The organism is Micromonospora sp. WMMA1998, from assembly GCF_027497375.1.
Classification (GTDB): domain Bacteria; phylum Actinomycetota; class Actinomycetes; order Mycobacteriales; family Micromonosporaceae; genus Micromonospora; species Micromonospora sediminicola.
This window is the reverse complement of the sequence record NZ_CP114911.1, coordinates 5,308,952-5,534,369: the sequence shown is the minus strand read 5'-3', so window position 1 is coordinate 5,534,369 and position 225,418 is coordinate 5,308,952. Positions and strand designations below refer to the sequence as shown.

Below are 225,418 nucleotides of genomic sequence, written 5' to 3'. Positions count from 1 at the left end.
GGCCACCTCCGTTCCCGGAGTGGCAGGCCGTCACCGTCATCGCGAGATCCCTCCCCGTCTGGTGGACCGGCACGGGCACGCGGCGATCGGGTCGTGGGGGAGAAAAACCCGATCGCCGCGCGCCCCATCCCCTCCGGTCGCTCACCACCACCGTCGCCACGACAACCGGCGGTGAGGACGCCGTCACAGATTGACAGGTGGACACGCGTGAATGCAACTCTCATCGACTTTCTCTCATGCCCATTCTCCCACTCGATGTGCGACCATCGATGCATGGCGCCGAAGACCGCCCGGGCCCGACGGCTCGGCATCGCCCTGCGGACCCACCGGGAGGCCGCCGGCCTCACCCTGGAGACCGCGGCCGACGAGATCAACAGCACCCGCAGCACCCTGTCCCGCTACGAGAACGCGCAGACGCTGATCAACCCGGCCACCGTGCGCGCGTTGCTGACCAGCTACGGCGTGGGTCCCGACGAGATCGCGGCGGCGGTCCAACTGGCCAAGGACGCGCGCAAGCCGGGCTGGTGGGTGTCCTACTCCTACCTGCTGGACCGGCGCACCATCGACTTCATCGCGTTGGAGGCCGAGGCCACCGGCATCGCGAACTTCGAACCGTCGGTGGTGCCCGGGCTGCTGCAGACCGCCGACTACATCCGCGGCGTCATGCGCGGTGGTCCGCACACGCTCAGCGACGAGCAGGTGGAGCAGCGCGTCCAGCTACGGCTGGACCGCCAGCAGCGGATCTCCGGGCAGGACCCGCCGATCCTCGACGCCATCATCGACGAGGGCGCGCTGCTGCGCCCCGTCGGTGACCGTTCGGTGATGGCCGGCCAGCTTCAGCACCTGCTCAAGATGGCCGAGCTGCCCAACATCACCGTGCAGGTCATCCCGCTCGCCGCCGGATACCACCGGGGCACCCGGGGATCGCTGCACATCCTGGAGTTCGCCGACCCCGAGGACCCGATCATCGCCTCGGTGGAGACGGTCGCCGGGCAGATGGTCCTCGACCGGCCGGGCGACCTGCGTACCTGCACCAAGATCATGGAGCACCTGCGGACCGTGGCGCTGAGCCCGGCGGCCAGTCGGGACCAGCTCCTCAATCTGCTGAACGAGAGGTGACCGCATGAACGGCACGAACCGCCCCCACCCGACGCCGGCCGGCTGGCGCAAGAGCAGCCACAGCGGCGACGAGGGCGCGTGCGTGGAGATGGCCCCGCTGCCGGAGGCGGTCGCGGTCCGCGACTCCAAGGACCCGGCCGGCCCGGTGCTGGTCTTCCCGCCGGCCGCCTGGGCCGCCTTCACCGCCGCGCCGCCGCGCGCCTGACCGCACGCGCCGGAAGCGTCGAGCAGGGCCCCCCGCTCTGCCGAGAACGTCAGGCGGGGGCCCCGCCCCGCACCAGTGGCGCGGTGGGGCCACGGACCGCCTCCAGCGCCGCGATGGCCACCCCGCGGGCGCCGGCCATGTCCCGGTCCGGCACCAGTGCGAAGGTGGCCACCGCGCGCTGCTCGTCGCGGAGCACCGTGTGCCCGGCGACGGTGGCGAGGAACCAGTCCCGGAACTCCGGCGCGGCCTCCACCACGCCGCCACCGACGAAGTACGCGTGCGGGTCGGTGAAGTTGGCCGCGATGGTGAACAGCCGTCCCAACGCCGCCGCCTGCTGGCCGAACACCTGGCGGGCCAACGGGTCGCCCCGCTCGCCGTAGCCGCGGACCAGCTTCGCCGCCCGGGCCGGCTCCTCGGCGGCCAGCGGGTGCCCCGGATAGCGGGCCAACCAGTAGGGCAGCAGGTTGCGCCGGATGGCGGTGAGCGAGGCGAGGCTCTCGGCGTCGCCGGTGAAGCCGCAGGCGCAGACCGGCGCGGGCTGGTCCGGCTCGACCAGCCCGTCCAGCGGGATGTGCACGTGCCCGAACTCCCCCGCCATGCCGGCCGCGCCGCCCACCACCCGGCCGCTCTCCACCACGCCCCCGCCGAGACCGGTGCCGACGATGGCGGACACCGACGACCGGGCCGCCGCGTCCGCGCCGAAGTGCACGTGGTGGGCGTAGAGCGCGGCGGCGTTGCCGTCGTTGGCGTAGACCACCGGCAGGCCGAGCCGCCGTTCCAACGCGCCGCGCACGTCGAAGCCCCGCCAGGCCGGCTGGGAGAAGTTGGTCGAGCCGCGCGAGGAGATCACCCCGGTGGCGCTGGCCGGGCCGGGCGTGTCCAGCCCGACCGCGCGCACCGACTCCCGGGGCACCCCGGTGTGCGCCAGCACGCCGTCGAACGCCCGGGCGAGCGCCTCGACCGCCGCTTCCGGGCCGGCGCCGACCTCACTGGGGATCTCCAGCAGGCCGTCCACCAGGAAGCGGCCGTCGACGGTCAGCACGGTGGCGTTGTTGCTCGTGCCGCCGTTGTCCAGCCCCACCACCACCGGCACCCCTGCGCTGCCCACCCGCCACCGCCTCCCGCCGAGCCTGACCTGAGGTTAGTTCTCGGCGGGCCCACCCGCCACGCGTCAGCCGGGACGGCGGGCGGTCACCGCGGTCGCCTCCCACTCCTCGTCCCGCACCACGGTCGGGTCGAGGCCGGCGGCGGCGAACACCGCGCAGAGCACCGGCGCCTGCCCCGCGCTCACCTCGACCGCGACGTGCCCGCCCGGGGCCAGCCACTCGGCCGCCCCGGCGGCCACCCGGCGCAGCACCGCGAGCCCGTCCGCGCCGCCGTCCAGCGCCACCGGCGCCTCGTGCAACCGGGCCTCGGCCGGCAGCATGGCCACCGCACCGCTCGGCACGTAGGGAGCGTTCGCCACCACCAGGTCCAGCCGGCCGCGCCAGCCGGCGGGCACCGGGTCGAACAGGTCGCCCTGGTAGACCGGCACCCCCAGCGGGTCGAGGTTGCGCCGGGCGCAGGCCACCGCGACCGGGTCGATGTCGGCGGCGGCCAACCAGCGGGGCGACAACCGGTCGTGCAGCACCAGCGCGGCGGCGCCGGAGCCGCAACACAGGTCGAGCACGGCCGGGGTCGGCCCGGCCACCGACGCCGCGACGTCGATCAGCAGCGCGGTACGCGCCCGGGGCACGAAGACGCCCGGGTGCACGACGACCCGCCGGCCGCAGAACTCGGCCCAGCCGAGCAGGTGCTCCAACGGCAGACCGGCGACACGGCGGTCGACCAGGCGGGTCAGCGCGTCGGCCGAGTCGGCGGCGGCGATCAACAGGTCCGCCTCGTCCTCGGCGAAGACGCAACCGGCGGCACGCAGCCGGCGGACGAGGGCGGGACGGTCGGGAGTGAACACGGTGGGTGCCATGGCAAGCCTTTCGGGGAACGCTCGTCGGCGCCCCCGGCGTCGCCTCAGCCCCAGGGCGACACGGACTCGGAGGGAGCGCCGGTCCTCTGCTGGTGGATCGGACTCACCTCCTCGGGTCGGGGCCGCACGGGCCGTGGCTGCCGTCACGATAGCCCAGCGGCCGGTGCGCCGTCAGCCCGCGGTGTCCAGGGCCGAGGCCACGTCGGCGACCAGGTCGGCGCTGTCCTCGATGCCGCAGGAGAACCGGACGAAGCCCGGCGCCGTGTCGTCGCCCCACTGGGCCCGCCGGTCGGCCGTGGTGTGCACCCCGCCGAACGAGGTGGCGGCGGCCACCAGGCGGGACGCGTCGAGGAACCGGGCCACCCGGTCGGCGTCGCCGAGGTCGAACGAGAGCACCCCGGGGATACGGCGCATCTGCGCCGACGCGACCGGGTACGCCGGGTCCTCCGGCCATCCGGGCCAGCGCAGACCGGTGACGTCCGCCCGGCCGGCGAGCAGGGCGACGAGCGCCTCGGCGTTGGCGCTCTGCCGTGCCAGTCGCAGGTCGACGGTGGCCAGCGAGCGGTGGGCCAACCAGCAGTCGAACGCGCCCGGCACCCCGCCGGTGGCGTTGCGCCAGGTGGTCGCCGCGTCCCGCAGCCCGGCGTCGCGCGTCGCCAGGTAGCCCAGCAGCAGGTCGGAGTGGCCGGTCAGCGCCTTGGTGCCGGAGGCGACCACCACGTCCGCGCCGAGGTCCAGCGGACGCTGCCCGAGCGGCGTGGCGGTGGTGTTGTCCACCGCCACCAGCGCCCCGGCGGCCCGCGCGGCGGCGGCCACCACCCGCACGTCGGCGACGTCGAGGCCGGGGTTCGCCGGGGTTTCCAGCAGGACCAGCCGGACACCGTCGAACGACGGGTACGGCCCGGCGGTCGGCACGAGCACCACCCGCACCCCGAGCTGCTCGAGGGTGTCGGTGGCGAACGCCCGCACCGAGAAGTAGCCGTCGGCCGGCAGCGCCACGGTGTCCCCGGGGCGCAGCACGGTCAGCAGCAGCCCGGTGATGGCCGCCTGCCCGCTGGCGAAGACCAGGCAGTCGCCGCCCTCCAACTCGCCGATCGCCGTCTCCAGCAGCCGCCGGGTGGGGTTGTCCGGCCGCCCGTACCCGTCCCGGGCGGCCGACGGGCCGCGCGACGGGTCGAGGTGGTACGGCGCGGCGAACACCGGACCGGGCAGGAACGGCTGCCCGGGTACGGCGTCCGGCAGGCCGGCGTGCACGCTGCGCGTGCCGTCTCCCCAGTGCGGCGACGTCATGCCCGCTCCGCTCACTCGTACGACTCCGGCTTGGCGGTCCGGCTCATCAGCGCGTCCACGGCGAGGCGGGGATCCATCCCCTCGTGGCAAATCCGCTCGATCTGCTCGGTGATCGGCATCTCCACCCCGTGCGCCCGGGCCAGGTCGCGGATGGCCAGGCAGCTCTTCACACCCTCGGCGGTCTGCCGGGTGGCCGCCTGCGCCTGCTCCAAGGTCTCGCCCCGGCCCAGGTGCTCGCCGAAGGTGCGGTTGCGGGCCAGCGGGGACGAGCAGGAGGCGACCAGGTCACCCATGCCGGCCAGGCCGGCGAAGGTGATCGGGTCGGCGCCGAGCGCCACGCCGAGGCGGGCGGTCTCGGCCAGGCCACGGGTCATCAGCATGGCCCGGGTGTTGTCGCCGAAGCCCATCGCGGTGGCGATCCCGTACGCCAGCGCGATCACGTTCTTCACCGCCCCGCCCAGCTCGCACCCGATCACGTCGTCGTTCGTGTACGGGCGGAAGTAGGGCGTCCGGATCGAGGCCTGCACCAGCGCGGTGCGCCGGCTGTCGGTGCCGGCGACCACGGTGGCGGCCGGCTGCTCGGCGGCGATCTCCGGGGCCAGGTTGGGCCCGGAGACGACGACCACCCGGTCGGACGGCACCCCGGCGGTCTCGGTGATCACCTGGCTCATCCGCTTCGTGGTGCCCAGCTCGATGCCCTTCATCAGGGACACCAGCGTGGCGTCGGGGGCCAGGTGGGGCGTCCAGTCGGCCAGGTTTGCGCGCAGCGTCTGCGACGGCACCGAGAGCACCACCACTTCGGCGCCCTCGATCGCCTCGGCGGCGTCGCCGGTGGCGGTGACCCGCTCAGGCAGGCGCACGTCCGGCAGGTAGTCGGGGTTGTGCCGTCCGGTCCGGATCGCCTCGGCCACGGCGGCGCGGCGGGCCAGGACGGTGACGTCCCGCCCGGCGTCGGCGAGGATCTTGGCGAACGCGGTGCCCCAGGATCCGGCGCCGAGGACCGCGACGTGCCCGCTCATTCGGAGACCTCCCGGGTGCCGCTGCGGGCCGGCCGCTGCCAGAGCGGTGGCGGTGTGCCACCGCGGATCTCGGCGACGAGGTCACGGATCCGCAGCATGATCGTGTCCGTCATCTCCTCCAGGATCGCCCGGGTCGGCGTGGCGCCCGCCCACCGGCTCAGGTCGACCGGGGGCCCGGCCACCACCGTCACCGGGGTACGCGGGCGCAGTCCGATCCGCGCCGTCCGGGGGTCGAACATCCGCTCCGGGCCGACCATGGCGACCGGGATCACCGGTGCGCCGGTGGCCAACGCCAGCCGGGCCGCGCCGGTCTTGCCCTTCATCGGCCACAGCTGCGGCTCCCGGGTGGTGGTGCCCTCCGGATAGATCACCACGGCGCCCCCCTCGTCCAGCGCGGCGACCAGCTTGTCCAGCGACTTGACCGCCTCGACGCTGCCCCGCTCGACCGGGATCTGCTTGCACCGGTGCAGGATCCAGCCGATCACCGGGACCCGGAAGACGCTGGCCTTGCCCAGGAACTGCGGCCAGCGCCCGGCGTCGTAGATGAAGTGCGCGGAGACCAGCGGGTCGGCGTGCGAGATGTGGTTGGGCACGATGATGATCCCGCCGTCGCGGCGCAGGTGTTCCATCCCCCGCCAGGTGCGCCTGGTCCACACCGTCAACACCGGCTTCACCAGCACCACGGCGAACCGTTGCCAGAATCCCAGCCTCCGCGGTGCCACAGTGCCTCCTCGTTCCGCCCCACGCGCCCCGGGAGAGAATCATGCCTGCTCGCCCCCGGTCCGGCCAGTGCGGGTACCGCCACCGGCGCTGGCAGGATGGTCGGCGTGCCTGAGCCGAGCTGGACCGTGGTGATGCCGGTGAAGCGCCTCGGCGCCGCGAAGAGCCGGCTGCGGGGCGCGCTGCCCGGCGTACCCCATGAGGAACTGGCACTGGCCCTGGCGGCCGACACGCTGCGCGCGGTGCGGGCGTGCCCGGCGGTCGCCCGGGTGCTGGTGGTCACCGACGACCCCCGGGTGGGCGCGGCGGCGACCGCCGCGGGCGCCCGGGTCGCCGCCGACCCGGGCGGCGGGCTCAACGCGGCCTTCCGGCACGGCGCGGCCCTCGCCGGGCCTGGGGAGGCGGTGGCCGCGCTCACCGCCGACCTGCCGGCGCTGCGCCCGGCCGAGCTGGCCGCGGCCCTGCGCGCGACCGAGGGGGTACGCGGCTTCGTGGCCGACGCCCCGGGCGGGGGCACGGTGCTGCTCGCCGTGCCGGCCGGGGTGCCGCTGGCCCCCCGCTTCGGCCCCGGCTCGGCCGGCGCGCACGCCGCCGGCGGCGCGCTGCCGCTGGTCGGCGACTGGCCCAGCCTGCGTCGGGACGTGGACACCCCGCCCGACCTGGCCGCCGCCGCCGGGCTGGGTGTGGGCCCCCGCACCGGGGCGCTGCTGGCCCGGGCCGCCGGTCCGGTCCGGTACGGTGCTGGCATGCAGGGCACGGTGGCCACCTACGACGCGTCGACCCGCAGCGGGGTGCTGCTGCTCGACGACGGCACCGAGCTGGCCTTCCCGGCCCGCGCGTTCGACGCGTCCGGGCTGCGGCTGCTGCGGCTCGGCCAGCGGGTGCGGGTCGAACGCGACGCGGCCGGCGAGGTGGTCCGCGTGACCTTGCCGACCATGGCGTGAACAACCTGGCCGGAGTTCATTTTCTGTTCACCCTCGTCAGGGAATCATGAGGTGGTGAGCACCCCTCGCGAGCACTCCGACCCGCCGCCCCTCCTCGACCCCGGCACGCCCCGCAACGGCCGCCCCACGCGCGGACCCGACGGGCGGTTCCGGCAGACCCGCCCGCCCGAGGAGCGTCTCGGCGCCGACCCGGACGCGGCCGGCGCCACCGGGCTGGACGAGCCGCTCGACCCGGTGGAGGGACCCGGCCCGGCCGACGGGACCGACCCGGACGCCGGCCCGCCGACCGCGCAGCCGCTGCCGGAGGACCGCTTCCTCAACCGCGAGCTGTCCTGGCTCGACTTCAACGCCCGGGTGTTGGCGCTCGCCGAGGACCCGCGCACGCCGCTGCTGGAGCGCGCGAAGTTCTTGGCGATCTTCGCCAGCAACCTGGACGAGTTCTTCATGGTCCGGGTGGCCGGGCTCAAGCGCCGGCTCTCCGCCGGCCTGCCGGTGCGCGGCGGTGACCGGCTGCCGCTGCGCACCCAGCTCGAACTGATCACCGAGCGGACCGCCGACCTGGTCGCCCGGCACGCCGCCTGCTTCGTCGACGACGTGCTGCCCCGGCTCGCCGAGGAGGACATCCGGGTCCTGCGGTGGAGTGACCTGGACGACGCCGAGCGGGAGCGGCTGCGCACCTGGTTCCGCGAGCACATCTTCCCGGTGCTCACGCCGCTCGCGGTCGACCCGGCGCACCCGTTCCCCTACATCTCCGGCCGGTCGCTGAACCTGGCCGTCTCGGTCCGCGACCCGGACGGCGGTTCGGAGCTGTTCGCCCGGGTCAAGGTGCCGAACAACGTCCCCCGGTTCGTCCGGGTGGCGAAGGACCGGCCCGGGGTGCGCTTCCTGCCGGTGGAGGACCTCATCTCCGTCCACCTCGGCCAGCTCTTCTCCGGCATGCAGGTGGTCGAGTGCCACCTGTTCCGGGTCACCCGCAACGCCGAGGTGGAGGTCGACGAGGACCGCGACGAGGACCTGCTCCAGGCGCTCGAACGGGAGCTGGCCCGGCGCCGGTTCGGCCCCCCGGTGCGGCTGGAGGTGGCCGCCTCCATCTCCGACCACATGCTGGAGCTGCTCGTCCGCGAGCTGGACATGGACGGGCACGACGTGCTGCGGGTCCGCGGGCTGCTCGACCTGTCCGCCCTGTGGCAGGTCTACGGCGAGGCCGACCGCCCCGACCTCAAGGACCCGCCGTTCGTGCCGGCCACCCACCCGCGCCTGGCCGAGGGCGAGGTGCCGCGCAGCGTGTTCGCCACGCTGCGCGACGGCGACGTGCTGGTGCACCACCCCTACCACTCGTTCGCGACCAGCGTGCAGCGCTTCGTCGAGCAGGCCGCGGCCGACCCGAACGTGCTGGCCATCAAGCAGACGCTCTACCGCACCAGCGGCGACTCCCCGATCGTCGACGCCCTGGTCGACGCGGCCGCCGCCGGCAAGCAGGTGGTGGTGCTGGTGGAGCTGAAGGCGCGCTTCGACGAGGTGGCCAACATCGGCTGGGCCCGCACCCTGGAGCGGGCCGGCTGCCACGTGGTCTACGGCCTGGTGGGGCTCAAGACGCACTGCAAGACCGCGCTGGTGGTGCGCCAGGAGGGCAACCAGATCCGGCGCTACTGCCACATCGGCACCGGCAACTACCACCCGAAGACCGCCCGGCTCTACGAGGACTTCGGCATGCTCACCGCCGACCCCGAGATCGGCGCCGACCTGACCGACCTGTTCAACGTGCTCACCGGCTACAGCCGGCAGACCGCCTTCCGCCGGCTGCTGGTCGCGCCGCAGGGCATCCGCAGCGGCCTGATCGAGCGGATCGACCGGGAGATCGAGCACGTCCGGCTCGGCATGCCGGGGCTGGTGCAGTTCAAGGTGAACTCCCTCGTCGACGAGGAGATCACCGACGCGCTCTACCGGGCGTCGCGGGCCGGCGTCCACGTCGACCTGCTGATCCGGGGCATGTGCACGCTGCGCCCGGGCGTGCCCGGGCTGTCGGAGAACATCCGCGTCCGCTCGATCCTCGGCCGGTTCCTGGAGCACTCACGCGTCTTCCGGTTCGGCAACAACGGCGACGCGGAGTTCTGGATGGGCTCGGCCGACCTGATGCACCGCAACCTGGACCGCCGGGTGGAGGCGCTGGTGCAGGTGAGCGACCCGGTGGCCCGCGCCGAGCTGGACCACGTCCTGGCCACCGCGTTCGACAGCGACGTGGACGCGTTCGAGCTGGCCGCGGACGGCACCTGGCACCGGCGTACCGGCACCGACGACGCGCCGCTGACCCACCTGCAGGACCTGCTGTTGCGCCGGGTCGGCGGTCGGGCGGACTGAGCGGGCCGTGCCGGGCGACGGGCGGGCATACGGTGAGCGGATGAGCGACGACGAACCGGTGCGGATCCGGGCGGCGGGTGGCGTCGTCTGGCGTCCGGGTCCCACCGGCGTCGAGATCTGCCTGGTGCACCGTCCCCGCTACGGCGACTGGTCGCTGCCCAAGGGCAAGCTGGACGCCGGCGAGCACCCGCTGGTCGCCGCCGTGCGGGAGGTGGCCGAGGAGACCGACGTGCGGGCCGTGCCGCAGGTCCGCCTGCCCACGGTCCGCTACCGCAGCGAGGGCCGGGCCAAGGCGGTCGACTGGTGGTCGATGCGGGCCGTCGGCGCCGGCGGCTTCCAGCCCGGCACCGAGGTCGACGAGGTGGCCTGGTACGCGGTGGACGACGCCGCCCGCCGGGTCAGCTATCCGCACGACGCCGAGGTGATCGCCGCGTTCGCGGCGCTGCCGCCGGTCACCGCGACGCTGCTGCTGGTCCGGCACGCGCACGCCGGCAAGCGGGGCACGTGGACCGGCCCGGACACGGGCCGCCCGCTGGACGCCGAGGGCCGGGCGCAGGCGCGGGCGCTGGTCCCGCTGGTGTCCCTGGTCCGCCCGGTGCGCCTGCTCTCCGCGTCGGCGCGCCGCTGCGTGCAGACGCTGGACCCGGCGGCGACCCGGCTGGACCTGCCGATCGAGGTCTGCGGCGACCTGGACGAGCCGGTGCCGGGCCAGCAGGCCGAGGAGTGCGCGCTGGCCGCCGCCGCGCGGCTGACCGCGCTGGCCGCCGCCGGCGAGCCGGTCGCGGTGTGCAGCCAGGGCAAGGTGATCCCGGGCGCGCTGGAACGGCTCACCGGCCGCGCCGACGACTTCACCACCGCCAAGGGCGGCGGCTGGCTCCTCCCCTTCGCCGGCGACCGCCTCGTGCTCGCCGACCGCCTCTAGGGCGGGCCGGGTTCACGGGAGCGCGACGGTGAGCGTCACCGGGAGGTGGTCGCTGGCCTCGGTACGCGGCGCGCGCGCCCCGGCGGCGGTCAGTCCCGGCGAGACGAAGACGTGGTCGATCTGGGTGCGCGGGTCGTCGGCCGGGCTGGTCCGCAACGGCCGGGCGGCGGCCAGCGCGTCCACCAGACCGGCCCGGGTGAACTCGGCGAAGGCCGGATCGTCCGGCTCGGTGTTGAGGTCGCCGCCGAGCACCAGCGGCCGACCCGCCGCGTACTCGCCGGCGAACGCGGCCACCTCGCGGGCCTGTTCCACCGGATCCCGGCCGGGCGGCGGTTGCAGGTGGGTGGCGACCACGGCCAGCTCGCGCCCGCCGAGGTCGAGCGTCACGCCGAGCGCCTGCGCCCCGGTCGGCGCGCCGTGCGCGGTCAACGGCCGGGTCCGGCCGGAGCGCACCGGGAAACGGGTGAGCACCGCGTCGCCCCACACCGGATCGGCGGCGGGCGCGAAGACGTACGGCATCCCCAGCCGACCGGCCAGCAGCGCCACCGTGTCGTGCCCGCCGTTGAGCCACCAGCCCCGGTCCACCTCGCTGAGCAGCACCACGTCCGCCCCGCGCAGCTGCCCGGCGACCGCGTCGAGGTCCAGCCGGCCGTCGATGCCGAAGCCCATCCGGATGTTGTACGCGGTGACCCGCACCGTCTCCGGCGGGCCGTCCGGCCGGGGGTCCGACGGCGGGACGTGCAGCTGGGTGCCGAACCCGGCCGACGCCGTCAGGCCGAGGACGAGCCAGGTCCGCGCCGGATCGGGCAGGGTCGGGGCGGACCACGGTGGCCCGGTGAACGCCACCAGAGCGACCAGGACGGCCGCGGCGACCGGCACCCACCCGTTGGGGTACCCGAGGTCGTAGGCGGCGTAGTAGGCCACCGTGGCCACCGCGAAGACCAGCATCCCGACGACGGCGGCCCGACCGCGCCGCGCCGCCGCCCGTCCGTCCGGGTCGGCGCCGGCCACCGCGTCGTCGGTCGCCGAGTCGGTCAGCGCCAGGCAACCGCCGAGCCCGGCGGCGGTGAGCAGGTACGCCGGGACCAACCGCCCGGCCGCGAACAGCACCGCGCCGGCGACCAGCGCGACCGGCCAGAGCACCCGGGCGAGTCGCGTCGGCATCCGGAGCAGCACGGCCGCCAGGAACAGCAGGACCGCGTACCCGCCCAGCACCGGGACGGCGGGACGGGCGACGCCGGGGAAGTCGGTGGAACCGGTGCCGGCGGCGGCGCTCCAGACCGCCGGGGCGAGCGCGATCTGGTTGGCCAGCAGCAGCGCCGGACCGCAGAGCAACCAGGCCCGCCGAACGGCCGCCGTCGGTGGCGTCTCCCGCACCGGTTCCGACGCCGCCGTCGACCCGTGCCACGGCACCGCCCGGCCCGACCCGGACGTCGGCGCGGCGGACGGCGGACCCGCCCGGTCCGGCCCGGACGTCGCGGTGACGGACGGGGGAACCGGCCGTCGCGTCACGGCGAGCCCGGTCGCGGCGAGGAACGCCAGCACCAGCGGGACGCTCAGGCTCCAGCCGAGCACACCGCCGCGCCAGACCAGGTCCTCGGTGCCGAGCAGGGCGTGGCCGACCGCGTTGCCGGCCAGGCCGAGCGCCAGCCCGGCGACCGGCCGGTCGACGAACGCGGCGGTCGCGGCGAGCCAGACCAGGCCGGCGAGCAGCCCGGCGCACGCCAGCCAGAGCTGGGCCGTGCCACCGGGACCGGCGGTCAGGAGCAGGCGTACGGCGGCCAGCACGCCGGCCGCCGCGAGGCCGACCGGGCGGACGCCGAGCCGGCGGACCAGGCCGGGCGCGGCGAGCGCGAGCACGAACCAGCCGAGCGCGAACGCGCCGAGCAGTTCGGCGGGAGTCTCGGCGGCGCGACCGAAGAGCGTGATGACCGACGGGAGCCAGACCCGAAGCACGTCCAGCAGGACCGTGACGCCCAGGGCGAGCGCGAGGGTGCAGAGGTGACGGTGCCGCACGGGCGCCTCTTCTCGTGACCGACGGGGGTTTCGGCACGGCGATTCTGCGCGGCGGCGCGGCGGGCGGTCAACGCGTACGCACGGACGAGGGCGCCCACCGCGAACGGTGGGCGCCCTCGGTGGGACGGTCCGGTCAGCGCCGGGTGGCGGCCTTCTTGGCCGGCGCCTTCTTCGCGGGCGCCTTCTTGGCCGCCGTGGTCTTCTTGGCCGTGGCCGACTTGGCCGCGGTCGTCTTCTTGGCCGCGGTGGTCTTCTTGGCCGCGGTGGTCTTCTTGGCCGTGGCGGACTTCGCCGCGGTCGTCTTCTTGGCCGCCGCGGTCTTGGTCGCGGTGGCCTTCTTGGCCGGTGCGGCCTTCTTGCTCGCGGCGGTGGTCTTGGTGGCCTTCGCCGCCGTGGTCTTCTTCGCGGCCCCGGTGGTCTTCGCCGCCGTGGTCTTCTTCGCCGCCGCCGTGGTCTTGGCGGCCCCGGTGGTCTTCTTCGCGGCGGCGGTGTCCTTCGGCACCTTGCCGCTGGCCACCATTTCCTTGAAGCCCGCGCCCGCCCGGAAGGTCGGGACGGAGGTCTTCTTGACCTTCACCGCCTCGCCGGTCCGCGGATTGCGCGCTGTTCGGGCTCCCCGGACGCGCTTCTCGAACGCTCCGAAACCGGTGATCGCCACCTTCTCGCCCTTGGTGACCGCCGCCTGGACCTCAGCGAGAACCGCGTCGAGCGCGGCCGTCGCCGTCTTCCGGTCCCCCAGGCGAACGGCGAGCGCCTCGATGAGCTCGGCCTTGTTCACGACTTCCTCCCGATTGTGCAACTGACTCGACGCGAGCCATTCTGCGCGCACGGTATGCCCTGTGCTGCCTGGACACAAACATTCGGTGGAAAAAAGCCCTTGTGTCGCAACGGATTCGCCCCCACCGGCCGGGCCGGTGGGGGCGAAAAGGGGGTACGGGTCAGGCGATCGAGGGCAGGAACACCGGCCGGGAGGCCTCGTACGCGGCGATGTCGGCCTCGTGCCGGAGGGTGAGTCCAATGTCGTCCAAGCCCTCCATCAGCCGCCACCGACTGTGGTCGTCCAGCGGGAAGGCCCAGGTGGCATCCCCGGCGCGGACCTCGCGGGCGTCGAGATCGACGGTGACCGGAGTGGTCGGATCGGATTCCGCGAGCGCCCAGAGTTGCTCCACGGCACTCAATTCCAGCTCGACCGGAAGGAGCCCTTCCTTCAGCGCGTTGCCGCGGAAGATGTCACCGAAGCGGGGCGACACGACAGCCCGGAAGCCCCAGTCCCGCAGCGCCCAGACGGCATGCTCCCGGGACGACCCGGTGCCGAACTCCGGACCGGCCACAAGAATCGACGCTCCCGAATAAGCGGGATCGTTGAGAACGAATGACGGGTCCTCCCGCCACGCATTGAACAGGCCGTCGGCGAAACCGGTCCGGGTCACCCGCTTGAGGTACACGGCGGGGATGATCTGGTCGGTGTCCACGTTGGACCGCCGCAGCGGCACCACGGTGCCGGTGTGGGTGGTGAACTTGTCCATCTCTCGGCTGCCCTTCTACAGGTCGGCGGGGGCGGCCAGCCGGCCGACCACGGCGGTGGCGGCGGCGACCGGCGGGGACACCAGGTGGGTACGCCCGCCCCGGCCCTGGCGGCCCTCGAAGTTGCGGTTGGAGGTCGAGGCGGAGCGCTCCCCGGGCTTGAGCGTGTCGGGGTTCATCCCGAGACACATGGAGCAGCCGGCGAACCGCCACTCGGCGCCCGCGTCGGTGAAGACCTGGTCCAGCCCCTCGATCTCGGCCGCCTCCCGGACCGCGGCGGAGCCGGGGACCACGAGCATGCGTACGCCGTCGGCGACCCGCCGCCCGCGCAGCACGTCGGCGGCGGCCCGCAGGTCCTCCAACCGGCCGTTGGTGCAGGAGCCGACGAAGACCACGTCGACGGCGAGGTCGCGCAGCGGGGTGCCCGGGGTGAGGTCCATGTATTCCAACGCCCGCCGGGCGGCGACCCGCTCCGGCTCGGTGTCGAACGCCTCCGGGTCCGGCACGGTCGCGCCCAGCGGCACGCCCTGCCCGGGGTTGGTGCCCCAGGTGACGAACGGCGTGATCCGGCTCGCGTTCAGCGTGACCTCGGTGTCGAACGTCGCGCCCTCGTCGGTGGGCAGCGTCCGCCAATATTCCAGCGCCGCGTCCCAGTCGGCGCCCTGGGGCGCGTTCGGGCGCCCCTTCAGGTACGCGAACGTGGTCTCGTCCGGCGCGATCATGCCGGCCTTGGCGCCCCACTCGATGGACATGTTCGCGATCGTCATCCGCCCCTCCATCGAGAGGTCGCGGATGGCCTCGCCCCGGTACTCGACGATGTGGCCACGACCGCCGCCGGTGCCCACCTGCGCGATCAGCGCGAGCACCAGGTCCTTGGCGGTGACGCCCGGCGCCAGTTCGCCGACCACGTCGACCGCCATGGTGCGCGGGCGGGCCTGCGGCAACGTCTGGGTGGCGAGCACGTGCTCGACCTCGCTGGTGCCGATGCCGAACGCGAGCGCGCCGAACGCGCCGTGGGTGGCGGTGTGCGAGTCGCCGCAGACGATCGTCATGCCGGGCTGGGTGAGACCGAGCTGCGGGCCGATGACGTGCACGATGCCCTGGTTCTCGTCGCCCAGCGGGTGCAGCCGCACACCGAACTCGGCGCAGTTGCGGCGCAGCGTCTCGATCTGGGTGCGGGAGGTGGGGTCCGCGATCGTGAGCAGGTCGCCGCGCCGGGAGCGGAAGGCCGGGTCGTCGTACCCGGTCGGGGTGTTGTGGTCCTCGGTCGCGATCGTCAGATCGGTCCGGCGGACCCCGCGCCCGGCCAGGCGCAGCCCGTCGAACGCCTGCGGGCTGGTCACCTCGTGCAGCAGGTGCAGGTCGATGAAGAGCAGGTCCGGCTCGCCGGCGGCGGAGCGGACCACGTGCGCGTCCCAGACCTTCTCGGCCAGGGTCCTCGGTTGAGTGACTCCCACCATCTGGACATCCTAAATTCTGGGAGGTAAATTTCGGCTTGTGGGACACAGTATGAGCGGTGTCGGCGTTCTCGACAAGGCGGTGGTCATCCTGGCCGCCTGTGTCGACGGCGCCAGCCTGGCCGAACTCGTTGAACGCACCAAGCTGCCCCGGGCCACCGCGCACCGGCTGGCACAGGCGCTGGAGATCCACCGGATGCTGGTCCGGGACACCCAGGGCCGATGGCGCCCGGGTCCACGCCTGGGCGAGCTGGCCAACGCGGCCCCGGACGTGCTGCTCACCGCCGCCGAGCCGCTGCTCGCGGCCCTGCGCGACGCCACCGGTGAGAGCGCCCAGCTCTACCTGCGCCGCGCCGACGAGCGCATCTGCGTGGCCGCCGCCGAGCGCGCCAGCGGCCTGCGGGACACCGTCCCGGTCGGCTCGGTGCTGCCGATGACCGCCGGCTCGGCGGCCCAGATCCTGCTCGCCTGGGAGCCACCGGAGGCGGTCATGCCGCTGCTCCCCCGCTCCAAGTTCACCGGTCGCACGCTGGCCGAGGTGCGCCGGCGCGGCTGGGCGCAGAGCGTCGCGGAGCGGGAGGCCGGCGTGGCGAGCGTCTCCGCCCCGATCCGGGACCGCACCGGGCGGGTGATCGCCGCGATCAGCATCTCCGGCCCGATCGAGCGCCTCGGCCGCCGCCCCGGCGAACGCCACGCCATGGCCGTCGTCCGCGCCGGCCAACGCCTCTCCGGCCTCTGACCCCCGGCTGCCCGGCTGCCCGGCTGCCCGGCTGCCCGGCTGCCCGGCTGCCCGGCTGCCCGGCTGCCCGGCTGCCCGGCTGCCCGGCTGCCCGGCTGCCCGGCTGCCCGGCTGCCCGGCTGCCCGGCTGCGAGATCTTGGTACGAAACGGCCCCTGGAAGGGCCGTTTCGTACCAAGATCTTCGCTCTTCCAGGCGGCGGCCGCCGGGAGGCGATCGACGAGGAGGGGCCGGGCCGGAAGGCAGGGGCGGGCCGGAAGGCAGGAGCGGGCCGGAAGGCAGGAGCGGGCCGGAGGGCAGACAGAATGTCGAACGGCCCGTCTCGCGGGAGCGAGACGGGCCGTTCGATGACGTAGCCCCGACCGGATTCGAACCGGCGCTACCGCCTTGAGAGGGCGGCGTCCTGGGCCGCTAGACGACGGGGCCAGGCACTTTCCCTGCTTCGCCACCCTGCCGAGCGGCGTGGCAGTAGTCTAGCGGCACCGCGTCCGGCACCGCCGCGGGGGGTCACCCCTGCGGCGGGAGCCGAACAGCAGAACAGCCCGCCCCCGGGAAGTGGGACGGGCTGACGGTGCTGTAGCCCCGACCGGATTCGAACCGGCGCTACCGCCTTGAGAGGGCGGCGTCCTGGGCCGCTAGACGACGGGGCCAGAACCTTCTTGCACTCCGGCAGCGGTGAACTGCCGGAATCCAGCGACCGGGGTTCTTGCGAACCCGCGGCTGCGCTGGGGTACCAGGACTCGAACCTAGACTAACTGAACCAGAATCAGTCGGGCTGCCAATTACCCCATACCCCATTGGCCCCTTGCGGCGCCGGGAATGAACTTTACCCTCCCGGTGCCGACAGGCCAAATCCAACCCCCCGAACCGCCCTTGACCTGCGGAAACGGGGCGTCGGACGGATCAGGCGACGGGGACCACGGGGTTGCTGAGTTCCCCGATCCCCTCGATCCGCACGGTGACCGTATCCCCCTCGGTGAGCGGGCTAACCCCCGCCGGCGTGCCGGTGAGCACCACGTCGCCGGGAAGCAGCGTCATCACGTGCGAGATGTAGGACACGAGGCCCGGCACGTCGAAGACCATGTCCTTGGTCCGGCCGAGCTGGCGTACCTCCATCTCCTCCGGATTGCGGCCCACCTCGCACCGGATCTCCAGGTCGGCCACGTCCAGCCCGGTGGTGATCCACGGACCGATGGGGCAGAACGAGTCGAAGCCCTTGGCCCGGGTCCACTGGCCGTCGGACCGCTGGAGGTCCCGCGCGGTGACGTCGTTGGCGCAGGTGTAGCCGAAGATGGCCCGCTCGGCGGCGGCCCGGTCGGCCCGGCGGGCGCCCGGCGCCCCGATCACCACGGCCAACTCCGCCTCGTGCTCCACCTGCTTCGAGAAGATCGGCAGGCGGATGGCGTCCCGGGGACCGATCACCGAGGTGGACGGCTTGAGGAAGAGCAGCGGCTCCTTGGGCACCTCGCTGCCGTGCTCGGCGGCGTGCTCGGCGTAGTTACGGCCGACACAGACCACCTTGCTGGGCAGGATCGGCGACAGGAGCCGGACGTCGGAGAGCGCCCAGCGGGCGCCGGAGAACTGGATCTGCCCGAACGGGTGGCCCTCGATCTCGGCGATGGTCAGGCCCTGCGGCCCGGCCTCCGGCTCGCCCTCGACGACTCCGAACGACATTCCCTTGGCATGAGCGAAACGAGCGATACGCACCTGGCCAATCTATCCCCGACACCGGCGGGTGGCGGCCGGTCCGGCCCGGCGCGGCCGGCAAGGGTACGCCGGATCACACCGGCCGGGGCGGGATTGCCGGCTTCGTACCCGCCCGGCGGGGCCCGGACCATAGCTTCGGGTCCGGAGGTTCGTTGGTATGCCTGCATCGAGACGACACCACAGGACCCTGGCAGTGCTGGTGAACTGCCTCGGCGTCATCGCCGCCGTGCCCGCGCTGCCCCCGGCGGCGCCCCGGGCGGCCGCCGCTCCCGCCCGACCGGCCCCACCGCCGGCCGCGGTCGCGGCGCCGGCCCGCCCGGCCGCGGCGGCCACCCCGATCCCGACCGGCGTCCCGGCGGTGCCGCCCGCGGTGCCGACCACCGGCCCGGCTCCGGTCCCGGCGTCGATGCCACCGGTGAGCGTGGCGGTGGGCGCGGCCGGCACGCCGGCGCCGGGCTACCGGATCGAGGTGCGCAACGCCGGTACCACGCCGGTCGAGACGCTGGTGCGGCAGGAGCTGCCGAGCGGCTCCCGCGCCACCACCGTGACCGGCGGGGGCCGGGCCACCGGCCCGGTGGGGGCGACCGCCGGCGAGGTCACCTGGCGGCTGCGGCTGCCGGCGCGGAGCAGCACCACGCTGCACACCGCGCTCGCGGTCACCGGCCCGGGCCGTTCGGTGACGGCCCCCACCTGCGTCTACGGCACCGACGGCACCCGCCCGTACGACTGCGCCACGGCGACCTGGGTGGGCGCGGCCACGGCGCCGGCGGCGCAGGTGACGGCGGCCCCGGCCTGGCGTCGTCCGCCGGTGCTGCTGGCCGCGTTCACGGCGCTGCTGGTGCTCACCGGCGGGCTGCTGTGGTGGGCGGCGGCCCGGCGACGCCGCCGGCCCGCCACGACGAGCGAGGGCACGATCGGGGCGTCGGGCACGGCCGGGCCTCGACCGGCCGAACCGGTCGCCGCGAGCGGGTCGGGCGGCCCGGAGGACCGGGGCACCGTCTACCCGCGCCCGGCGCTGCCCACGCCCGCCGTCCGACGTCGCCGGCCGCCGGTCTGGCTGGTGGTCGGCGTGGCCGCCGCGGTGCTGGCCGGCGTGGTCGGGGCGGCGGCGTGGACGGCCACGCAGCGGGTCGCCGCGATGGACACCACCAAGCAGCCGACCAGCGGCGCCTGGGTGGGCAGCAGCGTCACCGGCGCGCTGGGTGTGCCGTTGCGGGAGACCGCCTTCGAGTTCACCGTCTACCGGATGAGCTGCGGCACGGGGGTGCTGCCGGCGGCGCCGGGCGGCGGGCGGCCGTGCCTGGCCACGGTGGGCGTGCGCAACCTCACGTCCGAGCAGCAGACCTGGCACGGTCAGTTGCAGCGCGCGTACCTGCCCGGCGGCAACTGGGTGGCCGCGGACGAGAACGCCACGCGGGTGGCGAACCTCGGCCGGGACGTGTTCGCCCAACCGGTGGCCGCCGGCCGGCGGGTGCTGCTGCCGCTGGTGTTCACCGTGCACGGCGGCGAGCCGCCGAAGCAGTTGGAGCTGCGCAGCGGGGTGTTCTCCGCCGGCGTGCGGGTGGACGTGGACTGACCGGGGTGCGGGCGGCGGCCGTACCCTGGGGTCCGTGACCGCCGCCCTCGCCCCCGCCGCCGTGCTCGACGCGGCCGACTGGCAGGCCCGCCGGCGCGCCCACGAGGAGCGGGTCGACGCCTGGCTGGCGCCGCACCTGGCGCGCCGCCGCACCGGGGTGAAGCATCCGGTGGAGGACTTCCTGTTCACCTACTACTCGCACCGGCCGGCGCAGCTGCGCCGGTGGCACCCCGGCGCGGGCGTGGCGCTGCGCGACGCCGATCCGGCCGGGTTCGGCCCGGACTACACCGCCGGCGCCGCCGGGCTCACCCTCGACACCGAGCGGGTACGCGCGCGGCGCGCCGAGTCGATCGACTGGATCCGTACGCTGCTGGCGGCCACCGCCGGCCGCCCGGCGCACCTGGGCTGCTTCGGCATGCACGAGTGGGCAATGGTCTACCGGCAGACCCAGGAGCAGGTGCGGCACAACGCCTGGCCGTTGCGGCTCAGCCCGGAGGCGACCGCGGCGGTGGTCGAGGAGCGCGGCGTGCGGTGCAGCCACTTCGACGCGTTCCGGTTCTTCACCGGCCCGGCCCGGCCGCTCAACGTGCTCCAGCCGACCCGGGAGAGTCAGCACGCGCTGGAGCAGCCGGGCTGCCTGCACGCCAACATGGATCTCTACAAGTGGTCCTACAAGCTCTCGCCGTTGGTGCCGTCGGAGCTGGTCGCGGACGCGTTCGCGCTGGCGAGGGAGATCCGGACGCTGGACATGCGGGCGTCTCCGTACGACCTGGCGGACCTGGGCCACCCGCCGGTGCGGGTGGAGACCCCGGAGGGCCGGGCCGAGTACGCCGCCGCCCAGCGCGGCTTCGCCGAGCGGGCCGCCGGACTGCGGTCCCGCCTGCTGGCCGCGCTGGACCGGGCGACGCCCGCCGGCCCGGCCTGAGCCGGGCCGGCGGCGGATCAGCCGAACGCGCGGGCCGGCGCCCACGAGCACGAACGTGTTTCGACGCCTCCGGCTCAACCCTCCGGATGCCCCCGGTGCCTGGCCCACTCCGGCGCGAGGATCGACATGACGGTGGCGTCCACCCAGTCGTCGCCGTCGCGCAGCACCTGCCGCAGCGTCCCCTCGGCCACGAAGCCGACCTTCTCGTAGGCCCGCCGGGCGCGCGGGTTGAACGCGAACACCTCCAGCCCGACGCGGTGCAGGCCGAGCTGCTCGAAGCCGTAGCCGACGATCAGCCGGACCGCCTCGGTGCCGAGGCCCCGGTCCCGTCCGGTCGGCCCGATCAACGTGCGGAAGTTGCAGCTCGCGTTGGCGCGGTCCCACTCGTTCAGGACCACCTCGCCGACGCAGCGCCCACTGCCGCGGTCGACCACGGCCAGGTCGAGCCGGTCGGTCTGGCTGTTGCGGGTGCCGTACCAGGCCCGCAGCCGGGTGTCGGGGAAACCCTCCCCGGGCGGGCTCCCGGTCAGCCGGGCCACCTCCGGGTCGGCCAGGATCTCCGCCAGCGCGGGCAGGTCGTCGTCGTGGAACGGACGGAGCAGCACCCGCTCGCCGCTGAGCGTGGGCTTGACGGAGAAGTCGGTCGGCACGCGATGGATTCTGGGCAGCCGCCCAGCGGGCCGCAAACGGTTTAGCCGCTGCCAGCCGGCCCGATCGGGCAATTCCCGACGCCCGATCCTCGGGCCTTGACACAGTGGGGGAATGGGCGGGGTCGGTCGGATCCAAGTGGCCGACCAGGCCGGCGGGGTCAGCCGGCTGGAGCTGTTCCTCGACCTGATCTTCGTGTTCGCCTTCCTCAACGTCACCGGGTTGACCGCCGAGCAGCTCAACCCGGCCGGTCTGCCCCGTGGACTCCTGCTCCTCGTGCTGCTCTGGTGGTGCTGGACGCCGTTCGCCTGGCTCGGGACGATGGTGCGGCTGGATCGGGGCGTGCTGCCGGTGGCGATGTTCGGGCTCAGCGCCGCCCTGTTCGTGATGAGCCTGACGGTGCGGGAGGCGTTCCTGGATCGTCCGGGCGGGCTGTCCGGTCCCGTGGTCTTCGCCCTGGGTTACCTGGTCGTGCGGGGCACCACGCTCGCCGTGGCCACGGTGGCCACGACGGACCGGACCGGGGTCCGGCACCTGATCCGGAGGGTCTGGCCGCCCGCCGCTGTGGGCGCGCTGTTCCTGCTCGCGGCGGCGGTGGCGCCGACCTACGTCCCGGATGCCGTCACCCGGGAGTGGGTCCGCTTCGCCCTGGTCGGTTGTGCGGTCGTCGTCGAGTACGGCGGCGTCCTGCTGGTCCGAACCCAGCGGTGGCGGATCGCCTCCACACCGTACTGGGCGGAGCGACACGCGCTGATCATCCTGATCGGGTTCGGCGAGACGATCATCTCGATCGGGCTCAGCCAGGGCATGGCGGTGGCGCAGCCGCTGACCCCGGCCGTGGTGATCGGGACTCTGCTCGGTGTGGCACTCGCGGGCGCCCTCTGGTGGACGTACTTCGACATCGCCCGGTTCGCGGCGGAGCAGGCACTCCAGCGGGTCGCGAGCGACCGGCGCGCGGCACTCGGACGGGACGCGTACAGCTTCCTGCACCTGCCGATGATGGCCGGACTGATCCTCGTGGCGCTGGGTCTCAAGAAGGCGCTCGGCGAGCTGCGGGTGCACAGCGGGGAGAGTGATCCGCTCCTCGGGGCGGTGACGCTCTACGGCGGGGTGGTGCTGTATCTGGTCGGCCTGGTGCTGTTCGAGCTGCGGACGCTACGCATCCTGGGCCGCTCGCCGCTGCTCGGCATCGTGCTGGTGCTGGCGGCCGCGCCGTTCGCCCCGCGCCTGCCGGTGCTCGCCGAGCTGGCCGTGCTGACGGCTGCCGTCGGCGCGACCGCGTTGGCCGACGCGACGATCTTCCGGCACCGTCACCGGCGCCTGCACGCGGCCATCGGCGGCGCCCACGAGCACGCCGGCGTCACCCCGAAGGAACTCTTCTTCGACCTCGTCTTCGTGTACGCCTTCCTTCAGGTGGCGGCGCTGATGGGCGACGACCCGACGGTGACCGGCGTGGTCCGTGGCCTGCTCGTGCTCACCACTCTCTGGCTGGCCTGGTGCGCGTACGCCTGGCTGGCCTCGGTGGTGCGTTCGGAGAGTCCCCTCGTACGCGTGGTGATGGTGCTGGTCGTGGCGGTCACCGCGGTGATCACGCTGGCCGGCCCGCAGGCGTTGGCGGACGCGCTGGGTGGTATGTCCGGTCCGCTGGTCTTCGTCGCCTGCTACGCGGTGATCCGGCTGCTGGTGCTCGTCTCGTTCGCCGGTGCGGCACGACAGCACCCGGGGATGTGGCCGCCGCGGCCGGCCCTGGCCACCGTGCCCAGCCTCGTCGCGCTCGGCCTGCTGCTGATCGCGGCGCTGGTGCCCGAGCCGGTGGGTGACATCCGAGCGCTCCCTCCGGTGCGGGTGGGCCTGTGGGTCGCGGCGATCCTGGTCGACGTCCTCGGCAACGCCCGGGTCCTGCGCGTGCTGCGGATCGAATCCGCCGCGCACTGGGCCGACCGGTTCAGCCTGATCGTCATCATCGCGCTCGGCGAGGCGGTGATCTCGATGGGCACCGCGCTCGCCTACACCCCGATCTCGGCCCGGATCATCCTGGCGGTCCTGCTCGGCACCGGGCTGCTCGCCTCGCTGTGGTGGGCGTACTTCGGCTGGGACAGCGCCGAGGGGGAACGGGCGATGGAGGCCGCCGACGGCACGGCCCGGATCCGGATCGCCAGGGACGCGTACACGGTGCTGCACCTGCCCATGGTCGCCGGGATCGTGCTGGTCTCGTTGGGTCTGCGGAAGTCCATGTCGGTGCTGGGCAGCGCCGGCTTCCTCGCGCTGGGACCGCCGCCGTACCTGCTGGGGCACGCCGCGCTCTTCGGTGGGGTGCTGCTCTATCTGGTCGCCGTGCAGGCGTTCCACCGGCGGACCGTCGGGCGTCGCCGCCGGAGGCTCCGCGTGGCGCAGGCGGTGCTCGTGGCGGCGTCGCTGCCGCTGACGGCGGGGCTTCCGGCGCTGGTGTCACTGGCCGTGCTCACCGCGGTCTGCCTGTCCGTCACCGCGTTCGAGGCGACCCGCGGCAGGCACGTGCCCGCCGTGCAGCCGGTGCCCTCACACTGACCGTCCGACGCTCAGTCGCCGTCCACCCGACGGTCGCGCTTGCGCTGCGACTGCCGCTTCTTCTCGGCCAACCGGCGCTCCTTGGCGCCCCGCGAGGGTCGGGTCGGGCGGCGCGGCTTCGGCGGCGGGGCGACCGCCTCGCGCAGCAGGGCGGCCATCCGCTCGCGGGCCGCCTCCCGGTTGGCCAGTTGCGCGCGGTGCTCGCTGGCCGCGACGGTCAGCACGCCGTCGACCAGCCGGCCGGCGAGCCGGGTCAGGGCCCGTTCCCGCAGCGACTCCGGCACGCTCGGCGAGCCGGCCAGGTCGAAGCTCAGCTCGACCCGCGAGTCGGTGGTGTTGACCCCCTGCCCGCCCGGCCCGGACGACCGGGAGAACCGCTCCCGCAGCTCGGCGGCGGGCACCACGAGCCGGTCGGTCACCCGCAGTCCGTCGTCCACGCCCCCGAGGCTAGCGCCCCGGACGGTGGCTCGGGGTGGGGGTTCCGGTCGGGGTGGGACTGGCCCGTTCCTCGTCGGAGCCGGACGCCGCGTACGCGGCCGCGCCGACGGTCAGCAGGGCGATCACGGCGATCTTGACGACCACGCCACGAATCGCGGTCCAGGCGTTGCGCCGGGCGCCGGGCACGCTGGTCCGGATCGTCTGGTAGTCCTTCCAGCCGCGCTGGGCACGGGCGTACGACGCGCCGACACCGGCGCCGATGACCAGGCCCACCACGAGGAGGGCCGCGATGACAGCTTGCTCCACCTCCGCCAGTATCCATACTCAGCGTAATATTTCCATTGTCCGATGCTCCCACGCCGGATATCCGACAGTTCCGCGGCGTCTGCGCAGCTCAGCCGCCCCGACCGATGATGGTGTCGGCGGTCTGCTGGACCTGGTCGATCGGGATGGCGAAGCCGATGCCGATCGAGCCGTTCCCGTCGATGGTGGCGATGGCGGTGTTGACCCCGACCACCTCGCCGCGCGCGTTCACCAGCGGCCCACCGGAGTTACCCGGGTTGATCGAGGCGTCGGTCTGCACCGCCGTGTGCCGGCCGTTGCCGATCCGCACCTGCCGGTTGAGCGCGCTGACGATACCGGCGGTGACGGTGCCGGCCAGCCCGAGCGGCGAGCCGACCGCGAGCACCGGCTCCCCCACCCGGGTCGAGTTCGCCTTGGCCAGCGGCAGCGGGGGCAGCCCGGCGGACGCCGGCACCTTGAGCACCGCGAGGTCGCTGCCCGGCTCCCGGCCCACCACCTCGGCGGGGAACCGACGCCCGTCCGACGTCTCCACCGTCACCGGCCCGGAGCCGCCCCGGGCCAGGATGTGGTCGTTGGTGACGATGTGCTGCTCGTTGTCGATGGCGAAGCCGGACCCGGAGGCCCCCGCGCCGGACTTCCCGGCGACCATCACCGACACCACGCCGGGCACGGTGCGGCCGGCGGCGGTGACCAGCTCCGCCGGCACCGGCGCGGCCGAGGCCGCGGACGGGCCGGGCGCGCCCCGGTCGGCGGCCCAGGTGCCGGCCGCCGCGCCGGAGACGGTGGAGAGCGCCACCACCGCCGCCGCGCCCAGCAGCCGGCTCTGCCAGCTCCGCCGCCCCGCCCCCTGGTCGGGGCCGGCCCCGTCCCGGTGCCCGCGCCCGTCCGGGTCCAGCTCCGGCGAGACGAACCACGGACCGCGCGGCTCGCCGAGTCCGGTCTGCACTGCCATGCCTGGCTCCTCACGTGTCGTGCCGTCGTCCGGTCGTGGTGTACGGGTCAGGGCAGCCGGGAGAACCACCGCAGCGATCCGGCGGCGGCGCCCATGGCCAGGACCAGCCCGAGCCCGATGAAGCGGGCCGAGACGTCCTGCCGTTCCGTGCGGTAGCCGACCGACGTGCCGATGTCCTCGTAGACGTCCTTCAGCTCGGCGCTGGTGGACGCCTCGTGGAAACCGCCGCCGGTCTGGTCGGCCACCGCCTTGAGCGTCTGCCCGTCCACCGGCACCTGGATCGCCCGGCCGCCCCGGTCGACCGAGCCGCCGGGCGTGCCGAAGGAGATGGTGTGCACCGGCACCTTGGCGGCGACCGCCTGGTCGGCGGCCTCCATCGGATCCATCCCGGAGGTGTTGGCGCCGTCGGAGAGGATGATGATCCGGGCCGGCGGCGGGTCCTTCGCGGCGGTGGCGTCCAGGCTCTTCACCGCGCCCAGCGAGGTGCTGATCGCCTCGCCGATCGCGGTCCCCTGCACGCCGGTGATCCCCTCGGCGAGCCGTTCGATCCCCTCGTGCAGCGCCTCCCGGTCGGTGCTCGGGGGCACCAGCACCGCCGCGCTGCCGGCGAAGGCCACCAGGCCGACGTTGAACTCGTCCGGCAGCCCGTCGACGAACTTCCGGCCGGCCTCCTTGGCCGCGGTCAGCCGGTCCGGGTCCACGTCGGAGGCGAGCATCGAGGTGGAGACGTCGACCGCGACCATCACGGTGGCCCGTTCCCGGGGTACCCGCACCTCCGCCTCCGGCCGGGCGAAGCCGACCACCAGCAGCGCCAGCATGGCGAGGAAGAGTCCGGCCGGGACGTGTCGTCGCCAGGCCGGCCGGCGCGGGGCCACCCGGTCCAGCAGGCGCAGGTTGGTGAACCGGACCGCGTAACGGCTCTGCCGGCGTTGCAGCACGAGATAGCCGGCGACCAGCGCGGCGACGGCGAGCAGCAGCCACAGGCGGGCGGGCGACTGCCAGGTCATGCGGCACCTCCCCGGGCGGCGGCCGGCGCCGTCGCCAGCCGGCGCTGCTCGTGTACGTGCCGGACGACGTCCGCGCACCAGTCCCGGTCGGTGCGCAACACCAGATGGGTGGCGCCGGCCCGGCGCAGGGTCCGGCGGACCTGGTCACGCTGCTCGGCGGCGGCCCGCGCGAACCGCTCGCGCAGGGCCGGGTCACCGGTCCACACCTCGCGGTGGCGACCGCTCTCCGGGTCGACCAGGGTGATCAACCCGACGTCGGGCAGTTCCAGCTCGCGCGGGTCGGTCACCTCCACGGCGAGCACCTGGTGCCGGACCGCCAGCCGGCGCAGCGCGGCGGCCCAGGGCGGCGGCGGGCCGTCCGGGTCCTCGGGCAGTTCGTCGAGGAAGTCGGAGACGACCACCACGAGGCCCCGGCCGGTGGCTACCCGGTGCAGGCCGTCCAGCCCGTCGGCGAGGCCCGGCGCCGCGTCCGCCCGGGCGCCGCCGGCCGGACCGGCCGCACGCGGGTCCGGCCCGTCGTCGGTACGCGGGGCGCCGAGCAGCGCGCGGAGCAGCCCGAGCAGATGGGTACGCCCGCTGCGGGCCGGGAACCGGCGCAGCCCGTCCGGGGCGAGCACCTGGGCGCCGAGCCGGTTGCCGACCCCGGCGGTGAGGAAGCCGACGCAGGCCACCGCCGCCACCGCGAGTTCCCGCTTGTCCAGCGCGGCGGTTCCGTACTCCATGCTGGCGCTGGCGTCGACGACCATCCAGGTGGTCAGCTCCCGGTCGGCGTCGACCTCGCGCACGTGCGGGACGGTGGTGCGCGCGGTGACCGCCCAGTCCATCCGCCGGACCTCGTCCTCGCCGGGGCGGTACTCGCGACTGCCGGCCGCCTCACTGCCGGGCCCGGGCAGCAGCCCCCGGTACCGGCCGTGCAGCAAACCGTCCAGCCGCCGGGTCACGGTCAGCTCCAGTCGGCGTACCCGCTGGTCGGGAGCGAGGTCGGCGAGGCCGGGAGCGGCGGCGCCGAGATCGGGCCTGGTGGGCGCGGGCGGGGCGGGTACGGCCCGGCGGGTCATGCCGCCGCCAGGTCCGGCGCCGCCTCCGCGGGCCCGGTCACCAGCCGGGGCGGGGGCACCGCCTCGACCAGCCGGCGCACCACGTCCTCCCCGGAGATGCCGTCGGCGACCGCGTCGAAGGAGAGCACCAGCCGGTGCGCCAGCACGTCCACCGCCAGGTCCCGGATGTCCTCGGGCAGCACGTAGTCCCGGCCGTGGATCAGGGCCTGCGCCCGGGCCGCCGCGACCAGACCGAGCGTGGCCCGGGGACTCGCGCCGTACGCCAGCAGCGGCGCGACGTCGGGCAGCCCGAACCGCCCGGGGTCGCGGGTGGCGAGGATGAGCCGGACCACGTACTCGGCCAGCGCGTGGTGGACGAAGACGTCGGTCGCGCGGCGCTGGAGTTCCCGCAGCCGGGCCGGGTCGAGGACCGGGCGCGGGGTGGGCCGCTCGGTGCTCATCCGGTAGAGGATGGCCAGTTCGTCGGCGTCGCTGGGGTAGTCGACCACGACCTTCATGAGGAACCGGTCGCGCTGCGCCTCGGGGAGTTGGTAGACCCCCTCCGACTCGATCGGGTTCTGGGTGGCCAGCACCAGGAACGGGTCGGGCACCGGCCAGCTCCGCCCGGCGATCGAGACCTGCCGGTCGGCCATCGCCTCCAGCAGGGCCGACTGGACCTTGGCCGGGGCCCGGTTGATCTCGTCGGCGAGGACCAGGTTCGACATGATCGGTCCCAGCTCCACGTCGAACGTCTCGGTGGAGGCGCGGTAGATCCGGGTGCCGACGATGTCCGACGGAACCAGGTCGGGTGTGAACTGAATCCGGGCGAAGGTCCCGCCGACCACCGTGGCCAGAGTCTGCGCAGCCAGCGTCTTGGCCACCCCCGGCACGCCCTCCAGCAGGCAGTGACCGTCGGCGATCAGGGCGGTGAGCAGGCGGTCGACGAGCCGATCCTGCCCGACGATCACGCGTTTGACCTCGAAGAGGGTCTGTTCCAGCTCGACGCCGCTCGCATCGGCATCGACCGGGCTGGGCACGCTGGCCAGGGTGTCCGAGATGTCCGTCACGGTGCTTGCTTCCCGGGCCGGACCCGCGACAAACGTCGGATTATCGGCCCCTGTCCGTCCGTCGGCGGGCCGGACCGGGAGGACCTCCCCGATCGGGCGGCAACGGCGTGAACCGGCGCTGCGAGGTCCGGACGGACACGGAACACGACATCGACCCCCGCCGGAGCGGGGGTCGACGCGCGGTTGGGTGGGTCAGTTGGCGATCACGATGTGGAACGGACGGTCCGCGTAACCGCCGGTGGAGTTGCGGGTCTGCACGAACACTCCGGTCGGCGTCAGGGTCCGCGGCGCGGCCCCGACCTCACCGCCGGGGGGCACGTTCGCCGTGTCGTTCGTGCCGATGGACACGTGGTACGACTTCGCGGAGACGTTGTAGTCCAGCAGCAACAGGTACTGGCCGGCGAGGACACCCGGCCCGGGCGCGAACTTGGACGAGGACACGACGTTGCCGGAGTGCTGGAGCAGCGTCCCGTTCTGGGCGACGACCGCCCAGGCCACCGTGCCCGGCGCCGGCGGGGCGAGGGTGGCCCGCAGGGCCGCCTTGGCGGCCCGCTGCTCGGCGGCGGTCACCGGCGGCTGCTGCGGAGCGTTCCGGACGGCGGGCTGCGGGACCTTCGCCTCCGGCTGGGCGGCGATCGCGACGCCTCCGCCCGCCACGGTGAGGGACAGGGCGGCGAGTGCCACCACCGTCGCCTTTCGCTTGAAGAATGTGGCCATGACAGATCTCCCTTTTGTGGACCTGATGATACGGCCGACCCGCGAATTGCCGCGCGGGACGGATGCTTTTCGAGCACGGGCGATCGGGTGCGAACAATTGCGGACCATCGGGTATCCGCGTCGGGAGCGCACCGCTGCTGAACTGGCCTTACTACAGAGAGTCGCGACGTCTCAACCAGGTGGAACCTAGCACCGGAAAATGCGACGGGTCAATAGTTCTCATTGCGTGTCAGCGACCCGCCTGAATTGTGAGCGCGCGGCGCTCGACCATTCACGAAATTGCTTCACGGGAGGCGACGCGGCGGCCGGTAGCCTGACCGTCGTGATCACGACGGAAGCGCTGACGCGCCGTGGCGCCCGGGGCGGGCGATGGGTGACGGCGGCGTGCTGGTCGGCCGCCGCGCCGGTGGCCGCCTGGGCGGTGCTGCGCCTGGCCGGGCTGGAGCGGGGTCCGCTGGTGCTGACCACGGCCTTCACGCCGTACGTCGCGGCCCTGGCCTGGGTCGTGGCGGTGCCGGCGCTCGCGCTGCGGCGCCGGGCGCCCGCGGCGGTGGCGGCGCTCGCCGCGCTGGCGCTGCTCGGCGCGGTGGCCCCCCGCGCGCTGCCCGACGACCGGCCTCCGGCCGCCGGCCCGACGCTGCGGCTGCTCACCGCCAACCTGCGCCTGGGCTCGGCCGACCCGGCGGGCCTGGTGGAGCTGGTCCGCGCCCGGCGGGTGGACGTGCTCACCGTGCAGGAACTGACCCCGCGGCTCGCCGCCGACCTGGACCGGCTCGGCCTGGCCACGCTGCTGCCGCACCGGTCGCTGAGCCCTGAGGTGGGCGCCACCGGCTCCGGCCTGTACGCCCGCCACCCGCTGAGCGACACCGGCCACCGGCGCAACCGGGGCTTCTTCTTCACCCAGGCTTACGGGACGGTGGCGGTGCCGGGCGCGCCGCCGCTGCGGGTGGAGTCGGCGCATCCGGCCGCGCCGTACGCGGTCGACGTGGTGCCGGACTGGTGGACCGACCAGCGGGCGCAGCCGCCGGCCACGCCGACCGGCGGGCTCAGCGTGCTGGCCGGGGACTTCAACGCCACCCTGGACCACGCCGCGCTGCGCGACCTGATCGGAGCCCTCCGTCTCAGGCGGGTGCCCCGTCCTGCGCCCGGGCCCGGTCCAGCCCGTAGGTGAGCGCGTCGACCAGGGCGTGCCAGCTGGCCTCGACCACGTTGGGGTGCACGCCGACCGTGGTCCAGTCGCGGCCGGCGCCGGCGGTCTCCACCAGCACCCGGGTCACCGCGCCGGTGCCGTGGCTGCCCTCCAGGATGCGGACCTTGTAGTCGGCCAGCTCGAACTCGCGCAGCTCCGGGTAGTGTCGGGCCAGCCCCACCCGCAGCGCCTCGTCCAGCGCGTTGACCGGGCCGTTGCCCTCGGCGGTGGCGATCACGCGCTCACCGCGTACCCGGATCTTGACGGTCGCCTCGGAGACCACCGCCCCGTCCTCGCGGTGCTCGACCAGCACCCGGTACGACTCCAGCGCGAACGGCCGGGCCGGCGCGGCGTCCGGCAGCTCCGAGCGGACCAGCAGCTCGAACGACGCGTCGGCGGCCTCGAACGACCAGCCGCCCGCCTCCAGTTCCTTGACCCGGGCGGTGACCGACGACAGCGCGTCCGGATGGCCAGCCAGGTCCAGGCCGAGCTCGCGACTCTTGAGCTCGATGCTGGCCCGGCCGGCCATCTCGGTCACCAGGATCCGCATGTCGTTGCCCACCACGGCCGGGTCGACGTGGTTGTAGAGCAACGGGTCGACCTTGATCGCGCTCGCGTGCAGCCCCGCCTTGTGGGCGAAGGCGGCGGCCCCGACGTAAGCCTGGTGGGTGTCGGGGGCGATGTTGGCGATCTCGGCGATGGCGTGCGAGACCCGCACCATCTGTTCCAGGCAGCCCTCCGGTAGGACGGGCATGCCGAGCTTGAGCTGGAGGTTGGCGACGATCGCGAACAGGTCCGCGTTGCCGGGGCGCTCGCCGTAGCCGTTGGCGGTGCCCTGCACGTGCCGGACGCCGGCCTCGACCGCCGCGATGGTGTTCGCCACCGCGCAGGCGGTGTCGTTCTGGGCGTGCATGCCGAGCCGCTCGGGCGCGACGCCGGTGCGCGCGACCAGGTCGGCGATGGCGGCGGTGACCTGGGAGGGCAGCATGCCGCCGTTGGTGTCGCACAGCACGAACCGCTCGGCGCCGGCGGCCAGCGCGGCCTCCACCACCGCGGCGGTGTAGCCGGGGTCGTGGCGGAAGCCGTCGAAGGTGTGCTCCCCGTCGACGAAGACGCGCCGCCCCTGCGCCACCAGGTACGCCACCGTGTCGCGGACCATCGCCAGGTTCTCCTCGGCGGTGGTGCGCAGCGCCCGCTCGACGTGCCGCAGATCCGCCTTGGCGACCAGCGCCACGGCCGGGGTCCGGGCGTCGAGCAGCCCGCGTACCTGCGGGTCGTCCTCGACCGCCAGGCCGGCCTTGCGGGTGGCCCCGAAGGCGACCAGGACCGCGTGTCGCAGGTCCAGCTCGGTGCGGGCCCGGCGGAAGAACTCGGTGTCCTTGGGTACCGCCCCCGGCCAGCCGCCCTCGATGAAGCCCACCCCGAGGTCGTCGAGCAGGCGGGCCACCGCCAGCTTGTCGACCACCGAGTAGCTGAGCCCTTCACGCTGGGCGCCGTCGCGCAGCGTCGTGTCGTACACCTGGAAGGTCATCGGAGTCCTCTTCTCGTGCCTGGGGGGAGCAACAAAAAGACCCCCCGCGGATGCGGGAGGTCTGCGCGCTCGGCGGAGGGGAAGGCCGGCGCGCTAGCTGCCAATGATCAGGACAGAGCTGGTCACGACGAGCACTCTGCCACCTCCACCGGTTTTTGGGAGGCGAAATCCACATCCCGGGACGGCCACGTCGCTGGTGATCGTCTTCACACGGGCGGCCACCGCCCACGAGCGGAAACGTCGCTACGGAAGTATCTGGAACTGATCCAGTTACTGGCCGGGCTACCCGTACCCGGCCGCTGTCAAGGAGGACCCGTGCTCACTGTCGGTGACCACTTCCCCGAGTACGAACTCACCGCCTGCGTCTCGCTCGACGCCGACAAGGCGTTCGAGACGATCCACCACAAGTCCCACGAGGGCCAGTGGCGCGTCGTCTTCTTCTGGCCGAAGGACTTCACCTTCATCTGCCCGACCGAGATCGCCGAGTTCGGCCGCCTCAACGGCGAGTTCGCCGACCGGGACGCCCAGGTGCTCGGCGTCTCCGTGGACAACGAGTTCGTCCACTACGCGTGGCGCAAGGACCACCCGGACCTGCGCGAGCTGCCCTTCCCGATGCTGAGCGACATCAAGCGCGAGCTGACCGAGGCCTGCGGCGTGCTCGGCGCCGACGGCGTCGCGCAGCGGGCCACCTTCATCGTGGACCCGAACAACGAGATCCAGTTCGCCATGGTGACCGCCGGTTCGGTCGGCCGTAACGTCTCCGAGGTGCTGCGGGTGCTCGACGCGCTGCAGACCGACGAGCTGTGCCCGTGCAACTGGAACAAGGGCGGCGCGACGCTGGACGCCAACGCGCTCCTCGCCGGCGCCGGAGCCTGACGATGGGTCTGGACGCGGTCAAGGCGGCCCTGCCCGACTACGCCAAGGACATCCGGCTCAACCTGAGCTCCACCATCACCACCTCGACGCTCAAGCCGGAACAGGCCTGGGGCACAGCCCTGGCCTGCGCGGTGGCGTCCCGCAACCCGGTGGTGCTGCGGGAGATCGCCGCCGAGGCGGCCGGTCACCTCACGCCGGAAGCGGTCGAGGCGGCCAAGGGCGCGGCGGCGGTCATGGCGATGAACAACGTCTACTACCGGGCCAAGCACCTGATCGGGGACGACCAGTACGCGTCGCTGCCGGCCCGGCTGCGGATGCAGATCATCGCCCGCCCGGGCGTGGAGAAGACCGACTTCGAGCTGTGGTGCCTGGCCGTCTCCGCGATCACCGGCTGCGGCGTCTGCCTGGAGTCGCACGAGAAGACGCTGCGCGCGGCCGGCTTCAGCCGCGACCAGGTGCACGAGGGGCTGCGGATCGCCGCCGTCGTGCACGCCGCCGCGGTGACCCTCGACGCGGAGGCCGCGCTGGCCTGACCGGCCGTACGACCGCCGCGAGCGGGCCGGCGCCGCGAGCCGCGGCGCCGGCCCTCGGCGGTTCCGGAGGGTTGGCAAGCCGGCCAACGGGTAGGAATTCGCGGGACACCGTGACTTTCACTCCCTTGACGACTGGGACAGTCGGGACAGGAGTTACCCCTATGGACAGGCTCGACCCGCACACCACGCACGGCGCCACCGACCCGGTCCTCGACGGCGGCCAGGGCGCCCACGCCGGCGGCGCGCCCGCCGGCGCGTTCGACCCGTGGCGCTACCGCGACGAGGCCGGGGTGGCCAGCGCGGACCTCACCGGCTACAAGGTGGAGGCCACCGACGGCAGCATCGGCAAGATCGACAAGGCCAGCCACGAGGTGGACGACAGCTACCTGGTGGTCGACACCGGCCCGTGGATCTTCGGCAAGAAGGTCATGCTGCCGGCCGGCACCGTGAACCACGTCGACCACGACGAGCGAAAGGTCCACGTCGACCGGGACAAGGACCAGATCAAGGCGGCCCCGGAGTACGACGAGGCCAACCACGCCGACCCCGCCTACCGGGACCGGCTCGGCGGCTACTACGGCGAGAACCACTCCGCGCTGCCGCCGGACGGCCCGGCCCGGATCTGACACCCGGTGCACGGCCGGCGGGGGCTCCCAGACGCCCCGCCGGCCGTTACCGTGTCAGGGGTGGATGCCCCGGAGACACCCTTCCCCGCGTTGTTCAACTTCCGCGACGTCGGCGGCTACCGCGCCCGCGACGGTCGCACCGTCCGGCGTCGCCGGCTCTACCGCTCCGACTCGCTGCACCGCATCGACGACACCGACCGGGCCGCGTTCACCGCGCTCGGCATCCGCACGGTGATCGACCTGCGCCGCCCGACCGAGGTGGAACGCGACGGCCGGGTGCCGGCCTACGACGGGCTCGCCTACCGGCACATCCACCCCGAGCACGAGGACTGGGCCGCGCGGCAGTTCGAGTCCTCCGGCGTCAGCCTGGCCCGCTACCTCGCCGACCGCTACGCCGACCTGGCCCGCACCGGCACCGCCGGGCTGGCCGAGGCGATCGGTCTGATCGCCGACAGCGCCAACGCGCCGGTGGTGGTGCACTGCGTCGCCGGCAAGGACCGCACCGGCATCGTCTGCGCGCTCACGCTCGCCGTGCTCGGCGTGCCGGACGACGACGTCGTCGCGGACTACGCGTTGAGCACCGCCGCGTCCGAGCGGTTCAGCGCCTGGGTGCGGGCCACCCTGCCGGACGCGCAGGAGGTCCCGCCGCCGTTCCTGGCCTCCCCGGCCGAGGCGATGGAGCTGTTCCTGGCCGAGCTGCGCGCCGGCTACGGCTCGATCGAGGGCTACCTGACCCACGCCGGCGTCACCGAGGCCCAACTGGCCGCCCTCCGCACCCACCTCCTGGAGTGACCCTCGCTGTCCGGCAGGAAGGGGAACGGCCGGCGCCCGTCGGGAGACGGGGCCGGCCGTGGTGGTGGGTCGGGCGGTGGGGTGGGTCAGAGGACCCGGGTGACCCAGCCGTGGCGGTCCTCGGCGCGGCCGCGCTGGATGTCGACGAGCTTCTGCCGCAGCGCCATGGTGGTCCGGCCCGGCTCACCGCCGCCGATGAGGAACTCCCCGTCCGGGAAGCGCACGCCGCCGATCGGGGTGATCACCGCGGCGGTGCCGCAGGCGAAGACCTCGCGCAGCCGGCCGCTGGCGGCCTCCGCCTGCCAGTCGGCGAAGCTGACCGGCTGCTCCCGCACCTCGTGCCCGGCCTCGGCGGCCAGGGTCAGGACCGCGTCGCGGGTGATGCCCGGCAGGATCGTGCCACCCAGCGGCGGCGTGACCAGCGTGCCGTCGTCGTAGACGAAGAAGACGTTCATGCCGCCCAACTCGTCGACGAACCGCCGCTCCACCGCGTCCAGGAAGACCACCTGGTCGCAGCCGGCCTCGATCGCCTCGGCCTGGGCCGCCAGCGAGGCGGCGTAGTTGCCGCCGCACTTGGCCGCGCCGGTGCCACCGGGCGCCGCCCGGGTGTAGTCCGGGGAGACCCACACCGTCACCGGCTTCACCCCGCCGGCGAAGTAGGCGCCGGCCGGCGAGGCGATGACACAGTAGAGGTATTCGTTGGCCGGGCGCACCCCGAGGAAGACCTCGCTGGCGAACATGAACGGGCGCAGGTAGAGGCTGGCGTCCTCGTGCTCCGGGATCCACTCCTGGTCGATCTCGACCAGCCGGCGCAGCGACTCGACGAACGTCTCCGGCGGCAGTTCCGGCATGGCCAGGCGGCGGGCGGAGGCGGCGAACCGGGCCGCGTTGGCCTCCGGGCGGAACATCGTCACCGCGCCGTCGCCGGTCCGGTAGGCCTTCAGGCCCTCGAAGATCTCCTGCGCGTAGTGCAGCACCGCGGCGGCCGGGTCCATCGGGATCGGCGCCCGCGCCTCGATGCGGGCGTCGTACCAACCCTTGCCCTCGGCGTAGCGCACGATCACCATGTGATCGGTGAACACCCGGCCGAAGCCCGGGTTCGCCAGCAGGGCGGCCCGGTCGGCGGCGGATACCGGCGCGGGATTCGGACGGATCTCGAAATCGAGCTTGTCACCACCGCTCATCGCGCTGACCTCCCTGCGGGTCCCACGGCGTACGGGATCGCACGCCGCCGTCACTGGTGCCAGAAACTTACCCCGAACGGTCGTTCAGCGGATAGTTCCGCCCCGGCACATCGACGATGCCAATCGGCCGGAGCTGGCCCGGAAACGGGTCTGGCGGCCCGGAACCGGGCCGCCACGGGAACGGCCCGGTCAGGCTACGGCGTACCCGGCGAGCCGGTCGCCGACCTCCTCGGTGCGCAACGGCGCGCCGGGCGTACGCCCGGCCAGCTCGGTGGCGACGGCGGCGGTGACCCGCGCGGCGGCGTCGGCGTGGCCGAGCTGGTCGAGCAGCAGCGCGGCGGAGAGCACGGCGGCCACCGGGTCGGCGACACCCTTGCCGGCGATGTCCGGCGCGGAGCCGTGCACCGGCTCGAACATCGACGGATAGCGCCCCTCCGGGTTGATGCAGCCGCTGGCGGCCAGCCCGATGCCGCCGGTCACGGCGGCGGCGATGTCGGTGAGGATGTCGCCGAACAGGTTGTCGGTCACCACCACGTCGTAGCGGGACGGGTTCGTCACCAGGAACATCGCGGCGGCGTCGACGTGCTGGTACTCCGTGGTCACGTCGGGGTGCTCGGCGGCCACCTGGGCGAAGGCCCGCGACCAGAGCGAGCCGGCGTGGGTGAGCACGTTGGTCTTGTGCACCAGGGTGACCTTGCGGCGCTCGCGACGGCCCGCCCGGGCGAACGCGTCCCGGATCACCCGCTCGACGCCGTGCCGGGTGTTCAGGCTCTCCTCGGTGGCCACCTCGGCGGGGGTGTCCCGGTGCAGCGTGCCGCCGGCGCCCGCGTACAGCCCCTCGGTGCCCTCGCGGACCACCACGAGGTCGACCTCGCCGGGCTTCACCGCGGCCAGCGGGCCGGTCACGCCGGGCCAGAGCCGGGACGGGCGGAGGTTGACGTACTGGTCGAAGGCGAAGCGGAGCTTGAGCAGCAGCCCCCGTTCCAGCACGCCCGGCGGCACGGTCGGGTCGCCGACCGCGCCGAGCAGGATGGCGTCGTGCCCGGCCAGCTCGTCGAGGACCGCGTCGGGGAGCACCTCGCCGGTGCGGTGCCAGCGGGCGGCGCCCAGGTCGTACTCGGTCGCCTCGATCCCGGGCAGCACCGCGTCGAGGACCTTGCGGGCCTGCCCGACCACCTCGGGACCGATGCCGTCGCCGGCCACCACCGCGATGCGTGCCACCTGACGCTCCTCATCTCGACGTTCTGCGCAACCGTACGTCGGCGTCCCGTCCCCCGGTACGAGTCTTCCATAATCCGGGACGTGTCGATGCACAGCAGGCTCCCAGCCGGCATTCATGGTGCGGTCATCTCCACTGCTTATGGTCGGGTCGACCGGGTCGACGGGGGTCCGGGACCGGCATCGCCGCACCGCGGCGGCGGCCAGCGAGGGGGCGGGTGTCATGCGGATCGACCAGCGGCGGGCCCACTGGGCGGACGAGCAACCCCGGACCCGCTGGGTCGACCAGACCGCGTTCCACCACCCCCGCCCGGACCTGCGCCTGGGCGCGCGCAGCCACCGGGTGGAGCGCACCGGCGGCGGCGCGTACGACCGGATCAGCGTCCGGCACACCGTGCACACCTCCACCGCCGAATACACCCTGCTGCTCAACGCGCCCGACTGGCTGGGCCACCGGATCGTCGGCGAGGCGCTCCGGGACGCCGTCGCGGAACTGCGCGCCGTCGACCTCACCTACGGTCCGAACCAGCCGGACAGCCTGGTCTCGCGGCTGCGCCGGGACGAGATCAGCCCCGACTCGTACCCGCCGTTGGCCGATCTGGTGGACCGCTGCGCCGCGATGCGGGCGGCGACCGACGGCTGGTTCGACGCCTGGGCGGTGCCGGGCGGCTTCGATCCCGGCGGCCTGCTCGGCGGCTGGGCGGTGGAGCGGGCCGCGGCGCGGTTGCGCGCCGCCGGAATCCACGACTACGCCGTGCTCAGCGGCGCCGACCTGACGGTACGCGGGCACGCCGCGCACGGCGGACCGTGGCGGGTCGCGGTGCACCACCCCACTGACACCCGCCGGGCGCCGCTGGTGCTGGAGATGACCGCCGGCGCGGTCGGCACGTCCGGGGTCACCGGCCGGCGCGGGCACGTCGTCGACCCGCACACCGGCGAACCGACCGACCGCCTCGCGGCGGCCACCGTGGTGGGCCCGGACCTGGCCGTCGCCGACGCCTACGCCACCGCCCTGTACGCCGCCGGCCCGGCCGGCCTGGCCTGGTTCCGCACCGGATCGGACTACCGCCCGCTCTTCGCGCACCACCGGCGCTGAGGCGCCGCCGCGCCCCGTTCTCGCATCCGGGGTGCGGGCCGCGATCGGCCCCCACGGTCTCGGCAACGACCGTGGGGGCCGGTCAGCGACGAGTGCGCGTGGCTCGCGCATTCGAGGGGTGCGGGCCGACAGGCCGGACGCCCGACCACGCCACCCGAAGACGGGCCGGAAATCGACTCAGCCGGAAACCGCACCGGTACGCTAGCGAATCGACGCAACTCGACGCAAGAGTCTCCACAGCGGACCCTCCGTCACCGTGTCGGCAATCAGCAGGTGGACCGGCGGGGCGGGGCAGAAGTGACGTGGGCCGCCCGGGATGGCACGCTGTCCGCCGTGAGTTTCGATCTGAGCGTGTGGGCCCTGCCGAACGGGGCGACACCGGAGCAGGTGCGGGCGGCGGTGCAGCGGTGCCGCGAGGGCCGGCACGGCGAGCAGCACCCGGACCCGCGGGTGGTCGGCTTCTACCGGGCGATCACGGCGAGCTATCCGGACCGTCCCGCCCGGCCGGGCACGCCGTGGGAGGTCGCGCCGCTGCACGCGGCCGCCGACCACGTCGAGATGAACCTGTACCCCACCTGCCCGGACCAGGTGCTGCTGGACATCGAGCGGCTGGCCGGCGAGCACGACCTGATGCTGTTCGACGCGCAGGACGGCTCGGTCTACCCGCCCCCGGCCCGCGTCCGCTCCTGATCCCGGGAACGACGAAGGGCCCGGCCGTTTCGGCCGGGCCCCGTTCCGTCTGCGTCCGGACTACTCGTCGCGCAGGTCGGCGGCGCTGGCCGCGACCGCACCGATCGAGTCGGCCGCGGAGGTGAGCAGGTCGGCGCCGAGCGCCTGGTCGACGGTGAGCGTCATCAGCGTCTCACCGCCGGCCTCCCGCCGGGCCACCTGCATGGCGGCGATGTTGACGCCGGCCTCGCCGAGCAGCGTGCCGACCGTGCCGACCACGCCGGGCCGGTCGACGTAGCGCAGGAAGACCAGGATGCCCTCCGCGCCGATCTCGACGTCGAAACCGTCCACCTCGGTCAGCTTGAGCACGTCGCGGGCGCCGGTGTGGGCCACCGTGCCGGAGACCCGCACGGTCCGCCCGTCCGGCAGCGCGCCGCGCACGGTCACCAGGTTCGGGTGGTCGATCGTCTCGGCCGGCGTGGCGAGCGTGACCTCGACACCCCGCTCGGCGGCCAGGTGCGGCGCGTTGACGTAGGTGACCTGCTCCTCCACCACGGAGCTGAACAGCCCCTTGGTGGCGGCGAGCTTGAGCACCGACACGTCGTGGGTGGCGATCTCGCCGCGCACCTCGACGGTGACGCTGGCGGCCACGCCCCCGGCCAGGGCGGTGAAGGCCCGGCCCAGCTTCTCGGCCAGCGGCAGCAGCGGGCGGACGTCCTCGGCGACCACGCCGCCGGCCTGCACGTTGACCGCGTCCGGCACGAACTCGCCCTGGAGCGCCAGCTTGACGCTCTTCGCCACCGCCAGGCCGGCCTTGTCCTGCGCCTCGTTGGTGGAGGCGCCCAGGTGCGGGGTGGCGACCACGTTGTCGAAGGCGAACAGCGGCGAGGAGGTGCACGGCTCCTTCGCGTACACGTCGACGCCGGCGCCGGCGACCCGGCCCTCCGCGATCGCGTCGGCCAGGGCCTGCTCGTCGACCAGACCGCCGCGGGCCGCGTTGACGATCCGGACGCCCGGCTTGACGATCGCCAGCTCCTTCTCGCCGATCAGGCCGACCGTCTCCGGCGTCTTCGGCAGGTGGATCGAGATGAAGTCGCTCTCCCGCAGCAGCTCCTCCAGCCCGACCAGGCGGACGCCGAGCTGCGCGGCGCGGGCCGGCTGGATGTACGGGTCGTACGCGATCATCCGGGTCCCGAAGGCGGCGATGCGAGACGCGAAGAGGACGCCGATGCGGCCGAGCCCGACCACGCCCACGGTCTTGCCCTGGATCTCCACGCCGGTGTACTTGGACCGCTTCCACTCGCCGGCCTTGAGCGCGGCGCTGGCGCTGGCGGTGTTGCGGGCCACCGCGAGCAGCAGCGCGACGGCCTGCTCGGCGGCGGAGACGATGTTGGAGGTGGGAGCGTTGACCACCATGACGCCCCGCGCGGTGGCGGCGGGCACCTCGACGTTGTCCAGGCCGACGCCGGCCCGGGCGACCACCTTCAGGCGCGGCGCGGCGGCGATCGCCTCGGCGTCGATCTGGGTGGCGCTGCGTACGATCACCGCGTCGGCCTCGGAGAGGGCGGAGAGCAGTGCCGGTCGGTCGGTGCCGTCCACGTGACGCACGTCGAAGTCGTGCGCGAGCACCTCGATGGCGGCGGGTGCGAGTTCTTCGGCGATCAGTACGACAGGATTCATCGGTCCTCGTAGACGCTCGGTATCGGTTCGGCCTGGGGCGTCGGGACGCCGCGCTGCGCCCTGCGCCGATCCATGCCATGGCCGTCGGGTGCGCCGGGGCACCACACCAAGGATGGTAGGGGGCGGCCCGCCCTCCGCGTCCCGGACCGTGGGGTGAGCGCCCTCACACAGGGTCGTCGCACGCCCGACATCCCCCGTTCACCGGGGCGGGACGGGACGAGGCGTTGCTCACCGCGTCCCAGCACGTGAACGGCCCGCGGCCCGACGCCGGGGAGAGCGTCGGGTCGCGGGCCGCGTGGAGAGTTGGCTCAGGCGGTCTCGGTGATGGGCCGGTCGACCCAGCTCATCATGGCCCGCAGCTTCTGGCCGGTCTCCTCGATCGGGTGCGCCGCGCCCTCGGCCCGCCACTTGGCGAAGTTCGGCCGGCCGGCCTCGTCCTCGGCCACCCACTCGCGGGCGAACTCGCCGGACTGGATCTCGCCGAGGATCTTGCGCATCTCCTCCTTGACCCGGGAGTCGACCACGCGCGGGCCGCGGGACAGGTCGCCGTACTCGGCGGTGTCGGAGATGCTGTAGCGCATCCGGGCGATGCCGCCCTCGTACATCAGGTCGACGATGAGCTTCAGCTCGTGCAGGCACTCGAAGTAGGCCACCTCGGGCGCGTAGCCGGCCTCGGTGAGCACCTCGAAACCGGTCTGCACCAGCGCCGCCGCGCCGCCGCAGAGCACCGCCTGCTCGCCGAAGAGGTCGGTCTCGGTCTCCTCGGTGAACGTGGTCCGGATCGCGCCGGCCCGGGTGCCGCCGATCGCCTTGGCGTACGCCAGCGCGAGGGCGAAGGCGGTGCCGCTGGCGTCCTGCTCGACGGCGACCAGGCAGGGCACGCCCTTGCCGTCGACGTACTGGCGGCGGACCAGGTGACCGGGGCCCTTCGGGGCGACCATCGCCACGTCCACGTCGGCCGGCGGCGTGATCAGGCCGTACCGGATGTTGAAGCCGTGGCCGAAGAAGAGCGCCTTGCCCGGCGCCAGGTTCGGCGCGATGGCGTCGGCGTAGAGGCCACGCTGGGCGGTGTCCGGCGCCAGGATCATGATCACGTCGGCCTCGGCCGCCGCCTCGGCCGGGCTGAGCACCCGCAGGCCCTGCTCCTCGGCCTTGGGCCGGCTCTTCGACCCGGTCGGCAGGCCGATCACCACGTCGACACCGGAGTCGCGCAGCGACAGCGCGTGCGCGTGCCCCTGGCTGCCGTACCCGATCACGGCGACCTTGCGGCCCTGGATCAGGCCCAGGTCGGCGTCGTCGTCGTAGAACACCTCAACGCTCATTGACTTCCCTTTCGTACGGCGGTGCCCGTCGGCCCGTCGAAAACTGGTGGGTACGGATCAGGCGGCGCGCAGCGCCGGGCCGGCGGTGATGGCGCGGGAGCCGCGCCCGATGGCGACGGTCCCGGACTGGACCATCTCCTTGATGCCGAACGGCTCCAGGTCGCGCAGCAGCGCGTCGAGCTTGTCCGGCGTGCCGGTGGCCTCGATGGTCAGCGTGTCCGGCGCGACGTCGACCACCCGGGCGCGGAACAGGCCGACCGTCTCCAGCACCTGGGCCCGGGCGGAGCGGTCCGCGCGGACCTTGACCAGCAGCAGTTCCCGGGCCACCGAGACCTGCGGGTCCAGCTCGACGATCTTGAGTACGTTGACCAGCTTGTTGAGCTGCTTGGTCACCTGCTCCAGCGGCGAGGACTCGGCGTTGACCACGATGGTGATGCGGGAGACGTCCGGGTTCTCGGTCTCGCCCACGGCAAGGCTGTCGATGTTGAAGCCGCGCCGGGAGAACAGCCCGGAGACCCGGGCCAGGACACCCGGCTTGTTCTCCACCAGCACGGACAGCGTGTGCATCGTCATTTAGAGTTCGTCCTCGTCGAACGCGGGGCGCACGCCCCTGGCGAACATGATCTCGTCGTTGCTGGTGCCGGCGGCGACCATCGGCCAGACCATCGCGTCCTTGCCGACCACGAAGTCGATGACCACCGGCGCGTCGGTGATCGCCATGGCCGCCTCGATGGTCTTGTCCACGTCGGCGGCGTTCTCGCAGCGCAGCCCGACGCAGCCGAGCGCCTCGGCGAGCTTGACGAAGTCCGGGATGCGGTGCTTGTGGGTGCCCAGCTCGGTGTTCGAGTAGCGCTCCCCGTAGAACAGGGTCTGCCACTGCCGCACCATGCCGAGGTTGCCGTTGTTGATCACGGCGATCTTGATCGGGATGCCCTCCAGCGCGCAGGTCGCCAACTCCTGGTTGGTCATCTGGAAGCAGCCGTCGCCGTCCACCGCCCACACCGTGGTGTCGGGTCGGCCGACCTTCGCCCCCATCGCCGCCGGGACCGCGTAGCCCATGGTGCCCAGGCCGCCGGAGTTGAGCCAGGTGTTCGGCTTCTCGTACGAGATGAACTGGCTGGCCCACATCTGGTGCTGGCCGACGCCGGCCACGTAGACCGCGTCCGGGCCGACGATCTCCCCCAGCCGCTTGATCACGTACTGCGGGGCGAGCGTGCCGTCGGCCGGCTCCTCGAACCCGAGCGGGTAACGCTCGCGCAGGTCGTCGAGCTGGGTCCACCAGTCCGCCAGGTCAGCGGCCGGGTGGGCGGCGTGCTCGGCGGTGACGGCCGCGATCAGCTCGTCGATCACGTGCCGGGCGTCCCCCACGATCGGGACGTCGGCGTGCCGGTTCTTGCCGATCTCGGCCGGGTCGATGTCGGCGTGCACCACCGCGGCGTCCGGCGCGAACGAGTCCAGCTTGCCGGTCACCCGGTCGTCGAAGCGCGCGCCCAGCGCGACGATCAGGTCCGCCTTCTGCAGGCCGTAGACCGCCGCCACGGTGCCGTGCATGCCGGGCATGCCCAGGTGCTGGCGGTGCGAGTCGGGGAACGCGCCGAGCGCCATCAGCGTGGTGACCACCGGGATCCCGGTCAGCTCGGCCAGCCGGCGCAGCCCCTCGGTGGCGCCGGCCTTGAGCACGCCGCCGCCGACGTAGAGCACCGGGCGGCGGGCCGAGGTCATCAGCCGGGCCGCCTCGCGGATCTGCTTGCCGTGCGGGTGCAGCGTGGGCCGGTAGCCGGGCAGGTCCAGGGTGGGCGGCCAGGCGAAGGTGGCCGGCGCCTGGAGCACGTCCTTCGGGATGTCGACCAGCACCGGGCCGGGCCGGCCGGTCGAGGCCAGGTGGAACGCCTCGGCCAGCACCCGGGGGATCTCGTCCGGGGTCTGCACCAGGAAGTTGTGCTTGGTGATCGGCAGCGTGATGCCCTGGATGTCGGCCTCCTGGAAGGCGTCCGTGCCGATCGACGGCCGGGCCACCTGGCCGGTGATCGCCACCATCGGCACTGAGTCCATGTAGGCGTCGGCGATCGGGGTGACCAGGTTGGTCGCGCCCGGACCGGAGGTGGCGATGCAGACGCCGACGCGGCCGGTGGCCTGCGCGTAGCCGGTGGCCGCGTGCCCAGCGCCCTGCTCGTGGCGGACCAGGATGTGCCGGACCGTCGAGTCGTAGAGCGGGTCGTACGCGGGCAGGATCGCGCCGCCGGGGATGCCGAAGACCACGTCGACGCCGAGCGCCTCCAGCGACCGCACCAGCGAGCCGGCGCCGGAGACCTCCGCGGTGGCGGGCTGCCGTACGGGCGCGGCGGGGGTGTCCGCGCCGGCCGGGACGGCCCGGCCGCCGGCGGGGGCGGCACCGCGCGGGGCGGGAGCGTGGTCGGGGTCGCCGGCCGCGCCGGCGCCCGGGCGGGCTCGTCGGGCGGAGTGGGCGAGGGTCTCTGGCGTGGGTCTCGTCATGGCGGTTCAGGCCTTCGGCTGTGAGTGGGTGACGCGGTTGTCAGGATGGGACGCGGACGTCCCGGCGATGGTCCGACGGCAACAAAAAAGCCCACGTGCAGGATGCACGGGGCCAGCGCACTCTCAGGGGGAGAGTGCGCTCAGGTAAGTACTCGCAGCGACCGGTTCGACGACATGCGGTCAAGCCTGACGCATCTCACGCGATGAGTCAACTGATCCCACATTCTGGTTCACGGACGTGGGCGTGTCGCCCGCCGGTGCCCCTTCCGCGCCGCTCGCCACCTGCGGTGATCCCTCCATCGGGGGACGCGGGGCGGGCGGGTTGTTGCGCAGCCGGGGCAGCAACGGCGACGGGGTCCGCACCGGCGGGGGCGGCGGCCCGGGCGGGACCGAGGTGGGCCGGTTGCCGGGCGCGGTGGCCGCCTCCAGCATCGCCTCCAGGTGCTCGGCGGGCACGCCCCAGCCGAAGAGCGCGCCCTGGCCGAACCGGCAGCCGGCGGCCACCACGGCGGCCAGCTCCGTCGGGTTGGTGACGCCCTCGGCGATCACCTCCAGCCCGAGCTGGTGGCCGAGGCGCATGACGATGTCGACCATCGGGGCGAACGCCGGCCCGTCCCGGCCGATCGGCCGCACCGGCTCGTGCTCGGCGACCAGACTGTGATCGATCTTGAGGATGTCGATCGGCAGCCGGCGGAGTTGCCCGAGCGAGGAGTAGCCCGCGCCGAAGTCGTCCAGCGCGATCCGTACGCCGGTCAGCCGCAGCGCGGTCAGCCGCCGGATCAACTCGTCCAGGTCGGTGGCGACGGCGTGCTCGGTCACCTCCAGCACCAGTCGCTGCGGCGGCACGTGGTGCGCGCGCAGCGCGTCGGCGACCTGGACGACATATTCCGGGGCGTTCAGCTCGCGCGGCGAGACGTTCACCGACACCCAGACGTCGTGCCCGTCGGCCAGCCACCGGGAGAGCTGGTAGCAGGCCTGGTGCAGCACCCAGGCGCCGAGCTTGGCGATCATCCCGCACTCCTCGGCGAGCGGGATGAACTCGTCCGGCCGCACGTTGCCCAGCTCCGGGTGGTGCCAGCGCAGCAGCGCCTCGGCGCCGACCGGGCGCACCGAGGGCAACGAGGCCACCGGCTGGAAGACCAGCCGCAGCTCGTCGCGCTCGATCGCGCCGCGCAACTCGTGCTCCAGCCGGGTGCGCCGGCTCAGCAACTGGTCGTACGTGGCGTCGTAGCGCTCGATCCGGTTCTTGCCGCGCTGCTTGGCGTAGCGCAGCGCCAGATCGGCGTTGCGCAGCAGCAGCTCGACGTCGTGGTCGCCGCGACTGCCGGCCACGCCGATGCTGACCGACAGGAAGACCGGCCCGTCCGCCTCCTCGTACGGCCGGCCGAGCACCCCGAGCAGGCGGTCCGCCACCGGCCCGGGCTCGGCCGACCCGTGCATCAGCACCGCGAACTCGTCCCCGCCGAGCCGGGCGGCCAGATCACCCGGGCGCAGGTTGCCGCGCAGTCGCCGGCCCACCTCGGCCAGCACCGCGTCGCCGACGTCGTGCCCCCGCATGTCGTTGACGTTCTTGAAGCCGTCCAGGTCGAGCCCGAGCAGCACGCAGGGCGTGCCCGCCTCGGCGCAGCGGTGCAGGGCGCGCAGCAGCCCGCGCCGGTTGGCCAGGCCGGTGAGCGGGTCGGTGTGCGCCAGCTCGCGGAAGTGCGCCTCCCGCTCGGCCAGCCGGACGGCGTAGCCGCGGACGTCGTTGAGGGCCAGGTACTGCCGGGCCACCAGCGCGAACCCCTCGACGCTGCCGGCCATGATCCCGTAACCGTCGAACCGGCCGCCCTGCAACAGGTGGTACATCGCGGAGGCGGCGATGGCGAACATCGGCACGAAGGCGTACTCGCCGTCGCGGCGGATCAGATCGACGTCGAGCTGCGTCAGGTCGGCCCGGCGCCCGGCGACGGCGGTGGCCAGCAGGCCGGCGGCGGTCGTGGCGGCGCCGGCCAGCAGCATGCCGGACCCGCCCTGACAGAGCCCGGCGGAGACGCCGAGCCCGCCGACCGTCACCGCGATCGCCCCGGCCCCGAGCAGGGTGAGCCAACCACGCGGCGGGGCGACGCGCAGCACCAGGATCAGCGTCAGCCCGGCGGTGAGCGCCGCGCTGACCGTGGCCAGCAGGATGGGCAGGCAGGCGGCCGGGATGGTGCCACCGAGCAGCCGGGTCGGCTCGCTGACCGCCACCCAGCCGACGAACCAGAGCGCGGCGGCCATGATCAGACCGTCGAGCAGCAGCCGGGCGGTGGCGGCCCGCGTCGCGGCCGCGCCGGGCAGCCGGAGCAGGGCCGCGCCGAGGCCGAGCGCGGCGACCGTGGTGCCCACCGCGACCAGCGTCGCCCACCCGGTGCGCTGGCCCTGCCGGTGCGCCCAGTGGTCCCCGGCGACCAGCAGACCACCGAGGCCGAGGAGCAGGCTGAGCAGTGCGGCGCCGGCGGCGACGGCCAGCAGCAGGTGGGCCTGCCGCCGGGGGCCGGTGCGCCGGCGGGCGGACACGGCGAGCAGCGCGGCGGCGGCGGTCGCGACGGAGCCGCTCAGCACCGCGACGGTGACCATCCCCGGGGACGACTGCACGCGTCAACTCTGCCGGATCCGCGCCCTCCGTGGGGCACCGGGTGTGCAACTGTTGGGACACAGGGTGCACGGCGGGGGGTCGCCGCGCGGGCGGTGTCAGACTGGTAGTCATGCCTGAGCTGCGGTCGAGGACATCCACCCACGGTCGGACGATGGCCGGCGCCCGGGCCCTCTGGCGGGCCACCGGGATGACCGACGACGACTTCGGCAAGCCGATCGTCGCCATCGCGAACAGTTTCACCCAGTTCGTACCCGGTCACGTCCACCTCAAGGACCTCGGCGGCCTGGTCGCCGACGCGGTGGCCGAGGCCGGCGGCGTCGGCCGGGAGTTCAACACCATCGCGGTGGACGACGGCATCGCCATGGGCCACGGCGGCATGCTCTACTCGCTGCCCAGCCGGGAGCTGATCGCCGACGCGGTCGAATACATGGTCAACGCGCACTGCGCGGACGCCCTGGTCTGCATCTCCAACTGCGACAAGATCACCCCCGGCATGCTGCTGGCCGCGCTGCGGCTGAACATCCCGACCGTCTTCGTCTCCGGCGGCCCGATGGAGGCCGGCAAGACGGTGGCGATCGAGGGCGTCGTGCACTCCAAGATCGACCTGATCGACGCGATGATCGCCTCCTCCAACGAGGCCGTCACCGACGACCAGCTCGGCGAGATCGAGCGCTCCGCGTGCCCGACCTGCGGCTCCTGCTCCGGCATGTTCACCGCCAACTCGATGAACTGCCTGACCGAGGCGATCGGTCTGGCGCTGCCCGGCAACGGGTCGACGCTGGCCACCCACGCCGCGCGCCGGTCGCTCTTCGTCGAGGCCGGCCGCACCGCCGTGGAGATCGCCAAGCGCTGGTACGAGGAGGACGACGCCTCGGTGCTGCCCCGCGCGATCGCCGGCCGGGCCGCGTTCGAGAACGCGGTCGCGCTCGACGTGGCCATGGGCGGCTCCACCAACACGATCCTGCACCTGCTCGCCGCCGCCCGCGAGGCGGAGCTGGACTTCGACGTGGCCGACATCGACGCCATCTCCCGGCGGGTGCCGTGCCTGGCCAAGGTCGCCCCGAACTCGCCGGACTACCACATGGAGGACGTGCACCGGGCCGGTGGCATCCCCGCCATCCTCGGCGAGCTGGACCGCGCCGGCCTGCTGCACCGCGACGTGCGCGCGGTGCACTCCCCCAGCCTCGACTGGTGGCTCGCCGACTGGGACGTGCGCGGCGGGTCGGCCACGCCGGAGGCGGTCGAACTGTTCCACGCCGCGCCCGGCGGGGTGCGCACCACCGAGCCGTTCTCCACCACCAACCGCTGGTCGTCGCTGGACACCGACGCGGCCGGCGGCTGCATCCGGGACCGGGCGCACGCCTACAGCGCCGACGGCGGGCTGGCCATCCTGCACGGCAACCTGGCGCCGGACGGCTGCGTGGTGAAGACCGCCGGGGTGCCCGAGGAGTGCCTGACGTTCCGCGGCCCGGCCAAGGTCTACGAGTCGCAGGACGACGCGGTGACCGCCATCCTGGCCAAGGAGGTCGTCGCCGGGGACGTGGTGGTGATCCGGTACGAGGGCCCGAAGGGCGGCCCCGGCATGCAGGAGATGCTCTACCCGACCTCGTTCCTCAAGGGCCGGGGCCTGGGCCGCGCCTGCGCGCTGCTCACCGACGGCCGCTTCTCCGGCGGCACGTCCGGGCTGTCCATCGGGCACGTCTCCCCGGAGGCGGCCTCCGGCGGCCTGATCGCGCTGGTCCGCGACGGCGACGAGGTCGTCATCGACATCCCCGGCCGGTCCATCGAGCTGAACGTGCCGGCCGACGAGCTGACCGCGCGGCGGGTGGCGGAGGAGAAGCGGGACCGCCCGTACACCCCGACCGACCGGCAGCGCCCGGTGTCGGCGGCGCTGCGCGCGTACGCGTCGATGGCGACCTCGGCCAGCGACGGCGCGTACCGCCGCGTCCCCGAGTAAGGAGGGGCCCCCTGTTAACGCCTGCGGTAGAGGAGGGGGCCCCGCTTAACACCCGCCGCCGGTAGGGTCCGGCGGCGTGGAGACGACGGTGAGTTACGCGCGACTGGTCCGACCGGCGATCGACCGGGTCTATGTCGGCGCCCGCTGGGCGGCCCGCCCCCGGATGGAGGCGTTCTACGCCGAGCGCGGCTGCGAACTCGGCGCCGAGAACAGCTTCTTCTCCGGCGTGCTGGCCCGGCCGATGCCCGCCGAGGCGCTCGCCGACGGCCTCGCCTACGGCGACGGGGACATGAGCCGGGAGCTGGAGCAGGGCATCTTCGTCCGGGACGACGAGGGCGCCTGGCACCTCACCGACCTGGGGCGGGAGCTGGTGCTGTTCGCGCAGCGGGCCACCGGCGAGGCCGCCGAGGAGCGGTGGGGCATGCTGCCGGGAGTGCTGCCCGGCCTGAGCATCGTGCCCCGGCTCGCCGAGCTGGTCGGCCGGGTGCTGGCGCACGCGCAGGCCACCGGCGGGCCGGCATTCGGGGCCATGTCACCACCGTACGAGCCGGCGGGCGTCTCCCCCGCGCTGCTGCTGGTGACCCGGCTGGGCTCGCTGCGCCACCACCGCGCGGACGCGCACCGGGCCGCGTGGCGGGCCGCCGGGCTGACCGCCGGCGCGATCCGCGCGCTGCCGGACGGGCCGGAACGCGCCGCGATCGAGGTCGACACCGACCGCCGCGACGAACCGGCGTACGCGGTGCTCACCGAGGCCGAGCGGTGGGAGCTGCTGGCCGGCCTCGCCGCACTCCCCAACTAGCGCTCTCGGGCCTCACAACCGGTTGGGTGGAACGTCATGGGTGTCAAACGGGGCCGTAGACACCCATGACCTCCCACCCAAGGCGCGGCGGCGCGTCAGGACCGGGTGGGGTCCTCCTCGGCCGGGGCGGTGCCGTCTATCGGCAGGCCGAACTCCGCCGGTGAGTTCTCGTCGGTTCCGTCCAGGTCCGCGTGCGGCTCGTCCGGGGTGACGTCGTCGGGGTCGGCGCCTCCGGCGTGCAGTTCGGACAGCTCAACCGGATCAGTCATGCCGTGCTGGTACCCGCCCGGCGCCGCCCGAACCCGCCCGGCCGCGGCCCTTCGGGCGACCGCGCCTGTCCGTCAGGGTCGGACCGTCTTCCAGGTCGTCGACCAGGCCCGGCCGGGTAGGGTCCAGCCGACCGACCTCACATGGGCGGAACGGTGAGGTCACTCGCCGGAGTGGTCCGGGGAACCGGAGCCGCCGGGCGTTTCCTGGGTGTCGAACTCGGGACTGTCCTGGGAGGAGATGGCGGTGGAGACGAGGCTGGAGGCGACCGGCTGTACGGCAATCACCTCCTCCGACGTACGCAACCGGGGCGGCGCGGGCATCCACGGCTTGAGGTTCTGGATGATCTGCTCGTAGAAGTCGTCGATGGCGTGCAGCACGGAGTCGATGAAGGCGCCCCGACCGCTGCCACGCTTGGTTCCCGCGGCCGTGCTCTGGGCGATGCGGAATGCCCGCAGTTCCCGCGAGGGGTCGATGATGAGCGTCGTCGGCTCGGCGCGGATCTGGCGGAGGAGATCGGTGGCGCCGCCACCTCGGGCGTGCATCGCGAATGCCTCGATCCGGACCGTGTCCGGCGCGTCCTTCAGTTGACGGACCAACCAGTTCACCCGGGTTGTCGGCCGGCCAGACCGTGGGGCGTCGACATCGACGTGGCAGACGATCTGCCCTGCCCGCAGATCGGCGGTGACGTGAAGGTGGCCGACCGCACCCGGAATCCGGACGCTGCCGGTCAGGGTGCCGGCACTGGCGAGTTGGTTGGCGAGCGACTGGGTGCGTGCGGCCGGATCAGCGAGGTCGCGGCGGCTCAGCGCGGGAGTCACGTCGGTGCCGAGCCGTCGACCGAGTCGGAGGCACGCGTAACGGATCAGGGCGTCGAAGCGTCCGGCGACCTGCGCTGCCGCACCGTCGCCCGCCCGCAGTGTCCCGGCAGACACCCCATCCCGAGCCTGCACCCACGCCGGCCCCATGTCGCTGAACTCGAGAGCGCCCGAGCGCGGGTGTTCGAGGTATCGGATCAGCTCGCCCAGAACCCATGCCTGATCCGGGTCGGCGACGCCGCGATATTCCTTCTGAATCACCGCCTGGGTGAGGATCTCCGTCCAGGGCAGGTGGTACAGGGCGACCTTGCGGAGTTTCCGCCGGTCGACGGTCGTCGGGTGCTGCCCCGGGACGGGGGCGATCTCGTTGGAGATCGTGATGAGGGCGTCGAATCCCTGCTCCCGTGCGATGTCCAGGTAGGCCTCCAACTGCTCGGACCGCAGCGGGTTACTGCCGGTCTTCACCTCCACGAGTGCGGTCCACTGGCGTTGTCCCCGGGTGACGCGAATGAGACCGTCCGGAAAGAGCTGCTGGTTTCCGAGTTTGAAGGGCACCTCGATGAAGGTCTGCACCACTCCGGCCGGCGCGCCGACGGACTGGGTCAGGACACGTCCGAACTCCCGGACCGCGCTCATCACCGCCAGCAGGGCGGAGGTCGCCCGGCGTTCCTGCTCCTCCGCGCCGTTGATCCCGGAAGTGGGGATCAGGCGGGCCGCGAGCCAGGTTTCCTCAGACATAAAGTGACTCCTCGTGAATGCGGTGGTACGAGAAGTTACTCGCGGGCCCGGCCGGAAAGCGGCGCGACAACTGACGCGTACGAACGGAAAGAGTTGACCAGTCGGATGTCGAGCGATCCGTCCCGGTCGAAACCGAATGCCGGACGGATAGCCCGTGTCATCAATTCGGCTCTGGTCGGCTTATCAGTCCGATACCTGACTGCGAATGGCGTTCCACCGACGGACTCAGGCGTGCGGCCGGTGTCGTTCCAGGCCGTCGAAGAGCAGGTCGAGGGTGAACTCGAACTCGGTCTGACTGTCGCACCACCCGAGGGTGGGATCCGCCGCGTCGTGCGTCTCGGCGGCCACCATCGCGGCCAGATGGGGCAACCGTTCGGCCAGCGCCACCAACTCGGCCTCCGCCGCGTCCGCGTCGGCCTCCCCGCTCGCGTCGGGCCGGAACACCTCCTGCGCGAAGCCGAGCGCCAGGCTGCCGAAGGCGTGCAGCGCCCGGTGGGCGATCCGGTACGAGAAGCCGCCGTCGACGAGGGTGGCGAGGATCCCGTCGTAGTAGGCGTACACCCCGGCGGGGACTGTCGGGCGGGAGCTGAGCAGCGCCGGGGCCCACGGGTGCCGCAGCATGACGGCACGTGCGGCGAGGAAGCGCAGCCGCAGCCGGGTACGCCAGTCGCCGCCGGGCGCGTCCGCCTCGGCAAGCTCGGCGGCTGAGGTGATCTCCGCGGCGACGGCGTCCACGAGGCCGTCGAGCAGTCCGGCCTTGCCGGGCAGGTGGTGGTAGAGGGACATGGCCTCGACACCGAGTTCGGCGGCGAGCCGGCGCATCGTCAGCGCGGCCATCCCCTCGGCGTCGACCAGGGCGATCGCGCTGGTCAGGGCTCGCTCGCGGCTCAGCGGCTCCCGAGGCTTCCTCGCTCCGATCGGGCTACCCATCGCCCTTGACCTTACAACGTATGGTCGGCCTTACGACGTAAGGCCACTCAGTCACGGCACGTCGACCATCCCCGAGGAGCCGCCATGCACCAGCTGATCCGCACCGCCCGCGCGACCGGGCTGTTCTACCTCGGCCTGGCCGCCACCGGCGCGCTGGGGTTCCTCACCGTCCGGCCCATGATCTTCGACGCCGACGACGCGGGCACGACGCTGGCCAACCTGGTGGCCCACGAGTCGCTGGCACGCGCCGGCATCGTGCTCGAACTGCTGGTCGTCCTCACCCAGACGCTCACCGCCGTCTGGTTCTACCGGCTTTTCCGCACTGTCGACGGTACCGCCGCGGGCAGCATCGCCGCGTTCGGGCTCGTCAACGCCGTCGCGATCCTCGGCAGCGCCGCCGTCCTCGCGACGGCTCTCCAGGCCGCGACCGGCGGGCCGGGCGACGCCGGCACCGTCCAGTTGCTCTACCTGGTCAGCGGGAACCTGTGGGAGGTGGGCGGGCTCTTCTTCGGTCTCTGGCTGGTGCCGATGGGCTGGTGCGTGCTCCGGTCAGGCTGGCTGCCCCGGCCGCTGGGCTGGGTCCTCGTCGCCGGCGGCGTCGGCTACGTGCTCATGACGTTCGTCGCGTACCTCGCCCCGGGCGCCGACATCGCCGGTGCCCTGCTGGTTGTTCCCGCCACGGTGGGAGAGTTCTGGATCCTCGGCTACCTGATCGTCTTCGGGGTGCGCCGGCGGGCGCTCGACGGGACGGACGCCTAGGCCGGGCTCGCGGCGAGGGCGACGCCCCGGGCGTACCGGATGGCGGCCGGGGTGTCCGGGAACACCAGGCCCTCGCGGCGCAGCTCGTCGGCGACACCGAGTGCGCTGAGCACCTGGTCGTGGCCCGGGGTGATGCCGGAGAGCAGCACCGTGATCCCCCGGGCGCGCAGCCGGGCGACGGCGTCGCCGAGCACCTGGGCGCCGGTCGCGTCGATGGTGGAGACGCGGGACATCCGCAGGATCACCACCCGCACGTCGGCCACCTCGGCCAGTTCCAGCAGGAACGTGTGCGCGGCGGCGAAGAAGAGCGGCCCGTCCAGCCGGTACGCGACGATGTGCTCGGCGAGCAGCGCATGCTCCTCGGCGCTGTGCTCGCCGGTGTCCAGCGGTACCTGTTCCAGCCTGGCGCTGCGGGCCACCGCACGCAGCGCGAGGACGACCGCCACGGCGAGCCCGACGACCACAGCGGTCACCAGGTCCCAGATCACCGTGACGGCGAACGTCAGCACCAGCACCACCGCGTCGGCCCGGGTGGCCCGCATCAGCGCCAGCAGGGAGGCCGCCTCCACCATCCGGACCGTGGTGGCGAGCAGCACCCCGGCCAGCGCGGCCAGCGGGATGCGGCCGACCAGCGGAGCGGCGGCGAGCACGATCGCGGCGAGGGCGACCGCGTGGGTGAGCGCGGCGAGCTTCGAGGACGCACCGGCGCGCACGTTCACCGCCGTACGGGCGATGGCGGCGGTCGCCGGGATGCCGCCGAAGACCGGGGAGGCGAGGTTGGCCAGGCCCTGGCCGAACAATTCCCGGTCCGGGTCGTGCCGCTCGCCGACGGTCATGCCGTCCGCCACCGTGGCGGAGAGCAGGCTCTCCAGGGCGGCGAGCGCGGCCACCGCCAGGGCACTCGGCAGCAGGATGCCCAGCGCCCCGAGGTCCACGAAGTCCAGTGACGGCGTGGGCAGTCCGTGCGGCAGCTCGCCGATCCGGGCCAGGTCGATCGGGGCCAGCCCGGCGAGGACCGTCGCGGCGGCCACCCCGACCAGGGAGAACGGCACGGCGGGCCGCCACCGGCCGCCGAGCAGCATCAGCGCCGCCACGCCGAGCGCCACGGCGATCGCGGCGGGCCGGGGCTGCGCGGCGAACCGGGCGACCGCGTCGGCGGCCACCGCCCACACCTTCTCTCCGTGCGCGCCGGTGACGCCGAGCGCGGCCGGCACCTGTTGCAGCGCGATCACCACGGCGATGCCGGCGGTGAAGCCCTCGATCACCGGGGCCGGCAGGTAGCGCACGTACCGGCCGAGGCGGGCCAGCGCGAGCGCGATCAGGATCAGCCCGGCCAGCGCGCCGACCATCAGCACGCCACCGGCGCCGAACTGCTGCACCACCGGCACCAGCACGACAGTCATCGCCCCGGTGGGGCCGGAAACCTGGAGGTTGGAGCCGCCGAAGACCGCCGCGACCGCTCCGGCGACGACGGCGGTGACCAGACCGGCCTGCGCGCCGAGCCCGGAGGTGACGCCGAAGGCCAGCGCCAGCGGCAGCGCCACCACGGCGACGGTGAGCCCGGCGAGCAGGTCACGCCGGGGCGAGCGGCGCACGGCCGCCCAATCGGTCCGGCCGGGCAGCAGCCCGCCGAACAGCCGACCCGCCTGCCGTACGAGGTCACCGGCACGAAGGGCCGTCCCGCTCACCGGCCCGTCCCCGAGGCCCGGAGTTCGTCCAGCAGGGCGTCCCGGTCGGTGAGGACCGCGCCGAGGATGCGCCGCCCGGCGGCGAGCAGGTCGGCCACGTCGGGGGTGCTGAGCGCGTACATCACCAGCGGACCGTCCCGGTACGAGGTGACCATGCCGGCGCGGCGCAGCACGGCGAGCTGCTGGGAGAGGTTGGACGCCTCCACGTCGATGGCGGCCAGCAGGTCGCGGACCGGCTTCGGCCCGTCCTGGAGCAGCTCGAGCACCCGGATACGCACCGGGTGCCCGAGCGTACGGAACAGCTCCGCCTTGGCCTGGTACAGCGGCACCGACACGGCTCACCCCTCCGACGACTTTGAAGACTTTAGCACTTGCATAAATCTTCAAATCGACGGCGACGGGGGTGACCGCCTCAGAGCAGGTCGTTGACGCAGCGCAGCACCGGGCGCGCGGCAAGCGCGTCGGCGTCCAGCGGCGCGTCCGCCCGCACCGTGAAGACCGCCGACTCCCCGGGCAGCAGCGTCACCAGCGCCTGGTCGGCCTGCGCGGACGGGTCCAGCCGGTCGGGGAACAGCGTCAGGTCGCGCAGCACCGTCCGCGCGGTGACCCGGACCCGCCGTCCGCCGTCCGCCGGCTCGACCGTCGCGTCCCAGTCCGCCGCCGGCCACTCGACGTCGCGGTCCTCGGCGAAGAACCACAGCGCCCGCTCCGCGGTGTCACCGGCCTCCGCGACCAGCAGCTCGCGGCGCGCCTCGTCCGGCCGCGCCAGCTCCGCCGGCAGCGGCAGCACCACCGAGGAGTACGCCGGGACGTCGACGTCGACCGAGGTCTTCGCCCTCGGCTCCCCGGCCAGGGTGAGCCGGGTGACCGTGGCCGGTGCGGTCCACGCCTGCCCGGTCTCGTTCACCGCCACCAGCGCCAGCCCACCGTCGCGCGGCTGCACGGTGAGCAGCCGGTCGGCGTAGGCGCGGCGCAGCGCGTACCACAGGGGTTTGCGGCGGCCGTCGCCGTCGACGGCGGCCCAGGACGTGACCGGCCAGCAGTCGTTGAGCTGCCACACGATGGTGCCGGTGCAGACCGGCCGGTGCGAGCGGAAGTGCTCGACGCCGAGTTGGATGGCGCGGGCCTGGTTGAGCTGGGTGTAGTAGTGCCAGTCGTCGAAGTCGGCGGGCGGCGGCAGGTGGGCGTCGAGCCCGCGCTGGAGCTTCCGGTCCCCGTCGGCCGCCTTCTGGTGGTGGGCCATGCCCGGTGAGTCGTGCGCCAGCGGCTCGTCGGAGATGGACCGGCGCAGCGTCGCGTACGCGGGCGGGGCCTGGTAGCCGAACTCGGCGACGAAGCGCGGCACGTACTCGCGGTACTTGGTGTAGTCGTCGTCGTTCCAGACGTCCCAGATGTGCATCGTGCCGTGCGCGGGGTCGTTGGGGTGGATGTCGTCGCTGCCGGACCAGGGGCTGCCCGGCCAGTACGGGACGGTCGGGTCCAGCTCGCCGACGATCGTGGGCAGCAGCTCCAGGTAGTAGCCGCGCCCCCAGGTGCGCCCGGCGAGCGGCTCCTGCCAGTCCCAGTCGTGCCAGCCCCAGATGTTCTCGTTGTTGCCGGTCCAGAGCACCAGCGACGGGTGGCCGGCGAGCCGGGTCACCTGTTCCCGCGCCTCCGCCTCGACCTCGGTGCGGAACGGCTCCTCCTCCGGGTACGCCGCGCAGGCGAACAGGAAGTCCTGCTGCACCAGCAGGCCGGCCTCGTCGGCCAGCTCGTAGAAGTCGTCCGACTCGTAGCGGCCGCCGCCCCAGATCCGCAGCAGGTTGACGTTGGCCCCGAGGGCCTGGTCGAACCGCTGCGCCAGCCGGGCCCGGGTGACCCGGTTGGGAAACGCGTCGTCGGGGATCCAGTTGACCCCCTTGACGAAGATCGGCACGTCGTTGACGTGCAGCGTGAACGGGGTGCCGTGCGCGTCGGGCGTGGTGTCCAGGCGCACCGAGCGGAAGCCGATCCGGCGGGACACGGCGTCCAGGTCCCGGCCGTCGGCCGCCCGCAGGGTCACGTCGAGGTCGTGCAGCGGCTGGTCGCCGTACCCGACCGGCCACCACAGCGCGGGGTCGTCGACGGTGAGGGTGAGCACGGCGGCCCGCTCCCCCGCCGGCACCGCCACCTCGGCGGCGACACCGGCGACGCCGGCGTGCACGGTCAGCGGCTCGTCGCGGGCCCGTTCCACCTCGACGTGCAGCTCCACCCGGCCGACGCCGCCGTCGACGGTGACCAGCGGCCGGACGGTCGCCAGCCGGGCGGTAGACCAGGCGTGCAGGCCGATCTGCTGCCAGATGCCCGCGGTGACCACCGTCGGTCCCCAGTCCCAGCCGAAGTTGCAGGCAGTCTTGCGGATGAAGTGGAACGGCTCCGGGTACGCGTTCGGCCGGTCGCCGAGCCGGTCCCGGTGGGCCTCGGCGTAGCGGTACGGCGAGTCGAAGCGTACGGCGAGGGTGTTGTCGCCGGGCCGCAGCAGCGACCGGACGTCGAACCGGTAGGAGCGGTGCTGGTTCTCGGTGCGCCCGACCTCGACACCGTTGAGCGTGACCGTCGCGACCGTGTCCAGGCCGGTGCAGACCAGGTCGGCCCGGTCGTCGCCGCCGGGCGCGTGGTGGAACGTGGTCTGGTAGACCCAGTCGGTGCGTCCGATCCAGGTGAGCCGGTTCTCGTTGTCGTCGAGGTACGGGTCGGGGATGAGGCCGGCGGCGAGCAGGTCGGTGTGCACGCACCCGGGCACGGTCGCCGGCACCGCGACCCCGGCGATCTCCGACGGCACCTGCGGGCCGGGCAGGGCTCGCAACGTCCAGCCCTCGTGCAGCAGCGTGGGACGGCTCACGACTTCACCGCGCCTTCCATGATTCCGCGGACGATCTGGCGTCCACCGATGAACAGCATGAGCAGCAGGGGGATGGTGGCGATGAACGCGCCGGCCAGCACCCGCCGGTAGATCACGTAATTGCCGCTGGCCAGGTCGGAGACCGCGACCATCGAGGTGGGGAAGTCGGTGCCGCTGAGCGTGATCAGCGGCCACTGGAAGTCGTTCCAGGTGGCCACGAACGTGAGCAGGCCGAGCACCGCCAGGGCCGGGCGGATCGCGGGCAGCACGATCATGGCGTACACCCGCATGGTCGTGGCGCCGTCGACCCGGGCCGACTCGACCAGCTCGTCCGGGACGGTGTTGACGATGAACTGCCGCATGTAGAACACGCCGAACGCGGTGACCAGGCCGGGCGCGATGACCGCGAGCAGGGTCCCGTTCCAGCCGAGCTTGCCCATCACGATGTAGAGCGCCACGATGCCGAGCTGGTTCGGCACAGTGAGCGTCAGCACCACGAAGAGCATCAGCGCGTTGCTGCCCTTGAACCGCAGCTTGGCGAAGGCGAACCCAGCCAGCGAACAGAAGAACAGCACCGAGGCGGTCACCACGGTCGAGACGATGACGCTGTTGACCAGCGACGCGGCGAAGTAGACGTCCTGGAGGGAGAAGACCTCGTCGACGTTGGTCAGGAACCGGTCACCCGGAACGATCGCCGGGGGGAGCTTGGCCAGCGCCTCGTCGTTGCTGGTGGCGATGACGAACATCCAGTAGAGCGGGAACGCGGCGAACAGCATGCTGACCGCGAGGAGCAGGTAGGTCCAGAGCCCGGCCGGGGTGTCCTGCGGCGCCCGGGCCATGGCGCGCCGCTTGCGGCGGACCGGCGGGGAGGCGACGGCACTCATTTGCGCCCTCCGGAGAGTCGGTTCGTCAGCAGGTAGTTGACCCCGGCGACGACCAGGATGATCAGGAACAGGGCCCAGGACATGGCCGCGGCGTAGCCGAGGTTGAGGTCCTTCCAGCCGACCTTGTAGATGAGCTGGGCGATGGTCTGCCACTCACCGTTCGGCCCGCCGGTGGCGGCCTGGGCGTTCGGGTCGAACAGCATCGGCTCGGTGAAGAGCTGGAGGCCGCCGATGGTGGAGAGGATCACGGTGAACAGGACCACCGGCTGGATCATCGGCACGGTGATCCGCCAGAGCTGCTTCCACTGGCCGGCGCCGTCGATCGCGGCGGCCTCGTAGACGTCGCGCGGGATGGACTGCATGGCGGCCAGGTAGAGCAGCGCGTTGTAGCCGATCCACTTCCAGTTGACCATGGTGGCGATGGCGATCCAGGCGTGCAGCTTGTCGGCCCGCCAGTCGATCGGGTCGTCGGCGCCACCGATGCCCAGCAGGCCGAGGACCCAGTTCGCCATGCCGAAGTCGCGGGAGAAGAAGACGCTGAACACCATGGTCGAGGCGACGATCGGGGTCACGTACGGCAGCAGCACGCCCACCCGCCACCAGGTCTGCGCCCGCAGCTGCCGGTTGAGCAGCGAGGCGACCAGCAGGGCGAGCAGCAGCTGCGGCACGGTGGAGAGCAGGAAGATGCCGAAGGTGTTGTAGAGGGCGTTCCAGAAGTCCTCGTCGGCGACGAGCCGGCTGAAGTTCTCGAAGCCCGCCCAGTAGGGCAGCGTCGGGTCGTCGAGCCGGTAGTTGCGCAGCGAGACCACCGCGTTGAACAGCAGCGGGAACAGCCCGAACACGATGAAGAGCAGGAAGAACGGCGCGATCATCAGGTACGGCATGTAGCGCATGTCGAAGCGGTACAGCCGGTTGCGCCAGGTCAGCCGCCGCTCGTCGGCCCCGGGGCGGCCGCGCTCCGGCGCGGGTCGGCGGCTCGGCGGCGCGGGCGCGGCACGGGTGCTGGACATCGGATCACTCCAGAGCCGAGGAGGGTGGACGGGTACGGCGGTGCCGGAGCGGTCGGGTTCCGCTCCGGCACCGGTGGTGCGTCAGGACTTGGCGGCCTTGTCGGCCTCCTTGACCGCCTCGTTCCAGGCGGCGTCCGGCTTCAACGACTTGTTCTCCACCCGGCGGATGACGTTCTCCACCGCGACCCGGGTCGGGCCGTTCTTCTTGCCCAGGTACTGCGGGGTGAGGCCCTGCGCCATCTTCGGGAAGATCTGGCCGACCGGGGCGTTGTTGAAGAACGGGTTCTTGAAGTCGGCGATCGCCGGGTCGGCGTAGAGCGCCGGCTGCGACGGCAGGTTGCCGACCTTCTTGAAGATCTCGATCTGCTGCTCCGGCGCGACCAGCCACTCCAGCAGCTTGTACGCCTCGTCGACGTTCTTGCCCTGCTTGGGGATGGTCAGGAACGAGCCGCCCCAGTTGCCGCCGCCGCCGGGCACCGCGGCGATGTCCCACTTGCCCTGGGTGCCGGGCGCGGTGTCCTTGATGTGGCCGAGCATCCAGGCCGGGCAGGCGAGCACCGCGAACGCGCCGCTGGTGAAGCCCTTGTCCCAGTCGGCCTGGAAGCTGACCAGGTTGGCCGAGAGCCCGGAGTCGACGGCCTTGACCGTGTAGTCGAAGGCGACCTTCGGGCCCTGCTCCATCTGGAGCTGCTCCTGGTCGTTGTAGAAGCCGACCTGCTGCTGGCCGAGGATCGGGTTGAACAGGTTGGTGCCGGCGTCGATGAACTTCTTCTTGGTCTTGCCGGTGTACTGCTGGCCGACCTCCAGGAACTTGTCCCAGGTGGGCCAGAGCGCGGAGACCTGGTCGCGGTCGGTGGGCAGGCCGGCGGCCTTGAACAGGTCGGTGCGGTAGCACATGGCCAGGCCGCCGACGTCGGTGCCGAGGCCGATCTGCGTCTTGCCATCGGACGAGAGCGACTGCTTCCACTTCCAGGGCAGGTACTTGCTCTCGTAGGAGCCGGCGCCCTTGTCCAGCAGGTTGACGAACTTGTCGGACTGGCTGCGGAACTGGACCATGAAGCCCTCGTCGATCGCCGCGATGTCCGGCGCGCCGTTGCCGGCGACGAGCTTCTTCTGCAGGTCCTCGTGCTGGGCGTTGTACTCGCCCGAGTTGAGCTGGATCTTGACGTTCGGGTGCTCGGCCTCGTACTTGGTCTTGAGGTCCTGCAGGCCGAAGTCGCCCCAGAAATTGATCTTCAACGTGACCTGACCGTCGGCCGCGTCCGAGCCGCCGGTGGTGCTCCTGCCGCTGCAGGCGGCGACCATGACCAGGCTGACGGCACCGACGGCGGCCGTGCGCGCCCAGTGCGTCCAGGACCGTTTCATGTCATCCTCCGCGCCGAATGGGAACGCTCCCGAGATCGAGAGACGTTGACTGAACCGGATAAGTGAGGCCACCGTACGGTTCACCTCCGGTACTGTCAACGGCCGGTTAACAGCGAGGCCGTCCCGTAACCTTCGGCGGCGGATGGGAGCGCGACCATGCGTGGTGGAGCGCTTTCCGGAGCAGTTTTGTGAGCGCAGGGGGTGGCGGACAGGGGTGGGGGTGGCCGTACGCTGAACCGCACAAGTGACGAACTGTGCGGTTCAGTCGTGAAGGTCCGCCGCGCCGACCGGCCGGCGGGCCCGGTGCAGTAGCGTCACTTGCCGCCGGCCACCCCGGCGGTCGACAGCGCCCGCGAGGGCCGGACACAGTGGAGGACGCTGCGGTGAAGCGGCCGACCATCGCCGACGTCGCCCGACGTGCCGGGGTCTCCAAGGGCGCGGTGTCGTACGCGCTCAACGGGCAGCCCGGCGTCTCCGAGGCGACCCGCCAGCGCATCCTGGCGATCGCGGCCGAGATCGGGTTCAGTCCGAGCAGCGCCGCCCGGGCGCTCTCCGGCGCCACCGCCAAGGCGGTCGGGCTGGCGCTGTGCCGGCCCGCCCGGATACTCGGCATCGAGCCGTTCTTCATGGAGCTGATCAGCGGCGTCGAGGCCGAACTGTCGGCCCGCTCGTACGCGCTGACCCTGCAGGTGGTGACCGACCAGGAGGCGGAGATCGCGGTCTACCGCCGCTGGTGGGCCGAGCGTCGGGTGGACGGCGTCTTCGTCTGCGACCTGCGCACCGACGACCGCCGGGTGCCGGCGCTGGAGGAGCTGCAACTGCCCGCCGTGGTGATCGGCGGCCCGGGGCACACCGGAAGCCTGGCCAGCGTCTGGTCGGACGACGCGGCGGCCCTGGTCGAGACCGTGGAGTACCTGGTCGCGCTCGGCCACCGGCGGATCGCCCGGGTCGGCGGCCTCCCCTCGCTGCTGCACACCGAGATCCGCACCGACGCGTTCACCGACGTGTGCCGGCGGCTCGGGCTGGACGAGGCGAGCACGGTCTGGTCGGACTACACCGGCGAGGAGGGGGCGCGGGCCACCCGGCGTCTGCTCAGCTCCGCCAGCCGTCCGACGGCGGTGATCTACGACAACGACGTGATGGCGATCGCCGGGCTCTCGGTGGCCCAGGAGATGGGGCTCGCCGTCCCCGGCGACCTGTCCATCGTCGCCTGGGACGACTCCCCGCTCTGCCAACTGGTGCACCCGCCGCTGACCGCGCTGGGCCGGGACATCCCGGCGTACGGGTCGCACGCCGCCCGGCAGCTCCTCGCCGTGATCGCCGGGGAGCCGGTGAGCGGACTCCAGGACGAGACCGCCCACCTCACCCCGCGCGGCAGCACCGCACCGCCGCGCGCTCGCTGAACCGGTTCAGCTCTGCGCCCACCGGGCCTCACCGCGACGCCGACGGATACTCCTCGAACCACGCCTCGACCCGCTCCGCGGTCGCCGGCCGGGCCAGCGCGAAACCCTGCCCGTACCGGCATCCGGCCCGGCACGCGCCGGCCACCTGACCGTCCGACTCCAGCCCCTCCACCACCACCTCCACGCCGAGCCGGTCGCCGAGATTGGCCACCACGTCGATCAGCGGGCGCTGCCCGTCCGCGCCGGGAGCCACCAGGTGCGGTCCGACCTTGAGCAGGTCGATCGGCAGCCGGCGGAGCTGGGCCAGCGAGGCGTGCTCGGCGCGGAAGTCGTCCAGCGCGGTGCGCACCCCGAGCGACCGGAGACCGGCCAGCCGAGCCACCACCGTGGACAGCTCCGCGCCCACCGCCGGCTCCGCCACCTCCACCACCAGCCGTTCCGGCGGCACGTCGTACGCGGCCAGCGCGGTCGCGACGCGGGCCACGAAGTCCGGCGCGGCCAGCTCACGCGGGGTCACGTTCACCGCCATCCACAGCTCCCGGCCCCCCTCCGACCAGGCGGCCAGCTGCCGGCAGGCCCGGTCCACCACCCACCGTCCGACCTCGCCGAGCAGGTCGAGGTCGGCCGCCACCGGCAGCAGCTCCGCCGGCAGCACGGTGCCCAACGCCGGGCTGCGCCAGCGCAGCAGCGCCTCGATGCCCACCGGCATCCGGTCGGCCAGCGCCACCACCGGCTGGTAGACTAGGTCCAGTTCGCCCCGGGCCACCGCGCCGGGCAGCTCCCGCTCCAGGTCGAGCCGGCGGACCAGCTGCTCCTCCAGGTAGGCGTCGTACCACTCGACCCGGTCCCGACCCAGCTGTACCGCCCGCCGCCGGGCCAGGCCGGCCTGACGGAACACGTCCTCCGGCTCGCCGCCGGTGGTCTCGGCCAACCCCACGCTCACCGCCAGTCGGACCACACCCCCGGCCCGGGGATACGGCTCCACGAGCGCCGCCAGCAGCCGGGTGCCCAGCGCGTACGCGAGCACCGGACCGAGATCGGTGAGGACGGCGTACTCGGTGTCGCCGACGCGGGCGACCAGGTCGTGCGGGCCGCAGCCGGCCCGGAGCCGCCGACGCACCTCGGCCAGCACCGCCGCGTCCGGCGCCGTCGCGTGCTCGCCGTGCAGGTCCACCACGAGCAGCGCGCCGCCACTGCGCCGGGGCAGCACCCGGACCAGGTCGGCCCGGGTCAACGGCGCGGAGTCGGCGGGGTCGGCCTCCGCGCCGACGAGCCGCCGCAGCGACGCCTCACTGGCCGCGAGCCGCTCGACCCGACGGCGGTGGTCGGCGGCGGCGAGCAGCTCGCCCACCATGATCGGCGGGATGACCGCCAGCCCGAGCGCCATGGCGGCGGGCGTGAACTCCCCCGCCGTGCCGAGGTGCACGCCGGCGGCCAGGGCCGCGACGCCGGCCGGCGCGGTGAGCCGGGGCCATGCGGCCGGCGCCACGCCGTGGTGCGGTCGCTCCCCCGCCGACGTACGCCGGGCGCCGGCCGCGGTCAGCAGCGCACCGGCGAGCAGCGGCGGGCCGACGGCCGACATCGCCCGGTCCGGGGCGTCGTACGCCAACAGCACCACCAGCAGCGACAGCCCGGCGAGCGTGAGACCGGCGCCGGCGTGGCAGCGCGCGGCGCCGGGCCGGCGACGCCGCTCGGCCATCGCCGCCATCGCGAGCACGGCCAGCGCCACCGCGCCGCCGACGCTGGCGACCCGTGCGGCCACCGGCACCGGACCGACCGGCAGCACCATCCAGCCGGCGAAGACCAGGCTGACGGTGAGGGCGAGCACGTCGACGCCACGGCGCAACCGCTCCCGCCCGGGCAGCCGGGACCGGCCGGGCAGCCGCAGCAACGCGGCGGCGTGCAGCGGCGCGGTGAGACCGAGACCGACCAGCGCCACCGGTAGCCGGTGCGCCGGATCGCTGAGCGGCAGCACCGCCACGGTGAGCCCGGCGACCAGGACGGCGGCGTCGAGGATCGCGGCCACCCGCCGGGACAGCGCCACCCGGCGCGCCTGCCGCCCGGTCGGCTCGGACCGTCCTTGATCGGCGGTCCCGGACCGGCCCGGCCCCGGCGCGGGGCGCCTCGTCCCGGGAGCCGGACGCGGGATCGCGTGGTCCCGTGCCGCCGGTGCGGGTGGGCGCGGAGCCGGGGCGGCGCCCGGGAACGGGGTCGGTGGGACGCCGGCCAGCCAGGCGAGCCGCACGCAGGCGAGGGCGGAGCCCCCGGCGACGGCGAGCGCCACGGCGGCGGGGCCGGGCACGAGCCCGGCGGTGCCCGCCAGGAGGAAGAGCGCGCCGCCGAGCGACGCGGCGAGGTCGGGCAGGGGCGGAAGCCGGCGCGGACCGGCGGGAGGGGTGACGGGCACGGCGGTCGCCTTCGTGAGGGGGCACGGGGCGTTGCGGTTGCGGTGCGACGTGCGGGGTAGGAGCGCGGGCGGGCGGGGCCGCATCGGCGGAGACCGCTGCGGCCACGCCTAAGAACGATCCCGGACGCACCCGGTGACGCGACAGTGACGTCTGTCACAGTGCCGGAGGCTCGATCAGGCGGCCGGTACGCCCGATCGGGAAGGTGGGCCGGCCGGATGGGATCATCGGGGGGTGAGCCGCGCCGAGACCGTCCGTTTCCGCCACAACCAGGCCATCCTGGCCGCCGCGATCGTCGCCTTCATCGGCGCGCTGCCGCTGGCCGGTGCCCGCTGGTGGCTGCTCTGGGTGCTGCTCGTGCCGCTCGCGGTCGGCGTGTGGGCATGGCGCTCCGGCACCGACGCGGACGCCCGGGAGCTGCGGCTGCGCGCGCTCCTCGGGCAGCGGCGGGTGCCCTGGGCCCGGGTGGCGGAGCTGGCCGGTGACCCCCGGGGGCGGGCGGTCGCCCGGCTCGACGACGGGCAGGTGCTGGTGCTACCCGCGGTCCGCGCCACCGACCTGCCCCGGCTGATCACCGCGACCGGGCAGGAGATGCCCGACGACGACGCACCGGGTCAGTAGCCGTCGACCACCCGGTTCGCCAGTTCCTCCCCACCCGCGAAGCGCCGCAACTGCTCCCCCACCAGCCGGTAGGCCCGCGGCAGCAGGCCGCGCACCGAGCCGGCCACGTGCGGGGTGAGCAGCACGTTCGGCAGCTCCCACAGAGGATGGTCGGCGGGCAGCGGCTCCGGGTCGGTGACGTCCAGTGCGGCCCGCAGCCGCCCCGACGACAGCTCGGCGACCAGCGCCGAGGTGCGGGCGACCGGACCGCGCGCGGCGTTCACCAGCAGCGCGCCGTCCGGCATCGCGGCGAGGAAGCGCTCGTCGACCAGGCCCCGCGTCCGGTCGGTCAGCGGGACCAGCAGCACCACCACGTCCGCCTCGGGCAGCAGGCTGGGCAGCTCGGCCACGCCGTGCACGCCGTCGGCCGGGCGGGGCGTGCGGGCGACCAGCGTGAAGCTCACCTCGAACGGGGCGAGCCGGGCGCGCACGGCCGCGCCGATCGAGCCGGCGCCGACGATCAGCACCCGCTTGCCGGCCAGCTCGTCGGTCGGGGCCACCTCGTCGTACGCCCACTCCCGCCGCGCCTGTGCGCGGGCCAGCGGCGCGAACCCGCGCAGGGCGGCCAGGATCGCGGTGACCACCCACTCGGCGGTGGCCGAGTCGTGCACGCCGCGGGCGTCGCAGAGCGTCACACCCGCCGGCACCCGGCCCACCCACGCGTCCGCGCCGGCGGAGAGGAGTTGCACCACCTCGACGTCGGGCAGTTCGGTCAGGAGCGCGCCGGCGTCCGGGCCGGACAGGAAGGGCGGCACCCAGAACCGCACGCCGGCCGGGGCGGACGGAAGCCGGGACGGGTCCTCCAGCACCTCCACGGTGACGCCGGGCGGGAGCTCACCGAGCAGGCGGCGGCCGTCGGGGTGCGGAATCCATGCCTTCACGACCGCCGACCATATCCGTCCGCGCTGGTCGGCGCGGCGGGGGCCGTGACGAACACCCCGCCGGGGGTCGGGCACACGTGCGACAGGGTTTAATCGAGGGCGGGACGCCGGCCGGTGCCCGGGGTAAGGGGAGCGGGTGACGATGAGCGAGGACGGCCCCGGACGGACGGCCGCGCCGATTCCGGCGCTGACCGACCCCGACCGGCTGCGGTCCCTCGACGAGACCCGCCTCGACTCCGTGCCGGACGAGGCGTTCGACCGCTTCGCCCGACTGGTCGGTGACCTGCTCGACGTGCCGGTCGCGCTGGTCTCCCTGGTCGACGCGGAGCGCCAGTTCTTCCCGGGCGCGACCGGGCTGCCCGAGCCCTGGGCGGCCCGCCGGGAGACCCCGCTCAGCCACTCGTTCTGCCAGCACGTCGTCGACATCGAGGTGCCGATGGTGCTGCCCGACGCCCGCCTCTACCCCCGGGTGCGGCTGAACCTCGCCATCGAGGACCTGGGCGTGGTGGCGTACGCGGGCATGCCGCTGACCGACCTGGACGGGCGGGTGCTCGGCTCGCTCTGCGCGATCGACAGCAAGCCCCGGGCCTGGACCAAGGAACAGCTGCGAACCCTCGGCGACCTGGCCGCCGCCTGTTCCTCGGAGCTGCGGCTGCGGATCGCCGTCCGCGGCGCCGAGGAGGCCCGCCGCCGCGCCGAGGAGGCGCACGACCGGCTCGCCATGCTGGCCGGGATGAGCGAGATGCTCGGCGGCACGCTCGACGTGTCCACCACCGTCGACCGGCTCGCGCACGCCATGGTGCCGCTGCTCGGCGACTGGTGCCTGATCACCCTGGTCGACCCGGCCGGCCGGCCGCGCACCGTCTCCGGGGTGCACCGCGACCCGGAGCGCGACGCCGACCTGGCCCGCTTCACCGCGCTGCTGACCACCGGGCTCGGCCCGGACTCGCTGATCCGGTCGGTGCTGCGCAGCGGCCGGCCGGTGATGCGCGGCGTCGCCGGTCTCGACGACGTGGCACGCGGCACTACCCGTCCGGAGCTGGTGGCGCTGGCCGAGCGGCTCGGCATCGGCTCCCACCTGACCGTGCCGATCACCGCGGCCGGCGACCGGGTGATCGGCGCGGTCACGCTCGTCAACCGTCCCGGCCGACGCGGCTTCGACGCGAGCGACCTGCGCACCGCCCAGGACATCGGCGTACGGGCCGGCCAGGCGGTCGGCAACAGCCGGCTCTACGGCGAGCAGCGGCACGTCGCCGAGGTGCTCCAGCACAGCATGCTGCCCACGCTGCCGGCGGTGCCGGGGATCGAGCTGGCCGCCCGCTACCTGCCGGCCGCGGACCGGGTCGAGGTCGGCGGCGACTGGTACGACGCGTTCGTCCAGCCCGACGGCGAGCTGGTCGCCGCGATCGGCGACGTCGCCGGGCACGACATCGAGGCGGCGGCCTCCATGGGCCAGCTGCGCAACCTGGTCCGGGGCAACGCGTACGGGCGGGACGACCCGGTGGAGGAGCTGGTGGCCAACCTCGACCGGGCCATCGGCGGGCTGCGGGTGCCCACGGTCGCCACCGCGGTGCTGGCCAGGGTCCGCCCGCACGGCGACGGGCTGCGGGTCTGCTGGTGCAACGCCGGCCACCCGCCACCACTGCTGATCCGCGCCGACGGCACGGTGTCGGTGGCCGAGGGACGGGGTCCGCTGCTCGGCCTGGCCCGCCCGCCCCGGCGCACCGGACGGGCTCTCACCCTCGCGCCGGGCGACACGCTGCTGCTGCACACCGACGGGCTGATCGAGCGCCGCGACCAACCGATCGACGAGGGGCAGGCGGAGCTGCTGGCCCACCTCGCCGCGGCCGGGTCCGGGGTGCCGCTCAGCCTCCTCTGCGACCGGCTGCTCGCCGCCGCGCACCGTCGCGAGGACGACGTCGCCCTGCTCGCGCTGCGGGTCGGCTGACCGGACACCGTCGCCGCGTGCGGTCGGCCGGGCTCGACCAGCCCGGTTCCCTGGTCCGCCCGGCTAGGCTGGGCCGGGTGAGCCCGCGTCTGACGTACCCCCGCATCCGCCGCCTCCGGACGGCGCTGGCGGCCTCGTGCGCGGCGTTGCTGCTGGGCACCGCCGGCTGCGCCCTCGGCGAGCCCGAGCCGGACCCGGCCGGCGAGCCGCCCAACCTGCCGACACCCTCGGCCACCGCCAGTCCCGGTGGGGCCGGCCAGCAGGTGGTGGCCACGGTGCTGGCCAAAGGGCTGGAGGTGCCGTGGGCCATCGCGTTCCTGCCCGACGGCGCGGCCCTGGTCACCGAACGGGACAGCGGGCGGATCCTCCAGGTCGGGCCGGAGTCCGGGCCGGACGGGCTCACCGTGCGGCCGGTGCAGACCGTGCCGGGCGTGGCGTCCGGCGGTGAGGGCGGCCTGCTCGGCATCGCCGTCTCCCCCGGCTACGCGCGGGACCGCACCGTCTTCGTCTACTACACCGCGCAGGACGACAACCGGATCGCGAAGCTGCGGCTCGGCCAGCCGCCGACCCCGATCCTCACCGGCATCCCCAAGGCCGGCAACCACGACGGCGGCGGGCTGGGCTTCGGCCCGGACGGTTTCCTCTACGCGAGCACCGGTGACGCCGGTCGCACCGAGAACGCGCAGGACCCGAAGAGCCTCGGCGGCAAGATCCTGCGGATCACCCCGGACGGCAAGCCGGCCCCCGGCAACCCGACCGCCGGTTCCCCGGTCTGGTCGACGGGGCACCGCAACGTGCAGGGCTTCGCCTGGACGCCGAACAAGCGGATGTACGCGGTGGAGTTCGGCCAGAACACCTGGGACGAGATCAACCAGATCAATCAGGGCGGCAACTACGGCTGGCCGCAGGTCGAGGGGCGTGGCGACGACAAGCGCTACGTGAACCCGATCGTGCAGTGGCGCACCGCTGACGCGTCCTGCTCCGGGCTGGCCGCGGTCGAGCGGCTGCTGGTCACCGCCTGCCTGCGCGGCCAACGGCTGTGGCTGGTCGAGCTGGCCGGCAACGGCACCGTGCTGGGCCAGCCGCGTGAGCTGCTCACCGGGAAGTACGGCCGGCTGCGGGCCGCCGCCGTGGCGCCGGACGGCTCGATCTGGGTCAGCACCTCCAACCGGGACGGCCGGGGCAGGCCCGCCGCGGAGGACGACCGGATCCTGCGCCTGGTCTTCGCCGACGGCGGGGCCGGGCGGAGCTGACCGGCTTCGGCCGGGTTTACCAAGATCGCTCAAGGGGCAGGTCAGAATCTCAGCATGGACGACCACGAGAACGAACAGCACCGCGCCGGCGACGAGACCTCGCCGGAGATTGCGCGTGCCCGCCGTTGGACGGCCTGGCGGCCCGGCGACCGGCTGCGCCGGTTGGGCGTGGTGCTCGCCGTGCTCGCGGTCGCCCTCGGCGGCATCGTGGTGGGCACGTACGCGGGCGGCCACGTCGGCACCGACATCGGCCCGTTCCGCGCCGAGCTGAAGCTCAGCCCGTCGCTGACCGGCGGCACCACCGTCGACATCCCGCCGCTGGGCGCGCTGCTGCTGGACAGTCACGACGGACCGGCCTACCTGACCGTCGAGGTGGGCGCGCTGGACCAGGGCCGCACCGAGGCGCTGATCGGCGACCCGGCCAGCATCAGCCGGGCCAGCCAGTCGGCGGTGGAGGACGTCCGCGCCGGCGTGATGCGACTCGGGTTGAAGACGCTCGCCTCGGTGGTGCTGGCCACGCTGCTCCTGGCCGCGCTCGTGTTCCGGGACGTCCGGCGTACCGCCTGGGCCGGCGGCCTGGCGCTGGTGGTCACCGCCGGCAGCCTCGGCCTCGGCGCCGCCACCCTGCGGCCGCAGGCGATCGAGGAGCCCCGGTACGAGGGCCTGCTGGTCAACGCGCCCGCGATCGTCGGTGACGCGCGGCGGATCGCCAACGACTACACCAAGTACGCGGAGCAGTTGCAGCGGCTGGTCGGCAACGTCAGCAAGCTCTACACCACGGTCTCCGCGCTGCCGGTGGTGCAGCCGTCCCCGGGCACCACCCGGGTGCTGCACGTGTCGGACATGCACCTGAACCCGACCGGCTGGCAGCTGATCCGCACCGTGGTCGAGCAGTTCGGCATCGACGTCGTGATCGACACCGGCGACATCACCGACTGGGGCAGCGAGCCGGAGGCATCCTTCGTCGGCTCGATCGGCCTGCTCAAGAAGCCGTACGTGTTCATCCGCGGCAACCACGACTCGCCCCGCACCGCCGCGGCCGTGGCCCAGCAGCCGAACGCGATCGTGCTGAACAACTCCGTCACGACGGTCGGCGGGCTGACCATCGCCGGGATCGGCGACCCCCGGTTCACCCCGGACAAGGAGACCTCACCGGCCGGCAGCGGCCTCACCTCGGCCGTCGCCGACCAGGTGATCGGCGCCGGCGAGCAGCTCGCCGCCACGGTCGAGAAGTCGCCGCGGAAGGTGGACATCGCGCTGGTGCACGACCCGGCGTCGGCCGGGCCGCTCTCCGGCCTCGCGCCGTTGGTGCTGTCCGGGCACACCCACTCCCGGCAGGTGTCGAAGCTGCCGCAGGCACCGGGCAAGCAGCCGACCACGCTGATGGTGGAGGGCTCGACCGGCGGGGCCGGGCTGCGCGGGCTGGAGGGCGAGAAGCCCACCCCGCTGACCATGACGGTGCTCTACTTCGACCAGCAGAAGCTGCTCCAGGCCTACGACGAGATCACCGTCGGCGGCACCGGACAGTCCCAGGTCAACCTGGAGCGACACGTCATCCGGGACCCGGCCAAGGGCGACCAGGTGCCGGTCACCCCGACCCCCACCCGCGGCCCGTCGGAGTCACCGTCGCCCTCGTCGAGCGCCACCTCCCCGAGCCCGACCACCACCGGCTGACCCCGGTCAGCGCAGCGCGAGCGCGGCCAGCGCGGCGTTGACGATGCTGCCCGGCAGCAGGTCGTGCAGCTCGTACAGGTCACGGACGCTGCCGGACTGGCCGAACTCGTCCACCCCGAGCGGCACCGCCGGGGCCCCGACCGCCGAGCCGAGCCAGGCCATCGCGTGCGACGCCGCGTCGTGCACGGTGACCACCGGCACGCGGTCGACGAACGCCGACCGCAGCGCGCCGGGCACGCTCGGCACGGTGGCGGTCCGCACGCCCTGGCGCAGCGTCCGCTGCCACGCCCGGTAGAGCCGGTCCAGGCTGGTCACGTCCACCACGTGCGCCGCGACGCCCTCCTCCGCCAGCTCCGCGGCGGCGGCCAGGACCTCCGGCAGCACCGCGCCGGAGGCCGCGAGCTGCACCACCGGGGCGTCCGCCAGATCCGGGTACGCCTGGTGCGCGTCGACGAGCCGGTACGCGCCGGCCACCACCTGCCGGCGCAGCACCGCCTCGCCGAGCCGGGCCCGGGCCGCCTCGAACGGCGCCTGGTCGACCGGCCGGGTGCTGAGCCGGAAGTAGTACGCCCCGTCCTCGGCCGGCGCGGCGGTGGTGGCCGGTGCGCTCCCGCCGGCGATCTGCCCGAGCGCGTCGCAGAGCAGCCAGTCGAGGCTGCCGGCGTACGCGGGCTCCAGGAACGTCACGCCGGGCAGCTCCAGCCCGACCGAGGCGGTGATGGTGGACTGGTGCGCGCCGCCCTCGGGCGCCAGCGTGATGCCCGACGGGGTGCCGGCCACCACGAACCGGGAACCCGAGTAGGTGCCGTAGAGGAACGCGTCGAGCCCGCGCAGCACGAACGGGTCGTAGACCGTGCCCACCGGCAGCAGCGGCTGGCCGGACAGGTCCCACGACAGGCCGAGCTGGCCCAGCAGCAGGAACAGGTTCATCTCCGAGATGCCCAGCTCGATGTGCTGCCCGGCCGGGCTCTCCGTCCAGCGCAGCATCCGGTCCTCGGTCCAGGAACGCTGCTCGGTGGGGGCGAAGACGCCGGTCTTGTTGATGAAACCGGCCAGGTTGGTCGAGGTGGCCACGTCCGGCGCGGTGGTCACCAGGTAGGGCGCCACCTGCGGATCGCGGGCCAGGTCGACCAGCACCCGGCCGAAGACCTCCTGGGTGGAGACGGGCTTGTTCGCGCGTACCCGGGTGGTTTCCGGGACGGTGACGCCCAACGCCCGCTCGCGCGGCGGGCGGGACAGCGCCTCCCGGCGCTCGCCGGCCCGGATGCCGGCCGGGGACGCCGGGTCGAGGCGGTCCCACTCGGTCTCCGGAGTCAGGCCCTGTGCGGCGCGCAACGCGTCCACCTGCTCGGTGCTCAGCAGCGCCGAGTGGTTGCGCGGGTTGCCGGCGATCGGCAGGCCCCAGCCCTTGACCGTGTACGCGAACACGACGCTGGGCCGGTCGGTGACCGCGTCGCACTGGGCGTACGCGTCGAGCATCGCCTGCGCGTCGTGCCCGCCCAGGTCGGTGACGAGCGGGCCCAGCTCGTCGTCGCCGATGTCGGCGACGAACGCGGCCACCTCGGCCGGCGCGCCGTCCAGGAACTGCTTGCGCAGGGCCGGCCCGGCCAGCCCGAACAGCGACTGGTACTGCTCGTTCGGCATCCGGTCGATCCAGTCGCGCAGCGCCGCCCCGCCCGGCCGGGCGTACGCCTCGGCCAGCTTGCGGCCGTACTTGACCTCCACGACGTGCCAGCCGGCGGCCTCGAACTGGCCCCGCCACTGGTTGATCCGGATGCCGGGGACGACCCGGTCCAGCGACTGGCGGTTGAAGTCGACGAGCCACATCACGTTGCCCAGGCCGGTGGTGGCCGGGTCGGCGACCGCCTCCCAGATGTTGCCCTCGTCCAGCTCGGCGTCGCCGATGATGGCGACGAACCGGGAGTGCGGCCGCGCGCCGAAGTGCGCGTCGACGTAGCGGCGGGTGACGGCGGCGAACAGCGGCGCGGCGGCGCCCAGGCCGACCGAGCCGGTGGAGAAGTCCACCTCGTCCGGGTCCTTCGTGCGCGACGGGTACGACTGGAGCCCGCCGCGCGCCCGCAGCTTCGGCAGGTAGGACCGGTCGAGGTTGCCGAGCAGGTACTGGATGGCGTGGAACACCGGCGAGGCGTGCGGCTTCACCGCGACCCGGTCCTCGGCGTCCAGGTGCTCGAACCAGAGCGCGGTCATCGCGGTGACCAGCGAGGCGCTGGACGCCTGGTGACCGCCGACCTTCACCCCGTCACCGGTGTCCCGGTCGTGGTTGGCCGCGTCGACGATGCGGGTGGCGAGCCAGAGCACCCGGCGCTGGATCTCGTCGAGGACATCGGTGTTCACGCTGTCTCCATCCGGGCGTCGCCGTTGACGCCCACTGCGGTGTGGGGTGAGGCGTTAGGAAGGGCCCCTTCTTATGCACCAGGCGTTAAGAAGGGGCCCTTCCTTGCACGTCAGGCGGCGCCGAGGCGCTCCAGGATCAGCTCGCGGACGGTCTTCGCGTCCGCCTGGCCGCGGGTGGTCTTCATGACCGCGCCGACCAGCGCGCCGGCCGCCGCGACCTTGCCGCTGCGGATCTTGTCGGCGACGTCGGGGTTGGCCGCGATCGCCTCGTCCACGGCGGCGGTGAGCGCGCCGGTGTCCGAGACGACCTCCAGGTTGCGGTTGGTCATGATCTCGGTCGGCGAACCCTCGCCGGCCACCACGCCCTCCAGCACCGTACGGGCCAGCTTGTCGTTGAGCTTGCCCGCGTCGACCAGGCCCTGCAGCTCGGCGACCTGCGCCGGGGTGGCCCCGACGTCGGCCAGTTCCACGCCGGTCTCGTTGGCCCGGCGGGAGAGCTCACCCAGCCACCACTTGCGGGCGGCGGCCGGGGTGGCGCCGGCGGCCACGGTCGCCTCGATCAGCTCGACCGCGCCGGCGTTGACCACCGACTGCATGTCCAGGTCCGACAGGCCCCAGTCCTGCTGGATCCGCTTGCGGCGCAGCCGCGGCAGCTCCGGCAGGGCGGCCTTCAGCTCGGCCACCCAGGCGGTGTCCGGCGCGAGCGGCACCAGGTCCGGCTCCGGGAAGTACCGGTAGTCGGTGGCGGTCTCCTTGGACCGGCCCGGGGTGGTGTCGCCGGTGTCCTCGTGGAAGTGCCGGGTCTCCTGGGTGATCCGGCCCCCCGCGTCCAGCACGGACGCCTGGCGCAGCATCTCCGAGCGGACCGCCCGCTCGACCGAGCGCAGCGAGTTGACGTTCTTGGTCTCGGTGCGGGTGCCCCACTCCTCACCCGGCAGGTTCAGCGAGGTGTTGACGTCGCAGCGCAGCGAGCCCTCCTCCATCCGGACGTCGGAGACGCCCAGGGAGCGGATCACGTCGCGCAGCTCGGCGACGTAGGCGCGGGCGACCTCCGGCGCGAGCGCGCCGGTGCCCGGGATCGGCTTGGTGACGATCTCCACCAGCGGGATGCCGGCCCGGTTGTAGTCGACGAGCGACTCGGTGGCGCCGTGGATGCGGCCGGTGGCGCCGCCGACGTGCAGCGTCTTGCCGGTGTCCTCCTCCAGGTGCACCCGCTCGATGCCGATGCGCACCAGCTCGCCGTTGACCTCGACGTCCAGGTAGCCGTCGAAGCACAGCGGCTCGTCGTACTGGCTGATCTGGAAGTTCTTCGGCATGTCCGGGTAAAAGTAGTTCTTCCGGGCGAACCGGCACCACTCGGCGATCGAGCAGTTCAGCGCCAGACCGATCCGGATGGTCGCCTCGATGGCGGCCTTGTTGGCCACCGGCAGCGAACCGGGCAGGCCCAGGCAAACCGGGCAGACCCGGGTGTTCGGCTCGCCGCCGAAGTCGGTCGGGCACCCGCACCACATCTTGGTGTTCGTGCCCAGCTCGACGTGGGTCTCCAGGCCGATCACCGGTTCCCAGCGCGCCACGACCTCGTCGTACGCGGGCAGTGTCGTCGTCATCTGCTCCTGCCTCACAGTGCCGGTGGGGTGAACGTGCCGACCGTCGACTCCAGCGCGGCGGCGACCCGGTACATCCGGTCGTCGGCCATGGTCGGCGCCATGATCTGCAGGCCGACCGGGAGCCCGTCCGAGAGACCGCACGGGACCGAGATCGCCGGGCCGCCGTACAGGTTCGTCGGGATGGTGAACAGGTCGGCCAGGTACATCTGGTAGGGGTCGGAGGTGCGGGCCCCGATCGGGAACGCCACGAACGGCGTGGTCGGCGAGATCAGCGCGTCCACCTGCTCGAACGCGGTGGTGAAGTCGCGGGTGATCAGGGTGCGGACCTTCTGCGCCTGGCCGTAGTAGGCGTCGTAGTAGCCCGAGGACAGGGCGTACGTGCCGATCATGATGCGGCGCTTGACCTCCGGGCCGAAGCCGGCCTCCCGGGTCAGCGACATGACCTCCTCCAGGGACCGGTTGCCGTCGTCGCCGACCCGCAGGCCGAACCGGACACCGTCGAACCGGGCCAGGTTGGAGGAGCACTCGCTCGGCGCGATCAGGTAGTAGGCCGGCAGCGCGTACCTGAAGTGCGGGCAGGAGATCTCGACGATCTCCGCGCCCAGCTTGGCCAGGGCCTCCACCGACTCGCGGAACGCGGCCATCACGCCCGGCTCGGCGCCCTCGCCGGTGAACTCGGTGACCACACCGAGCCGCACGCCGGTCAGGTCACCGCTCGCGCCCAGCCTCGCCGCGCCCACCACGTCCGGCACCGGGGCCGGGATCGAGGTGGAGTCGCGCGGGTCGTGGCCGCCGATCACCTGGTGCAGCAGCGCGGCGTCGAGCACGTTGCGGGCGCACGGGCCGGGGGTGTCCAGCGACGAGGAGAACGCGACCAGACCGTACCGGGAGGTGCCGCCGTAGGTGGGCTTGGCGCCGACGGTGCCGGTGACCGCGCCGGGCTGGCGGATCGAGCCGCCGGTGTCCGAGCCGATCGACAGCGGCGCCTCGTACGCGGCCAGCGCCGCGGCGCTGCCGCCGCCGGAGCCGCCCGGGATCCGCTCGGTGTCCCACGGGTTGCGGGTCGGGCCGTACGCGGAGTATTCGGTGGAGGAGCCCATGGCGAACTCGTCCATGTTGGTCTTGCCGAGCATCACCGTGCCGGCGGCGCGCAGCCGCTCGACGATCGTCGAGTCGTACGGCGGACGCCAGCCCTCCAGGATCTTCGACCCGACGGTGGTGGGCACGCCCTTGGTGGTGAGCACGTCCTTCACCGCGACCGGCACGCCGGCCAGCGGGCCCAGCTCCTCGCCGGCGGCCCGACGCTCGTCCACGGCCCGCGCGGCGGCCAGCGCCCCCTCGGTGTCGACGTGCAGGAAGGCGTGCACCCGGTCGTCGACCGCGCCGATCCGGTCCAGATGGGCCTGGGTGACCTCGACCGCGGAGGTCTCGCCGGTGGCCACCAGGCCGGCGAGGTCGGCGGCGCTGAGCTTGGTCAGGTCGGTCACGATGCCACATCCTCGTCCAGGATCCGCGGGACGCGGAACCGCTGCTCCTCGGCGTCGGGCGCGCCCGACAGCACCTCCTGCGGGGTCAGGCTCGGGGTCACCACGTCCTCGCGGAGCACGTTGGTCAGCGGCACCGAGTGGGACGTCGGCGGGATGTCCGCCGCGGCGACCTCGCCGACCTGCGCGACCGACTGGAGGATCACGTCCAGCTGACCGGCGAAGGTGTCCAACTCCTCCTCGGTGACGGCGAGCCGCGACAGTCGCGCGAGGTGCGCGACCTCCTCGCGGGAGATGGCGGCCATCGGGTGCCCCCTTCGTGGCTGTCCTGAGACGTCTGCGTGTGCCGGCCGCGCGCGACGGCTGAGCGATGACGCGCGGTGACCGGAGCGAGTCTATTGTCCCGCGGTCACGACGACGCCTTCGACTCCCCCTCCGGGCCGCCCCGGCCGCCCGCCTCGGCGACCGCCGGACGCACCGGGCGGTAACGCGACAGCCAGGCGGCCAGTTCCTCCGCCGGCATCGGCCGGGCGTGGAACCAGCCCTGCGCCACGTCGCAGCCGGCGGCGTGCAGCAGCCGCCAGGTGCGCTCGTCCTCCACGCCCTCGGCCACCACCCGCAACCCGAGCGCCCCGGCCAGCTCGATCATCGAGCGGACGATCGCGGCGTCGTCCGGGTCGTCGGCCATCCCCAGCACGAACGACCGGTCCACCTTCACCTCGGACAGCGGCAGCCGGCGCAGGTGCTGCAACGAGGAGTAGCCGGTGCCGAAGTCGTCCAGGGCGATGCCGACCCCGATCCGGTGCAACTGGGTGATGCTGGCCAGCACCCGCCGGGGGTCGGCCATCAACGCGCCCTCGGTGATCTCCACCTGGAGCCGCTCCGGCGGCACGCCGTAGCGGGCCAGCCGGTCGGCGATCTGGTCGGCGATCTCGCCGGTGTGCAGGTCGCGGACGCTGACGTTGAGCGCGGCGCGCAGCGTGAGCCCGGCCGCGGACCACTTGGCGAGCTGCTCCACCACGTCGTCCACCACCCGGCGGGTGAGCAGCCGCATGACCGCGCTCTGCTCGGCGACCTGGATCAGCTCACCCGGGTCGACCATCCCGCGGCGCGGGTGCCGCCACCGCAGCAGCGCCTCGACGCCGACCACCTCGCCGGTCGCGATGGCGATCTGCGGCTGGTAGTACATGGTGATCTCACCCGGGTCGCCGGCCGGGTCGTCCGGCTCCCGCACCGCCGGCCGGTGGGAGCCGGCGGGACCGGCGTCGGGCTCGCCCGGCGCGGGGCCCGACGTCACGAGGGCCTCGGTGGCGTGGGCGGCCCGGGCGACGGGTGCCGTCTCCGTGGCCGTCGCCGCGTGGGCGGACGGCGGAATCTCGGCCGCGGTGCCGGACGGCGCGACGTCACCGCCGGACCGGGTCACCGGACCGACGGGCGTGCCGGCCCGGGCGCCACGGCGGCGGATCGGGTCGGCACCGGTGAGGATCTGCTCGATCAGCTCGTCGGCGGGCCGCGTCTCCACGCGTTCCCGGCGGCGCCGCAGCCGCCACCGGGCCGGCACACCGCCGGGCCGGACCCCGCCCCGACCGTCGTCGCGGCCCGGCCGCGCGTCGGGGACCGGCCGGCCGCCGTCCGCCGGTCGGGCGGGAGGCAGGTCCGGCGCCAACACCGCGCCGTCACCCCCGCGTACGCCGACCGGCTCCCCGGCCGGCGGTGACTCCAGCACCCGACGCAGGTCGGCCAGGAGACTCAACCGTTCCGCCGAGTTGTGGTCGGACTCCGGCGCGTAGACCGCGACCGTGTCGTTGCGGTGCTTGGCGTCGTACATCGCGACGTCGGCGTGCCGCATCAGGGTGGCGAAGTCCTCGCCGTGGTCGGGGAAGAGCGCGACGCCGATGGACCCGCCCACGTCCAACGGCAGCCCGTCCAGCGGCACCGGCTCGGCGAGCGCGGCGACCACCCGGTCGGCCCGCTCGCGGGCCTCGTCGAGGCCGGCCAGCCGGGGTACGACGATGGCGAACTCGTCCCCGCCGAGCCGGGCCACCAGGTCCCGTTCGGCGACCACGTCGATCAGGCGGGCGCTCACCTCGACCAGCAGCCGGTCGCCGACCGCGTGCCCGAGCGCGTCGTTGACGTGCTTGAACCGGTCGAGGTCGAGCAGCAGCAGGGCCAGGTGGGCGTCCGGCTCGCCGCGGGCGGCCCGTTCGGCGTGCAGGTGCACCTGCTCGGCCACCTCGGTGAGCAGCGCCTTGCGATTGGGCAGCCCGGTGAGCGGGTCCACGTCGGCGAGCTGTTCCCGCTCGGCGGAGAGCCGGGCCATCCGGTAGACCGCGAACAGCGGGACCAGCACCAGCGGGATCAGCGCCGCGCTGGCCCGGGCGGCGGCCACCAGCACCGGCGCGAGCAGCAGCAGCGAGCCGGTGGAGAGCAGCTCGTAGGCCAGCCCGTGGCGGACGCTGGGCCACCACCGGTCGCCGAAGCGCAGCCGGATGGCGGTGGTGACCAGGCCGTAGTTGACCACGAACCAGGCCACGGTGGCGCCGCCCACCGCCGCCACGTCGGTCCAGTGCAGCCGGCCGCCGCCGAACAGCTCACCCGGGCCGAGCCGGGTGATGGCGTACGCGGCGGCGAGCGCGCAGGCGTACTGCGCGGCGTTGAAGGCGGTGCGCCAAGGGGCGTAGCCGAGGCGCCAGCCGGAGACGGCCACCGCGACGGCCTGCACCGCGACGGCCGGGCCGAGCCCCCAGCCGAGCAGGATGGCGAAGGTGAAGCAGGTCGACGGGAAGACCGCCGAGGTCTGCCGCCGGCCGGGCGGGACGAACGGTCGGGCGTCGCAGGCGACGGCGAGCGCCGCCATGGTCCAGAACGCGGCCGGCAGCTCGGTCAGCCGGTCGGGGAGCGCGACCAGCGGCCCGACCGAGACGAGCAGGGCGAGCACGCCGACGCCGGCGACGAAGCCGAAGAACGGACCGGTCCGCCCGGGCGGGACGGAGTTGCGCGGGTCGCCGTTCTCCATCGCACCTCCCGGAAGCGGCATCGGCACGCGCGGTCACGCGCCGTACGCCAATGAAACGCCCTCCGGGTCGATTTCCCCGACACGACAGTCACGAATCGGTCGTAGTCGTAATTAAGTTGGTATACGGCGCAGCCGTCGCCAGGACCGGGGTCAGTCCTCCACCCGGGCCACCGCGCGGGCCGCCTCGGGGCCGGACTCCAGCAGCACCCGGAACCCGTCCTCGTCGAGGATCGGCAGCTTCAGGGTGGCCGCCTTGTCGGCCTTGGACCCGGGGTTGTCGCCGACCACCACGAAACCGGTCTTCTTGGAGACCGACCCGCTCACCTTGCCGCCCCGGCTCTGGATCGCCTCGGCGGCCTGGTCGCGGCTGAACCCGGCCAGCGTGCCGGTGACCACCACGGTGATCCCGTCCAGCGGTCGCGGCCCCTCGTCGCCGCCCTCCTCGGCCATCCGGACGCCCGCCTCGGCCCACTTGCGGACCACGTCGCGGTGCCAGTCGACGGCGAACCACTCCTTGAGGCTGGCGGCGATGGTCGGGCCGACGCCGTCCACCGAGGACAGCTCCTCCTCGCTCGCGGCCTCGATGGCGTCGATCGACCGGAAGTGCCGGGCCAGCGCCTGCGCCGCGGTCGGGCCGACGTGCCGGATGGAGAGCGCCACCAGCACCCGCCACAGGTCGCGTTCCTTGGCCTCGGCCAGGTTGTCGAGCAGCTTGACCGCGTTGCTGCCCAGGCTGCCGTCCTTGTTGACGAAGAACGGCGAGTGGCGCAGCTGGTCGGCGTCGAGGTGGAAGAGGTCGCCCTCGTTGGTGATGATCTGCGCGTCCAGCAGCGCCGCCGCACCCTTCTCACCCAGCGCCTCGATGTCGAACACCTTGCGGCTGGCCAGATAGAAGACCCGTTCCCGGATCTGCCCGGGGCAGCCACGGGCGTTGGGGCAGCGGATGTCGACGTCGCTCTCCTTGGCCGGAGCGAGCGGCGTGCCGCAGGCCGGGCAGGTGGTCGGCATGACGAACGGGCGGGCGTCCGGCGGCCGCAGCTCGACCACCGGGCCGAGCACCTCGGGGATCACGTCGCCGGCCTTGCGCAGCACCACCGTGTCGCCGATGAGCACGCCCTTGCGCTCGACCTCGCGGGCGTTGTGCAGGGTCGCCAGCGCGACCGTGGAGCCGGCCACCCGGACCGGTTCGAGGACGGCGAACGGTGTCACCCGGCCGGTGCGCCCGACGTTGACGTCGATGTCGATGAGCTTGGTGTTGACCTCCTCCGGCGGATATTTGAAGGCGATCGCCCAGCGGGGGGCGCGGCTGGTCGAGCCGAGGCGGCCCTGGATGGAGACCGGGTCGACCTTGACCACGACGCCGTCGATCTCGTGCTCGACGTCGTGCCGGTGCTTGCCGTAGTAGGCGATGTAGTCCGCCACCCCGGCCAGGTCGTCCACCACCTTCCAGCGGTCGCTGGTGGGCAGCCCCCACGCCCTGAGCGCGACGTACGACTCGGACTGCGCGGCCGGCCGGAACCCGGTGCGCGCGCCGATGCCGTGCACCACCAGGCGCAGCGGGCGGGAGGCGGTGACCCGCGGGTCCTTCTGCCGGAGGCTGCCGGCGGCGGCGTTGCGCGGGTTGGCGAACGGGGCCTTGCCCTGCTCGACCAGGCTCGCGTTGAGATCGGCGAACGCGGCCACCGGGAAGTAGATCTCGCCGCGCACCTCGATCAGCTCCGGCACGTCGGGAAAGTCGTCGGACGGGGTCAGCCGGGCCGGCACACCCTTGATGCTGCGCACGTTGGCGGTGACGTCCTCGCCGGTGCGCCCGTCGCCCCGGGTGGCCGCGCGCACCAGCCGGCCCTTCTCATAGGTCAGGTTGATGGCCAGCCCGTCGACCTTCAGCTCGCACAGGTAGGGCACCGGACCGCCGGCGTCGCGCTCGACCCGCTCGGCCCAGGCGGCCAGCTCCTCGTCGGCGAAGGCGTTGTCGAGCGAGAGCATCCGTTCGGCGTGGGTGACCGGCGTGAAGTCGGTGGAGAAGGTGCCACCGACCCGCTGGGTGGGTGAGTCGGGGGTGCGCAGCGCCGGGTATTCGGCCTCCAGCGCCTCCAGCTCGCGCAGTTGCTTGTCGAACTCCGCGTCGGTGACGGTCGGCGCGTCCAGCACGTAGTAGCGGTATTGGTGCTCGGTGAGCTCCTGGCTCAGCAGGGCGTGCCGCTCCCGGGCCTCCGGGGTCGGCTCGGCGCCCGCCGCCGCCTCCTGAGCGGCGTCGACCGCCGAGGGAACCGCTTCTTCGGACACGCCGCCGTCTTCGGACACGCTGTCGACCTCCCGTGCTCGTGCTACCCCCGCACCGTAGCGGTCGGGGGTGACAACCGTCCGGCCACCCGCGCTGACCAGGTGACCCGGCGCGCGTCGCGCCACCGGGCGGGCCGGCCCCGGCCGTGCGACGATCGCGGCGGCGGCGCTGGGCCGGAACGGACGGAAGGCGGGGTACGGATGCGCGACGGGCTGATCTGGGCGCTGGTGATCGTGGTCTGCGTGGCCGCCGGCTGGCTGTGGGGCGAGTGGCGCCGCCGGTCCACCGGGACCGGCCCGCGTACCCGGTCGGCCGACCGACGTCGCCCGGGCGCCGGGCGGCCCGAGCGCGGTCCCCGGGGCGGCCGGACCGGCGCGCCGCCGAGGCCGCGCGACGGCCGCGCGCCGGCCGGGGACCGGCCCCGGCCCGGCGAGATCTGGTGGGCCGACGTGCCCTACGCGGACGGGACCGGCTCGAAGGTGCGCCCCTGCCTGGTGCTGCGGGTCGACGGCCGGGACGCCGACGTCCTGAAGATCACCAGCCAGGACAAGTCGGACCGGGACGACCACCTGCCGATCCCGACCCGCAGCTGGGACCCGGGCGCGGACCACGACAGCTTCCTCGACGTCAGCGAGCCGATCCCGGTGCCGCTGGACGCGTTCGCCGACCGCGCCGGCACCTGCGACCCCGACCTCTGGCGCGGCGTCCGCCGGCTCCCCCATCTGGCCGCCTGAGCCGGGGAACGACGGCCGCTCAGTCGAGCGCGTCGGCGAGCGCGCCGAGCTGGTCGGCGTACTCGATCCGGTCGGCCCACCCGGCCGGCCAGGCCGCCATCCCGTGCGCGGCCCCGACGAACGCGCCGGCCAGCGCGGCGATGGAGTCCGAGTCGCCGGCGGTGGTGGCGCCCCGGGCCAGCGCGCCGACCGGGTCGTCGGGGTGCCGCAGCGCGCAGAGCAGCGCGGTGGCGAGCGCCTCCTCGGCGATCCACCCCTCGCCGGTGAGCCGGCACAGGTCGCCGCCGTCGTCGGGGCGGGCCAGCGCCGCCTCCAACCGGCCGAGCACCCGCAGGCAGTCGTCCCAGCCCCGGGCCGCGAACTCGGCCGCGCTGCGCTCCCCCGGCCGCTGCCACAGGTCGCCGAGCCAGTCGTCCCGGTAGACCGTGCGCTGCTCGTGGGCCCGCTCGGTGAGCAGGCCGGGCAGCTCGGGCAGCGCCGCGCCGTCGCGCAGCAGCCGGACCGCGTACGCGGTCAGCTCGCTCGCCGCCAGGGCGGTCGGGTGGCCGTGGGTGAGGCCGGCCTGGAGCTGCGCCAACCCGGCGAGGGTGTCGAGATCGACGTCGAGCAGCCCGACCGGGGTGACCCGCATGTTCGCCCCGCAGCCCTTCGAGCCGGCCACGGTGGCCTCCTGCCAGCGGGTGCCCCGGTCCAGCTCGGCACAGGCCCGCAGGCACGTCATGCCGGGGGCGCGGTTGTTCTCCGGGCTGGCCGCCCAGTCGAGGAAGCGCTGCCGCAGCAGCGGCTCCACCGCCTCGGCGGTGAGGGCCGGCGCGTCGTGCACCGCCCAGGCGACCGCCAGCGCCATCTGGGTGTCGTCGGTGACCAGCGCCGGGTCACCCTCCAGCTCGCGCGGACCGGCCGGGCCGTAGCGCCGGACGATCTCGGTGACGGTGAGGAACTCGGTCGGCTTGCCCAGGGCGTCGCCGTAGGCCAGGCCGAAGAGCGACCCGGCGGCGCGGCGGGGGGTGGAGGCGGTCACGGTGGCGATCATGCCCCGGCCGCGCAAACCAGGGCCGGTCAGTCCCAGCAGAGGCAGAACGGGTGGCCGGCCGGATCGGCGTAGACCCGCCAGCCGTCACCCTCGCCGCGCAGCCGCCGCGCCCCGAGCGCCAGCGCCGCCTTCTCGGCCGCCTCGATGTCGTCAACGGTCACGTCCAGGTGGAACTGTTGCGGACGCTCCGGGTCGGGCCACGCCGGGGCGCGCAGGTCGAGCGCCTTCTGGAAGGCGAGGCGGGGCTGGTGCCCGGGCGGGCCGCCGAGCACCACCCAGTCGTCGCCGTCGGAATTGTCCTCGAGCACGGGCAGGCCGAGCAGCTCGGCGTAGAAGCCGGCCAACGCACGCGGGTCAGGGCAGTCGATCACCGTGGAACGCAGTCGTCCGATCATGCCGGTCATCCTGCCCCCGGGGTACGACGGGAAACGTCACTCCTCGGCGAGCCGCCGCCCGGCGTCCCGGCAGGCGGTCAGCACCGCGCGGGCGTACGCCGGGCTCGCGCCGGCCAGACCGCACGCGGGGGTGACCACCACCTGCTCGGCGAGCCGGCGACGGGGGAAGCCGAGCTGGTCCCAGACCCGGCGGACCCGGGTCGCCACCTCGGCGGACGTGGGCGCCCGCCCACCGGCCGGCGGCAGCGTCGGCGCGGCGCCGGCCAGCAGCCCGAGCCCGGCGTCGATCGCCTCGCCGAGCGGGTCCAGGTCGGTGAGCAGCGACAGGTCGAGGGCGACGCCGACCGCCCCGGCGGAGCGGATCAGCTCCAGCGGCACGTCCGGCGCGCAGCAGTGCACCAGTATGGGCGCCCCGGCCGCCTCGATCACGCCACCCAGCAGCGCCCGGGCCACCTCGCCCTCGACCGGACGGTGGGTGCCGAGCCCGCTCTCGGTGGGCACGCGGCCGGCCAGCACCGCCGGCAGGGACGGCTCGTCGAGCTGGAGCAGCACCGAGGCGCGGGGCAGCCGACGGGCCACCGCAGCGACGTGCCCCCGCAGCCCCTCGCCCAACGAGCCGGCGAGGTCGCGTACCGCGCCGGGGTCGCGCAGCAGCCGGCCGCCGATCGGCAGCTCCAGCGCGGCCGCCAGGGTGAACGGGCCGGCGGCCTGGACCTTGACCGGACCGGCGTACTCCTCGGCCTGCTCGGCGAGCTGGTCGAGGTCGCGTTCCATCAGGTCCCGGGCCCGGCGCAGGTCGCGGCCGGGGCGCGGGGCGATCCGCCAGCGGGCCGCGTACAGCTCGACCGGAAGCTCGACCAGCAGGCCGGCGGTGCGCCCGAGCAGGTCCGCGCCGGGGCCCCGGGCGGGCAGCTCCGGCAGGTGCGGCAGTGCCGGCAGCTCACCGAGCACGATCCGCTGCGCCTCGGCGATGTCGGTGCCGGGCAGCGACCCGATCCCGGTCGCCGCGCCGGTGGGCCAGGGCCACGCCTGCTCAGTCACCGCCGCAGCCTATCCGCTGCCTCCGGCCGGGCGCGGGGGGACGCGGGCCCGGGGCCGACGCCCCCTCGCCCGCCACGACGGCACGACGGCACGACGGCACGACGGCACGACGGCACGACGGCACGACGGCACGACGGCACGACGGCACGACCTGGCAGCCCGCACCGGTCACGCCGCACGTGGACGCACCGTCCCCACACATCGACGCGGTCACTGCCCGCCCCCGTCCGCGCGGGACCGGCGGCGGATGGTCGCTCGGAGCACGCTTTCGAGCTGATATCAGGAACGACTCAGCGGGCCTGCGCGGCGGTTGAGTCGTCTGCGCTATCAGCTCGAAAGGCGACCGTCGGGTACGCCAACGGCCTGCCGGAGCGACCTGGGCGACCTGGGCGACCTGGGCGACCTGGGCGACCTAGGCGGAGCAGACCGGCACGGCGGCGGGCGTCAACCTCGACGGCCAGCTCCGGGGGCGCGCTCCCGCCCCCGGCTGGCCCGGCCCGTCGCGGCCGGGTCCACGCGGCCAGGGTCCGGCGGCCAGGACCCACGCGGCCAGGGACCCGCCGCCAGGGACCCGCCGCCAGGGACCCGCCGCCGGGGACCCGCCGCCGGGGACCCGCCGCCCGGGGACCGCGGTCAGGCGGTGATGGTGGCGGAGCCGAGGACCACGTCGCCGGCCGGGTCCGGCCGGTAGGCCACGATGGCCTGGCCGGCGGCGACCCCGCGGACCGGGCGACGCAGCGACGCGCGGAGGCCGTCGGCGTCCACCGAGACGGCGGCCGGGACCACGTCGCCGTGCGCCCGCAACTGCACCTCGCACTCGATCGGCCCGTCCGGGCGCGGCCCGCCGGTCCAGACCGGCCGCAGGGCACGCACCGAGGAGACCTCCAGCGCCTCGGCCGGGCCGACGGTCACCGTGTTGGTCGTCGGGGTGATGGAGAGCACGTAGCGCGGCCGGCCGTCCGGCGCCGGCCGGTCCAGGTGCAGCCCGCGCCGCTGTCCGACGGTGTACTGGTAGGCGCCGCTGTGGCTGCCCACCACCGCGCCGGTGAGCGCGTCGACGACCTGGCCGGGCGCCTCGCCCAGCCGCTCGGCCAGGAAGCCGCGGGTGTCGCCGTCGGCGATGAAGCAGATGTCGTGCGAGTCCGGCTTGTCGGCGACGGCGAGGCCGCGCCGGGCCGCCTCCGCGCGCACCTCGGCCTTGCTCGAGTCGCCCAGCGGGAAGATCGACCGGTCCAGCTGCGCGCGGGTCAGCACCGCGAGGACGTACGACTGGTCCTTGGCCGCGTCGACGCTGCGCCGCAGCAGGCCGTCCGGGCCCAGCCGGGCGTGGTGGCCGGTGACCACGGCGTCGAAGCCCAGGGCCACGGCCCGGTCCAGCACCGCGGCGAACTTGATCTTCTCGTTGCAGCGCAGGCACGGGTTCGGGGTACGGCCGGCCGCGTACTCGGCGACGAAGTCGTCGACCACGTCGTCGTGGAACCGGTCCGCCATGTCCCACACGTAGAACGGGATGCCCAGCACGTCCGCGGCCCGCCGGGCGTCCCGGGAGTCCTCCAGCGTGCAGCACCCGCGCGCGCCGGTGCGGTAGGTCTGCGGGTTGCGGGCCAGCGCCAGGTGCACCCCGGTCACGTCGTGCCCGGCCTCCACCGCCCGCGCCGCCGCCACGGCGGAGTCCACTCCGCCCGACATCGCCGCCAGAACCCTCACCGGCCCACTCCCCTCGTCCTCACCGAGGGTATCCGGGTCAGCGGGGCGTGCGGAGGGCGGCCGCGCGGCGGGCCCGCTCCACGGCGGCCGGCAGCGCGGCGATCAGCGCGTCGACGTCGGCGCCGGTGCTGGTGTGCCCCAGCGTGAACCGCAGCGAGGACCGGGCCCGGTCGTCGTCGGCGCCCATGGCCAGCAGCACGTGCGAGGGCTGGGCCACACCGGCCGAGCAGGCCGACCCGGTCGAGCAGGCGATGCCCTGGGCGTCGAGGAGCAGCAGCAACGCGTCGCCCTCGCAGCCGGGGAAGGAGAAGTGCGCGTTGCCGGGGAGCCGGTCGGTCGGGTCGCCGTTGAAGACCACCTCGGGGACCGCCCGGCGGACCCGCTCCACCAGCTCGTCGCGGAGCGCGGCGATCCGGGCCGCGTACTCCTGCTGGTTCTTGACCGCGGCCTCGACGGCGACCGCGAACGCGACGATGCCGGCCGTGTCCAGGGTGCCGGAGCGCACGTCGCGCTCCTGGCCGCCGCCGTGCAGCAGCGGGGTGGCGGCGACGTCGCGGGCCAGCAGCAGCGCGCCGACGCCGGCCGGACCGCCCAGCTTGTGCCCGGTCACGGTGAGCGCGGACACGCCGCTCGCGGCGAAGTCGACCGGGACCTGCCCGACCGCCTGGATCGCGTCGGTGTGGAACGGCACCCCGCGCGCGGCGGCGACCGCGGCCAGCTCGGCCACCGGCTGGACGGTGCCCACCTCGTTGTTCGCCCACATCGCCGTGACCACCGCCACGCGGTCGCCGTGCTCGGCCAGCTCTGCCCCGAGCCGCTCCGGGTCGAGCCGCCCGGCGGCGTCCACCGGCAGCCAGCCGACCTGCGCGCCCTCGTGCGCGACCAGCCAGTCGACCGCGTCGAGCACGGCGTGGTGCTCGACCGCGCTGGAGACCACCCGGACCCGCTCGGCCCGGTCGGCCCGCCGGGCCCAGAAGATGCCCTTCACGGCGAGGTTGTCGCTCTCCGTGCCACCGCCGGTGAAGATCACCTCGGAGGGGCGGGCGCCGAGCGCGGCGGCCACCCGCTCCCGGGACTCCTCCACCCGCCGCCGGGCACGGCGGCCCGCCGCGTGCAGCGACGACGCGTTGCCCACCTCGCGGGCGGTGGCGACGTACGCCTCGAGTGCCTCGTCGAGCATCGGGGTCGTCGCCGCGTGATCCAGGTATGCCATCACCGTTCAGCCTAACGGCCGGTGGGCGTGCCACCGGGGGCCGGACCACCCGTCCCGCACGGCGGTGGGACGGGTGGTCCGACTCCTCATGAGGGAACCGCGGTGACGACGATGTTGTCCCGGTAGTGCCGGGTCTTCGGGTCGAACGGACCACCGCAGGTGATCAGCGTGAGACGCGGGCTGCCGTCCCGGGCGAAGTACCGGTCCAGCGGGATCTTCGTCTTGGTGTACTCCTCCCGGGCCACCACCCGGTAGCGGCGCTCCTCGCCGTCCGAGCCGGTGGCGGTGAGCGTGTCTCCCCGATCCAGCTCACGTAGCCGGAAGAACGCCCCCTTGCCCTGCTCGGCGCTGTCCACGTGCCCGGCGATGACCACCGAACCGGCACCGGCCTCCAGGCCGGGGCCGTAGCGGTACCAGCCGACCTGGTCCACGCTCGGCGGCACCTCGAACTCGTTCGTGCGGTCGTTGATGCCGACCGGGTTGACGGTCGCGGTGACCTTGATCGGCGGGATGCTCAGCCGGACCGGGGGCACTGTCGCGCCGTCCGCCGGGAGGGTGCCCGCGTTCACCGGCACCGACGCGTCCCCGGCCGCCGTGGGCGTCGCCGACGGGGCGGGCGTGGAGCTGGCCAGGGCCGCCGCCTCGTCGGCCCCGACGTCCTCGGCGGGTTGCGAACCGCAGGCCACCAGGGCCGCGACGGAGAGCGCGGCGGCGCCGGCGGCCATCGCCGCCAGCGCCCCGCGATTGCGCACCGTCACCGGCGACCGGCCCGGGCGGTGGCCACCCGCGCCCCGCCGCCGACCAGCAGCAGCACGCCGGCGCCCGCCAGCACGTACCACCAGGTGTCCACGCCGGTGCCGGCCTGACCGCCGGTGCCGCTGGGCACGCCGCCCGGCGCCGAGTGCAGACCGCTGATGGTCTGCGCGACCAGGTCCAGGTTCTTGGCGTCGGCGGAGCCGATCGCGTAGACGATGGTGGCGGTGCCCTCCTTGAGGTTCAGGTCGGCCGGGCCGATGGCGACGGTGTCGGTGCCGGCGAGCACCACGTCCGCCTTCACGGAGCCGGCGGCCACGTCGGCCTTGGCCTCCTTGGGGTTGGTCAGGCCCTCGAAGACCGGCTTGCCACCGGCCCGCACGTCGACGGCCGGCGCCGCGGCGGTGTGCCGGACGATCAGCCGGGCCTTGCCGGCGCCCACCTTGGACACGTCGTTGACGAACGGGGTGATCTGCGGCTTGCCGTCGGCGCTCAGGTGTGCGGCGAGGCTGATGTTCGCCCCGCCCGGCACCTCGGCGTCGTCGACCTTGAGGATCGCCTTGTCGATCGCCTCGCCGGGCTTGGTCAGGGCGATGTCGTACTCCCCCTCGGGCAGGGTCAGCGGGCCGGCCACGTCGCCGGGCTTGAAGTTGTCCAGCGTCTTCTTGCCGTTGACGTACACGTCGACCGGGGTGTCCGGAATGCCGTGCACCACGGAGACCTTCGACGAGGCGGCGTAGGCCGGGCTCATGGTGGCGGCGCCGACACCGGCGAAGGTGAGGGCGGCCACCGCGCCGCCCGCGGCGACCCGACGGAACATGGCGAGCTGCATTGTCTGCCTCCTGGTAGTTGGTGCTGATTCGTCAGGCCTGGCTTGCAGAACGGGTTACGCCGGCTCCGTCACCCCCGGATGCGCCCCGGATCCGATTTCTTTTCTTCCTCCCGGACGCATCCGCCGACCCCCTCGGCGACGAAGGGAAGGTGACGAGCGTCGTGGCGGACACACCAGGAGCGTGGGGCGGTGACTGTGGGAGTTACAGTCGGGCATGCCCCACGGAAGGCGAGCCGCCCGGTGACGGCGGCGAGGCAGGGCCCCGAACCGCCCGGCGAGGACGACCTCGCGACGCGGTTCCGCGACGGCGACGAGGCCGCCCTGCGAGAGGCGTACGACCGGTACGGCCGAGCGGTGCTGCACCTGGCCACCACGACGCTGGTCAACCGGAGCGACGCCGAGGACGTGACGCAGGCGACCTTCGTGGCCGCCTGGCTCGGCCGGGAGACGTTCGACCCGGCGAAGGGATCACTCATCGGCTGGCTGCTCGGCATCGGGCGGCGCAAGGTGGTCGACCGGATCCGGGCCTCGGCCCGGGAGACCCGGGTGGTCGAGACGGTCCGGCAACTTCCCGAGCCGGTCTCCACCGGCCCCGACCCCGACACGGTGGTCGATCGGCTGGTGGTCGCCGACGAGCTGGCCCGGCTCCCCGACGAGCAGCGTCGGATGCTGGAGCTGGCGTTCTACGACGACCTGACACACCAGCAGATCGCGACCGTGACCGGAGTGCCGCTCGGCACGGTCAAGAGCCATATCCGGCGCGGCATGCAGAGCCTGAAGCGCAGATGGGAGGTGGACGGTGCAGCACCTGGACCACGACCGGCTGGTCTTTCTGGCGCTCGGTGAGAGCGAGGCGGCCGACGGTGAAGCCACCCATCTCGACACCTGTGGGCACTGCCGGGGGGAACTGGAGACGCTCCAGCACGTCGCCGGGCTGGGTGCCGGCACCCAGGGCCTGACCGACCTGCCCGACCCGCCGGAGCACGTCTGGCAGGGCATCGTCGCCGAAATCCGGGCCGCCGAGGAACTGCCCACGTTGGCCGACCGGCGTCCACCGCGCGGCGGCGAGCAGGTCGCGGTGCAGGAGCGCCCGGCCACCACGGCACGTCGGCGTCGCGGGCGGCGCTGGCCGGGCTGGGCGACCACCGCGGTCACCGCCACCGCCGCCGCGGTGATCGGCGTGGCCGGGACCGCCGCGGTGCTCGGCACCGGCGGCGACGAACCCGCACCGCAGCCGACGGTGCTGGCCAGCGCGCCGCTCGCCGCCTTCGGGGCGACCCCGAAGGACGCCTCCGGCGACGCCCGGGTTCTCGGCGACAACCAGTTGCACCTGCACGTGGCGAATCTCCCGAACGTTCCGGGGTACTACGAGGTCTGGCTGATCGATCCCAAGACGATGGAGATGTTCTCGGTGGGTACGCTGAGCAACGGATCGGGGGACGCGCTGCTGCCCATCCCTCCGAACGTCGACCTGCGCACCTACTCGGTGGTCGACATCAGCGCCGAGCAGTACGACAACAACACCCGCCACTCCGGCGACAGCCTGTTGAGGGGCACCCTGACGGGCTGATCGGCGGGCCGGCTCAGCTCCCCGGCCCGCCGATCAGCTCCCGAAAGAAGAAGGCCGCCGCCCGGTGCACCGGGCGGCGGCCTTCGTTCGTGACCCAGGGGTCACTTCCGCTTGCGGATCTCCTCGGCGGCCTGTGGCACGATCTTGAACAGGTCACCGACCACGCCGTAGTCGGCCAGCTCGAAGATCGGCGCCTCGGCGTCCTTGTTCACCGCGACGATCGTCTTCGAGGTCTGCATGCCGGCCCGGTGCTGGATCGCGCCGGAGATGCCGAGCGCGACGTAGAGCTGCGGGGAGACGGTCTTGCCGGTCTGGCCGACCTGGAACTGGTGCGGGTAGAAGCCGGAGTCGACCGCCGCGCGGGACGCGCCGACCGCGCCGCCGAGCAGGTCGGCCAGCTCCTCGACCAGCTTGAAGTTGTCGGCGTTGCCGACACCGCGACCGCCGGAGACGACCACCGACGCCTCGGTCAGCTCGGGGCGGGAGCCCTTCTGCTCGGCGACCCGCTCGACGACCTTGGCCAGCTTGTCCGCGTCGGTGACCGACACGGTGAGCTGCTCGACGGCCGGGGTGGCCGCGGCCGGGGTCGGGTTGAGCGAGTTGGGCCGGACGGTGACCAGCGGCAGGCCCTTGGTGACCTTGGACTTGACGATGGTGGAGCCGGCGAACGCGACCTGGGTCGCGGTGCCGTCGGCGTCCAGGGCGACCACGTCGGTCAGGATGCCGTTGTCCAGCTTGACCGCGAGGCGGGCGGCGATCTCCTTGCCCTCCTGCGACGAGGCGAGCAGCACGGCGGCCGGCTGCACCCGCTTGACCAGCTCGGCGACCACGGTGGCCTTCGGCGCCACCAGGAAGCCGTCGATCTCCTCGCCCTCGGCGGCGTAGATCTTCTCCGCGCCGTACTCGCCCAGCTTGGCGCTCAGCGCCTCGGCGGCGCCGGCGCCGCCGAGCACGACCGCGCTCGGCGTGCCCAGCTCGCGGGCGAGGGTGAGCATCTCCAGGGTGACCTTCTTGACGCCGAATTCCTTGGTGGCTTCGACGACGACGAGAACCTCAGACATGTCCAGACCTCTCACACGAACTTCTCGGTGGCGAGGAACTCGACCAGCTTGACGCCGCCCTCGCCCTCGTCGGTGATCTTCTCGCCGCCGGAGCGCGGCGGGCGCTTGGAGTGCTCGACCACGGCGCTGGTGGCGCCGTCGAAGCCCACCTCGGCCGGGGCCACGCCCAGGTCGCCCAGGGAGAGCGTCTGCACCGGCTTCTTCTTGGCGGCCATGATGCCCTTGAAGGACGGGTAGCGCGGCTCGTTGATGGTGTCCCAGACCGACACGACGGCCGGGGTCGAGGCGGTGACCACCTCGTAGCCCTCCTCGGTCTGCCGCTCGGCGGTCAGGGTCGAGCCGTCGACGGTGAGCTTGCGCGCGCCGGTGAGGGCGGCGACACCCAGCCGCTCGGCGATCATGTGCGGCATGACCTGGACTCGGCCGTCGGTCGACTCGGCGCCGCAGATGACCAGGTCGGCGTTGAGCTGCCCGAGGGCGGCCGCGAGCACCTTCGAGGTGGCCACGGCGCAGGAGCCGTGCAGCGCGTCGTCGACGACGTGGACGGCCTTGTCCGGCCCCATGGAGAGCGCCTTGCGGATCGACTCGGTCGCCCGGTCCGGACCCATGGTCAGGATGGTGACCTCGCCGCCGTGCGCCTCCTTGATCTTCAACGCCTCCTCGATGGCGTACTCGTCCATCTCGTTGATGACGTTGTTCGCCGAACCGCGGTCGACGGTGTTGTCGTCTGAACGCAGGTTGCGGTCCGCGCCCGAATCGGGCACCTGCTTGACGAGTACGACGATGTTCATCGCGCTTCGACGACCCTCCTGTTTGGTGTAGCGATCACTCGCCCGGTCACGGGCGCAGCCTCCCGCGTGACTTAACGGTCGGTCAACCGCAGGGTGCTGTGCACTTGCCCACGGGCCAATGTTACCCGCAAGTAGCATCACCACCCCGGGGGCCCGGAGTGACGCAGCTCACCGCGCGGGGACCGGCCCCTCAGACCGGTTCGGCCAGCGCCCGCCTGATCTTGTCGATGGCCGCGACCTCGGCCGGCTCGACCCCCCGGTGCGCCTCGGCCACCCGGTCCGCCGCGGCCAGCACCACCGACCGGTACGCCTCGACGTCCCCCGGCGACTTGGCCCGCAGGATCTCCACCGACCGGCCCAGCGCGGGCAGCACCACGGACTCGATCTCCAACGCGGAGTCCCGGGGCAGCTGCGGCAGCGGCCCGGTGGTCAACGCCTCCTTGACCACGCCGTCGACGTCGGCCAGCGCGCCGGAGGCGGCGATGCTCTCCCGCACCATGGCCAGCACCCCGGGCACGGCGTTGGAGACCAGGAAGACGGCGCCGAACGCGCCGGTCTTCAGGGTGAGCTGCTCGTCCGCCGTCAACCGGTCCATGATCACGGAGTGTAGACGTAGGGCGTGGCGGTGGTGACCGCAACGAGCCCGAGCCGCTCCAGGATGGGTCGGCTGTCCGGCGAGCAGTCCACCTGCACCAGCGTCTTGCCGCGTTGCTGCGCCAGCCGCGCCCGGTACGCGACGAGCGCCCGGTAGATGCCCTTCTTCCGCCACTGCGGCAACGTCGAGCCGCCCCAGAGGCTGGCGAACCCGGTGCCCGCCTGGTAGCGGATCCAGCCGGCGCTGACCACCGTCTCGCCCGCCTCGGCCACCACGATCGTGATCGACTGCGGGTCGGCCTCGATCTCCCGGGCCAGCGCGTAGACCAGGTGGCTGCGGTCGTCGTGCCAGACCTCCGCCTCCATGGCGGCGATCCGCTCCAGGTCGGCCCGGCCGGTGACCTCGCGCAGGCGTACCCCGTCGGGGAGCACCGGGACGGCGGCGGCGAGCGGCGCCACCGGGCCGACCACGACGGTCTCCAGGTCCTCCGGGACGAAGCCGGCGGCGCGCAGCCGGTCGCCGAGGTCGGCCGGCTCGTCGTGGCCGGCGAGCTTCCACTCGACCGCCTCGCCCCGGGCCCGGAAGAACTCGACCTGGCGCGCGATCAGCGCGTCCAGCTCGGCGCCGAGCAGGCCGTCCAGCGTCCGGTAGGTGAGGAAACCGCGCTGGTCCAGGCCGAGGACCCGGAACAGCGGCCCGTCCCGGTCCACGGTCACCCCGGCCGGCAGCGGGTCGGGCAGCTCCGGGCGGATCTGGCTGTCGTAGGCGTCGCGCAGACCGCGCGCGTCAAGATCGGTCATCCCCTCAGGCTAGGCATGGGGCAAAGCGGATAATCGGCGGCGTGTGGGAGTCGATCAGGCGCTGGTTCGACCCGCGCGAGCTGCGTTCGGTGGGCAGCCCGCCGGACTACCGTTTCTCGCTGGCCAACGAGCGGACGTTCCTGGCCTGGCTGCGGACCGGGCTGGCGCTGGTCGCCGGCGGGCTGGCCGCCGCCCAGTTCCTCCCGCCGCTGCCGCTGGTCCACCTGCGGGAGGTCCTCGCCGTCGCGTTGCTGCTGCTCGGCGCGACCGTGTCGATCCGGGCGGTGGACCACTGGGCCCGCACCGAACGGGCCATGCGACTGGGCGAGGAGCTGCCGGCCTCCCGATTCCCGGCCGTACTCGCCCTGGTCGTCGCGCTCGGCGCGCTGGCCCTGGTGGTCGCGGTGCTGCTGCGGGGAACCTCATGACCGACCGCGCCGGGACCCGGGATCCCGGCCTTCAGCCGGAACGCACCCGGCTGGCCTGGCGGCGGACGCTGCTCACGCTGACCGCCGTGCTGCTGCTCCAGCTCCGGCCGGCGTTCACCGGCCGGGTCGTCGACGCGGCGCTGGCCGGCGCGGCGGTCGTGGTCTGGCTGACCGTGCTGCTGGCGGACTGGCGTCGGGCCACCGGCGCCGGGCCGCGCCGGCTCGCCCGCTGGTCGGTGCCGCTGACCGCGCTCGGCGCGGCCGGGCTGGCGCTGCTCGGCGTGGCGCACGTGCTCGGTGGGGTGCACTGACCGTCCCGGGTGCGCCATCATGGGGCATGGCCCGCCTCTACGTGCTGCTCTTCCTGGCCCAGATCGTGCTCGCCGTCTGCGCGCTGATCAGCTGTCTCTCCGCCGAGGACGGGCAGGTCAAGGCGCTGCCCCGGTTGGTGTGGGTGCTGGTGATCCTCTTCTTCCCGCTGATCGGCTCGATCGCCTGGTTCGTCGCCGGCCGCGAGCGCCCGGCCGGGTCGGCCGGCGTCCTCGGTTCCGGCAGTCCGGCCGCCCCGGCCCGCCGCCCGCTCGCACCGGACGACGACCCCGACTTCCTCGCCTCGCTCGACAAGCGCTCCCGCGACGAGGACCAGGAACGCCTCCACCGTTGGGAGGAGGACCTGCGGCGCCGCGAGCAGGAGCTGCGCGATCGGCCGGACGACCGGGACCGCCCGGAGGTCTGATCCGGGCGGGGCCGCCCGCCGGCCACCCGGCGAGCGGCCGTCGCGCTCAGGCCAGGTTCGACGAGCGGGGGTACGCGTCGGCCGGGTCGGTCAGCACGTTGACCAGGTACGGCACGCCGGCGTCGAACGCGCGGCCCAGCGCCGGCCCGAGGTCGGCGGCCTTCTCCACCGTCTCGCCCGCACCGCCGAGCGCCTCGACCACCTTGTCGTAGCGCAGCCCCGGCTGGAGGTCGGCGGCGACGTCGTAGCCGTACATGGCCCGCATCGGGTGCTTCTCCAGGCCCCAGATGCCGTTGTTGCCGACCACGATCACCACCGGCAGCTGCTGCCGGGCCAGCGACTCCACGTCCATCAGCGAGAAGCCGGCCGCGCCGTCGCCCATCAGCACGCAGATCTGCCGGTCCGGGTGGCTGACCCGGGCGCCCATCGCGTAGCCCATGCCGGTGCCGAGGCAGCCGTACGGTCCGGGGTCGAGCCAGGTGCCGGGCTGGGCGGGCTCCAGGTATCTGCCCGCGTACGAGACGAAGTCGCCGCCGTCGCCGATGGTGATGGCGTCCGGGGCGAGCACCTTGCGCAGCTCGCCGTAGATCCGGGCCGGCCGGATCGGGTCGGTCTCGGCGGCCATCTCCTCGCCGTCGCGGGCCTTCGCCGCGTCCTCGGCGGTCCGCAGCTCGGCGATCCAGTCGGCGTGGTCGGCCCGGTCGCCGGTGTGGTCGGCGAACGCGCCGAGGATCAGCCGCAGGTCGCCGGCGGGCGCGGCGGCCGGCTGCACGTGGCCGGCGCGCTGGCTGGGCGCGTCCACCACGTGCACCACCGTGGCGTCGCCGAAGTCGCCGAAGGAGAGCCGGAAGTCCAGCGGCGTGCCGACCACGACGACCACGTCGGCGCCCTTGAGCGCGACCCGGCGGGCCTTGGCGAAGGCGAGCGGGTGCGTCGGCGGCAGCGCGCCCCGGCCCATGCCGTTGGTGAACACCGGCACCTGGAGGGACTCGGCGGCGGCGCGCAGCGCGTCGACGGCGTCCCCGGCGTACACGTCCGACCCGGCGATGATCACCGGCCGGGACGCGCCGGCGATCAGGCCGGCCGCCCGGGCCACCTCGTCCGGGTCGGGCTCGATCGGCGCCGGCGCGGTGACCGCCGGCAGCTCGGCGTCGCCGACCGAGAAGACCGCCTCCAGCGGGAAGTCCAGGAAGACCGGCCCGCGGTGCGGGGTGAGCGCGGTGGTCAGCGCCGCGGAGACGGCCCGCGGGATGTCGTCGGCGCTGAACACCGTCTCGGCGTGCTTGGTCACCGGGGCGACCAGCGGCAGGTGGTCCATCTCCTGGAGGCTGCCGGAACCCCAGCGGAACTGCGGCGCCCGCCCGCCCATCACCAGCACCGGCGAGGCGTTGAAGAACGCGCTGGTCAGTCCGGAGACGCCGTTGGTGACGCCGGGGCCGGCGGTGAGCACGGCCAGGCCGGGGCGGCGCTGGAGCTTGGCCACCGCCTCGGCGGCGAACACGGCGGACTGCTCGTGCCGGACGTCGTAGAGGGGGAAGCCCGCGGAGTGCGCGGCGTCGTAGAGCGGGAAGACGTGCCCGCCCGAGAGCGTGAACATCTCCCGTACGCCGTGCGCGCGCAACGCCGCGAGCGCCAGCTCGCCGCCGTGCCCCTCGAGGTGTTCCGTCATGCCACTCCCCTTCGTCGCCCGACCGGAGTCACACGCTACTGGCCGGTAGCGCGGATGTGAACAGCTCTCGCGTCAGCGGCCGGTGAAGCCCGGCTTGCGCTTCTCCACGAACGCGGCCATGCCCTCGCGCCGGTCGTCGGTGGCGAACAGCGCCGCGAAGAGCTGGCTCTCCCACGCCAGGCCGGAGGTGAGGTCCATGTCCAGACCACCGTCGACCGCCGCCTTCGCCGCCCGCAGCGCCTGCACCGGGCCGGTCAGGAACGGCTTCACGTACGCCACCGCGGCGTCGTAGACCTCGGCGGCCGGGACCACCCGGTCGGCCAGGCCGATGCGCAGCGCCTCCTCGGCGTCGACCATCCGCCCGGTCATGATCAGATCCTTGGCGCGGGCCGGGCCGACGAGCCGGGCCAGCCGCTGGGTGCCACCGGCGCCCGGGATGATGCCGAGCTTGATCTCCGGCTGGCCGAGCTTGGCGTCGGCGGCCACGATCCGCCAGTCGCAGGCCAGCGCCAGCTCGCAGCCGCCACCGAGCGCGTACCCGGTGATCGCGGCGACGACCGGCTTGGGGATCCGGGCGATCGCGCCCAGCGCGCTGGACAGGTCGGCGGCCCGCTCGGCCATGTCCACGTAGGACATGTCCGCCATCTCCTTGATGTCCGCGCCGGCGGCGAAGACCTTCTCCCCGCCGTACACGATGACGGCGCGGACCTCGGCGTCGGCGGTGGCCGCCGCGGCGGCGGCGCGCAACTCCTCCTGCACCTGGGTGTTGAGCGCGTTCATCGGCGGCCGCTCCAGCCGGATGGTGCCGATGCCGTCCTTCACTTCCAGCCTGACGAACTCGCCCACGCTGCCCTCACTTCCGCGTCGAAGTAGCGTGCCAACCTTACGACCCGGATCGTTGGGGTAGACAGTGTGGTGTCGACGGCTCCGGGTCGCCGGCCACCGGGAGTGAGGCCATGATCACCTACTACGACGACCGGTCGGTCCAGGTCACGTCCAGCGCGGTACGGGTGGACGGGCGCAGCTACCCGCTGGCCGAGCTGACCATGGTGTGGCACCGGCGGGGCGACCGCTCGTGGCGGGTGCTCGCCGGGCGGGGCGCGATCGGGGCCGCGCTCGCCGGCCCGCTGGTGGCCGCCGTGCTCGGCATCGGGCTGGCCGTCTGGCTGCACCGCTCCGCCGTGGTCACCATCGCCATCGTCGGGGTCTCGGTGCTCGTCGGCCTCGCCGTCGGCCCGCTCGCGGACGTGCTCTTCGAACACCTGGACCGCTCGTACGTGCGGGGCAGCCGCCAGCTGGAGATGTGGGCCCGCTGGCACGGCCGCCCGGTGCGACTGCTGCGCACCGGCGACGCGCTGCGCTTCGGGCAGATCTACCGGGCGGTGCAACGCGCCATGGAACACGTGCCCGCCGCGCCCGGCCGGCCCGCCCCCGGCCGCGTCGCTCCCGGTCAGAACGTGATCGGCCCGTCCGGCAGCAGCCCGAGCCCGCGCAGCAGGCCGTAGGTGTCCTGCTCGCCCCAGAACTGCACGATCCGCCCGCCGGCCAGCCGGTACATCTTGCAGGCGCTCTGCACCGTGGTCGCCCCGGTGGCGTCCCGCCGGTAGGTATGCGCCAGCGACACCACCACCCGGTCCTCCGCCGCGAAGATCTCCAGGATCTCCTGGTCGAGCACGGTCAGGCCGGGCGAGGAGACGGCCGCCTCAGGCCACCGCCGGCCACGCACCGCCGTACCGGAGCCGTAGACCTCCACGTCCTCGTGCACCACCTCGGCCAGCTCGGCGAGGTCCTTGGTGACGAACGTCCGCAGGTATCGCCGAACCACCTCGACGTTGCGCGCCCGCTCGTCCGCCCCGCCGTCGTCCGTCATGCCCGCCACGCTACCGAACGGTCGCGCGCGGTTACGCTGATTTATGACCCTCTATTACCGGGACGACGCGGTACAGGTCACCTCGGAGGCCATCCACGCGGGGGGCCAGGTGGTCGCGCTCGCCGACGTCACGTACGTCTGGCACGCCCGCGGCGCGACCACGCTGGCGGTCCGGGGCCGGGTGCTCGGGCGCGGGGTGCTGGTCCTGCTGCTCTCGCTGCCCCCGTTGGTCACGCTGGTCTGCGTGCTCTCGTTGGCCTGGGCCGCGCAGGACCGGGGCGAGTGGCAGCTGGCCCTGATCATCCTGGCCGCGTTCGTGGTCGGCGGGCTGGCGCTCACCCCGTTCCTGGAGGTGCCGCTCGGCTGGCTGGACCGTTCCTACGAGCGGGGCAACCGGGTGCACGAGCTGTGGGTGCAGCACCACGGCCGGGAGTCGATGTTGGTCCGCACGCCCGACGCGCTACGGTTCGGGCAGATCTACCGGGCCGTCCAGCGCGCCGTCGAACAGCAGGGAGACCGACGATGACCCACCGTCGCGGCGAGGCCGTCGCGCTCGCCGGGCTGCTCGCCGCCGCGGGCGTCACGCACTTCGCCCGCCCCGGCTTCTACGACCCGATCGTGCCGCGCGCTCTGCCCGGGCCGGCCCGCTTCTGGACGTACGCCTCCGGGGTGGCCGAGCTGGCCGTAGCGGCGGCGGTCGCGCATCCGGCGACCCGGCGGCGCGGCGGGCTGGCCGCGGCGGCCCTGTTCGTCGCGGTGCTGCCGGCGAACGCTCAGATGGCCTGGGACTGGCGGCGACGCCGGCCGGCGCGGCGGGCGATCGCCTACGGCCGGGTGCCGATGCAGGCCCCGCTGATCTGGTGGGCGCTGCGGGTCGCCCGGTCATAACACAGCGGTTATTGACCAACCGGGGTGTTACCCCCGGCCGCCGACCCTGCTCTCCTGAGTGGACATTCATGTCCATCGTTCAGCAGGAGGGTGCCATGTTGCGGAGACTCACCGTCGCGGTCGCGGCGGCGCTCAGCCTGACGCTGCCGGCGAGCGGCGTCCACGCCGCCGTCGCGGCGTCGGCCGACCCGTCCGCGCCCGGCCCGTACGCGGCCGGCTACGTCGACGCCACCGTCAGCGCGGCCGGCCGTTCCTTCTCGGCCCGGATCACCTACCCGGCCACCGCCGCCGGCAAGGGTCAGCCGGTCGCCGCCGGCCGGTTCCCGGCGATCGCGTTCGGCCACGGCTTCCTCCAGTCGGTGTCGAAGTACTCCTCGACGCTGTCCCACCTGTCGACCTGGGGGTTCATCGTCGTCGCCCCGAACTCGCAGGGCGGCCTGTCGCCCAACCACAGCGCCTTCGCCGACGACCTGAACGCGGCCCTGACCTGGACCGTGGCCCAGGACACCACGGCCGGTTCCCGGTTCGCCGGGCACGTCGCCGTCGACCGGCTGGGCCTGTCCGGGCACTCCATGGGCGGCGGGGCGAGCATCCTGGCCGCCGCCCGCAACCCGCGCGTGGTGACGGTGGCGAACCTGGCCGCCGCCGAGACCAACCCCTCCGCCGTGTCGGCCGCGGCCGGCGTGACCGTCCCGGTGCAGCTGATCGCCGGCGAACGCGACGGCATCGCGCCGCCGGCCGACCACCAGCGCCCGATCTACGTCGCCAAGCCGCCGGCCAAGCAACTGCGGACCATCAGGGGTGGCTCGCACTGCGGCTTCATGGACAGCGGCTCGCTCTTCTGCGACAGCGGCTCGATCAGCCGGACGGTCCAGCTCCAGCTGACCCGACGGCTGCTCACCGAGTGGTTCCTGCGCCACCTGGCCGACGACGCCGCCTACGACGAGGCGGTCTGGGGCACCCCGGCCCGGACCGACCCGCAGGTGATCTTCGAGGGCGTGCGCTGAGCCGTCGGGCCGGGGCGGGCGGTCCCGCCCCGGCTCAGGCCAACGGCAGCGTGGTGGCGATCGGCCAGGCCAGCAGCACCGCGCCGACCAGCGCCGGCAGCCACCACGGCGCGCCCCGCCGGCGCAGCACCCCCGCCCAGGCTGCCTGCCAGGCCACCAGCGCCGCGAAGAGCGGCACCACCAGCAGCACGAACCCGGGTGCCAGGCCGGTCACCGCCGCCGCGGCCAGGACCACCACGCCGAGCCCGCCGACCGCCGCGTACCGGCCGCCCCGGCCGTCGGCGACCAGCTCGGCGCCGAGCAGGAAGACCAGGCAGCAGAGCAGCACCAGCGGCAGCAGCCACCAGCGGGCGCCGACCGGCGTGGCCGAGGTGAACCCCAGGTGCAGCGGGAGCGCGACGGCGAGCACCGCGTACCCGGCGAGCGCCGCGGCCACCCCGACGGCCCGCCCCGACCGGCCGGTGGCCGTGGGTGTCGGCGTGCCGGACCAGCGCCGCGCGGCCACCAGCAGACCGCCGGTGAGCAGCAGGAACACCGCCACATGCCCGCCCACCGCGAGCGGCAGCCGGGCGGTCGGGAGCGGAGCGGCGAGCGCCGCGCCGAGCCCGGCCGCCCCCACCGCCACGACGAGCCACCGACCCGACCACGCGGCGCCCGGGCGCGCGGCCCCGGGCGCGACCGGCGCGGGCGGGCCGGCGGTCACCGGGTCCGGCGGGCGGCGCAGCAGCGCCGTGGCCAGTGGCACGAAGCCCAACCCCAGGCCGAGCAGGAGCAGGCCGGCGCCGGCCAGACGGGTCAGCGGCGCGGGTGGCGGGCCACCCGGACGGCCGGGGATCGCGGCCACCACCGCGGCGTGGGTGCGCGGCGCGAAGAGCACCGAGATGTGTTCGGTGCCGGGCGCTACCACCCGCCGCCGCGCCCCGGGCGGGCCCCCGCGTGCCGCCTCGTCGGCGGCGCGACGGAAGTCGGAGAACTCCAGCCCGCCGACCACGAGCGTCAGGCCGCCCGACCATTGCGCCGGCACGTCGTCCGCGTCGGGCAGCGAGATCGCCACGGTGCGGGCGAGTTCCGGGTGGTCGACCGCGTAGCGGGTGACCGCGCCGGCGCCCATCGAGTGTCCGACCAGGACGATCCGGTCCGGGTCCACGCCGGGCCGGCTCCGCAACCATCCGACGGCGACGTCCAGGTCGTGCCGCAGGAGCGCCCGCGCCCGCGCGTCGTCCCGGCCCGCGCCGGGCAGCCGGGACGGGTTGGCGCCGTGCCCGGCGAAGTCGAGCAGCACGGCCACCCCGCCGTGCCGGGCCACCGTGTCGGCCAGCGGCCGCATCAGCCGGGCCGAGCCGGCGAACCCGTGCGCGATCACCACCCCGGGTCGAGGGCCGGCGTCCCCGCCGGGCGCCCGGACCTCGGTGAGCGGCACCCCGGCGACGGTCGCCCGCCGGGTGTCCAGGCCGGCGTCCGCGCGGACCAGCAGCAGAGCGCCGAGGACGACGGCGAGCAGCGCGACCGCGCCGAACGCGAGGAGACGCCGCGGAGCCGGGCCGGGGTCGGGCATGCCGGCACCCTACGCGTCCCCGGCCCGGCCCGGGAGGGGCCGGCGTGACGTGCGCCGCCCCGTCCTCACCCGGCGTGACTGGCCGGGGCGACGCACACTTGTCGGCATGGCGATCCCACTCCCCCGGCCCGGCGCCGTCGTCGGCCTCACCCGCTCCGCCCTCGACCAGGCGCTCGGTTCGGCCGCCGCGTTCGCCGCCGTACCGGCCCGCGCCTTCGCCGTGCTCGACGAGGTGGAAGCGCTGGTGCGCCGGATCAACGGCGTGGTCGACCGGATCGAGGGGACGCTCGACCGGACCGACCGGGTGCTCACCGACGCCGAGGCCGCGGTGCGCGAGGTGGGCGTCATCAGCGTCGCGGCGACCGGGGCGATCGACACCGCGACCGAGGTGGCCGCCGCGGCCGCCGTGGTGGTCGGCGAGGCCGACCGGGTGGCCCGGGCGGCAGCCGTCGTGGTGGCCGAGGCGGACACGGTGGCGGCCCGGGCGGCCGGCACGGTGGCCACCGCCGAGCAGGCCGCCGGCACCGCGACCGAACTGCTCGCGGCGTACGAGTCGACGCTGCGCCGCGCGGCGCCGATGGCGGCCCGCTTCGTCGAGCAGCTCAGCCCGGAGGAGGTGACCGCCGCGATCCGGCTGGTCGACGAGTTGCCGAAGCTCAAGGAGCACCTCACCTCGGACGTGCTGCCGATCCTGGCCACGCTGGACCGGGTCGGCCCGGACCTGCACGACCTGCTCGACGTCACCCGGGACCTCAAGCTCGCGGTGGCCGGCATCCCCGGGCTCGGCATGCTGCGCCGGCGCGGCGAGCGCGCCGAGGGGGTCTAAGGAAGGGCCCCCTCTTAACGCCTCAGGTAGTGGAAGGGGCCCCTGTTAACGCCCGGCGAACAGCGCGTCGATCTCCGCGCGGTGCGGCAGCGCCACCGAGGCGCCGAGCTTGCGGACACAGGCCGCCCCGGCCGCGGCGGCCCACCGCACCGCCTCGACCAGGTCCCGCCCCTCGCCCCAGGCGACGGCGAGCGCGGCCGTGAACGCGTCGCCGGCGGCGGTCGAGTCGACCACCTCCACCGGCACCGCCGGCACGTGCACCGCCGGGCGGTCCCGGTCGACGTACCACGCGCCGTCGCCGCCGAGCGTGAGCACCGCCCGGGGCACCAGGTCGAGCAGCGCGGCCGGCGCGTCCCGGCCACGGCCGGTCAGCGCCTGCGCCTCGGGCTCGTTGACCACCAGCAGGTCGGTCGCGGCCAGCAGGTCGGGCGGCAGCGGCCGGGCCGGCGCCGCGTTGAGCACCACCCGGGTGCCGGCGGCACGGGCCGCGAGCGCCGCCTCGGTCACCGTCTCGACCGGCACCTCGAGCTGCGCGACCAGCACGTCCGCCTCGCGTACGGCGGTGAGCTCGTCCTCGGTCGGCGCGGTGAACGCCTCGTTCGCGCCGGGGGTGACCAGGATGGCGTTCTCCCCCGCGCCGCCGACCATGACCAGGGCGACGCCGGAAGGGCCGTACATCACCCGAAGGTGACCGGTGTCCACGCCGGCCGCGGTGATCCGGGCCCGGAGGGTGACCCCGAACGCGTCCGACCCGATCGCGCCCAGGAAGACGCAGGAGGCGCCGGCGCGCACGGCCGCCACCGCCTGGTTGGCGCCCTTGCCGCCGGGCAGCATGACGAACTCGCTGCCGAGCACGGTCTCGCCCGGCCGGGGCAGCGCGGCGGCGCTGCCGACCAGGTCCATGTTGGCGCTGCCGACGACGGCGATCCGGGTCTGCTGCACGACGTGGTCCGTCCGCTCAGGCGGCGCGCGCGGTCCAGCGGTCGCCGGACCGCGAGACGACCAGCGGCAGGCCGAAGGTCTTCGACAGGTTGTCGGCGGTGAGCACGTCGGCGAGCAGACCCTGCGCCACCACCGCGCCCTCGCGCAGCAGCAACGCGTGCGTGAAGCCCGGCGGGATCTCCTCGACGTGGTGGGTGACCAGCACCATGGCCGGGGCGTCCGGGTCGTACGCCAGCTCGGCGAGCCGCGCGACCAGGTCCTCCCGCGCGCCCAGGTCGAGCCCGGCGGCGGGCTCGTCCAGCAGCAGCAGCTCCGGGTCGGTCATCAGCGCGCGGGCGATCTGCACGCGCTTGCGCTCGCCCTCGGAAAGCGTGCCGTAGGCGCGGTCGGCGAGGTGGCCGACGCCGAGCTGGCCCAGCAGCGCGGCGGCGCGCGCCTCGTCGGTGCGGTCGTAGCTCTCCCGCCAGCGGCCGACCACCGACCAGGCGGCGGTCACGACCACGTCGACGACCCGCTCGTCGGCGGGGATCCGCTCGGCGAGGGTGGCGGTGGAGAGGCCGATCCGGGTCCGCAGCTCGTTGACGTCGGTGCGGCCGATGCGCTCGCCGAGCACGTGCGCGACGCCGCTGCTCGGGTGCAGCCGGCCGGCGGCCAGGTTGAGCAGGGTGGTCTTGCCGGCGCCGTTCGGGCCGAGCAGCACCCATCGTTCGTCCAGCTCGACCCGCCAGTCGACGTCGTGCACCAGCGCGGTGCCGGAGCGCGTGACGCCCACCCCGTCGAGGCTGACCACCAGATCCGCGTCCACGGTCGAGGGGGCGGGGGCGCCCGGGGCGCCGGGGATCAGGTCACCAGTCACCGCCCCATCCAATCACGCACCCGGCCCGGCGCCCCCCACGGGCGGGGCTGCCGCCATAGGGTGGGGCGCCGTGTCGTTGGTCACCGCTCCGGAAGGACGACCCATGCCCGACCCCTGCCGGGAGGCACGCGGATGAGCGCGGTCATCGAGATCGCCGGTCTGCGCAAGACGTTCCACACCGTGCGCCAGGGGCGGCGGGTCGCCGTCGACGACTTCGACATGCTGGTCGAGGCGGGCCAGGTGCACGGTTTCCTGGGGCCGAACGGCTCCGGGAAGACGACCACGCTGCGGGCGCTGCTCGGGCTGGTCCGGCCGGACTCCGGCTGGATGCACGTGCTGGGCGCCCGGTCCCCCGAGCGGCTCCCCGAGGTGGCCGGTCGGGTCGGCGCGATCGTGGAGAGCCCGCAGTTCTTCGGCAACTTCACCGCCCACCGGACGCTGCGGCTGCTGGCCGTGGCCGGTGGGGTGCCGACCAGCCGGGTGGACGAGGTGTTGGAGCAGGTCGGCCTGCGGGACCGGGGCGACGAGCGGGTCAAGGGCTACTCGCTGGGCATGAAGCAGCGGCTGGCCGTCGCCTCCGCCCTGTTGAAGCGCCCGGAGCTGCTGATCCTGGACGAGCCGGCGAACGGGCTGGACCCGGCCGGCATCCGGGAGATGCGCGATCTCACCCGGTCGCTCGCCGCGGCCGGGGTGACCGTGCTGCTGTCCAGCCACATCCTGGCCGAGATACAGCTGATCTGCGACCACGTGACGATCGTCAGCCGGGGGCGACGGGTCGCGTACGGGCGGGTGGACGAGGTGCTGGCCGGCTTCGACCAGCACCAGTGGCAGGTCCGGGTGGCCGACGTGGAGCAGGCGGCGCAGCTGTTGGGCCGGGCCGGGCTGTCGGTGACGGCCCAGCCGGACCACCTGGTGGTGACCGGCGTGGTCGACCCCGAGGTGATCAGCCGCACGCTGGGCGAGGAAGGGCTGTGGGTGCGTGAGCTGGTCCCGCTCCGGCCGGACCTGGAGAGCGTCTTCCTGGAGCTCACCGGCGACCACGAGCACGTCGCGGTGCCGCGGCAGGTGGACGGCGCGCCGCCGAACGACGGAGTTATCGACCTGGACGTCCGGGAGAGCCGGGAGGTGGACGCGTGAACCTGGTCCGTGCCGAGCTGGAGCGGCTCGCCGCCCGGCGCTTCGTGCAACTCATGGTGGTGCTGCTGGCGGCCGCCTTCGCGGTGACGGTGGTGACCACGCTGGGCGGCTCGCACCGCCCGACCGGGGTGGAGCTGGGCCGGGCCCAGGCGCAGGCCGCGGAGGAGGTGCGGCGGCTGGAGCTGGCGCACGACCGCTGCCTGCGGATCAAGGCGGGCACGCTCACCGCCGACGAGAACGACTACCTGCCGCGCGACTGCGCCCAGATCGACCCGGCCCAGTCCGACACGTTGCCGACCGCCTCCGACTACCTCAGCGGCGTCTTCGTGTTCGCCAAGGAGGCCGAGCCGCTGCTGTTCTTCCTGATCGCGTTCCTCGCGCTGTTCGGGTTCCTGGTCGGCGCCTCCTACATCGGGGCGGACCTGAACTCGGGCGGCGTGGTCAACCTGCTGCTGTGGCGGCCACGACGGCCCACCGTGCTGGCCGCGAAGCTCGGCACGCTGCTGGGCGGGCTGCTCGCGCTCTCGGTGCTGGCGTCGGTGGCATACCTGGGGTCGTTCTGGTTGATCGGGCAGGCGTCCGGGCTGACCGGCCGGACGGGCGGCGACTTCTGGGTGACGCTCGGCGCGATCTGGGCGCGCGGGCTGGTGCTGGTGCTGGCCACCGCGGCACTCGGGTTCGCCGTCGCGACGCTGGGCCGGCACACGTCGGCGGCGCTCGGCACGGTCGCCGCGTACGTAGTGGTGTGGGAGCTGGGCGCGCGGCTGGTGTTCCAGATCCTGGAGGTCGGCCGGCCGGACCGGTTCATGCTCTCCAGCTATCTGGCCGCCTGGCTCAACGGCGAGGTGCGGTTCTGGGACGGCAACGCGTGCAGCACCGGGATCTCCGGCTTCTGCGACGGCTCGTACACGCTGACCTGGGTGTCGGGCATGGTGGTCCTGCTCGGGCTCACCGCCGCGCTGGTGGCCGCCGCGTTCACCGTGTTCCGCCGGCGCGACCTGATCTGAGAGCGACCCAGCCCCGGCAACTCCTTGCGAACCCTGGCGCCATGATGAAGGATTCCTTCACATGGCGCCAGGGTGCACGCGGTCAGCCGACCGTCGAGCCGAACACCTCGTCACGGACCGCGTCCAGCGCGGTACGCAGCGCGCCGCGCAGGATCGGCTCCTCGGTCAGCCCGGTGGTCACCACCCGGGGCCGGACCAGCGTGATCGCGGCGACCTCGTGCTGCACCCGCTCGGCCAGCGCCGACCCGCCCGCCTGCCCGACCGCGCCGGCGAGCACCACCAGCGGCGGGTCGAGCACCACGCAGGTGCTCGCCACCCCGAGCGCGAGCCGGCGGGCCAGCTCGTCCAGCACCGGGCCGCCGTCGGCGCCGGCGACGACGGCGGCGCGTACCGCCTCGGCGGCCCGGGCCGCCGCGACGCCCTGCTCCACCGCGTCCGCCGTGGCGAAGCCGTGCTCGGCGGCCACCGCACGGACCGCGTCGGCGCCGGCGAGCTGCTGGAACGCCGGCTTGGCGCGCTTCGACACGTCCCGTGGGATCGGCGCGCCGGGCACCGGCAGGTAGCCGATCTCGCCGGCCGCGCCGCTGCTGCCGTGGTGCAGGCGGCCACCCAGCATGATCGCCAGGCCGACACCCGCGTCCACCCAGACCAGCACGAAGTCGGCGGTGCCCCGGGCCGCGCCCGACTGCGCCTCGGCGACCGCGGCCAGGTTCACGTCGTTCTCGAAGACGACCGGCGTGTCCAGGTCCTCGCGGAGCGCGGCGAGCAGGCCGCTGTGCCAGCGCGGCAGGTTGAACGCGAAGGTGATGTCACCGGTCTGCGGGTCGACCAGGCCGGGGGTGCCGAGCACCACGCGCCGGACGGCGGACAGCTCCGCCCCGGCGCTGCTGGCCGCCCGGACCACGGCGTTGTGCACCACCCCGACCGGGTCGTCGGTGTCCCTGGTGGACTGCTCGACCCGGCCGACCACCGCACCGGTGATGTCGGCGCAGGCCGCCACCACCCGTTCGGCGCCGACGTCCACGCCGACCACGTACGCGCTGCCCGGTCGCACCGCGTAGAGCTGGGCGTTCGGGCCCCGCCCGCCGGCCTGCTCACCGACCCGGGCGACCAGCCCGCGCTCCTCCAGCCGCTCGACGAGCTGGGAGGCGGTGACCTTGGACAGCCCGGTCAGCTCGCCGATCCGGGCCCGGGTCAGCGGCCCGCGTTCGAGCAGCAGTTCCAGCGCCGCTCGGTCGTTGAGCGCCCGCAACAGTCGGGGGGTGCCGGGCAGCCGGGTCGCACTCATGCCAACGTCCTCAATTTTTCGTAAAGTTTCTAACCATAAAACGCCTGCCGAAGGGTGCCCGTTAGCGTATCGGCCACCCCGGTCCCGAGAGGTCGGACGACCCGGCAGGGAAAGGGGATACTCGTGGGGCTCGATCCAGGACTCCGTCGGCTCGCGCTGGGCACGTTGCTGGCCGCCTACGCCGGCCCGGTCCCGCCGGACTGGGCGGTCGACCTGCTCGCCGACGGGCTCGCCGGGCACACCCTGTTCGGCACCAACGTCCACGACCCGGCCCAGGTGGCGGCGTCCACCGCGGCGCTGCGCGCCGGCCGCCCCGACGTGATCCTCGCGATCGACGAGGAGGGCGGGGACGTCACCCGGCTGGCCCACGCGACCGGCAGCCCCTACCCGGGCAACGCCGCGCTCGGCGCGGTGGACGACCCCGACCTCACCCGCCAGGTCTACGCGGCGATCGGCGGCGAGCTGGCCGCGCTCGGCCTCACCCTCGACCTGGCCCCGACGGTGGACGTGAACACCGCGGACGAGAACCCGGTGATCGGCACCCGGTCGTTCGGCGCGGACCCGAAGCGGGTGGCGGTCCACTCCGCCGCCGCCGTGGCCGGCCTCCAGTCGGCCGGCGTCGCCGCCTGCGCCAAGCACTTCCCGGGGCACGGCGCCACGGTCGCCGACTCCCACCACGAGCTGCCCACCGTCGACGTGCCGCCGACCGTGCTGCGCGAGCGCGACCTGCCGCCGTTCGCCGCAGTGGTCGACGCCGGCGTACGGGCCGTGATGACCGCGCACATCCGGGTCCCCGCGCTGACCGGCGACGGTCCGGCCACCTTCAGCCGGGCCGTGCTCGTCGACCTGCTGCGCGGCGAGTACGGCTTCACCGGCACGGTGATCACCGACGCGCTGGAGATGAAGGGCGCCGCGCTGGCCGCCGGCGGGGTGGGTCCGGCCGCGGTCCGGGCGCTGGCCGCCGGCGCCGACCTGCTCTGCATCGGCGCGAAGGTCGACGCCGGCCTGGTCGAGCTGGTCGCCGCGGAGATCGTCGCCGGGATCGGCGACGGCCGGCTGGACCGGGCCCGGGTGGAGGAGGCCGCCGGCCGCACCGCCGCGCTGGCCGCCTGGACCGCCCCGGCCGACGCGCCCGCGCCGGTCGCCGCCGACCTGGGCTACGCCGCCGCGCTGCGGGCGGTGCGCGTCGAGGGCGACCTGCCCACGGCGGGGACGCCGCTGGTGGTGCAGGTGCACGCGACCTCCACGATCGCCGAGGGGCGGGTGCCGTGGGGGCTCGGCCCGCACCTGCCCGCCGACGTGGCGCAGGCCCGCGCGGTGGCCGGCGAGACCGACCCGGCCGAGCTGCGCGGGCTCGCCGGGGACCGGCCGGTCGTGCTGGTCGGGCGTCACCTGCACCGGCTGCCGGGGGCGCGGGAGCTGGTCGAGGCGCTGGCCGCCTCGCACCCGGTGACGGTGGTCGAGATGGGCTGGCCGGGTGACTGGCGGCCGGCCGGGGCGCGCGCCTTCGTCGCCACCTACGGCGCCAGCCACGCCAACGGCCGCGCCGCCGCGAAGGCGCTCGGCCTGACCGACTGATCCGTACCGCCCGGCCCGCCGTCGGACGACGGCGGGCTGCCGCGCGTTCCGGACTTGAACACGTTCAAGAAACGTCGTACGCTCGGCGCGACTTCAATTTGAACGCGTTCAAGAGAGGCGACGGGGGATGGACGTGAAGGTCTGGATGTACCTGACCTACCTCGCGGTGAGCATCGGCCTGACCATCTGGGTGGCGCGGGCGCTCTCCCGCAACGGGCTGGTGTTCCTGCAGGACGTGTTCGCCGACAGCCGGCTGGCCGACGCGGTCAACAGCCTGCTGGTGGTCGGCTTCTATCTGCTCAACCTGGGCTACGTCACGGTGGCCATGAAGGAGTCCGGCCCGGTCGGCGACGCCAGCCAGGCGCTGGAGCAGCTCTCGCTCAAGGTGGGGCTGGTGCTGCTGGTCCTGGGCGCGCTGCACTTCTTCAACGTGTTCGCGCTCGGCCGCTACCGGCGTGGCCGACTGCGGCAGCAGGCGACCCACCCGCCGCTGCCTCCGGTCGCCGTGCTCCCGCCCCAGGGCGGCCCGCACCCCGTCGAGCCGGCGGGGCCGATCCCGCCGGCCCGGTGACGTCCGCCCCGGGCGGGCACCCGTCGGATCCCACCGGGCACGGGGCCGGTGGGATCCGCGGGTTCACCGTCCTCTACGACGCGGCCTGCCCACTGTGCCGGGCCGCCCGGCGGTGGCTGACCTCGCGCGCCCAGCTCGTACCGCTGGAGTTCGTGCCGGCCGGGTCGGCGGAGGCCCGGCGGCGCCTCCCCGGGCTGGACCACGACGCCACGCTGCGGGACCTGACCGTGGTGGCCGACACCGGCGCGGTCTACACCGGCGACGGCGCCTGGTTCGCCTGCCTGTGGGCGCTGGCCGAGCACCGCCGCACGGCCGAACGACTGGCCCGCCCGCACCTGCTGCCGCTGGCCCGGCGGGTGGTGGCGGCCGCCGCCGCGGTCCGCGAGCGGATCCGGGAACCGGGATACGGTGACGACGATGACCGAGCAGAGTGCGCCGACGACCGCTGCGGGTGGCCCGAGCACCGGGTCGACCGCCCGGGGTGAGCAGACCCGCCGGCTGATCCTGGACACCGCCCTGCGGCTGTTCCGCGAGCGGGGGTACGCGCGCACGACCATGCGGGCGGTGGCCCAGGAGGCCGGCGTGGCGGTGGGCAACGCCTACTACTACTTCGGCTCGAAGGAACACCTGATCCAGGAGTTCTACGCGGAGACCCAGCAGGAGCACCGGGAGGTCGCCGCCCCGGTGCTCGCCCGGGAACGGGACTTCGCCCCGCGACTGGCCGGGGTGCTCCACGCCGGCGTGGACGTGCTGAGCCCGTACCACTCGTTCGCCGGCACGTTCTTCAAGACCGCGGCGGAGCCCACCTCGCCGCTCAGCCCGTTCTCCACCGAGTCGTCCGCCCCCCGCGAGGCGTCGGTGTCGCTCTTCCGCGAGGTGCTCGCGGGCTCCACCGCCAAGCTCGACGACGAACTGCGGGAGTCGCTGCCGGAACTGCTCTGGCTCGGCTACATGGGCGTGGTGCTCTACTGGGTGCACGACCGCTCGCCCGGGCAGGTCAAGACCCGCCAGCTCATCGACGGCGTGGTGCCGCTGGTCGACCGACTCGTCGGGCTGTCCCGCCTGCGGGTGCTGCGACCGGTCACCCGGCAGGCGCTCACCGTGATCCACACGCTGCGTCACTGACGCACCGGCGGCCCGCCCGACAGGATCGCGCAGGTCAAGTCTGTAACCGGACAGGCTCAACCGCAGCCACGCCCCTTGCCTGCCGCCCGTTCGCACACATAGCGTTACCAGGGTCGGGACCTGGGGGGAGAGGCAGCGGACCGTGGATCCGGCCCGGGATCCACGGTCCGCGCCCACGCCGCGCGCGGTCGGGCCGCGCGGTCGGGCTCAGTGCGGGAAGACGCCGAACGAGGTCCACCCCCGGTCGGGGAACCCGGCCGCCTCGGCCACCCGCGCGGAGGCGTGGTTGTCCGCGTCGTGCAGATAGGTGGGGATCGCGCCCTCGTCCAACACCCGCCGGGCCGCCTGGGCGACCAGCCGTCGGGCCAGCCCGCGCCCCCGGGCCGCCTTCGTCGTGCCGACCGCCAACTCGTGCCCGTACGCGTCGTGCCGCTTGATCCCCACCCCGGCCAGGTACGCGCCGTCGTCGTCCCGGACCACCAGCACCTCCCGGTCGAACAGGCGCAGCCAGGGCGGCGCGCCGGGCACCGTCGGCGGCAGCCACTCCCCCACGTCGGGCAGCGGCGCCGGGTCGGTGCACCACCGGAAGGCCCCGGCCTGCGTGGTGAACTCCGGCGTGCCCACCGTCGCCGGCAGCGCGGGCAGCCACTCGTCGCGCGGACGCCCGCGGATCAGCGCCCGGACCGCCTCCACCCGGTCCGGCGCCACGGAGAGGATCGCGCTGCCGTCCACCGCGACCCCGATCGCCGGGCGCAGCCGACCGTCCCAGGCCGGGCGGGCGCGGCGGTAGGAGCGGACCACGTGCCATCCCGGTGCCGCCGGCCACTGCCCCAACCAGGTCGCCAGATGCAGGAAGAGCCGACGGTCGAGCACATGATCACGGTACGCCCGCCGGACCCGCTCCGAACCGTGCACACCGTAAGAACCTGGCAATGGCTCACGCTCCCGCCCGTGGCTACGCTGGCCTCTCCGTACGCGGGAGGTCAGCGGTGGCGCAGCGGGTGCTGGTGGTGGACGACGACCGGACGGTCGCGGACGTGGTCTGCCGCTACCTGGAGCACGCCGGCTACGAGGTCGAGCACGTCGGCGACGGGTCGGCGGCCCTGGACACCGTGGCCCGCCGCCCGCCGCACCTGGTGGTGCTGGACCTGATGCTGCCCGTGCTGGACGGGCTGGAGGTGTGCCGGCGGCTGCGGGAGCGGCCGGACGGCGTACCCATCGTCATGCTCACCGCGCGCGGCGACGAGGCCGACCGGATCCTCGGCCTGCAACTGGGCGCGGACGACTACCTGGGCAAGCCGTTCTCCCCCCGGGAGCTGGTGCTGCGGGTCCGCTCGGTGCTGCGCCGGGCCGGCGGGGAGCCGGCCGCCGCGCCGCCGGAGCTGCTCGCCGACGGCGGCCTGGAGGTGGAGACCGGCCCCCGGGTGGCCCGCCTGCACGGCCGCGAGCTGACCCTCACGCTGCGCGAGTTCGACCTGCTGGCCCACCTGATGCGGCATCCGGCCCGCGCGTTCCGCCGGGCCGAGCTGCTCGACCGGGTGTGGGGCTGGAGCTTCGGCGACCAGTCGACGGTGACCGTGCACGTGCGGCGGCTGCGGGAGAAGATCGAGGACGACCCGGCGCGACCCCGCCGCATCGTCACGGTCTGGGGCGTCGGCTACCGGTACGAGCCGGCCGATGCGTGACCTCGCGCTGATCTTCGGCGTGGCGCTGGCCGCCGCGCTCGCCGTCGGCCTGGTCGGCGCGGTGACGTTGCGGCTGCTGCGCGGCCGGTCGATCACGGTGCACATCTCGGTGCTGCTGGCCATGACGGTCGGCGCGGTGGCCGCCGGGGTGGCCGTGGTCGCCCAGGCCATGTTCCTCTCCCCGCACGACCTGCAGGTGGTGCTGGCCACCGTGGCCGCCGGCGGCGTGGTGAGCCTGGCGGTGGGCTGGCTGTTCGGCCGCCGGCTGGCCGCCGCCGCGGTCTGGGCCGACCAGGCGCGGGAACGGGAGCGACGGATCGAGAAGGGCCGGCGCGACCTGGTCGCCTGGGTCTCGCACGACCTGCGTACGCCGCTGGCCGGCCTGCGCGCGATGGCCGAGGCGCTGGAGGACGGGGTGGTCGACGACCCGGCCACGGTGGCCGAGTACCACCGCCGGATCCGGGTCGAGACCGACCGGATGACCCGACTGGTCGACGACCTGTTCGAGCTGTCCCGGATCAACGCCGGCGCGCTGCGGCTGTCGATGTCCGCGGTGCCGCTCGGCGACGTGGTCTCGGACGCGCTGGCCGGGGCGGCCCCGCTCGCGGCGGCCCGGCGGATCCGGCTCGTCGCCCCCGAGGCGGGCTGGCCGACCGTCACCGCCAGCGAGCGGGAACTGGCCCGGGTGGTGGGCAACCTGCTGCTCAACGCGATCCGCTACACCCCGGAGGACGGCACGGTGCGGGTGGACGCCGGGTGCGAGGTCGACACGGCCTGGCTGGCCGTCGCAGACACCTGCGGCGGCATCCCGGAGGGCGACCTGTCCCGGGTCTTCGACGTGGCGTTCCGCGGCGAGCCGGCCCGCACCCCGGCGGTCGAGCCGGGCGGATCCGGCGGCCTCGGTCTGGCGATCGTGCGCGGGTTGGTTGAGGCGCACGGCGGGCGGGTAGAGGTGCAGAACGTCAGCGACGGATGCCGATTCGTGGTCCGCCTGCCGGCCGCAGGAATCTGACGCCCCGACGGAACCGCACGCATCGATCCTGCGTCATATTCATTTCCATACATGGACAAGTTTCTCTGGGACGGTAGTGGTCATGCCGAATCATCCGAATGACCGATTCCAGCAGGACGCGGAGCAGAGCTGGCGGGTCGCCGACTCCGCCGGGCGGTTTCCGGCGCAGCCGGGCTACCGCGAGGCCCGCGACCGGGGACTCTCCTGGGCCGAGCTGAACACCCAGCCCGCCGACAGCTCCGCCTGGCGCGGCCTCACGACCCGCTGACGCACCACGCCAGGCTCGCTTTTGGTGCCTACCCGGCGGCGATTCTGGTGTACGTTCGGAGGCATGACACGCATCACGGTGGATGTGAACGACGAGTGGCTCGAAGCGGCGCGTGAAGCCCTGGGCACCGACACCAAGGTGGCCACGATCAACGCCGCGCTGCACGCGTTCGCGGTCCGCCGGCAGGCCCGGGAGATCGTCGCCGCCTTCGACCAGGTCGAGATGGACTTCAGCGAGTCGGCCGCGGCCTGGCGCTACGGCGGCGGGCGGGACCTGAGCCGGCTGGCCGAGAACGCGCGCGAGGGTGAGGCGGCCGCCTGATGGCTGGCCGGATCCACCTCGCGGACACCTCGGTCTACGTACTCCAGGCTCGTCACCCGGTCGTTCGGAAGCGCTTCGAGACGCTGCTGGCGGAAGGGCGTCTCGCCGCCTGCCAGATGACCTCACTCGAATACCTGAACAACGCCCCGAACCCGAAGGGCTACGAGATCCTCTGGCAGGCCCTGCGCGGGCAACTCTGGCTGGACGTCACCGCCGAGGCGATGGACCGGGCCATGTCGGTTCACCGGATGCTGGCCGCGGACAGCCAGCACCGCAACTTCCGGCTGCCCGACCTCGTCATCGCGGCGACCGCCGAACTCCACGGCGCGGTCGTGTTGCACTACGACGCCGACTACGACCGGATCGCCGCACTCACCGGCCAGCCCGCCGAGTGGGTGGCCCCCAAGGGGAGCCTCTGAAGCGCGACGACACACCGGACGGCGGGCGTCCGGGGCTTCGCACACCTGTGCGGTAGCGTCTTGTGGTCCGATTTCCGGCTACGACAGGAGAAGCTCCGCGCATGGGCAAGAAGACGATCCACGTCTCCGACTTCACCGGCCAGGTGCTGTCCCCCGACGACGAGGTGGTCAAGGTCGTCGTGCTGGAGCACCCGGACCTGGTCGCCGGGCCCGTGCAACTGGACGCCACCCCGGTCGACGTGGAGAGCATCGACGACGCGGCGCTGGACGTGGCCGTGGTGGAGATCCACGACCGGCACGGCGGCGGTGAGCCGCGCCGGGTGGTGCTGACCGCCAGCGAGTTCGACGCGATGGCCACCGACGTGCCGATGGCGCAGCTCCTGCGTACCGCCGAGCGGGTGCGGCCGCCGAAGGCCCGACGGACCGCCGAGAAGATCGACTACGGCACCATCGAACACGCCGGCCGGCCGCACCGGGGTCGGGTGACCGAGGAGGAGGCCCGGCTGGTCCGGGACCGCCTCGACGAGGTGAACAAGCGACTCGCCGACGCCGGCATCCGCCAGGTCGACCCCGCCGACCCGGAGCACGCCGCCCGTTACGGCTTCCCCACCGCCGACTGACCGCTCGCGCGTCGGGCACGTGCCCCCGTGACACGTGCCCGACGCGGGTCAGGCCCGCTTGCGGTTCAGCTCCGCCAGTGCGCCCTCCACCGCGGACTCCATCGCGTCCTTGCGCAGGCCGAGCCCGCCGAGCACGCCCTGCTCGCCCTCCTCCTCCAGCAGGGCGAGCAGGATGTGCTCCGTACCGATGTAGTTGTGGCCCATCCGCAGCGCCTCCCGGAACGTCAGCTCCAGCACCTTCTTGGCGCGTGCGTCGTAGGGGATCAGGTCCGGGACCTGGTCGGCCTTCGCCGGCAGCGTCGCGGCGACGGCCTCCCGGAACATCTCCAGGGGTACGCCCTTCGCCACGATCAACGCGGCCGCCAGCCCGTCCGGCTCGGCGAGGAGCCCGAGTGCGACGTGCCCGGGGGTGATCTCGGCGTTGCCGGCGGCCCGCGCCTCCTCCTGCGAGGCCAGCACCACGTTGCGGGCGCGCGGCGTGAACCGGCCGAACCCGGCGCTCGGGTCGAGCGCGGCGGCGGTCTCCACCTTGGCGGCGGAGCGCTTCTGGGCGGCCTGCTTGCTCACCCCCATGCTGCGGCCGATCTCCGTCCACGAGGCGCCGGAACGGCGCGCCTGGTCGACGAAGTGCCCGATCAGGTGGTCCGCGACGTCGCCCAGGTGGTCGGCGACCAGGACCGCGTCGGAGAGCTGGTCGAGTGCGTTGGAACGGGTCTTCTTGATGCCCTCGATCAGCTCGTCGAGGCGCACCGGGTGGCTCATCGTGAGCGGCTCGTTCTCATCCATGCGTCAACCATAGGTTGACGCCTCCCTAGCGTCAACCTTGGGTTGACGCCACTCTCGTCGATCATGAGGCTGGCGTCAGGGGTTCGCCGCCAACCTCATGATCGACGCGTCGACAGCGTCAGCCGCGGATCCACTGCTGGTTGCTGCCGCCGTTGCAGGTCCAGATCTGGACCGCCGTGCCGTTGGCGGTGCCCTGCCCGTTGACGTCCAGGCAGAGACCCGAGGCGACGCCGACGATCGTGCCGTCGGCGTTGACCCGCCACTGCTGGTTACCGCCGCCGGTGCAGCTCATGATTCGCGCGCGGCTGCCCGACCCGGTGCCCGGCACGTCCAGGCACTTGTTGCCGTAGACGGTCAGCTGGTTGTTCGCGCCGAGCGTCCACCGCTGGTTCGCCCCGCCGTTGCAGTCCCAGATCTGCACCACCGCGCCGTCGGCCTGGCTGGCGCCGTTGACGTCCAGGCACCGGTTGGCGCTCGCGCTGCGGATCTCCCCGGTCGGGCTGCCGGAACCGTCACCGGGGGTGATCGACAGGTTGTCGAACTGGGCGGTGACCCCCTGGCCGGTGCCGTACCCGATCTGGCCGGCGACCCAGGTCGCGTCCGACACCGCGCCGACCGCGACGCCGTCGACGGACGCGGTGAGGGTGCCGCCGTCCAGCTTCAGCGCCAGGGTGTGCCAGCGGCCGGTGCCCAGGGCCGACGTGGTGCCGCTGGCCAGCGTGCGCCAGTTGCCGCTGGTGTTGTTGCTCCGGATGGACCAGGCGCCGCCGTCGGTGACCCGTAAGTAGTAGCCGTTGAGGTTCTGCGGGCCCTGGTGGTTGTAGGTGTTGGCGCGCCCGACGAGCTGGACGTAGCCGGGCTTTTCCAGCAGGACGTCCGAGGACACGGTGTAGTTGCGCCAGCTCAGGTCGCCGAGCAGGGCGTACGGCTCGGCCTGGCCGGAGGTCCAGTAGATCGGCGCCCGGTCCGACATCTGGCGTACGCACTGCCCGGCGCGGCCGGCGGCACACCCGGCGATCTCGAACGAGCCCTGCTGGTCCATCAGGTAGCGGGCCTGCCGGCCGGTGGCGTAGCTGTCGAAGGTGTCGGCGTACGGCAGCCGCAGGGTGCCCGCCGCCGGGCTGGTCGCCATGCCCTTACCCTGCCCGCTGGTGGTGGTGATGCTGTAGACGTGGCCGGGCTGGACGGTGAGCGAGAAGCGCCCGCCGACCGGGGTGATGTCGCCGCCGCGGACGAAGTGGTCGGCGGGGTTGCTCGACCGGACGTTCGTCGACCACACCCGCACCACCCCGGTGGACAGCCCGCCGGTGACCGTGAGGTCGAGCGTCTGCGCCGCGCCGGCGTCCATGGTCTCGATGACGGTGCTCCAGTCGCTGGTGTTCGGCGACCTCAGCGAGACGTAGCTGCCGTTGTTGCGGTTGCCGCCGAGGTAGCCGCCGGATCCGTCGAGGTAGCGCCAGCCCGGGGCGGTGAACTGCGTGGTCTGCGCCATCACCCACGCGCTGCGGCCGATGGAGTACGCGCCGGACCACGGCTGCTGGGCCACCGCCACGCCGGTGGTCGCCCACGGGATGTTCGGGGTGATGGCGGCGATGGCCGGCCAGTTGATGTAGCCGGTCATCCTGCCGTCGAGGTATCCCCGGTTGACACCCCGGGCGAGCGCCGCCGCGCCGGCGTTGTAGTCGTCGGAGCCGTTCTCGCTGGCCCACAGCTGCTTGCCGGTGGAGATCGCGTTGGCGGAGCTGGGGCAACTGCTCTGCGCGCTGCGGTAGCCGCAGACGTAGTGGCTGCCGAAGACCTGCACGGCGTTGGCGAACGCCGGGTCGCGGAGCGACTCGTCGGCGGCGGCCCACCCGAAGTCGTCCGAGGCGACGATCTTCACGGCGCCGTAGCCACGGGAGTTGAGCGCGGCGCGCAGGTTCTTGTACCAGGTGACGGTGTAGCCCTTCTCGTTCCACCCGCCGAGGTAGGAGATGGTCAGCCCGTGCGTGGCCGCGCAGTCCAGCCAGGCCACCAGGTAGTCGATCGAGTCGGTGGACCAGAAGTTGCCGTTGCCGATCCAGCCCGGCGCACCCCAGGCCAGCCCGGCCAGCGCGATGCTCGGGTTGCGCGTCCTGGCCTGCTCCATCAGCCACCACTCGTAGCCCCGGTCGCAGTTGACGCTGCCGCGGGTGTGCTCGTGGCTGGGCTCGGCGCCGGAGGTGGAGTTGGTGTCGCCGCCGATCTCCACCTTGAGCAGTTGCATGGCGGCCCCGTAGCCCGGTTTGAACAGGTAGTCGAGGAGGTCGCTGCGCTGCGGCTCCGGATAGTCGATCAGCAGTCGGCTGTTGCCGCCGCCGCCGCTGACCGCGCCGACGCCGTCGAACGTGCGCCCGCCGGACGCGCCGTTGACGGTGATGGCGGTCGCCGCGCGCGCCGGCTCGGCGTGCCCGGTGAGCACGGCCGCCGCCGCCACCACCGCGACCACCGCCGCCGACACCGCCGTCCGCCACGCCCCGCGTCGTCGGACCACTCTGTCGTCCACCCGGCTCGCCTCCTCGACTTCCTCGACAATTGATCGTCAGATTTCGATACGTTTCGGCGATGTTAACGTTCACACCGATCGACGGTCAACGACACGGGCGCTTCCCGCGGGGGTCGGCACGGCGCCGGACCGGACGGTACGGTGGTCCCCGACCGAGTCCCGCCGGCCGGACCGGCCGGCACCGGCGTGAGGGAGGGTCGCGTGGCGTCCACGGCAGCCGACACGGCGTCCAAGGCAGCCGACATCGCCGCCGAGCAGGCATACTTCGACGTGGCGGCCGCGCACCGCGATCGGCGCCGCGACGACCTGGCGCGGCTGCCGTCCGCCGCCGCCCACGGCGCCGCCGCCGCTCAGCTTCGCCGCTACGCCGACACCGCCGCCCGGGCGCTCGGCGCGGCCGACGACGCGGTGGCCTTCGGCCGGATCGACGACGAGGCCGGCGAGGTCCGCTACGTCGGACGGCACCTGATCCGGGACGCCGACGGCGAGGTGCTGGTGGTCAACTGGCACGCCCCGGCCGCCGCCGGATGGTTCGAGGCCACCGCCGACAACCCCGCCGGGATCCGCCGCAAGCGCGCCTTCACATGCACCGGCAACACCATCGACGACCTGACCGACACCATCCTCGCGGAGATCGCCGAGACGGTCGACGCCCACCTGCTGGCCGAGCTGGGCCGCGGCCGCACCGGCACCATGCGGGACATCGTCGCCACCATCCAGGCCGCCCAGTTCGCGCTCGTCCGCGCCCCGCGCGACCGGGTCCTGGTGATCGAGGGCGGGCCCGGCACCGGCAAGACCGCCGTGGCGCTGCACCGGGTGTCCTGGCTGCTGTTCCAGCACCGCGCCGACATGTCGGCCCCGGACGTGCTGGTGGTCGGCCCGCACCCGACGTTCGTGCGCTACATCGGGCAGATCCTGCCCGCCCTCGGCGACGACGGGGTCGAGCTGCGCGACGTCGGCCGGCTCGCCCCGGACGTCCCTCGTGGACGCGTCGAGCCGGACGCCGTGGCCCGGATCAAGGGCGAGGCCCGGATGGCCGGCCTGCTCGCCCGTGCGCTGGACGCCCGGATCGGCGTCCCCGACCCGGCCGAGCGGCTGCTGGTCGGCGGCCGGTTCGTCACCCTGCCCGGCGCCGAGGTCGCCGAGGCGCTCGCCTCGGCCCGGGCCGCCGACCTGCCGTACGCGGGCCGGCGCCGGCTGCTGCGCGACCGGCTCGCCGCCCTGGTGACGGCCCGCGCAGGCGTGGACCCGGGTCGGTCCGACGCGGTCGGCAACCTCGCCGAACGGCTCTGGCCGCAGCAGACCCCGACCGGTCTGCTGCGCGACCTGCTCGGCTCCACCGCGCGGCTGCGGGCCGCCGCGGGCGAGGCGTTCACCCCGGCCGAGATCGCGGCGCTGCACCGGCGCGGCGCGGACCGGTTGTCGCGGGAAACCTGGTCGGCGGCCGACCTGCCCCTGTTGGACGAGCTGGCGCACCTGATCGACGGGACGGGCCGCCGCTACGCGCACGTGGTGGTCGACGAGGCACAGGACCTGTCCCCGATGCAGTTGCGCGCGGTGGCCCGGCGCAGCGCCACCGGCTCACTCACGGTGGTCGGCGACCTCGCGCAGTCCACCGGCACGTGGGCGCGCGACTCCTGGACGGAGGTGCTCGCCCACCTGCCCGCCACGTACCCGGCCGAGATCGCCCCGCTGCGGTACGGCTACCGCGTACCCCGGCAGCCGTACGCGACCGCGGCGGCGCTGCTGCCGGTGGCCGCGCCGGGAGTGACGCCGGTGGAGGTGGTCCGGGACGGGCCGGCGGACACCGGCGTGCACCGGGTCGGCCTGGCCGAGCTGGCCGCCCGTGCGGTCGCGGTGGCCCGCGAGCACGCCGAGGCCGGCCGGTTCGTCGGCATCGTCTGCCCGGCGCGGCAGCGGCGCCCGGTCGAGGCGGCGCTGGCTGCGAACGGCGTGGCCTGGAGCAGCGCCGACCGGGGCGAGCTGGGCGGATCGGTCAACCTGATCAGCCCGCAGGAGGCCAAGGGCCTGGAGTTCGACGCGGTGGTGGTGGTCGAGCCGGCGGAGATCGTGGCCAGCGACGAGCGCGGTCACCGACTGCTCTACGTGGCGCTGACCCGCACCACCGGCCACCTCGACATCGTCTGCACCGGCGACCCGGTGCCGCTGGACGCCCCGGTCCGGGCCCGACCGCCGCTGGGCGGCGAGGCGGAGGCGTCGTTCACCCGGCGGGAGGCACACCGGCTGGCCGAGCACCTGGCCGGGCAGCTGCGCAACGCCGCCCCGCCTGCGTTCTGGGCCGACGTGCTCGCCGAGGTGCGGGCGACGCTGCTGCCCGGCGGCGCGGTCAGCCCCGGGGCGCCGGCGGACGACTGATCGCGGCCGAGTCCAGCCGCCGACCCACCGTCCACTGCACGATGTCGTGCTCGATGTCGGCCTTCCTGGCCTTCGCCGGCACCGCGATGCCCAACTCCTTGGCCAGCGCCCGCAGCTTCGCCACGGTGAGCTTCAGGTCGGCGAGATACCGCACACCGGCCGCCCGGTCGCCGATGGCCGCGAGGTCGGCGCGAACCCGGTCGACGTCCAGACCGGCCGAGACCGCGGCGGCAGCCGGCCGGGCGGCCCGCGTCCGGTCGACCACGGCCAGCTTCGCGGTGCCGTCGGCCAGCGCGGCGAGCTGGTCGGCGGGCAGCGCGCGGACGAAGTCCGCGACCCGCAGCAGGACGGCGTGGGCCAGGTCGGCGGGGTTGGACACCGGAACTCTCCTTCTCACAGGCGGGTGCGGGCCAGGAACTCGCTGGCCAGCTGCCGAAGCTCGTGCTGCACCGTCTCGTTGGCGTTCGGCACCAGCACGGCGGGCAGCCGCCGTTCACCGGCGGTGCCGAACAGGGTCTTGTTCTCCCGGACGGTCTGCCGGAACACCGGGACCTCCAGGCTGTCGGTGTGCCTCATGTAGTTGCGGGACGCGTTGATCGGCCCGCCCGAGGCGTACTGGATCATAGTGAACACCACGCCCAGGTACTGCGGGTCGATGGTCGGGCCGGGCGCGGCGACCCGGTTGAAGTCGCGGACCAGCTCGGAGACCTTGCTGCGCAGGTAGTCGATGCCGAGCGTGGACAGGTAGTCCGGCCGGGCCGGGGTGAGGATGTGCTCGCTCGCCACGATGCCCGTCCGGGTGACCATGGTGAAGTTCGGCGCGCAGTCGATGAGGATGTCGTCGTACCCGGCGAACTCCTCGGCGCCGAGCGCGTCGGCCAGCGCCCGGTGCAGGGACAGGAAGTGCGGGCTGCCGTGCTGGAAGCGCGACCCGCCGAGCGCCGCGGCGATGTCGAGGTCGACGTCGACCAGCCCCAGGTGGGAGGCGACGAGGTCGAGCCGGCCGCCGTCGGGCAACAGCGCGTTGGCCGGTTCCGGCGTGAGCACGTACGGGTGCAGGGGGCTGGTCGGCTCGTCGGCCAGCACCGACCCGAACCACTGCAGGATGGTCCTCTCGTAGGCGAGGTCCCGTTCCCAGTCGTCCGCCGCGTAGAACGAGAAGGTGAGACTGGCCTGCGGATCGAGGTCGATCAGCAGGACCCGGCGGCCACGCGCGGCGAGTTCGGCGCCGAGGTTGGCGGTGATCGTGGTCTTGCCGACCCCACCCTTGTAGTTGATCACGGAGGTGATGCTCATGCCGCGTCCCGCATCGGCCCATGATCGCAGGAACGGGCCCGGGTCCGCATCCGGCGGACCACCGGCCGATCGAGGTCGCCCGAGATCCGACGAACGCCACGTTCGCCGGTCTCTGCCAGGATCGGTGGATGGCGAATGTCTGGTCCGGTGTCACCGTCGACTGCGTCGACCCCGAGCGGGTCGCCCGGTTCTGGAGCGCCCTGCTCGGTCGCGAGCCCGGCGCGTCGCAGGAGGGCTGGGTCTACCTCGGTGAGCGCGGTGACCCCCAACCGAGGCTGGTGTTCCAGCCGGTGCCCGGGCCCCGCACGGGGAAGGTCCGGATCCACCTCGACATCACGGTCGACGACCTCGACGAGGCGATGGCGACCGTGACGAGACTCGGCGGCGGGTTCACCGGCGAGCGGCACGACTACGACGAGGGGGTCGTCGTCGTGATGACCGACCCGGAGGGCCACGAGTTCTGCCTCGTCGAGTATCGCGACTGACTCCGGGCGCGGAAATCCCGGACATGTCTGTCTACGGGACGGCCGACCTCCGGCGTTAATAGGGCGTGACGTTCGAGGAGTACGCGTTCGCGCGCACCGCAGCGCTGGTGCGGCTCGCCCGGTTGCTGACCGGTGACGAGCATCGTGCCGAGGACCTGGTCCAGGACGTCCTCGCGAAGGCGTACGCCCACTGGGGGCGCATCTCCCGGACGGATCAGCCCGACGCGTACGTCCACCGGATGCTGGTCAACGCGAATCGCTCGTGGTGGCGCCGACGGAGCAGGCGGGAGATCTCCACCGCCACGGCGATCGATCGGGTCGGCGGGGCGGACGAGGCCGCCGGCGTCGTGGAACGCGACGCGTTGTGGCGGCTCGTCCGTGACCTGCCGACCAAGCAGCGCACCGTGATCGTGCTGCGCTACTACGAGGATCTCGACGACGCGGCGATCGCCGAGATCCTGCAGTGTTCGACCGGCACGGTGCGCACGCATGCCAGGCGGGCCCTCCAGGCGCTGCGGAAGCGCCAGGACGCACCGGCGCCCGCGCGGACGGGAGGAATGTGATGTCCACCGACCTCGATCAGCGCCTTGCCGCGATGCTCCGGCACCGGGCGGGCGGCGACGTCGATCCGACACCGATCGTGGAGCACGCCCGCCGCCGCGGTCGTCACCTGCGACTGCGCCGCCGCGGTCTGATCGCCGGAGGCGCGGCGGCGGCCTGCGCCGCGCTCGCCGCAATGGTCATGGTGGTGCCCACCGGCAGGGCGCCGGACACCGCGCTCCTGACGTCCGCAGCGCTGGCGCTGCCGGACGCGCCGGGCCGGCCCGGCGCCGTCGCGCGTCCCGAGGTGGTCGGCGCCGACCCCGGTGTGGTGCACTTCGCGGCCCCCACCCTGGTCGAGGATGCGGAGTACGCCACGTGGAGCGCGGGACGCGGCGTCGAGAGCGTCGAGTTCCGGGGCCGGACCGGTCACGCCCGGTTCGCGCTGGCCCGCAGCGCCGCGACGCTGGACGGGCTGCAGCAGACGCTGTCGTCGGCGGGACGACCCCAGCCACGGACGGACGTGCGCGTCGCGGGCCGACCGGGAGTCGCCTGGTACGACCCGTCCGGCGACCGCCAGCTGTGGTTCGTCCGGTGGCAACCGGTCGACGGCCTCTGGGCCCAGCTCGACATCTACGCGGCCGGCCGCGACGCGGCGACGGGTGCGGCGAGCCGGGTCCGGTTCGATGGCGCCCACCGCTGCGTCGTGCCGTTCCGGCTGCGGTCACTGCCGGCCGAAGCACGTCTGCTGGCGTGCTCGGTCACGCTCGGCCGGTCGAAGCGGGATCGCTTCGTCGAAGGTTCCCTCGTCCTAGGGGACGAATCTGGCCGCTGGCTGACGGTCCGGGCCCAACCCGCGCCGGGCAACGGGTCGCGGGCCGGCGACCTCGTCGCCGGGCCCTACCAGGCGCGCCGGCAGGGCAGCGACGTGCTGGAGATGCGGGTCGAGCCGTGCTTCGTCGAGGCGTTCCTGAAAGGCCGGGGCCACGGCTACACCGAGGCGGACGGCCTGGCCGTTCTCGGCGGGTACCAACCGGCCGGCGACCTCGACCGTCCGGAGTCCTGGTGACGGTCCGGCTCGCCGGCGGAGGTCCGCTGCGACTTCCGCGCGAGGCCCGGCCGTCCCGCCGGATGTTCGAATAGCATGCTGCGGCCCATCCCGGTCCGCGTTGCTGGCGGGCACCCGAAGAAGGGCCGAGCATGAACCACGACCTGACCGGCCGCAAGAGCCCGCCGATCGTCGCCGTCGCGGTGGCGGCGGTGTCCGGCCTCGGCGCCTGCGGGCTCGCTACTGCGCCCGGCGACGACCCATCCGGCAAGCAGGAGGTCGCCAGCGAGGGCGTACGGATCTCGGTGCCGGCGGAGTGGCCGCGTAACGCCGTCAAGTGCGGCACGCCGGTCCGGGACACCTACGTCGTCGACCTCGACATCGTCGCCGGCTGCTCGCTGACGCCGGCACCCCGCGTCGACTACGCGGAGATTCGGCGCTCCAGGGATCTCACCCGCGACCCGGCGGCGGCGATCGCCACCGACCAGGGCGACGCGGCCGGCCACCCCGTACGCCGGGGCGGGGACGTGTTGCCGGACGGCCGGACGCGGCGGGTGGTGGTGGTCGCCGACCAGCGAGTGGTCGTCATCGCGGTCGCCGACGACCCGGCCGACGCCGACGCGATCGCCCGCTCACTCCGGGTCGACTGACCTGCCCAGGGCGCCGTTGTCACGGTGCGTCGCAATGGCCTCATCGGTAGCCGTCCGAGCTGCTCTACGGGGACGAAAGGTTCGGTAGCAGGTCGTCGTCGCGTCCGGTCTGGGGCAGCCCGGCGGCAACGGCGATGGCCTCGACCGCCTCGTCAAGTCCGGTGGTCCCGGGTAGGACGAGTTCGTCGGGCCAGCCCAGGACGTCATGGGCGGCGTACCAGCCGCGCATCTGCTCGGCGGTGAACTCACCGGCCTGCGGCCTGGTGAGGTGCCGGCGCAGGGTCTCGGGCAGGGACACGTCGAGGTAGCAGAACAGCGACCGTCCCTGGTGGCCGTCCCGTAGCGCCGTGAGCATGCTCCGGTGCCGGCCGGTGTGCAGGATGCCCTCCAGCACGACGTGGTAGCCGTGGTCCAGCGCGAACCGTACGGTCTGCGCGATCAACGCCGGTGCCGCGCCGCCGGGCTTGTCCCGTTCCCTCAGCACGATGCGGCGCAGGTAGTCCTGCTCGACCAGGGCGCAGCCCCGGCCGTGCCGGCGTCGTAGCTCTCGGGCGATGCTGCTCTTGCCCGAGCCGGAGTTGCCCCGGATACAGACGAGGATCGTGTCCGGGTTGCCGGTGGGTTCAGCGAGCACGATCCCTCCTCGGATTCACTCGCTGCGCACGGTGAGGTCGAGGGCGGCGACGGTCAGCCGGGTGAGGTCAGGGAGTTGGTCTTCGTCGACGGTGACGCCGCGCAGGTTGTCCAGCGGCGTCTTGAGGTCGTGGAGGCGGCTGCCCCGAAGGTCGGTCCCGTCGAGGTGACAGGAGTCCAGTTCCAGGCCGGCGAGGTCACATGACCGCAGCGCGATGCGTGGTAGGCGGCAGGAAGACCACGCGCCGTTGGCGAGAGTGCAGTCGGTGAAGGCGACCGAGCCGGCGGCGGTGACGCGCTGGAGGGTGGCGTAGTCGAAGCGGCAGCCGTCGAACAGGACGTCCTTGAGGCGTACGTCGGTGAGCCTGGTGCCAGTGAACCGGGAGCCGGTGATCGCGCACCGTTCGATGGTGATGCCGGTCAGGACCGATCCGGAGAGGTCGGTGCGGGTGATCTCGCAGCCGTACAGGCCGCCCGCCTCCCAGGCGCTCCCGCTCAGGTCCGAACCGGTGATCATGCTGCTGCGGATGCTGACGTCCTCGATGTGCGCCCCAGGCCACACGGCGCCTTCGACGAGGGCCTCGCTGAGGCCGTCGGCCAGGACCCTGGTGGTGTCGAGGTCGCCCCGTTCGAGGTCCGGGAGTAGGACCTTCACGTTGCCGATCGTGGTAGTGCGCATGTGTCCTCAACCGATGTCGGCGCGGGGGTGGGCACAGGATCTCACCCGACCGTCTGCGGTGGCACATCGATGACGCCAATCCGGCTCATGACGGTTACTCCTCATGGTGAGGAGTCTCGGCGGTAAGTCGGTAGGAGCGGGTGTGCCGGGCGGGCCAACCGAGGAACCGGTCGTACATGTCCCCAGCGGAGCCGGTCACGCTCGGGTTGAGCCGGTGCAGATCGTCGATCGCCTTGTGCAGGCAACCGGCCAGGTATAGGAAGAGGCTCACCGATGCGTTCTGGTACTCGGCCAGGAGCACGATCTTCGCCGCGCCGCAGGGCCACGGTTGGCCGCACCGTCGGCACAGCCACAGCGGCCGCATCGGCACGTGCGGCCGGCAGTGCTCGTCGGTGGTCGTCATCCCGACCACCCCGGCAGCGCCAGCGGATGCAACCGTAGATGCACCAGGGGCACAGGCGGACCGATCTCCGCGTAGAAGCCCCGGTCGCTGCTCATCGAGCCTCACGCTTCCGCGTCTGCCGCTCGAACACGATCTGCCAGACGTACGTCAACAGCGGCGGATCAACCGACGCCGGTCGCACCGCTTGAGCCGCTGCCGGGCGGCCTCTTGGCGAGTCGCCCATCGTCGCGTTGCGCGAGAGGTAAACGGTCATGGCCGGTCTCCGCTCGGGTCCGCCGCCTGAGTGCGGTGGGCTTGCCGGCGCGCCGGCAAGCCCACCATCGTCGGCCAGCGGCGGGGAGCAAACCGCCGGTCACCCGCCCACACAGCCTCGCTGGCGGTACGCGAACGGAGAGTCACCCGTACGGTCGACGGAGTGCCCGGCGCGAGCACTTGCCGGTGCGTCGGGTCGCATTCCGACCTGTCGCCGATCGACACGTCCATCTGGTTCTCCCTGGCGTGACATTGCCGCTGACCCGCCGGCGCCATGGGATCAGGATGGTCCTGGATCGTTCCGCCGACGTGTTCCTGACGTCCACGATCGCGGGCGGCGTGGGCCCGAGACAGACCCAGCGTGGTGGGCCACGGTGGGCCTCCCTGTGGTCGACATCGGTCGATATGAGGAGGGCAGGCGGTACTACCCCGCCCCTACGAGACTCATCTCAGAGGATGTGCCAACGGCGGAGCTCCGGCCCGCCGTGGACAAGTCCTGCAATCCGATGGTGCACCTCGTCGGCGGCCTCGGTCCCGGGGCGGGACTTTCGGGCGTTGGTAGCGATCATCTGCAGCTCGCGAAGCTGGCACAGCTCCTCGAAGCCCGGCCAGCAGGTGGCATCCCAGCCGTAGGCGGCGGTGAAGCCGGCGAAGGCATCGGAGCCGGGCGGATCGAACCGGCGGCAGTGGACAGCGACCGTGGCAATGTCCCACTCGCGGGGCCCAAGGGCGGCGCCGTCCCAGTCGGCGAGTACGGGCGTGCCGTCGAAACGCCGGAGCGCGTTGCGGATCTGCGGATCTGACTGGATCAGGCTCGTGCCACGGGGAAACCGCATCGCCTCCCAGCCGGCGGCCAGCGTCTCGAGCCGGCCCAGCAGCAGATCCTGTTCCTTGCCGTTCAGGATCTCCGAACGGGTCACGGATAGCTCGATGCCATGGATCGGCCGCAGCACGGGCAATGGCAGCTGCGGAACAGGCAGGGAATGCAGATCCCGGAGAAGGCTTCCGAGTTCGGAGACGGTGATGGGATGGTCGTGGGCGGGGTCCAGACGCTGCCAGACAGTGACGGCGTGCCCGCCCACCTCCAACGGCTGGGACAGGCCCGGGTGAAGGCCGACCGTGGGGAACTCTCGATCCACCAGCCAGTCGACCACGGCCACCATCGCGCGCACCCGGTTCAGGTCCTGGTCGCCAGGGGCGATCTTGATGACGACGTCCCCGACGGCGTAGACGGCGTTGGTGTGGTGCCGCAGCAGAGCCGCGTCCGAGTCGGGGTAGCCGAGGAGACGACATACCTCGGCGAGCACCGGCCGAGTGCGCGCCTCGACGAACATGGGGCTCCTAGGGACCGAGTGCGGCTGTGGTCCCAAGCCTACGGGCGCGCTCGCGGCAGGCCCGTAGGTATTCCGTCAAGGTGGCGACCTCACCCCGCTGGCTCTCTCCAGGAATCGCCGTGGTCACGTCGCTGGCCCGGGTCAGGATGATCTCCGTCCGCTGCGTCTCGGGCAGGTCCGCGACGGCGTCACGCGCGGTTACCAGTGCCTCGGTCACCCGCCGATCCCGCGCGAGGCACATCGACCGGTCCAGGGCAATGAGCGCCGCATCGATCGGCACGGCCGGAGCCGTGCCGTAGAGCCGCAACGCCTCGTCCTGGACCCGGTACGCCTCCACCGTGTCACCGAGCCAGGTGTACGCACCGGAGAGGTAGAACAGCAGCCGCTTCGCCGGAAACCTGAACGCCACGTCGGTGTCCTCGTCGCCAGCCTGATCGAACAGCCGGCGTGCCTGATCGACGGCCGACCGCGCCTGCTCGTTGGCACCGATTCTGGCCAGGGCACGCGCCCTGCCCGCAGCCGCCAGGGCACCCGACGACGATGCGGCCGGGGTGACCGCCAGAGCCGCATCAGCCAGCGCGACGGTCTGGGCGGGATCCCCGAAGTAGTACGGCAGCATCGCCGCCTGGGCGCGCACGAGCACCCTGAACCGAGCCTCCCCGCTGTCGTCCGCCGCGTGGATCGCTGTGCCGTACCACCGTCGAGCCTCGGCAACATCCCCAAGCCTCATCAACGCGTCGGCGCACATCGTCGCCAGCAGCGCCGCCACCCCGGACAGCCGGGCCTGGACCGCCGCCGGCTGGCGCCGAATCGACAGCATCTGCACCTCTCGGCAGTCGGCGGCCAGCAGCGCCAGCATCGTCTGTGGCGAAGCCGCGGGATAGACCCGCAGGTGCTCGCCAGCGCTTTGCTCGATCAGCTCAAGCTGCCGAGGGGCGACACTCGACGCCGCCAGAGCCTCGTCCAGTCCCAGACGGAGTCTGACCATACCTCCGGCCTCGTTGCTCCCCATACGGGCAGGCGATCGATCCGTTCCACCGGCCACGGTCTCGATGCTGACGTCGCGCGGCATAGTGCCGTCCCCGTCGCGGCCGAGCCCCATGACCGGACGCGGAATGTGAAGACCCACGGCGATCCGTTCCAGCACCTCGTACGCCGTGACCTGTCGGACGCCTTTGGCGATCTCCGTAGCGCGGTGAGGCGAGAGGCCTACGAGAGCGGCGATCCTGCCGTAGGACACGCCTCGGGCGTGAAGGAAGCGGAAGACCGCAGTGATGTCGCGCCGCTGAAGAAACTCGCTGATCGGTCGGCCGTTCCACAGCCCCGAACTCCACCACTCGGGATCCACCTGCGCGGCCATGATCACCTCCGATCGGACGACGACCACCTGACAGCACAACGCATCCGCGCCAACACATCAAGTCAATGACGGTCGAGTCGACAGCCCAACCAGAGTCGACGCTCGGGGTGGCATCCGGAAGACCCACGATGAGCCCTCAGCGTGTCCCCTCCTGGGATCAGCGCAGGCTCCGGAGCGCCATGACCTGTCCAGCCCGAGCCTTGGTCGCCGGTCTGGGACGGAAGCGAGTGATGCAGATGAGGGAAGAGCCGTCTATCAATAATCCGTCGCAGCCCAGCAGATGAAGCAGATCTATAGGCTCCCACCAGGCAGAACGCCCGCAGAAGGTGGACACCCCGAGTCGAGCTGCCCCGGCCCAGTCACACATCCATTGGCATCCATCTTTGCCTGACATAGAGTCACTGGCTAGTCACATTGAGCGCAAACGACCGGGCGGCGACTTGCGGATGATGACCAACACCCACAGAGCCAACTGCGCAAACGCCCAGAGGCCGGGCTGCACATGCTCCGGCTGCGGGGGCTCCCAACACGGCTGGCAAGGATGGACATCTCTGGCCGCCGACCGGCCAGAGAAGCGCGACGACCGGCGGCGTGAACTCACGGAGAAGGTGGAGGAAGACAGACGATCCGGACGCCAGAAGTTCAACGCCCACAACCGGGAAATCTACTTTGACCTCGCACGCCTGGACATCACCGACTACCTGTGGGCCGCCGACGGCCGAACCAGAATCAACGGCCGACTGCCACGCGATGGTGAGCCAACATCGATGTCATCAGACCTTGGCCGGATGGACACCCTTGCCCACCAGGTCATGGAGAACCCGTGGGACGAGATCTCAGACGGCATAGACAGCCTCGTCCGGAATAAGGCTGACGCCAGGGAGGTCAAGAAGCGCCTGGCTGATCACACATGGTGCGGCCTGCTGGTGGCCCTGATCCAGTTGATCGAAAAGATCAACAAGACCGTCGAACTGCTGACGGATACCGCCAAGCAGTTCATCACCGACGCGTTGTCGCGGCGGTTCGATTCGGGGCTGCCCCGGCTGGTGACCGACGCCGTCATCCGCCTTGTCGTGGACAGGGTGTGGTCAGCCCTGGCGAGGCTGCTGGAGGCTCACTTTCCCCTCCTCGGAACAGACACCCTGCGCGTCTTGAGGATGCTGGCCATCTTCACCTGCCCCTCGGTCGAACACCACCCAGAGGTCTACAAGCACGCCGTCCGGCCGCTCATGGGCGACGGGCACGAGATCATCACGGACGAGATCAAGACGCACGTGGTCACCCTCTTCAGCGCGTGGTGGCGGCGGCGCGCCCCGGAAGCTCTGGCCTGACGCGCCCCGGACACGCCCGGTCCCATCAAGCCCGGAAAAGAACCAGCGGTGCGCGCCGGACGTACACGAGACCCGCGTTCAGTCCGGGCAACACCGGCCCGGTCCAACGGCTCCCGACCACCCACCGAGCCACCACCCACTCTCGGCGTACGCGAAAAAGGCCCCGACCCGGTGTGAACCACCAGGTCAGGGCCTTGCTCGTTGGTGCGCCGCCAGGGACTCGAACCCCGAACCCGCGGATTAAGAGTCCGCTGCTCTGCCAGTTGAGCTAGCGGCGCTCACCGACAACGGGACGAGACGTTAGCACGCCCCCGCGCCGCCCCCGAACGGCAGGGGTGGCCTCACCGCACCGCCAGCGTGACCTGCCCCGTCGCGGCCCCGGACGGGTCGACCAGCAATGTGTACGTGCCGGAGGACGGCAGCACTGTCGACGCGATGCCACCGGCCCCGTTGATCACGCAGCCGGTGGCGAGCGTGCCGCCGTCCGGGGCGCGCAGCACCAGCACGCCGCACTGGTCGGGCAGGGTGGCGGCGGTCGCGGTCACCGTCACCGAGGCGCCGGCCGGGGCGGTGAACCGGTAGCCGGTGACCGCGCCGGGCCGGTCCACGACGGCGACGACCGGCGGCCCGCCGAGCGCGGTCGTCGCGTCCCGGTCGCGGCCGGTGATCAGGCGCAGGGTGGCGGTGCCGGTGCCGCGTTCCACCGGGTCGACGACCACGGTGTACGTGCCGTCGGCGGGCAGGACGGTGCCGTCGACCTCGCCGACGCCGTTGATCACGCAGCCGCTGTGCAGCAGTTGCCCGTCGGCGTCCCGCAGTTCCAGCGGCGAGCACTGGTCGGTCAGCGTGCTCTCGGGCACCTCGACGTAGACCCGCTCCCCCTTGCCGCCGGTGAACCGGTAGCGGGCCCGGGCGCCGGGCTGCGCGATCGAGGCGGTCACCGCCGGGCCGTTGGGTTGCAGGGTGCCGTCGCTGTCCTTCGCCACGAAGACCCGAACGGCGGCGCGGCCGGTGTCGCCGGGGGCGGCGGTGACGCGCAGCGCGTACGTGCCGGTGGTGGTGAGGTCGACGCGGTCGACGTACCCGACGCCCTTGATGACGCAGCCGCTCGCGATCTCCCGGCCGTCCGGGGCGACGAGCAGGTACGGCGAGCAGCGGTCGGCCATGCCGGGCGCGGTGACGTCGACGAAGACGGCGTCGCCGGCGCGGCCGGGGAACGCCAGCGGCGCGCCGCCGGGGGTCAGGCTGGCGGTGGCGACGGGCACGGCGGTGATCGGCGTGCCGGACGGCGGGACGACCCGCTCGGTGGTGGCGCCGGCCACGGCGAACTCGGGCCGCCCGCTGACGGCGACGTCGAAGACGCACTCGGCGAGCTGCGCGGGTGAGGTGACGCCGGCCCAGCGGCAGACCTGCTCGGCGGACGCGCGGCGGGCCGGGTCGAGGTCGCCGACGGTCACCTCGCGCTCCGGGAAGGCCCGGTCGGTGAAGGTGGCGGTGTTCTCGCCGTCGGCATAGGGGAACAGCGAGCGGTCGCCGGTGATGCGCCAGCTGTCCGCGTACGCGGGGTAGAGCTTCCCGAACGGCACCGGCTGGGTCAGCGGGGCACCGGAGGCGGGTGCGATGTCGTCGGCGGGGTCACCGTCGAAGTCACCGAGCAGGCCGCGCACCTTCCCGGCCCGGCCGTCGGCAAGCCGGACCAGCACCCGGTAGCCGTAGCGGCCAATCTGGTCCACCGCGGCGGCGGATCCGTCCGGCCACGTCAGGTCGTACCCGTCGGTGGGGCCGGTGTCGGACGGGCGGCGGGTGAGGCTGCCGCCGCCGGGCAGGTCGGTGCGCTCGGCCGGCACGGCCGGTGGCGCGCCGTCGACGTGCACGCGCGTGCCGCCGTCGGTGAGGGTGAGCGCGACCCGGTGGGCGCCGAGCCGGAACGCGACCGCGGAGTTGACCGAGGCAGTCCGCGTGCCGGCCATCGGCGCCTGCCGGACCTGCACCTCCAGCGGGTCGCCGGCGGTCGAGGCGACGAGGGTGAACTCGCCGACGGCCTGGAAGTCGTAGGCGACCCGGTCGAAGGTGACCAGGTGCGGGTCGCCGTTGCTGCCGCCGCAGTCCGCCCCGTCCTCGCAGAGCTTCACCGGCCCCTTCGGCGGGGGTGTCTTCTTCGCCGGCTTCTTGCACTCGTCGAGGCTCTTCGGCAGCGGCTTCCCGTCGTACTCCTGGCGCGGCGGCAGGCCCTTCGCCGCCCGGTAGCGGTTCTCCGCGAGCGTCGCCTTCACCTCGGCGGTACGGATCCCGGTGCTCCCGCAGTCGCCCTGCGGGACCGCGCCCCGGGAGATGTCGTCGGCGTGGTTCAGCTCGTGGTAGAGCGCGGCGCAGGGGTCCCGGGCCACGCCGTCGCCGTACGGGTCGGTGGAGGTCGGGTTCCAGGTGACCGTGGACGACCCCTTGCCGTCGGCGCTCTCCGGCGTCTCGAACGCGCCGGAGCCGCCCGGCGTGGGGATGATCCGCACCCGGGGGCTCTTCTTGTCCTTGAGCCGGGGCAGCAGGCCGGACGGGTCACCGCCGGGCTGCGCGAACCCGGCCAGGCAGCCGTCGACCAGGGCCTGGAAGTCGACGCCGGCGATCGGCACGCCGGCGGTCGGGTCGACCGAGTAGTCGGCCCGCGCCGGGCGGGACCCGCCGCCGACCAGCGCGCCGACCGCCACGAGCAGCAGGACCGCCGCGGCGGCGGTCGGCCGGCGGCGACGGACCAGGAGCAGGACGACCAGCGCGGCGACGAGCAGCGCCAGCAGCAGCGCGCCGAGGGCCGGCCAGAGCCAGCGCCGGCCGGGTCCGGGCCCGTCGCCGACGGTGAAGGTAGCGGTCCGCAGCGCTGTCGCGCCCGGACAGAGGTTCGTCGCGCCGGTGATCGGGACTGTCACGTAGCCGGCCGTGACCTCGTACCGGCCGGGGGCGCCGACCGGCCAGAGCGTGTCCAGGCCGCCGCCGTCCGGGGTGGCCGCCACCGAGCGGAGCACGACGTCGCCGCCGGGGAGGCGGACGCCGGTGAGGGTGACGGTGCCGGTCGCGCCGGGCTCTACAGTGGTCAGGCCGGCGGTCGCGGCGGCCCCGATGCCGTCGTCGTGGAAGCTGCGGGCCAGCGCCGGAGTGACGTCGCGCCCGTCCCGGCGTACCCCGGTCACCTGGACCGTGCCGACGGCGCGGGTGGGAAGCGCGCAGGCCGCACCGGTGGCGTTGGTGACGGTGAGGTCTAGGCGGACCTGGTCGCCGGCGCGGTAGTCCGCCGCGCCCGGCCGCAGGGCCAGGCCGAGGCCGCCGTCGGCGGGCGCCGCGGCGGCGCCCACGGCGCCGGCCACCAGGGCGGTCACCAGTACGGGGAGCGCTGTCGCGAGTCGCGCCGTCCACCTCATGGTGGGGACTGTAGGGGCGGAACCGCGCCGGTTCCCGTGCTCTGTCGGGGACCGGTCGCTCCTGGTCGTCGCGGGAGACGAAGAAGTCCCGACCTGATGATCAGATCGGGACCTGCTCGTTGGTGCGCCGCCAGGGACTCGAACCCCGAACCCGCGGATTATGAACCCGTCGATGCCGTGCTCATCGGTTCCGCACGGCGCCGGCAGTCCCCCATCCCCCTACCAGTCCATTGTGTGTGAGCCGCCTCGTCCTAACGGTGCCCACCTGTCCACGGCGCGCGAGCACCCGCATTGTCGGCTCCGCCCATAAGCTGACCTCCCCAAGGCGTAAAGCGCCATGACCATGAGGGCTTCCCGGCGGCGCCAACGGGGAGATCGTCTCCTTGGAGAGCGAGTGGGAGGCCTTCGTTCTCGTGGCTGCAGAGCCCCATGCACACGTCGGCGCCGCCAAGGCGTCCACTGCGCAGCACGTCGGTCGTCGGCTACGTCTTCGCCTTGTTGCGCTTGGACGGCAATCCAACGCTCGAGTTGCCCTACGGGCAACGTCGGGATGGGTCGGCGGTGCGCCAATTGTGCCAGGCGTAGGTGAGATTGAGTCATTCAGCCGGGAGTGCGCTGGGTTCGCGTCGCGCGGCGTAGCGATCGAGCAGAATCGGCACTCCCGTGTGCACCCACCATGGAACGTGGACGGCGCCGGCAGACATGCCATGGCCCGGGTCGAACTCGGGGACGTATATCGCTCCGGCGTGGTCGTGCCACGGTGCCGAATCGCCACTGGTGAGATGTTCGCCCACAACCTGCTCGATGGTGTCCATGATGAGCGTCCGTAAGTCGAACCAATCGTCTGGCAGCGGCGTGTCAGCGAACCGCGCGCGAAGTTCTCGCCACAGGGAGAAGTCGCCGCGCAGCGAATACTGGATCGGCTCGCGCTCGAACAAGGAGCCGACGCCGTCTGTGTCTACGGGCGGCGGACACCGAACCCAGACGGCTGCGCGGGTTCGGTTGTGCATAGCTTCGTCGAGTGCGACGAGCCGCACCTCGTCGACGCCCGCCTCAGCGGCCGCGATGGTCTCGATCGCCGCCTCGATGGCATCGGCGTGTGGCCAGCCGCGGACGCCGGTGCTGATCAGCGGGAACGCGACACTGCTCGCGCCCAATTCGTCGGCGACCTCCAGCGCGCGCCGGTAACACGACTCAAGCAGGGAGCGGTCGCGCTGCCCGGCGTGATAGTTGGGGCCGACGGTGTGGATCACCCACCGGGCGGGCAGGTCGCCTGCCGTGGTCCATCCGGCATCGCCGGTGGCGAGGCCCTTAGGAAACCGGGCGATGCAGTCACGCAGAATCGCCGGGCCTCCGCCGCGATGGATCGCGCCATCCACACCACCACCTCCGCGCATCGCCTTGTTCGCCGCGTTGACGACGGCGTCCACATCCTGCGTCGTGATGTCCCCGAGAACGGCGGTGACGAATGGCATGGCATCAGTCTGCCCGGGGGCACCGACAGAGCCGGGACCACACCGGCACACGGCTCCACCGCTCCTGCCGCTTGCGTTGCAGTCCGACCGCTGACCACATTCGTGGCGGCACGGCAGGGCCTTTGATCATCTAGTGATCTTGAGCATTGGGTGGGGTCCCTGCTAACGCCGAACGATTCGGACGTGTGCCGGGGCAGCACGATCTACCGCCCACACTGACTGCCAAGCACGGGGTCAACGTCGTTACACCGCGGCCCTCATCTCGCCGGTACGACGCGTACGCCGGAGGCGATTACCGCTCGACCCGTTGAGCTGCAAGGCCGCTGGTGGCTGAGGGCGTACGGCGAGTCTGCTTCCGCGAGGTCTGAGGGCTCTACTGCCACGGGAGGTCCGGTCTCTTGAGAGACGTAGCCGTCCGAAGCGACCCGGCTGACGCCCTGCCCCGGTCGACGCGCGCGCACCGGCCGACCGCTCCAGGCGGTCTACAAGTATCTGAAGGTGCTGGAGGACGCCGGGGTGGTGAGCCGGCCGGCGGGGCCGCAGCCCCGGCCGGATGCGGACGTCTTCGACCTGATGGACACTTGGATTGAGCGCCACCGGCGCCGGGCCGAGCAGCGCTACCGCCGTCTCGACGCCGTGTTGGCGCAGCTGAACGACGACACGACCGACCAGTCCGGGAAGGCAAGGGCGGCATGAGCTACGCCACATCCGAAGGATACTCACCGATGGCACTGTCTGACCGGCCGGCGGAGCGGCATCAACAGGTGAGCGGCGGGTTCACCGACCGGGTCCGGGGCACCCGGTCGTGGGACGCGCCCGCGCCGGCGCTCGGCTGGACCGCCCGCGACGCGGTGCAGTCGCTGCTCGGCGACCCGGCCACGGCCGGACGCCTGCTGTCGAACCCGCACGTCGGCGAACTGCCGCTGGACCGCGCGATCGACCAGTTCTACACCTCCGACGTGTTCATGCACACCTGGGACCTGGCCCGGGCCACCGGCTAGGACGACCGCCTCGACCCGGCTTCTGCAGGCGACTGCGGGCCGGGATGGAGCCGATGGAAGAAATCATCATCCGCTCGTCCGGGCAGTATGGCCCGCGGATGCCGGTGCGGGCGGACTCCGACCCGCAGAGCAGGATGCTGGGCTTCATCGGCCGGGACCCGGAGTGGACCGCCTGACAGTCGTCGGGGACGTCAGCGGGGCGGCCACTCCCCGCGATTGAGTCGCGTCAGCACGTCGTTCGCCTCCTTGAAGCGCCAATTGCAGACCCGTCCGAAACCGCCCACCGCAGAGGACTTGCAGACCTGCAACAGGGACGTCGCGTACTCGATCCAGTTTCGGTGCGGCGGCGGGGCCTCCCAGTCGAACGGGTCGGGATCATCGCTGGCCTGGGCTGCGAGCAGGATCGCCCGGCCGCTGAGGAACTTGGTGACGAGCGGGGTATTGCCGGTGCGGTCCTGCTGGAGGATGCGACAGGCATCGAAACAGTCGAAGGCCCGGCGGGCGCGTTCGGCCACCGCGGTGGCGTCGTGCTGCCCCTCGGTGAAGTCGGCCCGCCTCAGGTAGATCGAACCGAGCGCCTGCAGGAGATCCACGTCGGTAAAGTTCTCCAACAGCAACTCGCCGAGCATCGAGGAACTCTCGTCCTCCCCCACCATGGCGTCCTGTTGCTCCACGCCGTCGCCGTCCGCCGGCTCCGCGACCGGACCGCCGTGGGACAGTTGCCGTAGCTGGGTTCTCACCTCCGAGCTGAGCTGGTCGGCGATCGATCTGTGGAAGACCGAACCGTACCGTCGGGTGGTGAGGTACCGGCCGATGTTGCGGGAGTAGTTGTCCCCGATGATCTCGTCGAAGACCCGGTCGACCCGACCCCAGTCGACCTCCTCGTCCAGTTCCAGCGCGATCCGGTGGCGAAGCAGGGCGAAATCGGCGGGCAGCGAGCGCTCCTGGATCTCGTCGTCGAGCAACTGCCGGGCGTCCGTGAGCATCTGTTCGCGCTTCGCCCCCGGCAGGCGGTTGTCGTACTGGGCCTGTGTCACCGCGCTTTCCACCGCGCCGTAGACCGCCCGGAGCCGGTCGTGCGCGTTGGTCGCCATCGTCACCAGCTTCTGGTATTCGACAATCGCCTGGCCGTGCTCCCAGATGTAGCGGTGGAAATCGGCGATCGACGCCACCAGGGCCGGATTGTGTGGCCACCGATCCTCGGCACGCCGAAGCAGCGCCCAGACCGCGCTGTTGTCGACATCCTTCCGCCAGATCACCGACTGCCACCGCTGGTACTGCCGTTCGAGGTGCACCTGCATCCGGCAGAGTTCGATCGACGGTCCGTACACCCGCTCGTGCCCCTGCAACGACCGCCGGCGCTTGCGGTACGCCTCCTCGAGCCGCTGCTCCTTGATCCTCCGGGGCAGCCGGCTGAAGTCCTCGCCCTCCCGGGCCGACGCGACGGTCAGGTTGCCCTCCTCGGACCACAGCTTGCGCATGCACCACAGGTCGAGCATGGCATGGGCCCGCGTCATCGGACCGTCCTGGTTACGCAGCCATTCCTGAGCGATTCCGGCCTCCCGCTTCAGCTGCGTCCGGGCGCCGCCCGGCGCATCCCGTGGCGGGCTCCACATGATGACCGTCCGGAGCGCTTGCAGCCAGAGCAGATAAGCACGGGCAGCGGTCTCGCCACCGGCGGTGGAGGCGCTCAGATCGCGGCCGGTCTCGGCGAGGCTCAGCGCTCGGCGCGCCTCCGTAAGCGCCTCCTGGAGCTGGTCGTTGACCCGCAGGGTACGGGCCAGAAATAGGTGCGCCTCGACCTGCGCGATCAGCAGGGCCTGCTGCCCCTCACGCTCCTCGGCGTCGCCCTGCAAGAGCAGCGACAGAGAACGGCGCGCGGCGGTCAGCCGCCGGTCCGTCTCGACCAGACCACGGAAGGTCCCATGCATGAACCGCCAGACCGCGACGCGCACGGCGACCGGCCACGGACCGTATGGCTGCCACGCCGTCGTGAGCTGGTCGAGCACCTCGGTGACGAACGCGTCCTGGTCGTCGGCCGCCCGGAGCTCCAGCGCCAGCACCGAGGCGGTGTCGATGTGCCGGGAACACCAGAGCGTGAGTTCGTCGGCGCGCGTGGAGAGGCCGAGCCCGGTCTTCGTGCGCGCGAACGCCCGGCGCAGGCCGCTGATCCGGTCGGCGTGGCTGTCGGCGCACCGCGCCTGCAGCCGGCCCAGGCGGTGCTCCATCTGCAGCCGGGTCATCTGCTGCCGGGTGTCCCGCGCCTCCGGGAGAAGCGTGAATGTCTCCTCGGCCTTCCCCCAGATGCCCCGGGCCTGGTCCCGCCGGCCGGCGTCGACCTGGGCCTCCGCGGTGTTGAGCAGCCAGGAGAGCACCACCAGCACGCGGTCCGTCCGGCTGGCGCCGCCGGTGACGGCTCCCTGGTAGAGGACGTCGGCCGCCCGCTCCCGCGCGGCGAGCAGGCTCGTCGTCGACCGGAGCCGCCGGCCGGCCAGGAACAGGGTCGCGTCCACGGACTTGAGCAGGTGATAGGACACCAGGTCGGCAGGGCACGCCACGATCGCCTCGGCGACCTCGGACGCGGCCCGCACGAGTCCGTCGAGTACGCCGGCGGCCGTGCCCTGCTGCCGTGCGGCCACGGTCAGGCGCGCCGCCGCCGCGAGGAGACGCTCCAGGTCGGCGGTTTCCGGCGAGAGAGCCGATTCGACGGCGGCGACGGTCACCGGCGACGCCGAGCGCTCCGGGACGACGCTGAGGTACACCGCGTCACCGTCGTACGCATTGATCACGGAGAGCGCGTCACGCAGCCGCGGTAGCCGGCCGGCGGCGTTCTCGTCGATCCACCCGACCGCCCACCGGACCGCCTGGACGAGTTCCGGGACGCGGTCCGGGCTCAGCTGGCTGATCGTGGCCTGAAGCGCCGTGCCGGCCCTGGCCAGCGCCTCGTCCAGCTCGTCCGGAGACGCCTCGCGCTCGGGGCCGGGTAGCGTGCCGATGGTCCGTCGGATCGTCGCCATGCCCGCCGAGTCCACGCCCTCGGCGCTCTCGTCGACACCGAGCAGGACGAGCAGGAGCAGGCGCAGGGTGTTCCGGCTGGCCGGGCCGATCCCATAGGACGGCCCGCCGTCCCCGGCCTCGATCCGCAGGACTCGGGCGTCCGTGAGCTGCTCGATCTGGGCCCGGAAACCCACGTCCGCAGATTGCAGGACCTGATGGCTGACCGGCAGCCCCTCGGTCAGCGCCCAACAGATCAGCACCGCGAGGGGCCCGTGCCGGTGCCCGGTCGGCGACGGTTGCCGCAGTTGCAGACCACCGGCGTCGCGCAGGGCCCGGAGCACCGTCGGCACGGAGCGGTTCAGCAGTGCGTCGACCAGGTTGCTGGCGACGAGTTCGCCGGTGTCGGTCAGCTGGTGGTCGGCGATGAACCCGTCCACCCCGTTCACCAACACCCCGGGCAGCCGGACCAGCGGATCATTGAGCCGTCGCAGGACCTCGGCCTTGAGGTCGGGGCCGTCGAGCTCGATCTGCTCCGCGTCGAGCAGGTTGCCGAGCAGCTCGCCCGCCTCGTCGTCGGAGAGCTCGCCGAGCGGGATCGGTGGCAGGTCTCGTAGTTGCCCGTCGCCGGTCAGGTCCAGTTTGGTGCGGGCCTTGACCACCGTCACGGCCCGCCGGAAATAGGGGTCCTCCAGCAGGGTGTCCAGTTCCGCCCGCACCGCTGCCGGGTCGGGCCCGAGCCGCGTGCAGTCGATGTGGATGAGCAGTTTCCGGTCGCCCACCTGCTGCATCAGGCTGGTCACCAGCCGTCGGCGGCGCCCGTCCAGGCTGGCCATCGCCGCCGGCTCGATCGCGTCCCGTTCGTCGAGATGTTCGCCCAACGCCCGGGACAGGCTCTCCAACACCGGTTCTTCCGCGGTGGCGATGGGGATCTCCAGCCCGAGCAGGACATCCTCCTCGTCGAACGTCCCGCGGGAACGGACCTCGGCGATTAACTGGTCGGCGAAGTGGTCCTTACCCGCCTTGAGCGGACCGGTGACGGTCAGCACGCCACCCGCGACGACTCGCTTGGCCCCGAGTTGGAGTTCGCGCTTCCGCCCGACGAACCGGGCATCCCGCTCCGGCCAGGCCAGCAGCCCGGGCAGCCCTCGTTGTCCACTGAACGGACTGGCGGGTGGCCTGGTGGCCAGGATGTTTCTGGTGACGGGCGGTGGTCGGTACCGGCGGTTCCGCAGCCATGGGTCGTCCTCCCAGGCCGCATGGTTAGTTCTCGGCTCCCCCTCGAGCAAGGTCGCGGCGCGCGCCAGCACCGTCCTCGGCGACAGGCTCCGCCCCACCCCGGGCGAGCCTTCGAAGCCGGCGAGGAGCGCGGCGGTGAACGGGGTGAACTCCTCGTCCAACCGCGCGTTCTGGGCCGGCACCGCGTCGGTGGCCGCGATCAGCAGCCAGCCGGCCGCCTCATTCACCGCCTGAGTCTCGGCTTTGAGACTGCCGGCGGCGGCCCCGGAATAGCAGCAGTCAAGGATGAGCAGTTTCCGCGCAGCCGCCGATGACGCGGCGGCTTCGGTCAGCTCGGGCATGGTCAACAGTGTGCTCGTCTGGCTCAGGTTGGCGTCTGAACCGGCCAGATAGAGCGTGCCACCGCCGTAGAGGGCGTGACCGACGAAATAGATGAGCAGAATTCCGTCGTCATCCGGGATCCGGGCCGCGTTGGCGACCGCGTCGAGCATGTCGGCCTTGGGCGGGTCGGCCTCGACGACGAGCCGGTGGTTGCCGCGTAGCCCCCACAGTTCCGGGTCGGCGAACGAGCGGCGTAGGGCACCGGTGTTCCGTGGCGCGGCCGGCACCGGCTCCAGCGACGTGTTCGGATAGGTCTCGACGCCGAACAGCACCGCCGCCGACTGCGAGGGATCTACCCGATCCGACCTACTGCCCATCGGAACCTCCTATCGGCGACCGCCGCCCCCTCTACTCGGCCGACCTGAGCGCCGCCACCACGGCGTCGACGTCTCCACTGATGCTCACCGTCTCGTGGCGGGCGCCATCGGGCAGATCGGTCCGGGTAATCGTCGCGGAGATCTGCTGGGCGGCGCGGCCACCCCACCGACTCTTCAGATAGTCGTAGAGGGCCTGCACGGTGAGCGGGAGCAGGACGTTCTGCCCGATGAACTCGATCACCTCGGCCGCACCGAGCGTCTCCGGGCGGGGCGGCGGAAAAATTGTCCTGACCCGCGCCTGTCGGGTTCGCGGATCAGCGGTCAGCACGGACACGACGCGGCGGTTCTCGTCACTCTCGCCACCACGCACGTCAATCAACAACCGCATCGCTACCCCTTCATCCCGCCGGCAGAGTCGTCGTCCATTCTGGCAGGCGAGGTCAACATCCTGTGATCGGATGATCATTGAGAACCTTCGTGTCGCTGTCCACGGCGACCGAGCACCCGCCGAGCACCCGGATGTACGTTGACCCGAGGCGTACGCCGACAGGCGATAACCGCCACCCCAAGACGGAGCCCAATGCTTCGGGCCAGTGGTTCACCAAGTTGGTCCGGCGGCAGTCACGAACCGCCGCCGGACCAGCCTGTTACCGCTGTCGCGCTTTCCTCCACGCCGCCGCGAACACCGGCTCCGGTTCCTACAGCCCGTCGTCGGGTCGCTCGACGAGCACGTCGAAGTACCGCAACGCCTCCACCGACCGGGCGCCGCCACATTCGCTTACCTCGAGCCAGGTGGCCAGGTCTTCGCTGCTCGCCGGAGCGTTGTAGTCGAACGCGGCCGCCAGCGTCGGGTGTTTGCCAGTCCGACCTGGTCGACGAACACACCGGCGACTTCGGCGCTGTTGAGCCTTGCTGCGGTGATCGCATCGCACACGCGTCGGGCGGTGCGTTCGGTGGCCGCGAGCCGTGCGGCGTCGTCGAGTAGCACCGTCCATCCGCCGGCGGCCGCCAGCAGCATCTTCTGGCTGGCCGCGTCACCGAAGGACGAGATCTCGTTGTCGACGACCCACGACCGCAGCCCGCCCGGCGACAGTCGGCGCAGCACGATCACCCGGTCGGTGACCTCCCCCAGCGGCGGAGCGTCGTCCTTGCTGAACAGTTCGCTGACGCTGGCGTCGACAACTGCGACCAGAGAGCGGGTCACCCCTGCTGCCGGCAGCAGGGTGTCGACCTGCAGCAGCTCGTTGAGCGCGTTGTCGAGCCTGGTTGTCGGCTGGGCAGCCCCGCGAGAGCTGGAAGCCGATCGTGGACACCATCACCACCGGGCGGCACCTCGCCAGTCGGCAGTCCCGTCGAAACCTCCTCGACCCACTCGTCGAAGACTCCATGTGCCGGCTCAACAAACAGGCCCGAAACGACCCGAGCGCACGATCGATCGCGCTGATTCGCGTGGCCGACATCTCGGCTCTGCAGGTCAAGCGACATCCCGGCTGGTCGGCGGAGGATCGCAAGAAGATCGCTGGATACCTCAACCAGCTCGACCTACTGGAACCGGCCAAACGCAGCCCGCTTCAAGCACCACGCTTCACCGGCGCCTACCGCTATCGCTGCGCAGACCGTCATTGCCGCGGTCACCAACAGACACTCTGGGACTGGGAGTTCGTCGCCCTACAACGTCGTCTAGACCAGCTCACCGACGCGGAGGCCGAGGAGCAGCTGAGAAACATGTTCCTTACCCAGCTCTGCGCCGCCGACCGCGACGTCGCCTTCTACGTAGGCAACCAAGCGGCAAGACCGCAGTCCTTCAGCGTCGGCGGCGTATACGCACCGAGACGGCCCACCGCCCGGTACCGGCCGCGCGTCAACCGATGATGTCGGCCAGCACGTCGGCATGGCACGCATCCTCGACCCGACACCAGCACGCCAACTGCTTCCCAGGGAGTTCCCGACGCGCCCGGTCAACAAGGGCCGGCTGCCCCACAAGCCACTGCCGATAGAGGCGTAACGCCTCCGCCCGATCATGCTTCCGCAGGCTGAAAGGATTGGCCCAAGGAGAACGCCGCAACCCGAACCCCTGCCGCCCCACGTACACGGCACCCCGGCGGCACCACCGGGTGATAGAGATCCCCCTGCACACGAACCCGAGGCTGTCCCCCCACGCCGCCAGCGTAATCGCAATGATCGCCCCCGCCTGCATGCTCGAAGGAAGCGCGTCGACGCCCGGACTGGCGGATGCCCCAATGACCCCGAAGGCCCGATGCAGACTGGCCACCTCAGAGATGGCCATGAGCGCAGGCGTCCACGGAACAACCAGACGTCCCCCGCAACGCCGACCCGGTCCAACGGCTCCCGAGCACCCACCGAGCGACCACCCGCCACCGCCGCATACGAAAAAGGCCCCGACCTGGTGTGAATCACCAGGTCAAGGCCTTGATCGTTGGTGCGCCGCCAGGGACTCGAACCCCGAACCCGCGGATTAAGAGTCCGCTGCTCTGCCAGTTGAGCTAGCGGCGCTCGCTGACAACGGGAAGAACCTTAGCATGCCCGCTGAGGCGGGTCCCAATCCGATACCGGGCTCCACCCTTCGGTCGAGCTTAACCGGCAAAAATGCCCAAAACACCCGACCGGCACGGTACCGGGGCGGGTCCGATGGCGTCGATGGGGCACGATGTCCGCCAGGCACGCTACGACAGGGGTGGGCATGGGCAGGTTCGCGCGGGCCGGGGCGATGGTGGGCGCCCTGGTCCTCACGGCGTCGCTGGCACTGACCGGGTGCGGCGGCGACGAGGAGAAGCCGGCGTTCGTGCCCGGCCAGCAGCAGGTCGGCGGGGTCTCGTCGAGCGCGCCGGATGCGAGCGCCGCGCCGAGCGACGCCGCCGACGCGGCGCCGCCGCTGACCGTGAGCCCCGCCGACGGGGCGACCGGACGGCCGGTCAGCAGCGAGATCAGCGCCCGGATCCCGGGCGGGGGCACGGTGTCGAAGGTCGTGCTCACCACCGCCGACGGTGCCACCGTCGCCGGGCGGATGCGACGCGACGGCTCCAGTTGGGTGCCGTCCACCGCGCTGAAGTACGCCACGAAGTACACCGCCACGGTCACCGGGACCGGTAAGGACGGCGCGCCCCACCAGGGCACCAGCACGTTCACCACGATGGCCAAGCCCAAGTCCATGATCGGCTCCGGCCTCTACCTGTTCAGCGACAAGACCTACGGCGTGGCCATGCCCGTGGTCGCCGAGTTCTCCCCCGGCATCCCGAAGAAGGACCGGGCCGCGGTGCAGAAGCGGATGTTCGTGCAGACCGACCCGCCGCAGCCGGGTGCCTGGCACTGGGTCGACAACGGCACCCAGGCCTACTACCGCGCCCCGGAGTACTGGAAGACCGGCACCACGCTCACCGTCCGGCTGGCGCTGGCCGGGATCCCGCTGAGCAACGGGAAGTACGGCAACCTCGACCGGAGCGCCACCGCCAAGATCGGCCGGGCGTTCGAGATGTCGGTCGACAACGCGACCAAGCGGATGACCGTCTCCGAGAACGGTGCGGTGATCCGCACGCTGCCGGTGAGCCTGGGCAAGAAGAGCACCCCGTCCTCCAGCGGCACCATGGTGGTGATGGAGAAGAAGGAGTCGACCGTCTTCGACACCCGCGACGAGCCGGACCCGAACAACCAGTACGTCACGAAGATCGACTTTGCCCAGCGGCTCACCTGGGGCGGCGAGTACATCCACGCGGCCCCGTGGTCGGAGGGGGTGCAGGGACGCCGGAACGTGTCGCACGGCTGTGTCAACGTGTCGATGGCGGACGGCCGGTGGCTGTTCGGCAAGACGCTGATCGGTGATCCGATCACGGTGAAGGGCACCGAGCGGCAGCTGGCCCCGGGCAACGGGTGGACGGCGTGGAGCATGAGCTGGTCGCGCTTCGTCGAGGGCAGCGCCCTGCCGGTGCCGAAGGGCGGGCAGTCGGCGCCGTTCTGACCGGCGTAACGTGGTCGGACGCACGTCGCGAGCGGCCTGCCGGAGACGGCTCCCCGAGGTCAGCGCCGGGTGACAACAGAATCGTTACACCGTCGCCAGGGTGTTCCGCTTCACTCCCGGCAACGGGTCACCGTTCCGGTGCGTCTGACCAGAGACGATGGGGACCGGGCATCACACTTGTGAGGGAAACATGCGAGCTGGCCAGGACGAACTGATCCGGGGCGGAACCGCCCGGCGCGGCGGACGCCGCGCGCTCGCGGCCGTGGTGCTCGCCGCCACCATGGCCCTGGCCTCCGCCTGCACCGGCGGCGGTGACGACGGGTCGTCGAGCTGGCAGGGCGGCGGCGACGGCGGCGAGAAGGCCCCGAAGGCGGCGGCCACCATCAGCGAGCCGGCCGCCGACGCCAAGGACGTCCCCGCCTCCACCGCCGTCACCTTCACCACCACCGAGGCGCAGGAGACCAGCGTCGAGGTGAAGGACTCGACCGGCAAGGCCGTCGAGGGTGAGATGGCGGCGGACGGGAAGAGCTGGCTGCCCGCCGGCGCCCTGGACTACGGGCAGACCTACACCGCGACCGTGACCGCGACCGGCGACGACGGCAAGGCGGCCACCGCCACCAGCACGTTCACCACCATGGCCAAGCCGTCCAAGCAGATCCGGGTCAGCAGCTTCCTCGGTGACAACCAGGTCGTCGGCGTGGGCATGCCGCTGATCGTGAAGTTCGGCCGGGCGATCCCGGAGGACTACCGGGACGACATGCAGCGCCGGATGACGGTCACCGCGAAGCCGGCCCAGGAGGGCATCTGGCACTGGGTGAGCCCCACCGAGGTGCGCTATCGGCCGAAGACGTTCTGGAAGGCCAACAGCACGGTCTCCTACAAGGTGCAGGCGGGCGGGCTGCCGCTCGGCGACGGCTGGTACGGCCGCTCCGACCTCAGCGTCGACGTCAAGATCGGCCCGGCGTTCGTGATGACCGTGGACAACAAGACCAAGCGGATGACCGTCACCAAGGACGGCAAGGCGGTCAAGACGATCCTGGTCAGCCTGGGCAAGAAGAGCACCCCGTCGTCCAGCGGCACCATGGTGGTGATCGAGAAGCTCCGCCACACCGTCTTCGACACGATGGAGGAGCTGGGCCCGGAGGAGGGCTACCGCACCGAGATCGACTACGCCCAGCGGCTCACCTGGGGCGGCGAGTTCATCCACGCCGCGCCCTGGTCCGAGGGTGTGCAGGGCCGCAGCAACGTGTCGCACGGCTGCGTCAACGTCTCGATGAAGGACGGCAACTGGCTGTTCGCCAACACCCGCATCGGCGACCCGATCACGGTCAAGGGCACCGAGCGCAAGCTCCAGAACGGCAACGGCTGGACCGACTGGAACATGAGCTGGGACGAGTACGTCAAGGGCAGCGCCCTGCCGTACGAGCCGCCGGCGGCTCCGGGCGACGACACCAGCCCGTCCGCCGAGACGCCGAGCCCGCAGCCGACCGCCTGACCGGCACCACCGAGCGGCTCGTCCCCGACCCCGGGGGCGGGCCGCTCGCCGCTTCCGGGGACGGCCCCACCGAGCCCGCGAACGACGAAGCCCCCTCCCGGAGGAGGGGGCTTCGACACTGGGGTGACTGATGGGAATTGAACCCACGACAACCGGGACCACAACCCGGTGCTCTGCCAACTGAGCTACAGCCACCATGCTCGCCGCTCCGGTCGACCCGGGCGGTGCGCGGACTAATAATAGCCACACCCCGGCCGACCCCGTCCACCGGGTTCGGCCCGGGCGTCAGAGCTGCGCGGCGATCGCCTTCGCGGCCTCCACGTCCGGCCCCGGCAGCGGCACGAACACGGTCCGCCGGTAGTACTCCAGCTCGCGGATGCTCTCCCGGATGTCGGCCAGCGCCCGGTGGGCCAGACCCTTCTGCGGCTGGCCGAAGTACACCCGGGGGTACCAGCGCCGGCACAGCTCCTTGATCGACGAGACGTCGATCATCCGGTAGTGCAGGTGGGCGTCGAGCCGGGTCATGTCCCGGGCCAGGAAGCCACGGTCGGTGGCGATCGAATTGCCGCACAGCGGCGCGCTACGTGGATCCTTCACATAGCTGGTCACGTAGTCGAGCACCATGTCCTCGGCCTCGGCCAGCGTGACCGTGGAGCGGCGTACCTCCTCGGTCAGGCCGGACTTGGCGTGCATGGTCCGCACGATCTCCGGCATGCCCTCCAGCGCCGCGTCGTCGGCGTGGATCACCACGTCGACGCCCTCGCCGAGCACGTTCAGGTCCGGGTCGGTGACGAGCGCGGCGACCTCGATGAGGGCGTCCCGACGCAGGTCCAGCCCGGTCATCTCACAGTCGATCCAGACGAGAAGATCAGCCACCGGGACAGACTACGCGCCGTCGACCCGCCCGCGCCTCGGCACCGGGGGCCGGGTGGACCGCTAGGGTTTCCCCGTGCCAGCCGAACCCGTAGCCCCGCCCGCCGTCACCCAGGACGAGGCGGGCGGACGTACGGCCCGGCGGGTGGTCACGGTGCTGGCGCTCGCCGCGGTGCTGCCGGCGCTCTATCTGCGCAACCTGCGGCACGACTACTTCGACCAGAAGATCTACATGTCGGCGATGGACTGGTGGGCGGCCGGGCACCCGCTCTACGACTACGTCCAGCCGGACCGGGTCCAGGGCGAGCTCTACTTCACCTACCCCCCGCTCGCCGCGTTGCTTCTGGCACCGTTCGCGTACCTGCGGCTCGGCGTGGCGATCGCCACCTTCGCGGTACTGACCGTGGTTGCCGTGGTGGTGACCACCCGCTGGCTGGTGCTGCCGGTGCTGCGGCGACACGACCTGCCGCACGGGTTCGGCCTGACCGTCGCCGTGCTGCTGGTGCTGGCGGTGGAGAGCACCCGGGAGACGCTCACGCTCGGGCAGATCAACATGCTGCTGGTGGTGCTGGTCCTGGCCGACCTGCTGTTCGCCGTACCGCAGGGGCGGCGCTGGGCCGGCGTGGGCGTGGGGCTGGCGGCGGCGCTCAAGCTCTTCCCCGGCATCTTCGTGCTCTACCTGCTGGCCACCCGGCGGTGGCGCGCGGCGGCGGTGGCGACGGCGACCGCCGCGGCGGCCACGCTGCTGGCCGCCGCGGTCGTGCCGGGCGACTCGTGGCGGTTCTGGACCCACGAGCTGTGGACCACCGACCGGGTGGGCCGCACCGACTACACCGGTAACCAGTCGCTGTTCGGACTGCTCAGCCGCCTGAGTGCGTCGGCGGAGGCGGACCGGGTGCCGTGGCTGTTGCTCGTGCTGGCGGTGGCCGCGTTCGGCCTGTGGCGGGCCGCGCGGGCGGCCCGGGCGGGGGACGCGCTGGTGGGTCTCACCCTGACCGGCCTGGTGGGCGGGCTGGTCAGCCCGATCACCTGGATCCACCACCTGTACTGGTTCGTCCCCGCCGTGGTGGTGCTCGTCGACGCGGCGCTGGACGCCGATCCGGCGACGCCCGCCGGGGCGCGCCGTCGTGGCGGCCTGCTCGCGCTGGCCGCCGGCGTCGGCCTGCCGATCGTGTACGGGTTGGTGACGTTCCAGGACTGGGGCACCGCGATCGTGCACACGGACGATCCAGTCGACTTCGTCGTCCGCAACCTGTACGTGCTGCTCAGCCTGCTGCTGCTGGTCGTGCTGCCGATCCGCCGCGACCTCGACGCGACATCCGAAAATTCGGACTGACCGGACAGACCTCCCGTCCGAGCCGATTCGGCGCTAATCTTGTCCCAACTACCTCAGGTTTCTCCCAGGTAGCACCGAATTCCCCCGGTGACGGTGGCCCTCCGCGTCGGCAGCGCGGAGGGCCATCCGCCGTCCAGGGCTCACTCCTCGGCCGGCGGCGCGCCGACGGCGACCAGTTGCCGCCGAGGCAGCGGCGGCGGGACCGGCTGCCGACCCAGCCCGCTCAACGAGCTGACCCCGAGCCGCCCGGCCAGCACCGGAACCTGGTCCGGCTCGACGACGAAGACGACCTCGCGCGGCCGGCTCGGGCGCAGCAGCAGCGCCGCGGCGAGGACCACCAGCAGCGTCCCACCGGCCAGCAGCGCCCACACCACCCCGGGGAACCAGCCGGCCCGCACCTCGCCCCGCATCTCCAGGTCGAGCCCGGCCGCGCCGTCCGGGCGCATCACCACCAGGCTCAGCGAGCGGTCGGCGAACTCGGCCGGGCTCCACTCCAACGCACCGACGCCCTGGCGTACCCAGAAGGGCTGGCCGAGCGGGACGGCGCCGGCGGCTCCCGCGGTGGCCGGGTCGAGACCGACCGGGAGCGGGCCCCGGGTCACCGCGACGCGTCGCACGGTGCTGTGCGGGACGTCGGCCAGCCACCGTCGCACCTGGTCGGTCGGGGCGAGGCCGAGGAAGACCGGGCCGCCGGCGTCCCGCGCGGCGAGGCGCAGCCGGGCCTGCCCGCTCCGGACGATCGGGAGGTCGGCGCGGAGCGTCGCGTCCACATCGGTGACCACCACCGCGCGGGCGGGCGTGCGGACCGGCTCGAAGCGGGCGGAGAAGCCGCCGTCCGGGTCGGCGTGCCGGGCGGCGATCCCGAGCCCGGCGCCCGCCACCAGCACCGCTACCCCCAGGGCCAGCGCCAGCATGCCGATGATCGTGCGTACGAAACGCATTCGCGTCGTCCCTCTCGGTAGCCAACTACCCGGCCGACCTTACCGACGCCGGTGGCGCGATCGCCGGATATCCGCGGCACCCGGCCCGGGACGGCAACCGGCCCGGCGGACACGATCCGCCGGGCCGGTGACTGTCGCCGTGCTCAGGACTTCGCGGTGGGCTCCCGCCGGGTACGCGCGAACGCCAGCCCGCCGAGGGCCAGGCCGGCCAGGCCGGCGACCAGGCCGGCGACCCCGAGCGCGGTACCCGCGCCCGAGTCGTCGTCATCGTCGTCGTCCGCGGCGACGGCCGCCGTCGGCGCGCTCGCGCCGGGGGACGCGGCCGCCGCGGCGGCCAGGGTGAGCACCGGGGCCGGGTTCTCCGGCTCCTCCGCGCCCGGCGTCGGCTCCTCGATCCAGCGGGAGACGTTGCCGTCGGAGTAGGTCTGCAGCACCTTGAACACCATGGTGTCCACCTGCGGCAGCGGCCCCATCGACACCGGGAACTCCTGGAACTCGCCCGGCTTGACGCCGCCGCCCTGCGCCGCGGTGAAGGTGAGCTTGGAGACCGCCTCGGTGAGCTGGCTGCCGTGCACCTCGATCGGCGGGTCGACCTTGCGCTTCTCCACCGCCACCGTCCAGCCCGGCACCGGCATGGTGGAGACGGAACCCACCGGTGCGTTCTCCGGCAGGTTCACCTCGACCTTGACGGTCGACGCCGTGTCGCTCTCGTTCGGCACCCGGAACGCGAACCGACCGTAGCCGCCCTGCGTACCCTCCTTCGGGTTGATCGTGACGTGCGCCGAGGCCGACCCCGCCAGGCCGAACACGGCCGTGGCGACGGCGGCGAGGGTCAGCGCGGCGGCGGTCGCGGGTCGCCGGAGACGGATCATCAGATGGGACCTTCCGTTACTTGATCGGCACGGTGGCGGTCACCGTGGCCTGGTCGATGTCGGACGTGCGAACGGTGAAGCGGAGCTGCCAGTCGCCCCGGGCCGGCAGGTTGACCTCGCCGGTGGCGTGGTTGTCGCTCAACGGCAGCAGCGGGACCGTGATCGGCTCGATCCCGGCCGACGGCAGCGCCGCGGTTACCTTCCACTCCTGCACCGGCTGTGGCCGGTTGTCAGTGGTGTAGGCGTAGAGGTGCAGCGAGTTGTTGCCGGTCTCGGCCGGGTCCAGCTCGACCTGGAGCGAGTAGATCGGGCTGTTCAGCGTGGTCGAGAAGTAGTCGGTCGACGCGCCGGCCACGTCGGCGGTCGCGGTGCGCGCCGGGGTGGTCTGCACGAGCGTCGCGGACAGGCCCAGCACCACCGCCGTGATCGCCAACTCCGCCACCACGGCCCGTCGCATCGAGCCCGGCCGGCCGGCGGCGACCCGCCGGCGCACCAGCGCCCGGGAGTACGCGGCCACGCCGATCACCAACGCGAACAGGACGATCTTGGCGAGCAGCAGCCGCCCGTAGGTGGTGTCGACCAGGGCCTTCGGGCTGGCCACCTCGATCAGGCCCTGCACGGTGCCGGCCAGCAGCAGCGCGGCCACCGCCAACGCGGCCCAGCGGGACCAGATCGGCAGGATCGCGTCCAGCTCGCGCTCGTCGGCGCGGCGCAACAGGAAGACCGCCAGCATCACCAGGCCGCCCAACCAGACCGCCATCCCGCCCAGGTGCACGGCGTCTACCACCACCGAGACGGCGGGGGCCGGGGAGGCGGCGGGGTGGCCGGCGAGCGGCCAGGTGAACAACGCCGCGCCGCCGAGGACGGCCAGGATGATCCCGTCGGTGCGGCCGACCGGACCGGCGAACAGCGGGCGGAGCAGGAACGCCGCCGCGGCCAGCAGGCCCAGCCGGACCAGGTGGGTGGTGCCGTAGGCGCTGCCCAGCACGTCACCCAGGCCGGCCCCGGTGACGTCGAACAGCCCGCCGCCGTTGGTGTAGGGCACCTGGAGCCACAGCTCGGCCACGGTGGCCGCGGCCAGCACGCCGAGCCCGGTCCAGGCCAGCCGCGCCGGACCCCGGCGGGACAGCCGGCGCGGCCAGAGCGCGGCCAGCACCAGGGCCGGGCCGACCAGCAGCAGCAGGCCCACGTAGCCGACGTACTTCGCCGCCTTGACCGCGTTCTCCGTCACCGGGTTCGCCCGGTTGTCCGAGCCGGTGTCGGTCGGCGGCTCCGACGGCGCGCCGACCGAGTAGGTGAACGCGCCGGAGACCGGGTGGCTGTCCGCCGAGATCACCCGGTAACTCACTAGGTAGGTGCCGCGCGCCCCGGACGGGTCCACCGGGATGGTGACCTCGGCGCCCTGGAACGTCGGCTCGCCCCGGTCGGCCCGGGAGCCGTCCGGCGCGATCACCCGGACCTTGCCGGGCACCTTCCGGACGCCCTCGCTGAAGGTGATCACCACCTGGGCGGGTGCCTCGGGCACCACGGCGGACGCGGCGGGGCTGCTGCTCACCAGCACCGCGTGGGCGCTGGCCGGAGTGGCCGGGGCGAGCAGCAGGGTGACCAGGAGGAGCAGCAGCCCGGCGACGGCCCCGGAGCGGGCGGCGACGACCCCGGGCGGGCGGCGTACGGCAGCAGTCATGACCGCCATGGTTCCCGAACCGTGGCGGGCCCGGCGAGCCGACCTCCGCCGGACGCGCCGCAGCGCCCGATCGGTGCGGTGACGCGCGTCACCGGAACCTGGTCGGAGGTCATGAGGGGGTAGTCGGTGGGCGGACGAAAAAAGTTCCCGGCGTGTGCGGGACCACGGAATGGGCCGAAGGGCCCTGTCACCCACAGGTACGCCGCGTAACCTCGTCTGTCGTGATCCCCGCCCCGCGCGACACCGCCGCCGACCACCCCGAGCCGGGGTCCGCGGCTGCGCGGGACACGGTCACCGGGTGGGCGCTGGCCGCCCGGCACGGCGACCCGGCCGCCCAGGCCGCCTTCGTCCGGGCCACCCAGGCCGAGGTCTGGCGCTTCGCCGCCGCCCTGGTCGACCCGGACAGCGCGGACGACCTGACCCAGGAGACCTACCTGCGGGCGTTCCGGGCGCTGCCCGGCTTCGAGGGCCGGTCCACCGCCCGCACCTGGCTGCTCGGCATCGCCCGCCGGGCCTGCGCCGACCACCTGCGGACCGTGGTGCGCCGCCGCCGGCTCGACGAACGGCTCGCCGCCCAGGCGGCCACCGACCGGCCCGGTCCGGACCCGGCCGGCCAGCTGGGCGCCGCCGACCTGGTCCGCCGGCTGCCCGCCGAGCGGCGCTCCGCGTTCGTGCTCACCCAGCTGCTCGGCCTGTCCTACGCCGAGGCCGCCGACGTGGAGGGGGTGCCGGTGGGCACCATCCGCTCCCGGGTGGCCCGGGCCCGCGAGGAACTGGTCGGCGCCGTCGGCGACACGCTTGCCGGATAGCGGGAACCTTTCATGCCCCCCGGACGACGAATGACTGTGACCCCCTCCCCCACCCGGGCCGCCCGCTGGCGGGCCCTGCGGCCCTGGCTCGGCGTGGCGGCCCGCCTCGGGCTGGCCGCCGTCTGGCTGATCGCCGGTGGCACCAAGGTCGGTGACCTGGCCGCCTCCGGTCGGGCCGTGAACGCCTACCAGGTGATGCCGTACGACCTGGCCACGGTGATCGGCGCGGCGCTGCCGTTCGTCGAGCTGGCCCTGGGTCTGCTGCTGCTCGTCGGGCTGGCCACCCGGGTCGGCGCCGGCATCTCCGCCGCGCTGCTGGTGGTCTTCATCGTCGGCATCGCCTCGGCCTGGGCCCGCGGCCTGGCCATCGACTGCGGATGTTTCGGCAGCGGTGGCCAGCTCGGCGCCGGCGAGACACCGAGTTACCTCCCGGAGATCCTCCGGGACCTGGGATTCCTGCTACTGGCCGGATTCCTGCTGATCTGGCCCCGCACCCCGTTCTCCGTGGACGGCTGGCTCGCGGGCGACATCGTGGAGGACGAGGATGAGTAGTCGCAAGGGACGCAAGGACGCGTCACGGGTGGTGCGGGAGCAGATCGCCCGGGAGAAGCGACGCAAGCGCACCCTCTACACCACGATCGCCGCGGTGCTGGTGCTGGTCATCGCCGGCGGCATCGGCTGGGCCGTCTACTCCTCGCAGAAGTCCGACGACTTCACCGCGCCGCCGGGCGCCAACGACGCCGGCACCGGCATCGTCGAGGGCAGCGGCCCGGTCACCATCGACCTGTACGAGGACTACCTCTGCCCGGTCTGCAAGCAGTTCCAGCAGGTCAACGGCGAAACCATCAACCAGCTCGTGAGCGAGGGCAAGGCGAAGGTGGTCTTCCACCCGGTCGCCTTCCTCAACCGCTTCTCCACCACCGAATACTCCACCCGCTCCTCGGCCGCCTCCGGGTGCGCCGCGCAGGGCGGCAAGTTCCGCGAGTTCACCGACCAGCTCTTCGCCAAGCAGCCGCCGGAGGGCGGCCCTGGGCTCAGCAACGACGAGCTGATCGACATCGGCGCGGGCGTCGGGCTCAACCGGGACGACTTCGCCTCCTGCGTGAACGACGGCACCTACAAGGCGTGGACCGAGCACGTGACCGACGAGGCGAGCAAGTCCGGCGTGACCGGCACCCCGACCATCAAGGTCAACGGCAACGAGGTGGAGGACAAGAGCCCGGACGGGATCAAGGCGGCCGTGGAGGCGGCCGGGAAGTGATCCCCGCACCGCTGCGCCGGGCCGGGCTGGTGGTCGCCGTCGCGGTCACCGCCCTGCTCGCGCTCGCCGCACCGGCCGCCGCGCACGGCGCGGACGCCCCCGACGGCACCGACTACCGGGGCGCGGTCACCGGCGTCAGCCCGGACCGGCCGGGGCTGACCGCCCGGTTGGTCGAGGCCGGCGCGCGGCTGGAGCTGACCAACCGCTCCGGCGCCGAGGTGACCGTGCTCGGCTACTCCGGCGAGCCCTACCTGCGGATCGGCCCCGGCGGCGTGTTCGAGAACAGGCGCTCGCCGGCCACCTGGCTGAACCGGACGCTGGCCGGGGAGACCCGACTGCCGGCCGAGGCGGACCCGGCCGCCCCGCCGGACTGGCGGCGGATCGACGACGGACCCACCGCCCGCTGGCACGACCAGCGCACGCTGTGGCGCGGGGACGCCCCGCCGGCCGCCGTCGCCGCCGCTCCCGACCGGGAGCAGCGGGTCCGCGACTGGGTCGTGCCGCTGCGCGCCGGGACCGACACGATCGAGGTACGCGGCACGCTGGACTGGGTGCCGCCGCCCGACCCGTACCCCTGGTGGGTGGCCGCCACCCTCGGTTTCCTGGTGATCGGCGCGGCCGGGCTGGTGCCCGGCGGCACCACCGCCGGCGTGCGCGCGCTGCGCGCGGTGGGCGGCCTGCTCGCGCTGGGCGGCGTGGCGGCCGTGACGCTCACCGTCGGCCGGGCGCTCGACACCGGCGGCCCCGGGGTCGGCGGTCTGCTCGCCGAGCTGGTCACCGGCCAGGTGTGGACGCTGCTCACCGGCCTCGGCGCGCTCGCCGCCGGCGGCTACGCGCTGGCCCGCCGACCGGCCGCCGACTTCACGCTGGCGCTGGCCGGCGCGTGCCTCACCCTGTTCGCCGGGGTGTCGAACCTGGCCGTGCTGTCCCGCTCGGTCCCCCCGGTGGCCGCCCCCGCCGCACTGGTGCGCGTCGTGGTCGCCGTGGCCCTGGCCACCGGCGCCGGCGCGGTCGCCGCCGGCCTGCTCCGCCTCCGCACCGCCGCCCGCACCGCCCCCCACCCCCACCTGACCCGCGCCCCCTGACGCGGCCCTCGCGGCCCTCGCGGCCCTCGCGGCCCTCGCGGCCCTCGCGGCCCTCGCGGCGGCGATCTTGCAGTTGCGGCCCCACGAGTGCGGCTTTTATTCCGTTGTGCCGGGACCCAAAGTGCAAGATCGCCGGAATCACGGTGGGGGTCAGGGCGAGCGGGGGGAGGCGGGGGCGAAGCCGTGGGGGAGTTCGAGGCGGTGTGCGGACAGCAGCGTTTCGTCGGAGAGAAGGTCTGCGGTGGGGGCGTCGGCGACGATCCGGCCGCCGTCCAGGATCACCGCGCGGGGACACAGCTCGGCCGCGTACGGCAGGTCGTGGGTGACCATCAGCAGCGTCACCGGCAGGCCACGCAGGATCTCCGCCAGCTCCCGACGGGCCGCCGGGTCGAGGTTCGACGACGGCTCGTCCAGCACCAGGATCTCCGGGCGCATGGCCAGCACGGTGGCCACCGCCACCCGGCGCCGCTGACCGAACGACAGGTGGTGCGGCGCCCGGTCCCGGTGCTCGGCCATGCCCACCGCCGCGAGCGCCTCGTCGACCCGTTCCGCCAGCTCGGCCCCGCGCAGGCCCAGGTTGGCCGGGCCGAACGCGACGTCCTCCGCCACCGTGGGCAGGAAGAGCTGGTCGTCCGGGTCCTGAAAGACGATGCCGACGCGGCGGCGGACCTCGGCGAGGGTGTCCCGGTCGCGGGTCACCGTCAGGCCGCCGACCGCCACCGTCCCCTCGGTCGGGGTGAGGATGCCGTTGAGGTGCAGCACCAGCGTGGTCTTGCCGGCGCCGTTCGGCCCGAGCAGCGCCACCCGGTCGCCGCGCGGCACGGTCAGGTCCACCCCGTGCAGGGCGACGTGACCGTCCGGGTACGCGTACCGGACGCCACGGACGTCCAGGGAGGGCGACTGCTGCACGTACCCGATCATTGCAGGACGAGCGCGGCGGCGGCGATGGAGGCCGCGATCACCGGCACGGTCGCGCCCACCGCCCACTGCCCGGCGGTGGCCGCCCCGGCCCCCTGCCAGACCGCCGGCATCCGCCCGGTGTAGCCGCGGGAGACCATCGCCAGGTAGACCCGCTCGCCGCGCTCGAAGGCGCGCAGGAAGAGGGCGCCGACCCCGGCCGCGAAGCCGCGCAACTGCCAGAGGAAGCGCGGGTCGTCGCCCCGGGACACCCGGGCCACCCGCATCCGCCGGGCCTCCCCGACCAGCACCTCCAGGTAGCGCAGCATGAACGTGGCGATCTGGGTGAGGATCTGCGGGCAACGCAGCCGGTCCAGGCCGAGGATCAGGTCACGTGTCGTCGTGGTCGCCGCCAGCAGGAGTGACGCGAGGACGCCGAGCGTGCCCTTGGCCAGGATGTTGAACGCGCCGTGCAGCCCGTCGACGGAGAGGCCGAGCCCGGCCACCTCGACCCGCTCCCCCGTGCCGAGGAACGGCAGCGCGAACGCGAACAGCACGAACGGCAGCTCGATCAACGCCCGCTTGAGCAGCCAGCGGGGGCCGACCCGGGCCAGCGCCGCCACCGCGGCGACCAGCAGCGCGTATCCGCCGAACGCCCAGTACGCCTCCCGCGGGGTGGCGACCACCGCCACGGTGAACAGCACCATGGCGGCGATCTTCACCTCCGGCGGGAGGCGGTGCACCGGCGAGCCGGACTCGCGGTAGAGCACGTGCGCGTGCCCGGCGCCCATCGTCGACCTCCCCCGGCCTCAGCGCTCGGTGGCGGGCCCGGACGCGGGCGCGCCCTGGCCGGCGGCGCCGCCGGTCGAGCCGGTCGCGGCACCCACCGGCCCGGGGCCGGTCGAGCCGGCCGCACCGGTCGAGCCGGCCGCACCGGTCGAGCCGGCCGCACCGGTCGAGGCCGCCGGACCGCGACGGCGGGCCAGCCAGAACAGGCCGCCGCCGACCGCGAAGGTGAGCAGCACGCCGAGCACGCCGGACAGGCCGGTGGAGAGGAAGTCGTTGCCGATGCCACGTACGCCGTAGTCGGCCAGCGGGCTGTCCGCCAACTCGTGGTCCCTGGCCTGCTGAGCCGGGCAGCTGCCGCCGGTGATCTCGTCGTCGGCGTTCACCGTGCAGCCCTTGAGCAGCGACGAGTCGAGCCCGTCCGGGTGTGACGAGGCGTAGTTGCTGACCACGCCGGCCAGCAGCAGCGCCACCAGCAGGCCACCGAGGAGGAACGGCCAGGAACGCTTGCTCATCGGGCACCTCCGGCGACCGGGACGGCGGGAGCCGGGGTGGCCGGCTTGAGGGCGCGCAGCGCGTAGACCAGGTCGGGGCGGACCTTGGCGACGGTGACCACGGTGGTCGCCGTGATGAGGCCCTCGCCGATGCCGATCAGCAGGTGGGCGACGGCCATCGTGCCGGCCAGCCCGCCGAGGTTGCTGCCCAGGTCGGTGGTGCCGCCGAGCCAGTATTCGAGGACGAAGCCCTGCGACGCGACCACGACGCTGACCAGCGCGGAGACGAACGCGGTGACCGCCAGGCCGGCGGGCGTACGCGGCAGGACCCGCAGCAGCAGCGCGATCAGCAGGTAGGCGGCGGCGGTGCCGAGGATCGCCATGTTGGTGATGTTGAGGCCGAGCATCGCCACCCCGCCGTCCCCGAAGACCAGGGCCTGCACGACCAGCACCACGGCCACGCAGAGCGCGCCGACCCAGGGGCCGACCAGCAGCGCGGCGAGCGCGCCGCCGAGCAGGTGGCCGCTCACCCCGGCGGTGAAGATCGGGAAGTTGAGCATCTGCACGGCGAAGATGAACGCCGCCACCAGACCGGCCATCGGCGCCAACCGGTCGTCGAGGTCGGCCCGGCCACGCAGCACGCAGAACGTGAGCGCGGCGAACGCGAAGGCCGCGAAGATCGCGGCGACGGGACCGTCGATGATCCCGTTGGAGATGTGCATCGCCAGGGTTTCCACGAGGTGAGCCTATTTCCGGCAGGGGGTTGTTGCCAATCCCTTGCAACAAGGCATGGTGATCATCACGCTCGGCCGGGTGTCGCCGCCGGTCACCGACCCGGGCGCGGCGGTATCGTCACCGCCATGACCGACCGCCTGAAGCCCGGCGACCCCGCCCCCGAGTTCACCCTCCCCACCGACGACGGCGGGACCCTCTCCCTGACCGACCTGCGCGGCCGCAAGGTCATCCTGTACGCGTACCCGGCCGCCATGACGCCCGGCTGCACGAAGCAGGCGTGCGACTTCCGCGACTCGCTCGCCTCGCTGCAGTCCGCCGGCTACGAGGTGGTGGGCATCTCCCCGGACAAGCCGGCGAAGCTGGCCAAGTTCCGCGACCGCGACGCCATCACGTTCCCCCTGGTCGCCGACGAGGACAAGACGGTGCTGACCGCGTACGGCGCGTACGGCGAGAAGCAGATGTACGGCCGCACGGTCACCGGCGTGATCCGCTCCACGTTCGTGGTGGACGAGGGGGGCCGGATCGCGCACGCGTTCTACAACGTCAAGGCCACCGGCCACGTCGCCAAGCTGCGCCGCGACCTCGGGCTCGACTGAACCTGTCGGTGGCGATGGTTACCGTCGGCACATGGTGCGTTACCGCTATTCACCGGAACTGCTGGCCGCCACCGCCGCGCGGGCACACAGCGTGACCGAGGTCATGCGACTGCTCGGGGTGCGGATCAGTGGCGGTTCGCACGCGCACATCAGCCGGCAGCTCAAGCGTTTCGGCATCGACACCTCACACTTCACTCGGTCGGCGCACAACAAGGGGCAGCGGAGCCCACGGCGCACCACGTCGACGCAGCTGCTCCTGCGACTTCCCGCCGGCTCGCGGCGCACCCCCGGCACTCGGCTGAAGTGGGCGCTGGCCGACATCGGCGTGCCCGAAGAGTGCGAGGAGTGCCGCTGCGGCCCGACCTGGCGCGACCGCCCACTCACCCTGCACGTCGATCACATCAACGGCGACTTCCTCGACAACCGGCCGCCCAACCTGCGGATCCTCTGTCCGAACTGCCACAGCCAGACCGACACGTTCGCCGGCCGCAACAAGGGCGGCGACCATGCCGATTCCACGGCGGGCCGGACTGCACACGGCTCCGGCCCGACGCCTAGACTCAGCGGGTCGGCGGGAGTGGCGGAACGGCAGACGCGCAGGCCTTAGGAGCCTGTGTCCGAGAGGACGTGGGGGTTCGAAACCCCCCTCCCGCACCAACATCTGATCCGCCCCCGTGCCAGGCGACACGAGCGCCAGGGCCCGCAGCGCCTGGCGGTGAAGGAGGAGCGGCGCGGAAACATCGTGCAGTTGTCGGCCGCCTCGAACGTGTGACCACGGCTGGTCATCCGTCGCCTTTGATCATCGTCGCGGTCCATACTCGCCGGGTGAATCCCGGACGGCCCTCTCCTGAGAGTGAGGTCCCGCTTCAGGCGGGCCGGATGACGCAGGGCATCGGCCGACGCGGAGGACAGGTCCTACGGCCCACCGGCCCCTGGTCCGGAGCCGTGCACGAATACCTGCGGCACCTGGAGGCTGCGGGATTCGACGGGGCGCCGCGGTTCCTCGGACTCGAAGGACACCGCGAGGTCCTCACCTTCATCGACGGCGACGTGCCGGTCGACCCGGACTGGCGGCCGGGGACGGTGCAGCGGCTGCCGGCCTACGCCCGGTCCGAGGCCGCCCTGGTCGCCACCGCCACTCTGGTGCGACAACTCCACGACGCCGCGCGTGGCTTCCGCCCGACCAGCACGGAGTATCGCTTCGTCCCGCATCCCCCGCGGCAGGGTGAGCTTGTCTCGCACGGCGATCTCGGGCCGTGGAACACCGTCTATCGGGACGGGCTGCCGGTGGGATTCATCGACTGGGACGCCGCCGGCCCCGTCGATCCCCTGGTCGACATGGCCGCGGCAGCGTGGGAGTTCGTGCCGCTCGCGCCGCCGGAACAGCTACGAGGGGCCGGATTCGGCCCCGCACCGGACATTGCCGCCCGCCTGCGGCTGTTCGTCGGTGCGTACGGCCTCGATGATCGGTCCGCCGTGGCGCCCGCGCTGCAACAGTGCCGGCTGCTCGCCGCCGAGCGGATCAAGTCGGCACCCGTCGACGCGGCGGAAGCCGCCGAGGCGCTCGAACACATCGCCCGCGAACTTCGCTGGCTGCACTCCGTCAGCTCGCAGCTCAGCCGGTGACCACTGGCTCCACCAGGGGTCGTGTCACGAGGGTCACCAACCGCCCCGGTACACGGGCGCCATGGCCCAGGATGGCGAGGTGGACCTGCGCTTCGTACTCGACCCCGACCTCACGCCTGAGCTGCGCGAACAGCTCGTCGCCCTGTGGGTGGACGTGACCAACGCCGGCGGCGCGGTCGGCTTCGTCGCCCCGGTCACCGAGGACGAGGTGCGGCCGGTCGCCGAGTCGACGCTCGCCGAGGTCGCCGACGGGCCGGACCGGTTGCTCGTCGGCTACGAGGGCGAGCGACTGGTCGCCGTCCTGGTCGTCGCGGACAACCGGTTCCACCTGAAGACGCACTGGCGGGTGCTCAAGCGCGTCATGGTGCACCCCGAAGCCCAGGGCCACGGTTACGGCGCGGCGTTGATGCGCGAGGCCGAGCGGGTCGCCCGCGCCCTGGGCGTGGAGGCGTTGCATGTGACCGTCCGCGACGGACTCGGCCTGGACGCCTTCTACCGGCGCGTGGGCTACCGGGAGATCGGCCGCCTCCCCGCCGCGCTCCGCCTGTCCCCCACCGACTCCCGCGACGAGATCCTCATGTGGCTCGACCTCCCCGCACGCCCCGGATCCGTCGATCGTGCAGTGGCGGCACCTGACGAAGTCCACTGATCCGACAGCCGAGGCGCCACAACTCCGCGATCGACGAAGGTCAGGCGCACGCGTCCGGGGCGGCGGCCTCCACGAGGGGCGTGGGTGTGGACGGGGTGGGCGCGGCCGGGGATGACGGGGGCGGGGCCGGGGACGCGCCGGTGGGGCGGGCGGACGGGGAGCGGGACGGCTTCGCCGGCCGGCTGGTCGTGACGGCCCCCGCGCCGCCGTACATCCGGACCGTGCTGCGCTGCACCTGACCCGGTGACATCCGGATGCCGGTGGCGGTCGCGCGGTGGCCGTACGCGTCGGTGACCCGGATCGTGTACGGGCCGGGGCCGGCGCCGGACGGGATCAGCCAGTAGTTGTAGTCCTCGCGGTCCGCCGCCCGCCACGACCCGTTCTGCCGGACCTCGACCGAGCGCAGCGGGTTGCCGTGGTCGCCGACCAGGACGGCGAACCACCACTGGGAGGCGCCTTCCTTGATCCGGAAGGTGAGCGGGCCGGGCAGCGCCGGGTCCACCACCGCCCGGTAGGTGACCCGGACGACGCCCTGCACGGGGTCGGCGATCCGGGCGAACGCCTCGGCGGAGAGGTCGAGGTGGCCGGGCGCGCACTCCGGGCACTGGTCCATGACCAGCACCCGGACGGTGCCGCGCGGGCCGGTGACGTCGAGGAAGCCGCCGCAGGACGCGCCGGCCGCGTACTCGCTCGGGCCCAGCGCCACGTAGAGCCGGTTGGTGGGCGCGGCGGGCCGGGAGCAGTTGCCGCCGGCGCCCTTCGCGTCGTAGAAGGTGGCCTTCCCGGTGTGCGCGCCGGCGCCGAGCGGCGGGGCGGCTTCGAGTGGCGGGGCGGCACAGGCGGGGGCGCCGCCGCCGCGTACCGCGAGGGTCACCGCGACCACGGCGGCGAGCGCGGCCAGGCCGGCCGCGGCGAGCCGGCGGCGGGCCCGGGCCGGGGCACGGCGGCGACCGGGCCCGGCGGGCGGGCGCTCGGCGCCGGCGGGGATCGGTGGGTGGGGCGCGCTGCCGTCGGTCACGCCGGTCGATGCTGCCGGACCGGCCGGTCGGCGGACAAGCGGGCTAAGCGAAAGCTAAGGCCGGTGGGCGCGGGCGACCGAGGTGATCCCGGCGAGGTCGTCGGCGAACTCCGGGCGCTGCCGCAACGCGTCCTCCAGGCGGACCCGCCACAGGCCGGCCTCGACCGGCACCCGGGCGTCACCGGCGTGGCGGACCCGCTCGCGACTCTCCGTGAGCGCCTCCCCGGCGGCGGCGCCGAACAGGGCGTCGAACTCGTGCCGGAGCCAGTCGAACAGCCGGTCGTCGTGGAACGCGCCGCCGATCACCCGGGCGGCGTCCCACGCCACCCGTGGCTGGTGGATCACCTGCATCTCGACTCCTCGGTCGACGTCTCGTTTCGGCCATCATCTATCCTTCACGGTTCAGCGACAAGGCCCGCCGGGGCGACGTCGGTCCGGTGGGGATCGCCGGGCCGGCCGGGCCGGTGGCCATCGGCCGTCCGGATGAGGGTCACCGCGGCGAAACGCGAATCAGTAGCATCCGGGGCATGTCCGATCGCCAGCCCCTCACCGGTTCCGACACCCGCCCCGCGACGTCCGACGTGGAGCCGGACGGCCCGGAGGAGAAGACGCCCCGGCGTCGCCGGGGCCGGCGGATCGCGCTGATCCTGCTGCTCGTCGTGGTGCTGCTGGGTGGGGGTGGCGCCCTGGCCGGCGGGCTCTACTACCGGTCGGTCGACAATTCGATCGAACGGGTGGACGCGTTCGAAGGCGTGCCCGAGGCGTCCCGACCGCCGGTCGCGGCGAAGGGCGCGATGAACATCATGATCCTGGGCAGCGACTCCCGCGATCCGGAGAGCACCGGCGGGTCGCGCAGTGACACGATCATCCTGGCCCACCTGCCGAAGGACCGGTCCAGCGCACAACTCATCTCGATCCCCCGGGACACCTGGACGGCGGTGCCGAAGTCCAAGGAGGGCCGGGGCGGTCGCGACGCGAAGATCAACGCCGCGTACGCCTGGGGCGGCGTGCCGCTGATGGTGCAGACCGTGGAGAAGTTCAGCGGGGTCCGGGTCGACAACGTGGCCATGGTGGACTTCGCCGCCTTCAAGGAGATCATCGACGCGCTGGGCGGCGTCGAGATCGACGTGGAGAAGGGCTTCACCACGAAGTACTCGCTGATCGGCACCCGGACGTTCAAGCAGGGCCGGCAGACCATGGACGGCGCCGCCGCGCTGGACTACGCGCGGGAGCGGCACGCCTTCCCGGACGGCGACTTCGCGCGCATCCGCCACCAGCAGCAGGTGATCAAAGCGATCCTGGACAAGGCGGCCTCCGGCGGCGTGCTGACCAACCCGGCCAAGCTCAACTCGTTCGTCCGGGCCACCTCGAACTCGGTGGCGGTCGACAAGTCACTGTCCCTGGTGGACCTGGCGATGGAGATGCGCGGCCTGCGCAGCGGCAACCTGACGTTCTTCACCTGCCCGGTGAAGGGGACGGGCCGGGTCGGCAGCGAGAGTGTGGTGTTCCCGGACCCGGTCCGGTCGAAGACGTTGTTCGAGGCGGTCCGCCGGGACTCGGTTCCGGACATCCTGGCGGTCAGCGGAAAGTAGGACGTCGATTTGCCGTGGCGGCTCTGGCGGGCGGGCGGGGCCGCTCATATCCTGCGATCGCCCCGGGTCCATCGGCAGAGGACCGGGGCGTCACGGGGGAGGATCCACCATGCCACGCCTACCGGCGTACGAGCATCCGGCCGCGCAGCCGCCGGACGTCACATCGATGACCGGCAGTATGGACACGACCACGGTGCTGCCGTACGCCGGCACCCGGGCCTCGACGCGTACCCGGCGGTTGCGGGCCTGGATGGTGACCGCGCCCATCGACGTCGCCGCGCTGCTCGCACCGCTGCTGCTGACCCAGGACTACTGGCGCGGGACGCTGTCCAACGCGGCGCTCACGGTGGGCCTGCTCGCCACCGGCGGGCTCTACCGGCCCCGTCGGCACATCAGCATCCTGGACGAGTTGCCCAGTCTCGGCGGGCGGCTGCTCGCCGCCGGCGCGGTGGTGGCCATCATCGCCGCGCTGCGGCACGACTCGGTGGTCTACCTCGGCGGGTTCATGCGCGGTCTCGCGCTCTCCGCCGGGCTGGTGGTGGTCGGCCGGGCGGTCAACTCCCGGATCGTGCTGCTCGCCCGCCGGCGCCGTTGGGTGGAGCACAACGCGATCGTCGTCGGTGGTGGCCCGATCGGCGCGGAACTCGCCCGGCTGCTCCGCCGCTATCCGCAGTACGGGCTGCGGTTCGTGGGCGCGGTGGACGCGCCGTCGCGACCGCGCCTCGGCGCGCTGCCGCTCATCGGCACCATCGACGACGTCGAGAAGCTGGTCACGATGGTGGAGTGCGAGGTCCTGGTCATCGCCGACCCGGACTGTTCCGAGTCCGACCTGATGGAGGCGCTGCTCCGACCGGCGAGTTCCCGGTGCGACCTGTGGGCGGTGCCGCGGCTGTGGGGCTCCCGGTCCCAGGGCGGCCACCCGGACCACATCGGGGCCATCCCGATCGTCAAGATCGGCGACACCACGCTGAGCGGTCCGCGGTGGTGGGTCAAGCGAGCCTCCGACGTGCTCTTCGCCCTGGTCGCGCTGGTCATGCTGAGTCCGCTGCTGCTGCTCTGCGCGATCGCCACGTTCCTCGACGGCGGCCGCGGGATCTTCTTCCGGCAGGAGCGGATCGGCCGCTACGGCCAGCCGTTCCAGGTCGTCAAGTTCCGCACCATGCGCCCCGCCGACGAGCACGAGTCGCAGACCACCTGGTCGATCGCGCACGACCGGCGGGTCGGCCCGATCGGCCGGTTCCTGCGGCGCACCTCGCTGGACGAGCTGCCCCAGCTGTGGAACATCCTGCGCGGCGAGATGAGCGTGGTGGGGCCACGGCCGGAGCGGCCCTACTTCGTGGAGAAGTTCTCCGTGGAGTACCCCACCTACGCGATGCGCCACCGGGTCCCGGTGGGGCTCACCGGCCTGGCACAGGTCAGCGGCCTGCGCGGGGACACGCCGATCTCGGACCGCGCCCGGTTCGACAACTACTACGTGGAGAACTGGTCGCTCTGGCTCGACATCAAGATCGTTCTGCGCACGGTGACGGAGGTCTTCCGGGGCGGCGGTCGCTGAGGCCGGTCAGCGCCTCGGCCAGGTCGGCGTGCCAGTCCCCCGGTGGCGGCAGCTTCGCGGCGGCCCACCGGCCGTGGGCCAGCACGCTGTAGCGGGGACGCGGCGCCGGGCGCGGGAAACGGTCGCCGGTGGTCGGGCGGATCCGGTCCGGGTCCAGGCCGCGCAGGGCGAACACCGCGCGGGCCAGCCCGTACCAGGTGGTCTCGCCGGCGGCGGTGCCGTGGTAGGTCCCCGGCGCCGCGTCGCCGGCCAGCGCCGCGTCGGCCAGCGCGACGAGCCGCTCGGCGAGCCGGTACGACCAGGTCGGCTGCCCCCGTTGGTCGTCGACCACGTCGAGGTGGTCACGCTCGGCGGCCAGCCGCAGCACCGTGGTGACGAAGTTGCGGCCCGAGGTGTTGTAGAGCCAGGCGGTGCGCACCACGTACCCGGTCTCGGGCAGCAGCCGGGCCACCGCCCGCTCGCCGGCGAGCTTGCCGCGCCCGTACGCGTTCACCGGGCCGGTCGGCGCGTCCTCCGGGTAGGGCTCGGTGGCGTCGCCGGGGAACACGTAGTCGGTGGAGACGTGCACCATCCGGGCCCCGGCCAGGGCGCAGGCCCGGGCCAGGTGGGCGACCGCCGCGCCGTTGACCGCCGTGGCCGCCGGCTCCCGGGTCTCGGCGCCGTCCACATCGGTCCACGCCGCGGCGTTGAGCACCACGTCGTGGCCGGCGACCGCCGCCCGCACCGCCCGCTCGTCGGTGACGTCGAGGTCGGCGCGGGTGGCGGCGGTGACGGTGACGTCCGGCCGGGTGCGCAGCACGGCCAGCAGGTCCTGCCCGAGCATCCCGCCCGCGCCGGTGACGAGCAGCCGGCTCACCCGCGGGTCGCCGTCTTCAGCGGCTCCCACCAGGCCCGGTTGTCCCGGTACCACCGCACCGTCTCCGCCAGGCCCCGGTCGAGGTCGATGCTCGGGGCGTACCCCAGCTCTTTGCTGATCCTGGTGATGTCCAGCGAGTAGCGGCGGTCGTGGCCCTTGCGATCGGCCACCGGCACGACCCGGTCCCAGTCGGCGCCGCACGCGGCGAGCAGCCGGGCGGTGAGGTCCCGGTTGGTCAGCTCGGTGCCGCCACCGATGTGGTAGACCTCGCCGGCCCGCCCCTTCTCCTGCACCAGCGCGACGCCCCGGCAGTGGTCGTGCACGTGCAGCCAGTCCCGGACGTTGCCGCCGTCGCCGTAGAGCGGCACGGTGCCGCCGTCGAGCAGGTTGGTGACGAAGAGCGGGACGACCTTCTCCGGGTACTGGTAGGGCCCGTAGTTGTTGGAGCAGCGGGTGACCACCACGTCCAGGCCGTGGGTGCGGTGGTAGGCCAGCGCCAGCAGGTCCGAGCCGGCCTTCGAGGCCGAGTACGGGGAGTTCGGCGCCAGCGGCCAGTCCTCGGTCCAGGAGCCGGAGTCGATCGAGCCGTAGACCTCGTCGGTGGAGACGTGCACGAAGCGCCGGGTCCCGTGCCGCAGCGCGGCGTCGAGCAGGGTCTGGGTGCCCAGCACGTTCGTGGCGACGAACGGCGCCGCCCCGGTGATGGACCGGTCCACGTGCGACTCGGCGGCGAAGTGGACGAGCACGTCGTGCCCGGGCACCACCGCGTCGACCGTCGCCGGGTCGCAGATGTCGCCCCGCACGAAGCGCAGCCGGGGGTCGTCGCGCACCGGCGCGAGGTTGGCCGGGTTGCCGGAGTAGGTGAGCTTGTCCAGCACGGTCACCCCGGCGGGCGCCAGGTCCGCCACCCCGGTCGCGTCGCCGCCGGGCACGCCCAGCAGCATCCGCACGTACTCCGACCCGATGAAGCCGGCGCCGCCGGTGACGAGGATCCTCACGGGACCGGGAGTCTACGCGAAACCGCAGCGCAGGCCGGGGCCGACGACGGGCACCCGCGCGACGCGCCGTGACCGGTACCCTCCGCGGGTGCGTGGAATCCTGCTCGCCGGCGGCACCGGCTCCCGGCTCTGGCCGATCACCCGGGCCGTGTCCAAGCAACTGATGCCGGTGTTCGACAAGCCGATGGTCTACTACCCGCTCTCCACGCTGGTGATGGCCGGGGTGCGGGACATTCTGATCGTCACGACGCCGGACGACCGGGCCCAGTTCGAGCGGCTACTCGGCGACGGCGCCCAGTGGGGACTGCGGCTGGAATACGCCGAGCAGGCCCGCCCGGAGGGCATCGCGCAGGCGTTCCTGCTCGGCGCGGACTTCATCGGCGACGAGGCGGTCGCCCTGATCCTGGGTGACAACATCTTCCACGGCGTCGGCCTCGGCCGGCAGCTCGCGCAGCACGGCGACCCGGCCGGCGCCCGCGTCTTCGCCTATCCGGTCGCCAACCCGGGCGACTACGGCGTGGTGGAGTTCGACGCGGCCGGCCGGGTGTTGTCGATCGAGGAGAAGCCGGCCCGGCCCCGGTCCCGGTACGCGGTGCCCGGCCTCTACTTCTACGACAACCGGGTGGTCGACATCGCCCGCAAGCTCACCCCCAGCGCCCGCGGCGAGTTGGAGATCACGGCGGTGAACGAGACCTACCGCGAGTGGGGCGAGCTGTCGGTGACCGTGCTGGACCGGGGCACGGCCTGGCTGGACACCGGCACGTTCACCTCGATGATGCAGGCCGCCGAGTTCGTCCGGGTGATCGAGGAGCGGCAGGGCATGAAGATCGGCTGCGTCGAGGAGGTGGTCTGGCGGTCCGGCCTGATCGACGACGACCGGCTGCGGACGCTGGCCCACCCGCTGACCCGCAGCGGATACGGCGAATACCTGCTCGGGCTGCTGGCCGAGGGGTCGACGGTGGGGAGCGGCTCGTGAAGGTCCGGCCGTTGGGCATCGAGGGCGCCTGGGAGATCACGCCCCGGCAACACGGCGACTCCCGCGGACTGTTCCTGGAGTGGTACCGGTTCGACCACCTCGCCGACGCGGTCGGGCACCCGCTGCGGCTGGCGCAGGGCAACCTCTCGGTCTCCGCGCGGGGCGTGGTGCGCGGCATCCACTTCGCCGACGTACCGCCCGGCCAGGCCAAGTACGTGACCTGCGTGCGCGGGGCCGTGCTCGACGTGATCGTGGACGTCCGGGTGGGCTCGCCGACCTTCGGCCGGTGGGAGGCGGTGCGCCTGGACGACGTCGACCGACGGGCGGTCTATCTCGGCGAGGGCCTGGGGCACGGCTTCTGCGCGCTGACCGACGACGCCACGCTGAGCTATCTCTGCTCCACCACCTACAATCCGACCGCCGAGCACGCCGTGCACCCCCTCGACCCGGAACTGGCGATCGACTGGCCGGTCGGGTCGCCCACGCTGTCGCCCCGGGACGCCGCCGCGCCGACGCTGGCCCAGGCGCGTGCGGCGGGGCTGCTGCCCGAGCACCGGACCTGTCGGGAGTTCGTGGCCGGCCTGGACGCCGGGACGGTACGAGCGTCAGGTGGAACCCGAAGGGCGATTGCAGCTGACGAGTCGTTCGGGTAGAAAATGCCAGCGACGTGGAACTCGTCGCACCCGTACCTGTGCCACACCGTTTGGGGGAGACGAGTGACAGGCGGATCGCTGGTCGATGCTGCTGAGTCTTCGTCGGACCCAAGCCCGACACCGCCGCCCGCCCGCCGCACGGGCGGCCTACTCCGGCGGCTCGTCGCTCCCGAGCGCCTCTACCTCGCCGCCCTCGGCCTGACCGGCCTGGCGGCGGTCGTCTCGGTCACGCTGCCCGCGGCGGAGCGGGGCGAACTGTCGGCGAACATGGTGAGCGCGACGCTGGGCGCGGCCGTCGGCGGGCTGTCGTTGGACACCTTTCTCATCTCCCGCCCGGCCGGGTGGGTCGTGTCCCGGGGACGGCCGTACGTCGTCGCGGTCCTCGGCGTCTCCGTGCTCCTGTCCGGTGTCGCCGCCGCGCTGCTCACCTCGGCAGCGGGAGTCGGCAGCCACCTGGTCGGCGTCGGGTCCGCCGTGGGTCTGACCGTGTTCAACACGGTCTCGTCGGTCGCCCTGCGGCAGCGCAGCTTCCGGCTCGTCTACACGATGCGCGCGGTCAGCGGGGCGGTCCTGGTCGGCGGGTACGCCGCCCTCTACGCGGCCGGGCAGTTCGACGGTGGGCTGTGGAGCCTGGTGTGGCTGGCGGTCCAGTGGCTCAGCGCCGGCGCCGTGTGCGGGCTGATGCTATGGCGGGTCACGCGGGTCGGTGCGGCGCCGGCGCCCACCGCGACGGGAGCCGACTACCGGGCCGACCTGCTCGCCGTGGGGAACCTGCATCTCGGGATCTTCGCGCAGATGATGACGCTCCGGTTCAACCAGATCCTGGTGGCCCGGTTCGTCGGGGCCGGCCCGCTCGGCGTCTACGCCCTGGCGGTCGCCGCCCTGGAGTTCGCGCAGGCCGGCGCCGTGGTGCGGGCGCAACGCATCCTCGCCGACTCCGACGGCGGGAACGGGCCGGACCCAACGCGGTCCGTGGTCCGGGCGGCGCTGCCGATCGCTCTGGCCGCGGTCGTCGGGCTCGCCGTGCTGGGCCTTTGGGCGCCCGAGTACCGGCAGGCGTGGATCCTCGGGCTGCTCCTCCTGCCGGGATCGCTGGCCACCGCGGCCGGCAAGAGCTGGAGCGCCCTGTTGTTGAAGCGGCGGGGTGAACGGGCGACCACCGTCGTCGCCGTCGTCACGTCGGCGGTCGCGATACCGGCATACCTCGGGATCATCCCGTGGGCCGGTGTGGTCGGGGCGGCGCTGGCCTCCTCGCTCGCCTACGCCGTACACGCCTTCGCGTCGAGAGCGAGCCTGCGACGAGCGCAGCCGCCGAACCCTGAAACGGTGTGAGATGGACGTCTCGATCGTGGTCCTCGCCTGGGAGGACTTCCACCGCACCCGCGCCTGCGTGCTGTCCCTGCCCGGCGCGGCCGAGATCGTCGTGGTGGACAACGGCAGTTCGGCGGAGATCCGCCGGGCGTTGAGCGAGTTCTGCGCGCAGCAGGGCGTCACCTACGTCCAGTCCGAGGAGAACCTCGGGTACGCCCGGGGGATGAACCTCGGCGTACGGCACTCCAGCCGGTCCACCGTCATCCTGTCCAACAACGACATCGTCGTGCACGGCGACGCGGTGGCCCGGCTGCTGACCGCCCTGGAGGACCCGCAGGTGGGTGCCGCCTTCCCCGCCGTGGTGACGCCGGAGGGCGTGCCGCAGACGGAGGGCGGCCGGTTCCTGACCATGGGGGTCGGCCTCGGCCACGCCACCGGGCTCAGCCTGGTGGTGCCGCGCCTGCGGATCGTCGCGTCCCCGGAGCGGGCGGACTGGCTCACCGGGCCCTTCGTCGCCCTGCGACGCAGCACGTTCGACGCCATCGGCGGCGTCGACGAGACGTCGTTCTTCTACTCCGAGGACATGCGGCTGTGCTGGGCGGTGCGCCAGCAGGGCAAGCGGCTGGCGTACGTGGCGGACGCGGTGATCATGCACGAGGACGACGCGACGGCCAAGCGCCGCTGGTCGACGGAGGAGATCTCCGAGCGGCGTACCCGCGAGTTCATCCGGGCCAGCCGGGACCTGGGTGGCCGTCGCGGTCGGGTGGCGACCACGGCGTACGTCTGCGGCATCCTGCTGCGGGCCGCGGTGGGCCGGAACTCCGTGCGTCGCGCGATCGCGCGGGGGGCCGTCGAGGGGCTGCGGGCGTCGTGAAGGTGTTGTTCGTGTGCACGACCGGTGGCTCCGGGCGACGGCAGCTCGGTGGCGCGGAACGGATCCTGACCGAACTCGTGCCGGCCCACGCCGGCACGGGCGTGAAGGTGGTCGCGGCCACCTCCGACGACGAGGTGGGCCGGTCGCTGCGCGAGGCCGGGGTGCCGTGGATCGGGCTCGGCGCGACCGGTCGGGTCGACCTCGGCTACGCGCGGGCGATCCGTCGTCTCGTCCGCGAGGTGAAGCCGGACGTGGTCTGCGCCCATCTGCTGTCGGCCGCCATGCACGCGCGGGCCGCGTTGAGCCTGGACCGCACGCCGCTCGTGGTCACCCTGCACAACAGCCTCTGGCAGTACCGGGACACCGCCGGGTCGTGGCAGCGGAGAGCCGCCGTCCAGTCGAACATCACGCTGGACCTGGCGATGCGCCGCCTCCGGCCGCACGCCACCGTCGCGGTGTCCGAGTTCGAGGCCACCGAGCTGCGTGAGCGGGGCCGCGTGCGGGACGTCCACGTGATCCCGAACCCCCTGCCGGCCAGCTGGCCCACCCCCGCGGTCGAAGCCTCGGCGTCCGACCGGCGGCCCGTGGTCGGCTACCTCGGCCGGTTGGAGCGGGAGAAGGGCGCGGACCTGCTGGCCGAGACCGCCGGGCTGCTGCCGGAGATGGACGTCCGGGTCGCCGGCGACGGCTCGCTGCCGATCGCGGCCCGGCCGAACCTCGACCTCGTCGGCCGGGTCACCGCGGCGGACTTCCTCCGCCGGATCGACTGCCTCCTGGTGCCGTCCCGGGTCGAGTCGTTCGGGCTCAGCGCGCTCGAGGCGCTGTCCCTGGGCGTACCCGTGGTGCACACCGGGGCCGGCGGCCTGGCCGAGGTCACCCGGCACGCGACGGACGGCCTGGCGTTCCGGGCCGACCCCACCCCCGCCGCACTGGCCGACGCCGTCCGCCGGGCGTTGGGCGGCGGGCTGTCCACGGCCGAGCGGCAGCGCGTGGCCGGGTGGTACGCCCGGGAGTACGCCTTCGACCGGTGCGTGACGCGCTGGCAGAGCCTGTACCGGTCGCTGACGTGACCACCGACGAGAGTGGTGTCCCGATGACCGACGAGCTGACGGTCGTCACGGTGCTCTACCGGTCCGCCGGCATGCTCGCCGAGACGCTTCCCACCTGGGTCAGCAGCGCCGACGGGCTCCCGGTGCGGTTCGTCTTCGCCGACAACTGGCCCGAGGACGGGTGCGCGAAGGTCATCGCCGACTGCCTGGATCCCGACCGGTACCTCTACCTGCCCGACTCGTCCAATCCGGGCTTCGCGGCCGGATGCAACCGGGCGGTCGCGTCCGCGACGACGGGTCACGTCCTGCTGCTGAATCCCGACGTCTGGCTGCCCGACGACGCGCTGGCCCGCATCCGGGCCGCCGTGTCGGCGGACCCCGCCACCCCCGTCGCGGTCGGTCTGGCCATGCACGGCGGCGAGTACGTGGGCATCGACCTGAACCCGGTCTCGCTGTTCATCGACAGGTCCGCGACAGCCAGGCGGGCGCCACTGGGTCCGTCGGGCGGCGCGGCGGTCTTCCCGACCGACCTGTTCCGCCGGTTCGAGGGGTTCTACGAGCATCTGTTCGCCTGGGGCGAGGACGCCGACCTCGCCCTCCGGCTCTACGCCTCGGGGGTGCCCACGCGTGCGCTGGACCTTGTCCTCCCGCACGCCGGCGGGCACAGCGTCGACGGCGACGTCCGGCTCCAGGGGTTCCGGGCCTTCCTGCTGGCCCGCAACCGGCTCCTGGTCGCGGCGCGGACCTTCACCTGGCCGCTGCTGGCAGTCGCGTTGCCCGTCCTCGCGCTGGCGCACGTCGCGTTGGCGGCCCGACGGGTCCGCCAGGGGCTGCTGCGACCGTTCCTGCGGGGCGTGGGCCACGGCCTGCGGGAGGGTCCGGCCGCCCGCCGGCAGTGGACCGGCAAGCGGTTCGGCTTCGCCGCCCTGCTCAGCTACGTGAGAGTTCGGAGAGCGTGATGACAGGACACCGGTGGAGTGTCGTGACGGTCACCTACAACTCGGCGGACACGCTGCGCCGCTGCTGGCGCGGCGACAAGCCGTACGAGTGGATCGTCGTGGACAACGCGTCGTCCGACGACTCCGCGGCGGTGGCGCAGCAGTTGGGCGCACGGGTGATCCGGCTGCCGGAGAACGTCGGCTTCGCCCGGGCCAACAACGTCGCGCTGCGCGAGGCGGCGGGCAGCCACCTGCTCTTCGCGAACCCGGATCTCGAGATCCGCCCGGACGGCCTCGACGTGCTCGCGCGGCACCTCGACGCGCACGGCGGCCTGGTGGCTCCCCAACTGCTCTCGTCGGACGGGGTTCCGCAACCCAACGGCCGCGGCTTCCCCTATGCCACGGCCAAGCTGGGCAACCGGAAGCTCTGGCCGCTGTCCCGCCTGCACGCGTCGTACCGGATGGTGGTGGCGCCGGGCGAGGTCCGCTACGTCGCCTGGCTCATGGGAGCGGCAGTGGCCGGTCGCACCGCCGACTTGGTGGCGCTGGGCGGGTGGAACGAACGCTTCTTCCTCTACTACGAGGACCACGAGCTGGGGCTGCGCGCGTGGCGGCGCGGCCTCCCGGTGGCCCTGCTCGGCGACGTGCGGTGGATTCACCACTGGGCCCGGGCGACGAACTCGTTCCGATGGTCGCCGGCGCACACCCTGGAGCTGCGCAGCGCCCGGACGTTCTTCGGCATGTTCCCCGAGTTCCTGGTCGGGCTGCCGCCGGCCGCCCGCCGGCACCGCCGCGCCGCACGCCTGATCGGATCACCGGTGCCGGCGTCGCCGGTCACGCCCGACCCGGTGCCAGCGCCGGGTCCGCCGGCGGCCGGCTGACCCGGGTGGCTGCGGTGCTTCCGCTGCTGAGGACCACCGTGCGGCGCGCGTTGGCGTCGCAGCCGATGGCGAGCGCGTACCACGGTCGGGCGAACGGCTTCGGCGCGCTCAGACTCGCGTTCGCGCTCGCCGTGGTGCTGTCGCACAGCGCCGCGCTGGGGTTCGGACGTCCGCTCGCGCACCGGGTCGACCTGGGCGCTCTCGCCGTGGCCGGCTTCTTCGTCATCTCTGGCTTCCTCGTCGTCGGCTCCGCCCGGCGCACCTCTACCCCCCGCTTCCTGTGGCACCGCGCCCTGCGGATCTGGCCCGGCCTGTGGGCCTGCCTGCTGGTCACGGGGCTGGTCGTCGCCCCCCTGCTCTGCCTCGATCGGCACGGCACGCTGGACGGGTTGTGGCGGAGCCCGGGCGGGGTGCTGGACTACCTGCGGCAGAACTGGTGGGGTGGCCTCCGCCAGTACGGCATCGCCGACCTGCTCGTCGGTGACACGCCGTACTGGCGCTGGCAGGGCGGGAACACCGTCAATGGTTCGTTGTGGACGCTCGCCTACGAGATCTGGTGCTACCTGGCGGTGGCCGTCCTGGCCGCGCTCGCCGTCCTGCGGCGGCAGCTGCGCCCGCTCCTGCTGCTCGTCGCCGTCGCCGTGTTCGGCGTCCTCTGCTGGAACTATCTCCGGCACGACGCGGGCGACCAGGGGATCTGGGCCGTCGGGGCGCTCGGTCCGCTGCCCCTGCTCGGGGCGCTGGAGAAGACCTACCTCCTCTGGTACGGCTTCATGTTCCTGGTCGGCGGGGTGGCCGAGCTGTACCGCGACCGGCTGCCGATCAACGACCTGCTCGGTGTGCTCGCGCTCGCGGTGGTCGGCTGGCTCGCCGTGCGGGGCAGCTTCGTCGGCCCGGGGCCGTACGCCGTCGACCGGGCCTTCTTCGCCCCGGCGCTGCTCGCCTACGCGTACGCCGTGCTGTGGCTCGCCGTGCGGCTGCCGGCGCCGCTGCACCGCGTCGGCCGGGTGAACGACTACTCGTACGGGGTGTACATCTACTCGTTCGTGGTGCAGCAGGTCCTGGCCACCCTCGGTGTCCAGGCCGTCGGCCTGGTCGGCTTCTTCCTGGCCAGCGCGCTGCTCAGCGGCGGACTGGCGGTGCTGTCGTGGCACCTGGTCGAGAAGCCGGCGCTGCGGCTCAAGGACTGGACACCGCGCGCGCTGCGCGAGCCGCGGACCGACGTCGAGTCGCACGGTGGTAGCCCGGCTGGGGACACGCAGGAACCGGCGCCGGCGGGGCACCGGGACGCACCGGACGGCAACCCGGATCCGGCCGCGGCGCCCACCGCCGCTTAGGGGCGGCCCGGGACCGCCCCGGTGTCCGGGGCGAGGGCCGCATCGGTCCGGACACCGGCCGCCGGGTCCGGGCGGTGGGGGTCGGGTGCCGGCCGCGCCGACAGCGACGGGTCCTCGGCGGCGCCCAGCGCCACCGCCAGGAGCAGCACGGCCACGGCGCCCAGCCACAGCCACACGTCGAAGAAGAAGATCTGGGCCGCGAAGCCCACGAGCAGGACACGGGCCGGCAGCGACCGGAGGCGCCGGTACAGCACCACCAGCAGGGCCAGCAGGCAGGCGAGCCCGATCAGCCCGAAGTTGTACCAGAACGTCAGGTAGGTGTTGTCGAAGACCTGCGCCTGACCGTCGCCGATCCCGACGTTCTCCAGATAGCGCACGTTGGCTTCCGGCCCGTTGCCGAAGACGAATGTGGACCAGTCGCGGGTGATCCCGGCCCAGACGACGGTGATACGTGTGAAACGGGCGTCCGCGCTGGCCGGATCGGAGATCCGCGACCCGGCCACGTCGACGGAGTCCTGCGGGCCGGCAGCGTCCGCACTCGACGGAGGCGCCGCCGGGCTCGACGCGGGCGCCGCCGGGCTCGACGCGGGCACCGCCGGACTCGACGCGGGCACCGCCGGACTCGACGCGGGCACCGCCGGACTCGACGGAGGCACCGCCGGGCTCGACGGGGGGACGGCCGGGCTGGGCGGGGGAACGGCCTGCGTGTTCTGGGCGGTCGACGTCGGATCGGTGCCGGCCGGCAGCAGAGCCGACGGGTTGACCGCCACGAGCGCGCAGGTGACCGCGGTGATGGCGACCGCGCTGCCGAGGCCGCGCCAGGTGACCTTCCGCCACTGGAGGAAGAGCCAGAAGCCGAGGGCGAGGATCGTGCCGACCCAGGCGCTGCGGGTGCCCGAGAGCACCAGACCGACGAGATTGGCGGCCACGGGGACGTACCAGAACCTGCCCCGGAGGGTCAGCGCGACGAGCGCCATCGCCATGGCGAAGGTGCCGTAGATGATCGGATGCCCGGAGACGCCCACCGCCCGGGTCGCGTCGAACGCCGAGGTGTACGTCCAGTCGTAGGCGAACTGGTCGAAGATCGGCCAGCTCCGGGAGACGGTCTGGTACTTGGCGAACACGGCCACGGCCACGCTGAACCAGGTGAGCGTCTCGGCGATCCGCAGGATCGGCCGCCAGTCGTGACGCGCCTCCTCGACGAGGTGCCACCCCAGCACGCCGAAACACAGCAGGGGCGCGACACCGACCGCCACCGGCTTCACCCCGTGCCAGTGGACGAGGCCCGCGAGCACCGCGCACGTCGGCAGCACGAGAACCGCAGCCAGCGCCCTCGGCGGCCACCCGTCGCGCTCGGCGCGCACCACCCGACCCCAGGCGGCGAGGACGAACAGGACCAGCAACAGGGTGTACGAAGGATTGGTCGGGTAGCCCGGGTCGATGGTCACCGGGACGGCGAAGGCGATGACGAAGACGGCCCAGGTGATCCGGACGGGCTCCAGCATCACCCAGCCGAGCAGCGCGCCGACGCCGACCCCGAGCGCGAGCTGCCACCTGCCCGTCACCAGGAGCCCGGTGGCCAGAACGACGACGCCGGCGCCGAGGTACCGCGTCCTGCGCTCGCCACCGGTGATCCTGTCCGCCCAGACCCGCACCGCACGATCGTACGTAGCAGCCGGCGCCGACCGGCAGCAGCCCTCGGCCCGGTCGGTCCTTTTCGGACGGTCAACGTGGCGGGCACCGCGCCCGGCGGTGGCCGGTCCGGCCCTGTCGACACTCCTGACCGGTGGGTTAGGGTGACGGCCGGCCGGTCGGCAGTCGGGGTAGGTGTCTGCGTGGTTGCACAGGTCGAACCAGCCGACGTCGGCAGACCCGACGGGACCAGGGTCCGCCCGCCGGGTCCCCGCCCGATCCTGTGGGACAGCATCGCCCTGCTCGCCCTGCTGTGCCTCCTGCCGATCCTGCACGACGTCAGGACCATGCTCATCGCGCCGTACTGGCTCGACGAGGCGTGGGTCGCCCTCTCCGTCCGGTTCCCGCTGCACGACCTGCCGGTCACCACGTCGTCCAGCCCGCTCGGGTGGAGCTTCCTGCTGCGGCTGGTGCCTGATCCGGACGACCTACGGCTGGTCACCCTGGTGTTCCAGGGGCTCGCGGTGGTGGCGGCGTACGCGTTCGGTCGGTCGATGGCGCGGCCCACGCCCGGCCGGGGCGTGGTGGCGGGCGCGGCCTGCGCGGCGGTGGTCCTGCTGTTGCCCGCCCAACAGGTCCGCCACGACCTCAAGCAGTACACCGCGGACGCCGCCGTCACCGTCGGTGTGCTCGCCCTGGTCACCTGGCTCGAGCAGCGATGGTCGCGCCGACGGCTGCGGGTGCTCACCGCCGTCGTCGCCGCGTCCATGCTGTTCAGCCACGTCACCGCGATCGTGGCCCCGTGCGCGTTCGGCGGGCTGCTGCTCGTCACGGCGGCCCGGCGGCAGTGGCTCCGGCTCGTCGAGGTGGCCGTGGCCGGGCTCAACGCCGGGCTGATCCTCACGGCCGTCTACGTCGGCATCTCGATGCAGGGCCGCAACGGGCCCATGCAGCAGTTCTGGGCCGCCAACTTTCCCCGGGTGACCGAGTTGCCCGGCTACCTGGGCGGGCAACTCGACACCCTGATGCCCGTGGTCGGCGCGCCCGGACCGGTCGTGGTGGGCCTGCTCGTGGCCGGCACGCTGACGCTCGCGAAGCGGGACCGGCCCGCCGCCGCGATCGCCGTGGTTCTCCTGCCCGTGGTCGCGACGATTGTCGGGGTGGCCGGGATCTATCCGCTGCTGGAGCTGCGTACCTCGCACTTCCTGCTGGTCACGGCCGCGGCCGTGGCCGGGATCGGGGTCGCCGGGCTGGCGGACGTCACGGCCGACCTGGCCTGCCGTGGGCTCCCCCGGGTGCGGCCCGCCGTGCTGGCCGCGGCAGTCTGCGCGGTCCTGCTCGGCGGGTACGCAGTCGGCAACAGCCGCTGGTACCGGTTCGACGGGAACGAGTCGGGGCTCTACTACACCGCGATCTCCGTCACGGACGTCCGGTCGGCGACCGAGTACGTGGCCGCCCACCGCGCCCCGGACGACGTGGTCGTCATGAACAACGCGGCCTGGTACGGATTCGCGTTCTACTCCCGGCAGGACACGCTCAGGTTGGTGGCGCCGCACGGCAACACGGTGGGCTGGTGGGTCGAGATGCCCGGTCGGTCCGACGTCGTCGTGGTGCCCGGTCACGACACGACGGCCGTCCGGGCCAGTCTCCAGCAGGCGGTCGAGACGGCGGCCCGGCGCGGCGACGGGGGGCGTGTCTGGCTGATCCGCTCGCACGTCATCGGCGACGAGGTGGACGCCTGGCGAGAGGCGCTCTCCGCCTACCGCGTCGACCAGGTCACCGACGGGGTCGAGCCGGTCGTGCTGATCAGCAGGGAGTGACGCGGCACGCCCGCCACCGTCCGGTCAGCTGCCGCGGCGCCACAGGTCCCGCAGGGCGTCCCAGTTGCCGGCCATGCCGTCCTCGCAGAGCGTCTCCACGTAGAAGGCACCCTGGACGTCGTCGGGGTCCCACCAGACACCGCAGATCGCCCGGCCGTCCTCACCGTCGAACGCGTACTCGACGTAGTTGCCGGTCCGGCCGGTCACGCCGCCCTTGGTGGTGGTCGCCTCGCGCAGCCCCGGCGCCAGTGCGCCGCCGGCGAGATTGAGCTGCTGGCGGTACGCCCGCGCGGTGTCCTTCTGCTTCTGTCCCGGGTAGAGCGCGAAGTGCAGCCACGCACCGTCGTAGTGGCAGAAGACGTGCCCCTTCTCGTCCGCCGGCAGCTTAGGGGCGCCCGGCTGGGCGTAGACCACGCAGCCGCCGATCCGGGTCAGCCAGGGCTCGGCCAGCGGGGCCAGCTCCCCGTCGAACTTGGCCTTGTTGATGGAGAACTGCGTCGCCTCGTAGGGCGGGAGGGAGGGGCTGGCCGACGGCGAGGGCGTCGCGGCCTCCTTCTCGCGGCCTCCGCCCAGGAAGAACCCGGCCGTGCCGGCGACCAGGGTGAGCACGAGGGCACCGACGATCGAGATCCAGTCCCGCCGCTTCGGCTCCGGCGGCACCGGGGCGATCCGCCGCCCGCCCGACAGGTCGAGCGGATCGGTGGCGACCGGGGCCGGGGCGGCCTCGGTGGTCGCCGGGACGGCGGACACGGCGACCGGCGACATCGGCGCGCCGGAGATCGGCTGCGACGACATCGCCCACGGCTGCGGAACCCACGGCAGCTGCGGCGGGGGCGAGACCGGGGCGGCGACCGGCGGCGGCGGCAACATCTCGGCCGTCGGCGTGCGCTGGTAGTCCATCCCGAGGCTGCGGAACAGACGCTCGGCCGCACCCTCCTCTACGGAGGGGTACGCGATCCACGGCTCGGGGGCGGTGAAGTCGGCGTTGACGTACCGGTGGCCGTCGGGGGCCTGCGCCAGCAGGTTCGCCGCGTTGCCGAACGCCTCCCGCCACCGATGGTCGGCGGCGGCGGCGCCCTCGAGGACGGCGACGGTCACCGGACGGTCCTGCCCGTCGAGAGCCGCCCAGGCTCGGCCGACCTGGCACTCCCCCAACGTCTCGGTGAACCTGTACGGACCCTCCGGCTGCATGCCCCACTCCTCTGCTCACCCGCCGAGCGGATAGTACAGAGAGCGTGCCCGTCGGTCCGTCCGCGGACGGGTCACACCTTGCGCTGTGAAAGTTTTCATGCATAGAGTCAGCCCGTGAATGAAAGCGGCGCGTCCAGCCCCGACCGCCTGCTCGACCTCTTCCACGGCGTCCGCCTCACCCCGACCCAGCGCCGCATCGCGCACTGCCTGGTGCGGCACGCGGGCGCGGCGGCGTACCTGTCCGCGGCGGAGGTGGCCGAGCTGGCCGGGGTCAGCCAGCCGTCGGTCACCCGGTTCGCCATGGCGCTCGGGCACGACGGCTATCCGGCGCTGCGCCGCCGGCTGCGGGAACTGACCGCCGCCGGCGCGACGGACCCGGCCGCCGGGAACGCCCTGCAACGGGCCGTGCACGCCGAGATGGAGAACCTCGACCGGCTCGCCGCCCAACTGGCCGACGCCGACCGGATCGCCGGGGTGGGCCGGATGCTCGCGGCGAGCCGGCCGCTGCCGGTGCTCGGGCTGCGCGCCGGCGCGCCGCTGGCCGCGTACTTCGCGTACTTCGCCGCCAAGGTGCACCCGGACGTGCGGGTCCTCGACGACGGCGGCAGCCTGCTCGCCGACCGCCTCGACCAGGCGGTCGCGGCCGGCGCCACCGCGCTGCTCGCCTTCGTGCTGCCCCGCTACCCCCGGGAGACGCTGGACGCGCTCCGCGAGGCCGCCGACGCCGGGCTGACCGTGGTGGCGATCACCGACTCCCCGGTGAGCCCCGCGGCCGACCACGCCGACGTGGTCCTGCCCGCCGCCGTCGGCGCCGATCTCGTCTTCGACCTGCACACCGCGCCGATGACCCTGGCCATGGTGGTGCTCCAGGCGATCTGCGACGCCGCACCGGCCGAGACCCAGACCCGACTCGAGGCGTTCGAGTCGTCCGCCGCCCGCCGCCAGTTGTTCCTCGGCTGAGAGGAGTACGAGATGCACCAGCCCGTCCGCGCCGCCCGGGGCACCACCCGCACCGCGAAGGGGTGGCCGCAGGAGGCCGCCCTGCGGATGCTGATGAACAACCTCGACCCGGAGGTGGCCGAGCGCCCGGAGGACCTGGTCGTCTACGGCGGCACCGGGAAGGCGGCCCGGGACTGGCCGTCGTACCACGCGTTGGTGCGGACGCTCACCGAGCTGCGTGACGACGAGACCATGCTGGTGCAGTCCGGCCGCCCGGTCGGGGTGATGCGCACGCACGAGTGGGCGCCCCGGGTGCTGCTGGCCAACTCCAACCTGGTCGGCGACTGGGCCACCTGGCCGGAGTTCCGCCGCCTCGAATCGCTCGGCCTGACCATGTACGGGCAGATGACCGCCGGTTCCTGGATCTACATCGGCACCCAGGGCATCCTCCAGGGCACCTACGAGACGTTCGCCGCGGTCGCCGCCAAGCGGTTCGGCGGATCGCTCGCCGGCACGCTGACGCTCACCGCCGGCTGCGGCGGGATGGGCGGGGCGCAGCCGCTCGCGGTCACCATGAACGGCGGCGCCTGCCTGGTCGTGGACGTGGACCGGACCCGGTTGGAGCGGCGGGCGCACGACCGCTACCTGGACGAGATCGCCGACTCGCTGGACGACGCGGTCGAGCGGGCCCTCGCGGCGAAGCGGGACCGGCGGGCGCTGAGCGTCGGTGTGGTCGGCAACGCCGCCACCGTCTTCCCCGAGCTGCTGCGCCGGGGTGTCGCGATCGACATCGTGACCGACCAGACCAGCGCGCACGACCCGCTGTCGTACGTGCCGGAGGGGGTGGAGCCGGGCGACGCCCGGGACTACGCGGCGGCCAAGCCGGCCGAGTTCACCGACCGGGCGCGGGCCTCCATGGCCAAGCACGTCGAGGCGATGGTGGGCTTCCTCGACGCCGGCGCGGAGGTCTTCGACTACGGCAACTCGATCCGGGGCGAGGCGAAGCTCGGCGGGTACGAGCGGGCGTTCGACTTCCCCGGCTTCGTGCCGGCGTACATCCGGCCGCTGTTCTGCGAGGGCAAGGGCCCGTTCCGCTGGGCCGCGCTCTCCGGCGACCCGAAGGACATCGCGGCCACCGACCGGGCCATCCTCGACCTGTTCCCGGAGAACGACTCCCTGGCCCGGTGGATCCGGATGGCCGGCGAGCGGGTCGCGTTCCAGGGGCTGCCGGCGCGGATCTGCTGGCTCGGCTACGGCGAGCGCGACCGGGCCGGGGTGCGGTTCAACGAGATGGTCGCGTCCGGTGAGCTGAGCGCGCCCGTGGTGATCGGCCGGGACCACCTGGACTGCGGCAGCGTGGCCAGCCCCTACCGGGAGACCGAGGCGATGGCCGACGGCTCCGACGCGATCGCCGACTGGCCGCTGCTCAACGCGCTGGTCAACACCGCCAGCGGGGCGTCCTGGGTGTCCATCCACCACGGCGGCGGCGTGGGGATCGGCCGGTCCATCCACGCCGGCCAGGTGTGCGTGGCCGACGGCACCGAGCTGGCCGGGCAGAAGATCGAGCGGGTACTCACCAACGACCCGGCGATGGGCGTGATCCGGCACGTCGACGCCGGCTACGACGACGCCCGCGAGGTCGCCGCGCGCACCGGCGTGCGCGTCCCGATGAGCGAGTAAGGAGGGGCCCCTTGTTAACGCATTCGGTAGAGGAAGGGTCCCTTCCTAACCGGTTCCGGGAGCTGTGGGACGAGATCGCGCCGATCGGGCGGGACGCGGGCAGCGGCGGCTACCTGCGCTACGCGCTGACCGAGCCGGAACTCACCCTGCGCGCTTGGTTCCGGGACCAGGCCGACCGGCGCGGCATGCCCGTGTCCGAGGACGGCAACGGCAACCTGTTCGCCTGGTGGGGCGACCCGGCGGCCGGCGACGCGGTGCTCACCGGCAGCCACTTCGACTCGGTGCCGCACGGCGGGGCGTACGACGGGCCGCTCGGCATCGTCAGCGCGTTGCTCGCCGTGGACGAGCTGCGGGCCGCCGGCGTCACCCCGATCCGGCCGGTGGTGGTGGCCGCGTTCGTCGAGGAGGAGGGCGCGCGGTTCGGCGTACCCTGCCTGGGGTCGAGGCTGCTCACCGGCGAGATCGACGTCGACCGCGCGGCCGGGCTGCGCGACCACGCCGGGGTGAGCTTCGCCGACGCGCTGGGCGACCGGCCGGCGGGCGCCGACCCGGCGCTGCTCGCCCGCTTCGCGGCCTTCGTCGAGCTGCACGTCGAGCAGGGCCGCGCCCTGGTCGACGCGGACGCGCCGGTCGCGGTGGCCTCCGCCATCTGGCCGCACGGCCGGTGGCGGTTCGACTTCACCGGCGAGGGCAACCACGCGGGTACGACCCGGATGGCCGACCGCCGCGACCCGATGCTCACCTACGCGTTCACCGTGCTGGCGGCGAACAAGGAGGCCCGGCTGCGCGACGCCCACGCCACCGTCGGCCGGGTGTCGGTCGAGCCGAACGCCACGAACGCCATCCCGTCCCGGGTCACCGGCTGGCTGGACGCCCGGGCGGCCGAGGCGGACACGCTGTACGGTCTGGTCGAGGCGGTACGGACCAAGGCCGCCGAGCGGGCCGGCCGGGACGGCACCGCGCTGACCTGCACGCAGGAGTCGGCGACCCCGCTTGTCGCGTTCGACGGCGGGCTGGCCGGGCGGCTGGTCACGCTGCTCGACGCGCCGGTGCTGCCCACCGGCGCCGGCCACGACGCGGGGGTGCTGGCGGCGCACCTGCCCACCGCGATGCTGTTCGTGCGGAACCCGACCGGGGTGTCGCACTCCCCCGCCGAGTCCGCCACCGACGCCGACTGCGCCGCCGGGGTGGCCGCCCTGGCCCGGGTGCTGGAGGAGCTGGCATGCCGTTGACCCGCTGGCTGGCCGAGTACGCCTGGCTGCCCGACCACGCCGAGCCCACCCCGGACGTGCTGATCGAGGCGACGGACGGGCGGCTCACCGCCGTCACCCCGCTGGCGGGCGGCGGGTCGCCGGCCGCCGGGGTGGAGGTGCTCGGCGACGCCACCCGGCTGCCCGGGCTGACCCTGCCCGGGCTGGCCGACGCCCACTCGCACGCGTTCCACCGGGCGCTGCGCGGGCGCACCCACGACGGGCGCGGCGACTTCTGGTCCTGGCGGGACCTCATGTACGCGGTCGCCGCCCGGCTCGACCCCGACTCCTACCTGGCGTTGGCCCGCGCCGCGTACGCGGAGATGGCGCTCGCCGGGATCACCTGCGTGGGCGAGTTCCACTACCTGCACCACGGCCCCGGCGGCACCCCGTACGACGACCCGAACGCGATGTCCGCCGCGCTCGTCGAGGCCGCCGCGCACGCCGGGATCCGGCTCACAGTGCTCGACGCCGCGTACCTGACCGCCGGCGTGGACGGCGCGGAGCTGGTCGGCCCGCAGCGCCGGTTCGGCGACGGCGACGCGCTGCGCTGGGCGGAGCGGGTCGACGCGTTCCGCCCGGCCGACGAGCACGTCCGGCTCGGCGCGGCGATCCACTCGGTCCGCGCGGTGCCCGCCGAACAGCTCGCCACCGTGGCCGGCTGGGCCGACCGGCACGGGCTGCCGCTGCACGTGCACCTGTCCGAGCAGCCGGCCGAGAACGACGCCTGCCGGGCCGTGCACGGCTGCACCCCGACCCGGCTGCTCGCCGACCACGGCGTGCTCGGCCGGCACACCACCGCCGTGCACGCCACCCACCCGACCGCCGCCGACGTGGCGCTGCTCGGCGACAGCCGCACCGGCGTCTGCCTCTGCCCCACCACCGAACGGGAGCTGGCCGACGGGATCGGCCCGGCCCGGCGGATGGCCGAGGCGGGCAGCCCGCTCAGCCTCGGCAGCGACAGCCACGCCGTGGTGGACCTGTTCGAGGAGGCCCGCGCGGTGGAGCTGGACGAGCGGCTGCGCACCCGGAAACGGGGGCACTTCGGCGCCGCCGACCTGGTCACCGCCGCCACCGTGACCGGGCACGCCGCGCTCGGCTGGGGCGACGCCGGCCGGCTCGCCGTGGGTGACCGGGCCGACCTGGTGACGGTACGGCTGGACAGCGCCCGCACGGCCGGGGTGCCGCCGGTGGGCGTGTTCTTCGCGGCCACCGCCGCCGACGTGACGCACGTGGTGGTGGACGGCCGGACCGTGGTGGCCGACGGACGGCACCTGACCGTCGACGTCCCCACCGAGTTGCGGGACTCGATCGCGGCGGTGTTGTCATGATCGGCAGTCTGCTCGTCGACAACATCGGCGAGCTGGTCACCAACGACGGGCGGGGCGGCGACCCATTGGGCGTCCGCCGCGACGCCGCCCTGCTGATCGAGGACGGCGAGGTGGCCTGGGTCGGGCCGGCCCGCTACGCGCCCGCCGCCGACCGGCGGATCGACGCCGACGGCGCGGCCGTCCTGCCCGGCTTCGTGGACAGCCACGCCCACCTGGTCTTCGCCGGTGACCGGGCCGCCGAGTTCGCCGCCCGGATGGCCGGCGAGCCCTACACCGGCGGCGGCATCCGGACCACCGTCGGCGCCACCCGCGCCGCCTCCGACGACGACCTGCGCGCCACCGTGCGCCGGCTGCGCGCGGAGATGCTGCGGCAGGGCACCACCACCGTCGAGATCAAGAGCGGGTACGGGCTGACCGTCGCCGAGGAGGCCCGCTCGCTGCGGATCGCCGCCGAGTTCACCGAGGACACCACGTTCCTCGGCGCGCACGTGGTCCCCGCCGAGTACGCGGACCGCCCGGACGACTACGTGGGCCTGGTCTGCGGCCCGATGCTGGCCGCCGCCGCGCCGTACGCCCGCTGGATCGACGTGTTCTGCGAGCGGGGCGCGTTCGACGCCGACCACGCGCGGGCGATCCTCGCCTGCGGGCAGGCGGCCGGTCTGGGCGTGCGGCTGCACGCCAACCAGCTCGGCCCCGGCCCGGGGGTCCAGCTCGGGGTGGAGCTGGGCGCGGCCAGCGTGGACCACTGCACCCACCTGACCGACGCCGACATCGACGCGCTCGCCGGCTCGACCACCGTCGAGTGGCTCTCCGGGCCGCCGACCAGCACGGTCGCCACGCTGCTGCCCGGGGCGGAGTTCTCCACCCGCTCGCCCTACCCGGACGCGCGCCGGCTGCTCGACGCCGGCGTCACCGTGGCGCTGGCCACCGACTGCAACCCCGGCTCGTCGTACACCTCGTCGATGCCGTTCTGCGTCGCGCTCGCCGTACGCGAGATGCGGATGACCCCGGCGGAGGCGGTCTGGGCCGCGACCGCCGGTGGGGCGGCGGCGCTGCGCCGCACCGACGTGGGCCGGCTGACCCCGGGGGCCCGGGCCGACCTGATGATCCTCGACGCCCCCACCCACCTGCACCTGGCCTACCGGCCGGGTGTGCCACTGATCCGCCAGGTTCTGCACAACGGAGTGCCGCGATGACCGACGTGACCATCCTGTCCACCGGGATCACCCCCGCCGACGTGCTCGCGGTGGCCCGCGGCACCGCCAAGGTCGTGCTCGACCCGGCCGCCACCGAGGCCATGGCGACCAGCCGGTCCATCGTGGACGGCATCGAGGCCGCCGGCCGCCCGGTGTACGGCGTCTCCACCGGGTTCGGGGCGCTGGCCAACACGTTCGTCGCCCCGGAACGGCGGGCCGAGTTGCAGCACGCGTTGATCCGCTCGCACGCGGCCGGCGTGGGCGCGCCGATGCCCCGCGAGGTGGTACGCGCCATGATGCTGCTGCGGGTGCGCTCGCTCGCGCTCGGCCGCTCCGGCGTCCGCCCGCTGGTCGCCGAAGCGCTGGTGGACCTGCTCAACCACGAGGTCACGCCCTGGGTGCCGGAGCACGGCTCGCTGGGCGCCTCGGGTGACCTCGCGCCGCTGGCGCACTGCGCGCTGGCGCTGCTCGGCGAGGGCTGGGTGCTCGGCCCGGCCGGCGACCGGATCCCCGCCGCCGACGCGCTGCGCCGGGTCGGGCTGAAGCCGGTGTCGCTGGCCGCCAAGGAGGGACTGGCGCTGATCAACGGCACCGACGGCATGCTCGGCATGCTGCTGCTCGCCGTCTCCGACGCCCGGCACCTGTTCGCCATGGCCGACGTCACCGCCGCGCTGGCCATCGAGGCGATGCTCGGCTCGGAGCGGCCGTTCCTGCCCGAGCTGCACGCCATCCGCCCGCACCCCGGGCAGGCCGCGTCGGCGGCGAACATCCACCGGCTGCTCCAGGGTTCGGCGGTGATGGACTCGCACCGCGACGACCTGGCCCACGCGGTGCAGGACGCGTACTCGATGCGCTGCGCCCCGCAGGTGGCCGGCGCGGCCCGGGACACGCTCGACTTCGTCGAGGTGGTCGCCGGCCGGGAGCTGCTGTCCGTGGTGGACAACCCGGTCGTGCTGCCCGACGGGCGGGTCGAGTCGACGGGCAACTTCCACGGCGCGCCGCTCGGCTTCGCCGCCGACTACCTGGCCATCGCCGCCGCCGAGGTGGGCGCGATCGCCGAACGGCGGGTGGACCGGCTGCTCGACGTGGCCCGCAACCGGGACCTGCCGGCGTTCCTCTCCCCCGACGCCGGGGTGAACTCCGGGCTGATGATCGCCCAGTACACCGCGGCCGGCATCGTGGCGGAGAACCGCCGGCTGGCCGCCCCCGCCTCGGTCGACTCGCTGCCCACCAGCGGCATGCAGGAGGACCACGTCTCGATGGGCTGGGCGGCCACCAAGAAGCTGCGCACCGTGCTGGACAACCTGACCAGCCTGCTCGCGGTGGAGCTGTTGGCCGCCGTACGCGGGCTCCAGCTGCGCGCGCCGCTGGAGCCGTCGCCGGCCGGCCGGGCGGCGGTGGCCGCGCTCGGCGAGGCGATCGGCGAGCCGGGGCCGGACGTCTTCCTCGCCCCGCTGATGGAGGCGGCGCGCGAGGTGGTGCGCGGGCCGGCGCTGCGGTCCGCGATCGAGCGGGAGATCGGCCCGCTCGGCTGATCTCAGCCGGCGGGCGGGAGCACCTTGGCGACCAGCTTGGCCAGCTCCCGCAGCGCCTTGCCGCGGTGGCTGACCGCGTCCTTCTCCTCGGGCGTCAGCTCGGCGTTGGTCCGCTCCTGCCCGTCACCCAGGAAGATCGGGTCGTAGCCGAACCCGCCCTCGCCACGCGGCGCGCGCAGCAACCGGCCCGGCTGCCGGCCGTCGACCAGGTGCTCCTTGCCGCCCGGCAGCACCAGCGCCACCGTGCAGACGAAGGCCGCGCCGCGGTGCTCGTCCGGCACGTCGCCCACCTGGTCCAGCAGGAGCTGGAGGTTGGCCCGGTCGTCGCCGTGCCGGCCGGACCAGCGGGCGCTGAACACGCCGGGCATGCCGTTGAGCGCGTCCACCGCGATGCCGGAGTCGTCGGCGATGGTCGGCAGGCCGGTGCGCCGGCAGCCCTCCCGGGCCTTGATCAGCGCGTTCTCGCCGAACGTCAGGCCGGTCTCCGGCAGCTCCGGGTATTCCTCCACGTCGTCGAGGCCGACCAGGGCGATCCGGTGGGCGCCGAGCGCGCCGTCCAGGATGCGCTGCAACTCGACGAGCTTCTTGCGGTTGCGGGTGGCCAGGAGCACCTTGTTGTCGGTCACAGGTTCAGCGCCTTCCGCTGCGCGTCGGCCAGTTCCAGGCAGCCCGCCACGCCCAGGTCGAGCAGCGCGTCGAGCTGGTCGCGGGCGAAGACACCGGCCTCGCCCGTGCCCTGCACCTCGACGAAGTCGCCGGCGCCGGTGCAGACCACGTTCATGTCGACCTCGGCGGTCACGTCCTCGGCGTAGCAGAGGTCGAGCATCGGCTCGCCGCCGATCACACCGACGCTCACCGCGGACACCGAGCGGTGCATCACCTTCTCCACCTTGCCGGTGAGCGCCTTGCGCTCGGCCAGCCAGGTCACCGCGTCGTACAGGGCGACGTACGCGCCGGTGATCGCGGCGGTGCGGGTGCCGCCGTCGGCCTGGAGCACGTCGCAGTCGAGCACCACGGAGTTCTCGCCCAACGCCTTCAGGTCGACGCAGGCACGCAGGCTGCGGCCGATCAGCCGGGAGATCTCGTGGGTACGACCGCCGACCTTCCCCCGGACGCTCTCCCGGTCGGAGCGGGTGTTGGTGGCACGGGGCAGCATCGCGTACTCGGCGGTCACCCAGCCCAGCCCGGAGCCCTTGCGCCAGCGCGGCACGCCCTCGGTGACGCTGGCCGTGCAGAGCACCCGGGTCGCGCCGAACTCGACGAGCACCGAGCCCTCCGGATGGGTGCTCCAGCCCCGGGTCAGGGTCACCGGTCGGAGTTGGTCGGGCCGCCGCCCGTCAGGTCGCGCCATGCCTGCACCCTATGCGGTGCGGTGATCGCCCCGCCGGCGGGTCAGCGCGCCGGCGGGTCGACGCCGTGCGCGCGCAGGAAGCCCGCCACCGCGGCCGGCCAGCCGAACTCCTCGGCGCGGGCCCGCGCGGCGGCGCGGCGCTCCGCCTCCGGCCGGTCCAGCAGCCGTCGGACCGCGACGGCGAACGCGGCCGCCGTGCCGTACGCGGCGAGCCCGCCCGCGCCGATCACCTCGGGCAGGGCGCTCGCGGCGTTCGCCACCACCGGCGTGCCGGACGCGAGCGCCTCCAGTGCGGCCAGGCCGAACGTCTCCACCGGCCCCGGTGCGAGCACCACGTCCGCGCTGGCCAGCAACGCGGCCACCGCCAGCCGGTCCGGCAGGAAACCGGTGAAGTGCACCGGCAGGCCCGCCGCCCGCCACGCCAGCGACGGCCGCAGCGGTCCGTCGCCGACCAGCACCAGGACCGCCGGTACGCCGGCGCGCCGCAGCCGGGCCAGCGCGGCGACCGCCAGCTCGGGGCGTTTCTCCACGGAGAGCCGGGCGCAGTGCACCAGGAGCACCTCGGAGTCGTCGGCGTACCGTTCCCGCAGCACCGGGTCGGCGCGCCGGGGATGGAACGTGTCCAGGTCGACGCCGAGCGGCACCCGCTCCACGGACGGCCCGTCCAACCGGCCGAACTCCTCGGCGGCCCAGCGGGTGGTGCAGACGATCCGGTCGAACCGGCGGGCCGTCTCACGGTTCAGCCGGTCGGCGGTCCGCCGGGCCAGCCCGGTTGGCATCCCCCACTGGCCGAGCAGCCCGGTCAGGCTCTCGTGCGAGACCATCGTCGAGCGCACCCCGTGCTCCCGCGCCCAGCGGCCGGTCCAGCGCAGCGTGCTGCGGTCGGAGACCTCGATCCGGTCCGGGGCCAGGTCGGTGAGGAGCCGGGCCAGCCGCCGCCGGTCGGCCAGCACCCGGTAGCCGCCGGTGCCGGGCAGTTCCGGCCCGGGCAGGGTGATCTCCCGCCCCCACGGTCGCGTGGTGTCCGAGGAACGCTCGCCGGGGATCACCAGCACGGGTTCGTGACCGGCGGCCAGATAACCGGCGCCCAACTGGCGCAGCGCCGTGCGCAGCCCGCCGGAGCGCGCGGTCACGAAGTTGGCCAGCCGGACGATGCGTACCGGACGGACGCCGGCCCCGGTCACGCCGCGAGCCGTCCGGCGGCGGGCGCGCCGGCCAGCACGGCCTCGTAGTGCCCGATCAGCTCGTCCCCGACCGCGTCCCAGCTGCGCCGGGCCACCGCCGCGCGGGCCGCCGCGCCGTACCGGGCCCGGCGCGACGGATCGGCGGCCAGCTCGGCCACGGCGGCGGCCAGCGCCGCCCCGTCGTCCGGCGGCACCAGCAGTCCGGTCACCCCCGACTCGACCAGGTCCACCGGGCCGCCGCTGGCCGGGGCCACCACGGGCACACCGCTCGCCGCGGCCTCCTGGAGCGTCTGCCCGAACGTCTCGTGCGGTCCGGTGTGGACGAACACGTCCAGGCTGGCGTACAGCTCGGCCAGCGCGTCGTCGCGCCGCACGCCGAGGAACCGCGCCGCCGGCAGCGCGCGTTCGAGCTGCCGGCGGGCCGGCCCGTCACCGACCACGACCACGCGGACGCCGGGCAGCTCGGTGGTCGGCGCCAGCAAATCCACCCGCTTCTCCGGGGCGAGCCGGCCGACGTAGCCGACCAGCAGTTCGCCGCCCGGCGCGAGGGTCGCGCGGAGCCGGTCGCTGCGCCGGGCCGGGTGGAACCGGACCGCGTCCACGCCGCGCCGCCACAGCCAGATCCGCCGTACCCCGTGGTTGATCAGGTCCGCCGCGGCGCGGGTGGACGGCGCGAGGGTGCGCTGCGCGGAGTTGTGGATCTCGCGGATCCGCCGCCACGCGGCGGCCTCGCCCCACCCCACCCGGTACGCCCGGGCGTAGGCCGCCACGTCGGTCTGGTAGACCGCGACGGCGGGCAGACCGTGCCGGGCGGCCACCGACGCCCCGGCCGCGCCCAGCACGAAGGGACTGGCCAGGTGGACCACGTCGGGCCGGTGCCCGAGCAGCGCGCCGGTCAGCCCGACGCTCGGCACGCCGAGCCGGAAGCCCTGGTAGCGGGGCAGGGGCACGCTCGGGATACGCACCACCGGATAGGCGTGGTGATCGGCCCGGCGGCGCCGGCCGCCGGCCGGGGCGGGCGCGACGACCAGAGGCTCGTGGCCCCGGGCGACCAGGTGCTCGGCGGCCCGGACGACCGAGTTCGCCACGCCGTTGACGTCCGGCGGGAACGACTCGGTGACGATGGCGATCCGCATGGCCCGAGGGTGCGGGCCGCACGGATGCGGCAGGCGACCGTGCGCTGACCGGCCGGCGAACACTGCGGCAACGGGCCGGACGCGGGTCAGATGTCGTAGCTGGCGCCCGCCCGGACCACCTCGAGCGGCCCGGCGAACGCCCCGGCCGCCGACTCCACGGTGTGCGACTCGCTGCCCCACGCGGGGACGAGGTGGGTGAGCAGCAGCCGGCCCACCCCCGCCTTGGTGGCCGCCTCGCCGGCCTCCCGGCCGGTCAGGTGCAGGTCCGGCGGGTTGTCCACCCCGTCCATGTAGCTGGCCTCGCAGAGGAACACGTCGGCGTCCTGGGCCAGCCGCAGCAGCGCCTCGCAGGGCGCGGTGTCGGCGGAGTAGCAGAACACCCGGCCACCGTGCTCCAACCGCACCCCGTACGTCTCGACCGGGTGGTTCATCCGGTCGACGGTGACGGTGAACGGGCCGATCGGGAACGTGCCCGGCTGCAGGCCGTAGAACTGGTAGACGTCCTCCACCGAGCCCTCCTCCTGCCCGTACGCGCTGGCCAGCCGGTCCGGCGCGCCGGAGGGGGCGTACATCGGCAGGGGCGGGTACGGGCCGTCCGGCGCGTACCGGCGCACCACCACGTAGGACACCGCGTCGAACATGTGGTCGCAGTGCAGGTGGGTGAGGAGGACGGCATCCGGGGCGTGCAGCCCGACGTAGCGCTGGAGCGTGGAGAGCGAACCCACCCCGAAGTCGATCAGCAGCCGGAACCCGTCGGCCTCCATCAGGTAGGCGGAGCAGGGCGACTCGGGCCCGGGGAAGCTGCCCGCACAGCCGAGGACGGTCAGTCGCATCCGGTTGCCTCGATCTCACCGTGGGTAGTCGACCCGCCGGCAGTCGCCCCGCCGCCGTTGATCTCTACCGACGCGCTCGCCACGCTGCGCAGCCTACGCGTCGGCCCGGTCGGGCAAGAATCATCTGCCGGAAGTTGTCATCAACGTGACACCCGTACACGTCTGGTCCCGGGAGATGACGACGGCCCGGCCGGCGACACGTCGCCGGTCGGACCGTCGGTCGGGCCCTCAGGCCCAGAGCTGACCCTCCAGGGCGTCCTCGGCGTCCGCGAGGGTGCCGCCGTACGCCCCGGTCGACAGGTATTTCCAGCCACCGTCGCAGACCACGAAGGCCACGTCGGCACGGCGGCCGTCACGGACCGCCTCGTGCGCCACGGCGAGCGCGGCGTGCAGGATCGCGCCGGTCGAGAACCCGGCAAAGATCCCCTCGACCTCGACCAGCTGACGGGTCCGCAGCACCGCGTCCCGGGTGCCGACCGAGAACCGTCGGGACAGCACCCCGGCGTCGTACAGCTCGGGCACGTAGCCCTCGTCGATGTTGCGCAGGCCGTAGACCAGCTCGCCGTAGCGCGGCTCGGCCGCCACGACCTGGATCCCGTCGACCTTCTCCCGCAGGTAGCGGCCGGTGCCCATGAGCGTGCCGGTGGTGCCCAGCCCGGCCACGAAGTGGGTGATGCCCGGCAGGTCGTGCAGCAGCTCCGGCCCGGTCGTCTCGTAGTGCGCCCGGGCGTTCGCCTCGTTGCCGTACTGGTAGAGCATCACCCAGTCCGGGTGGTCGGCCGCGATCTGCTTGGCAGTGGCGACGGCCTGGTTCGAGCCGCCGGCGGCCGGCGAGAAGATGATCTCCGCGCCGTACATCCGGAGCAGTTGCACCCGCTCCGTCGAGACGTTCTCCGGCATCACGCACACCAGCCGGTAGCCGCGCAGCTTCGCCACCATGGCCAGGGAGATGCCGGTGTTGCCGCTGGTCGGTTCCAGGATGGTGTCGCCGGGGCGGAGCCGGCCGGCCTCCTCGGCCGCGCGGACCATGAACAGGGCTGCGCGGTCCTTGATGCTGCCGGTCGGGTTCCGGTCCTCCAGCTTCGCCCAGAGCCGCACCGGCGGCGCGCCGTCGGGGACCGTCGGCGAGAGCCGCGGCAGCCCGACCAGCGGCGTGCCGCCGGAGGCGTCGAGCAGGCTGTCGTACCGCGCCATGCCGACCCCCTAGCGGGCGGCGGTGGCGCGCACCGCGACCGCGTGCGAGGCGATCGCCGCCGCCGCGGCGAAGCCGAACGCGCCGCCGGCCACGGCCGGCAGGATGGTCACGCTGTCGCCGTCGTTGAGCTTGGCGTCGAGCGCGCCCAGGAAGCGGACGTCCTCGTCGTTGACGTAGACGTTGACGAACCGGTGCAGCGCACCGGCGTCGGTGACCAGCCGGGCCCGCAGGCCGGCGTGCCGGGAGTCCAGGTCGGTGAGCAGGTCGGCGAGCGTGTCACCGCTGCCCTCGACGACCTTCGCGCCGCCGGTGTAGCTGCGCAGGATGGTGGGGATGCGAACCTCGATGGCCATGGTGTCTCGTGCTCCTCGTTCGGGTCGTGCCAGGTGACGGACAGGGAAGGTGTGCCGGCGCTGGGGTCAGCGGCCGGAACACTCGTAGTCGACCGTCGCCGGGCTCTGCCCGAACATGTAGGACTGGACGGCGTGCGGGTCCACGGCGGCATCCACGATCTCGACCGGCTCCTCGGTGACCACGCCGTCGACGATCCGGAAGGAGCGGATCTCCTCGGTGTCGGACTCACGGGTCGAGACGAGCAGGTAGTGCGCTCCCGGCTCACCGGCGAAGGAGACGTCCGTGCGGGACGGGTAGGCCTCCGTGGCGGTGTGCGAGTGGTAGATGACGACCGGTTCCTCGTCGCGGTCGTCCATCTCGCGCCAGACCCGCAACTGCTCCATCGAGTCGAACTCGTAGAAGGTCATCGAGCGGGCGGCGTTGTCCATCGGGATGTGCCGGGTCGGGGTGTCGCTGCCGACGGGACCGGCGACCACGCCGCACGCCTCGTCCGGGTGGTCCCGACGCGCGTGGGCGACGATCGCGTCGATGATCGACCGGTCGATGCTCAGCACGCCGCCCAGCCTAGCGCCTGGCCGTCCCGGGCGGCGAGGTGGCGACCGTCACGACTCAGTCGATGAGCGCGTTGAGCAGGGACTCCTGCAGATATCCGAGATAGGCGTAGACCGACAGTTGGAACACCCGGGACGAGGCCGGGTCCGCGGCGACCGCGTCGTCGAGCTCCTCGCCCAGGTCGGTGCCGTCCTTGATCTCCAACCGGACGCCCATCGCCAGCCGGGCGTCGTTGAGCGCGCGCAGCCACGCCTCGGCCGCCTCCGCGTCCAGCCGCACCTCACCCCCGGCGTCGCCGTCGGGCAGCGCGGCGAGGATCGCGCCGGCCTGGTCGATCTTGGCGGTCTTGAGGTCGCCCTCGGTGTAGCGGCGGAACTCGGCCGTGCCGGCCGCGTCCTCCGGATAGACCTCGGGGAACAGCCGGCCGACCACCGGGTCACCGTGGTCGAAGCCGTCGGTCAGCAGGCCGACCACCTCGGAGGCGACCTTGCGCAGCACGCGCACCTCGTCGACGGCGAACGTCGCCACGTAGCGGTCGCCCCGGCGGCGGAACATGCTCATGAGCGGTCCACCGTCGCCCACAACCCGTACGCGTGCAACTGCGACGCGTCGTGCTCCATCCGCTCCCGGGCCCCGCTGGAGACCACCGCCTTGCCCTTGTGGTGCACGTCCAGCATGAGCTGTTCCGCCTTTTCCCTGCTGTACCCGAAGAGCTTCTGGAAAACCCAGGTCACGTACGTCATCAGGTTGACCGGATCGTCCCAGACGATGGTCACCCACGGCCGGTCGGAGACCGGCACCTCTTCGGTGTCCGGCGTCTCGACCGGCGCAACCTGTGGAGCCGCCATGCCCCCCATCGTGCCACCGGATCCGGGGAACCGATGAACCGGAACGGCGCGGCGGTCGGGATCACCCGCCCGGGCCGCGAACGTCGGCCCGGCCGCCCCCGCGGCGCCCCTGTCCTCAGGCAAGCAGGATGCCGTGGTCGACAGCGTCGGTGAGCACCGCGCTCAGCGAGAGACGGATCACCTCGAAGCGGCGGGACACCTCCCGGGACAGTTCCAGCTCGACCTCGCGCAGGGCCCGCTGGGCCCAGGAGCGGGCGGCGTTCGGGTCGTCGTTGCCCGGCGACCGCCAGTGCTGCCAGCAGCCGCCGTTGAGCGCCACGCCGATCGGCGGCAGCACCTCGTCGCGCTCCGCCCCGGGCAGGCCGGCCAGCGCGTCGAGCGCGCCGGTGCCGGTCAGCCCGGCCACCCCGGCCGTGCTGGTGACCAGGAGCACCCGGTCCAGCTCCCGGCTGTCCGGGTGGTCGGCCAGGCCCCAGCGCACGGCGTGATCGATCCGCCGGCGCACGCCCTCGGCGAGTGGCGCGCCGAAGACCCGGGCGGCGACGTCGTCGACGATGCCCCGCACCGCCTCGTCGCACTGGGCCGTGGCGAGCAGCGACAGCGCCTCCAGCTCACGGTCGAGCAGCTGCGGCAGACCGGCGCAGCCGACCCCGAAGACGATCTCCTGCACCACCCGCAGGTGGATGTTGGCCAGCTCCAGGGCGAGGTGCTGGCGGATCCGCTGGGCGCAGGAGCGGGCCTGGCGGTCGATCCGGTCGGTCACCTCGGCGGGCTCGACCCCGGCCACCACCGGCACCCGGCCGTGCGCGCCGGGCGGCTCCGGCGGCCGGGCGCTGGCCCGGCGCAGTCCCTCGTCGGCGGCCCAGCCGACCAGGGCCCGGCGCAGGTTCGGCAGCTCCGCCCGGCGGGCCGGGAACCACCGCGCCGGGGCGAGAGCGGGCACCGCGGCCAGCAGCGCCGCGCGGTGGGCCGCGATCGAGACCGCCACCGGGTCGAGCCGACCGGCGGGGCCGGGCGGGCCGGTCCGGCCGGCCGACGGGACGGACGCCCCCGTGTCCTCCACCGCCGCGCCGTCCGCCGGCGCCGCCCAGCCGGTCACGCCGGGGGTGACGGCGAAGAAGACCGCGACCCGGGCCCGCGCCACCTCGGCCAGCAGGTGCAGCTCGGCCGCGCTGAACGCCTGGTCGGCGGAGATCGTGAAGAGCAGCGCGCCGGCCCGGCCCACGGCGTCCAGCAGCACCCGGCCACCGGCCACGCCGAGGGCGCCGGTGTCCGGGGTGTCGAGCACCGAGAAGTGCCGCAGCAGCGGGTCGGGCAGGCTCAGCTCGACCCGGCGCGGCGGCCGGGCGAGCGCCGGGCCGGCGGCGAGCGGGTCGGCGCCGTAGGAGTGCGGCTGGCGGTAGCCCGGGACGTAGGCGGCCCGGGTGGCGACCTTGGCGTGGTTGACCAGCAGGTGGCTGCCGGCGGGCACGGCGAGCGTCCCGGCGTCCAGCCCGAGCAGGCCGGCGATCAGCTCCCGTCGCCCGGCGCCCGCCGGACCGGCGACGACCACCGCCATCGGCTCGTCCGGCCCCGGCTCGGTCACCCCGACCCGGGTCGGCAGCGGGGCGCACCGGGGCGGCTCGGCCGGGCCCTCTGTTTCGGGCACGTCGACCGAGGGGAGCGGACCCGGCTTCATCAGGCGGCCTCCCGGTCAGGCGACCGGGGGGCCGGTCGCGATCGAATCCCCTGGTCGCGGGGGATGCCGGAAGAGTACGTGTGTCAGGGATCCGACACCGAACACATCCGGTACTCACGGGTAATGAACAGATTACTCAACTTCACTGCGTGACGGTCCGCGCGCGGACGGAACACCATCGATATGCTGCACCGATGAGCAGGTGGGAGTTCGTCGGCCGAACGGATGAACTCAACCGTCTGTTGTCGGCGGTCGGTGGCCCGGAGGGGCGCGGACTGCTCTTCAGCGGTGACGCGGGCGTCGGCAAGAGCCGGTTGCTGCGGGAGGGGGTGGCCGCGCTCTCGCCCGACCGTCACGCCATCTGGTCCGTCGCGGCCAGCGCGACCACCGCCGCGCTGCCGTTCGGCGGGCTGGTCCAGGTGCTTCCGGCCGCGCAACCGCAGGGCCTCTCCCCCGCCGGGATCCTGCGCTGGGCCGTGGACGTGCTCCAGGAACAGGCCGCCGGCCGGCCCATCGTGCTGGCGATCGACGACGCGCACCTGCTCGACCCGCCCTCGGCGGCGCTGGTGCACCTGGTGGCCCGGTCCGAGAACGCCACCGTGATCGGCACGCTGCGCAACGGGGAGCAGATCCCGCTGCCGATCCGCGCCCTGTGGACCGACGACCTGGTCGACCTGGTCGAGCTGGGGCCGCTCGGCCCGAGCGAGACCACGGGGCTGCTCGCCGCGATCCTGGGCGGCCCGGTCGACGCCGGCTCCTCCGAGCGCCTGTTCCGGCTCTCCGCCGGCAACCCGCTGCTGCTGCGCGAGCTGGTGCTGGCCGCCGACGACGAGCTGAAGAGCACGTACGGGATCTGGAAATGGACCGGCCGGCTGGAGCTGGCCCCCAGCCTCACCGACCTGATCGACACCCGGATCGGTCAGCTCACCCCCGGCGTCCGGGCCGTGGTCGAGCTGGTCGCGTTCGGCGAGCCACTCGGCCTGCACCTGCTGGAGCAGGCGGTCGATCCGGCCGACGTGGAGACGGCCGAGGAGCGCGGGCTCATCACCATGGTCCACGACGACCGGCGGCTCAACGTCCGCCTGGCCCACCCGCTCTACGGCGAGGTGATGCGCCGGCAGTGCCCGGTCAGCCGCACCCGGCGGCTCCAGGCCACCCTGGCCGGGTTGCTGGAGCGGGTCGGCAAGCGTCGCCGGGACGACCTGCTGCGGGTCGCGGTGTGGCGGCTCGACTCGGGTACGGCCCAGGACGTGGCGCTGCTCCTCGACGCGGCCGTGCAGGCCTTCGGCCGCTACGACGTGCCGCTGGCCACCCGGCTGGCCCGGGCCGCGCTGGAGGCCGGCGGCGGCACCGACGCGGCCGAGCTGCTCGCCACCATCCTGATGTTCGGCGACCGGCCGGACGAGGCGATCGGGGTGCTCGACCAGGTCGCCGGCGACATCCACGACGACCGTCGACGGAGCCGCTGGCTGACCGTCCGGGGCATGGTCAGCTACTGGGGCCTCAACCGGGAGTCCACCGTGGAGGAGATCGCCGCCCGCGGCGAGGAGCTGTCCGACCCGGCCGACCGGGCCCGGGTCCGCGCCTTCGAGGCCATCATGCGGCTGCACCGGCTGGACGTCGACGTCGCGGTGCGACTGGCCCAGGAGGTGCTCGACCGCCCGGCCGCCCCGATGGCGGCCCGCGAGCTGGCCCGCTGCACGCTCGCCCACCTTCAGGCGGCCCAGGGGCAGTACCGCCGCAGCGCCACCGCGATCGCCCGGGTGCAGGCCGAGGCCGCGTGCTGGCGGTCCGACATGCCCTACCTCCAACTCGCCATGGAGCTGGCCCGGGGCACCCGGCTGGCGCTCTCCGGCGACCTGGCCGGCATCGACGCGATCGTCGCGGACGAGTTCGCCGACCTGGCCGGCGCCGGCGACTTCCGGCTCGGCACCGGCTACCTGGCCATCCTCCAGGCGTACGCGGCCCGCCTGCGCGGCCACGGCGACGACGCGCTCAAGACCAGCCTGGGCGCCTGCGCGGTGCTCGCCACCAGCCGGGTGTACGCCGGCCTGGCGCACGCCGAACGCGCCCAGGCGGCGGCGTTGCGCGGGGACGCGGCGCACGCGGCCGAGGCGATGGCCGAGGCGGACCGGACGCACGCGCCCGGGATGGCCGTCCTCTACCCGTGGCTGGAGCAGGCCCGGGGCGCGGCGCAGGCGGCGGTCGGCGACCTGCCGGCGGCGACCAAGCACCTCTGCGCGCTGGCCGACCGGCTGCGCGAGGACGGGCTGGCCGGGCACGAGCTGCTCGTCCTGCTCGACCTGGTCCGGTTCGAGCAGGCCGCCGCGCCGGTCGGGCCGACCTGCACCGACGGCGGCCGGCGCACCGTGGCGCAGCGCCTCGCGGAGCTCTCCGAACAGGTGGACGGCGTGCTGCCGCCGCTGGTCGCCCGCTACGGCCGGGCCGCGCTCGACGGCTGCACCGACGACCTGCTCGCGGTGGCCGACGGCTTCGCCGCCCGCGATCTGGTCGTCTACGCCGCCGAGGCGACCGCGATGGCGCTGCACCGGATGCGGGACGGGCGCGCCGGGGCGACCGGTCCGGTCCGGGAGCGCCTCGCCGACCTGCTGCGCCGCTGCGACGAGATCTCCACCCCGGCGCTGCGCCTGCTCCGTCCCACGCTCACCGACCGGGAGTGGGAGGTCGCCCGCCTCGCCGCCGACGGCGTGACCAGCCGCGCGATCGCCGAGCGGCTGTTCCTGTCCACCCGCACCGTGGAGAACCACCTCCAGCGGGTCTACAGCAAGCTCGGCGTCACCGGCCGCGGCGAGCTGCGGGCCGCGCTGCGGTCGATGCCGGGGCACGACGGCACGGATCCGGCCTGAACTCTAGGCTGGGGCGGTGAGCACCCTTCGCCCCGCGCTGCTGACCGACCACTACGAGCTGACCATGGTCAGCGCGGCCCTGCAGGACGGCACCGCCGACCGACGCTGCGTCTTCGAGGTGTTCAGCCGGCGACTGCCGGCCGGCCGCCGGTACGGGGTGGTCGCCGGCACCGGTCGCCTGATCGAGATGATCCGCGACTTCCGCTTCGACCCGGCGGAGATCGACTTCCTCCGTCGCACCGGCGTGGTCGACGACCGCGCCGCCCGGTGGCTGGCCGACTACCGCTTCACCGGCGACGTCGACGGCTACGCCGAGGGCGAGCTGTTCTTCCCCGGCTCCCCGATCCTCACCGTGTCCGGCACGTTCGCCGAGTGCGTGGTGCTGGAGACGCTGGTGCTGTCGGTGCTCAACCACGACTGCGCGGTCGCCGCCGCGGCGGCGCGGATGGTCACCGCCGCCCGGGGCCGGGCGCTGATCGAGATGGGCTCCCGCCGGGCGCACGAGGAGGCCGCGGTCGCCGCCGCGCGGGCGGCGTACCTGGCCGGGTTCCGGTTCACCTCCAACCTGGCCGCCGGACAGCGCTACGGCATCCCCACCGCGGGCACCGCCGCGCACGCGTTCACGCTGCTGCACGACGACGAGCGGACCGCGTTCGCCTCCCAGGTCGCCACGCTGGGCAAGGACACCACGCTGCTGGTCGACACGTACGACATCGCCCAGGGCATCCGCAACGCCATCGCGGTCGCCGGCCCGGAGCTGCGCGCGGTCCGGATCGACTCGGGCGACCTCGCGGTGATCGCCCAGCAGTCCCGGGAGCTGCTCGACTCGCTGGGCGCCACCGAGACGAAGATCATCGTCTCGGGCGACCTGGACGAGTACGCGATCGCCTCGCTGGCCGCCGAGCCGGTGGACATGTACGGCGCCGGCACGGCAGTGGTGACCGGCTCCGGCGCGCCCACCGCCGGCCTCGTCTACAAGCTGGTCGAGGTGGAGGGGCGGCCGGTGGTCAAGCGCTCCGAGCACAAGGCCACCATCGGCGGTCGGAAGGTCGCGGTACGCCGGCACAAGCCGACCGGCACCGCCACCGAGGAGGTCGTCGTGCCGCAGGGCGTGCCCGACCGGCAGCCCAACGACCGGCTGCTCCAACACTCGTTCGTGGTCTCCGGCGAACCGGTCACGCTCCCGACGCTGGACGAGTCCCGGGAGCACCTGCGACAGTGTCTGATCTCCATCCCGTGGGAGGGGCTCAAGCTCTCCGGCGGGGACCCGGCCGTTCCGGTGACGGTCGTACCCGCGAGCTGAGGAGGACCGGCCAGATGGCGAACGCCCTGATCATCGTGGACGTGCAGAACGACTTCTGCGAGGGCGGGTCCCTCGCGGTCGGCGGTGGGGCCGGGGTGGCCGCCGGGATCTCCCGGCTGCTCGCCGCCGAGCCGGACCGCTGGGACCACGTGGTCGCGACGAAGGACTACCACATCGACCCGGGCGCGCACTTCGGCGACCCGCCGGACTTCGTCGACTCCTGGCCCCGGCACTGCGTGGTCGGCACGTCCGGCTCCGAGTTCCACCCCGAGCTGGTCACCGACCGGGTGGAGGAAATCTTCCACAAGGGCGAGCACGCGGCCGCGTACTCCGGTTTCGAGGGCCACGCGCGCGACGGCGAGTGCCTGGCCGACTGGCTGCGCCGCCGCGACGTCGACCGGGTCGACGTGGTCGGCATCGCCACCGACCACTGCGTACGCGCGACCGCGCTGGACGCCGCCCGGGAGGGCTTCCGCACCACGGTGCTGCTGGACCTGACCGCGGCCGTGGCCCCGGGGACGCTGGACGTGGCGCTGCGCGCGCTCGACGGCGCCGGGGTCGCCACGACGGGCGAGCCTGTGATCAGGGCCGCTTGACCAGGTAATCGCTTGCGGCTGTCGTACCCCCGGCCCAGGATGGCGCGGGAGGTACGGACCGTCGTGAACCTGAAGCCTTACCGGGAGGCCCTCGCCCTGCCCGGCCTGCGGTCGTTGCTGCTGGTGTCCGTGCTGGCCCGCATGCCGCTGACCGCGACCGGCGTGACGCTCACCTTCTACGTGGTGCTCGACCTGGGGCGGGGCTACGGCGCCGCCGGTCTGGTGGGCGCCGCGTCGACCATCGGCGCCGCGCTCGGCTCACCGCTGCTCGGCCGGCTGGTCGACCGGCGCGGGCTGCGGCCGGTGCTGCTGCTCACCACGGTCGCCGAGGGCCTGTTCTGGGCCGCCGCGCCGACCCTGTCGTACCCGGTGCTGCTGCCCGCCGCGTTCCTGGCCGGCCTGCTCGCGCTGCCGGTCTTCTCGGTGGTGCGCCAGTCGATCGCGGCGCTGGTGCCGGCGGAGCGACGCCGGCCGGCGTACGCGCTGGACTCGATGTCGGTGGAGCTGTCGTTCATGGTCGGCCCGGCCCTCGCCGTGGCCCTGGCCACCACCGTCACGCCCCGGCTCACCCTCTGGGCGGTGGGCGCCGGGATCGTCGCCGCCGGCATCTGCTTCTGGCTGCTCGACCCGCCGACCCGGGCCGCAGACGAGTCGACCGGCCCGCAACGCGCGGTGTCCCGTCGGGAGTGGCTCACCCCGCGCCTGCTCGCCGTGCTGGCGGTCAGCCTGGCCGCCACCCTGGTGCTGGGCGGCACCGACGTCGCCGTGGTGGCCGTGCTGCGCGCCGGCGGCGAGGTCGGCTGGACCGGCGCCGTGCTGGCCGCCTGGGCGGTCGCCTCGCTGGTGGGCGGCTTCGCCTACGGCGCCGTACGCCGCTCCTTCCCCCCGCTGGCGCTGGTGGCGGCGCTCAGCCTCACCACGATTCCGGTCGGCCTGGGCGGGTCGCACTGGTGGCTGCTCAGTCTCGCGCTGATCCCCACCGGGGCGCTCTGCGCGCCCACCATCGCGGCCACCTCGGACGCGGTGAGCCGGCTCGCCCCGCCCGGCGTCCGCGGCATGGCGATGGGTCTGCACGGCTCCGCGGTGACCGTCGGCATCGCGCTCGGCGCGCCGCTGGCCGGCGCGGTGATCGACGCGTCCGCACCGGCCTGGGGCTTCGTGGTCACCGGGGCGATCGGGCTGCTGGTGGCGCTGGCCGTCCTCCCGGTCGAGCTGCGCCACCGCCGCAGCCCGGCGCCGGTCGCCGCCCCCGAGCCCGAACTGGCCCCCGCCACCCCCTGACCGCCCACGGACCCCGCCGCCCCCGCCACGGCCGGCCCGCACCGCACCGCACCGCACCGCACCGGTCGCATCCGGCCCAGCCCTGAGCTGGGCCAGAGAGGTGTTGACCAAGGAGTTCGCGTCGAACCGCCCCCGGATTCCCGACGCAAACTCCTTGATCGACGCGCCGGCCGGCCGATCATGAAGTTGACCGCACAGTTTGTCCGATTCGTCGCGGCCAACCTCATGATCGACAGAAGGCGCCCGGTCGGATCACCCCCTGAGTCCGGCGCAAACTCCTTGATCAACGCAGGTGCCGATCGATCATGAGGTTGGCCGTACGGTTTGTCCGACTTGTGAGAGCCAACCTCATGATCGACCGGGGTAAGTGAGCCCGGCACAGAGGGCTTGGGGGAATGGCGACGGGCGCCGCGCCCCTCCGGTGGTGGGGTGCGGCGCCCGTCGTGGGCTCGCCAGGCGGTCTAGCGCTGGTCGTGGTTGCCCGCGGTGTCCTCCTGGTAGCTGGCGCCACCGTTGGACTCGCTGGTCAGCGGCTTGGCGCCGCCCTCGGGCGGGCCGGCCAGGGACTGCCCGGCGGCCAGCTCGGGGAACTTCGCGTCGAAGGCCGGCCGCTCGGAGCGGATCCGCGGCATCCGGTCGAAGTTGCGCAGCGGCGGCGGGGAGCTGGTGGCCCACTCGAGCGAGTTGCCGTGACCCCACGGGTCGTCGACCTCGACCACCGGACCGGTCTTGTACGACTTCCAGCAGTTCCAGATGAACGGCAGGGTCGAGATACCGGTGATGAACGCGCCGATCGTGGAGATCATGTTCAGCGTGGTGAAGCCGTCGCTGGGCAGGTAGTCGGCGTAGCGCCGCGGCATGCCCTCGTTGCCCAGCCAGTGCTGCACCAGGAACGTGGTGTGGAAGCCGATCATGGTCAGCCAGAAGTGGATCTTGCCGAGCCGTTCGTCGAGCATCCGGCCGAACATCTTCGGGAACCAGAAGTAGATGCCGCCGAAGACGGCGAACACGATGGTGCCGAAGAGCACGTAGTGGAAGTGCGCCACCACGAAGTACGAGTCGTGCAGGTGGAAGTCGAGCGGCGGGCTGGCCAGCAGCACACCGGTCAGACCACCGAAGAGGAAGGTCACCAGGAAGCCGACCGCGAACAGCATCGGCGTCTCGAAGGTGATCTGGCCCCGCCACATGGTGCCGATCCAGTTGAAGAACTTCATACCGGTGGGCACGGCGATCAGGTAGCTGAGGAAGCTGAAGAACGGCAGCAGCACCTGGCCGGTGGCGAACATGTGGTGCGCCCAGACGCTCATCGACAGGGCGGCGATGGCGATGGTCGCCGCCACCAGGCCCTTGTAACCGAAGATCGGCTTCCGGGAGAAGACCGGAATGATCTCGGTGATGATGCCGAAGAACGGCAGCGCGATGATGTAGACCTCGGGGTGCCCGAAGAACCAGAACAGGTGCTGCCAGAGCATCGGCCCGCCGGTCGCCGGGTCGTACACGTGGGCGCCGAGCAGGCGGTCCGCGGCGAGCGCGAAGAGCGCGGCGGCCAGCAGCGGGAAGACCAGGATGGCCAGCAGGCTGGTGACCAGCATGTTCCAGGTGAAGATCGGCATCCGGAACATGGTCATGCCGGGCGCGCGCAGGGTCAGGATCGTGGTGATCAGGTTGACCGCGCCGAGGATCGTGCCCAGACCGGAGATGGCCAGGCCGACCACCCACATGTTGGCGCCGACGCCCGGCGAGTGCTCGACCGTGCTCAGCGGCGTGTAGGCCGTCCAGCCGAAGTCGGCCGCGCCACCCGGGGCGATGAAGCCCGCGGTGGCGAGCGTGCCGCCGAACAGGTACAGCCAGTAGGCGAACGCGTTCAGCCGGGGGAACGACACGTCGGGCGCGCCGATCTGCAGCGGCACCACGTAGTTCGCGAAGGCGAACACGATCGGCGTCGCGAAGAACAGCAGCATGATCGTGCCGTGCATGGTGAAGAGCTGGTTGTACTGCTCGGGCGACAGGAACTGCAGCCCCGGTCGCGCCAGCTCGGCGCGCATGATCAGGGCCATCAGGCCACCGATCATGAAGAACGCGAACGCGGTGACCATGTACATGATCCCGATCTGCTTCGCGTCCGTGGTGCGCAGCAGCCGCGCGAGGGCCGACCCCTTGACCGGCTCGCGGACCGGCCAGGGCCGGGTCACGACCGGCTTGGGTGCGACGGTGGTCACGAGTGGCCTCCGGTTCTGGGTTGTCCCGCTCGGCGCGCTGGTCATCGGCGCAGCCGTCATCCGCAAGGAGGATAGTCCCCGGTAGGTGGCCCCGCCGCGTGGGGTGGGCGGCTACGATCTTCCGCCGGCTACAGCGGGCCGGTGAGGAGCCGGTAGTGCTCCCCGAAGATCCGCCCGCCGCGCCCGCGCAGCAGCGGGTCGCGCAGCGCCGGCGGCACGTCGCGGGTGCGGTTGCGGTCCCGGGTCCGGTCCCGCACCCAGCGGGTACGCGGCCGGCGGCGACTCTCGTACGCGATCAGGGCGGCGTCGACGCTGCCGGCGGCGTGCAGCGACTCGGCGAGCACGACGGCGTCCTCCAGCGCCATGGCGGCCCCCTGGGAGAGCGTCGGCGCGGTCGCGTGAGCGGCGTCACCGACGAGCAGCACCCGGCCGTGGAACCAGCGCCCCAGCTCGACCTCCTCGGTGCGTTCGACGTGCACGGTCTCCAGCGCGGCCAGCACCTCGGGCACCGGACCGCCGTAGTCGCCGAACAGCTCGCGCAGCCGGGCGAGCGGGTCGGCCGGCAGGTCGGTGCCGGCCTCGTCGGCATAGCAGTAGAGCCGACCGGCGCCGAGCGGCACGACCAGGAAGCCGGCGCGTTGCCCGAGCAGGGCGGTCCAGTCGGCGACCCGGGGGCCGCCGCGCACGACGGCGCGGTAGACCACCTGGCCGGCCGGGCGGGGCGGTCCGCCGAGCGCGGCCAGCGTGCGCACCGCGGAGCGGGGCCCGTCGGCGCCCACGACCAGGTCGTACTCCCCGCAGGTGCCGTCGGTGAAGCCGACCGCGACGCGGCCGGGCAGCGGCTCGACGGTGCTCACCTCGGCGCCGTGCCGAACCGCGCCGCCGGCGCCGGTGAGCAGCACCCGGTGCAGCTCGGCCCGGGGCAGCGCCCGGCACTCCCCCACTCCGGCCCAGAGCGCGTCGAGGTCCACCTCGCACAGCGGCGCCCCGGCGGCGTCGAGGAAGCGCTGCCGGTGGACCACCTGGCCGAGCGGGCGCAGCGGACCGTCCAGGTCGAGCCGGCGCATCGCCCGGGCCGCGTTGCCGGGGAGATAGAGGCCGGTGTCGGTGTGCTCGGTGGGCGGCAGCCGCTCGGTGACGTCGGGCCGGAACCCCGCCAGGCGCAGCGCCCGGGCCACGGCGAGGCCGGCGATGCCCGCGCCGACGACGAGGATGCGCAGGGGGGAACCACCCATCGTGGGGTACGCCTCCGGAGGGGATCGGAACGCGTTGGAGGCAAGACATTACTCGCCGCAACCAGGCGGCGAAAGTGCCCGTCGGCCCTGGCGCGGGCACCCGGTCGACGGCCCCCGCCGTCCCACCAGCAGGAATCCCACGCCAACCGGAGGATCGGCGCCCACGACAGCTTAACCGGTCCAGTTGCGCAACGGTTTCAGACATGTAAATGTGTGACGTGAACGTGGGAGCGCTCCCGCTCGTACCACCCCACAGATCCGGCGCCCCTCGCGCCGAGCCAAGGAGCATCATGAAGCGTCCACTCAGGGCCATCGCCGCGGCCGGTCTGCTGGCCGCCAGCGCCGTCGTCGCCGTCGCGCTCGGCGGCAACGCCTCCGCCGACACCCAGATCTGCGAGCAGTACGGCTCGACCACCATCGGCGGCAAGTACGTGGTGCAGAACAACCGCTGGGGCACCAGCGCGCAGCAGTGCATCAACGTCACCTCGACCGGCTTCTCGATCACCCGGGCGGACGGCTCCGCGCCGACCAACGGGGCGCCGGTCTCCTACCCGTCCATCTTCGTGGGCTGCCACTACACCAACTGTTCGCCGGGCACGAACCTGCCGGTCCAGGTGAAGAACATCGCCAGCGCGCCCGCGAGCATCAGCTACAACTACGTCGGCGGCGCGATCTACGACGCCGCCTACGACATCTGGCTCGACCCGTCGCCCAAGCGGGACGGGGTCAACCAGATGGAGATCATGATCTGGCTCAACCGGCAGGGTCCGATCCAGCCCATCGGCTCGCCGGTCGGCAACGCCAGCATCGCCGGCCGGACCTGGGAGGTCTGGCGGGGCAGCAACGGCTCCAACAACGTCATCTCGTACGTGGCGCCGTCGGCGGTCCCCAGCTTCAGCTTCGACGCGATGGCGTTCATCAACGACACCCGCAACCGCGGCGCGATCACCAACGACTGGTACCTGACCAGCATCCAGGCCGGCTTCGAGCCGTGGCAGGGCGGCGTCGGGCTGGCCGTCAACTCGTTCTCGCAGAGCGTCAACACCGGCAGCAACCCGCCGCCCACGACCACGCCGCCGACCGGCACGCCGACGACGAACCCGCCGTCCGGCGCGGCCTGCACCGTGACGTACCGGGCGACGAACGTGTGGAACAACGGCTTCACCGCCGAGGTGACCATCAAGAACACCGGCTCCGGCACGATCAACGGCTGGACGCTGAACTACAACCTGCCCTCCGGACAGAACGTGACCAGCGCGTGGAACGCCACGGTGAGCCAGAGCGGCTCGGCGGTGACCGCGCGCAACGTCAGCTACAACGGCACCCTGTCCCCGGGCGCCTCGACCAACTTCGGCTACCAGGCCACGCTGAACGGCAGCTTCTCCGCGCCGAGCAGCTTCTCCCTCAACGGCGCCACCTGCGCCCGAGGCTGACCGCCGCAGCGTGAAGGGGCGCGGTCGCCACCGCGACCGCGCCCCTTTCCGCGTACGCGGTCAGCCGCCGAGGGCGTCGATGTCGCGCATCTCCTCGGCGGTCAGCGAGAACCCGAACACGTCGGCGTTGACCCGGATCCGCTCCGGCGTGACCGACTTCGGGATGACCACGGTCTCGTGGTCGATGTGCCAGCGCAGCACCACCTGGGCCGGCGACACGTCGTGCGCCTGCGCGATCCGGACCAGCACCGGGTCGGACAGGTCACTGGTCTTGAACGGGCTGTAGCCCTCCAACGCCACCCCCCGGTCCCGGTGGGCGGCGTGGGTCTGCCGGTCGTACAGCGACGGGCTCCAGCGGATCTGGTTGACCGCGGGCGTCTCCTCGGTGGCCTGGATCAGCTCGTCCAGCTGCGCGACCGAGTAGTTGCTCACGCCGACGGCCCGGGCCAGGTTCTCGTCCCGGGCGGCCAGCATCTCCCGCCAGACCGGGATGCTGTCACCGGGCGCGGACGGCGGCCAGTGCACCAGCCACAGGTCGACGTACTCGGTGTCCAGGGCGGCCAGGCTGGCCTCGATCGTCTCCCGCTCCCGGCCCACCCGGTCCGGCGGCAGCTTGGTGGTGATGAACAGGTCCTCCCGGCGCAGTCCGCTCTCCTTGACCGCGCGCCCCACCTCCTTCTCGTTGCCGTACATCGTCGCGGTGTCGATGTGCCGGTAGCCGGCGTCCAGCGCGGCGAGCACGGCCTGGTAGCCGTCCTCGCCGGTGGCCTGCCAGGTGCCGAAGCCGAGCAGCGGGATCCGGACGTCGCCGGGGAGCGGGAGGGTGGGCTGGTCGAGGTCCATGTCGTCGGTTCTACCCCTGATCGTCGCCGCCATGCCGGCACGACGGGCCGGTCTGACGGACAATGCGGGGGTGGCGGACCGGCTGGAGGAGTACCGGCGCAGGCGGGACGCGGCGCGTACCCCGGAGCCGGTGCCCGAGCGGACCCCGCGCCGCAGGCGGCCGGCCCGGGCCGCGCCCCGCTTCGTCATCCAGCAGCACCACGCCCGCAGCCTGCACTGGGACCTGCGGCTGGAGCACGACGGCGTGCTGGCCTCCTGGGCGGTGCCGCGCGGCCTGCCCCGCGACCCGGGCCGCAACCACCTCGCCGTGCACACCGAGGACCACCCGATGGAGTACCTGACCTTCTCCGGCGAGATCCCGGCCGGGGAGTACGGCGGCGGGCGGATGACCGTGCACGACAGCGGCACCTACCGCGCGGAGAAGTGGCGCGACGACGAGGTGATCGTCGTGCTCGACGGCGAGCGCACCACGGGGCGGTACGTCCTGTTCGCCACCGGCGGCCGGGGCCGGGACTGGATGGTCCGGCGCACCGACCCGGCGCCGGCGGGCTGGACGCCGATGCCCGAGCTGGTCCGCCCGATGCGCGCCGCCGAGGGGAAGCGGCTGCCGCGCGACGCCGACGCCTGGGGGTACGAGCTGCGCTGGCCGGGCGTGCGGGCCATGGCGTACGTCTCGGGCGGCCGGCTGCGGCTGCTCGACGGCGACGACGCGGACGTGACCGCTGCGTACCCGTGGGCGCGGGCGTTGGCCGAGGAGCTGGCCCCGACCGAGGTGGTGCTGGACGGCGTGCTGGCGCGGATCGACCCGGCCGGCCGGCTCCACCCGCCCACCCGGCGCGACGGCCAGTTCCTCGCCGTCGACCTGCTCTGGCTGGAGGGCGTGAGCAGCCTCGACGTGCCGTACGCGCAACGCCGTGACCTGCTCGACGGTCTGGCGCTCGCCGGCCCGCACTGGCAGACTCCGCCCTGGTTCCCGGGAGTCGGCGCGGACGCCCTACGGGCCGCCCGTGAGCAGGGGCTCCCGGGAGTGGTGGCGAAACGCCTCGACTCCCCGTACGAGCCGGGCCGGCGCAGCCGGCACTGGCTGAGCATCGACGCGAGCTGAGGACCACCGTGCACCTGACGCACCTGGAGTGCCCGCGCTGCGGCCTGGAGCACCCGGCCGACAGGCCGCAGAACCTGTGCGGGTGCGGCTCGCCGCTGCTGGCCCGCTACGACCTGGCCACGGTGGCCGCCGCGGTGACCCCGGAGCGGTTCGGGCTGCGCCCGGCCGACCTGTGGCGCTACCGGGAGCTGCTGCCGGTGGCCGACCCGAGGTTCGTCACCACGCTGGGCGAGGGCTGGACGCCGATGTGGCGCGCCCCGGCGTACGGCCACGAGATCGGCATCACGGACCTGATCGTCAAGGACGAGGGGCTGACCCCGACCGGGTCCTTCAAGGCGCGGGGCGCGGCCGTCGGCGTGAGTCGGGCCCGGGAACTGGGCGTCGAGCGGATCGCCATGCCGACCAACGGCAACGCCGGGGCGGCCTGGGCGACGTACGCGGCCCGGGCCGGGATCAGCGCGACGATCGCCATGCCGCTGGCCGCGCCGACCATCTGCCGCCAGGAGTGCCTCGCCGCCGGCGCGGACCTGCGGCTGGTCGACGGCCTGATCAACGACGCCGGTCGGGAGATCGCCGAGCTGGTCGCCGGGTCGGACGGGCGGATCTTCGACGCCGGCACGCTGCGCGAGCCGTACCGCCTGGAAGGCAAGAAGACGATGGGGTACGAGATCGTCGAGCAGCTCGGCTGGCAGGTGCCCGACGTCATCGTCTACCCGACCGGGGGCGGCGTCGGGTTGATCGGCATCCACAAGGCGCTGCACGAGCTGCGTGAGCTGGGGTGGGTGGAGGACCGGCTGCCCCGTCTGGTGGCCGTGCAGTCCACCGGCTGCGCGCCGATCGTGCGCGCGTTCGCGGCCGGCGAGGCGCGGGCCACCCCGTGGGCGGACGCGCACACCGTCGCGTTCGGCATCACCGTGCCGGCCCCGCTCGGCGACGAGCTGATCCTGACCGCGCTGCGGGAGAGCGCCGGCACCGCGATCGCGGTGGACGACGCGGAGATCCTCACCGACCTGCGCGACTTCGCCGCCCGCGAGGGGCTGCTGCTGTGCCCGGAGGGCGCGGCCTGCCTGACCGCCGCCCGGCACCTGCGGGCCGGCGGCTGGATCCGCCCCGACGAGCGCGTGGTCGTGCTGAACACCGGCGCCGGCATCAAGTACCCGGACCTGGTGTAAGGAGGGGCCCCTGCTTAACGTCTCCGGTAGAGGCGGGGCCCCCTCTTAACACCTGCCCACGGGGCGTCAGGACGTCGGCGGCTCGTCCTCGCCGGCCTCCTCGGCCGCGTCCGCCTCCTCCTTCGTCTTGTGCACCGCGCCGTCGGCGTGCTCCGGCGGGCCGTAGACGGTGTAGAGCACCAGCGGGTTCGGCCCGGTGTTGACGAAGTTGTGCTTCGTGCCGGCGGGCACGACCACCAGGTCGCCGGAGACGACCTCCTTCTTCTCGCCCGCCACCCGCGCCTCGCCGGTGCCGCTGACGAACGTCAGGATCTGGTCGATGCCCTCGTGGACCTCCTCGCCGATCTCACCGCCCGGCGGGATGGTCATGATGACCAGCTGGGTGTGCTCCCCGGTCCAGAGCACGCGGCGGAAGTCGGGACTCTTCTCGGCGACGGTCGCGATCGTGAAATGCTCCATGGCCCGCTCATACCCCGTTCGCGCGCCGACCACGCCGGGACTCGCAGATGGTGGAATTCCCCACCCCGGTCAGGTTTGGATCCTCTCCGGACGGGCATCTGCTGCCGACAAGACCGGTGCGGGCTGGGCCGGTCGAGCCAGGTCCCCGCTGACGTACCGCCGTACGGCTGCGGCGGTGGGAGACGGCCAGAGCGCGGCGACGTTACGACCCAGGTCGTGCGGCGCCGTGCGCTCGTCTGTGGGCCCGCACGCACCCGAGCAGCACCAGCGCCGCCGCCGCGAATCCGAGCAGGACGGCGGTCGCGGCGAGCAGGCGGTACGGACGCACCGCGCGATGCTGCCACACCCGGGCGGCCCGCCGTCGCCCCGTCAGGCGAGCACGGCCAGGTGGAACGGACGGTCCGCGTGCCCGCTGGCGGCGTGCGTCTCGACGAAGACCGCGTTGGCGATGCCGGTACGGGGCGCCACGGTGATGACGCCCTGCGGGGCGAGCCCGCCGCCGGCGGCCGGGCCGACGGTTCCGACGTACGCGGCCCCGGCCACGTCCTGGTCGAAGGCGACCTGGTACATCCCGGCGGCGAGTCGGGTGGCCGAGGTGGCGCCGAGACCGCGGACCAGGGTCCCGTTCGCGTCGACCACCGCGAACAGCACCCGGGCGGTGGCTGGCAATCCGGCCGGCGAGCACGAGTTGATCTCGGTGTCGACGCGCGCGACCTCCTGCACGCTCGGGGTGGGCTGGCCGGTCGTTCCCCTCCTCGATCTGGGGCTGGGCATGGTGTTCCTCTCTCCCACCGGTACGCCGGCGGGAGGCGTTCGTGGTGCTTGCGGACGATCAGCGGCGATCGCCCTCTTCCTCCGAAGCTATGTCGATCCGTCGCCCGTCAACCAGCGACAGGGCTGTCCGATCACTGACAGTCAACGCCTCTGAGCTGGGAAAACGTCAGTCGTCGAGGTCCCGGACCGGGACCCCGTCGCGGCAGCGCAGTCGAAGTTCGTGCTCGTCGGAGGCGCCGACGAAGCGGATCTCGACGTGGTCGTCCGGACCTCTGTCGTCGTCCTTCGTCCGGTATCCCGGCGCCGGCGACCACGTCACCACGCGCACCCCGGCCGGCCCGCACTCGGCCTCCACGCTGCCGCCGGCGGTCACGAAGCCACGCCGGGACCCGCCCGGGGTGGACGGCCCGCCCGTCGTCGGCACCGGGGTCGCGCGCTCCGACCTCGGCGGAGCCGCCCCGGGCTCGGCGAGCGCGCGGGCGACGTCCTGCTCGGTGCGTACCCCGCCGGCCGTGCCGGTGATGCCCGCGCCCACCAGGTCGACGGCGGCCAGCCCGACGAGCGTGGCGGCGGCGGTGGTGGCCAACCAGCCGGTGACGGCGAGCCACGAGCGGCGATCCATGCCCCGAGTGTGCCCCGTGACCGGGTTGGGCGGGTCGTGGGGCGACGCTAAGGTCCGGTTAAGGGGCGCCGTCCCCGGCCCGTCCGGGGGCTAACCTGCCTTCGTGGCGCGCCTGCTGCTCGTCGAGGACGACCTGACCATCCGCACCCCGCTGCTGCGCGCCCTGCGCGAGTACGGGCACGCGGTCGCGGCCGCGTCGACCGCCCTGGACGGGCTGCGCGACGCCCTGGACGACCGGCCCGACCTGGTCGTGCTCGACCTGGGTCTGCCCGATCTGGACGGTGCCGAGATGCTGCGCATGCTGCGGGCGGTCAGCGCGGTGCCGGTCGTGGTGGCGACCGCCCGCGACGACGAGGCCGGCATCGTCCGCCTGCTCGACGCGGGCGCGGACGACTACCTGGTGAAGCCGTTCACCGCCGCGCAACTCGACGCGCGGATACGCGCGGTGCTGCGGCGTTCGGCCGTCGGGGACGCGGCGGAGGCGGCGCTGGTGGTCGGCGGGCTGCGGATCGACCCGCGGGGTCGTCGGGTCACGCTGGACGGCGCGCCGGTCGAGCTGACGCCGCGCGAGTTCGACCTGCTGCACCACCTCGCCGGCCGGCCGGGACAGGTGGTCACCAAGCGGGAGCTGCTGACCGAGGTCTGGCGGATCCCGTACGGCGGGGCGGACAAGACGGTCGACGTGCACCTGTCCTGGCTGCGCCGCAAGCTGGGCGAGAGCGCCCAGCGGCCGCGTTACCTGCACACCGTACGCGGGGTCGGGGTGCGGCTCGACGTGCCGGGATCCGACCGGTGAGGGGTCGCCTGACGCTGCTGGTCGCGGCGGTCGGCGTGCTCGTCATGATCGCGTTCCTGGTGCCGCTGGCCGTCCTGGTGCGCACCGTCGCCGCGGACCGGGCGACCACCCGCGCGGCCGCGGACGTCCAGCGCCTGGTCCCGCTGGTCGGCACGGCCGATCCGGCGACGATTGAATCCACTGTGGACCAGCTGGGTGCCGACACCGGCCGCGACGTGAGCGTCTTCCTGGCCGACGGCACCGTGCTCGGCGCGCCGGCCCGACGCACCCCGACGGTCGAGCTGGCCGCCCGGGGCGAGAGCCTGACCGTCGAGTCCGCCGCCGGGCGGGAGGTGGTCGTCGCGGTCCAGGGCCGCCCGGAGGGGACCGGGGTGATCCGCACCGTGGTGCCCCGGGGTGAGCTGACCGCCGGGGTCACCCGCGCCTGGCTGGTGCTGGCGCTGCTCGGCGCGCTCCTGGTGCTGGTCGGCCTCGTCGTCGCGGACCGGCTGGCCGGCACCCTGGTGCGGCCGATCTCCGCGCTGTCGGCCGTCTCCCACCGGCTCGCCAACGCCGAACTCGACGCCCGCGTCGAGCCGGCCGGCCCGCCCGAGCTGCGGGAGGTAGCGGGCGCGCTGAACCACCTCGCCGGACGGATCCAGGTCCTGTTGCGCGAGGAACGCGAGCAGGTGGCCGACCTGTCGCACCGGCTGCGTACCCCGCTGACCGCCCTGCGGCTGGAGGCCGAGACGCTGCGGGATCCGGACGACGCGGCCCGGCTGACCGCCGCCGTGGACGGCCTGGAGCGGGCCGTGACCGGGGTGATCCGGCAGGCCCGATGGCGCAGCACGGCGTCCGCCGGCGGCAACTGTGACGCGGCGGCCGTGGTCGGCGAACGGGTGACGTTCTGGTCGGTGCTCGCGGAGGACACCGGGCGGACGCTGACGGTCGACCTCGCGCCCGGCCCGATGCCGGTCCGGATCGGCGGGGACGAGCTGGCCGCCGCGGTGGACGCGTTGCTGGGCAACGTCTTCGCCCACACCCCGGACGGCACCCCGTTCGAGGTACGGCTCGCGGAGCGGGCGGACGAGGTGACGCTCACCGTGACCGACGCCGGCCCGGGCCTGCCCCCGGGCTCGCTGCGCAGGGGCGCCAGCGGGGCCGGGTCGACCGGTCTCGGGCTGGACATCGCCGAGCGGGCCGCCCGGGCCGGCGGCGGCCGCCTGGAGCTGTCGGCCGGGCCCGATGGTGGCGCCCGGCTGGCGCTCACGCTCGGCGTCGTGGCACCGCGCTGACACCGCCTACTCGGGCTCCCACTCGTCGAGCAGGTCGAAGAGGCCGCGGTCGCCCTCGAGGTCGAGCGAGTCCATCGAAATCCGGCCGTAGAAGGCCAGGACCAGTTCGCCGGCCGTACCCCGGGCGGAGACGTCGGCCGCGCCCGCGTCGGTGGGTCCGGGCAGGCGGTCGGCGCGTACGCCGTGCGCGGCGAGCTGCTGCCGCCAGGAGCGGCCCTCGGTGGCGTGGTAGTCGACCGCGGCGGGCCCGTGCGGCCAGCCGGCCGTCGTCGTGCAGCAGGTGGAGAGGAACTCCTCGACGCCGTCGAGCGCCACGTCGTCCGGCAGCGGCCGGGGCGCGCCCACGGCGAGTTGGGCGTCGTAGGTGTGCACGGCGATCTCCTGGAGCTGGTGCCGGGCGACGGCGCCACAGGTCTGTGGTGACTGCGACGTGCCCCACCACGTCCAGCAGCGCCGGTCCGGGCCGGCGTCGCGCAACGCGTCCACGAGGTGCCGCGACGAGTCCGCCAGCCAGGCCAGAAGGGCCTCGCGCTCCCGGGGCGCGGCCGGCCCTTCCGGGGTGATCCGGCCCGGGGCGTCCGGTCCCGCGGCGACGGTCGCGGCCCAGGAGCGACGCCCCTCCCCCAGGTGCCGCGCCAGGTCGAACAGCGACCACCTCGGACACGTCGGAACCCGCAGGTCGAGGTCGGGCGCGGCGGCCACCGCGGCGCGGAAGGCCGCCGACCGTTCGTCGATCAGCCGCAGCAGCGCGGGAAACTCCAGGGTCTCGTGCACCCGCCCATTCATCCCCCCGGCCGGTCACCCGGCAACCGCTTTTCCCCCGCCGGCCCGGTCTCTCCGCCTTAACCCGGCGTTGTCCCTCGGCTAGCGCGACGGCGACTGTCCGGGGCGCAGTCTCGACGCCAGGAATCGAGGAGAGGTGGCGACATGCGACGAACTTCCCTGGTGTTGGCGGCGGCCGGTGGCGTGGCGGTGCTGGCGGTGGCCGGCGCGGCGCTCGGCGTGACCGCCGCCGAGCGGTCGGGCGGGCCGACCGCGCCGGCGGCCGTGACGGTCGAGGACAACCCGACCCGGCCGGGAGCCGACGACACGACCGGGACTGGCGCGTCCGGCGAGGACAACCCGGAGCGGCAGGGGGTGGACGACGACGCCACCGCCGGCCAGGGCGCCGTCGGCGGGGACGACCCGGCCCGACGCGGGGTGGACGACGACGCGACCGGTGCGGCGACCGGCGGCGCGGTGAGCCGGCAGCGCGCGGCCGAGGTGGCCCTGGCCCGGACCGGCGGCGGCCGGGTCATCGAGGTCGAGGCGGAGACCGAGCACGGCCGTCCGGCGTGGAGCGTCAAGGTGGACCGGGACGGCTGGCGGCACGAGGTGAAGGTCGACCGGGGCACCGGCGCCGTGCTGGAGGTCGAGCGGGAGCGGGCCGGCGCCGACGACCAGAGCCGGGACGACAGCCGGGGCCGGGACGACGACGGGAGCCGGGACGACAGCCGGGTTTGGGACGACGACGGGGGCCGGGACGACAGCCGGGGCCGGGACGACCGGCACGACGACCACGGCGACGACGACTGACCGGCGACCGGGTGTCGGGGCCGGAACGCGGCGGGGTCCGCGTCCGGCCCCGGCGGCGTCTGCCCGGCGGAGGCCGCCGACCGGCGGCGGGGCCAGATTCTGGTGACGGAGAGCAATCGCCCCGCTACATTGAATTATGGTGCCCGCACCCGGAGGTCGACGGCCGGACCCGGTCTACCGCCCGGTGCTGGCCGGCCGGCGGGGTGAACTGGAGGCCCTGGCCCACCTCGACGACGCCGCCGCGGCGCTGCTCGCCCCGGTCGTCGACGTCCCGCCCGACGATCCGTCCACACCGGAGGCTCTCGGTCGACTTCCCACCGGACTGCTGCCGGCCGTCGACGTGTCGGCGCTGCCGGACGCCCCGGAACACGATCCGGTGCGCTGGGGCGTACCGCTGGTGCCGGTGATCGGCCTCGCGGAGAGTGACCGACGGCTCGCCGCCCACGGCGTCGCGGCCCGGGCCTGGGCGCGGCGGGCCGTGGTCCGGCTGCGGACCGGCCCGGACCGGGCCGGCCCGGACGCCACCACCGCGGCGGTGGAGCGGGTGTGGCGGTCGACCGGGCTGATGCCGGAGCAGTGCGACCTGCTGCTGGACGCGGGGGACGTGTGCTGCCCCGCCGACGTCCGGCTGGCCGAGCCGCGGGTGCGCCGCGCGGCCGAGTGGGCGCGGCGGCACGCCTGGCGCTCGGTGACCGTGGCGGCGGGCGGGATGCCACCGGCGCTGTCCCGGTTCCCCACCGACGAGCCGGTGCGGCTGGAGCGCTACGACTGGCTGCTCTGGCAGCGCCTGGCCGACCTCCGCCTGGGTTACGGCGACTACGGCGTGGGCTGTGCGGTGCGCGGGGCGGACGCCCCCGGCGACCGGCTCCCGACGGTGCGGTGGACGGCGGAGGACGCGTGGTGGGTCTACCGCTGGTCGCGGCGGGGCGGGCGGGGCGACGAGCGCTTCGCCGACCTGTGCCGGACGCTGGTGGCCGCCCCGCACTGGCCGGCGGCCGGGGCCGGCTTCTCCTGGGGCGACCACGAGATCCTGCGCCGGGCCCGGCGTGGCGCGGGCGCGGGTTCCGCGGCCAACTGGATCGCCTGGAGCACGTCGCACCACCTGGCGCACGTGCTGGCCGCGCTCGCCGGGCCGGATCGGGAGCGGCGCGAGGGGTCGCGGTGGGCCGGCCGGGACGCCCCGGAGCGGGGACGCGCCGGCCGGCAGCGCGGCGGGGAGGCCCGCCGCGCCGGTTGAGTCACTCCTGCTCGGTGAAACCGAACTGGACGACGCCCTCCTCGTCGACGACCGCGTCGACCGAGGTGTCGTTGAGCAGTTCGGCGGCATCGGAGTCGAGGAAGATCCGGGCCCCCTGGGTGTCCACCACCTGGTCGCCCTGCACGGGCTCCGGGACCAGCTCGATGGAGAGCGCGCCGGCTTCGGTGTCGGCGGCGATGCGCAGCCCGCCCGCGTCGGCGACGTCCTGCTGGGCGGCGAGGTCCCGGATCACCAGGACGGCGTTGTCGGTCATGGTCAGCATGGCGGAACTCCTCATGGCTGGGTTTCGGGATTCGCGGGCGACACGGCCCACGCGGTCGGCTCGCGACCCGGAAGTGGGCGAACCACCGTTCGCCGCACGGAAGCGGGGGCGGTACACGGCCCCTCCCCACCCACGGTGCCCTCTGGACGGGGATCCGTCAAATGGAGTCGGCGGATCGGCTGCGGTCCGCGTGAACAGGGGTTTTCTCCTCCCGAGGGCCGGCGGATCCATAAGCTCGGGGCATGGACGACCCGCGCAGGTACGTCGCCGAGTTCCTCGGCTCGCTGCTGCTGATCTTCTTCGGCGTGGGCAGCGCCGTCTTCGCCCGGGTCCAGGGCGGCGTGGTGGTGGTCGCCCTGGCCTTCGGGTTCACCATGCTGGCGCTGGTGTACACGATGGGGCCGCTCTCCGGCAGTCACATCAATCCGGCCGTCACGTTGGGTGTGCTGCTCTCCGGGAAGATCTCCCCGGTGGGTGCGGTGGCGTACTGGATCGCCCAGTTCGCCGGCGCCACCGTCGCCGCGTTCGTGATCTGGGCACTCACCCGCTGGGGTGACGTGGTCGACCAGACCGGCGCGCTCGGCACCAACGGGTACGGCGCGCACATCAACCTGGGCGGCGCCGCCGTGCTGGAGACGGTGCTGACGTTCCTCTTCGTCCTGGTGGTGCTGGTGGTGACCGGCCGCGGTGAGCACGCCGCGTTCGCCGGGGTCCCGATCGGTCTCGCGCTGGCCGCCGCGCACCTGGTCGGCCTCACCCTGGACGGCACCTCGGTCAACCCGGCCCGATCCTTCGGTCCGGCCCTGTTCCAGGGCGGCACCGCGCTGCGCCAGCTCTGGGTGTTCATCGTGTTCCCGCTGCTGGGCGGCGCGCTCGCCGCCCTGGTCGCGCCGCTGATCCTGCGCCGGGGAGCGGACGGTCCGGGACCGGCGGAGCGGGTGGCCACAACGCGCCCCTGAGGCGGCGCCGGCGGTTGGCAATAACCTTTCGCCGCGGAGGCTTTCCCGCAGGAAAACTCCATGGCAGCATCGACACATGCATCGCCGTCTCTTCACTCGGGCGCTCGCGGTGTCGGTGCTGGTCGCCACCGCGGCCGCCGCCGGCCCCACCACCGCCACGGCCGAAGCGCCCACCCCCGCGCAGACCCGGCTGCACGCGACCATCGACGCGATCCTCGCCGACAGTCGACTCGACGGCGCCCAGGCCGGCGTGGTCGTGGTCGACGCCGCCACCGGCCGCACCCTCTACGACCGCAACGGGCAGCGGCGGCTCGTCCCCGCCTCGAACACCAAGCTGCTCACCTCGACCGCCGCGATGGATCTGCTCGGCCCCGGGCACCGCTTCACCACCGACGTCAGCACCGACGGGCCGCGTCGCGCCGGGCTGCTCTCCGGTGACCTCTACCTGCGTGGCGGGGGCGACCCGACGATGCTGGCGGCGGACTACGACCAGCTCGCCGAGCAGGTCGCCGCGGCGGGCGTCCGGGTGGTGACCGGCGACCTGGTCGCCGACGACACCCGCTACGACCGCAGCCGGCTCGGCCCGGACTGGACCTGGGACGACGAGCCCTACTACTACGCCGCGCAGGTGTCCGCGCTGACCGTGGCCCCGGACACCGACTACGACGCCGGCACGGTGATCGTCCACGCCGAGCCCGGGGCGCGGGCCGGCTCCCGGCCGAAGATCTCGATGACCCCGGACAACGGCTGGCTGCGCGTCGACAACCGGGCCCAGACCGTCGCCGAGGGCGAGACGACCATCTCCATCGAGCGCGAGCACGGCGGCAACACCGTGGTGGTGACCGGGCAGATCGCTGTCGGTGAGGCCACCGAGAGCGACTGGGTGACGGTCTGGGAGCCGACCGGCTACGCCGCCGACGTCTTCCGGTCCGCGCTGCGCCGGCACGGCGTACGGGTGCTCGGCCGGACCGTGCTCGGCGCGGCTACCCCGGACACCGCCCGGCCGCTGGCCCGGCACGACTCGATGCCACTGGCCGACCTCATGGTGCCGTTCCTCAAGCTCTCCAACAACGGGCACGCCGAGGTGCTCACCAAGGAGCTGGGCCGGGTCCTCTCCGGCTCGGGCACCTGGTCCGCCGGCCTGTCCGCCATCGGTGAGTACGCCGGGGACGCCGGGGTGGACACCGGGACGCTGCGCCAGCGCGACGGCTCCGGGCTGTCCCGGCGCAACCTCGTCCCGCCGGCCCAGTTCGTCACGCTGCTGTCGGCGGTCCGCGCCGAGCCCTGGTTCGACACCTGGTACGCCGCCCTGCCGGTCGCCGGCAACCCGGACCGCTTCGTCGGTGGGACGCTGCGCAGCCGGATGGTCGGCACCGCCGCCGCGGACAACGTGCACGCCAAGACCGGCAGCCTGACCGGCGCGTCCGGCCTCTCCGGCTACGTCACCGACGCCGACGGCCGGCTGCTGGCCTTCTCGATCGTGCTCAACAACTACCTGACCTCGTCGGTCAAGGGGCTGGAGGACCAGATCGCGATCGCGCTGGCCACCTACACCGAGAAGGGGGCGGCCACGGCCCGGATGACGGTGCCGACCGCGCCGGACTCACCCCGGGTGCCGGAGGGGCGGGAGTGCTCCTGGGTCAAGCCGGCCCTCTGCTGACCGGCGGCCCGGGCGCTCAGGCCCCCGGCCGGAAGGGGCGCGGGGCGGCGGTGGGGTCGCCCCGCTCGACCAGCGCGTCGATCTCGGCCGGCGGCAGGCCGCGCAGGGCGAGCACCCGGCGGCCCCAGCTGTGCAGGCGGCACGGGTGCGGGCTGGCGTCGTTGCGGCAGATCGTCCCGCCCGACCAGGACCGGGGCGCGTGCACCACCACCGCCCGCACCGCGAACTGGACGTCCTCGACCGTCACGTACGGCGGCAGCGGGATCTCCCGCAGCACGCCGCCGTCGGGGGACGGGCGGGCGGGGGCCACGGGCGCGGGGCGGCTCATCGGTCGTTCCTCCACTGAGGATGGTCGGGCGGGACGTCGAAAACGTACGACGCCCCGCCCCCGACGCGACGGACAAACTGTCCCGGCGGTTCAGCCGCGGGCGGCCCGCATGCGGGCGGCGGTGCGGGCCGCGTCGTAGTCCGGGCCGACCCCGTCGATGATGATCGTCTCCCCCTCGATGTTCCGGGTCCGCAGCGGCAGGATCTCCTGGTACGCCGGGGACGCGTACCAGGCGCGGGCCCGCTCGACGTCCGGGAACTCGACGATCACCACGGTGCCCGGCCACTTGCCCTCCAGGACCTCGGGCTCGGCGCCGTGCACCCGGAACCGCCCGCCGAACGGCGCGAAGGTCGACTGCACCTTCTCGATGTATTCCAGGATCTCCTCGTTGAGCTGCGCGGGACGCAGGCTGGCGAGCGCGAACGCAGGCATGGTTCCTCCCCGGTGACGGCGCCGGTCTCGCGACGCGGCAGGTGCCACCGATTCTGCGCGGGCGTCCGCGCCCGGTCGATTACCCGGCGGGTAAGCGCGGTCAGATCCGCTCCAGCACCACCACCGGGATCTCCCGGTCGGTCTTCGTCTGGTACTCGTCGTACGCCGGCCAGACGGAGGTCATGGCACGCCACAGGCGCGGCTTCTCCGGCGGCGTGGCGGTGCGCGCCCGGGCCCGGAAGGTGTCCGGGCCGACCTGCACCGTGACCTCGGGGTCGGCGAGGAGGTTCAGATACCAGGCCGGATGCCGCGGCGATCCGCCGCGCGAGGCGACCACCAGGTACGCGTCGCCGTCCCGGCCGTAGATCAGGGCGGTGCGCCGCAGGTCACCGGAGCGCCGGCCCCGGGTGGTCAGCAGCAAGGTGAACACCCCGGGCCGCCACTCGTGCCCCTCCGCACCGCCGGTCTCCACATAGCGCCGGATGTGGTCGGCGACCCACCCCTCGGGACTGTCGCGCACCTGCTCGCTGGTGGTCATCGGTCGCTCCGGAGATCGTTCGGGCTGGTCCGGCCCACGGTACCGCCGGCCCGGGCCGGGCACCCGGCGATCGTCGATCAGCGCAGCGCGGCGGCCTGGAGACTGACGTTCCCGCACTGGCCGAGCGACTCCTCCACGGTCCAGGTCAGCAGCAGTTTCGCGCCGCGCGGAGCCCGGAACCGGATGGTGAAGTCGGCGGTGAGCGCGGTGTGCGGATCCTCCATCCGGACCGTGCTGACGGGGCCGCCGGCGACCCGGACGTCGAGCCGGCCCCGGGCCATCCACAGCCCGGCGTAGAGGTGCACGGTGCGCGGCTGCCCGTCGCCGGCCACGGCCAGGGCGAAGCCGCTGCCCCGGTCGCAGGTGTAGACGCCCGACATGGTGCCGCTGGCCGACCCGACCGGCACGCCGTCGCGCCACGCGTACTCCTCCGGGTTGTTGCTGTAGCTCTCCCGCCGCCCCCGGCCGCCCTCGTCCCGGATCGCGCCGGAGCCACCCCGCTTGCGCACCGTCCGGTCGGCACCGAGCAGTCCCCAGTGGACCCAGTCGACGGCGCCGACGGCGCTGAGGTCGACGGTGGCCGGCACCTCGGCACGGCTGACCGCGAGCGTGGGGGCCACCGGGGACGGGGCCACCGTGGACGGCGACGGGCTCGGCGACGGCGGCCGCTGTCGGGGCCGCAGGCCGGGGGTGGCGACCGCGCCGTCTGCCTCGCTCGGCAGCCCGACCCGGCCGGTCGGCGCCACCGGCAGCGCCGCGCTCTCCTCGCGGGGTGTGTCGTGGTGCTCGGTGCCCAGGTAGGCCACCAGCGCGGCCAGGCAGAGGAACGCGGCCAGGCCCTCCAGCGCCAGCCGTCGCCGGCGCCGCAGCCGGCGCAGCGCGGACCGGGTGTTCGGGCGGCCCTCACGGTGCGAGCCGGGGCCGGTTCGCGAACGATCCTCCTCGCCCACACACCCTCCGCTTCGGTCACCCGGCGCCGTCGAGGGGCGACCGGAGCGCGACGGGCTTCACGGTGTCACCGGACGGCCCTTTGCGCCATATGTGGGCCGACGGGCGTTTCCAGTTCGTTACCAAGCGGTAGCGGTCCGGACCCGCCACGAGCCGGCCGCGCGGTCGCTCAGCTTACCGTGATCGCTTCCAGCGACACCCCGTCGTTCTGCCCACCGGTCACCGTGAGCGCCCGCCAGGTGATCAGCAACCGCTGGCCGCGGGGCGCCCGGAAGTGCACCACGTACTGGTAGAAGCGGTCACCCCGGGCCAGCGCCACCTCCCGGACGGCCGGGTCGTGGCCGCCGGGAAGCGACACGTCGAGCCGCGCCCCGGCCGAGAACGCGCCGACGAACAGCCGCACGGTCCGCAGGTCCCCGCTGCCGGCCACGGCGAGCGTGAAGGCCTTCCCGGCGCCTCGCTGGAAGACACCCGCCCGGGTCCCCTCCTGCCGCGCGGTGGGCGTGCCGTCGGTCCAGTTGAGGTCGGCGACCCCGGCGTTGTGCTCCAGCCGGTCACCGCCCGGATCCTCGATCTCGCCGGTGCCGCGTTGCTTGCGCTGCACGCTCTCCGCGCCGGTGCCGCCCCAGTGCCGCCAGTCCCGGGTCCCGAGCAGGCTGAGCGACACCGACGGGGGCACCGGTTCCTGGTCCAGGTCGAGCAGCGGCCCA

General features: G+C 73.6%; 213 protein-coding genes, 8 tRNA genes and 2 pseudogenes (1 of these 223 only partly in view). 100 read left to right on the top strand and 123 right to left on the bottom strand.

Features of this window, described 5'->3' with window-relative positions; translation table 11 throughout:
• Window positions 1-273 precede the first annotated feature (273 nt).
• Both O7600_RS25750 and O7600_RS25745 read left to right on the top strand, forming a co-directional pair.
• Window positions 274-1,119, top strand: coding sequence for a helix-turn-helix transcriptional regulator (locus O7600_RS25750; protein ID WP_098743355.1), 846 nt, complete (start codon window positions 274-276; stop codon window positions 1,117-1,119).
• A 4-nt stretch (window positions 1,120-1,123) separates the two neighbouring features.
• Window positions 1,124-1,324, top strand: coding sequence for a DUF397 domain-containing protein (locus O7600_RS25745; protein WP_091580445.1), 201 nt, complete (start codon window positions 1,124-1,126; stop codon window positions 1,322-1,324).
• A 49-nt stretch (window positions 1,325-1,373) separates the two neighbouring features.
• Here O7600_RS25745 and O7600_RS25740 read toward each other — a convergent pair whose 3' ends face one another.
• The 5 genes from O7600_RS25740 to O7600_RS25720 all read right to left on the bottom strand — a co-directional run bounded on the left by O7600_RS25740 (window position 1,374) and on the right by O7600_RS25720 (window position 6,318).
• On the bottom strand, window positions 1,374-2,432 hold the full coding sequence (locus O7600_RS25740; RefSeq protein ID WP_281591028.1) for an ROK family protein: 1,059 nt from the start codon (window positions 2,430-2,432) through the stop codon (window positions 1,374-1,376).
• A 63-nt stretch (window positions 2,433-2,495) separates the two neighbouring features.
• Window positions 2,496-3,287, bottom strand: a complete 792-nt coding sequence (locus O7600_RS25735; protein WP_281591027.1) for a putative protein N(5)-glutamine methyltransferase — start codon at window positions 3,285-3,287, stop codon at window positions 2,496-2,498.
• Between the two features lie 171 nt (window positions 3,288-3,458).
• Window positions 3,459-4,577 (bottom strand): cystathionine gamma-lyase, encoded by a 1,119-nt coding sequence (locus O7600_RS25730; RefSeq protein ID WP_281591026.1) that lies wholly within the window; start codon window positions 4,575-4,577, stop codon window positions 3,459-3,461.
• A gap of 11 nt (window positions 4,578-4,588) precedes the next feature.
• Window positions 4,589-5,596: an NAD(P)H-dependent glycerol-3-phosphate dehydrogenase gene (locus O7600_RS25725; protein WP_281591025.1), complete on the bottom strand. Its 1,008-nt coding sequence runs from the start codon at window positions 5,594-5,596 to the stop codon at window positions 4,589-4,591.
• On the bottom strand, window positions 5,593-6,318 hold the full coding sequence (locus tag O7600_RS25720) for a lysophospholipid acyltransferase family protein (protein WP_281591024.1): 726 nt from the start codon (window positions 6,316-6,318) through the stop codon (window positions 5,593-5,595). The genes O7600_RS25725 and O7600_RS25720 overlap by 4 nt, the downstream gene beginning before the upstream one ends.
• A gap of 96 nt (window positions 6,319-6,414) precedes the next feature.
• Between O7600_RS25720 and cofC the strand changes: the two are divergent.
• The 4 genes and pseudogenes from cofC to O7600_RS25700 all read left to right on the top strand — a co-directional run.
• Window positions 6,415-7,026 (top strand): annotated as a pseudogene (cofC, locus tag O7600_RS25715) (2-phospho-L-lactate guanylyltransferase); the annotation flags it as partial.
• A gap of 36 nt (window positions 7,027-7,062) precedes the next feature.
• A complete protein-coding gene (locus tag O7600_RS25710) occupies window positions 7,063-7,260 on the top strand; it encodes a cold-shock protein (protein WP_174528381.1) in 198 nt (65 codons plus the stop codon).
• 54 nt (window positions 7,261-7,314) lie between these two features.
• On the top strand, window positions 7,315-9,618 hold the full coding sequence (locus tag O7600_RS25705; RefSeq protein ID WP_281591023.1) for an RNA degradosome polyphosphate kinase: 2,304 nt from the start codon (window positions 7,315-7,317) through the stop codon (window positions 9,616-9,618).
• Between the two features lie 40 nt (window positions 9,619-9,658).
• Window positions 9,659-10,540 (top strand): NUDIX hydrolase, encoded by an 882-nt coding sequence (locus tag O7600_RS25700; protein ID WP_281591022.1) that lies wholly within the window; start codon window positions 9,659-9,661, stop codon window positions 10,538-10,540.
• Window positions 10,541-10,552: 12 nt separating this feature from the next.
• Here O7600_RS25700 and O7600_RS25695 read toward each other — a convergent pair whose 3' ends face one another.
• The 4 genes from O7600_RS25695 to leuC form a co-directional block, all read right to left on the bottom strand.
• Complete coding sequence (locus O7600_RS25695; protein ID WP_281591021.1) at window positions 10,553-12,556, bottom strand: endonuclease/exonuclease/phosphatase family protein; 2,004 nt, start codon at window positions 12,554-12,556, stop codon at window positions 10,553-10,555.
• A 133-nt stretch (window positions 12,557-12,689) separates the two neighbouring features.
• On the bottom strand, window positions 12,690-13,334 hold the full coding sequence (locus tag O7600_RS25690; protein WP_348651360.1) for an HU family DNA-binding protein: 645 nt from the start codon (window positions 13,332-13,334) through the stop codon (window positions 12,690-12,692).
• Between the two features lie 160 nt (window positions 13,335-13,494).
• The gene (gene leuD, locus O7600_RS25685) at window positions 13,495-14,082 is read right to left on the bottom strand and encodes a 3-isopropylmalate dehydratase small subunit (RefSeq protein WP_281591020.1); all 588 of its coding nucleotides are present in this window, start codon (window positions 14,080-14,082) and stop codon (window positions 13,495-13,497) included.
• Between the two features lie 15 nt (window positions 14,083-14,097).
• Window positions 14,098-15,540 carry a 3-isopropylmalate dehydratase large subunit gene (leuC, locus tag O7600_RS25680; protein WP_281591019.1) on the bottom strand — a complete coding sequence of 481 codons (1,443 nt, stop codon included), beginning with the start codon at window positions 15,538-15,540 and terminating at the stop codon, window positions 14,098-14,100.
• 49 nt (window positions 15,541-15,589) lie between these two features.
• Here leuC and O7600_RS25675 point away from each other — a divergent pair, with 49 nt between their 5' ends.
• Complete coding sequence (locus O7600_RS25675; protein WP_013284529.1) at window positions 15,590-16,276, top strand: IclR family transcriptional regulator; 687 nt, start codon at window positions 15,590-15,592, stop codon at window positions 16,274-16,276.
• Window positions 16,277-16,628: 352 nt separating this feature from the next.
• Here O7600_RS25675 and O7600_RS25670 read toward each other — a convergent pair.
• The 4 genes from O7600_RS25670 to O7600_RS25655 form a co-directional block, all read right to left on the bottom strand.
• A tRNA-Glu gene (locus O7600_RS25670) sits at window positions 16,629-16,701 on the bottom strand.
• 151 nt (window positions 16,702-16,852) lie between these two features.
• Window positions 16,853-16,925 (bottom strand) — tRNA-Glu (locus O7600_RS25665).
• A gap of 75 nt (window positions 16,926-17,000) precedes the next feature.
• A tRNA-Gln gene (locus O7600_RS25660) sits at window positions 17,001-17,072 on the bottom strand.
• A 106-nt stretch (window positions 17,073-17,178) separates the two neighbouring features.
• A complete protein-coding gene (locus tag O7600_RS25655; RefSeq protein WP_098743366.1) occupies window positions 17,179-17,982 on the bottom strand; it encodes a fumarylacetoacetate hydrolase family protein in 804 nt (267 codons plus the stop codon).
• Window positions 17,983-18,139: 157 nt separating this feature from the next.
• On the opposite strand from O7600_RS25655, the gene O7600_RS25650 reads away from it, so the two are divergent.
• Window positions 18,140-19,558: a hypothetical protein gene (locus O7600_RS25650; protein WP_281591018.1), complete on the top strand. Its 1,419-nt coding sequence runs from the start codon at window positions 18,140-18,142 to the stop codon at window positions 19,556-19,558.
• 34 nt (window positions 19,559-19,592) lie between these two features.
• Window positions 19,593-20,483: a 3-methyladenine DNA glycosylase gene (locus O7600_RS25645; RefSeq protein WP_281591017.1), complete on the top strand. Its 891-nt coding sequence runs from the start codon at window positions 19,593-19,595 to the stop codon at window positions 20,481-20,483.
• Window positions 20,484-20,557: 74 nt separating this feature from the next.
• On the opposite strand, the gene O7600_RS25640 is transcribed toward O7600_RS25645, so the two are convergent.
• Window positions 20,558-21,133, bottom strand: a complete 576-nt coding sequence (locus O7600_RS25640; protein ID WP_281591016.1) for a GNAT family protein — start codon at window positions 21,131-21,133, stop codon at window positions 20,558-20,560.
• Between the two features lie 112 nt (window positions 21,134-21,245).
• Between O7600_RS25640 and O7600_RS25635 the strand changes: the two genes are divergently transcribed.
• A complete protein-coding gene (locus O7600_RS25635) occupies window positions 21,246-23,678 on the top strand; it encodes a low temperature requirement protein A (RefSeq protein WP_281591015.1) in 2,433 nt (810 codons plus the stop codon).
• 11 nt (window positions 23,679-23,689) lie between these two features.
• On the opposite strand, the gene arfB is transcribed toward O7600_RS25635, so the two are convergent.
• The 7 genes from arfB to O7600_RS25600 form a co-directional block, all read right to left on the bottom strand.
• Complete coding sequence (gene arfB / locus O7600_RS25630; RefSeq protein WP_091580508.1) at window positions 23,690-24,115, bottom strand: alternative ribosome rescue aminoacyl-tRNA hydrolase ArfB; 426 nt, start codon at window positions 24,113-24,115, stop codon at window positions 23,690-23,692.
• A 10-nt stretch (window positions 24,116-24,125) separates the two neighbouring features.
• Complete coding sequence (locus O7600_RS25625; protein ID WP_098743372.1) at window positions 24,126-24,422, bottom strand: hypothetical protein; 297 nt, start codon at window positions 24,420-24,422, stop codon at window positions 24,126-24,128.
• 88 nt (window positions 24,423-24,510) lie between these two features.
• The gene (locus tag O7600_RS25620; protein WP_098743373.1) at window positions 24,511-25,371 is read right to left on the bottom strand and encodes a trypsin-like peptidase domain-containing protein; all 861 of its coding nucleotides are present in this window, start codon (window positions 25,369-25,371) and stop codon (window positions 24,511-24,513) included.
• A gap of 47 nt (window positions 25,372-25,418) precedes the next feature.
• Window positions 25,419-26,378: a VWA domain-containing protein gene (locus O7600_RS25615; protein ID WP_091580518.1), complete on the bottom strand. Its 960-nt coding sequence runs from the start codon at window positions 26,376-26,378 to the stop codon at window positions 25,419-25,421.
• A complete protein-coding gene (locus O7600_RS25610) occupies window positions 26,375-27,436 on the bottom strand; it encodes a DUF58 domain-containing protein (protein WP_281591014.1) in 1,062 nt (353 codons plus the stop codon). The genes O7600_RS25615 and O7600_RS25610 overlap by 4 nt, the downstream gene beginning before the upstream one ends.
• Window positions 27,433-28,482 carry a MoxR family ATPase gene (locus tag O7600_RS25605; protein WP_091580527.1) on the bottom strand — a complete coding sequence of 350 codons (1,050 nt, stop codon included), beginning with the start codon at window positions 28,480-28,482 and terminating at the stop codon, window positions 27,433-27,435. The genes O7600_RS25610 and O7600_RS25605 overlap by 4 nt, the downstream gene beginning before the upstream one ends.
• A 192-nt stretch (window positions 28,483-28,674) precedes the next feature.
• Window positions 28,675-29,199, bottom strand: a complete 525-nt coding sequence (locus O7600_RS25600) for a hypothetical protein (RefSeq protein WP_281591013.1) — start codon at window positions 29,197-29,199, stop codon at window positions 28,675-28,677.
• 373 nt (window positions 29,200-29,572) lie between these two features.
• On the opposite strand from O7600_RS25600, the gene O7600_RS25595 reads away from it, so the two are divergent.
• The gene (locus O7600_RS25595; protein ID WP_281594267.1) at window positions 29,573-30,370 is read left to right on the top strand and encodes an endonuclease/exonuclease/phosphatase family protein; all 798 of its coding nucleotides are present in this window, start codon (window positions 29,573-29,575) and stop codon (window positions 30,368-30,370) included.
• Here the strand turns inward: O7600_RS25595 and cimA are convergent.
• On the bottom strand, window positions 30,321-31,919 hold the full coding sequence (gene cimA, locus O7600_RS25590) for a citramalate synthase (RefSeq protein ID WP_281591012.1): 1,599 nt from the start codon (window positions 31,917-31,919) through the stop codon (window positions 30,321-30,323). The two genes, O7600_RS25595 and cimA, sit on opposite strands and share 50 nt — an antisense overlap.
• A 315-nt stretch (window positions 31,920-32,234) precedes the next feature.
• Between cimA and O7600_RS25585 the strand changes: the two genes are divergently transcribed.
• The 4 genes from O7600_RS25585 to O7600_RS25570 all read left to right on the top strand — a co-directional run bounded on the left by O7600_RS25585 (window position 32,235) and on the right by O7600_RS25570 (window position 34,746).
• A complete protein-coding gene (locus tag O7600_RS25585) occupies window positions 32,235-32,795 on the top strand; it encodes a peroxiredoxin (RefSeq protein WP_281591011.1) in 561 nt (186 codons plus the stop codon).
• A 2-nt stretch (window positions 32,796-32,797) separates the two neighbouring features.
• Window positions 32,798-33,328 (top strand): carboxymuconolactone decarboxylase family protein, encoded by a 531-nt coding sequence (locus O7600_RS25580; protein ID WP_091580544.1) that lies wholly within the window; start codon window positions 32,798-32,800, stop codon window positions 33,326-33,328.
• 161 nt (window positions 33,329-33,489) lie between these two features.
• Window positions 33,490-33,954, top strand: a complete 465-nt coding sequence (locus O7600_RS25575; protein ID WP_098743379.1) for a PRC-barrel domain-containing protein — start codon at window positions 33,490-33,492, stop codon at window positions 33,952-33,954.
• A gap of 60 nt (window positions 33,955-34,014) precedes the next feature.
• Entirely contained in the window at window positions 34,015-34,746 is a 732-nt protein-coding gene (locus tag O7600_RS25570) for a tyrosine-protein phosphatase (RefSeq protein ID WP_281591010.1), read from the top strand.
• An 86-nt stretch (window positions 34,747-34,832) separates the two neighbouring features.
• On the opposite strand, the gene O7600_RS25565 is transcribed toward O7600_RS25570, so the two are convergent.
• Both O7600_RS25565 and O7600_RS25560 read right to left on the bottom strand, forming a co-directional pair.
• Window positions 34,833-35,930, bottom strand: coding sequence for a branched-chain amino acid aminotransferase (locus tag O7600_RS25565; RefSeq protein ID WP_281591009.1), 1,098 nt, complete (start codon window positions 35,928-35,930; stop codon window positions 34,833-34,835).
• 189 nt (window positions 35,931-36,119) lie between these two features.
• Complete coding sequence (locus O7600_RS25560; protein WP_281591008.1) at window positions 36,120-37,151, bottom strand: 3-isopropylmalate dehydrogenase; 1,032 nt, start codon at window positions 37,149-37,151, stop codon at window positions 36,120-36,122.
• A 220-nt stretch (window positions 37,152-37,371) separates the two neighbouring features.
• Here O7600_RS25560 and O7600_RS25555 point away from each other — a divergent pair, with 220 nt between their 5' ends.
• The gene (locus tag O7600_RS25555; protein WP_281591007.1) at window positions 37,372-38,244 is read left to right on the top strand and encodes an FAD:protein FMN transferase; all 873 of its coding nucleotides are present in this window, start codon (window positions 37,372-37,374) and stop codon (window positions 38,242-38,244) included.
• 333 nt (window positions 38,245-38,577) lie between these two features.
• Entirely contained in the window at window positions 38,578-38,934 is a 357-nt protein-coding gene (locus O7600_RS25550; RefSeq protein WP_172967839.1) for a hypothetical protein, read from the top strand.
• A 60-nt stretch (window positions 38,935-38,994) separates the two neighbouring features.
• Here O7600_RS25550 and serA read toward each other — a convergent pair whose 3' ends face one another.
• From serA to O7600_RS25525, 5 genes are all read right to left on the bottom strand, one after another.
• On the bottom strand, window positions 38,995-40,593 hold the full coding sequence (gene serA, locus O7600_RS25545; protein WP_281591006.1) for a phosphoglycerate dehydrogenase: 1,599 nt from the start codon (window positions 40,591-40,593) through the stop codon (window positions 38,995-38,997).
• A gap of 308 nt (window positions 40,594-40,901) precedes the next feature.
• A complete protein-coding gene (ilvC, locus tag O7600_RS25540) occupies window positions 40,902-41,915 on the bottom strand; it encodes a ketol-acid reductoisomerase (RefSeq protein WP_281591005.1) in 1,014 nt (337 codons plus the stop codon).
• Between the two features lie 57 nt (window positions 41,916-41,972).
• Window positions 41,973-42,488: an acetolactate synthase small subunit gene (gene ilvN, locus O7600_RS25535; RefSeq protein WP_099162192.1), complete on the bottom strand. Its 516-nt coding sequence runs from the start codon at window positions 42,486-42,488 to the stop codon at window positions 41,973-41,975.
• A complete protein-coding gene (locus tag O7600_RS25530) occupies window positions 42,489-44,408 on the bottom strand; it encodes an acetolactate synthase large subunit (RefSeq protein ID WP_281591004.1) in 1,920 nt (639 codons plus the stop codon).
• A gap of 180 nt (window positions 44,409-44,588) precedes the next feature.
• Window positions 44,589-47,024, bottom strand: coding sequence for a bifunctional diguanylate cyclase/phosphodiesterase (locus O7600_RS25525; protein WP_281591003.1), 2,436 nt, complete (start codon window positions 47,022-47,024; stop codon window positions 44,589-44,591).
• Between the two features lie 110 nt (window positions 47,025-47,134).
• Here O7600_RS25525 and ilvD point away from each other — a divergent pair, with 110 nt between their 5' ends.
• Window positions 47,135-48,982: a dihydroxy-acid dehydratase gene (gene ilvD, locus O7600_RS25520; RefSeq protein WP_281591002.1), complete on the top strand. Its 1,848-nt coding sequence runs from the start codon at window positions 47,135-47,137 to the stop codon at window positions 48,980-48,982.
• 76 nt (window positions 48,983-49,058) lie between these two features.
• Complete coding sequence (locus O7600_RS25515; RefSeq protein ID WP_281591001.1) at window positions 49,059-49,781, top strand: hypothetical protein; 723 nt, start codon at window positions 49,059-49,061, stop codon at window positions 49,779-49,781.
• A 95-nt stretch (window positions 49,782-49,876) separates the two neighbouring features.
• Here the strand turns inward: O7600_RS25515 and O7600_RS25510 are convergent, their stop codons facing one another.
• From O7600_RS25510 to O7600_RS25500, 3 genes are all read right to left on the bottom strand, one after another.
• Entirely contained in the window at window positions 49,877-50,050 is a 174-nt protein-coding gene (locus O7600_RS25510) for a hypothetical protein (protein ID WP_281591000.1), read from the bottom strand.
• A gap of 159 nt (window positions 50,051-50,209) precedes the next feature.
• Window positions 50,210-51,604, bottom strand: a complete 1,395-nt coding sequence (locus O7600_RS25505; RefSeq protein ID WP_281590999.1) for a stress response protein — start codon at window positions 51,602-51,604, stop codon at window positions 50,210-50,212.
• Window positions 51,605-51,829: 225 nt separating this feature from the next.
• Window positions 51,830-52,534 carry a TetR/AcrR family transcriptional regulator C-terminal domain-containing protein gene (locus O7600_RS25500; RefSeq protein ID WP_281590998.1) on the bottom strand — a complete coding sequence of 235 codons (705 nt, stop codon included), beginning with the start codon at window positions 52,532-52,534 and terminating at the stop codon, window positions 51,830-51,832.
• 84 nt (window positions 52,535-52,618) lie between these two features.
• On the opposite strand from O7600_RS25500, the gene O7600_RS25495 reads away from it, so the two are divergent.
• Window positions 52,619-53,293, top strand: a complete 675-nt coding sequence (locus O7600_RS25495; protein WP_281590997.1) for a DUF4386 domain-containing protein — start codon at window positions 52,619-52,621, stop codon at window positions 53,291-53,293.
• Here the strand turns inward: O7600_RS25495 and O7600_RS25490 are convergent.
• From O7600_RS25490 to O7600_RS25465, 6 genes are all read right to left on the bottom strand, one after another.
• A complete protein-coding gene (locus O7600_RS25490; RefSeq protein WP_281590996.1) occupies window positions 53,290-54,981 on the bottom strand; it encodes a SulP family inorganic anion transporter in 1,692 nt (563 codons plus the stop codon). The genes O7600_RS25495 and O7600_RS25490 overlap by 4 nt on opposite strands.
• A complete protein-coding gene (locus tag O7600_RS25485) occupies window positions 54,978-55,316 on the bottom strand; it encodes a metalloregulator ArsR/SmtB family transcription factor (RefSeq protein ID WP_281590995.1) in 339 nt (112 codons plus the stop codon). Before O7600_RS25485 ends, O7600_RS25490 begins: the two co-directional genes overlap by 4 nt.
• Before the next feature lie 77 nt (window positions 55,317-55,393).
• Window positions 55,394-57,841, bottom strand: coding sequence for a glycoside hydrolase family 2 protein (locus O7600_RS25480; protein ID WP_281590994.1), 2,448 nt, complete (start codon window positions 57,839-57,841; stop codon window positions 55,394-55,396).
• Window positions 57,838-58,680, bottom strand: a complete 843-nt coding sequence (locus O7600_RS25475) for a carbohydrate ABC transporter permease (RefSeq protein WP_281594266.1) — start codon at window positions 58,678-58,680, stop codon at window positions 57,838-57,840. Before O7600_RS25475 ends, O7600_RS25480 begins: the two co-directional genes overlap by 4 nt.
• 41 nt (window positions 58,681-58,721) lie before the next feature.
• A complete protein-coding gene (locus O7600_RS25470; protein ID WP_281590993.1) occupies window positions 58,722-59,735 on the bottom strand; it encodes a sugar ABC transporter permease in 1,014 nt (337 codons plus the stop codon).
• 81 nt (window positions 59,736-59,816) lie between these two features.
• Window positions 59,817-61,100, bottom strand: coding sequence for an extracellular solute-binding protein (locus O7600_RS25465; RefSeq protein WP_281590992.1), 1,284 nt, complete (start codon window positions 61,098-61,100; stop codon window positions 59,817-59,819).
• Window positions 61,101-61,483: 383 nt separating this feature from the next.
• Between O7600_RS25465 and O7600_RS25460 the strand changes: the two genes are divergently transcribed.
• Window positions 61,484-62,503 carry a LacI family DNA-binding transcriptional regulator gene (locus O7600_RS25460; protein WP_281590991.1) on the top strand — a complete coding sequence of 340 codons (1,020 nt, stop codon included), beginning with the start codon at window positions 61,484-61,486 and terminating at the stop codon, window positions 62,501-62,503.
• A gap of 28 nt (window positions 62,504-62,531) precedes the next feature.
• On the opposite strand, the gene O7600_RS25455 is transcribed toward O7600_RS25460, so the two are convergent.
• Complete coding sequence (locus tag O7600_RS25455; RefSeq protein ID WP_281590990.1) at window positions 62,532-64,910, bottom strand: bifunctional diguanylate cyclase/phosphodiesterase; 2,379 nt, start codon at window positions 64,908-64,910, stop codon at window positions 62,532-62,534.
• A gap of 232 nt (window positions 64,911-65,142) precedes the next feature.
• On the opposite strand from O7600_RS25455, the gene O7600_RS25450 reads away from it, so the two are divergent.
• Entirely contained in the window at window positions 65,143-65,529 is a 387-nt protein-coding gene (locus tag O7600_RS25450; protein WP_281590989.1) for a PH domain-containing protein, read from the top strand.
• Here O7600_RS25450 and O7600_RS25445 read toward each other — a convergent pair.
• Window positions 65,523-66,449, bottom strand: coding sequence for a 2-hydroxyacid dehydrogenase (locus O7600_RS25445; RefSeq protein WP_281590988.1), 927 nt, complete (start codon window positions 66,447-66,449; stop codon window positions 65,523-65,525). The two genes, O7600_RS25450 and O7600_RS25445, sit on opposite strands and share 7 nt — an antisense overlap.
• Before the next feature lie 142 nt (window positions 66,450-66,591).
• Between O7600_RS25445 and O7600_RS25440 the strand changes: the two genes are divergently transcribed.
• The 3 genes from O7600_RS25440 (at window position 66,592) to O7600_RS25430 (ending at window position 71,324) form a co-directional block, all read left to right on the top strand.
• Window positions 66,592-68,397 (top strand): SpoIIE family protein phosphatase, encoded by a 1,806-nt coding sequence (locus tag O7600_RS25440; RefSeq protein WP_281594265.1) that lies wholly within the window; start codon window positions 66,592-66,594, stop codon window positions 68,395-68,397.
• Window positions 68,398-68,474: 77 nt separating this feature from the next.
• Window positions 68,475-69,650, top strand: a complete 1,176-nt coding sequence (locus O7600_RS25435) for a PQQ-dependent sugar dehydrogenase (RefSeq protein WP_281590987.1) — start codon at window positions 68,475-68,477, stop codon at window positions 69,648-69,650.
• 54 nt (window positions 69,651-69,704) lie between these two features.
• The gene (locus tag O7600_RS25430) at window positions 69,705-71,324 is read left to right on the top strand and encodes a metallophosphoesterase (protein WP_281590986.1); all 1,620 of its coding nucleotides are present in this window, start codon (window positions 69,705-69,707) and stop codon (window positions 71,322-71,324) included.
• Between the two features lie 6 nt (window positions 71,325-71,330).
• On the opposite strand, the gene O7600_RS25425 is transcribed toward O7600_RS25430, so the two are convergent.
• The 6 genes from O7600_RS25425 to ligA form a co-directional block, all read right to left on the bottom strand.
• Window positions 71,331-73,679: a pyruvate dehydrogenase gene (locus tag O7600_RS25425; protein WP_281590985.1), complete on the bottom strand. Its 2,349-nt coding sequence runs from the start codon at window positions 73,677-73,679 to the stop codon at window positions 71,331-71,333.
• A 110-nt stretch (window positions 73,680-73,789) separates the two neighbouring features.
• Window positions 73,790-75,286 (bottom strand): Asp-tRNA(Asn)/Glu-tRNA(Gln) amidotransferase subunit GatB, encoded by a 1,497-nt coding sequence (gene gatB, locus O7600_RS25420; RefSeq protein ID WP_091580649.1) that lies wholly within the window; start codon window positions 75,284-75,286, stop codon window positions 73,790-73,792.
• Between the two features lie 11 nt (window positions 75,287-75,297).
• The gene (gene gatA / locus O7600_RS25415) at window positions 75,298-76,773 is read right to left on the bottom strand and encodes an Asp-tRNA(Asn)/Glu-tRNA(Gln) amidotransferase subunit GatA (RefSeq protein WP_281590984.1); all 1,476 of its coding nucleotides are present in this window, start codon (window positions 76,771-76,773) and stop codon (window positions 75,298-75,300) included.
• A complete protein-coding gene (gene gatC / locus O7600_RS25410; RefSeq protein WP_091580658.1) occupies window positions 76,770-77,075 on the bottom strand; it encodes an Asp-tRNA(Asn)/Glu-tRNA(Gln) amidotransferase subunit GatC in 306 nt (101 codons plus the stop codon). Before gatC ends, gatA begins: the two co-directional genes overlap by 4 nt.
• Window positions 77,076-77,179: 104 nt before the next feature.
• Complete coding sequence (locus O7600_RS25405) at window positions 77,180-79,786, bottom strand: EAL domain-containing protein (protein ID WP_281590983.1); 2,607 nt, start codon at window positions 79,784-79,786, stop codon at window positions 77,180-77,182.
• A 150-nt stretch (window positions 79,787-79,936) separates the two neighbouring features.
• A complete protein-coding gene (gene ligA, locus O7600_RS25400) occupies window positions 79,937-82,072 on the bottom strand; it encodes an NAD-dependent DNA ligase LigA (protein WP_281590982.1) in 2,136 nt (711 codons plus the stop codon).
• A gap of 198 nt (window positions 82,073-82,270) precedes the next feature.
• Here ligA and O7600_RS25395 point away from each other — a divergent pair, with 198 nt between their 5' ends.
• Window positions 82,271-82,804, top strand: a complete 534-nt coding sequence (locus O7600_RS25395) for a type II toxin-antitoxin system PemK/MazF family toxin (RefSeq protein ID WP_281590981.1) — start codon at window positions 82,271-82,273, stop codon at window positions 82,802-82,804.
• A 19-nt stretch (window positions 82,805-82,823) separates the two neighbouring features.
• On the opposite strand, the gene O7600_RS25390 is transcribed toward O7600_RS25395, so the two are convergent.
• The 7 genes from O7600_RS25390 to O7600_RS25360 all read right to left on the bottom strand — a co-directional run bounded on the left by O7600_RS25390 (window position 82,824) and on the right by O7600_RS25360 (window position 89,778).
• Complete coding sequence (locus tag O7600_RS25390; RefSeq protein WP_281590980.1) at window positions 82,824-83,837, bottom strand: ADP-ribosylglycohydrolase family protein; 1,014 nt, start codon at window positions 83,835-83,837, stop codon at window positions 82,824-82,826.
• A gap of 26 nt (window positions 83,838-83,863) precedes the next feature.
• Window positions 83,864-84,232, bottom strand: coding sequence for a VOC family protein (locus O7600_RS25385; RefSeq protein WP_281590979.1), 369 nt, complete (start codon window positions 84,230-84,232; stop codon window positions 83,864-83,866).
• 36 nt (window positions 84,233-84,268) lie between these two features.
• Complete coding sequence (locus O7600_RS25380; RefSeq protein WP_281590978.1) at window positions 84,269-85,273, bottom strand: methionine synthase; 1,005 nt, start codon at window positions 85,271-85,273, stop codon at window positions 84,269-84,271.
• Window positions 85,274-85,906: 633 nt separating this feature from the next.
• Window positions 85,907-86,980: a tRNA 2-thiouridine(34) synthase MnmA gene (gene mnmA / locus O7600_RS25375; protein ID WP_281590977.1), complete on the bottom strand. Its 1,074-nt coding sequence runs from the start codon at window positions 86,978-86,980 to the stop codon at window positions 85,907-85,909.
• 37 nt (window positions 86,981-87,017) lie between these two features.
• Entirely contained in the window at window positions 87,018-88,193 is a 1,176-nt protein-coding gene (locus tag O7600_RS25370; RefSeq protein WP_281590976.1) for a cysteine desulfurase family protein, read from the bottom strand.
• 86 nt (window positions 88,194-88,279) lie between these two features.
• Window positions 88,280-88,951 (bottom strand): class F sortase, encoded by a 672-nt coding sequence (locus O7600_RS25365; RefSeq protein WP_281590975.1) that lies wholly within the window; start codon window positions 88,949-88,951, stop codon window positions 88,280-88,282.
• Window positions 88,948-89,778 carry a DUF4397 domain-containing protein gene (locus O7600_RS25360; protein ID WP_091580697.1) on the bottom strand — a complete coding sequence of 277 codons (831 nt, stop codon included), beginning with the start codon at window positions 89,776-89,778 and terminating at the stop codon, window positions 88,948-88,950. Before O7600_RS25360 ends, O7600_RS25365 begins: the two co-directional genes overlap by 4 nt.
• Window positions 89,779-90,018: 240 nt before the next feature.
• Between O7600_RS25360 and O7600_RS25355 the strand changes: the two genes are divergently transcribed.
• Together O7600_RS25355 and O7600_RS25350 are read left to right on the top strand one after the other, a co-directional pair.
• Complete coding sequence (locus tag O7600_RS25355) at window positions 90,019-90,624, top strand: sigma-70 family RNA polymerase sigma factor (protein WP_281590974.1); 606 nt, start codon at window positions 90,019-90,021, stop codon at window positions 90,622-90,624.
• Window positions 90,578-91,348: an anti-sigma factor gene (locus tag O7600_RS25350; RefSeq protein ID WP_281590973.1), complete on the top strand. Its 771-nt coding sequence runs from the start codon at window positions 90,578-90,580 to the stop codon at window positions 91,346-91,348. The genes O7600_RS25355 and O7600_RS25350 overlap by 47 nt, the downstream gene beginning before the upstream one ends.
• Before the next feature lie 101 nt (window positions 91,349-91,449).
• Here the strand turns inward: O7600_RS25350 and O7600_RS25345 are convergent, their stop codons facing one another.
• The 4 genes from O7600_RS25345 to O7600_RS25330 form a co-directional block, all read right to left on the bottom strand.
• Window positions 91,450-92,409: an electron transfer flavoprotein subunit alpha/FixB family protein gene (locus tag O7600_RS25345; protein ID WP_091580710.1), complete on the bottom strand. Its 960-nt coding sequence runs from the start codon at window positions 92,407-92,409 to the stop codon at window positions 91,450-91,452.
• Window positions 92,410-92,420: 11 nt separating this feature from the next.
• Window positions 92,421-93,200: an electron transfer flavoprotein subunit beta/FixA family protein gene (locus tag O7600_RS25340; protein ID WP_091580717.1), complete on the bottom strand. Its 780-nt coding sequence runs from the start codon at window positions 93,198-93,200 to the stop codon at window positions 92,421-92,423.
• Window positions 93,201-93,390: 190 nt separating this feature from the next.
• Window positions 93,391-93,795, bottom strand: coding sequence for a hypothetical protein (locus O7600_RS25335; RefSeq protein ID WP_281590972.1), 405 nt, complete (start codon window positions 93,793-93,795; stop codon window positions 93,391-93,393).
• A gap of 2 nt (window positions 93,796-93,797) precedes the next feature.
• Window positions 93,798-94,595 carry a GNAT family N-acetyltransferase gene (locus O7600_RS25330; protein WP_281590971.1) on the bottom strand — a complete coding sequence of 266 codons (798 nt, stop codon included), beginning with the start codon at window positions 94,593-94,595 and terminating at the stop codon, window positions 93,798-93,800.
• Window positions 94,596-94,636: 41 nt separating this feature from the next.
• Between O7600_RS25330 and O7600_RS25325 the strand changes: the two genes are divergently transcribed.
• The 3 genes from O7600_RS25325 to O7600_RS25315 are packed head-to-tail and all read left to right on the top strand — an operon-like array spanning window position 94,637 to window position 95,759.
• Window positions 94,637-95,023 (top strand): DUF202 domain-containing protein, encoded by a 387-nt coding sequence (locus O7600_RS25325; protein WP_281590970.1) that lies wholly within the window; start codon window positions 94,637-94,639, stop codon window positions 95,021-95,023.
• A complete protein-coding gene (locus O7600_RS25320) occupies window positions 95,020-95,334 on the top strand; it encodes a DUF202 domain-containing protein (protein ID WP_281590969.1) in 315 nt (104 codons plus the stop codon). The genes O7600_RS25325 and O7600_RS25320 overlap by 4 nt, the downstream gene beginning before the upstream one ends.
• 26 nt (window positions 95,335-95,360) lie before the next feature.
• Window positions 95,361-95,759 carry a PLD nuclease N-terminal domain-containing protein gene (locus O7600_RS25315; RefSeq protein ID WP_281590968.1) on the top strand — a complete coding sequence of 133 codons (399 nt, stop codon included), beginning with the start codon at window positions 95,361-95,363 and terminating at the stop codon, window positions 95,757-95,759.
• A gap of 46 nt (window positions 95,760-95,805) precedes the next feature.
• Here O7600_RS25315 and O7600_RS25310 read toward each other — a convergent pair whose 3' ends face one another.
• Window positions 95,806-97,428 carry an acetolactate synthase gene (locus O7600_RS25310; RefSeq protein ID WP_281590967.1) on the bottom strand — a complete coding sequence of 541 codons (1,623 nt, stop codon included), beginning with the start codon at window positions 97,426-97,428 and terminating at the stop codon, window positions 95,806-95,808.
• 72 nt (window positions 97,429-97,500) lie between these two features.
• Complete coding sequence (locus O7600_RS25305) at window positions 97,501-98,274, bottom strand: enoyl-CoA hydratase-related protein (RefSeq protein WP_281590966.1); 774 nt, start codon at window positions 98,272-98,274, stop codon at window positions 97,501-97,503.
• A 110-nt stretch (window positions 98,275-98,384) separates the two neighbouring features.
• Here O7600_RS25305 and O7600_RS25300 point away from each other — a divergent pair, with 110 nt between their 5' ends.
• The gene (locus O7600_RS25300) at window positions 98,385-98,933 is read left to right on the top strand and encodes a DUF6232 family protein (protein ID WP_281590965.1); all 549 of its coding nucleotides are present in this window, start codon (window positions 98,385-98,387) and stop codon (window positions 98,931-98,933) included.
• On the opposite strand, the gene O7600_RS25295 is transcribed toward O7600_RS25300, so the two are convergent.
• Window positions 98,879-99,298 carry a nuclear transport factor 2 family protein gene (locus O7600_RS25295; protein WP_281590964.1) on the bottom strand — a complete coding sequence of 140 codons (420 nt, stop codon included), beginning with the start codon at window positions 99,296-99,298 and terminating at the stop codon, window positions 98,879-98,881. The genes O7600_RS25300 and O7600_RS25295 overlap by 55 nt on opposite strands.
• 43 nt (window positions 99,299-99,341) lie before the next feature.
• Between O7600_RS25295 and O7600_RS25290 the strand changes: the two genes are divergently transcribed.
• The 3 genes from O7600_RS25290 to O7600_RS25280 all read left to right on the top strand — a co-directional run bounded on the left by O7600_RS25290 (window position 99,342) and on the right by O7600_RS25280 (window position 101,193).
• On the top strand, window positions 99,342-99,824 hold the full coding sequence (locus O7600_RS25290; RefSeq protein ID WP_281590963.1) for a DUF6232 family protein: 483 nt from the start codon (window positions 99,342-99,344) through the stop codon (window positions 99,822-99,824).
• On the top strand, window positions 99,821-100,186 hold the full coding sequence (locus O7600_RS25285; protein WP_281590962.1) for a hypothetical protein: 366 nt from the start codon (window positions 99,821-99,823) through the stop codon (window positions 100,184-100,186). Before O7600_RS25290 ends, O7600_RS25285 begins: the two co-directional genes overlap by 4 nt.
• Before the next feature lie 95 nt (window positions 100,187-100,281).
• A complete protein-coding gene (locus tag O7600_RS25280) occupies window positions 100,282-101,193 on the top strand; it encodes an alpha/beta hydrolase (protein WP_281590961.1) in 912 nt (303 codons plus the stop codon).
• 34 nt (window positions 101,194-101,227) lie between these two features.
• On the opposite strand, the gene O7600_RS25275 is transcribed toward O7600_RS25280, so the two are convergent.
• Entirely contained in the window at window positions 101,228-102,748 is a 1,521-nt protein-coding gene (locus O7600_RS25275; RefSeq protein WP_281590960.1) for an alpha/beta fold hydrolase, read from the bottom strand.
• Window positions 102,749-102,854: 106 nt separating this feature from the next.
• Here O7600_RS25275 and O7600_RS25270 point away from each other — a divergent pair, with 106 nt between their 5' ends.
• Entirely contained in the window at window positions 102,855-103,574 is a 720-nt protein-coding gene (locus O7600_RS25270; RefSeq protein WP_281590959.1) for a hypothetical protein, read from the top strand.
• Window positions 103,575-103,619: 45 nt separating this feature from the next.
• Here O7600_RS25270 and O7600_RS25265 read toward each other — a convergent pair whose 3' ends face one another.
• Window positions 103,620-104,516 (bottom strand): ribokinase, encoded by an 897-nt coding sequence (locus O7600_RS25265; protein WP_281590958.1) that lies wholly within the window; start codon window positions 104,514-104,516, stop codon window positions 103,620-103,622.
• A gap of 16 nt (window positions 104,517-104,532) precedes the next feature.
• Window positions 104,533-105,384: an ABC transporter ATP-binding protein gene (locus O7600_RS25260; protein WP_281590957.1), complete on the bottom strand. Its 852-nt coding sequence runs from the start codon at window positions 105,382-105,384 to the stop codon at window positions 104,533-104,535.
• A gap of 120 nt (window positions 105,385-105,504) precedes the next feature.
• Here O7600_RS25260 and O7600_RS25255 point away from each other — a divergent pair, with 120 nt between their 5' ends.
• Both O7600_RS25255 and O7600_RS25250 read left to right on the top strand, forming a co-directional pair.
• Complete coding sequence (locus tag O7600_RS25255; RefSeq protein WP_281590956.1) at window positions 105,505-106,509, top strand: ATP-binding cassette domain-containing protein; 1,005 nt, start codon at window positions 105,505-105,507, stop codon at window positions 106,507-106,509.
• On the top strand, window positions 106,506-107,516 hold the full coding sequence (locus tag O7600_RS25250; protein WP_281590955.1) for an ABC transporter permease subunit: 1,011 nt from the start codon (window positions 106,506-106,508) through the stop codon (window positions 107,514-107,516). The genes O7600_RS25255 and O7600_RS25250 overlap by 4 nt, the downstream gene beginning before the upstream one ends.
• A gap of 82 nt (window positions 107,517-107,598) precedes the next feature.
• Here the strand turns inward: O7600_RS25250 and O7600_RS25245 are convergent, their stop codons facing one another.
• Window positions 107,599-108,804, bottom strand: a complete 1,206-nt coding sequence (locus tag O7600_RS25245; RefSeq protein WP_281590954.1) for an ROK family transcriptional regulator — start codon at window positions 108,802-108,804, stop codon at window positions 107,599-107,601.
• A gap of 123 nt (window positions 108,805-108,927) precedes the next feature.
• Between O7600_RS25245 and O7600_RS25240 the strand changes: the two genes are divergently transcribed.
• The 4 genes from O7600_RS25240 (at window position 108,928) to O7600_RS25225 (ending at window position 112,078) form a co-directional block, all read left to right on the top strand.
• Complete coding sequence (locus O7600_RS25240; RefSeq protein WP_281590953.1) at window positions 108,928-110,382, top strand: glycoside hydrolase family 3 N-terminal domain-containing protein; 1,455 nt, start codon at window positions 108,928-108,930, stop codon at window positions 110,380-110,382.
• Window positions 110,383-110,509: 127 nt separating this feature from the next.
• The gene (locus O7600_RS25235) at window positions 110,510-110,953 is read left to right on the top strand and encodes a hypothetical protein (RefSeq protein ID WP_281590952.1); all 444 of its coding nucleotides are present in this window, start codon (window positions 110,510-110,512) and stop codon (window positions 110,951-110,953) included.
• Window positions 110,950-111,438, top strand: coding sequence for a DCC1-like thiol-disulfide oxidoreductase family protein (locus O7600_RS25230; protein WP_281590951.1), 489 nt, complete (start codon window positions 110,950-110,952; stop codon window positions 111,436-111,438). The genes O7600_RS25235 and O7600_RS25230 overlap by 4 nt, the downstream gene beginning before the upstream one ends.
• A complete protein-coding gene (locus tag O7600_RS25225) occupies window positions 111,371-112,078 on the top strand; it encodes a TetR family transcriptional regulator (protein WP_281590950.1) in 708 nt (235 codons plus the stop codon). Before O7600_RS25230 ends, O7600_RS25225 begins: the two co-directional genes overlap by 68 nt.
• 207 nt (window positions 112,079-112,285) lie before the next feature.
• Here O7600_RS25225 and O7600_RS25220 read toward each other — a convergent pair whose 3' ends face one another.
• The gene (locus tag O7600_RS25220; RefSeq protein WP_099162237.1) at window positions 112,286-112,951 is read right to left on the bottom strand and encodes a GNAT family N-acetyltransferase; all 666 of its coding nucleotides are present in this window, start codon (window positions 112,949-112,951) and stop codon (window positions 112,286-112,288) included.
• A 116-nt stretch (window positions 112,952-113,067) separates the two neighbouring features.
• Here O7600_RS25220 and O7600_RS25215 point away from each other — a divergent pair, with 116 nt between their 5' ends.
• From O7600_RS25215 to O7600_RS25190, 6 genes are all read left to right on the top strand, one after another.
• On the top strand, window positions 113,068-113,763 hold the full coding sequence (locus tag O7600_RS25215; protein WP_091580812.1) for a response regulator transcription factor: 696 nt from the start codon (window positions 113,068-113,070) through the stop codon (window positions 113,761-113,763).
• Window positions 113,756-114,775, top strand: coding sequence for a HAMP domain-containing sensor histidine kinase (locus tag O7600_RS25210; RefSeq protein ID WP_281590949.1), 1,020 nt, complete (start codon window positions 113,756-113,758; stop codon window positions 114,773-114,775). The genes O7600_RS25215 and O7600_RS25210 overlap by 8 nt, the downstream gene beginning before the upstream one ends.
• An 82-nt stretch (window positions 114,776-114,857) precedes the next feature.
• Window positions 114,858-115,043 (top strand): DNA repair protein, encoded by a 186-nt coding sequence (locus O7600_RS25205; RefSeq protein ID WP_098746004.1) that lies wholly within the window; start codon window positions 114,858-114,860, stop codon window positions 115,041-115,043.
• Between the two features lie 63 nt (window positions 115,044-115,106).
• Window positions 115,107-115,364, top strand: coding sequence for a type II toxin-antitoxin system VapB family antitoxin (locus O7600_RS25200; protein ID WP_099162240.1), 258 nt, complete (start codon window positions 115,107-115,109; stop codon window positions 115,362-115,364).
• Window positions 115,364-115,783, top strand: coding sequence for a PIN domain nuclease (locus O7600_RS25195; protein WP_281590948.1), 420 nt, complete (start codon window positions 115,364-115,366; stop codon window positions 115,781-115,783). Before O7600_RS25200 ends, O7600_RS25195 begins: the two co-directional genes overlap by 1 nt.
• 101 nt (window positions 115,784-115,884) lie before the next feature.
• Window positions 115,885-116,403 (top strand): hypothetical protein, encoded by a 519-nt coding sequence (locus tag O7600_RS25190; RefSeq protein ID WP_281590947.1) that lies wholly within the window; start codon window positions 115,885-115,887, stop codon window positions 116,401-116,403.
• Between the two features lie 48 nt (window positions 116,404-116,451).
• Here O7600_RS25190 and O7600_RS25185 read toward each other — a convergent pair whose 3' ends face one another.
• The gene (locus tag O7600_RS25185) at window positions 116,452-117,189 is read right to left on the bottom strand and encodes a Clp protease N-terminal domain-containing protein (protein WP_281590946.1); all 738 of its coding nucleotides are present in this window, start codon (window positions 117,187-117,189) and stop codon (window positions 116,452-116,454) included.
• 118 nt (window positions 117,190-117,307) lie between these two features.
• Entirely contained in the window at window positions 117,308-119,656 is a 2,349-nt protein-coding gene (locus tag O7600_RS25180; RefSeq protein WP_281594264.1) for a ricin-type beta-trefoil lectin domain protein, read from the bottom strand.
• A 258-nt stretch (window positions 119,657-119,914) separates the two neighbouring features.
• Between O7600_RS25180 and O7600_RS25175 the strand changes: the two genes are divergently transcribed.
• Complete coding sequence (locus tag O7600_RS25175) at window positions 119,915-122,089, top strand: UvrD-helicase domain-containing protein (RefSeq protein WP_281590945.1); 2,175 nt, start codon at window positions 119,915-119,917, stop codon at window positions 122,087-122,089.
• Here the strand turns inward: O7600_RS25175 and O7600_RS25170 are convergent.
• Window positions 122,061-122,468, bottom strand: coding sequence for a hypothetical protein (locus O7600_RS25170; RefSeq protein WP_174530865.1), 408 nt, complete (start codon window positions 122,466-122,468; stop codon window positions 122,061-122,063). The genes O7600_RS25175 and O7600_RS25170 overlap by 29 nt on opposite strands.
• A 14-nt stretch (window positions 122,469-122,482) precedes the next feature.
• Complete coding sequence (locus tag O7600_RS25165; RefSeq protein WP_099162247.1) at window positions 122,483-123,385, bottom strand: ParA family protein; 903 nt, start codon at window positions 123,383-123,385, stop codon at window positions 122,483-122,485.
• Window positions 123,386-123,513: 128 nt separating this feature from the next.
• On the opposite strand from O7600_RS25165, the gene O7600_RS25160 reads away from it, so the two are divergent.
• The 4 genes from O7600_RS25160 (at window position 123,514) to O7600_RS25145 (ending at window position 126,108) form a co-directional block, all read left to right on the top strand.
• Entirely contained in the window at window positions 123,514-123,870 is a 357-nt protein-coding gene (locus tag O7600_RS25160) for a VOC family protein (protein ID WP_281590944.1), read from the top strand.
• 65 nt (window positions 123,871-123,935) lie between these two features.
• Window positions 123,936-124,433: a SigE family RNA polymerase sigma factor gene (locus O7600_RS25155; RefSeq protein WP_281590943.1), complete on the top strand. Its 498-nt coding sequence runs from the start codon at window positions 123,936-123,938 to the stop codon at window positions 124,431-124,433.
• Complete coding sequence (locus O7600_RS25150) at window positions 124,433-125,479, top strand: hypothetical protein (protein WP_281590942.1); 1,047 nt, start codon at window positions 124,433-124,435, stop codon at window positions 125,477-125,479. Before O7600_RS25155 ends, O7600_RS25150 begins: the two co-directional genes overlap by 1 nt.
• 131 nt (window positions 125,480-125,610) lie before the next feature.
• Complete coding sequence (locus O7600_RS25145; protein WP_281590941.1) at window positions 125,611-126,108, top strand: hypothetical protein; 498 nt, start codon at window positions 125,611-125,613, stop codon at window positions 126,106-126,108.
• 64 nt (window positions 126,109-126,172) lie between these two features.
• On the opposite strand, the gene O7600_RS25140 is transcribed toward O7600_RS25145, so the two are convergent.
• The 6 genes from O7600_RS25140 to O7600_RS25120 all read right to left on the bottom strand — a co-directional run bounded on the left by O7600_RS25140 (window position 126,173) and on the right by O7600_RS25120 (window position 130,769).
• Window positions 126,173-126,742: a kinase gene (locus tag O7600_RS25140; protein ID WP_281590940.1), complete on the bottom strand. Its 570-nt coding sequence runs from the start codon at window positions 126,740-126,742 to the stop codon at window positions 126,173-126,175.
• 15 nt (window positions 126,743-126,757) lie between these two features.
• Window positions 126,758-127,420 carry a pentapeptide repeat-containing protein gene (locus tag O7600_RS25135; RefSeq protein WP_281590939.1) on the bottom strand — a complete coding sequence of 221 codons (663 nt, stop codon included), beginning with the start codon at window positions 127,418-127,420 and terminating at the stop codon, window positions 126,758-126,760.
• Between the two features lie 94 nt (window positions 127,421-127,514).
• On the bottom strand, window positions 127,515-127,823 hold the full coding sequence (locus O7600_RS25130; RefSeq protein WP_099164738.1) for a hypothetical protein: 309 nt from the start codon (window positions 127,821-127,823) through the stop codon (window positions 127,515-127,517).
• A gap of 91 nt (window positions 127,824-127,914) precedes the next feature.
• Window positions 127,915-128,076, bottom strand: coding sequence for a multiple cyclophane-containing RiPP AmcA (amcA, locus tag O7600_RS30170; RefSeq protein WP_348651359.1), 162 nt, complete (start codon window positions 128,074-128,076; stop codon window positions 127,915-127,917).
• Window positions 128,077-128,524: 448 nt separating this feature from the next.
• Window positions 128,525-129,409: a phosphotransferase gene (locus tag O7600_RS25125; RefSeq protein ID WP_281590938.1), complete on the bottom strand. Its 885-nt coding sequence runs from the start codon at window positions 129,407-129,409 to the stop codon at window positions 128,525-128,527.
• Between the two features lie 7 nt (window positions 129,410-129,416).
• Entirely contained in the window at window positions 129,417-130,769 is a 1,353-nt protein-coding gene (locus O7600_RS25120; RefSeq protein ID WP_281590937.1) for a hypothetical protein, read from the bottom strand.
• A gap of 446 nt (window positions 130,770-131,215) precedes the next feature.
• On the opposite strand from O7600_RS25120, the gene O7600_RS25115 reads away from it, so the two are divergent.
• A complete protein-coding gene (locus O7600_RS25115) occupies window positions 131,216-132,100 on the top strand; it encodes a hypothetical protein (protein WP_281590936.1) in 885 nt (294 codons plus the stop codon).
• Between the two features lie 202 nt (window positions 132,101-132,302).
• On the opposite strand, the gene O7600_RS25110 is transcribed toward O7600_RS25115, so the two are convergent.
• From O7600_RS25110 to O7600_RS30165, 4 genes are all read right to left on the bottom strand, one after another.
• A tRNA-Lys gene (locus O7600_RS25110) sits at window positions 132,303-132,378 on the bottom strand.
• Window positions 132,379-132,441: 63 nt separating this feature from the next.
• Window positions 132,442-135,507 (bottom strand): VWD domain-containing protein, encoded by a 3,066-nt coding sequence (locus O7600_RS25105; RefSeq protein WP_281590935.1) that lies wholly within the window; start codon window positions 135,505-135,507, stop codon window positions 132,442-132,444.
• A 120-nt stretch (window positions 135,508-135,627) separates the two neighbouring features.
• Window positions 135,628-135,708, bottom strand: a tRNA-Met gene (locus tag O7600_RS25100).
• Window positions 135,709-136,103: 395 nt separating this feature from the next.
• Window positions 136,104-136,982 carry a macro domain-containing protein gene (locus O7600_RS30165; protein ID WP_348651358.1) on the bottom strand — a complete coding sequence of 293 codons (879 nt, stop codon included), beginning with the start codon at window positions 136,980-136,982 and terminating at the stop codon, window positions 136,104-136,106.
• A gap of 498 nt (window positions 136,983-137,480) precedes the next feature.
• Between O7600_RS30165 and O7600_RS25090 the strand changes: the two genes are divergently transcribed.
• From O7600_RS25090 to O7600_RS25080, 3 genes are read left to right on the top strand one after another with little or no spacing between them, the layout of a single operon-like run.
• Complete coding sequence (locus O7600_RS25090) at window positions 137,481-137,678, top strand: hypothetical protein (protein WP_281590934.1); 198 nt, start codon at window positions 137,481-137,483, stop codon at window positions 137,676-137,678.
• A gap of 29 nt (window positions 137,679-137,707) precedes the next feature.
• Complete coding sequence (locus O7600_RS25085) at window positions 137,708-137,983, top strand: hypothetical protein (RefSeq protein WP_281590933.1); 276 nt, start codon at window positions 137,708-137,710, stop codon at window positions 137,981-137,983.
• A 53-nt stretch (window positions 137,984-138,036) separates the two neighbouring features.
• Window positions 138,037-138,159: a hypothetical protein gene (locus O7600_RS25080; protein WP_281590932.1), complete on the top strand. Its 123-nt coding sequence runs from the start codon at window positions 138,037-138,039 to the stop codon at window positions 138,157-138,159.
• 15 nt (window positions 138,160-138,174) lie between these two features.
• Here the strand turns inward: O7600_RS25080 and O7600_RS25075 are convergent, their stop codons facing one another.
• From O7600_RS25075 to O7600_RS25065, 3 genes are all read right to left on the bottom strand, one after another.
• A complete protein-coding gene (locus O7600_RS25075) occupies window positions 138,175-142,914 on the bottom strand; it encodes a hypothetical protein (protein WP_281590931.1) in 4,740 nt (1,579 codons plus the stop codon).
• 31 nt (window positions 142,915-142,945) lie between these two features.
• Entirely contained in the window at window positions 142,946-143,380 is a 435-nt protein-coding gene (locus O7600_RS25070; RefSeq protein ID WP_281590930.1) for a hypothetical protein, read from the bottom strand.
• A gap of 312 nt (window positions 143,381-143,692) precedes the next feature.
• Window positions 143,693-144,118, bottom strand: coding sequence for a hypothetical protein (locus O7600_RS25065; RefSeq protein WP_281590929.1), 426 nt, complete (start codon window positions 144,116-144,118; stop codon window positions 143,693-143,695).
• A gap of 101 nt (window positions 144,119-144,219) precedes the next feature.
• On the opposite strand from O7600_RS25065, the gene O7600_RS25060 reads away from it, so the two are divergent.
• The gene (locus O7600_RS25060; protein WP_281590928.1) at window positions 144,220-144,786 is read left to right on the top strand and encodes a hypothetical protein; all 567 of its coding nucleotides are present in this window, start codon (window positions 144,220-144,222) and stop codon (window positions 144,784-144,786) included.
• Here O7600_RS25060 and O7600_RS25055 read toward each other — a convergent pair.
• Complete coding sequence (locus O7600_RS25055) at window positions 144,776-145,111, bottom strand: DUF4326 domain-containing protein (protein ID WP_281594263.1); 336 nt, start codon at window positions 145,109-145,111, stop codon at window positions 144,776-144,778. The genes O7600_RS25060 and O7600_RS25055 overlap by 11 nt on opposite strands.
• A gap of 241 nt (window positions 145,112-145,352) precedes the next feature.
• Window positions 145,353-145,428, bottom strand: a tRNA-Lys gene (locus O7600_RS25050).
• Between the two features lie 187 nt (window positions 145,429-145,615).
• Here O7600_RS25050 and O7600_RS25045 point away from each other — a divergent pair.
• Window positions 145,616-146,887, top strand: a complete 1,272-nt coding sequence (locus O7600_RS25045; protein ID WP_281590927.1) for an Ig-like domain-containing protein — start codon at window positions 145,616-145,618, stop codon at window positions 146,885-146,887.
• Window positions 146,888-147,077: 190 nt separating this feature from the next.
• Window positions 147,078-148,382: an Ig-like domain-containing protein gene (locus tag O7600_RS25040; RefSeq protein WP_281590926.1), complete on the top strand. Its 1,305-nt coding sequence runs from the start codon at window positions 147,078-147,080 to the stop codon at window positions 148,380-148,382.
• 119 nt (window positions 148,383-148,501) lie between these two features.
• Here O7600_RS25040 and O7600_RS25035 read toward each other — a convergent pair.
• Together O7600_RS25035 and orn are read right to left on the bottom strand one after the other, a co-directional pair.
• Window positions 148,502-148,577, bottom strand: a tRNA-His gene (locus O7600_RS25035).
• Between the two features lie 90 nt (window positions 148,578-148,667).
• Entirely contained in the window at window positions 148,668-149,258 is a 591-nt protein-coding gene (orn, locus tag O7600_RS25030) for an oligoribonuclease (RefSeq protein WP_281590925.1), read from the bottom strand.
• Window positions 149,259-149,331: 73 nt separating this feature from the next.
• Here orn and O7600_RS25025 point away from each other — a divergent pair, with 73 nt between their 5' ends.
• On the top strand, window positions 149,332-150,591 hold the full coding sequence (locus O7600_RS25025; protein ID WP_281590924.1) for a glycosyltransferase 87 family protein: 1,260 nt from the start codon (window positions 149,332-149,334) through the stop codon (window positions 150,589-150,591).
• A 145-nt stretch (window positions 150,592-150,736) separates the two neighbouring features.
• On the opposite strand, the pseudogene O7600_RS30160 reads toward O7600_RS25025, so the two are convergent.
• From O7600_RS30160 to O7600_RS25010, 3 genes and pseudogenes are all read right to left on the bottom strand, one after another.
• Window positions 150,737-151,019 (bottom strand): annotated as a pseudogene (locus O7600_RS30160) (hypothetical protein); the annotation flags it as partial.
• 656 nt (window positions 151,020-151,675) lie between these two features.
• Window positions 151,676-152,404 (bottom strand): YcnI family protein, encoded by a 729-nt coding sequence (locus O7600_RS25015; RefSeq protein ID WP_281590922.1) that lies wholly within the window; start codon window positions 152,402-152,404, stop codon window positions 151,676-151,678.
• A 16-nt stretch (window positions 152,405-152,420) separates the two neighbouring features.
• Window positions 152,421-154,097 carry a copper resistance protein CopC gene (locus tag O7600_RS25010; protein ID WP_281590921.1) on the bottom strand — a complete coding sequence of 559 codons (1,677 nt, stop codon included), beginning with the start codon at window positions 154,095-154,097 and terminating at the stop codon, window positions 152,421-152,423.
• Window positions 154,098-154,309: 212 nt separating this feature from the next.
• Here O7600_RS25010 and O7600_RS25005 point away from each other — a divergent pair, with 212 nt between their 5' ends.
• Genes O7600_RS25005 through O7600_RS24990 form a run of 4 tightly spaced genes read left to right on the top strand, consistent with a single transcriptional unit; the run spans window position 154,310 to window position 157,243 of the window.
• Window positions 154,310-154,897: a sigma-70 family RNA polymerase sigma factor gene (locus O7600_RS25005; protein ID WP_281590920.1), complete on the top strand. Its 588-nt coding sequence runs from the start codon at window positions 154,310-154,312 to the stop codon at window positions 154,895-154,897.
• Between the two features lie 30 nt (window positions 154,898-154,927).
• Window positions 154,928-155,449, top strand: a complete 522-nt coding sequence (locus O7600_RS25000; RefSeq protein WP_281590919.1) for a MauE/DoxX family redox-associated membrane protein — start codon at window positions 154,928-154,930, stop codon at window positions 155,447-155,449.
• Entirely contained in the window at window positions 155,442-156,158 is a 717-nt protein-coding gene (locus O7600_RS24995) for a thioredoxin domain-containing protein (protein WP_281590918.1), read from the top strand. The genes O7600_RS25000 and O7600_RS24995 overlap by 8 nt, the downstream gene beginning before the upstream one ends.
• Complete coding sequence (locus tag O7600_RS24990; protein WP_281590917.1) at window positions 156,155-157,243, top strand: hypothetical protein; 1,089 nt, start codon at window positions 156,155-156,157, stop codon at window positions 157,241-157,243. The genes O7600_RS24995 and O7600_RS24990 overlap by 4 nt, the downstream gene beginning before the upstream one ends.
• A gap of 150 nt (window positions 157,244-157,393) precedes the next feature.
• Here the strand turns inward: O7600_RS24990 and O7600_RS24985 are convergent, their stop codons facing one another.
• The 4 genes from O7600_RS24985 to O7600_RS24970 are packed head-to-tail and all read right to left on the bottom strand — an operon-like array spanning window position 157,394 to window position 160,157.
• The gene (locus tag O7600_RS24985) at window positions 157,394-158,164 is read right to left on the bottom strand and encodes an ABC transporter ATP-binding protein (RefSeq protein ID WP_281590916.1); all 771 of its coding nucleotides are present in this window, start codon (window positions 158,162-158,164) and stop codon (window positions 157,394-157,396) included.
• Window positions 158,161-158,931, bottom strand: a complete 771-nt coding sequence (gene cbiQ, locus O7600_RS24980; protein ID WP_281590915.1) for a cobalt ECF transporter T component CbiQ — start codon at window positions 158,929-158,931, stop codon at window positions 158,161-158,163. The genes O7600_RS24985 and cbiQ overlap by 4 nt, the downstream gene beginning before the upstream one ends.
• An 18-nt stretch (window positions 158,932-158,949) precedes the next feature.
• Window positions 158,950-159,441 (bottom strand): PDGLE domain-containing protein, encoded by a 492-nt coding sequence (locus O7600_RS24975; protein ID WP_281590914.1) that lies wholly within the window; start codon window positions 159,439-159,441, stop codon window positions 158,950-158,952.
• Window positions 159,438-160,157, bottom strand: coding sequence for an energy-coupling factor ABC transporter permease (locus O7600_RS24970; RefSeq protein ID WP_281590913.1), 720 nt, complete (start codon window positions 160,155-160,157; stop codon window positions 159,438-159,440). The genes O7600_RS24975 and O7600_RS24970 overlap by 4 nt, the downstream gene beginning before the upstream one ends.
• 123 nt (window positions 160,158-160,280) lie before the next feature.
• Between O7600_RS24970 and bcp the strand changes: the two genes are divergently transcribed.
• The 5 genes from bcp to O7600_RS24945 all read left to right on the top strand — a co-directional run bounded on the left by bcp (window position 160,281) and on the right by O7600_RS24945 (window position 163,026).
• The gene (gene bcp, locus O7600_RS24965) at window positions 160,281-160,751 is read left to right on the top strand and encodes a thioredoxin-dependent thiol peroxidase (RefSeq protein WP_281590912.1); all 471 of its coding nucleotides are present in this window, start codon (window positions 160,281-160,283) and stop codon (window positions 160,749-160,751) included.
• Window positions 160,752-160,782: 31 nt separating this feature from the next.
• Complete coding sequence (locus O7600_RS24960) at window positions 160,783-161,358, top strand: HNH endonuclease signature motif containing protein (protein ID WP_281590911.1); 576 nt, start codon at window positions 160,783-160,785, stop codon at window positions 161,356-161,358.
• Window positions 161,323-161,408, top strand: a tRNA-Leu gene (locus tag O7600_RS24955). The genes O7600_RS24960 and O7600_RS24955 overlap by 36 nt, the downstream gene beginning before the upstream one ends.
• A 138-nt stretch (window positions 161,409-161,546) precedes the next feature.
• Window positions 161,547-162,377: a phosphotransferase gene (locus tag O7600_RS24950; protein ID WP_281590910.1), complete on the top strand. Its 831-nt coding sequence runs from the start codon at window positions 161,547-161,549 to the stop codon at window positions 162,375-162,377.
• A gap of 79 nt (window positions 162,378-162,456) precedes the next feature.
• On the top strand, window positions 162,457-163,026 hold the full coding sequence (locus O7600_RS24945) for a GNAT family N-acetyltransferase (RefSeq protein ID WP_281594262.1): 570 nt from the start codon (window positions 162,457-162,459) through the stop codon (window positions 163,024-163,026).
• Window positions 163,027-163,066: 40 nt separating this feature from the next.
• Here the strand turns inward: O7600_RS24945 and O7600_RS24940 are convergent, their stop codons facing one another.
• Together O7600_RS24940 and O7600_RS24935 are read right to left on the bottom strand one after the other, a co-directional pair.
• On the bottom strand, window positions 163,067-164,044 hold the full coding sequence (locus O7600_RS24940; protein WP_281590909.1) for an expansin EXLX1 family cellulose-binding protein: 978 nt from the start codon (window positions 164,042-164,044) through the stop codon (window positions 163,067-163,069).
• Window positions 164,045-164,098: 54 nt separating this feature from the next.
• Window positions 164,099-164,395 carry a hypothetical protein gene (locus O7600_RS24935; protein ID WP_281590908.1) on the bottom strand — a complete coding sequence of 99 codons (297 nt, stop codon included), beginning with the start codon at window positions 164,393-164,395 and terminating at the stop codon, window positions 164,099-164,101.
• Window positions 164,396-164,571: 176 nt separating this feature from the next.
• Between O7600_RS24935 and O7600_RS24930 the strand changes: the two genes are divergently transcribed.
• Entirely contained in the window at window positions 164,572-165,636 is a 1,065-nt protein-coding gene (locus tag O7600_RS24930) for an LCP family protein (RefSeq protein WP_281590907.1), read from the top strand.
• A gap of 109 nt (window positions 165,637-165,745) precedes the next feature.
• Window positions 165,746-167,191 carry a sugar transferase gene (locus O7600_RS24925; RefSeq protein WP_281590906.1) on the top strand — a complete coding sequence of 482 codons (1,446 nt, stop codon included), beginning with the start codon at window positions 165,746-165,748 and terminating at the stop codon, window positions 167,189-167,191.
• On the opposite strand, the gene rfbD is transcribed toward O7600_RS24925, so the two are convergent.
• Together rfbD and rfbB are read right to left on the bottom strand one after the other, a co-directional pair.
• On the bottom strand, window positions 167,139-168,047 hold the full coding sequence (rfbD, locus tag O7600_RS24920) for a dTDP-4-dehydrorhamnose reductase (protein WP_281594261.1): 909 nt from the start codon (window positions 168,045-168,047) through the stop codon (window positions 167,139-167,141). The two genes, O7600_RS24925 and rfbD, sit on opposite strands and share 53 nt — an antisense overlap.
• On the bottom strand, window positions 168,044-169,045 hold the full coding sequence (gene rfbB / locus O7600_RS24915) for a dTDP-glucose 4,6-dehydratase (protein ID WP_281590905.1): 1,002 nt from the start codon (window positions 169,043-169,045) through the stop codon (window positions 168,044-168,046). The genes rfbD and rfbB overlap by 4 nt, the downstream gene beginning before the upstream one ends.
• Before the next feature lie 88 nt (window positions 169,046-169,133).
• On the opposite strand from rfbB, the gene rfbA reads away from it, so the two are divergent.
• The 8 genes from rfbA (at window position 169,134) to O7600_RS24875 (ending at window position 177,064) form a co-directional block, all read left to right on the top strand.
• A complete protein-coding gene (rfbA, locus tag O7600_RS24910) occupies window positions 169,134-170,021 on the top strand; it encodes a glucose-1-phosphate thymidylyltransferase RfbA (RefSeq protein ID WP_281590904.1) in 888 nt (295 codons plus the stop codon).
• A complete protein-coding gene (gene rfbC, locus O7600_RS24905; RefSeq protein WP_281590903.1) occupies window positions 170,018-170,674 on the top strand; it encodes a dTDP-4-dehydrorhamnose 3,5-epimerase in 657 nt (218 codons plus the stop codon). The genes rfbA and rfbC overlap by 4 nt, the downstream gene beginning before the upstream one ends.
• 63 nt (window positions 170,675-170,737) lie before the next feature.
• The gene (locus O7600_RS24900) at window positions 170,738-172,006 is read left to right on the top strand and encodes a hypothetical protein (protein WP_281590902.1); all 1,269 of its coding nucleotides are present in this window, start codon (window positions 170,738-170,740) and stop codon (window positions 172,004-172,006) included.
• Window position 172,007: 1 nt separating this feature from the next.
• Complete coding sequence (locus O7600_RS24895) at window positions 172,008-172,859, top strand: glycosyltransferase family 2 protein (protein ID WP_281590901.1); 852 nt, start codon at window positions 172,008-172,010, stop codon at window positions 172,857-172,859.
• A gap of 11 nt (window positions 172,860-172,870) precedes the next feature.
• Window positions 172,871-173,929 (top strand): glycosyltransferase family 4 protein, encoded by a 1,059-nt coding sequence (locus tag O7600_RS24890; RefSeq protein WP_281590900.1) that lies wholly within the window; start codon window positions 172,871-172,873, stop codon window positions 173,927-173,929.
• Window positions 173,930-173,952: 23 nt separating this feature from the next.
• Window positions 173,953-174,867: a glycosyltransferase gene (locus tag O7600_RS24885; RefSeq protein WP_281590899.1), complete on the top strand. Its 915-nt coding sequence runs from the start codon at window positions 173,953-173,955 to the stop codon at window positions 174,865-174,867.
• 23 nt (window positions 174,868-174,890) lie between these two features.
• On the top strand, window positions 174,891-175,727 hold the full coding sequence (locus tag O7600_RS24880; protein ID WP_281590898.1) for a glycosyltransferase family 2 protein: 837 nt from the start codon (window positions 174,891-174,893) through the stop codon (window positions 175,725-175,727).
• Between the two features lie 5 nt (window positions 175,728-175,732).
• Window positions 175,733-177,064: an acyltransferase gene (locus O7600_RS24875; protein WP_281590897.1), complete on the top strand. Its 1,332-nt coding sequence runs from the start codon at window positions 175,733-175,735 to the stop codon at window positions 177,062-177,064.
• Here the strand turns inward: O7600_RS24875 and O7600_RS24870 are convergent.
• The gene (locus tag O7600_RS24870) at window positions 177,061-178,719 is read right to left on the bottom strand and encodes an O-antigen ligase family protein (protein ID WP_281590896.1); all 1,659 of its coding nucleotides are present in this window, start codon (window positions 178,717-178,719) and stop codon (window positions 177,061-177,063) included. The genes O7600_RS24875 and O7600_RS24870 overlap by 4 nt on opposite strands.
• Before the next feature lie 180 nt (window positions 178,720-178,899).
• Here O7600_RS24870 and O7600_RS24865 point away from each other — a divergent pair, with 180 nt between their 5' ends.
• A complete protein-coding gene (locus O7600_RS24865; RefSeq protein ID WP_281590895.1) occupies window positions 178,900-180,516 on the top strand; it encodes a hypothetical protein in 1,617 nt (538 codons plus the stop codon).
• 24 nt (window positions 180,517-180,540) lie between these two features.
• On the opposite strand, the gene O7600_RS24860 is transcribed toward O7600_RS24865, so the two are convergent.
• Complete coding sequence (locus O7600_RS24860; RefSeq protein ID WP_281590894.1) at window positions 180,541-181,707, bottom strand: hypothetical protein; 1,167 nt, start codon at window positions 181,705-181,707, stop codon at window positions 180,541-180,543.
• Window positions 181,708-181,821: 114 nt separating this feature from the next.
• Between O7600_RS24860 and O7600_RS24855 the strand changes: the two genes are divergently transcribed.
• From O7600_RS24855 to hutH, 6 genes are read left to right on the top strand one after another with little or no spacing between them, the layout of a single operon-like run.
• The gene (locus tag O7600_RS24855) at window positions 181,822-182,667 is read left to right on the top strand and encodes a MurR/RpiR family transcriptional regulator (protein WP_091580981.1); all 846 of its coding nucleotides are present in this window, start codon (window positions 181,822-181,824) and stop codon (window positions 182,665-182,667) included.
• A gap of 12 nt (window positions 182,668-182,679) precedes the next feature.
• Window positions 182,680-184,326 (top strand): urocanate hydratase, encoded by a 1,647-nt coding sequence (hutU, locus tag O7600_RS24850; RefSeq protein ID WP_281590893.1) that lies wholly within the window; start codon window positions 182,680-182,682, stop codon window positions 184,324-184,326.
• A gap of 11 nt (window positions 184,327-184,337) precedes the next feature.
• Window positions 184,338-185,558 (top strand): allantoate amidohydrolase, encoded by a 1,221-nt coding sequence (locus O7600_RS24845; protein WP_281590892.1) that lies wholly within the window; start codon window positions 184,338-184,340, stop codon window positions 185,556-185,558.
• On the top strand, window positions 185,555-186,907 hold the full coding sequence (locus O7600_RS24840) for a formimidoylglutamate deiminase (RefSeq protein WP_281594260.1): 1,353 nt from the start codon (window positions 185,555-185,557) through the stop codon (window positions 186,905-186,907). The genes O7600_RS24845 and O7600_RS24840 overlap by 4 nt, the downstream gene beginning before the upstream one ends.
• Window positions 186,907-188,103: an imidazolonepropionase gene (hutI, locus tag O7600_RS24835; RefSeq protein ID WP_281594259.1), complete on the top strand. Its 1,197-nt coding sequence runs from the start codon at window positions 186,907-186,909 to the stop codon at window positions 188,101-188,103. Before O7600_RS24840 ends, hutI begins: the two co-directional genes overlap by 1 nt.
• Entirely contained in the window at window positions 188,100-189,638 is a 1,539-nt protein-coding gene (gene hutH / locus O7600_RS24830; RefSeq protein WP_281590891.1) for a histidine ammonia-lyase, read from the top strand. Before hutI ends, hutH begins: the two co-directional genes overlap by 4 nt.
• 2 nt (window positions 189,639-189,640) lie before the next feature.
• On the opposite strand, the gene rdgB is transcribed toward hutH, so the two are convergent.
• From rdgB to O7600_RS24775, 11 genes are all read right to left on the bottom strand, one after another.
• On the bottom strand, window positions 189,641-190,264 hold the full coding sequence (gene rdgB / locus O7600_RS24825; RefSeq protein WP_281590890.1) for an RdgB/HAM1 family non-canonical purine NTP pyrophosphatase: 624 nt from the start codon (window positions 190,262-190,264) through the stop codon (window positions 189,641-189,643).
• Window positions 190,261-190,989, bottom strand: coding sequence for a ribonuclease PH (gene rph / locus O7600_RS24820; protein ID WP_091581009.1), 729 nt, complete (start codon window positions 190,987-190,989; stop codon window positions 190,261-190,263). Before rph ends, rdgB begins: the two co-directional genes overlap by 4 nt.
• Before the next feature lie 41 nt (window positions 190,990-191,030).
• Complete coding sequence (locus O7600_RS24815) at window positions 191,031-192,173, bottom strand: glycosyltransferase (protein ID WP_281590889.1); 1,143 nt, start codon at window positions 192,171-192,173, stop codon at window positions 191,031-191,033.
• A complete protein-coding gene (locus tag O7600_RS24810) occupies window positions 192,170-193,309 on the bottom strand; it encodes a glycosyltransferase family 1 protein (RefSeq protein WP_281590888.1) in 1,140 nt (379 codons plus the stop codon). Before O7600_RS24810 ends, O7600_RS24815 begins: the two co-directional genes overlap by 4 nt.
• 86 nt (window positions 193,310-193,395) lie before the next feature.
• Window positions 193,396-194,142: an MBL fold metallo-hydrolase gene (locus O7600_RS24805; protein WP_281590887.1), complete on the bottom strand. Its 747-nt coding sequence runs from the start codon at window positions 194,140-194,142 to the stop codon at window positions 193,396-193,398.
• 228 nt (window positions 194,143-194,370) lie between these two features.
• Window positions 194,371-195,336 (bottom strand): pyridoxal-phosphate dependent enzyme, encoded by a 966-nt coding sequence (locus O7600_RS24800; protein WP_174527476.1) that lies wholly within the window; start codon window positions 195,334-195,336, stop codon window positions 194,371-194,373.
• A gap of 9 nt (window positions 195,337-195,345) precedes the next feature.
• On the bottom strand, window positions 195,346-195,690 hold the full coding sequence (locus tag O7600_RS24795) for a MoaD/ThiS family protein (RefSeq protein ID WP_281590886.1): 345 nt from the start codon (window positions 195,688-195,690) through the stop codon (window positions 195,346-195,348).
• A 66-nt stretch (window positions 195,691-195,756) separates the two neighbouring features.
• Window positions 195,757-196,245 (bottom strand): M67 family metallopeptidase, encoded by a 489-nt coding sequence (locus O7600_RS24790; RefSeq protein WP_281590885.1) that lies wholly within the window; start codon window positions 196,243-196,245, stop codon window positions 195,757-195,759.
• Window positions 196,246-196,300: 55 nt separating this feature from the next.
• Complete coding sequence (locus O7600_RS24785) at window positions 196,301-196,804, bottom strand: DUF2017 domain-containing protein (RefSeq protein ID WP_091584094.1); 504 nt, start codon at window positions 196,802-196,804, stop codon at window positions 196,301-196,303.
• Window positions 196,801-197,091 carry an ATP-dependent Clp protease adapter ClpS gene (gene clpS / locus O7600_RS24780; protein WP_091269570.1) on the bottom strand — a complete coding sequence of 97 codons (291 nt, stop codon included), beginning with the start codon at window positions 197,089-197,091 and terminating at the stop codon, window positions 196,801-196,803. Before clpS ends, O7600_RS24785 begins: the two co-directional genes overlap by 4 nt.
• Window positions 197,092-197,206: 115 nt before the next feature.
• Window positions 197,207-198,739, bottom strand: coding sequence for a hypothetical protein (locus tag O7600_RS24775; RefSeq protein ID WP_281590884.1), 1,533 nt, complete (start codon window positions 198,737-198,739; stop codon window positions 197,207-197,209).
• A gap of 224 nt (window positions 198,740-198,963) precedes the next feature.
• Here O7600_RS24775 and O7600_RS24770 point away from each other — a divergent pair, with 224 nt between their 5' ends.
• The 4 genes from O7600_RS24770 to O7600_RS24755 are packed head-to-tail and all read left to right on the top strand — an operon-like array spanning window position 198,964 to window position 204,816.
• On the top strand, window positions 198,964-201,636 hold the full coding sequence (locus O7600_RS24770) for a LuxR family transcriptional regulator (protein ID WP_281590883.1): 2,673 nt from the start codon (window positions 198,964-198,966) through the stop codon (window positions 201,634-201,636).
• Window positions 201,637-201,652: 16 nt separating this feature from the next.
• On the top strand, window positions 201,653-202,939 hold the full coding sequence (locus O7600_RS24765; RefSeq protein WP_091581035.1) for a nicotinate phosphoribosyltransferase: 1,287 nt from the start codon (window positions 201,653-201,655) through the stop codon (window positions 202,937-202,939).
• A gap of 14 nt (window positions 202,940-202,953) precedes the next feature.
• Complete coding sequence (locus tag O7600_RS24760) at window positions 202,954-203,535, top strand: isochorismatase family protein (RefSeq protein WP_281590882.1); 582 nt, start codon at window positions 202,954-202,956, stop codon at window positions 203,533-203,535.
• A 39-nt stretch (window positions 203,536-203,574) separates the two neighbouring features.
• Window positions 203,575-204,816, top strand: coding sequence for an MFS transporter (locus O7600_RS24755; protein WP_281590881.1), 1,242 nt, complete (start codon window positions 203,575-203,577; stop codon window positions 204,814-204,816).
• Window positions 204,817-205,277: 461 nt separating this feature from the next.
• On the opposite strand, the gene ctaD is transcribed toward O7600_RS24755, so the two are convergent.
• Window positions 205,278-207,035 carry a cytochrome c oxidase subunit I gene (ctaD, locus tag O7600_RS24750; protein WP_281590880.1) on the bottom strand — a complete coding sequence of 586 codons (1,758 nt, stop codon included), beginning with the start codon at window positions 207,033-207,035 and terminating at the stop codon, window positions 205,278-205,280.
• Window positions 207,036-207,163: 128 nt separating this feature from the next.
• On the bottom strand, window positions 207,164-208,270 hold the full coding sequence (locus O7600_RS24745; protein ID WP_281590879.1) for an FAD-dependent monooxygenase: 1,107 nt from the start codon (window positions 208,268-208,270) through the stop codon (window positions 207,164-207,166).
• Window positions 208,271-208,560: 290 nt separating this feature from the next.
• Between O7600_RS24745 and O7600_RS24740 the strand changes: the two genes are divergently transcribed.
• Complete coding sequence (locus O7600_RS24740; RefSeq protein ID WP_281590878.1) at window positions 208,561-209,703, top strand: cellulose binding domain-containing protein; 1,143 nt, start codon at window positions 208,561-208,563, stop codon at window positions 209,701-209,703.
• Between the two features lie 60 nt (window positions 209,704-209,763).
• Here the strand turns inward: O7600_RS24740 and O7600_RS24735 are convergent, their stop codons facing one another.
• Window positions 209,764-210,546: an aldo/keto reductase gene (locus O7600_RS24735; protein ID WP_281590877.1), complete on the bottom strand. Its 783-nt coding sequence runs from the start codon at window positions 210,544-210,546 to the stop codon at window positions 209,764-209,766.
• Between the two features lie 70 nt (window positions 210,547-210,616).
• Here O7600_RS24735 and O7600_RS24730 point away from each other — a divergent pair, with 70 nt between their 5' ends.
• Window positions 210,617-211,651, top strand: a complete 1,035-nt coding sequence (locus tag O7600_RS24730) for a DNA polymerase ligase N-terminal domain-containing protein (RefSeq protein WP_281590876.1) — start codon at window positions 210,617-210,619, stop codon at window positions 211,649-211,651.
• An 8-nt stretch (window positions 211,652-211,659) separates the two neighbouring features.
• Window positions 211,660-212,823, top strand: coding sequence for a threonine synthase (locus tag O7600_RS24725; RefSeq protein WP_281590875.1), 1,164 nt, complete (start codon window positions 211,660-211,662; stop codon window positions 212,821-212,823).
• Window positions 212,824-212,889: 66 nt separating this feature from the next.
• Here O7600_RS24725 and O7600_RS24720 read toward each other — a convergent pair whose 3' ends face one another.
• The 3 genes from O7600_RS24720 to O7600_RS24710 all read right to left on the bottom strand — a co-directional run bounded on the left by O7600_RS24720 (window position 212,890) and on the right by O7600_RS24710 (window position 214,678).
• A complete protein-coding gene (locus O7600_RS24720) occupies window positions 212,890-213,282 on the bottom strand; it encodes a cupin domain-containing protein (RefSeq protein ID WP_013284343.1) in 393 nt (130 codons plus the stop codon).
• 369 nt (window positions 213,283-213,651) lie between these two features.
• Window positions 213,652-214,056, bottom strand: a complete 405-nt coding sequence (locus O7600_RS24715; RefSeq protein ID WP_281590874.1) for a hypothetical protein — start codon at window positions 214,054-214,056, stop codon at window positions 213,652-213,654.
• Between the two features lie 166 nt (window positions 214,057-214,222).
• Window positions 214,223-214,678 carry a septum formation initiator gene (locus O7600_RS24710; protein ID WP_281590873.1) on the bottom strand — a complete coding sequence of 152 codons (456 nt, stop codon included), beginning with the start codon at window positions 214,676-214,678 and terminating at the stop codon, window positions 214,223-214,225.
• Window positions 214,679-214,781: 103 nt separating this feature from the next.
• Here O7600_RS24710 and O7600_RS24705 point away from each other — a divergent pair, with 103 nt between their 5' ends.
• Both O7600_RS24705 and O7600_RS24700 read left to right on the top strand, forming a co-directional pair.
• The gene (locus tag O7600_RS24705) at window positions 214,782-215,474 is read left to right on the top strand and encodes a response regulator transcription factor (RefSeq protein ID WP_281590872.1); all 693 of its coding nucleotides are present in this window, start codon (window positions 214,782-214,784) and stop codon (window positions 215,472-215,474) included.
• Window positions 215,471-216,748 carry a HAMP domain-containing sensor histidine kinase gene (locus O7600_RS24700; protein WP_281590871.1) on the top strand — a complete coding sequence of 426 codons (1,278 nt, stop codon included), beginning with the start codon at window positions 215,471-215,473 and terminating at the stop codon, window positions 216,746-216,748. The genes O7600_RS24705 and O7600_RS24700 overlap by 4 nt, the downstream gene beginning before the upstream one ends.
• A gap of 6 nt (window positions 216,749-216,754) precedes the next feature.
• Here the strand turns inward: O7600_RS24700 and O7600_RS24695 are convergent, their stop codons facing one another.
• Window positions 216,755-217,522 carry a maleylpyruvate isomerase family mycothiol-dependent enzyme gene (locus O7600_RS24695; protein WP_281590870.1) on the bottom strand — a complete coding sequence of 256 codons (768 nt, stop codon included), beginning with the start codon at window positions 217,520-217,522 and terminating at the stop codon, window positions 216,755-216,757.
• Between the two features lie 153 nt (window positions 217,523-217,675).
• Between O7600_RS24695 and O7600_RS24690 the strand changes: the two genes are divergently transcribed.
• Both O7600_RS24690 and O7600_RS24685 read left to right on the top strand, forming a co-directional pair.
• Window positions 217,676-218,323 (top strand): PepSY domain-containing protein, encoded by a 648-nt coding sequence (locus O7600_RS24690; RefSeq protein WP_281590869.1) that lies wholly within the window; start codon window positions 217,676-217,678, stop codon window positions 218,321-218,323.
• A 136-nt stretch (window positions 218,324-218,459) separates the two neighbouring features.
• Window positions 218,460-219,560 (top strand): hypothetical protein, encoded by a 1,101-nt coding sequence (locus O7600_RS24685; protein WP_281590868.1) that lies wholly within the window; start codon window positions 218,460-218,462, stop codon window positions 219,558-219,560.
• 1 nt (window position 219,561) lies between these two features.
• Here the strand turns inward: O7600_RS24685 and O7600_RS24680 are convergent, their stop codons facing one another.
• Entirely contained in the window at window positions 219,562-219,843 is a 282-nt protein-coding gene (locus O7600_RS24680; RefSeq protein ID WP_091581101.1) for an iron-sulfur cluster biosynthesis family protein, read from the bottom strand.
• 242 nt (window positions 219,844-220,085) lie between these two features.
• Between O7600_RS24680 and O7600_RS24675 the strand changes: the two genes are divergently transcribed.
• Together O7600_RS24675 and dacB are read left to right on the top strand one after the other, a co-directional pair.
• Window positions 220,086-220,802 (top strand): aquaporin, encoded by a 717-nt coding sequence (locus O7600_RS24675; RefSeq protein ID WP_281590867.1) that lies wholly within the window; start codon window positions 220,086-220,088, stop codon window positions 220,800-220,802.
• Window positions 220,803-220,878: 76 nt separating this feature from the next.
• On the top strand, window positions 220,879-222,462 hold the full coding sequence (dacB, locus tag O7600_RS24670; protein ID WP_281590866.1) for a D-alanyl-D-alanine carboxypeptidase/D-alanyl-D-alanine-endopeptidase: 1,584 nt from the start codon (window positions 220,879-220,881) through the stop codon (window positions 222,460-222,462).
• A 16-nt stretch (window positions 222,463-222,478) separates the two neighbouring features.
• On the opposite strand, the gene O7600_RS24665 is transcribed toward dacB, so the two are convergent.
• From O7600_RS24665 to O7600_RS24645, 5 genes are all read right to left on the bottom strand, one after another.
• On the bottom strand, window positions 222,479-222,790 hold the full coding sequence (locus O7600_RS24665) for a hypothetical protein (protein WP_281590865.1): 312 nt from the start codon (window positions 222,788-222,790) through the stop codon (window positions 222,479-222,481).
• Window positions 222,791-222,880: 90 nt separating this feature from the next.
• Entirely contained in the window at window positions 222,881-223,222 is a 342-nt protein-coding gene (locus O7600_RS24660) for a DUF1330 domain-containing protein (RefSeq protein WP_281590864.1), read from the bottom strand.
• Window positions 223,223-223,322: 100 nt separating this feature from the next.
• Window positions 223,323-223,760 (bottom strand): nitroreductase family deazaflavin-dependent oxidoreductase, encoded by a 438-nt coding sequence (locus O7600_RS24655; RefSeq protein ID WP_281590863.1) that lies wholly within the window; start codon window positions 223,758-223,760, stop codon window positions 223,323-223,325.
• A 77-nt stretch (window positions 223,761-223,837) separates the two neighbouring features.
• The gene (locus O7600_RS24650) at window positions 223,838-224,710 is read right to left on the bottom strand and encodes a hypothetical protein (protein WP_281590862.1); all 873 of its coding nucleotides are present in this window, start codon (window positions 224,708-224,710) and stop codon (window positions 223,838-223,840) included.
• A gap of 167 nt (window positions 224,711-224,877) precedes the next feature.
• Window positions 224,878-225,418, bottom strand: the final stretch of a protein-coding gene (locus O7600_RS24645) for a hypothetical protein (protein WP_281590861.1). Its footprint extends 812 nt past the window's final position; 541 of the gene's 1,353 nt are visible here — the last part of the coding sequence; the start codon falls outside the window, past its right edge — the gene reads right to left on this strand; the stop codon is at window positions 224,878-224,880.

Coding starts and splice junctions, on each gene's coding strand:
- O7600_RS25750 (WP_098743355.1), top strand. CDS start 274: ATGGCGCCGAAGACCGCCCGGGCCCGACGGCTCGGCATCGCCCTGCGG.
- O7600_RS25745 (WP_091580445.1), top strand. CDS start 1,124: ATGAACGGCACGAACCGCCCCCACCCGACGCCGGCCGGCTGGCGCAAG.
- O7600_RS25735 (WP_281591027.1), bottom strand. CDS start 3,287: ATGGCACCCACCGTGTTCACTCCCGACCGTCCCGCCCTCGTCCGCCGG.
- O7600_RS25730 (WP_281591026.1), bottom strand. CDS start 4,577: ATGACGTCGCCGCACTGGGGAGACGGCACGCGCAGCGTGCACGCCGGC.
- O7600_RS25725 (WP_281591025.1), bottom strand. CDS start 5,596: ATGAGCGGGCACGTCGCGGTCCTCGGCGCCGGATCCTGGGGCACCGCG.
- O7600_RS25710 (WP_174528381.1), top strand. CDS start 7,063: ATGCAGGGCACGGTGGCCACCTACGACGCGTCGACCCGCAGCGGGGTG.
- O7600_RS25700 (WP_281591022.1), top strand. CDS start 9,659: ATGAGCGACGACGAACCGGTGCGGATCCGGGCGGCGGGTGGCGTCGTC.
- leuD (WP_281591020.1), bottom strand. CDS start 14,082: ATGGACAAGTTCACCACCCACACCGGCACCGTGGTGCCGCTGCGGCGG.
- leuC (WP_281591019.1), bottom strand. CDS start 15,540: ATGGTGGGAGTCACTCAACCGAGGACCCTGGCCGAGAAGGTCTGGGAC.
- O7600_RS25675 (WP_013284529.1), top strand. CDS start 15,590: ATGAGCGGTGTCGGCGTTCTCGACAAGGCGGTGGTCATCCTGGCCGCC.
- O7600_RS25650 (WP_281591018.1), top strand. CDS start 18,140: ATGCCTGCATCGAGACGACACCACAGGACCCTGGCAGTGCTGGTGAAC.
- O7600_RS25635 (WP_281591015.1), top strand. CDS start 21,246: ATGGGCGGGGTCGGTCGGATCCAAGTGGCCGACCAGGCCGGCGGGGTC.
- O7600_RS25620 (WP_098743373.1), bottom strand. CDS start 25,371: ATGGCAGTGCAGACCGGACTCGGCGAGCCGCGCGGTCCGTGGTTCGTC.
- O7600_RS25615 (WP_091580518.1), bottom strand. CDS start 26,378: ATGACCTGGCAGTCGCCCGCCCGCCTGTGGCTGCTGCTCGCCGTCGCC.
- O7600_RS25610 (WP_281591014.1), bottom strand. CDS start 27,436: ATGACCCGCCGGGCCGTACCCGCCCCGCCCGCGCCCACCAGGCCCGAT.
- O7600_RS25600 (WP_281591013.1), bottom strand. CDS start 29,199: ATGGCCACATTCTTCAAGCGAAAGGCGACGGTGGTGGCACTCGCCGCC.
- cimA (WP_281591012.1), bottom strand. CDS start 31,919: ATGACCTTCCAGGTGTACGACACGACGCTGCGCGACGGCGCCCAGCGT.
- O7600_RS25580 (WP_091580544.1), top strand. CDS start 32,798: ATGGGTCTGGACGCGGTCAAGGCGGCCCTGCCCGACTACGCCAAGGAC.
- O7600_RS25575 (WP_098743379.1), top strand. CDS start 33,490: ATGGACAGGCTCGACCCGCACACCACGCACGGCGCCACCGACCCGGTC.
- O7600_RS25565 (WP_281591009.1), bottom strand. CDS start 35,930: ATGAGCGGTGGTGACAAGCTCGATTTCGAGATCCGTCCGAATCCCGCG.
- O7600_RS25555 (WP_281591007.1), top strand. CDS start 37,372: ATGCGGATCGACCAGCGGCGGGCCCACTGGGCGGACGAGCAACCCCGG.
- serA (WP_281591006.1), bottom strand. CDS start 40,593: ATGAATCCTGTCGTACTGATCGCCGAAGAACTCGCACCCGCCGCCATC.
- ilvC (WP_281591005.1), bottom strand. CDS start 41,915: ATGAGCGTTGAGGTGTTCTACGACGACGACGCCGACCTGGGCCTGATC.
- ilvN (WP_099162192.1), bottom strand. CDS start 42,488: ATGACGATGCACACGCTGTCCGTGCTGGTGGAGAACAAGCCGGGTGTC.
- O7600_RS25530 (WP_281591004.1), bottom strand. CDS start 44,408: ATGACGAGACCCACGCCAGAGACCCTCGCCCACTCCGCCCGACGAGCC.
- ilvD (WP_281591002.1), top strand. CDS start 47,135: ATGCCTGAGCTGCGGTCGAGGACATCCACCCACGGTCGGACGATGGCC.
- O7600_RS25510 (WP_281591000.1), bottom strand. CDS start 50,050: ATGACTGATCCGGTTGAGCTGTCCGAACTGCACGCCGGAGGCGCCGAC.
- O7600_RS25505 (WP_281590999.1), bottom strand. CDS start 51,604: ATGTCTGAGGAAACCTGGCTCGCGGCCCGCCTGATCCCCACTTCCGGG.
- O7600_RS25500 (WP_281590998.1), bottom strand. CDS start 52,534: ATGGGTAGCCCGATCGGAGCGAGGAAGCCTCGGGAGCCGCTGAGCCGC.
- O7600_RS25495 (WP_281590997.1), top strand. CDS start 52,619: ATGCACCAGCTGATCCGCACCGCCCGCGCGACCGGGCTGTTCTACCTC.
- O7600_RS25475 (WP_281594266.1), bottom strand. CDS start 58,680: ATGGCCCGGGCGCCGCAGGACACCCCGGCCGGGCTCTGGACCTACCTG.
- O7600_RS25470 (WP_281590993.1), bottom strand. CDS start 59,735: ATGTCCAGCACCCGTGCCGCGCCCGCGCCGCCGAGCCGCCGACCCGCG.
- O7600_RS25465 (WP_281590992.1), bottom strand. CDS start 61,100: ATGAAACGGTCCTGGACGCACTGGGCGCGCACGGCCGCCGTCGGTGCC.
- O7600_RS25440 (WP_281594265.1), top strand. CDS start 66,592: ATGAGCGAGGACGGCCCCGGACGGACGGCCGCGCCGATTCCGGCGCTG.
- O7600_RS25430 (WP_281590986.1), top strand. CDS start 69,705: ATGGACGACCACGAGAACGAACAGCACCGCGCCGGCGACGAGACCTCG.
- gatB (WP_091580649.1), bottom strand. CDS start 75,286: ATGACGACGACACTGCCCGCGTACGACGAGGTCGTGGCGCGCTGGGAA.
- gatC (WP_091580658.1), bottom strand. CDS start 77,075: ATGGCCGCCATCTCCCGCGAGGAGGTCGCGCACCTCGCGCGACTGTCG.
- O7600_RS25405 (WP_281590983.1), bottom strand. CDS start 79,786: ATGGAGAACGGCGACCCGCGCAACTCCGTCCCGCCCGGGCGGACCGGT.
- O7600_RS25395 (WP_281590981.1), top strand. CDS start 82,271: ATGCGCGACGGGCTGATCTGGGCGCTGGTGATCGTGGTCTGCGTGGCC.
- O7600_RS25390 (WP_281590980.1), bottom strand. CDS start 83,837: ATGATCGCCACCGTGACCGCCTCCACCCCCCGCCGCGCCGCCGGGTCG.
- O7600_RS25385 (WP_281590979.1), bottom strand. CDS start 84,232: ATGATCGGACGACTGCGTTCCACGGTGATCGACTGCCCTGACCCGCGT.
- O7600_RS25370 (WP_281590976.1), bottom strand. CDS start 88,193: ATGGCATACCTGGATCACGCGGCGACGACCCCGATGCTCGACGAGGCA.
- O7600_RS25360 (WP_091580697.1), bottom strand. CDS start 89,778: ATGCAGCTCGCCATGTTCCGTCGGGTCGCCGCGGGCGGCGCGGTGGCC.
- O7600_RS25345 (WP_091580710.1), bottom strand. CDS start 92,409: ATGTCTGAGGTTCTCGTCGTCGTCGAAGCCACCAAGGAATTCGGCGTC.
- O7600_RS25340 (WP_091580717.1), bottom strand. CDS start 93,200: ATGAACATCGTCGTACTCGTCAAGCAGGTGCCCGATTCGGGCGCGGAC.
- O7600_RS25335 (WP_281590972.1), bottom strand. CDS start 93,795: ATGGACCGGTTGACGGCGGACGAGCAGCTCACCCTGAAGACCGGCGCG.
- O7600_RS25330 (WP_281590971.1), bottom strand. CDS start 94,595: ATGACCGATCTTGACGCGCGCGGTCTGCGCGACGCCTACGACAGCCAG.
- O7600_RS25320 (WP_281590969.1), top strand. CDS start 95,020: ATGACCGACCGCGCCGGGACCCGGGATCCCGGCCTTCAGCCGGAACGC.
- O7600_RS25315 (WP_281590968.1), top strand. CDS start 95,361: ATGGCCCGCCTCTACGTGCTGCTCTTCCTGGCCCAGATCGTGCTCGCC.
- O7600_RS25310 (WP_281590967.1), bottom strand. CDS start 97,428: ATGACGGAACACCTCGAGGGGCACGGCGGCGAGCTGGCGCTCGCGGCG.
- O7600_RS25300 (WP_281590965.1), top strand. CDS start 98,385: ATGATCACCTACTACGACGACCGGTCGGTCCAGGTCACGTCCAGCGCG.
- O7600_RS25295 (WP_281590964.1), bottom strand. CDS start 99,298: ATGACGGACGACGGCGGGGCGGACGAGCGGGCGCGCAACGTCGAGGTG.
- O7600_RS25290 (WP_281590963.1), top strand. CDS start 99,342: ATGACCCTCTATTACCGGGACGACGCGGTACAGGTCACCTCGGAGGCC.
- O7600_RS25285 (WP_281590962.1), top strand. CDS start 99,821: ATGACCCACCGTCGCGGCGAGGCCGTCGCGCTCGCCGGGCTGCTCGCC.
- O7600_RS25280 (WP_281590961.1), top strand. CDS start 100,282: ATGTTGCGGAGACTCACCGTCGCGGTCGCGGCGGCGCTCAGCCTGACG.
- O7600_RS25275 (WP_281590960.1), bottom strand. CDS start 102,748: ATGCCCGACCCCGGCCCGGCTCCGCGGCGTCTCCTCGCGTTCGGCGCG.
- O7600_RS25270 (WP_281590959.1), top strand. CDS start 102,855: ATGGCGATCCCACTCCCCCGGCCCGGCGCCGTCGTCGGCCTCACCCGC.
- O7600_RS25255 (WP_281590956.1), top strand. CDS start 105,505: ATGAGCGCGGTCATCGAGATCGCCGGTCTGCGCAAGACGTTCCACACC.
- O7600_RS25245 (WP_281590954.1), bottom strand. CDS start 108,804: ATGAGTGCGACCCGGCTGCCCGGCACCCCCCGACTGTTGCGGGCGCTC.
- O7600_RS25235 (WP_281590952.1), top strand. CDS start 110,510: ATGGACGTGAAGGTCTGGATGTACCTGACCTACCTCGCGGTGAGCATC.
- O7600_RS25225 (WP_281590950.1), top strand. CDS start 111,371: ATGACCGAGCAGAGTGCGCCGACGACCGCTGCGGGTGGCCCGAGCACC.
- O7600_RS25210 (WP_281590949.1), top strand. CDS start 113,756: ATGCGTGACCTCGCGCTGATCTTCGGCGTGGCGCTGGCCGCCGCGCTC.
- O7600_RS25205 (WP_098746004.1), top strand. CDS start 114,858: ATGCCGAATCATCCGAATGACCGATTCCAGCAGGACGCGGAGCAGAGC.
- O7600_RS25200 (WP_099162240.1), top strand. CDS start 115,107: ATGACACGCATCACGGTGGATGTGAACGACGAGTGGCTCGAAGCGGCG.
- O7600_RS25195 (WP_281590948.1), top strand. CDS start 115,364: ATGGCTGGCCGGATCCACCTCGCGGACACCTCGGTCTACGTACTCCAG.
- O7600_RS25190 (WP_281590947.1), top strand. CDS start 115,885: ATGGGCAAGAAGACGATCCACGTCTCCGACTTCACCGGCCAGGTGCTG.
- O7600_RS25185 (WP_281590946.1), bottom strand. CDS start 117,189: ATGGATGAGAACGAGCCGCTCACGATGAGCCACCCGGTGCGCCTCGAC.
- O7600_RS25165 (WP_099162247.1), bottom strand. CDS start 123,385: ATGAGCATCACCTCCGTGATCAACTACAAGGGTGGGGTCGGCAAGACC.
- O7600_RS25160 (WP_281590944.1), top strand. CDS start 123,514: ATGGCGAATGTCTGGTCCGGTGTCACCGTCGACTGCGTCGACCCCGAG.
- O7600_RS25150 (WP_281590942.1), top strand. CDS start 124,433: ATGTCCACCGACCTCGATCAGCGCCTTGCCGCGATGCTCCGGCACCGG.
- O7600_RS25145 (WP_281590941.1), top strand. CDS start 125,611: ATGAACCACGACCTGACCGGCCGCAAGAGCCCGCCGATCGTCGCCGTC.
- O7600_RS25135 (WP_281590939.1), bottom strand. CDS start 127,420: ATGCGCACTACCACGATCGGCAACGTGAAGGTCCTACTCCCGGACCTC.
- O7600_RS25130 (WP_099164738.1), bottom strand. CDS start 127,823: ATGACGACCACCGACGAGCACTGCCGGCCGCACGTGCCGATGCGGCCG.
- amcA (WP_348651359.1), bottom strand. CDS start 128,076: ATGACCGTTTACCTCTCGCGCAACGCGACGATGGGCGACTCGCCAAGA.
- O7600_RS25125 (WP_281590938.1), bottom strand. CDS start 129,409: ATGTTCGTCGAGGCGCGCACTCGGCCGGTGCTCGCCGAGGTATGTCGT.
- O7600_RS25120 (WP_281590937.1), bottom strand. CDS start 130,769: ATGGCCGCGCAGGTGGATCCCGAGTGGTGGAGTTCGGGGCTGTGGAAC.
- O7600_RS25115 (WP_281590936.1), top strand. CDS start 131,216: ATGATGACCAACACCCACAGAGCCAACTGCGCAAACGCCCAGAGGCCG.
- O7600_RS25105 (WP_281590935.1), bottom strand. CDS start 135,507: ATGAGGTGGACGGCGCGACTCGCGACAGCGCTCCCCGTACTGGTGACC.
- O7600_RS30165 (WP_348651358.1), bottom strand. CDS start 136,982: ATGCCATTCGTCACCGCCGTTCTCGGGGACATCACGACGCAGGATGTG.
- O7600_RS25085 (WP_281590933.1), top strand. CDS start 137,708: ATGGCACTGTCTGACCGGCCGGCGGAGCGGCATCAACAGGTGAGCGGC.
- O7600_RS25080 (WP_281590932.1), top strand. CDS start 138,037: ATGGAAGAAATCATCATCCGCTCGTCCGGGCAGTATGGCCCGCGGATG.
- O7600_RS25075 (WP_281590931.1), bottom strand. CDS start 142,914: ATGGGCAGTAGGTCGGATCGGGTAGATCCCTCGCAGTCGGCGGCGGTG.
- O7600_RS25070 (WP_281590930.1), bottom strand. CDS start 143,380: ATGATCATCCGATCACAGGATGTTGACCTCGCCTGCCAGAATGGACGA.
- O7600_RS25055 (WP_281594263.1), bottom strand. CDS start 145,111: ATGCAGGCGGGGGCGATCATTGCGATTACGCTGGCGGCGTGGGGGGAC.
- O7600_RS25045 (WP_281590927.1), top strand. CDS start 145,616: ATGGGCAGGTTCGCGCGGGCCGGGGCGATGGTGGGCGCCCTGGTCCTC.
- O7600_RS25040 (WP_281590926.1), top strand. CDS start 147,078: ATGCGAGCTGGCCAGGACGAACTGATCCGGGGCGGAACCGCCCGGCGC.
- O7600_RS25015 (WP_281590922.1), bottom strand. CDS start 152,404: ATGATCCGTCTCCGGCGACCCGCGACCGCCGCCGCGCTGACCCTCGCC.
- O7600_RS25010 (WP_281590921.1), bottom strand. CDS start 154,097: ATGGCGGTCATGACTGCTGCCGTACGCCGCCCGCCCGGGGTCGTCGCC.
- O7600_RS25000 (WP_281590919.1), top strand. CDS start 154,928: ATGACTGTGACCCCCTCCCCCACCCGGGCCGCCCGCTGGCGGGCCCTG.
- O7600_RS24995 (WP_281590918.1), top strand. CDS start 155,442: ATGAGTAGTCGCAAGGGACGCAAGGACGCGTCACGGGTGGTGCGGGAG.
- O7600_RS24985 (WP_281590916.1), bottom strand. CDS start 158,164: ATGATCGGGTACGTGCAGCAGTCGCCCTCCCTGGACGTCCGTGGCGTC.
- cbiQ (WP_281590915.1), bottom strand. CDS start 158,931: ATGGGCGCCGGGCACGCGCACGTGCTCTACCGCGAGTCCGGCTCGCCG.
- O7600_RS24975 (WP_281590914.1), bottom strand. CDS start 159,441: ATGAGCAAGCGTTCCTGGCCGTTCCTCCTCGGTGGCCTGCTGGTGGCG.
- bcp (WP_281590912.1), top strand. CDS start 160,281: ATGACCGACCGCCTGAAGCCCGGCGACCCCGCCCCCGAGTTCACCCTC.
- O7600_RS24960 (WP_281590911.1), top strand. CDS start 160,783: ATGGTGCGTTACCGCTATTCACCGGAACTGCTGGCCGCCACCGCCGCG.
- O7600_RS24935 (WP_281590908.1), bottom strand. CDS start 164,395: ATGCAGGTGATCCACCAGCCACGGGTGGCGTGGGACGCCGCCCGGGTG.
- O7600_RS24930 (WP_281590907.1), top strand. CDS start 164,572: ATGTCCGATCGCCAGCCCCTCACCGGTTCCGACACCCGCCCCGCGACG.
- O7600_RS24925 (WP_281590906.1), top strand. CDS start 165,746: ATGCCACGCCTACCGGCGTACGAGCATCCGGCCGCGCAGCCGCCGGAC.
- O7600_RS24895 (WP_281590901.1), top strand. CDS start 172,008: ATGGACGTCTCGATCGTGGTCCTCGCCTGGGAGGACTTCCACCGCACC.
- O7600_RS24885 (WP_281590899.1), top strand. CDS start 173,953: ATGACCGACGAGCTGACGGTCGTCACGGTGCTCTACCGGTCCGCCGGC.
- O7600_RS24860 (WP_281590894.1), bottom strand. CDS start 181,707: ATGCAGCCGGAGGGTCCGTACAGGTTCACCGAGACGTTGGGGGAGTGC.
- hutU (WP_281590893.1), top strand. CDS start 182,680: ATGCACCAGCCCGTCCGCGCCGCCCGGGGCACCACCCGCACCGCGAAG.
- hutH (WP_281590891.1), top strand. CDS start 188,100: ATGACCGACGTGACCATCCTGTCCACCGGGATCACCCCCGCCGACGTG.
- rph (WP_091581009.1), bottom strand. CDS start 190,989: ATGGCGCGACCTGACGGGCGGCGGCCCGACCAACTCCGACCGGTGACC.
- O7600_RS24810 (WP_281590888.1), bottom strand. CDS start 193,309: ATGCGGATCGCCATCGTCACCGAGTCGTTCCCGCCGGACGTCAACGGC.
- O7600_RS24805 (WP_281590887.1), bottom strand. CDS start 194,142: ATGCGACTGACCGTCCTCGGCTGTGCGGGCAGCTTCCCCGGGCCCGAG.
- O7600_RS24800 (WP_174527476.1), bottom strand. CDS start 195,336: ATGGCGCGGTACGACAGCCTGCTCGACGCCTCCGGCGGCACGCCGCTG.
- O7600_RS24795 (WP_281590886.1), bottom strand. CDS start 195,690: ATGGCCATCGAGGTTCGCATCCCCACCATCCTGCGCAGCTACACCGGC.
- O7600_RS24785 (WP_091584094.1), bottom strand. CDS start 196,804: ATGAGCATGTTCCGCCGCCGGGGCGACCGCTACGTGGCGACGTTCGCC.
- clpS (WP_091269570.1), bottom strand. CDS start 197,091: ATGGCGGCTCCACAGGTTGCGCCGGTCGAGACGCCGGACACCGAAGAG.
- O7600_RS24770 (WP_281590883.1), top strand. CDS start 198,964: ATGAGCAGGTGGGAGTTCGTCGGCCGAACGGATGAACTCAACCGTCTG.
- O7600_RS24760 (WP_281590882.1), top strand. CDS start 202,954: ATGGCGAACGCCCTGATCATCGTGGACGTGCAGAACGACTTCTGCGAG.
- O7600_RS24755 (WP_281590881.1), top strand. CDS start 203,575: ATGGCGCGGGAGGTACGGACCGTCGTGAACCTGAAGCCTTACCGGGAG.
- O7600_RS24745 (WP_281590879.1), bottom strand. CDS start 208,270: ATGGGTGGTTCCCCCCTGCGCATCCTCGTCGTCGGCGCGGGCATCGCC.
- O7600_RS24740 (WP_281590878.1), top strand. CDS start 208,561: ATGAAGCGTCCACTCAGGGCCATCGCCGCGGCCGGTCTGCTGGCCGCC.
- O7600_RS24735 (WP_281590877.1), bottom strand. CDS start 210,546: ATGGACCTCGACCAGCCCACCCTCCCGCTCCCCGGCGACGTCCGGATC.
- O7600_RS24720 (WP_013284343.1), bottom strand. CDS start 213,282: ATGGAGCATTTCACGATCGCGACCGTCGCCGAGAAGAGTCCCGACTTC.
- O7600_RS24715 (WP_281590874.1), bottom strand. CDS start 214,056: ATGCCCAGCCCCAGATCGAGGAGGGGAACGACCGGCCAGCCCACCCCG.
- O7600_RS24710 (WP_281590873.1), bottom strand. CDS start 214,678: ATGGATCGCCGCTCGTGGCTCGCCGTCACCGGCTGGTTGGCCACCACC.
- O7600_RS24690 (WP_281590869.1), top strand. CDS start 217,676: ATGCGACGAACTTCCCTGGTGTTGGCGGCGGCCGGTGGCGTGGCGGTG.
- O7600_RS24685 (WP_281590868.1), top strand. CDS start 218,460: ATGGTGCCCGCACCCGGAGGTCGACGGCCGGACCCGGTCTACCGCCCG.
- O7600_RS24680 (WP_091581101.1), bottom strand. CDS start 219,843: ATGCTGACCATGACCGACAACGCCGTCCTGGTGATCCGGGACCTCGCC.
- O7600_RS24675 (WP_281590867.1), top strand. CDS start 220,086: ATGGACGACCCGCGCAGGTACGTCGCCGAGTTCCTCGGCTCGCTGCTG.
- dacB (WP_281590866.1), top strand. CDS start 220,879: ATGCATCGCCGTCTCTTCACTCGGGCGCTCGCGGTGTCGGTGCTGGTC.
- O7600_RS24665 (WP_281590865.1), bottom strand. CDS start 222,790: ATGAGCCGCCCCGCGCCCGTGGCCCCCGCCCGCCCGTCCCCCGACGGC.
- O7600_RS24660 (WP_281590864.1), bottom strand. CDS start 223,222: ATGCCTGCGTTCGCGCTCGCCAGCCTGCGTCCCGCGCAGCTCAACGAG.
- O7600_RS24655 (WP_281590863.1), bottom strand. CDS start 223,760: ATGACCACCAGCGAGCAGGTGCGCGACAGTCCCGAGGGGTGGGTCGCC.